This is a genomic window from Sphingobium nicotianae, assembly GCF_018603885.1.
Classification (GTDB): Bacteria; Pseudomonadota; Alphaproteobacteria; order Sphingomonadales; family Sphingomonadaceae; genus Sphingobium; species Sphingobium nicotianae.
This window is the reverse complement of sequence record NZ_JAHGAW010000002.1, coordinates 54,949-285,634: the sequence shown is the minus strand read 5'-3', so window position 1 is coordinate 285,634 and position 230,686 is coordinate 54,949. Positions and strand designations below refer to the sequence as shown.

Below are 230,686 nucleotides of genomic sequence, written 5' to 3'. Positions count from 1 at the left end.
GTCCGCAACGCGGCGAGCGCCATGGAGTTCTTCAAACTGCCGACCAACCGGGTGATCGAACTGGGAAGTCAGGTCGAGATCTAGCAAAGGCTGCCGCGGCAGGAATGTCTAACCGTGGGCCTCAGTTAGACGTCGAAACCGATCACACCGCCGAACTTCTTCTCCTTCTGCCCTGGGTCGATCCATAACGGCGCGCTGAAGCTGGTGACCTACACCATCTTCCCCGCTGCCTTCATCACGCTGATCACGATCTCGCTCATCCGCGAGCCAGACGGGCGCAAGGCTGCGATCCTGATGGCGGCGACGATCGTGTATAGCGGCTGCGCAGCGCTGTTGTTCGAAATCAGACTTAGGAGTCATCGGCACGGTCAGTCGCCGGTTTCGGAAGGATAGCCCTGGCCTCGCCCTCTATTCCGTCATTTCGTCCCTCGGTCTCTCAAATCATCCACGACTTGTTCGCTCGATTTTCGAGGACCTTGGAGCGAAATGCACTGGGTGTGGTTCCGAAACGCTCCTTGAAGGCGCGGCTGAAATGAGCCGAGTTGCTGAAGCCGAAATTATAGGCCAACTCGGTCAGCGTCGCGCTCGTGCCGCTCGTCGCCATCAGCGCCTCTTTACAACGCTGCAGCCGAAGCGACCATATCATCCGGGAAACCGATTCCTGGCCTTCGAAGACCTTGTGAATGTAACGCGGCGAGCAACCCATGGCTGTGGCGATCGTCTCGACCGAGAGAGCGGGATTGCTCAAATTGCACCTAACATAGTCGTGCACGCGCCGTTCCAGCGCATCGCGGCTGCTGGCGCGCTCGTGCGCCGAGCTCGCGTCGTTGATGATGATCCGCAGCATCTCGAGAAGCGAAAGGCCCAGCTCCTGTTCCGCCGGATCGCTCAAATCGTCCAGGTCCTCGATCGTCATGCGCAGGCATTCGAACAGGAGCTTGCTGATACGCCCGCGCGTCTCAATGGGTGCGCTCAGCGTCGTTGCCAGCCGATAATCACGCTCCGACAGGAGCGACTTTGGCAGTTGCAGGGAAATTTGGCTCGCATCGCGTTCATTGACGACACTATGCGGACGAGCACCATCGATCACGAGCCATTCGCCGGCCCGGATGGTGTGGCGCACGCCGCTCTGCTCGACCAGACTTTCGCCGCTTCGCTGAAATCGAACGCGCAGGAAATCCTCCTCACATCCGGGCATCCGGCAATGGGCCGGGCTCGCGACATGATGGGGACCGGCCTTCAAGCCGAAGACGAGGAGGCGTCCCAGGATGCGGGTTGAAGCCTCGGCGTCGAATATGTCGGCCAATGGCGTCGCCCTCACGCCGCCGATTGCGCTGGAGCCCGAGTTCCAGAAAAAGACCCGCTCGGCCGCGGCAATGCCGACAGTCGAAACGGAATGCACCCGCCCCATGCGCCCTCCCGAACCCTGCGGCTTCGTCGGCCCGTTTGCATGCCATTATGCCGTCAATCAGGCAGAGGTCAATTCGAACGGACACTCTGCCTTTTGCGACGGAGCTGTACCGCCCCGCCCGCACATGACTGCTAGCGCCGGCCGGCCGATGTCCAGGGCGACACGGTGTAATAGGGCGCCTGATAGAAGGTCGCGACGACGGCCGCGATGCATCCCTCCGTCACTTTGAACATCTCCAGCAGGCCCCAGCTCTGGGGTTCCTGAAAAACCGACTTGGTCATGGTTCCATCGCTCAGCCGATACTCGTCGAGCACGCCCTTGTGGTCGATGAAGCCGCGCGCCATCACCACCTGGCGCGCCTCGTCGACCAGCACGATCTCGCGCCTTACCCGGTTGTTGAATGCATAGCGTCCGGACTTGAAGCCGCCCTTGATGTCGGAAAACAGCATCCCGTTCTCGCGCCGGGTCGCGTCCTCGTGAAAGCAGGTGCCGCGAATTTCGCCGTCATTGTGCTGCAGGGTGTCAAAATAGCCATGAGCATGTTTGGTCAGAGACGCACGGCTTGCCCGCTGAGCGGGCGGTATGGTCTGCTCGATGATCGGATCATAAGTGAAGCTGCCCACCTCGCCAATTGGCGTCGGCGGGCTCGACAGGTTGCGCCGGGTCGAAATGATATGTTCCACCTCGGTGATCCGGCGCCCTTCGATTTTCAGCCGAACGGCCAGAAAGCCGGGTACCGCGCGCTGGCGAATGCCCATGTAGAGGCCGACCGTGCCCATTGTCGGGTCCGAAAGCAGAAGCGATGGCCCGACATCTTCGGTCACCGTGTCCCAGGTCCCGTCGGGGAACGGCATCTCGACATTGTTCTCGCTGTAGCGGACATGCTTGGCAAAGGGCGCGGCCGAGGCATCGTGCTTGAGATAGGCGGCGCGGTACTGGTTGCCGATGCCTTCGAGACAAGCCTTGTCACAGGACTGCGACTGCCCTTTTCCCGCGGCCATGGTCGGCGTGGAGGCCGCCATCATTAGTCCCGCCATGGCGAATAAGTAGCGCTTCATGTCCCGCCGTTCCTCTGTTTGCCCTTGTTCTGCGTTCGACGTCACAGGACCTCGTAATAGCTAATCGTCAGCACGCCCTCGGCAGCTGGCTTGGCGATACCGATGAAGAACAGGCCCAAGACCCAGCTATGTTCACTGCGCACATCGGCATCGACCCAGCTGGTGACGCGATAATAGCCGTCCATGCGGGCAAAGCCGATGTTGCGGACATAGAGCCATTCGCCCTTCTGATCCTGTATGAGGACATGGCCGTTCACATCGGTGACGCCGTCAGCCCGCCGCAGCGAATATTCGCCTGCACCATGCGGATAGACGGCGCCTTCGATCCGTCCGGTCACGGTACCGCCGGTGATCAGCTTGAAGATCCGCTCTCCGTGCGGCGTCGCTTCCTGATGCGTGGGGGCATAGCTCAGCGTCACCTCGAAGGCCGGCTTGAAGCCGATGTCCGCGACGAGATCCGGTGAGCGGTCGGCGGGAATCGAAAACTGCTCCATCACAGCACCTCGTAATATGTGAAGATGGTTCGGTCAGGATCCGTTCGACGCAGCCCGTGGCCGATGAACAGCGTATGGTTCATCCAGTCGTGTGGACTGTTCCTTGGCGCCTCGAAGAAGGGCGAGGTGCGCATACGCAGCGGCACCTGGGAATCGGGCGGCGCGACGAAATCCTGCTTGATCCGTTCGCCGGGCTTGAGCGGCGGAAGCGGCCGGTCCAGCGCCGTGATCGGGTCCCAGTCCACACGTCGCATGTAGCCGCGATTGTTGATGTAGATATAATGTCCGTCCGATGCCTGAAAGATGTAGTGCGCGTCCAGCGGACCGCCGCCGCCACCGAAATCGGCACCGCCATAGGGGACGACCTTGCCCTGAAGTCGCGGACCCCAGATGTCGCCGCCGATTGCCGGAACAAAGGTACGGCGAAACGGTGCGTCGATCGCGATGCGTTCCTTGAAGAACACGCTGACCGAAAAGGCCCAGCGATAGCGGACGCCGGCCATTTCCTTGATGGGGGGCAATGCCGCCCGGGCCGGTTCGGCCGCCTCCGAGGGCTCGCTGAAATTAGCCAGGACTCCGGCGGCGGACATGCCGGCCAACAATTCTCGACGATCGATCATGACGAGTGCCCTCCTTGCGATGTTGGCGTGCCGATTTCCTCTGCGTCCCACCAATAGCCATGCACTTGCGTTCCGGCTCGGAACGGCAGGTAGACGCGCGCAATATCGCCCTCGCTCAGTCGCTGCGCGTCGGCGATGATGAGCTCGGTGCGCATTTCGGCAAGGTTCGACGCCGTGCCGATCAGATAGCCATCGCCCTCCGCCGTGCTGCCCCGCCGCGGCACGAAGCTGCATTCCTGCAGCGTATGGGTCTCGCCCACGAAATAGCGATCGAGCGCGCCGGTGTGCAGATCGAAGCGGCCATAGCTGTTTGAAACGCGCCCACGCATATTGCCGGCCCGCGCTTCGTCGAACGGCCGCGTGGGGTCGGAGAAGTTGGTGAAGGCATAGCGCTGCGGCAGTGTGGTGAAGCGCTGATCGACCTTGCCGAGGTCGCTGATCGGTGTGTGAAACAGGATCTCTTCTTCCCAGCCGTCGCCGGGCTTGCTCAGGTCGAAGGTGAGTTTACGAACATGGGAGACCGCCTTGGATGGGTCCCAGGGCGAGCCGTCCACATTGGGGAAGAAGGGGAAGAAGTTGGACTCGTAGAAGGGCGCGTAGAGGATCACCTTGTCGCCGAGGCTGTGGGCATTGAACACATGCATCATGCAGCGCTCCGGGCCCTTGAACCAGCGGATGTCGGACCCGTCGCCATCGCGGCGCAGAATGCCAATCATGCTTGGCAGCTGCTTGTCCCAGCCCCAGTGGATCTTGCCGGCCTTCAGTCGCTCGAGACTGGTCGTGTAGCAGGCGAAGGGAAAGATCACATGCTTCTGCGTCACCGCGAAATCATGGATGATGGAGACATAGGGAACCTTGAGGCGAACTTCCCGGCCGACCTTGCCCGCCTTGTCGACGTAATAGAGGAATAGGTCGTCGCTCGCGGGACCAGTCGCCTCATAGCCGAACGTGATCATCTCGCCCGTCAGCGGGTCGATCTTGGGATGCGCGGTGAAGGTCTGGCTTTTGTATGCGCCGCCAAAATTCCATGGTCCGATGGTTTCGAGCGTCACCGGATCGATCTGATAGGGCAGCGCGTCTTCCTTGAGCGTGAAGAGCTTGCCGGCATGGACGAGGGGTGCCGTGTTCGAGACGGTCGCGTCGAGCCCGGCGACAGCCGGATCATCCGTGAAGCGATTGCGGTAATAGCCGAATTGCTGGCGGCCGGCTTCGAGATTGGATTTGAAACGCGGGGTGCGCACGAAGCGTCCCTTGTAAGACACGCGGCCATTTCTGATCCGGAAACTGCTGACATAGCCATCGGTATGAAGGAAGGCGTCGTCCGCGAACTTTGGCGGATAGAACCATTCCCCCCCGACGCGGAAGAACGTGCCGTCGATGTCGGCAGGAATCACCCCGTCGACCTCGCAATCGAGCACTTCGGCATCGAACCGCTGCGGGGTGAAAAAGCCTGTCGCTGCCGGACCGTCGAACTTGTGGACCATGGGTAATCTCCGTGAAGCGGTGTCGGGCGTTCCAGCGCCAATTGAAGGGATGAAGTCTGCGCCAATCCTCGTCCGTCAGCGCCTGCCGGGCGCCGCCGCCGCGATAGCCGGCCGGGGGCGGTAGGCCGGCAACGTCCCGGACGGACCCAGCAAGAGGCCGTCATCAAAGAAGCTCACTCATGCGCGCGCCCGTGCGCCCGGACGCGAAGGGCTACCGCCGGTGTAAAAGACGAAATTGCGAACGTGGAGCTAACCAGGAGTGCGATCGCGTTTCTTCTGCAAGCGACAAGCACGCCACTTCCTCCCATCCACCGCCCGGTCGCGGCCCAGCCGCTTCTGTCCGGCCGTGGCTTGCCCATGATGGATAGGCGCGCTCGATCGATCATGCTTATCTCATTGCGAACATTGTTGTGTTCGCAGGCGAACGAAGAAGCTTTGTGTCAGGCCTGCAAACGGGGTCGCAGTGCTTCGGGAACGCGGCGTTGCGGATCGGAAACGGTGCGGCACCGGCGGTCGAAAAGGAGCGTGGCTCGTTCCGCTGCATCAAATTGCGGCCAGAACGCCAGGGTGACGGCGCAGGCCCGGGCGGTCGGCGTGCGCCACTCCTCCATTCATGGCTGCATCACCGACGCCGCCGGTCTCCTCGGCGACAATGGTAGTGCGGGGCCATAGCCGAAGCGCATCACCAGGTCGGGCCTCCTGGTTTCCCCGACCACCGCGGCGAGGTCGGCGCGCAGGCGGTTCACTTCGACAGGTTGGTTGATGAAGGCGATCTTGAGTCCCAGATGCGTCGCGGCCAGAGCGAAGCGCTGGCATGCCTGGCCGATCCTGATCCAGTGACCGGGGTCTGCCCGTTCGCCGAAAAAGATCGCGATCCCGGCGGACGAGTCGATCTGGCGCGCATATTTGCGATTTTCCTGTCCGACATTGAACAGCCGGTCGAATGCGAACCGGCCGAGCCCGGAAGGCAGGACAGGGTTGCCGCTCGCCGCGGAAAAGAGCCCGTCGCCCGTCGCCATCGCGCTGCGCGGATTGAACCTGATCCATTGAACCAGTTCACGCATGAAAGCAGGATCGCGCATCTGATCTTCATTGCCGGCGAGGACAAGATCGCGCACTCGGTTCATCCTCGCGCGATCGGTGATGAGCGCGAGGCTCACGCCCGGCGTTGCCACCGCTCGCTCGATTTCGGCAAGATCGGCGGCCGGCACCGCGCGACCGTCATATTCGGCGCGCGTGCACTGGCGTTTGGGTATGGCGTCGAAGAGGGCATCCCACCTGGGGACGCCCGAGGCATAATCGTAACGGACCGCACGACCGTCGGCAGCGATCGACAATTCCCCGGAACGACCAGTTGCGGCTGCGGCAAGTGCGAGGTTGGCCGCCGCGCATCCCAGGCTGACGTACAGATGATGATCGTCGGGATCTACGACGGGCGTCCGCCTCCCGAAGTCCGGTCGAATTTCGATGGCCTCCCGGTCGAGGCGAAATCGCCAGGGCTGCGTGTTGTGGCCGCTGGCCGCCAGCGTAGCATATCGCACGATGGCCTGCAGATCGGGCGGTGCCAGGCTGCCGCGCAGCCGGGCGGCATAGCGATCATAATCGGCCATCGAACCGGCGGCCGCATGCCAGCCGATCATGCCGCTTCCGGCTGTGACGAACGCGGCGCCGGCGCCAATGAGCATTGTTCTCCTGTCCATATCGCCTCGCGAAGAATGTCCGCAGACAGTTAGCGCACTTCGGAAGATGGCCCCTTGATCCTGGTCATGGTCATGCCACTCCAGCGAAGCGTGACCTCGTTGACGGGATTCAAAACAGTCCCGTGGGCGTGGCAGAATGTGCCGAGCAAATCGGCTCCAAGGATCGCGCGATCGGCAGTGTTGTGTCGGCAATAACAGAGCCGATCGTTTTCGCGTCGGCAATGCGGTTACGCAGGTCCCGACTACGCGCCGAGCACGAGCGATGTGCCGGCGAGGCAGAAGAGTGCACCGAAATACATGGAATGGCGGACGATCCTGTACGGGCCCGTCTGCGAGTCATGTCACCAACGGCTTACTTCGGAATTTCCCGGTGGATCCGGCGCGATTCCGGTTTTTGCGGGCGGGTCTGAACGACGCTTTCAGCATGCTGCCAGGCAGGCAAGCTCGTCGCCGGCCAGCTGGAACAGGATAATTTGAGGTGGGGCCTGCATCCGGTTCGGAAAACCGGGATCCGAGACGATGGTGCAGGCCCACGCCATGACTGAAACCAATTCCGATCCGTCGCCAGTTCGCCCGGACCCCTTAAGGGAGAGTCCGGATATCGCCGCAGCCCAGAAACGCGCATTCCATCGTTGAATCTGGGCGCAGACGCATGTGCCGGCCATTGTCGCAAAGGGCCGCCCCGGTTCCGGAGGCAATGCCATGATTCATGATCGCATCGAGCGCGAAGCTCCCGCTGAGATGATCGAGGCGCTGCGACGCCATGCCGAGCCGCTGCCTTCGCCTGCGCTCGCCGAGGAATTCGGCGCCTGCTTCGATCGTTTCGGCGACGCGCAGATCGTTTTGCTCGGCGAGGCAACGCACGGCACCTCCGAATTCTATCGCGCGCGCGCCGCCATCACGCGCCATCTGATTCGCCACCATGGATTCAGCATCGTTGCCGTGGAGGCGGACTGGCCAGACGCCGCCCGCATCGACGACTATGTCCGGCATCAGGCGCCGCGTCCTCGCCGGGGCGACGTGTTCGCGCGCTTTCCCACCTGGATGTGGCGCAATGTCGAAGTGCTCGAGTTCGCCGACTGGCTTCGCGGCCACAATGCCGGGCTGCCGGAGGCGCAGCGAGCCTCCTTTCATGGGCTCGATGTTTACAGCCTGAGCGAGTCGATTCACGCCGTGCTGGCCTATCTCGACACGGTCGATCCGGACGAGGCCGCCCTGGCGCGGAAACGCTATGGATGCCTCACGCCATGGCAAGATGACCCTGCCCATTATGGCTTGGCAGTGGCGCGGAAAGGCCGGCCAACCTGCGAGGACAACGCCGTTGCCCAGCTGCGCGACCTGCTTTCCAAGCGCCTCGACTATCTCGGCCAGGATGGGGAGCGCTGGTTCGATGCGACGCAGAACGCGCGCATCGTGCGCGCCGCGGAGCAATATTATCGCGCGATGTACCGCAGCTCGGCTGAAAGCTGGAATCTGCGCGATCGACACATGTTCAACACGCTCCAGGCGTTGGTCGGGCATCGCGGCGGCGGCGCCAAGGCCGTGGTCTGGGCCCATAACAGCCATATCGGCAACGCGGCCGCGACCGCGATGGGCTGGCGCGGCGAGTTCAACATCGGTGAGCTGTGCCGCACGGCCTATGGCGACGATGCGGTCCTCATCGGCTTCGGCACCGACACGGGGACAGTCGCGGCCGCGGACGATTGGGGTACGCCGATGCGCATCAAGACCGTCCTCCCGGCGCGGGCCGACAGTTACGAGCATGCCTTCCGGCGCACCGGCCTCGCGCGCACGCTGACGGACTGGCGTCGCGCCGACCGGCACGCGCTGGCGAACATATTGCGCACGCCCTTGCTGGAGCGCGCGATCGGCGTCGTCTACCGACCGGAGACCGAATTGCTGAGCCATTATTTCCAGGCCGTGCTCTCCGAACAGTTCGACGCCTGGGTCTGGTTCGAGCAGAGCAGTGCCGTCACGCCGCTCGCCGACGAGCGTCCGCACGGCGCGCCGGAAACCTGGCCGTTCGGGCTGTGACGATGGCTACGCCAGTCGATGCCGCTCCCGTGCCCGTCACGGTTCAGCCCCACGGCCTCAAGGGGCTGTTGGGGTTGCCGGATCGACCAAAAGGTCTCGTCATCTTCGCGCATGGCAGCGGCAGTGGGCGCCTCAGTCCGCGCAACAAGCACGTCGCGCACGGCCTGCATCGCGCCGGCTTCGCAACTCTGCTGATCGACCTGCTGACGTCGCTGGAAGAGCAGGACCGCGCCAATGTCTTCGACATTCCGCTCCTGGCCGGGCGACTCTCGGGCGCGGCGGATTGGGCCAGGCTGCAGCCGGCGCTCGCGCGCCTGCCGATCGGCTATTTCGGCGCCAGCACCGGCGCGGGCGCTGCCCTTCTGGCGGCCTCGGCGGAAAAAAGCGACATCCGCGCCATCGTCTCGCGCGGCGGACGGCCCGATCTGGCCGGATCGCGCGCACTCGCCCATGTGCGCGCTCCCACGCTGCTCATCGTCGGCAGCCGCGACGTGCCCGTGATCGAGCTCAATCGCACAGCCATGCGGCACATGCAGGCGCAGACCGAGCTTGTGATCGTTCCCGGCGCGCACCATCTGTTCGAGGAGCCTGGCACGCTGGACATGGTCATCGAGCATGCCGCGCGATGGTTCCTTCTTCATCTTGAGGAGAGGCCGTGATGTCCTCCGCCCGTCCGGCATTCAGGGATCGCGAGGAGGCCGGCCGCAGGCTCGCGCGGGCTATCGCGGGGCATTGCCCGGATCGTCCCGTCGTCCTTGCGCTGCCGCGTGGCGGCGTGCCCGTTGCGCATGAGATCGCGCAGGCGCTGGGCGCTGATCTCGACCTCCTGTTTGTCCGTAAGCTGGGGGCACCCGGCCATGAGGAATTCGGCATCGGCGCGGTTATCGATGGCGCCCATCCCCAGACCGTCCTGAACGATGAGATCGTCCGCGAACTTTCCCCCGGCAGCGACTATATCCGGAACGAGACGGCGCGACAGCTTCGGGAAATCGATCGGCGCCGACGGGAATATCTCGGCGACAGGAAACCGATCGATCTTACAGGCCGCAACGTCATCCTGGTGGATGACGGAATCGCGACCGGTGGCACGGTGCGCGCCGCACTCAAGGGCCTGCGCAGGGCGCGGGCCGGAAAGATCCTGCTCGCCGTGCCGGTGGCACCGCCTGATGCGCTGAGGTCGCTCGCCAATGAGTGCGACGAGATCATCTGCCTGCTGTCGCCCTATCCATTCTACGCTGTCGGCGTCCATTATGCCGACTTCCGCCAGACTAGCGACGAGGAGGTGAAGCAGCTGCTCGCCGGTGCTGCTCGCACGGAGCAGCAGCCCCCGCCTTCCTCTCCGGCCGTCTAGGCTGCGTGGACAGATTCGGGCGGTCGTCTCATCCTGCCGAACCGGTCCGCCTGGATTGCCCAAAGGTCACCAGGGCCACACTATGAGCAACAATGCACGCCGCGCGTGATCGGCAACCGCCCTCACGATGTCATTCGTCTCGTGCCTCCCGCGTCAGCGAACTTGCTGCAACCGCTCGAATACCGTCACCGCGCTGATCCTCATCCTGCCGATGCCGTCCTTATCGTCCAAGACGCTGCGCCCTTCGCTGCGACCACAGTTAAGTAACAACCCTAATGGCCGCCGCACTCGCCGGCCGGCAAACAAGCCAAGGATTTGTTCCTGCAATCTAATCTCGACTGTCGACGATGATTGCCGCCGTTTCCGGGATCCGGCGAAGGTTCACGATATGATGTGAAGGGAGGTTTCCGCGTGACGAAAGAAGGACAGCTTGCCTGCGACTCCATGGCCTTCGTGCTTGCCGGCGGGCGCGGCAGCCGACTGAAGGAGTTGACCGACGATTGCGCCAAGCCCGCCATCCCCTTCGGCGGCCGGTCCCGTATCATCGATTTCGCGCTTTCGAATGCGCTCAATTCCGGCATTCCTCGCATCGGCGTCGCCACGCAGTACAAACAGCGCGCCCTCATCCGCCATATTGAGCGCCTATCGCCTTTTCTGTCCACCCGACGCAACGGCAGCCTCGACATCTTGCCGGGCTCCGAAGGCAGCGGCGGAATATATTATGAGGGCACGGCGGGCGCGGTCTTCCAGAATATCGACGTCATCGAGCGCCGTGCGCCCCGCCACGTCGTCATTCTCGCCGGCGACCATGTCTACAAGATGGATTATGGGCGGATGCTGCGTCAGCATGTCGCGACCGGCGCCGATGTGACGGTCGGCTGCATCACGGTGCCGCGTGAGGAAGCGCGAGGCTTCGGCGTCATGCATGTCGACGTCGCCGATCGCATCACGGCCTTTGTCGAAAAGCCGCATGATCCGCCCGCTGTGCCTGGCAATCCCGACGCATCGCTGGCCTCCATGGGCATCTATGTGTTCGACACGGCATTCCTGCTGGATGCGCTTCACCGCGACGATGCCGATTTGGGATCGTCCCATGACTTCGGCGCCGACATCATTCCCCATATCGTCCAGCATGGCCGGGCATTCGCGCATCGCTTCGCCGACTCCTGCGTTCGTAGCGCGGAGGAGGTGAATGCCTATTGGCGCGATGTCGGCACACTGGACGCCTATTTCGCCGCTCATCTTGACGTGATGGCGCGCAGACCGCGCTTCGATATGGAGGACGAGCGATGGCCGCTCTGGACTCAGCGGCTGCAGACGGCGAGGGCTCCGCAGCGGCGGGACATGACCTCCCCCCTGATCGTGCATGACGGCGTCCTCGCCGGTTCACGGGTCAGGCGCTCTCTGCTTTCAGACGGCACGAACATTGCCGATCATGCAAATCTGGAGGAAGTGCTCCTCCTGCCCAATTGCCACATCGGTTCCGGCGCGCGTCTCAAGCGCGTCATCGTCGACGCCGGCGTCACGGTTCCGGCAGGGCTGGTCGTGGGCGAAGACCCGGACTTCGACGCGCAGCGCTTCCGCCGTACTGCGGGAGGCGTCTGCCTCGTCACCCAGCAGATGATCGACCGGCTTTCCATGCGGGATGACGTGCGGTCTGCCGCGTAAAGCGCCGCGCCGGCCGGCAGCCAGCATATCGACCTGTTCCCCGGACAAAAAGGCTCATGGCAGACCCTATCAACGCCTTCCTCCACAATACGCACATCGCCTATTTCACGATGGAGATCGCGTTAAGGTCCGAGATACACACCTACAGCGGCGGCCTCGGCATATTGGCGGGCGATACAGCGCGATCCTGCGCGGACCTGCAGCTTCCGGTCGTCTTTCTGTCGCTGGCGAGCCGCTCGGGCTATCTGCGTCAGGAGCTGGATGATCACGGCAATCAGATTGACCGTCCTGATCCCTGGGATCCTGGCGCATGGACCGAACCACTTGACGCCATGATCGCCATCGAGCTGGCAGGCCGGCAGGTCTGGATCAGGCCCTGGCTTCACGTCCTCACCAGCCCGCTTGGCAGCCGCGTACCCGTCATTCTCCTCGACACGGATCTCGACCAGAACGATCCGGCCGATCGCACGATCACCGACCGGCTCTATGGCGGGGATCTGACAAATCGGCTGCGGCAGGAAGCTGTGCTGGGCATTGGCGGCGTGCGCATCTTGCAGGCGCTCGGCTTCATCATTCGCAGCTATCACATGAACGAAGGCCATTCCGCCTTCCTGACCACCGAGTTGCTGCGTCATCATCCCCGGCCCACAAATCATATCGACAGCCCTCCACTTCTGTACGACCCCGAGCATGTCGTGGAGCGCTGCATCTTCACGACGCATACGCCCGTGGAGGCCGGGCATGACCGTTTCCCCTACGATCTCGTCGAACACGAGCTCGGTAGCTTCATCGCAATCGAGGAACTCAAGCGCTATGCGGGGTCCGACGACTGCAATATGACCAAGCTCGCCCTGGCCCTGAGCGGTTATGTCAACGGCGTCGCCCAGCGCCACGCCGAGACGACGGAGCGCATGTTTCCCGGTTATCATGTGAGGGCCATCACGAATGGCGTTCATGTCGCGAGCTGGGCTCACAATGCCTTCGCCCACCTCTTCACGGCTCATTTTCCGCACTGGTCACATGAGCCCGAAGTCCTCTTCCGCGCGGATCAGCTTCCCGACGATGCCATCTGGCAGGCGCATATGCAGGCCAAGGCCGAGCTCATCGACATGACCGCGCAGAAGACGGGCGTCCGGCTCGACCCGGACCGGCCGATCATCGGCTTCGCGCGCCGCATGACCGGATACAAGCGGCCGGAACTGATCTTCAGCGACCTGGAGCGGCTCGAGGCCATTCACACCCGCCATCCATTCCAGATCGTCTGGGCAGGCAAGGCGCATCCCGATGACCTTGAGGGAAAGCAGCTGATAGCCGAAATCAATGACCACATTGCCGCAATGCGCGGCAAGATCGAGATGGCTTTCCTTCCCAATTATGATCTCGATATTGCCAGGACCCTCGTCGGCGGCGCGGACATCTGGCTCAACACGCCGTTGCCGCCGCTCGAAGCGTCCGGCACGAGCGGAATGAAGGCGTCAGTCAACGGCGTGCTCAATCTGAGCATACTTGACGGCTGGTGGGTCGAGGGCTGGATCGAGGGCGTGACCGGCTGGTCGATCGGTACGGACCTCGGGCATCAGGGCGAGCATCATGCGAGCGACCTCTACGACAAGCTCGAAGGAACCGTCCTGCCGCTCTTCTACGAGGATCGCGCGCGTTGGATCTGGATGATGAAGCAATCGATCAGCAAGCTGGCCTCCTACTTCAACAGCCAACGCATGATGCGCCGCTACGCGACGGAGGCCTATCTGCGATGATCGGGTGGACCGGCGCCACCGGTTGCGCAAGTATTCCCTGATCCGTCTATCGCCGAATTGGTCACCTTCTCGCGCCGCGAGCGGGTCTCATGGCCGGCTCCGGTCACGATCGCCGCCTTGGCAAAAGCCGCATCAGGTCAGGTGTTGTACACGCCGATCAAGACAGGGTGGCTCGGTCGAAGCCGCAGCCATCTGGTTCGGGCAACAAGTTACGGCAGCTTGGGGTCAGTCCCGAACAGGATATTCTTGAACAGGTTTTCCTGCCACGTATCTCGCACAGGTGGCTCGTGCCACATCTTCCACTTCTCGCAGACGGGCATGGACTGCATCTTCCTTCATCGCCTTGGTGATGCAATCGAAGTGGAAATGATCGTTGCTCGCCAAAGCAAAGGCGTTGGTGAGATAGGTATCGAAAATGTTACGCAGCGCCATCCACGCTCCCTGTTCCTCGAACCAATATCGACTGTTGCCGGATGAGGTGAAGGAGACGAGTTGCTTGCCTCCCGTCAGGGCGGGCGAATGACGGCCACGCACTTCCAGATGCCTAATTCCCGCACCCAGAACGCGATCAATATAGCCTTTTAGCATCGCTGGCGGGCCGCCAAACCAGATGGGATAGACGATGACGAAGACATCGGTTCCCGACAGGGCTTTTAGCTCTGCCTTCACGTCCTGCGCGAGAGTCGCCTCTCCGCCACCAGGCTGCTCTTCGGCCTTGAGAATCGGGTCAAAGTTCAATCGATACAGATCTCGAATGACGACCTCGTCTCCGAGCTCTTGCGCAACGGCGGCATAGCGCCGCGCGACGGAAAGATTGAAGCTGTCCGGGGAGGGGTGGCTAACGATAACCGTATGTTTCGTGCCCGCAGCCATTCTCTATCCCTTCAGAAATCGCTCGCATTTCTAGGCTCCGGCACCGGCTCTCGCATTCCGCAATTTTACGGAGGTTGCGTTTGGCCATGCTCCCCGCCGCCCTGATGTGTTCGACAGGATGAACGAGGCGACCCCGCATGGCCAGGCTTGTGAAGCGGATGGAGGATGACGAGCTCCCTCGCTCCGTGATGCGGCTCGGGAGATTGAGCGCCAAGAGGCGCGACTGGCGCGAGAACTCGCCCACTTGGCCGAGCCGACTGCGTCGCTGCCGGCGGTTTCGAGGCGATCTATCCAAGGCTCGCACGCTTCGTCGCATCAGCGCAGACAAGCCGGAACGATCGCGGGCAAGGCGCGTTTCAGCAATAAGGTTTCGGCTGCTCCGTCTAGGGGCACCACACTAGGGCGCCTCCTCGTGAGGCGCCTTTCTCATTTTCAGAACCTCTCGCTCGAATTTCAGTCTCTATCGATCAATGAGTCGGTTTTGATCGCTTTGATCGATCAATGTGGCCGAGCTTGTTCGTTTCCCTGTCTCGGAGGGTAGGCATATCCTGCAGTCCTTCCCCTCAAGACCGACTCAGGAGCAGAACAATGAACGCGAAGACCGGAGAGATGAAGGGCAGCGGTTGCCCCATGCACGGCGCTGGCGGTGTCCGCGCGCTGCTCGGCCGCACCAACAAGGACTGGTGGCCCGACCAGCTGGCGACTGAGATCCTCAGCCCCAACGGCCCCTCGAACCCGATGGGCGCGGATTTCGACTATGCCGAGGCCTTCAAGACGCTGGACTACGCCGCCCTCAAGGCCGACCTCCACGCGCTGATGACCGACAGCCAGCCCTGGTGGCCGGCGGACTATGGACATTACGGCCCCTTCTTCATCCGCATGGCCTGGCATGCCGCAGGCACCTATCGCACGGCCGACGGCCGCGGCGGCGCCAATAGCGGGCAGCAGCGCTTCGCCCCGCTCAACAGTTGGCCGGACAACGGCAATCTCGACAAGGCGCGCCGCTTGCTGTGGCCGATCAAGCAGAAATACGGCAGCAAGATCAGCTGGGCCGACCTGTTCATTCTCGCCGGCAATGTCGCGATCGAGAGCATGGGCGGGCCGGTATTCGGCTTCGGCGGCGGCCGTGCCGACGTGTACGAACCGGAGCGCGACATCTACTGGGGCTCGGAAGACAAATGGGTCAACCAGGGCGTCCAGACCCGGATCGATCCTGCCAATGGCCTTGAAGACATCGAAGGGCCGCTCGCCGCGATCCAGATGGGCCTCATCTATGTGAATCCCGAAGGGCCGGGCGGCAATCCGCACGACGACGTGGGCATGGCGCGCGACATGAAAGAAACCTTCCGGCGCATGGCGATGAATGCCGAGGAAATCGTCGCACTCACTGCCGGCGGCCACACCTTCGGCAAGGCGCACGGCAACGGCGATGCGTCGCTGCTGGGCGTTGCGCCCGCCGGCGCCGATCTCGCCGCGCAGGGCTTTGGCTGGGTCAGCAGCCACGAGAGCGGCGGAATCGGCGAGCACACCGTCACCAGCGGCATCGAAGGCGCATGGACCAACACCCCGCGGGAATGGACCGAGAACTATTTCCGCCTGCTGTTCGACTATGACTATGCGCTGGTGACGAGCCCGGCAGGCGCGCACCAGTGGCAGCCGATCGGCCAGAAGGAAGAGGATATGACCCCGGCGGCCTGGGACCCGACCATCAAGGTCCCGACCATGATGACCACCGCCGACATGGCGCTGAAGCGCGACCCCGAGTTCCGGGCGATCAGCGAGCGGTTCCGGCGCGATCACGAAGCGTTCAAGGATGCCTTCGCGCGGGCCTGGTTCAAACTCACGCATCGCGACATGGGCCCGAAGATCCGCTACCTCGGCCCGGACGTGCCTGCGGAAGACCTGATCTGGCAGGATCCGATCCCGGCCGGCACCGTGCCTTCGGAGGCCGAGATCGCGGCGGTGAAGGAGCGGATCGCCCATAGCGGCCTGACCGCCAGCCAGCTGATCAAGACCGCCTGGGCTTCGGCCAGCACCTTTCGGAAGTCGGACTATCGCGGCGGCGCCAATGGCGCGCGTATCCGCCTGGCGCCGCAGAAGGACTGGGAGGTTAACGAACCCGAGATGCTGGCCAAGGTTCTCGACACGCTCGACGGCCTGCGCGGTACGATGTCGATGGCCGACGCGATCGTGCTCGGCGGCGTGGTCGGCCTTGAAAAGGCGATCGCGGATGCAGGCTACAACGTGGCGGTGCCGTTCACCGGCGGCCGCGGCGATGCCAGCCAGGAGCAGACCGACATCGAGAGCTTCCACTGGCTGGAGCCCGAGGCCGACGCCTTCCGCAACTATGTCGGCAAGAAGAAGCTGGCCGTGAAGACCGAGGACATGATGCTCGACCGCGCGTCGCTGCTCGGCCTTTCGGTGCCGGAGATGACAGTCCTGATCGGCGGCTTGCGTGTGCTCGGCGCCAACCATGGCGAGCGCGGCCACGGCCACTTCACCACGCGTTCGGGCCAGCTCACCAACGACTATTTCGTCAACCTGCTGGACATGACCAATGTCTGGAAGGCTGTCGATGGGTCGGGCGACGAAGAGTATATCGCGACCGACCGCACGAGCGGTGGCGAAACATGGCGTGCGAGCCGTGCCGACCTCGTCTTCGGCTCGAATTCGGAGCTGCGCGCGGTCGCCGAAGTCTATGCCGAGAATGGCAACGAGACGAAATTCGTCAGAGACTTTGTTGCCGCCTGGACCAAGGTCATGAATGCCGACCGCTACGACCTGGACTGAGCAGTCTGAACGAAACGGACGGAGGGGCGGCGCGTTGCCGCCCCTTTTTCATTCCGCCGCCAATGCCTGCGCGACATACGTCTCAATGTCGCGCCAGTCCCTGTCCCTGGGATAAGCGCAGCTGACCGCGCGGATGGCGGCCGAAGTCGATGGCGTCGCCTGCAAAGCTGATCTCGCCCGTGGCCTGATAGCGCTCGACCGCTTCGAGGAGCAGGCGGCGGGCGCGATAGATGACGCGGTCGCAGGTGCCGAGATATTTCTGGAGCGATCGACGATGGCCCCCATGTTCTCCTGCACCACGAAATCCTCATAGGCATTGCCGCGCCTGATGATGCCGCTCCAATGACCGGCCTTCATCGCGGCGCAATCCTGGTGCCACATGTTTTCCGGGCCGCCCATGTCGCTGTTGAAATAGCCGGGATCGCCTGAGGTCTGACCGAAATCGACGAGGATACGGTTGGCCGTGTCATAGCGCTTTGAAGCTTCGACCTTCTTCAACACTGCCAGGAGCTCGTGAGCCGAGATCTCGGTGATTGGTCGCCGCCCAAGGGCTGGGAAAGTCTTGCCGATCAACCATCGCGCCTTCTTGAAGGTCATAGGCGCGACGCCTTCGCGCTCGATTTTCTCGAGCCACTCGTTAGCGATCGATTGGAAATCATTCTTCGCAGCGAGCGATTTTGCGATTTTGTCGAGTTTGGACTTTTCTACCGGATCTATTCCCTTGGCGAGAAGTCGACGCGCCTCTCTCTCGCGGGGCTCTGGATACCGCTCTGGAGGCCCGAGCCAAAATCGAACCACTCTTTTTTCGACGTTCGCTGACGTTCACTATAGACCTTTATCCTTATGTTTTTTCAATATAATTTCTTCCTGAAACCGCACCTGAAGTTCGCTGTGGTTCGTTGACAATCGCCCACAGCCTGATAAAAATGTGGGAAAGATTGTGGGAAAGAAATGAGCAAGCTCACTGCGATCTCTGTACGCACCGCCAAGCCCGGACGGCATGTCGACGGGAAGGGACTCTCTTTGTTTGTCGCCCCGACCGGTGGACGCTCGTGGGTCCTGCGCGTCCAAGTGGCCGGGCGCCGCCGCGACATCGGTCTGGGCACCGCAGATGTCAGCAGCAAGCAGGAGCGGCGGCGTGATGGTGAGACAGAAGAGAGCGTCCCGCTTCTCGAACAGCGCCTGCTGACCCTCGCCGAGGCGAGAGAGAAAGCTGCTTTGCTCCGCAAGCTGGCCAAGGCAGGACGCGACCCCGTCGCCGAACGCGACAAGGAGAGGATTGTCCGACCCTCGTTCGCCGAGGCGGTCATAAAGGCCCACGCAGAGTTTAAGGACGGTTGGTCCGAGAAGGAAGCCGACGCGTTTCTGGCGTCCTTGAAGGAACACGCAAATCCGACGCTCGGCAAGAAGCGGGTCGACCATATCGAAGCGAGCGACGTCGCCGAGGCTCTCAAGCCTATTTGGACGGCAAAGCCGTTCATGGGTCGCAAGGTCCGGCGTCGCATCGCGAAGGTTCTCAACTATGCCCGGGCCAAGAAGTGGCGCTCGAGCGAAGCTCCCAACGAAGAGCTTTCGATCCTGCTCGGCAAACATCGCACGAAGAACACGAACTTTCCTGCAATGCCCTACGTCGACACTCCGGCCTACTATCAGCGTCTCGGCAGCAACAATGAGACCATGGGGCGCCTTGCGCTCATGTTTGTTATCGCGACGGCGGCGAGAGGCGGAGAGGTAAGAAACGCTCGGTGGAGCCAGATCGATCTGAAGAAGCGGCTTTGGAACCGGCCAGCCGAAATCATGAAAGGTGATGTCGCTCACAGTATCACGCTGAACGATGCGGCGCTTGGAGTCCTCGAACGAGCTGAAGCCTATCGCAAAGAGGGCGAAAACGACCCGCTCGTGTTTCCGTCGGCGGCACGAAAAGTGATCTCGGATATGACTGTCCTGAAAGTCCTGCGTGACGCCAAGCTGCCGTTCGTGCCCCACGGCTTCCGATCGAGCTTCCGGGACTGGGCGGCTGAAAAGGTCCCGGAGATTCCCGATCCTGTCGCCGAGGCGGCGCTCGCCCATGGGGTGCCGGACAAGGTCGTCGCGGCCTACAAGAGGACGACCTTTCTCGAAATGCGCAGGAACCTCCTCGATAAATGGGGAGCCTATCTGCTCACACCGCCGGCTGCGGAAAGGGCGGCCTGAGGGTCGGCATGGGTTGCCCAGGCGGACTGTCTTTGCCCCAACGGGTCCAAGCCTCATTTGCCGAGCCGACTGGTCACCAGCCGCTCCAGGCTCGATACCGTCACGAGCGTGGCTCGGCCGATCTTGAGCGTCTCAATCTCGCCCGCGTCGACAAGCTCGTAGAACATGGTCTTGCCGATGCCGAGCATGGCGCACGCCTTGGAAACGCGGACGCATAATGCCGGCACATCCGGCATCGAAAAAGAGCCGGCCTCCTCAAGCATACGGGCACGATCCAGTTTCGCGGTGACGGGGGACGGGGCCTCCGGAACGTGATCGGACGGGGCGCTCATTTGCCCGGCCCATTATCTTGCGCGAAAAGCCGAGCCCCAAACCTGCCCTTCAATTTGGTGACGACAGCGAGAACATACCGTCGTTGACGCCAGGCAGTCGGACTGTGGTAAAGGCCAACGGCCTGCCAATAGTCGCCGGTCGCGGCGAGTGCTGAGAGGAAGATCCAGCGCGCTGCGTCGACATTGAAGCAGGGGTGATGGGTCAGCCAGTAGCGAATATGAGCGGGCTCGCGCCCCGTCCGCGCAGCTATCCGTCCAACCCACCAGCTGTTGACCTGCATGGGTCCCAGATCGTGCGTGCCGTTGCTGTTGAGGATCTGCGCCCCAACCCAGCCGCCTTCCTGATCCCGCAAACCCCAAAGGGTCTTTTCCAGCCAGGGCCGTCTCGAAGCCGCCTGGCGAATGCAGGCGGCGATCTCTGCCTCGCCGGATGCCGGTCGGCCAGGAGCGACGGCTCCGACCGGCTGAGCGACCAGCGCAAATGCGGCGCATGGGATGCAGCGTCTAGCGATCATGACCGTCGCCTTGACCCGGCGCTCCTTCATTCCGGGCAGCGTGTGTCGGCGCATCTCCGTGAGCTGTCAGGGCTGTTTCAGGTTCAACTGCGCCGGGCCCACGGGTCAGCGAAGCGATCCAGCGATCGGTTGCGTGCACAAGCGAGTATGCCCGACCAGCGAGATGCGCGGCGATGCCATCAGGTTTTCGCGCTGTCAGCGCCCGTCGCTCGGCACGATCGCTGCGCTGCTGCTCGCGCAACCTGTCCAACGGCCCTCGCAGACGGTCACCGCGCGATCGAACAGACTCCCGATCAAGGCGCCCCAGCCCTTCGAGCGCCGAGCTTTTCTCGCCAGACCGGCGTTCCAGCCGGTCGACAAGCCGCTTCTCGTCCTCGGTCCAGAGCTTGACCCCAAAGCGCGCCCTTGTAATCGCAGTGTAGTAGTTCTGGCCGGTCACCAGGGGCGAATTGGTCGGCGCCAGTACATAGACGCGGTCATAGGTCTTGGACTGGGCCGAGAAGACGGTCTCGGCATAGCCGTGATCCCAGTTCTTGTAGGTCGACAGGTCGACCTTCTGTATCCGTCCGTCCCGGTCCCACCGGATGGTCGCGTTCGCGCCTTCGAGCGCCTCGACGGTGCCGCGATCGGCATTGCGGATGTCGAGATCATGATTGACGAGGCGCCACTGGACACGGTCGCCGGCGGCAAGGTCGCGTTCCTCGCTACGGAAGACATTGACCCGGGACGCGCGACCGAGCCGCGGATCCCAGTCGATCCGTCGGCCATGCTCATCGACGATGCGGACCATCTGCCGGCCTCGCTCGTTTACGGTGACCCCGAGCACGCGATATTCGCTGTCGCGCGCGATACCAAGACCGACATTGTCGCGGGCGAAGACCAGGACCTGACCGCCCGAGTAGAAGCGCGCGATCTGCTTCTCCTGGTCGCTCATGCCCGTCGGGGTCAACACAGTCAGCCGCGCCTCCTCTGCCGCAACCGCGCCCTCGGTCTTCAGCGCCTCACGCACCTTCATGTTCACAATGAGGCGTGTCGCATTCTCCAGGACGAGGATGTTGGTGTTCGCCCGGTTCTCCGGCTTGAGGCGAGTCCACTCGGCGACCAGGCTCTCGGCGAGCTTGTCCGCACCCTCCCCGCTCGTCACCTTGTCCAGATTTTCCAGAGAGCCGGCATAGTTGTGAAGGCGCGCCTGCGTGACGGCCGCCTTCATTGCGCGGGTCTCTTGCCGGACGGACTCGGTGAGCTCCGCACGTGAAAGACCGAGGCGCTGCATCAGCCAGAAGGCTTTGCCCTGCTCGATCGCGCCTGTCTGACGATTATCGCCCAGGAGAATGAGCCGCGCGCCAGTAGTCCGGCTGATTTCCAGCACGCGCAGCGCCTGGCGATTGCCGAGCTGGCCGGCTTCATCGAGCACCAGCACATGGCGATCGTCGAGGGTCCGACCACCACTCGCGACGAGGGAGGCGACCGTGCGGGATTCGATCTTCGCGCTTGCCCCGAGATTGGTGGCGGCCGACGAGGTCGGGGCGAGCGCGATCAGGACCGTATTCTGGTCAGCCGCCTCATTGAGAGCACGGACCAAGGTCGATTTCCCCGCGCCGGCGACGCCGTGCACAGCCACCACCCGATTGTCGGTCGTACCGATATGAAGGAGTGCCGCCTCCTGCGCAGAGTTCAGACCATGGGCAGCGCTTACCGCCTTGAGGTGCTCGGCCGTCGCGATTGGCGCAGCGTCTCCCAGGGCAAGAGACAGATGATCTGATAGCGCCAGTTCGAGCCGCGCGGTCCGCCGCGATGTCCGCCCCCTGATGTGCGTGCCCTCACCGGTTGGATGCCTCGTCTCGAGCAGCTTTCGCTGCGCTTCATGCACCTGCGCCAGAGGTATCACATCCTCCAGCCGAACCTCACCCACATGGGAGGCCAGTGCTCGGGCCAGCAGCCGACCAAGATTGTTGACTGCCTCGCGCCCCTCCTCCTGGCGCACGCCGAACAGCATGGCGCGGGCCGATGTCGCGGCGTCAGCATGGAGGGTCTCTTCACCGCGCTCGCCCGCACCGGCCCTGACGGCCGCGACGGCTTCCCGATGCGCACCCAGGCGTTGCTCCCATTGGTGGTGGAGCGTCTCGAGGCTCGCCTTCCGTTTGGGGCCGCGTGTCTCGTAGAAAGAAACGCGGCGCGCTGCCTGTCCGGTAAGCCCATGGTCTTTCGCATGGGCCTCGATCTGCTCGGCGCGCTGCGACATGGCCATGATGAGCGCGCGAGGCACGCCTTCGATCTCGAACAACCCTGAGCGGGGGTCGAACGCGATCTCATAGCCAACTTCCCGCAGCTGATGGGCGAGTTCGTTCCGGTAGACCTGGCCGGCGACCATCTGTTCGGCAAACATGGCGCGGGTCTCAAGGCTGGCCATGGGATCACCGTCCATGCGGTTGGTCATGTTCATGACGACCACATGGGTGTGAAGATGGGGGTCGAGCTCGCGGGAGGCATGCTCCGTAAAGCGCGCGAAAAGAAGCCTGGCTGTCGTCTCGTACCGGACCTCGCCGTCCATCCGGTGCCGCAACGTGGCATGCTCCTCGAGATAATCGAGCGCAATCCCGACCGCCTTTTCATGGGCGACGAGGATACGGTCATCGCCCGCCACCAATGCCATGATCGACACCGACTTGGGCGCATTCACGGCAAAGTCCCAGCCGGGATGATGCTCGATGCGACCATCCCTGCGGTGACGCCCGAGCTGCTGGTCACCCACTTGGCCGGCGAGCAGCGCCTCGAATGTTTCGGCGTCGACCTTTCCTTCAAGGCCGAGTTCTTTGGCGATCGCCCCGCCCCACTGGGACGGTTCCAGTCCGCGCTTGCAGCGCCGGAACTTTTGTTTTCGGGGGCACAACCTGACTGGATGAACAGCCCGAGACAGGCGACTGACATCGTAGCTAGCTGCCTGAACGGCAGAGCAAGGATCATGCGGCCCATTGAACATCCGCGATCAACGGATGGGCGAGCGCGTCAAAGCTGTCCATCAAATCCTCTCCTGACAGTCCCACACGCTTCTCGTTGCTGATCAAGCGATGGGGACGATCACCATCTTGTCGGTCCGGCCGTACGGTGTGAACCCAAGAAAGTTTGAGGTAGCGATCTCTAAAATACTATCACCTGTGCCCCGGTGCGATGATCTGCCCAATAGCTGTTGCGTGGTCAGCAATCCTCGCGGCGTGAAAGAGGAAGAGAGCCGCGAAGCCGACGGGCCGGCCGTCAATTTCGGCCGAAAAGTCCTGAAGGGTGGTTCCCATCTGTGCGCAGAGAATTGTTGCCAGCGATATCGTCCGGCCGCCCGCTACCCGCAGACCATCGACACGTCGACGTCTCACATCGGCTTCAGATGCGCCGCTGACGGAACCGATTGATCTATCTTATGAGCAGGGTCTCAGGCGACGTTCCCGAGGTCAAGTATGAAGACGTCGATGCGACGGCGCCATAGAATTGGAGAGATTTATGTCTGAAAATGTCGTTTCCCGTCGCCGACTGCTCGGCCAGTCGATCGGCCTTGCCGGCACCAGTCTCCTCGGAAGGGCAGCCGCCGCCAGGCCGGCTACGAAGAGGCCTGCAGGGCGGACGCGCAAGCAACCTAACATCCTGTTCATCATGGCCGATGACATGGGGTATGCTGATCTTTCCTGCTATGGTCGCCGCGACTATGAGACGCCCGCGATCGACAGCCTCGCGCGCGATGGCCTGCGCTTTCTTCAGGGCTATGCAAACTCCGCCGTCTGCTCGGCGACACGTACCGGCCTCATCACCGGCCGATATCAGAATCGCCTGCCCATCGGTCTCGAGGAGCCGCTTGGCGCGCGCGACATCGGTTTGCCACCCGCTCACCCCACCATGCCCTCGCTTCTCCGCAAGCTCGGTTATGGCACGACGCTCATCGGCAAGTGGCATCTGGGCCAACTTCCAAACTATGGCCCGCTCAAGAGCGGCTACGATCACTTCTGGGGCTTTCGCGGCGGTGGCGTCGATTATTTCACCCACGAATTTGCCGGCCGGCACGACCTGTGGGACGATGATCGGGAAGTCCATCAGAAGGGCTATCTGACCGACCTGCTGGCCGAGCGCGCGCTCGATGCGATCACCGATTATGCCAAAGGCGAGCAGCCCTTCTTCCTCTCACTGCACGTCAATGCGCCGCACTGGCCATGGGAAGGGCCGGCCGACGAAGCCGAGGCGACCCGGCTCGACGCGAACGGCAAGCCGGCCGCGCTCATGCATTATGACGGCGGCTCGCAGCGCATCTACGCGCAGATGGTGACGCGGCTCGACATGCAGGTGGGGCGCATCCTCGCGCGGCTCGACGATCTGGGCATTGCCGACGACACGATCGTCGTCTTCACCAGCGACAATGGCGGCGAGCGCTATTCGGACACCTGGCCGTTTACGGGGCGCAAGACCGAGCTGCTGGAAGGCGGTCTGCGCGTTCCGGCGATCGTGCGCTGGCCGGCCTTCGTGAAAGTCGGAACGGTCAGCGATCAGGTGATGATCTCGATGGACTGGCTGCCCACGCTTCTGGCCGCCGCAGGAGGCGCGCCGGATCCCGCCTATCCGAGCGACGCCATCAATTTGCTGCCGCACCTCGCCGATCCGTCAAGCCAGGCTGAGCGCACGCTCTGCTGGCGCTACAAGCATCTGGACCAGCAGGCCTGCCGCGTTGGCGACTGGAAATATCTCAAGATCCTGGAGAACAGCTTCCTGTTCAACGTGGTCGATGATCCGCTGGAACGCGCTAATATGAAGGATCGCCTGCCCGAAAAGATGGCGCAAGTGAAAGCCGCCTATGACGCGTGGGACAGGCAGATGTTGCCCATCGATTCTAGGTCCGCGACAAGCGGATATGACGCCTCGAATACGGCAGACCATTACGGCGCCAAGAGGCCTAAGGGTGTTGATGCCCACTGAAAATCGGCCGTAATTTCGATCGAGAGCTTAATTCGGATTCATCCTTGGCTATGGCGAGCCAAGAGCAATGGGTGGGTGTAATTTTGCGTCTTTCTGCGCCAGCTTTTGTAGCAGGCTAGGTCAGCGCGCCTCTGGTTGAAGGGCACTCACCCAAAGCGACGCGGTAAAATTTCTTAACGTCGCCATCAAAGACACATTTGCCCGTCGACGGAAGTCGCTTCTTAATGTGCCTTATAAACGCATGACTGGTGACAGGCCTCGCCTCGACAGGATGAGTATCCAAAATTAGGCCGACGCCGGCCTTCCAACTTCACCTGAATGAACGGCCGCTATCGGGCGGGCTCAATTCGATCACTAATGTCCGACATCAGGGCGGGAGTTCCTGATCAGTGCCCCTTCGAATAGAGCGGCGCTTCGCTATCGTCAGGCACTGCCGGGTCCTGCTTCTCCAGTGCGGCCATGCCGGAAGGCAGCTCGAACGGAAGCTTGCCCTCCGCCCGCGTGTTACCGACGATGACATCAAGTATCGCAGCATCACTGGCGCCGAAGGTCGCAATCAAAAGCTGCACCTTGTCGCGGATGTTGGTGAGGATCGCCGGGCGGTCCAGGTTTATCGCGACAGCAGTCGGAACTGCTGCGGAAGCCCGCTTTATCGCCTCATAGTCCGCCTGCCCGTCCTGGAAGTCCAGTCGGCCCTCATTCTGTCGGCTACCGAAAAAATGATAGGGGTGCAGCATCTCGAACGGCGCATCGACGCGCAAAATCGCGAGATCGGCCAGTGCTAAATCCTCAACCACGGTGAAGCCATGCGCACGGGCATCGGCCGGATCGACTTTGTAAAGCCAGACCTTGCGGCCGGCCGCTACGGGTAGAAAGCCGCCCTTATTCTCGAGTACTATCTGCGCCCGCCGCTGGGCCTTGGCAGCTTCAGCGTGCGTATCCGGATCATTCACAATCTTCAGCGCAGCTGCTTCGTCGACATAGGGATTGTCGAACAGTCCAAGCTGGAATTTGATCATCAGCACACGCCGCACCGAAGCGTTGATGTGGGTGAGCGATATCTTGCCTGCCCTGTACGCGGCGAGCAGGATCGCGCTGTCCGCCACGCCGCCGAATTGGTCGATGCCCGCGTTCACGCCCTTCGCGAACCGATCCTCCTTGGACATCGCCTCGACGCCCCATGGCATCGCGATCGCGTCAATGCCTTGCGGTTTCCCCCTGGCCGGCGCGCTGCAACTGGTCGGACAGTCGTTGGTGATGGCCCAATCGGAGAGGATGAGTCCGCGATAGCCTTTCTTGTCGCGCAGGAGATCGGTCAGCAACTGATGGTTGAAACCCGCGCCGACTGGCTCGAGCGGCCTGCCATCGAGGGTCACGCCCTCGATGACTGGATAGGTCGGCATCACGCCGGCTGTGCGGAAGGCCAGCGCATCGTCAAAGGCCGAGACATGCTGGGCGAAGCTCGCATTGTCGAGCCGGGCGACGCGGCCATAATAGTTATGCCCGTCAAATCCTTCCGGCTGAGCACCATAGCCAACCCAGTGTTTGACGACCGCCGCGACGCCATTCCGAGTCAGGCCCGTCCTGCTCCCTTGAAAGCCTTCGATATAGGCACCGACGAGACGAGAGACCGCCTTTGGATCGGAGCCGAAGGTCGCCGTGGTGCGCGGCCAGCGCGGTTCGGTGGCGAGATCCGCCTGCGGCGAGAGCGCCATGTGGATGCCCGTTGCCCGATACTCCCGGCGTGCGATCTCACCGAAGCGTCGCACCAGCGACAGGTCGCCAATCGCCGCAAGCCCCAGTGTCTCGGGCCAGAGAGAGAAGCCGCCACCCTTCGTGCTCGCGCCGAAAACTGCCTGGAAATGATTGCGCGGGTCGCTGCTGAGCGTAAGCGGGATGCCCAAGCGCGTGCCCTCGGCGATGCGCTGCACGGCATTATTCTCTCGCGCCATTTGATCGGGTGCGACCGCAAGGCGCGTGATGAAGCTCGTCACCTTTGCCTCACCAATCAGCCGGGCGCTTTCCTTGGCATCATAATGATCGCCGTCATGCCCTAGCGGATCGCGCGAGGGCAGCGTGGCATGCATCATCGTGCCGACCTTCTCTTCAATCGTCATGCGCTTGAGCAGATCATCGACGCGCACTTCGTCAGTCAGCCGCTTATCCTCATAGGGATCGAGGCGCCCATTATGATTGAGGTCGCGGAACGTCTTGGTCTCAGCCTCTGCTTGAGCCGTGGCGGGGAGAGCCTGCGACGCGAGGCAGCCCATGAGTGCCAAAGAGACGATGCGCATTTCGAACCCGTTGGATGGAAGCCGTGTCGACCTCGACGAACACAGTCTTTCTCTGCGCGTGGCCGTGCCGGTCATGGGAAAAGTGCCCGTCATGATCCGCTGCGAGCCGCCTGCCCGGCGCGCAGGGCGAAGAAGCAGATCAAAAGATAGCAGACCGCAGGGACAGCCAATGCGGCATGATAGCTTGTCCATTCGGAGACCTGCCCTACCAGCAGGGGAACGAAAGCGCCACCGACGATCGCGGTACAAAGCAGGCCGGAAATCGCCTCTTCGCGCGCGTCGGAGCGGGCGAGTGTGAGGGTGAAGATCACCGGAAACATGATGGAGTTGAACAGGCCGATCGCAAGCGCGACGAAGCCGCTGCTCACGCCGCCAACACAGGCGACATAGACGCAAGCGAGCGCCGCCAGACTGGCAAAGATGGCGAGCAACTGCTCAGCCCGGAAGCGCGAGAGCAGCAGCGAGCCGATCGCACGGCCGACCATGGCGCCGCCCCAATAGAAGCCGACCGCCTTGCCGGCTTCCTCAACCGACACGCCGAGAATGCCGTCGCTTGCCATGACCTGCCCGAGCAGGGGCACGGAGAAGGCGGCGTCCGATCGGCCCCAGATTGCCGGATCGTTGAGGAAGGCGGTCATCTGCGTACCGATCGCGACTTCCGCCCCCACATAGAGGAACATGGTGAACGCACCGAACAGTGCCCAGCGCGACGCCAGCGCCTCGCGCAGCAGCCCCGCCGGCCCGACTCGGTCCGCCTTTGGCGGCGGCAGGGCCGCATTCACGACGCCCCGGCAGAGAAACATGAAGACGGCGAGCGCGACGAGCAGCCCGCAGAGCATGAGATAGGCGGTATCGATGCCGCCCAGCGCCTTGGCCCGGACAAGATTGGTGACGACCGTGCCCTCCTGCACCTCCAGCCCCTTGAGGAAGAGATGCGCACCCAGGATCGGCGCGAGGAAGGTCGCGAAGGAATTGAAGGTCTGGCTCAGCGTGAGGCGGAAATGGCTGAGCTTTGGGTCACCCAGCGCCGCGACCAGCGGATTGGCGGCGACCTGGAGAATGGTGATGCCGCTCGCCAGGATGAACAAGCCGACCAGCACGAGCGGGAAAATCTCGACATTGGCCGCGAGCAACATGGTGAGACAGCCGGCGACCATCATGGCCAGCGCGCAGAGGATCGCGCCCATCGGCCGCAGGCGCGTAATCAACCCCGCCGCCGGGAAGGAAATGAGCCCATAGGCGAGGAAGAAAGCGAAGGCGACGAGCTGCGCCTCGAGCCGGGAGAGCGTGAAGATGCCCTTCACCGCCGCGACGAGCGGATCGTTCAGCGCGGTGATGAAGCCCCATGCGAAAAAGAGGCAGGTGACGATCCCGAATGCCAGCCCTGCGCCGCGCGCCGGCCGCCCATTCACCCCTGCCTGTCCACCCGGGACATATCCTGCGGCCATGTCGTCATGCCTCCCCTGATTATGGTCTGGCAACTCTGATGCCCGAAATTGACAGCGCTGTCTATCGGGGCGTTGCTGATAGATTGCCCCGGCTTGAAGGCCTTCATCCGACTGGGATCAACATGATCCGCCTCGGCGCCTGTCCGAGATAGAGCGCGGCCCCGCCCCGCGCGCGGCCTCCAAAGCCGCGACGGAGGCCGATCCGCTATTGCCCGACCGGCCCCGCCGAGCCACGCACGATGAGATGGCAATTCTGCGGCGCCGGCTCTTTCACGGCCTTGCCGTTGCGCGAGGCGATCAGGGTGCGCACCGCGATATGTGCCATTTCCGCGATCGGCTGGTGCATGGTCGTCAGTTCCGGCCAGACGCTCTTGGCGATCCAGCTATCGTCGAAGCCGACGACGGAGAGCATGTCCGGTATCTTGATGCCGAGTTGTGCGGCGGCGGTGAAGATGCCGGCCGCCATATCGTCATTGGCGGCGAAGATCGCGGTCAGGCGCGGCTCTGCTCGCAGCAATTGGCGCCCCGCCCCGATGCCGGAAGTGAAGGTGAAGTCCCCTTCCGCCTCCTGGATCTCGCCCGGCTCGACACCACGCTCGGCCAGCGCGGCAAAGAAGCCGTCGTGCCGCCACATGCTCGCGCCGTGAGACGCGGGACCACCGACGAAGCCGAACCGACGATGCCCCAGATTCCACAAATGCCGCACGACATCCGAAACGGCCGCCTGATCGTCGGCCGAGACGGTCATCGAGCGGCCGGGAAATTTATTGGGCGCGATCCGCACATAGGGCAGGTTGGCGCGCTCCAGCGCATCCAGCACGGCCGGGCTGTCCGTCGCCGGCGGCGTCACCACCATGCCGTCCATCCGCCGATGCTGCAGCATCGCCTCCATCGCCTGGCCGATAGTGGGGCTGGCGGTATCGACATTCTCGATCACGAGCTGATAGCCGGCCTGATGGCAGGCATCGAGCGTGCCTTGCAGCACCTTCATGGTGTAATTGGGGCTGGGATTGTCGAACAGCAGGCCGATGATGAAGGACCGCCCCGACGAGAGCGAGCGCGCGGCAAGATCGGGCTTGTAGCCCAGCGCCTCGATCGCTTCCTCGATCTTGGCGCGCATCTGCGGGCGCACATTGGGCTCGTCGTTCAAAACGCGCGAAACGCTCTTGGTCGAAACCCCCGCTCGCAGCGCGACATCGGCAATATTGGCTTTTCTCATCGTCTCTCCAGTAGCCGGGCCACCCTTGTTGCAGGATGGCCCGCGATCGGTAATGCACCGCTCCTCCCTCCTGGAAAAGGTGCATGCCGATGTCCCGTGCCCATCGCATAATCGACAAAGGCGGCCAGATCAATTGACAGCGATGTCACTTTTTGCATAGTCCGCATGATGAGAGCATCCTAGCGCGTGCATCCCGCGACGCGACCCGGCTGCCCGCGGCGACAAGGGAGAGATGGGATGAGCAATGCGCAGACGAGCCGGCGTCGGCTTCTCAAAAGCCTGCTGGCAGGCGCGGTCCTCCCGCTGGCCGGGCCGGCCCTCGCCCGCTCCGTGCCCAAGCGCGTGCCCAATTTCATCGTCGTCTTCTGCGACGATCTCGGCTTTGGCGATATCGGCGCCAATGGCGCGGATCTGGTCAAGACGCCCAATCTCGACCGGATGGCGGCGGAGGGCACAGTTTTTACCGACTTCTATGCCAGCGCGAACCTCTGCACACCCTCGCGCGCCGGCCTGCTGACCGGCCGCTATCCGATCCGCACCGGCCTCGCCAAGGGCGTCATCATGCAGGATGAGGCACGCGGCCTGCCGCTCTCCGAAGTGACCATCCCCGAGGCGCTCAAGCAGACCCACAAGAGCGCGCTCATCGGCAAATGGCATCTGGGCCACACCGCGCCCTACTGGCCGCCGACCAAGCATGGCTTCGACTATTTCTACGGCCTGCCCTACAGCCACGATATGGTGCCGCTCTCCGTATATGAGAGCAGCAGCCCGGACGCGGTCAAGACGGTGATCGAGAAGCCCGACATCGCCGATCTCCAGCAGCAATTTTACGGCCAGGCCGAGCGCTTCATCCGCGCCAATGCGCAACGCCCCTTCTTCCTCGATCTGGCGCTCAGCGGACCGCATCTGCCGAGCGAGCCGAGCGCCGACTATAAGGGGCGCAGCGCGGCTGGCGATTATGGCGATGTCGTCGAGGAGATTGATGCAATCGTTGGCCGGCTTCTCGCCCTGTTGCGGGAATTGAAGATCGAGAATGACACGCTGGTGCTGTTCACGTCGGACAATGGCCCCTGGTTCGAGGGATCGGCCGGCGACCTGCGTCAGCGCAAGGGCGGCGGCGGCTATGATGGCGGCTATCGCGTGCCGATGCTCGCTTGGCAGCCCGGCACCGTGCCGGCCGGCCGCAAATCCAACGCGATCGGGATGAGCATCGACTTCCTGCCGACCTTCTGCGCCATGGCGGGCCTGCCCGCGCCACAGGGCGTGACGCTGGACGGGCTCGACATATCGGACATGCTGACGCGCGGCGGCGCGACGCCGCACAGTGAATTGCTGCTGTTCAACGACGAGGATGTCGTGGCGGTGCGCACGCAAGACTGGAAATATAGCGTCGCGGCCTATTATCGCGGCATGCTGTTCGGTCTGGAGGGGCGCGGCTATCCGCAGCTCTACGACATGCGCGTCGACCGATCCGAGCGCTATTCGGTGGCGAGCCGCCATCCCGACATCTTGGCGGCGATGCAGGCGCGGATGGGCCGGGCACGCGCCACCTTCGATCCGATGCGGCAGGGGCCGACCACCATCTTCGCGCCCTGGCTCAAGGGCGGCGGCGCGGCCCCGCACTGACCCGGGGCTTCACTGGCCCCGGATGACGCAGCGAAAGCCGATATGCGTTGTCGAGGTGTCGATCATCTCGGGATGGCGCGCCGCCGGGCGATAGCGCTGGCAATAATTCTCGGCGCAGAGATGCGAGCCGCCCTTCAACACCTTACGGCCGATGCGGACCTGCGGCTGATCGGGGTCGAAACTCTCACGCAGAGTGCCGCCGCGCGGATTGTTGAGCGAGCAGCAGTTCTGCTTGTCGCCCTTCTTCTTGAGCACGGCCGGTTGCGCCCACCAGTCCTGTGTCCATTCCCAGACATTGCCGATCATGTCGTACAGGCCATGGTCGTTTGCCGGGAAGCTGCGCACCGGCGACGTCCGTGCCCAGCCGTCCAGCAAATCATTCGTGTTGGGGAAGATGCCCTGCCAGTAATTGGCGAGCATGCGTCCCTCGGGCGCGAGTTCGTCGCCCCAGGCATAGTCCCACTCGTCATGGCCGCCGCGCGCGGCATATTCGAATTCCGCCTCGGTCGGCAGCGCCTTGCCCGCCCATTTGGCATAGGCCAGCGCATCGGCATAGGCGACATGCACGACCGGATGATCGGCCAAGCCATCCAGATCACTGTCTGGCCCGAGTGGGTGGCGCCAGTCCGCCCCGAAGACGAAATGCCACCAGGCGCCAGGATCGCCAGTGCCGACCGGCACCGAAGGCTGGTGGAAGACCAACGATCCGGGCTGGTCCATGCCGGGAAGCATGCCGGGATAGTCCTTGGGATCGGGCGCGATCTCCGCGAGCGTAACATGCCCGGTCTCCGCCACGAAACAGGCGAACTGGGCATTGGTGACCGGCGTTTCGTCGATCCAATAGGCCTCGATCTTCACCCGGCGCAGCGGCGCTTCCTCGGGATAGAAGCGCTCCGAGCCCATGGTGAAGGTGCCGCGCGGAATGAAGCGCATTCCATCGTGCGTGGAGGCAGGACTGGTCCGTTGCTGCACTGTCATGCCGCCATCCTATGGCCTTGCGCGACGGATCGCCAGCAGTCGATCAGCGTCAACCGAACTTCCCTTTGCGCACCTGCTCCATCATATGCTCATAATCGAAGATCGGGCTGGCGGGGGTATAGCTGCCGGTCAGGGTCGCGATCAGATAGCGGCCGAGGCTGCGCAGATATTCCTGGTCGCCCTGCGCGACTTGCCGCGCAACCGGCAGCGCCGGCTGCGCCGCGTCGCCGATGAAGCAGAGCGCATTGAGCGCGTGGAGTTGCACTTGCCAGCTCGGTGCCTGATCGCCGGAGAGCGCGATCAGCGCCGCGACGGCATCGGGCGCGTCGCCCAGCCGGCACAGCGCCTCAGCCGCGACGATGCGGACATGGGGCGAGGTGTCGCTCTGCATCGCCTGCGCCAATGCCGGGCGCGCGGCGGCAGCCTTGGCGCCGAGGATCAGCAGGCCGGTCGCTGCCCAATAGCGCATCACCGACGTTGCATGGGACAGGCCGGCGACGAGGCGCGGCAGATCGGCGGCATCGCCCCGCGCCGCGACGGCGCCCAGCGCCATCACATCCGCGAGCGGATAGACCCGCCGGTCGCGACTCTCGACATAACCCTCGCCGGCCATGCCCTCGGGCAAGAAACCATTATCGTTGATGGCGAGCATATGCGCATCGAGCGCCTTGCGCAGCGTCGCGAGCATCGGGGCAGCAGCAGCGTCCCCGGCGAGATTGCGGATCTCGTCCGGATCGGCGGCGAGATCGTACAGCTCCTCGTAGGGCTTGGTCTGGAAGAAGCGATCCTGCACCGGGTTCAGCGTGCCGGCGCGGTGGGCCGCTTCCCAGTCCTGATAGCCTTTCGCCAGCCATTCGAACGCCTGATGCTGGCCCCAGGGACGATGCGGCATATAGTTGCGAATGTAGCGCCAGCGGCCGTCCGTGACCGTGCGGCTGAAATCGACCCGCTCGTCCATGCGGTTGCGCATGCCAAAGGCATAGCGCTGCGGCTTGGCGCGGCGCGCGCCAAGGAAGGGCTTGCCCACCATCTGCGCGGGCTGGGCGATACCGGCGAGCGACAGGAGCGTAGGCGCAAGATCGATGAACGAGACCGGCGTCGCGATCTCGCTGCCGGGCCGCGCTGGCATGAGATGCTGCCATTTCGGCGGCACATAGACCACCATCTCGCAGCGCAATCCCTCCTCGTAGCAATAGCGCTTCGAGCGCGGCAGCACGCCGCCATTGTCGGAATAGTGGAAGACGATCGTGTCCTCGGCGAGCCCGTCCGCCGCCAGCTCGGCCAGCCGCTCGGCGAGCTGCCCGTCCATCTTCTCCATCAGATTATGATAGCTGGCATAATCCCGCCGGATGCCTGGCGTGTCGGGCAGATAGGCAGGGATACGCACCATCTCCGGCTTCACCCGGCCGGCGGTCGGCTGGAACAGGCGGGACTCGTGCGTGGTCTCATAGTTGAAGACCGCCATGAAGGGCTGACCGGCGCGACGCCCGCGCCAATGGCTCTCGCCCCCCTGCTCGTCCCAGATCGCCTTGGGATCGACATCGCAATTATAATCGGTCTTGCTGTTGTTGGTGCAGAAATAGCCGGCCGCGCGCAGCAGCTCGGGATAGGTGCGGAACGCCTTGGGCAATTTGCCGACCGCGCGCATCTGGTTCGCCGGTGCACAGCTCTCCGGATACACGCCGGTCAGGATGCCGAAGCGCGACGGCGCGCAGACCGGCGCATTGGAATAGACATGGCGGTACAGCAGCCCCTTGGCCGCGAGCCCGTCGATCGTCGGCGTATGGGCGAGCTTGTCGCCATAGGCGCCGACATAGGGATTATTATCCTCGCTCACGATCCAGAGGATATTCGGGCGCGCGGCTGGCGCCGCCGTCGCGCGCGCGGCCGCCGCCGCGGCAGCAAGCGCGCCCATATTGCCCAGCATCGCCCGGCGCGAGAGCGTCGTCCCGCGCGTCATTGCCCGTTGACCTGACGCTTGAGTTCCTCGCCAAGCGGCTTGGTCGGCACGAGCGGCTGGCCGGCGGCATGCGCCTTCGCCTTGGCAGGACTATCCGGCATGATGTCGTCGAACCGGTCGGTTGGGTTCGGCGCGATCAGCCATTCGTCCGGGAATTGGGCGGCGCCGGGGCCACCGCGCAGCCGCCGCACCGCGCCGATCGACTGACGCTCGCCATACGGAATGACATGCCGTCCGTTGCGGTCGGCCAGCTGCGCATAGAGCGCGTCGCGCATTGCGATCTTGCGGTCCACATAGGCCGGATCATTGACGAGATTGCGCATCTCGTCCGGATCCTTGGCGAGGTCGTACAGCTCGTCCAGATCATAGACGCCATAATATTGAATATATTTGAGATCGCCCTGCTGGATCGCGAAGGTGCCCGGCGTCATCGGGAAATTATACTCCCAATAATATTCATAGATGAAATCCTGCGGCTTCCACTCCTGCGCCGGCAGCGCGCCGTTGATGAGCGACCAGGCGCTTTGCCCTTCGAACTGGGCCGGCTTCTGGACGCCCGCCATATCGAGGAAGGTCGGCGCGAAATCCAGATTGCGCACGCGGCCCTTGTTTACCGCGCCGGCCGGCACCGTGCCCGGCTCCCACATCACCAGCGGCACGCGCACCGACGCCTGATAGGCATTGCGCTTGTCGATGAGGCCATGCTCGCCGATCTGGAAACCATTGTCCGAGGTGAAGACGACCAGCGTGTCCTTCTCCAGCCCATGCTTGCGCAGATAGGCCATGATGCGGCCGAGGCTGTCGTCGACCGCAGAAAGCGTGCCGTAATAATATTTGAGATAGTCGGTCATCTTGACGTCGGCATGATAGAAGAAATTGATGCCGTGCCAGCTGTTGCGCTGGTTATAGACCCACATCGGTTTGCCGGCATAATTTTCCGGCGTGTTGGCGGCGCTCGCCGGCAGCACGAACTTCGCATCATCATATTGATGCGCATAGCGCGGCGGCGGCAGCGGATCGGAATGGACCGCCTTGTGGCTGAGATAGAGGAAGAAGGGCTTGGAGGGGTTGCGCTCCTTCTCCAGCCAGCTCATCGCATAGTCGGTCAGTTCGTCGGTGATATAGCCGGTCTGGCCCACCTCCTTGCCGTCGACATTGAGCTGATTGACCGTGCCGGCCGCCTTGGCGGCATCGGGCACGCCGGTCGTCGGCCAGTAGGAGCCCTGCCCCTTGAAGCTCACCCATTTGTTGAAGCCCGGGCGCGGCATATCGCTGTCGCTGCCCATGTGCCATTTGCCGAAGAAGGCGGTCTGGTAACCCGCCTGCTGCAGATAGCGGGGGAAATAGGTCAGCCCTTCTTCAGAGCTGTGATTATTGTCGACCACGCCATGATTGCGCGCGGTCATGCCGGTGAGGATCGTTGCCCGGCTGGGCGAGCAGAGCGAGGAGGTGACGACGGCATTGGGGAAATAGCTGCCCTCGCGCGCCATGCGATCGATGTTCGGCGTGCGGATGCCCTGCTGGACGAAGCCCATCCCGTCATAGCGAAGATCGTCGACCAGCACGAAGATGATGTTGCGCGGATGGGCGCGCTGGGCCGGAGCCGCAGGCGCCGCGGCGCGCGGTGCGTCCCTCGTCCAGGCCGGCGCCGGGCTGATCGTAGCCCCCAGCGCGACAGCAGCAAGGGTAGCGGCGCGGAAGGCCCGGCGCAGTCTGGACATTCTCGTCTCCTTCATCGGGTCAATAGACCCATTCCGTCTCGCGCCCGTCGACCACCACCTTGCGGGTCGTGTGGAGGGGCCAGAGCGGCTTGGGCAGCTTTGCCCGCCAATCTTCCATCACGCGCTCGAGGCGCTCGCGTGCTTCGGCCTGCGTTCCCGACAGGTCCGTGCGCTCGGCCGGATCGTTATCGAGGTCGTACAGATGCGTCTGGTTCCAGTCCTGCGAGCGCCACAATTTGAGCGGTCCCTGCCGCACCGCAAAGACCGGCTCCTGCCCCCAGATCAGCATGCGCGGCGTGCGCGGCGGATGCTGCGCGCTGGCGAGCAGATCCTGCCCGTCCAGCCCCTTGGGCAGCGGCGCCTTGGGCTGCGCGGCCTTCAGCACGGTCGGCACGATGTCCATCGAGGACACCGGCGTGTCGACGATCCCGCCCGGCTTGAGGCGGCGCGGCCAGGAGAAGAGGAACGGCACGCGGATGCCACCCTCCAGATAGGTGAACTTGCCCCACGACCAGGGATGATCGGGATTGCAGAAGCCGAACTGCTCCGGGCAACCATTGTCTGACAGGAAGACGATAATGGTATCGTCGCGCACGCCCTTGCGCTCCAGCGTGTCGAGGATCTTGCCGACACCATCGTCCATCGCCGCGATCATCGCGACATAGGTGCGACGGACCGGATCCTTGATGTGCGCGAAGCGATCATAATAGGCCTGCGGCACCTGCAGTGGCCAGTGCGGCGCATTATAGGCAACATAGGCGAAGAAGGGCTTGCCCGCCGACCGGTCGATGAAATCGACGGCGCGGTCGGTGATTTCGGTCGTGAGATATTTGTCGAAATTGGCGACCGACCGGGCATCCGGGCCCTCGACAATCACGCCATTGCCACGGCGCTGCGTGAAGGGCGGTTTGTTCGCATCGGCCTTGGTCGGCGTGGTGACGATGCCCGGCGTGGCGGGGTCGACATAGACCGTCTCGCCGGCGAGGAAGCCGAAAAACTCGTCGAACCCGCGATTGGTGGGGTAGAATTGGCGCGCCGAGCCCTGATGCCATTTGCCGATCGCGGCGCTGCGATAACCGAGCGGCTTGAGGCGTTCGGCGAGGGTCTTCTCGGCAAGCGGCAGGCCCGCGCCCTCATTGCCTTCGTCGTTGATATTGTAGGTGAAGCCGAAGCTCGCCGGCATGCGGCCTGTCAGCAGGCCGGCGCGCGAAACGGCACAGACCGAGGCCGCGACATAACCGCTGCTGAACGCAACGCCGGACTTGGCGATGCGATCGATGTTGGGTGTGGGCACGTCACTGCGGCCATAGCTGGACACGTCCGGCCAGCCGAGATCATCGACGAGGATGACCACGACATTGGGCTGCGCCTGCTGCACCGGCGGTTTCGTCGCGGCGCGGGCCTGCGCCGGATTGGCGAAGTCGGCCGTGGCGACGAGGCCGAGGCTCCCGCCGGCGAGCAGCGCGGCGAGACCGGCGCGCCCGAGCAGGCGGCACATGCGCGTCGCCCGGATCATTCCGCGCCGCCCGGCGAGAAGTCACAGCCCGCAATGACCGAGGGCTGCGCGGCATCCTTGGATGGCTTGCCCTCGCACCATGGGAAACGGGTCTGATCGAGCGGACCGTCCTTCGTGTCTTTGAGGATCTTCGAGAGCGCCGCGAAGCGCTTGGCCGCCTCGCCCTTCATATTGTTCGCTGCGACCGGCGTTTCCGTGCCTGCAATGGAATCGACCGACACGAAGCGCCCGTCGCCATAGACCTTCCAATGCGCATCGAACGCAAAGCGCGTCGGCTCGAACTGCCACATCGGCGCATAATGAATGAAGATGGAGTCGCGGGCGGCGGTGGCCTTGCCCTCGATCACCGGCCACTGGCTGACCCCATCGACCTGGCCCGCGCTCGCCGGCGCCCCGGCAATGTCCGCGAAGGTCGGCATCATGTCGGCAAAGTCAAACAGCGCCGGCGTCACCTTGCCTGCCGGCACGCGGCCCGGCCCCCAAGCGATCATCGGTACATGGGTGCCGCTCACCGTCGGCGTGCCCTTGCCGCCCGGCACGATATGCCCGTCGCGGATGCTGGTGATCGCGCGGGCCGTGCCATTGTCGCCGGTGAAGATGATGACCGTGTTGCGGTCCAGCCCCTCCGCCTCGAGCTTGGCCATCAGTTCACCGACCTTGCGGTCCATATACGTGACCATGCCGGCGAAGCGTTCCTTCTGCCCCTTGGCGGTCATCGAGTCCGGGGTGGGCACGAACGGGCTGTGAACCAGCACCATCGAATAATAGAGGAAGAAGGGCTTGGCCTTGTGGCGCTTGATGAAGTCGAGCGCGAAATCGCCGTCATTGTCCGGGCCGAAGCCCTCCTCGTTGATCCGCACCACGCCATTCTGCCCGCGTGTCGGCCCCCAGTAGCGGGAGCCCTTCGCGTCCAGCGCACGCAGCTGCCAGAGATAGCTTTCATCGAACCCCGCCGCCTCCGGCGTGATGCCGACGCGGCCGTCGAATCCGTTGCCCATGAGCTGCCATTTGCCGACCATCCCGGTCGTGTAGCCGGCTTCCTTGAGCATGTTGCCGAAGGTGCGCTGGCCCGGCGCAAGAAAGCCGAACGCCTGATAGTTGCGATGATTTTCGAGCCCGGTCATGATCCGGGTGCGCGAGGGCGAGCAAAGCGGCGTCGCATGCGCATTGTCGAAGCGGACGCCTTCGCGCGCGAGCCGGTCGACGTTCGGCGTGAAATATTCGCCGCCATAGGCGTTGATGCCCTCCACGCCGAGATCGTCGGCAAGGATCAGGATGACATTGGGCGGCCCTTCCGTCCGCGCCGAAGGCGCAGGTGACGCCGATGTGGCTCGAGGCGTCACCTGCGCCGCGCCGGGGGTCGGAGGGAAGAGGAACGCCCCCAGCGCGAAAGCGGATGCCATGAGTGCCAGGCGCGACGATGCGCGGCGCCCGATCTGTCGAAATGCTGTTCCTCTCTGCACGTTTTAACCTCTGCTCTGGTCTGGAATGGCAACGACGATCGGACGGCAGCGCTCACTCATTTTGCGCCGGCCTGTCAGCGCTGTCATCGAATTTCTCTCGAGCTCCGAAACGAGCTGGCGGCTCGGCCAGAGCGGGGCTGCTATATTTGCGGGCCTCCCGCCACCAGAGCGTCTTCATCTCCGCCAGCTTCTTCGGCTGTTCGGCGGCGAGATCATGAGTCTCGGACGGATCGGTCGCGACATTGAAGAGCTGCCAAGGGTCGGTGTCGAAATCGCTGCCCTGACGGTGAATCGCCACGGCACGCCAATGGCCTGCCGTGATGGCGCGATTGCCGCGCAGTTCGAAATATTGCACCGGGCGCGTCTCCGGCGCCGCAGCCGAGCGGACAGAGCGCAGGAAGGATGTGCCGGCGACCGGGATCTGCGCCTGCCCGCCCACGCGCTTGGCAAAGGCCGTGCCCGCCGCCTCGGCCAGCGTTGGCGCGACATCGACCACGTCGACATATTGCCCGCGGATCGCCCCGCCGTCCTTGACCACGCGCGGCCAGGAGAGAAGCATCGGCACGCGCACGCCGCCCAGATTGGGCCAGAGCTTGTAGCGCCGGAACGGCGTCGCGCCGAGCATTGCCCAGGGGCGCTGATATTCCGACTGGGTCTTGTCCGTGCCCAGTTCGTCGATCCGGGCCAGCATCTGCTCCGGGGTCAGCTTGTTGGGCCGATAAAGCTGCTCGAAGGAGCCCATCTGGCCCGCTTCCGATGCAGCGCCATTGTCCGACATCAGCACGATGAGCGTGTCGTCATATTGGCCAGTCTGCTTGAGATAGTCGATCAGCCGGCCGATCTGCTCGTCCGTATGCGTAAGGAAACCGGCATAGACCTGCATGAAACGCGCGAACACGCTCTGCTCGGTCGGCGTGAGGGAATCCCAGGCGCGATCGCCCGGATTGCGGGCCGGCAGCACCGTGTTGGCCGGCATCAGCCCCATGGCCTTCTGACGCGCGAGCCGCTCTTCGCGCAGCTTGTCCCAGCCCTTGTCATAGATACCGGCATAAGCATCGGTATAGGCGCGCGGCACCTGGATGGGCGCGTGGCCGGCGCCATAGGCTAGATAGACGAACTTGCCCTTCCCTCCCTTGCCGGCCGCGGGATCGAGCGTGTGGATCGCGCGATCGGTAATATCGACCGAAAAATGATAGCCGGGCGTCTCGGGCGCAGGAATCTGGCGATTCCCCTCGATCAGGTTGGGGTGATATTGATCGGTCCAACCCAGGAAGAAGCCGTAAAAACTGTCGAACCCGCGCTGCAGCGGCCATGAGGCGTTATGGCCTGCCGTGCCGTCCTGATCCTGCGGCGCGAGATGCCATTTGCCAAAGCCATAGGTCTGGTAGCCCGCCCCGTGCAGCACCTGCGCGATCGTCTGGGCATTGGCCGGAATCTCCCCGCGATCGCGCGTGAGATCGGCCGGGTCGACCTTGTCGGCCGGCAGGTCGGCCATGCGCACTGTTTGCGGATTGCGGGCGGTCAACAGTGCGGCGCGGGTCGGCGAACAGACCGCCTTCGAATCGAAGCGATTATAGCGCAGGCCCCGCGCGGCGAGCGCATCGATATTGGGTGTACGGATCTCCGAACCGAACGGGCCGAGGTCGGAATAGCCCACATCGTCGAGCACGATGACAACGATGTTTCTGGGAATGCTTTTGGGAGCCTGCCCCTGCGGCGCCGCCTTCGCGCTCGCCGGAGTCGCCAGCTGGACGCTCGCCGCGACGAGAATCAATGCCGTGCATGCGCTCATTCGCCTCGTCCGGTCGCCCATTTCCTCTCCTTCCTCCGGCTGATCGCCACTCGCGTCGTTGCGCCAAGGCCACGGTTACAGGCAAGCCTCATTCAATTTGTATGAGAGGCTTTGACATCGCTGTCAATCTGAGTCATTGAGTCGCCGCACGACTAAAAAGATTTCTATTGAGTTATAGGGGAGTGTTATCATGCGCCGATCCGCATCCATTTATCTGAGCTCCGTCGCTGTCATCGCGCAGCTCTGTCTGGCAGCACCCATCCACGCTCAGACGGCTGATGCAGCCGAGGCGGTCGCCGCGGAAGAGGATGTCGGCGAAATCATCGTGACTGCGCAGAAGCGCTCCGAGCGCCTGCAGGACGTGCCCGTGGCCATCACCGCCGTGACCGGCGACGCCCTGCTGAACCGCGGCATCGCAGACACCAAGAACCTGACGCAGGTCGCACCCTCGCTGACCTTCGGCCAGGGCAACAACCCCAACAATTCCAGCTTCCGCGTGCGCGGCATCGGCACATCCGTGTTCGGCATCGGCAGCGAAGCGTCGGTCTCGGTCGTCATGGACGGCGTCGTGATGGCGCGCGGCGCACAGGGCTTCGCCGATCTCGCCGACATCGAGCGCATCGAAGTTCTGCGCGGCCCGCAGGGCACCCTGTTTGGCAAGAACGCCACGGCCGGCGTGATCAGCGTCGTGACCGCCCGCCCGTCGAAGACCCTGAGCGGCAGCGTGAATGCCAGCGTCGCCGAAATGGGCGAGTATCGCGTGAACGGGACCGTCTCGGCGCCGATCTCGGATGTCGTGGGCGTCCGCCTCTCGGGCTTCTACAATAATGACGACGGCTATTATTATAACGTCGCCCAGAAGAAGAAGATCAACGGCTTCGAATCCTGGGGCGTTCGCGGCAAGCTCGAGTTCGACCTTGGCGATCTCAACCTGCTCGGCATGGCGAGCTATTCCGAGAATAACGGCACCTGCTGCCAGAGCGCCCTGATCCGCTCCGACAATGCCAATCTCAGCACGCTGATCGGCCCGGTCGTCGCGCGCCCGTTTAACCGCGAAGTGGTGAGCAATGGCGATAATGTAAGCAGGACGAACCAAGCCATCTTCTCGCTCGAAGGCAGCTATGATCTGGGCGCGGCGACCATCACCTCGTTGACGGCGTATCAGAAATATAATTTCTACGCCGGCTTCGACGTGGACGGCATCAACAATGCCACGCCCATCTATACGGGCGGCAACGGCCTAGCGCCCTATTATGCCAATTATGACGTCAATGCCGGACCATTCGACCTCAAGCAATTCTCGCAAGAGCTGCGCCTCGCCTCGTCGGGCAGCAATCGCTTCAACTATGTGGTCGGGCTCTACTACGACCAGTTGACCGGCAACCGCTCCTTTGGCCGCCGCATCGTGACCTGCCCGACCAGCATTGCGGCCAATCAGGGCCTGGCGCTGGGCGCCACCTGCCCCTCGCCGCGCGGCTCCTCGGGCAGCGCAAATTCGCATCTGGAAGCCACACAATATGCCGCGTTCGGCCAGATCGACTATCGCCTCGTCGGCGGTCTCAAGGCGATCGCCGGCATCCGTGTGCAGCATCAGAGCCTGTGGGTCTATGGCGCACAGGATGTCGCACCGCTGGTGGTGGGCGACACGCCCATGTTCTCGGGCGCTACGCTGACCAGCGGCCGCACGGACGCGAGCGACGACGCCGTGACCGGCCGCGCCGGCTTGCAGTACGAGTTTAATCGCCACGCCCAAGCCTATGCGACCTTCTCGCACGGCTATAAGGGCCAGAGCCTCGGCACCGAGTTCAACCAGACGTTCAACAATAATGCGATCGTCGAGCCCGAGACGGTGAATGCCTATGAAATCGGCTTCAAAGGTAGCACGTCCAACCGTGTCCTGACGGTCGCGATTGCAGCTTTCCTTGCGGACTATAAGAACCTGCAGGTGCAGGCCAACAAGTCGGACAATTCGACGGGCACGTTTCTCTTCGTGGTGACCAATGCAGGCACCTCGCAGACCAAGGGCATCGAGATCGAAACGACGCTGCGCCCGACCGAGGAACTGTCGATCCAGAGCTCGTTTGCTTATGTCCATGGTCGCTTCGATGCCAACGGCCTCGCGTGCCCGCTCAATCTCCAGGCCGCCGCCGTCACCGTCCCCTTCGGCGGCGTACAGCCGAACAACACCTGCTTCCGTCAGGCCTCGTCCACCGGCACCCTCTCCGGCAATCAGCAGAATGTCCGCAACGGCATCCTACCCGTCACGCCCGAGTGGCGCTTCTCGATCAACCCTCGCTACGAGAAGCCGGTCAGCAGCAATATGATCGCTTATGTCGACCTCAATTTCGCCTGGCAGAGCAAGGTCAATTTTGCGCTCGAGCAGGACCAACTGGCCATCCAGAAGGCCTATGCTACGCTCGATGCCACCATCGGCATCCGCCCGGCGGACAAGGGCCTGCGCGCATCGATCTGGGTCAAGAATGCCTTCGACCAGAATTATTACAGCTCGCTCGGACGTTTCACAACTTTGACCTCCAACACCGTGACGCCGAACAACATTCTCGGCTTCATGCCCAAGTCGGCGCTGCGCTATTTCGGCGCATCGATCGGCTATTCCTTCTGAGGATTCGGCCGGGAGAGCAGCCCTCTCCCCGGCCTTCCTCTGATCCAGAACCAATTGGCGGTTTTCCGGGTGGCCCTCTTGCGGCGCCCGTCCACTCATGGGGTAAACGGGCATGACGCACATCAAGAAGCATCTCCTCGCGCTGAGCCTCTCGGCCATCGCTGTCCAGGCGCTCGCCGCCCCTGAAAAGCCGCTGCGCACGCCCAAGCAGGCCGAGGAACTTGCCACCGCGATCGCGGCCAAGCTGCGGCCGGAGGAGCGTACCGTCCTGACGCATGGCATCATGCCGCTACCGCTCGGTCCCAATCCGCCCGCGATTCCCGCGGATGCCATCGCCGGCGCGGGCTATGTGCCGGGCATTGCGCGGCTCGGCGTCCCCGCGCTCAAGGAGACGGACGCCAGTCTTGGCGTTGCCTATGTGTTCGGCATCCGCAAGGATGGCGCAACCGCCCTGCCCTCCGGCCTCGCGCTCGCCTCCACCTGGAACAATGATCTGGCCGAACAAGCTGGCCGGATGATCGGCCAGGAGGCGCGGGCCAAAGGCTTCAACGTCATGCTCGCCGGCGGCGCGAACCTCGCGCGTGATCCGCGCAACGGCCGCAATTTCGAATATTTCGGCGAAGATCCGCTACTGAGCGGCCTGATAGCGGGCCACTCCATTCGCGGCATCCAGTCCAACAACATCATCTCGACCATCAAGCATTTCGCCCTCAACGGCCAAGAGACCGGCCGCAAGGTCGTCGACTCCCGTATCTCGGAGAGCGCCGCGCGCGAGAGCGACCTGCTGGCCTTCCAGATCGGCATCGAAGTCGGCAATCCAGGCTCCGTCATGTGCGCCTATAATCGCGTGAACGGCCATGCCGCCTGCGCCAATGACTGGCTGTTGAACAAGGTGCTCAAGCAGGACTGGCGCTACAAGGGGTTCGTCATGTCCGACTGGGGCGCCGTGCCGGGGCTGGACGCGGCGGTCAAAGGGCTGGACCAGCAATCCGGCGCACAGCTCGACGCCGCCGTCTTTTTCGGCAAGCCACTAGCCGACGCCGGAAAGTCCGATCCCGCCTATGCCAAGCGCATCGACGACATGAACAAGCGGGTTCTATGGGCGATCTATTCCAACGGCCTCGACCTGCACCCCGCGGTCGCCGGCGGCAAGATCGACTTCGCGGCGAACGGCCGCGTCGTTCAGACCGCCGCCGAACAAGGCATCGTCCTCCTGCGCAACGAGCGCAACGTGCTGCCGCTGGCGGCGTCCGCCAAGCGGATCGCCGTGATCGGCGGATATGCCGACACCGGCGTCCTGTCGGGCGCAGGATCGAGCCAGGTGCAGGGCGAAGGCGGTCCCTCGCTGGCCCTGCCCTTGGGCGGTAACAGCCCATGGGCGGCCTTCGTCAACCAGGCCTATCATCGGTCCGTGCCGCTCGACGCGATCAAAGCGATGGCGCCCTCGGCCGAGGTGAAGTTCCGCGACGGGCGCTATATCTCGGAAGCCGTCGCTCAGGCGAAGCGCGCCGATGTCGCGATCGTCTTCGCGACGCAATGGTCGAGCGAAGGCTTCGATCAGCCCGACCTGTCGCTACCGAACGGACAGGATGCGCTCATCGAGGCCGTCGCCCGCGCCAATCCGAACACCATCGTGATCCTAGAGACCGGCGGGCCGGTCGCCATGCCCTGGCTCGACAAGACCGCCGCGGTTCTGGAAGCCTGGTATCCCGGCGCGCGCGGCGGCGAGGCGCTGGCAGCCCTGCTGTTCGGCAAGGCCAATCCGTCCGGCCGCCTGCCCGTTACCTTCCCCGCCAACGAGGATCAGCTTCCCCGGCCCAAGGTCGACGGGTTCGAAACGGTGGAGCCGAGCTTCACGGGCGAGGCGGTCGGCTATTCGGGCGATCTCGCCGCCGATTATGACATTGAGGGATCGGACGTCGGCTATCGCTGGTTCGCGCAGAAGGGCCGCAAGCCGCTCTTCCCGTTCGGCTTCGGCCTGTCCTACACCCGCTTCGCCAATTCCGAGCTGCGCACCAATGGCGATGTCGCGAACTTCTCGGTGAAGAATGTCGGCGATCGGGACGGCGCCGTCGTGTCGCAGCTCTATCTGGTCAGCCGGGGCGGCGAGAAGAAGCGGCGCCTCCTCGGCTATCAGCGGCTCGATCTGGCGCCCGGCGCGACGCAGACGGTCTCGCTGAAGATCGATCCGCGCCTGATGGCCGACTGGAAGGACGGTCAATGGGTCATGCCGGCGGGGGACTATCAGTTCGCGCTGGGCGACAATGCCGAGGATCTCGGGCCGACGGTGACGGTGCGCCTGCACGCACGCAGCTGGCGAGAATAGCCGTCGTGAAGCGCGGGAGCGGGGCCGTTCGATGCGCGCCGTTCGTCCGCACAATGAGAGCGTTAGACGCGCCAGGTCGATCCGGTCGGATCGGCTTCGCCATGAATAGGCCTGTGACTTGAGCCACTCCACCACTCTCATCCTGTTTGGCGCAACAGGAGACCTAGCGCATCGGATGTTGTTTCCGTCGCTCTATCATTTGCAGTGCGACGGGCTGCTGCCGGAGCGGTTTCACATCCTCGCCTCAGGCCGGACCGAAATGGACGATGCGGCGTTCCGGGCGACGATCGCCGAGGCACTCAAGACCTATGCGCAGGCGGAGTTGCTGGACGATGGCAAGGTCGCGGCTTTCCTGGAGACAGTGATCTATGCGCCAGTCGCGGCGGGCAATGACGCGCAGTTTGCCGATCTCGCCAAGCGGGCCAGGACCCTGGGTGATGGCCCGATCGCAGTCTATCTCTCGACCCCGCCGTCGCTGTTCGCGCCGACTGCGCAGGGACTGGCCAAGGCGGGACTGGTCGCGCCGACCACCCGCATCGCCATGGAAAAGCCGATCGGCAAGGATCTCGCCTCGTCGAAAGAGGTCAACGACGCGATCGGCGCACTGTTCGCCGAGGAACAGATTTTCCGCGTCGATCATTATCTCGGCAAGGAGACGGTCCAGAACCTGATGGCGCTGCGCTTCGGCAACCGCCTGTTCGAGCCGCTGTGGAATTCGAGCGCGATCGATCATGTCCAGATCACCGTCGCCGAGACGGTCGGGCTGGAGGGGCGCGTCTCCTATTATGACGGCGTGGGCGCGCTCAAGGACATGGTGCAGAACCATATGCTTCAGATCCTCTCGATCATCGCCATGGAGCCGCCCGCGCGGATGGACTCGACCTCGGTGCGCGACGAGAAGGTGAAGGCCCTTCGCTCCCTCCGGCCCATGACGCCAGAGACGGTCCATACGCACAGCGTGCGCGGGCAATATCGGGATGGCGCGGTGAAGGGCAAGCTCATCGCCGGCTATGCCGAGGAACTGGGCAAGCCGAGCGACACCGAGACGTTCGTCGCGCTCAAGGCCCATCTCGACAATTGGCGCTGGACCGGTGTGCCCTTCTATCTGCGCACCGGCAAGGCGATGCCCAATCGCCAGTCGGAGATCCTGATCCAGTTCAAGCCGGTAACGCACAGCATCTTCCGCCGCAACGGCTATGGCAATTCGCTCGAGCCCAATCAGCTGATCATCCGCCTGCAGCCGGACGAGAATATCCGCCTGTGCATCATGGCCAAACAGCCCGGGCTGGATCGCGACGGGGTCAAGCTGCAGGAAGTCGGCCTCGACGTCAGCCTGGCCAATGCGTTCGCCGGCGAACGCCGCCGCGTCGCCTATGAGCGGCTGCTGCTCGACCTGATCGAGGGCGACACCACCCTGTTCGTGCGCCGCGACGAGGTCGAGGCGCAATGGACATGGATCGACAGCATCGCAGCGGGCTGGCAGGAATCCGGGCAGAAAGCCGTGCAATATGCCGCCGGCACCTGGGGGCCATCGGCGGGCATCGCGCTCATCGAGCGGGACGGAGCAAGCTGGTATGACTGAGCTTCATTCGACCGTCGCCAGGGTCACCGATCGCATTGTCGAGCGCAGCGCGCACAGCCGGCTCAAATATCTCGACCTGATCGAGCGCGGCCGCGACGCGGGCACCAATCGCGACAATCTCTCCTGTGGCAATCTGGCGCATGGCTTCGCGGCGAGCGGCGAGGACAAGCCGGTCATCCGCACCGGCACGGCGATGAACATCGGCATTGTCACCTCCTATAATGACATGCTCTCGGCCCATCAGCCCTATGGCCGCTATCCCGAGGCGATCAAGATCGCCGCGCGGGAAGTTGGCGCGACGGCGCAGGTGGCGGGCGGCGTCCCGGCGATGTGCGACGGCGTGACGCAGGGGCTGGCGGGCATGGAGCTGTCGCTCTTCTCGCGCGACACGATCGCGCTCGCGACCGCGGTCGCGCTCAGCCACGCCATGTTCGAGGGCGCGCTGATGCTGGGCATTTGCGATAAGATCGTGCCGGGGCTGCTCATGGGCGCGCTACGCTTCGGCCATTTGCCGACCATCTTCGTGCCGTCCGGCCCCATGCCCTCGGGCCTCGCCAACAAGGAGAAGGTGCGCATCCGCCAGCTCTATGCGCAGGGCAAGGTCGGGCGCGAGGAGCTGCTGGAGAGCGAGAGCGCCAGCTATCATGGCGCGGGCACCTGCACCTTCTATGGCACGGCCAACACCAACCAGATGATGATGGAAGTGATGGGCCTGCACATGCCGGGCGCCGCGTTCATCAATCCGGGCACCAAGCTGCGCTCCGAGCTGACCCGCGCCGCGGTGCATCGGGTCGCGGCCATCGGATGGGCCAAAGACGGTAAACCCAATGAGGATTATCGTCCGCTCGGCCATTGCGTCGATGAGAAGGCGATCGTGAATGCGGCGATCGGCCTGCTCGCCACGGGCGGCTCGACCAATCATGCCATCCACCTGCCCGCCATTGCACGGGCGGCGGGGATCGTGATCGACTGGACCGATCTCGCCGAGCTATCGTCCGTGGTGCCGCTGCTGGCGCGCGTCTATCCCAACGGGCCGGACGATGTGAACCACTTCCAGGCGGCCGGCGGCATGAGCTGGATCATTACCGAACTGCTCGGCACCGGCCTGATGCATCGCGACATCCTGACCGTCGCTCGCGCCGATCTCACCGATTATGGCCGCACCCCTACGCTGATCGACGACGCCTTGATCTGGGACGAGCCGCCGACCCAACCCGCCAACGACAGCATCCTGCGCCCGGTCTCCAATCCGTTCAGCGCTGACGGGGGCATGAAGCTGCTCGCGGGCAATCTGGGCCGCTGCATCATGAAGACCAGCGCGGTCGATCCGGCGCGCTGGACGATCGAGGCGCCAGCCCGCGTGTTCGCCGATCAGGACGAAGTGATGGCCGCGTTCAAGGCGGGCGAGCTGGACCGCGACGTGGTGGCCGTGGTGCGGTTCCAGGGGCCGCGCGCCAATGGCATGCCCGAGCTGCACAAGCTGACACCGCCGCTCGGCGTCCTGCAGGACAAGGGCTATGAGGTCGCGCTGGTGACCGACGGGCGCATGTCTGGCGCCAGCGGCAAGGTGCCGGCCGCGATCCATCTCTCGCCCGAGGCGCTGGGCGGCGGGCCGATCGGCAAGCTGCGCGATGGCGACTTGGTGCGGGTCTGCGCGGTCACCGGCACGCTCGACGCGCTGGTCGATGCCGCCGAGTGGGACGCCCGCGAACAGGCGGTCGCGCCGCCACCGCCGTTCGACACGGGCCGCGAGCTGTTCGCGCTGTTTCGCCATCATAGCGATCTCGCCGAAGCCGGCGCCTCGCCCATCCTCGCCGCCATGGACACCGAGGCGTGACCGAACTGATCGCCGCCGACATCGGCGGGACCAATGCCCGCTTCTGCCGCGCGACGCTGGACGCCGCCGGTGTCCCGACACTGGGTACGGTGCGCAAATATCTGGTCGCCGATCATGCCGGCCTCGCCGATTGCTGGCGCGTCTTCGCACGTGATGAGGCCGGCGCCTTGCCGGACAAGGCTGTGCTCGCAGTTGCCGGGCCGGTGCGCGATGAGGTCATCAAGTTCACCAATTCGCACTGGGTGCTCCGCCCGGCCCATCTCGCGGCAGAGCTTGGCGTCGCGCAGCTCGGGCTGGTGAATGATTTCGAGGCGGTCGCCCATGCCGTCGCGCGCCTGCCCAAGGATAATCTCAGCCTGTTGTTCGGGCCGGACGATCCCTTCCCGCGGGATGGCGCCGTCACCGTCGTCGGCATCGGCACGGGCCTTGGCGTCGGGCTGGTCGCCTTCGACAATGGCATGCCCCACATCGTCGCGACCGAGGGCGGCCATACCGACTTCGCCCCGCTCGACCGGCTGGAGGGCCAGATCCTCGATCATCTGCGCGGCGAGTTTCGCCGCGTCTCGACCGAGCGGATCGTCTGCGGCCCCGGCCTCAACAATCTCTACAAGGCGCTGGCGGCAATCACCCATGAGAAGATCGAGCTTCTCTCCGATGCTGATCTGTGGACTGTGGCCATCGACGGCAGCAACAGCCTTGCCCGCACCGCGCTGGATCGGCTCTGCCTCACCTATGGATCGGTCACCGGCGACATCGCGCTGGTGCATGGGCCGCGCCATGTCGTGCTAGTCGGCGGGCTGACGCAGCGGTTGCAGGATTATCTCGTGAACGAAAGCGGTTTTCACAGCCGCTTCACCGCCAAGGGTCGCTATGAGGCGCTGATGCGGACCATCCCCATCCGGCTCGCCAACCATCCGGAAATTGGCCTTTACGGTGCCGCCGCAGCTTATCGGGAGACTATGAATGACCGTCGATGATGTGATGGCGCTTGCGCCGGTGGTACCGGTGCTGATCGTCGAGAATGTCGCCGATGCGGTGCCACTTGCCCAGGCGCTGGTGGCCGGCGGCCTGCCCGCGCTCGAAGTCACGATGCGCACGCCCGCGGCGCTGGAGGTGATGCGCGAGATGGCGCAGGTGCCCGGCGCAGTTGTCGGCGCCGGGACGGTACTCAATCCCGCGCAGCTCGATCAGGCGCTGGAAGCCGGTGCAAAATTCATCGTGTCGCCCGGCCTCACCGAGCCGCTCGGCAAGGCCGTGATCGCGAGCGGCGCAGCCTTCCTCCCCGGCATCGCGACGGCAGGCGACATTATGCGCGGGCTCGACATGGGGTTCGATCGCTTCAAATTCTTCCCCGCCTCGACCAGCGGCGGACTGCCCGCGCTCAAGGGGTTCGCCGCCGTGTTCGGGATGGCGCGCTTCTGCCCGACCGGCGGCATCACCGCCGAGAACGCCCCGGAATGGCTCGCGCAGCCCTTCATCGGCTGCGTCGGCGGCAGTTGGGTGGTGCCCAAGGGCCCGCTCGATCCGGACCAGGTGGAAGCGTTGGCGCGCGAAGCGGCGAAATTGACTTCTATCAGCCGCCGCACCTGAAGCGAATTAGCCAGTATCTTCGGCGATAAATCGGATCCGTAGGGTTCGACTTCTATCATACCCATGATCTCTCATATCGACGAGAAAGCGCTTGATACTGGCATTATTCCTCCAACGATCAATCAAAATGGCCGCAGACTGTACGACATCGTTTCGCATTGACGCATGAATGAAAGCGGGCAATCTCGATACAAACTCGGAAGGCTGACCTATGCGGAAAGTATCGTACTTGGCCTTACATGAACGAGCGGCTGCTTTCAGGTACTATCACTCAGCCATTGAACGTCAGATTTCGGGGCGACAACTGTCGCGCCTTCTGCAGGTAACCAATTCCGACTAGGTTGCGACGTTAGAGCCGCCAAAAGCGAACGTCGCAATCTGACAAAAGCGGCCATTTGGGTCATATCAGGCCCCCCACCGGAAGGTGCTGGTCGGGCGCGGGACTTTAATCTTTCGCCAAAGCGATCAGCCTTCCTGCGCTCACCATGGCGCGCTCAAGCAACGCTCGCGCATCGTGGATCACATCCTGGCCCCATGCCGCTCCTATGGCGGCCAGTTGCTCGCTGCCGCTGTTCACCAACCGCGCGGCTGACCAAGTCTGCAGCACAATCGTCGTGAAACGGAGAAAAATTGTGGCTGCCGCCTCAAGCTCGCACTGCGTCCGGCTCGACTCCCTGACCCAGCGGGACGCCTCGCGCATGAGCTGTAGCGCCTCCTCGGCCCAGGGCGGGGCCGGCGCCTGGCCCGAAGATAGCTCGCTCTCGAAAAGCGCGCAGAAGTGCTTGAGTCCCTCATCGTCGGCGAGCATCCGGCGCAGGGTGAGATCCTGCCCCTGCATCCCAGTCGTACCTTCGAACACCGCCAGCACGCGGCAATCGCGCAGCCAACGTTCGACCGGCCATTCCTGTGTGTAGCCGGCGCCGCCAAGCACGAGCAATGCAAGAGATCCGACGTTCCAGGCGAGTTCTGCGCCGCCGTTCTTCACCACCGGGAGCAAGAACCTCACCAGTGCCGCAGCGCGAGCGCGCGCTTCCTCGCTATCTTCCTTCTCGGCTAGCTCCGCGAAAGAGGCAGCCGCCGTTACCACACCTCGAAACGTCTCGACGTTCGTGGCCATGTTGAGCAACATCAACCGGACATCGGCGTGCTGATTGATCGGAACGGGTGGCTTGTCGGCGGGACCACCCTGCTTACGCTCCGCGGCGTAGCCGACGGCGGTCTCCAGCATGGCCGATGCCAGGCCGAGACCCTGAGCGCCAACCTGCAAACGCATACCCGTGATCATTGCGAACAAAGTTGGAAGACCTCGACCCTCTTGCCCAATCAATGTGCCGAGAGATTTCTCAAAGCCAATCGAGCATGTCGGAGAGCCGTGCAGACCCATCTTCTCCTCGATGCGGCGGCAGGTGACACCGTTTTCCTCCCTAGGGGCGGATCCGCTGGGGACGAGGAAAAGGCTTAAACCGCGGGTACCGGGCAGCGCTCCTTCGATACGCGCAAGGACGAGATGGCCATTGCGCGTGACCAGCGGATTGTCGCCGTAGGAGATCCAGATTTTCTCGCCCGTGATTTCCCAGGATGCACCGCGAGCGACAGCGCGCGTGCGGATGCGGCCGACGTCCGACCCCGCGTCAGGCTCGGATATGCAGATCGTCGCGCCCCATTCGCCGCTCAACAGCCTCGGAAGCCACTCCTCCTTCGTCGTTTCCGGGGCATGCAGCGCAAGCAGCCGCGAGGCGCCGCGGATCGATCCTGCAAGCATGCCGAATGCCACGCTTCCGCGCTCCATGATCTCGGTCACCCCGGCCGCCAGAGGCTTCGCGAGACCCTGCCCCCCGAAGTCGGGATCCATTTCGAGCCCAAGCCAACCGGCCTCGCGAAACATTAACCATGCGGCGTCGTGTCCCGGTGCCAGCGTCACACGCCCGCCTTCGAACGACGCACCAACCTTGTCGCTGACCGCATCAAACGGCGTCAAAATCTCGCTAGAGAAGCGCACGGCTTGATCAAGGATGGCTTCCACCATTTCGCCGTCCAAGCTGTCGTTCCCAAGCTCGAGAAGGCGCTGCACTTCTGGAGAGATTTTGAGGTGCGATTGGATCGATTCAGGCTGGCGTGGAAATGTCATCATATGAGATCGCCCTGGATGTGGAACTCAGGCTCGACGGGAGCGGCGAAGCCCGGATGTGGGTTGGCTACATCTGAATGCGAACTTGCTTAAATCGGAAGCGGACGAACGCCATCGAGCGACCACCATTCCAACGTGAAGTTCGCCGCAACGGCGCCTTCTCACAAATCAATAAATGAAAAGAAATTTGTACTTTGCGAGTGCGTCCAAGAGGATCCTTGGCGCTACAGCTTCGCCATCAACTCCGGGACGATCTGGAAGAGATCGCCGACCAGGCCGATATCGGCGACCTGGAAGATGGGGGCATCCTCATCCTTGTTGATCGCGACGATGGTCTTGCTGTCCTTCATGCCGGCGAGATGCTGGATCGCGCCCGAGATGCCGACCGCAATATAGACTTCCGGCGCGACGATCTTGCCGGTCTGGCCGACCTGATAGTCATTGGGGACAAAGCCCGCATCGACCGCCGCGCGCGTGGCGCCGGTGGCCGCACCGAGCTTGTCGGCCAGCGGATCGATGATCTTGTGATAATTCTCGCCGCTGCCCACGCCCCGGCCGCCCGAGACGATGATGCGCGCGCTGGTCAGCTCGGGGCGCTCGGAGGCGGCGATCTCGGCGCCGACGAAGCTGGCGAGGCCGGCATCGCCGCTGCCCGAGACGGCCTCGACCGTGCCCGCACCGCCGCTCGTCTCCGCCTTGTCGAAGGCGGTGCCGCGCACGGTGATGACCAGCTTCTTGTCGCTGGTCTTGACCTTGGCGATGGCATTGCCGGCATAGATGGGCCGCGTGAAGCTGTCCGGGCCATCCACGGCGATAATGTCGCTGATCTGCATGACGTCGAGCAGGGCCGCGACGCGCGGCGCGATATTCTTGCCGGTGGTGGTGGCCGGCGCGAGGAAGGCGTCATGATCGGCCATTAGCGCGACGACCAGCGGCGCCACATTCTCGGGCAGCTGATGCGCGAAGGCGGCATCGTCGGCGAGGTGGACCTTGGCGACGCCGGAGATCTTGGCGGCCTCATCTGCCACGGCGGCGCAGCCTTGGCCCACGACGAGCAGATGGACCTCACCGAGCGCGGCGGCTGCGGTCACTGTGTGGAGGGTCGCGTCCTTGACGCTTGCATTGTCATGCTCGACCAGAACCAGCGTCTTCATGCGGCCACTCCCAGTGCCTTGAGTTTCGCGACCAGCTCATCGACCGATGCGACCTTGATGCCCGCCTGCCGCTTGGGCGGCTCGGAGACGTTGAGCGTCTCGATGCGCGGCGTCATGTCGACGCCATAGTCGGCCGGCGTCTTGTTCGCGAGCGGCTTGGACTTGGCCTTCATGATGTTGGGCAGCGAGGCGTAGCGCGGCTCGTTGAGGCGCAGGTCGGTCGTGACGATCGCGGGGAGCTTCAGCGCCACCGTCTCGAGGCCGCCATCGACTTCGCGCGTCACGTTCACGGTCTCGCCCGCCACCTCGACCTTGCTGGCAAAGGTGCCCTGCGCCCAGCCCAGCAGCGCCGCGAGCATCTGGCCCGTCTGGTTGCTGTCATCGTCGATCGCCTGCTTGCCCAGCACGATCAGGCCCGGCTGTTCCTCGTCGGCAATGGCCTTGAGCAGCTTGGCGACCGCGAGCGGTTCGGCGACGCCGTCATGCGTCACGAGAATGGCGCGGTCAGCACCCATGGCCAGCGCGGTGCGCAGCGTCTCCTGCGCCTTGGGCTCGCCGATGGAGACGGCGATGACCTCAGTCGCGACGCCCTTTTCCTTGAGGCGGATCGCTTCCTCGACGGCAATCTCGTCGAAAGGGTTCATGCTCTGCTTGACGTTGGCGAGATCGATCCCGCTGCCATCCGCCTTCACGCGCGGCTTGAGATTATAGTCGAGCACCCGCTTGATGGGCACGAGGATTTTCATCTGCGCTCTCCAACAATCGCAGCGCCGCCGACGGCGACCATCTGCATCCAGCGATGGCCCTTCAGATCGAAAGGCCGATCGGGTCCGAGACCATGTTGACCGGCCAACTACAAGGCATCGCAAGTGCTGACTTGGCGAGACGCGAAGTCATTTTACTCCGGATCGGAAGTTACCACCTCGTTCTTCGCGTGGAGGCAACTTCGTTTCGCATCCGGACCATTCTGAAATTCGCAAATCCGGAAGAACGAGGCTGCGAGCTCTGGCACACCTGCCGGACCTAAAAAGATTAGTAAGGGAGGTTGCATGACCGGGGTTCTCAAATTTTTTGGTGGTTCCACAACCACCGCGACGTCGTGGTTGGCGTTGGGCGTTGCGCTGTCGGTTGCTGGTCCTGCGTCCGCGCAGGAGCAGCCTCAGCAGAAGCATTCTCAAGAAGCCAGTTCGGACACTGAAGAGATTGTCGTCACCGCAAACAAGCGCGAGGAGAATTTGCAAGACACGGCAACTTCGATCACCGCTGTGAGCAGCCTTGCCATTCAGAGTCGGGGCATCACCGATCCCGGTCAGCTCGCAGGCATCGCTCCCGGTGTCAGTATCCAGCCCAGCTTCATCCTGCTAACGTACATCCGTGGTCTCGGAAACTACTCGTCTCAACCCGGCGTGGATCAGACTACGGCCTACAACGTTGACGGCATCTACGTCTCGAAGCCCTATGGCATGCCGACGATCCTGTTCGATCAAGCCCGCTTGGAGCTGGCTCGTGGTCCGCAAGGCACTCTGCAAGGTCGCAATGCTACCGCCGGCTCGTTAAACTTCGTCTCGAATCGACCGACGCACGACTTCGAGGCGCGGGTTGCCGGATCGTATGGCAACTATGATGAGGTGACCCTCGAAGGGATGGTCAATCTTCCAATTGGCGACAACGTAGCCCTCCGTCTGTCGGCCGCGTCTGCGGAACACGGACCCTATTTCCGCAACGGTTATGGCGACAAGAATGTATCCGGTGCGCGCGCGCGATTGCTGATCACGCCAACCGAACGGCTCGAAATCCTCGTCACCGGCGAGTATACTCGCCGCAAGGAACTCGGATCGACCTATTCCCCTTGTCCCCCCGGCAGCACCGCGGCTCAAGGTTGTGCTGGAGTGACATGGGACCCGTGGGCTGGAACGCCGGGACAGGGAACCAGCGACATCCTGAACCAGGCCGAGCCCAACACGCTCGAGTCGAAGAGCCAAGCCGTGTACGCTGAGGTCAACTACGACCTCGATTTCGCAACGCTGACCTGGGTCCCGAACTATCGTAAGTTCTACTACAAGAACAACCAGACGCTCTCCGAAGCCTTCGGCTACGCGCCGGCGGTCCACAACGAGACCCACTCTCAGGAACTCCGTCTTGCATCGAATCCTGGCTCGCCGTTCACTTGGGTGTTCGGCGCCTATTGGGCCGAGGAGCGGGCTGACGAGCAGAACTACTTCCTAACGGCCCGCGGGCCCTCGATCACCGTCAATCGTCCAGGCTATCCGAGCATCGGCCACGTCTATTTCAAGAATGACATCTACGATTACTATTATCGCTCGCAGTCGCTGTTCGGCCAGGTCACTGTTCCCCTCGGACAGAGCTTCCGCGTGGTGGGCGGCCTTCGCTACACGGAGGACACGAAGCGGCAATCGGGCAATACGGGCATCGTGACAGCCGCCCCGATCACTGGTGCGCCGGTTTTGAACTCGGTCGACGTCAAAGGCAGCCTCAGCACTAGCAACTGGAACTACAAGATTGGCGCTGAATTCGACGTCAATCCCGACGTCATGATCTACGCGAATTACAGCACTGGATACAAGGCGGGTGGTGTAAACGGATTACCACCTGGAACGAACCTGTCGCCGACCTTCGCTCCTGAAGAAATCAAGGCTGTGCAGGGCGGTATTAAGAGCCGCTTCATGGACGGCAAGGTTCAGATCAACGCCGAGGCGTTCCACTATGATTATACCGGATATCAAACGAGCGCCCTTCCTGTGGTCAATGGGATCCTCCTTGGGCTGACCACGAACTCCCAATCAGCTCGCCTCTATGGCGGCGAAGTTGAAGCGACGCTACGTCTCACGAGCGATGATCGTTTCGATCTCGCAATGACCGTGCTCAGCGCCAAGCACAAAGTGTTCGATGTCCCGGCTGCAGGCCTGCTTTTAAGCGGTAAGGATCTCCAGAACGCTCCGCACTTCACCCTCTACGGCAACTATTACCACACCTTCAGATTCAAAAGCGGGGCCGACGTGGTGGCACACGCCGAATTGCAGCATGAGGGAAGGCAGTATGTCGATTTTCGTCAGTCCCCGGGGTCGCTGACTGGCCCCACATGGCGGCTAGGTGCAGACATCACCTACACCGCACCCGATCGGAATTGGTCCGTCGGCGCCTTCATCCGAAACATCACGAACGACGACACCCTTCTGGTGTCGAATTCCGGCCTGGGCCCCTACAATCTTGCGACCCCCTATCCTCCTCGCACCTACGGTGTTCGCGCCAGCGCGAATTTTTAGACCCTCTCCGTGGCGCGAGCTGGGCCAAGTCTCCAATCGGAGACTTGGCCCCTTTTGTTTCTGACGAAAGCTGGAGGCCGCATGCCCGGAGAGGCCGAACCTACGAACACCCCGTCTCGCAATGAGCGGGACGGGGGTATTTCCGTTTTGGAGCTTGGTGGGCGTAGGCCTACAGGGCGACGAGTTCGGATCGTGCTCGGGACGATATGGACGTCATCGACCAACTTTCTTGAACGGCGGCGCTTCCTCGTTATGCCGCTTGGCCGCAGTCCACGAAATAACGCGACAAATCACTGGGCAGCATTGCGGCGGACTCTGTCCGCCAGGTCCTGGGTGTCATACCGAACGAGCGCCGGAACTCGGTCGAAAAGTGGGAAGAGCTGTTGAAGCCGTTGCTGAAGGCAATGTCGGTGACGCTGCGATGGCTGCATCTCGGATCGCGCAGCTGGCGTGCCGAGCCCTCCAGCCTGCACTGCCGCAGATACTCCGATGGAGTTGTGCCTTGCCCTTCGAACGCCAGCTGGACGTAGCGCGGCGTCAGCTGGAGGCGATGCGCGATCTCGGCGATCGTAAGATCGGGTTGCGTGTAATAGCGTTCGATGAACGCCTTCACCTGCCCGCGGCGGATATCGAGACTGGTGCTCGCCGGCGAAATCGGAAGCTCGGGCTTCTGCACCGCGACGACTGAAAGCATCTCAAGGAACGAGCGGACGATCTGTGGCCCGACCTCCGCGAACTTTCCGGCCGCTGAGATTGCAATGCACGTGTCCAAGGTGCTGTGCAGGAGCTCTCGCAGGCCGAACGGATAGGAGAGACGCTGTGCGATCAAACCTTGATGATCCGGCACGAATTCCTTGAAAAGCTCCGCATCGATAACGAGGCTCGTCGTAGTGTAAGCCTTCGGATTGACAATCTCGCACGGCATGTCGGAACTGAGAATGAGCAATTCCTGCGGCGGCAAGTGCAGAGCCGCTGTGTCGGTTAGCTTGACCGACTGTGACTGGTTGGTGACGTAGGCGTAGAATTTGAGGTTCTCGGACGACACGTCCGCGCGATTGCGCAGCGTCAAGGCCGACATGCGCGCATGGGACAGGCGCATGCCCAAGGCGTGGGAAGCCTGAATATCCGCCTGCGGTTCATTTCCGTCAATCGAGCCCGCGTGCCAGTGGGAAAAGAACGTCTCCGAGATCATCTCACTGATGACGCCGATCCGCTGTTTGGGATCGGGGACTGTCGATGACGTGACCTGCATCGTCTCCATGGGACCTCTCCTTGCATCGCTAGCGCGCCGAGTTCGGCGTCGCCAGGTATTTCAAAGGAGAGAAAGGAGCGGGCTTCGACTGATCGCGGGATCGAGCCTCGCTCACGTTATGGTGCCAGGACGGCCTGTCTATGAGCATCATTCCTGACGCGTCCGCATTGCGGCCTGCGGTCAGGATCGCTCACGAATGCAAAGTCCGGACCCTTCTTCCTCTCCATGTCCCGACCAACACTCGATTTGCCCGTGCGCGGTCGCGTTTTCCTCGGATTTATTGATCGATCAGCCTTGAGTCCTGCATTTTTCGGAACCGCAGACTTGCATAAAACAGAACTCCCACCCGTTTCGATCACGCCTCATTCGCCACCCTGCAACCGGTTTCTTCGCCTTTGGGCAAGATGCGACCCGCACTCAGCCCGTAGAAATCATTGTAAGAAACATAGCGAGAGGAACGGACAAAATGGGCGCTTCCGACGAACTAGCTGACCTCATTCGGGAGGTGCGCTACCTGAAGGACAGGCTGGAGATCTCCGATGTGATCGCTGCCTACTGCCGCGGCCTTGATCGCCTCGACGCGGATGTGCTCCGCCAGACCTACCATGTTGATGCGATCGATCGGCACGGACCGTTTATGGGTGATCGCGAGACCTTCGTTCCCTGGGCGATTGAGCTCGAAGCGGGTTTCCCCGCGACGCACCACAGCGTGACGACCCATCTCTGCGAGATCAACGGCGACATAGCCAATGCGGAAAGCTACTGCGTGTTCTTCGTTGTCATGCCCGGTGGAACGAAGCTGGGCGCCGGCGCCGCGAGATATATTGACGAGCTCGAGCGCCGGGACGGCACGTGGGCGCTCAGCAAGCGGGTCGAGGTAATGGACTGCTCCTACGAACTCGACCAGTCGAGCTGGCTCGGGCCGGCATGGGAAGAACTTCCCCCGGGCCGTGACAAAGCCGACCTGTCCTACCTCCGCCCCTTAGAAATCCCGGAACCGATCCTTCGGGACTGACGGGCGAACTCCCCGTAGACCAAGAAACCACAATTAACGCCAGCAACTCCAGCGCATGCGCCTTCCCCGGCCGCATGCAAGGAGGGAGCGCTGTGCGCCGGAGAGGTGCCATGGAAACCAAGACTTGCGACCTGCTGATCATCGGATCGGGTGCAGGCGCTCAATGCGCCGCCCTCACCGCCCTGAGCCAAGGGCTGAAGGTCCTAATGGTGGAGAAGGAGGAGAAATTCGGAGGCGCGTCCGCAAGAGCGGGCGGTGGCCTCTGGATTCCGAACACCCCCCATGCTGCGAAGGCTGGCGTCCCAGACAGCCGCGAGAAGGCAATCACCTATTTCCGTCACGAGACCGGTAACCGCTATAACGAGAGCAAGGTCGGCGCTTTCCTGGACAACGGGCCGGCGATGCTCGAATTCGTGGAGAGCGCGAGCTCGCTGCGGTTCCATGTGCTGGCCGAATTTCCGGATTATCACTGCGAAAGCCCCGGTGGCGGCCACGGCCGCTCGCTCTTCCCCTACGCATGGGATGCGGCCGAGCTCGGCAAGGAAATCCACCGCCTCCGCCCGGTCCTCATGGCCGCCAGCTTTATGAGTATGCAGATCGGCGTCTCGGAAGTCCCGACCTACCTCACCGCGTCCCGCAAGCTTAGTTCGTTCGCCCATGTGGCGAAGTGCATGGCACGCCGCGTGGTCGATCAGGTCCGCGCTGGCCGAACCATGCGGCTGACCTCCGGAAACGCAGTGGTGGGTGGCCTCGCCGCCGCGGCCTTCCGCCGAGGCCTGGAGCTTTGGACGTCCGCGCCGGCACGGTCCCTTATCCGGGAGGGTGACCGGGTGACTGGCGCGATCGTCGAGAGATTTGGCGAGAAGGTCCGCGTCGAAGCCCGGCGCGCGGTGATCGTCTCGACCGGTGGCTTCCCGCACGATTCCGTCCGGCGGGCTCAGCTGTTCCCTCAGGGCGCGTCCGCTCCCGAAGTGTGGGCCATGCTACCCTATGGCAACGCCGGCGAAGGCATTCGGATGATTGAGGCGGTCGGCGGCAAATTCAACAGTGACATGACTATGCCGATCGCGCTCACCCCGATCACGACGCTGCGGACCGGTGAAGGCCGTCTTGAGACGATCCCCGTCTTCTTCAATCGCGGTGCCCCGGGCGTCATTTCGGTGACACGCCAGGGGAAGCGGTTCGTGAACGAAGCCAGATCCTATCATGACTGGGGCGTCGCGCTCCTCAAGGAATATGGTGACGATCAGGAGGCGGAGGCCTGGATCGTGTGCGACCATCGCGCTCTGCGCAAATACGGGCTCGGCATCATCAAGCCGGCGCCATTCCCGATCAAATCCTTCCTCAAGAGCGGGTACCTCAAGACGGGACGCACGCCGAGAGAGCTAGCGATCAGCGCCGGCATCGATCCGGATGGACTGGAGCGGACCTTCGCCGAGTTCAACCGCAATGCGGATCGTGACGAGGATCCTGCATTCCATCGTGGTTCGACGGATTACGAGAGAGCCGGAGGAGACGCCGAATATGGCGGCAACCCGTGCATCGGCCCGCTGTCGCAGGCGCCCTACTACGCAATCCGGGTGTTTGCAGGTTGCGTCGCAACCTTCGCCGGCATCGAAGGCGACCAGAATGCACAAGTGATTGGAACCGACGGTGCTCCGATCGCCGGCCTGTACGCCATCGGAAATGACATGGCGAGCATCACCGGTGGCGACTACATCTCCGGCGGATGTACGCTCGGACCGGCGATGACGTTCGGTTACATCGCTGCGAACCATATTGCTGGTCTCGCTGCGAGCGAGATCGCAGCACCGAAGCTGGTGAACTCCCGTGCGTAGGGCCGCGCAGGTCTCGCTCTACGCGGCGAGCATCGCGATGGTTGTCTCAACGTCGTTCGCTGGCGCCCAGACGGTCTGGCCTGGTGCTTCGGTCGTCGATCAGAAGCTGGTCGCGAACGAGGGCGATGGCACGGATTGGCCGAGCTATGGGCGGACCTACAGCGAGAACCATTTCAGTCCGCTGACGCAGGTTAACGAGCAAACGGTCGGTCGTCTCAAGCTCGCCTGGAGCCAGGAACTCTCTCCGATGCAGAGATCGGACACGCAGCCGCTCGAAGCCGGAGGCGTGATCTATGCGACCGCAGGCTTGAGCATCGTGCACGCATTCGAAGCGACGACCGGCAAGCTTCTATGGACGCATGATCCGAACGTCGCCGAAGTCGCCGGCACCAAACTCCGTCCTTCATGGGGCGTGCGTGGACTCGCGCTCTGGAAGGGTACGGTCATCGTCGGAACGCAGGATGGTCGCCTCATCGCGCTCAACGCGAAAACCGGCGAACAAATCTGGTCCACTCAAACCCTTGATCGCGACAATGAGGCGACCATCACCGGCGCTCCCAGGGTGTTCGGTGACCGGGTCGTCATTGGGTACGCCGGCGCGGAGCGCGCCAACATCCGCGGCGCGGTCGCCGCATTCGATGCCGCCACCGGTAAATTCCTCTGGCGCTTTTACACCGTTCCCGGCGACCCGGCGAAGGGCTTCGAAGATCCAGCCATGGAGATGGCAGCAAAGACTTGGTCGGGAGAGTGGTGGAAGCATGGCGGCGGGGGGACCGTCTGGAACGGGATGACATACGACCCCGAACTTGACCGCCTTTACATCGGCACCGGAAACGGCGGCCCGTGGAACTGGAAGATTCGCAATCCCAAGGGTGGCGATGCACTGTTCCTGGCATCAATCGTAGCATTGGACGCCAAGACGGGGGCCTATGTCTGGCATCACCAGCAAAACCCGAACGAGGCCTGGGATTATAACTCCACGATGGACATCGCGATGGCGACCATCGATATCGACGGCCGCCCCCGCAAGGTCCTGATGCAGGCACCGAAGAGCGGCTTCTACTTTGTCCTCGATCGCGAGACAGGCAAGCTGATCTCAGCGGAGAAGATCGGGAAAGTCACTTGGGCCACCGGCTATGATCTGAACACTGGTCGGCCGATCGAGGCTCCCGACATCCGCTACCAGAACAAGCCGCTGCTGATCTGGCCTGGGACGTTCGGTGTGCACAACTGGCAGCCGATGTCCTACAGTCCGGTGGCGAAACTCGCCTTCATCCCGTCGATCCATCAGGCCGATGCCTATGCCGCAGAAGGGATCGATCCGACGACCTGGAAAGCCGATCCGAACAACTGGAACACTGGCCTGGGCTGGTCCGTCGTTGGTTCGAGCTCCGTGCATGTTCCGGAGGAGGAGTTTCACTCCTACCTACAGGCATGGGATCCGGGCCTTCAGAAGCGTGCGTGGCGCGTTGAGACGCCCGGCATCGTCAACGGCGGCACCATGGCGACCGCTGGCGGTCTCGTCTTTCAGGGCCATATCGACGGCACCTTCAACGCCTTCGCCGCAGCCACGGGGAAAAAGCTGTGGAGTTTCCCGGCAGGCGTGTCGGTGCTCGGGGCTCCGATCAGTTTCTCCGTCGGAGGCAAGCAGTACATCACGGTCATGGCCGGACCGCCGAGCGGCTCACCGGCGGCAATACTTCCTCAACAGTCGCAGTTTGGATGGCGTTATCGCGACCATCCGCGGCGGCTTCTGACCTTCGTGCTGGATGGGACCGGCAAGCTGCCCGCGACCGCGGCTCCCGGCCCGGAGAAGCCGCTTGTCTCGGACGAGCTGATCCCCGATCCCAAGCTGGCCAAAACCGGTGCGACCTCGTTCAACAAGAACTGCATGACGTGTCACGGCGTCGGGGCGGTCGCTTCCGGAGCCGCACCGGATTTGCGGGCCTCTCCTCTGGTTTTGAGCCGTGAGAGCTTCGCTATGATCGTTCGGACCGGCGCGCTCAAGTCGGCCGGCATGCCGGACTTTCCGGAAATCGGCGACGCGGAACTGGACGCGCTGCGCCACTACGTTCGTCAGCAGGCTCGCGGCCCATCGCGAATTGGCCCTAAGCCTTCGGGCATGTGATTGATCAAGCAGGAGATTTAACATGCCGACATATAAGATGGTTGTGTTCACAAATCCTCGGGATCACCGGGATGACGAGTTCAACCAATGGTATGACGAGCGTCACCTGAGCGATCTCCTAAGTCTGCCCGGCATGAAGACCGCCGAGCGCTACAAGGTCGTGCTGGGTGAAGGCTGGCGCTACCTCGCAATTTACGATGTCGAAACCGACGATCTCGATGGCCTGATGACGGAGATGTATCGCCGAGTGGACGACGGCGAGATCTTCATGAGCCCTGCATTCGACGAGCATTACAACCTGTTCGCGGCCACGTCTCTGGGCCCAATGCGCACGGCATAGCGTCCAATCGAACTAGCGATTTCAGGAGAGACAGCGGTATGCGCTACAATCGTTTGGGAAAGACCGGATTGTATGTGTCCGAGCTCGCCCTCGGCACCGCCACTTTTGGTGGCGGCACCAAAATGTACACCCAGGTCGGCAATCTACAGCAGGCTGAAGTCGACGCGCTCGTTCGGGTCGCGATCGACGCAGGGGTGAACCTCATCGACACCGCGGATGTCTACGCCGAAGGCATCTCCGAGCAACTGGTTGGACAAGCACTCCGAAATCTTGGGATTGCACGAAGCGATGTCGTCCTCGCCACCAAGGTCAGCGACGTCGTGGGCGACGGCCCGAATGACATGGGCACCTCCCGCTATCACATTTGCGCGTCGGTGGAGGCAAGTCTGCGCCGGCTCCAGGTCGAGCATATCGACCTGTACCAGCTGCACGACTTTGACTTCGCGACGCCTATTGAAGAGACGGTTGAAGCACTGGACTCCTTGGTCCGCCGCGGTCTCATTCGCTACGTCGGCGTTTCGAACTGGACGGCATGGCAACTCGCTAAAGCACGCGGCCACGCTGATCGAATGGGCCTCGCCAGATATCAATCGCATCAAGCGTACTACAGCCTCGTAAGCCGCGATGTCGAACGGGAGGTCGTTCCGTTCATGGCGCACGAAGGGATGGGCATGCTCGTGTGGGGACCGCTCGCTGGCGGGAGCCTCACGGGGAAGTATCGGGACGCGAGCAATGGTCGGCGCAGCCGTTTCGATTTTCCCCCGATCGATGACGGCCGGTGCGAGCGCATTCTCACCGTCATGGACGAGATCGTCGCAGAACGGGGCGTGACTCACGCTCAGCTTGCCATCTCTTGGCTGCTGCATCAGCCCATTGTTGACAGCGTGCTGATTGGCGCGACCTCGGAGCGTCAACTGAAGGACAATCTCGCCTCGGCTGAGATCGACCTGACCTCCCAAGAGCTGGAGCGCCTCGGCGAGGTGAGCGCACTGCCGTCGGAGTATCCGGCGTGGATGCAGACATTGAAGAGCACACGAAGGCGCGAACTGATGGCTGCCGAGCGGAATGCATCCTAGTGTTGTTGAACCCACCGACCGTCGAAAGCGACCGGGAGGATTGCGCCCAAGAAGATATCCATCCGACTCCCGCCACTTTACGCGGCCACCGGTCACCGTCGTGGCCACGGATACTCTGCGATAGCGTGCTCGTCGATATCCGCACCCCATCCAACGCCCTTCGGCACGGGCATCACGCCCCGTCTAACGCCTATGGGCTGGCTGAGGAGCTCGTACTTCCAGGGCACGTCGTCTCCCTCGAACTCCATGATCTCGAAGTTCGGAACCGACGCGCCGAAGTTCGCCGCCATGAGATCAGCCAAGGGACCGTAGAAGTTATGCGGCGCGACATTGACGCCGTGGAGATCAGCCAGATCCGCCATCCTGACCGCCTCGCCCATGCCGTTCCACAGCAGATCGATGATCGCGACATCCGCCGCCTTGTATCGAAGGAAGGGTGCAAAGGCGCTCCGGCCATAGACAGCCTCTAGCGACGCCAACGGCGTCTGCGTGTTGCGCCGTATCTGCGCAAGATCGGCGGGATCATGGCTGTCGATCTCGAGCCATCGGAGCGGAAGGTGTGCGACGTGGCGGCATATCTGGATGAAGCCGTTGGTCGAGAAGCCAAAGTTCAGATCGAGCATTGCCTCCGACCGCCCGGCAAGCGCTTCGGTGAAGGTCGCCAACTGCGCTTCGATGGCGGCAAGGGAGGCGCCGTCGAGGCGACGCGCGAGATCGACTCCCGGTGCGAAGCCGGGATTTAGCAGCCGAGGGCCCGCCGCCGTGAAGTGGATCGGATTTATCTTAGCCGCCTTGTAGCCCCGCGCAACGACCTCCTCCGCGAGCGGAGCCACGTCCTTGAGATCCATTAATGGCGGGAGACCGAGCGTCTTCTCGAAATAGTCGCGGTCGCGTGCCCTGAAGCTTCCGCAATGGGACCAGTAGAGATCCACCTCTTCGCGGATGGGGCCGCCGAACAGCGCATGGACGGGAACGTTCGCCGCCTTGGCCGCGATGTCGATGCACGCATTCTCAATCGCTGAGATCGCCTGCTGGTTGAGACCGCCGGCGGCGAACCGTGTGTTTGCCTGCAGGGCTGCCGTGATCTTCCGGAATGACCTAGGATCCGAGCCGACGACCAGCGATTCCAAGGCCTCGATCACCTCCGGGAGGGCAGGCGCCCAGATCCCGAGCGAATATTCCGACCACCCGACGAGGCCCTCGTCTGTTGTGATTTTGAGGAAGCTGAACGGGCGCCAGCCTCCGTCCGCGTGGAAACTCTTCAGTGCAAGAATGCGCATGCCCGACCTCGCCGCTGCCAATGGATTGACATTCCGATGCGGCCGTCACCTGTCATCGCCGCGCCTTGTCTGCAGGAAAAGAAACCGGTCCCACAGCCGGAACAGCGATGTATCGCCCCAACGCTCCAAGAGAGCCCACGAGCGCGGTGAAAAGGAAGGCGCTTTCGAAGTTTCCGGTCCGATCGATGATGAGACCCGTCGCAATCGGCCCGACAATACCAGCCAGGTTTCCGACCGTGCTCGGTCATCGACCCACGCCCTGCAGTTAACCTCGGGGCTGGGAAGTGCCGAGGCAAATGGCGCTCATTGACGCAACACCCTATCCAGTAAAGCGGTTTAGAGGTCAGAAGCTCGCGATATCGCTGACATCACGGTAGTTCATCTGCCCACCGATCGGGATCTTCTCGATGCCCGAAAAGCCAGCCGTCTGAAGGAACGCGGAATACTCGCTGATCACGCTGTGAGCATCGGTAACCGCAACGACATTGCCGCCCTCGTCGAGATGCAGCATCGCGCCATAGATGATGAAGATGACATCGGTGACTTCGCCGGCATCGTCCGCGACCTTGAGCGTGTGCGCGGTCCCCGGGGGTTCGAACAGGTAGGATCCTGCCATATTGTAGGGACTATGGGGATATTCGAGATAGCTCCACTTCCCTGCTCGTGTGATGGCGTGGACCTCCCCTGTATGCTTGTGGGGAATAGCGAGGAGGCCGGGTTCAAACTGCATCCGCACCGCGAAGCGCTGACCCTCGATGTCCGCCATGAGCAGTTGCAGACGGATGCCGGGATCGCTGGCCCAATGTTCGGCCCAAGGACGAGTTTCCAAGTCGGCGTGGAAGGATTCCTTGATCATCTATCGTCCCCCAACTGAGACATGAATTTGCGAACGGCCTCCTCGGCGATCCGGCGATCGCTGCCCTCGTCTGCGCCACTCACTCCGAGCGCGCCGATCGTCCGCCCCTCCATTGTGATAGGCACGCCGCCGGCGATCGGGCAGAGGGACGTCGCAGCGAGATAGGAGGGATGGTGTTGGTCGACGAGCTGTTGAAGACGGTATGTCTCGACCTTCAACTGCGCGGCGGTCAACGCCTTGCGGGCGGAGATCTCGGTGCTCACACCGGGCGCCCCGTCCATCCTGGCGGAGCAGATGAGCTGACCAGCATCGTCCGTGGCGCTTATGGCCACCCGCACGCCGGCGGCTTCCGCCTGTAACAAGGCCTCGCGGACCAAGATATCTGCGCCTGCCAGGCTTAACCGCGGCGATTGAAACAGCACGGGGTTGGCCACGCTGCTCACCAGATGCCGCGCAGCCGCTGCTCAGGCAGGACCTTAAAGATCGACTCGACCTCCTCGATGAAGCCTGAACGCACCCGGAAGGCCTCGGCGATCGCCAGCGAATATGGCGGGACTATGCTGTTTGGACAGGCGGGGCCGTAGTCGACGACCATCGAGCACGGTCCTTTGGCGTACTGATTGTACATAGCGAACGCGACGACGATGCCACGCTCCTCGTCCACCACGGAGTAGCGGCGATCAGTGATGGTGTCCGTGTCCCAGACATGGGTGTTGAATTGCTCGGTGCAACCCATTGATTGGAAGTTCGGGAGCTTCGTGCCCATTGGCGAACGGACAGGCGATTCGAAGTTCGGGTTCTTGATGAGCTGGACGCCGTTCTCGATCTTGATGCACCGCTCGCCAAACGGAACGAGGTCTCCACTGCCGCGCTCGATGCCTTCGTAATGCAGGTCCGCCGCCTGGATGAGCTGCCACCGATCACGTCGTTCGATCGCCTTCAACGGCGCCGAAAGAGCGGCGCGGGATTTGCCGAGCGTAGCGGGCGCGTTGCCTAGGTCGTATGACCCGCCAATCGCAGGGCCTGGATAGATTGTCTCGACTTCGGAAATCTTGTCGCCGACAATCCTGAGGCGAACCGTCAGCATCGACCAGCCTTCGCTCGTCTTGATGTTACCCATGTAGACTGCCTGACTGGTCCGCATGTCGGAGATGTAGATTTGGTAGTCGCCAAGCCGCTCAGCAGTCTTCCACAAGCCCTCGCCGATCGGGAGCCGCGACTGGTTTTCCGTGTATTTGAGATTGTCCTTCAGTGGAGCGCGTGACGGGTCGTGACTGGTCAGCGCCGTCAGATAGGTCTTTACGAACTTCTCCAGGCAGGCACGATCACATGCCGGCTTTGCGTCGTCGTCCGCCGCGTAGGCGGGCATTGAGGCGATCCCCCCGAACGTCGCAATGCAGATCGCTAATAGCGGTCGAAACATTCCCATAGGTCCTCTCCCTTTGATCATGCGGGGCAAGGAAACAGGTTTGCCGAAGGGTGGATATGGTCTGTCCGAACAAATTTATTCCGGATTTGCGAAGGCCCTAATGGGATTTGGAGTTCGCGGATAAAAAAATAGGGACTTCGCGCACACGAAAGTCCGTCGACGCGATGCGTCGCATGGTGTGCTGAAGGAATCTAGGAGAGTTGAGTATGTCGAAGGCGCTTGCCTCGCAGGTCGGTCGGGACGTCGTCCGGACCCACGACTGCGATTTCCTGGTTATTGGGAGCGGCGCCGCCGCGATGTGCGCAGCGCTTACAGCATCCGTCAAAGGCCTGAAAGTTCTGGTCGTCGAGAAAGATGAGAAGTTCGGCGGCGCGTCGGCCCGCTCGGGAGGCTGTCCTTGGATTCCGAACAGCCCGATCGCCAAGGCCATGGGCTATACGGACAGCAGGGAGGAGGCGATGCGCTTCTTCCGTCACGAAACTGGTCACCGGTTCGACGAGGACACTGTCAGCGCCTTCGTCGACATCGGGCCGGAGATGATCGATTTCGTCCAGAAGAATAGTCCCGTGCGCTTCGGCTTCCTGGGCGGCTTCCCAGACTATCACTGCGACAGTCCCGGCGGTTCGCAGACCGGCCGTGCGCACTATCCATTGAACTGGGACGCGGCAGACCTTGGGGATGAGATCAAACGCCTGAGGCCGCCGTTGCAGTCCGGCACCTTCATGGGAATGCAGATCGGCGTCAGCGAGGTGGGTTACTACATGACCGCCGGCCGCAAGCTTGGCTCGGCTTTCTATGTTTTCAAGTGCATGCTCCAGCGCCTGCGTGACCAGTTCCGCGCTGGCCGAACCCTCCGCCTGGCATCGGGGAACGCGCTGATCGGCGGACTCGCATCGGCATACTTCAAGCTCGGCGGCCAACTCTGGACGTCGTCTCCTGCCAAACAGCTCATATCCACCGGCGGCCGCGTCACGGGCGCACTCCTGGACACACCGGACGGAACCGTTGAGATCCGAGCGAAGCGAGGCGTCATGGTCGCGACTGGAGGCTTTCCACACGATTCGGCGGTTCGAGCCAAACTTTTCCCACATGGGGGTCGAGCACCGGAGGTATGGGGCCTCTACCCGTACGGGAACACCGGCGACGGCATCAACATGGCCCAGAAGGTGGGCGGGCAATTCGAGACCGACACCAAGTCCCCGGTGGCGTTCGCCCCTACTTATAGACTGCCGAATGTTGAGGGTGGCCTCGAGGCAATGCCGGCCTTCTTCAACCGCGGCATGCCGGGCATCATCGCGGTAACGCGCAACGGCCGTCGCTTCTGCAACGAAGGCCGCTCCTACCACGACTTCTGCGTCAACCTCATCGCGGTTACACCCGAAGAGGAGGAGCCGGTCGCCTGGCTCGTCTTCGACCACAGGATGTTGAGGCGCTACGGTCTCGGGCCGATTCACCCTGGCCCCATGCCCTACAAGCACTTCATCAAGAACGGCTTCCTTAAATGCGGAAAGACCATCGCTGAGCTGGCCGAGAAGACGGGCATCAATCCCGAAGGCCTGGTCGCAACGGTCGAATCCTACAACAAACATGCCCGCAACGGCGTCGACCCAGAATTCAATCGGGGCACCAACGCCTTCGACATCGCGAATGGTGATCCGGAGCATGGCCCCAACCCCTGCGTCGGACCGCTCGACAAAGTACCCTTTTACGCGGTCCGGGTCTTCGCCGGCTGCGTCGGCACGTTCCCCGGTCTGCGGACCAATGGAAAGGGGCAGGTGCTGACGCCTGACCGCTCGCCGATCCCTGGCCTTTATTCCGGCGGCAACGACATGCTCAGCGTGACAGGAGGCGATTACATCTCGGGCGGCTGCACGATCGGCCCCGGCCTCACCTTTGGTTACATCATCGGCAATGAAGTGAGCGCTTGATCATCGTGATCCAATCATTCCGCGCGCGCGCCCTTCAGAGCCCCATCCTCGTGGCTGTGGCGATGGTCACTGCCCTCGGCGCCTGCACTTCAAAGTCGGACGGCCCGACGGCCACGCCGGACAGCGTCGACAACGCAATGCTCGCGAACGAAACGGATGGCGGGAATTGGGCCAGTTATGGCCGCACCTTCAACGAAAACCACTTCAGTCCGCTGACCCAGATCAGCGACGGGAACGTCGCCCAGCTTGGTCTCGCTTGGTCCCTCGACATCGACACGCCCCTGCGTGCCGATTCCCAGCCGCTCGCGGTCAACGGCGTTATCTACATCGCGACTGGTTTGAGCGTCGTGCAGGCGGTCAAAGCGGACACGGGCAAGGTGCTTTGGCGCTACGATCCGAAGCTCGTCGAGACGATCGGCACGCGCAAGGCACTGCCCTCCTGGGGCATCCGTGGTCTCGCCATCTGGAAGGACAAGGTCATCGTTGGCCTGCAGGATGGCCGCCTCGTTGGCATCAATCGCGCCAGCGGCAAGCTTGCATGGAGCGTCCAGACGCTCGACGCCAAGAGCGACAAGCTCGGCGAGGTGACGATCACCGGCGCGCCACGCGTCTTCCACGGCAAGGTCATCATCGGTTTCGCAGGGGCGGAGCGGTGGGCGCGCGGCGCAGTGAGCGCATTCGACGCGGACACTGGGAAGTTCCTTTGGCGGTTCTTCACCGTGCCCGGCAACCCGGCCGACGGCTTCGAGGACGAGACGCAGGAGAAGATCGCGAAAACCTGGTCGGGTGAATGGTGGAAGTATGGCGGTGGCGGCACCGTCTGGAACGCCATGACCTACGATCCGGCGTTCAACCGCATCTATATCGGCACGGGCAACGGCGGCCCCTGGAACTGGAAGGTGCGCAATCCGAAGGGAGGCGACGCGCTTTTCCTCGCCTCGATCGTGGCACTAGATGCCGACACGGGAAAATATGTCTGGCACTATCAGGAGAATCCAAACGAAGCGTGGGACTACAACTCGACAATGGATATCGAGTTGGCCACGCTGTCGATCGACGGCAAGCCGCGCAAGGTGTTAATGCATGCGCCCAAGAACGGCTTCTTCTACCTTGTTGATCGGGCGTCCGGAAAGCTGATCTCTGCCGAGAAGATCGGCAAGGTGACGTGGGCGTCTGGCATCGACCTCAAAACTGGGCGACCAATCGACGTTCCTGGAAACCGCTACGAAAACGGGCCAATCGCACAATGGCCGGGCACCTATGGCACGCATAACTGGCAGCCGATGTCCTTCAGCCCCCAGACATCGTTGGCGTACATCCCGACGATCCACCAGGCCGACATCTACTCGGCCAAGGGGCTGGCACCGAAGGACTGGAAGCGCACGCCAGATAGCTGGAACACCGGCATGAGCGGCGACGTTGGCGGTCTGTCGATCGACGCCAACAAGTTCTCGAGCACCTTGCAAGCATGGGACCCGGTCAAGCAGCAGGCGAAGTGGAAGGTCTCGACGCCCGGGGTAGTCAATGGTGGCACCATGGCGACCGCTGGCAAGCTGGTATTCCAGGGGCACGTCGACGGGTCGTTCAACGCCTATCAGGCCGACAACGGGAAGAAGCTCTGGCGCTTTGAGGCCGGCGTCTCGGTCCTGGGTGCGCCGATCTCCTTCCTGGCCAACGGCGTGCAATATGTCGCGGTCCTCGCGGCACCGCCGTCGGGCTCACCCGGAGCAACGCTCACCGTGCAGGCGAAATATGGTTGGAAGTATCGGGAAAGCCCGAAACGCCTGCTGGTCTTTAAGCTCGGCGGTACTGCGAAGCTGCCGGCCGGAGCTGCTCCCGAGCGCGCCGAACCACTGAAGGACACGACTTTCAAGGTCGACGAGAAGGCAGCCCTCACGGGCGGGGTGGAGTTTACCAACTACTGCATGGGATGTCACGGCGCCGGCGCAGTTGCGGCCGGCGGTGCGCCGGATCTGCGCGCGTCGCCCGTCGTGCTAGACGCGGAATCCTTCAAGACGGTGGTCCATGGCGGGATGCTCAAGCCGAACGGCATGCCGGGCTTCGACACGCTGTCCGATCAACAACTGCTCCAGATCCGCAACTACATCCGGCAGCAGGCGGCGGCGAAGCAGGATTCTAAGCACCGCGGCTCTGGTCCGTGATCTTCGGGACGTTCGCAAACCTGCAACCGCCCCATTCGCGTTTCCGCAATACCGACCTCCGAGCGTCGGGCAGACTTCCTGCCCGGGCGAGGGCGTATTTTTTCGAGGTGAAGAGGCACGGATGACGAACTCTGAAGAGACAATCGCCAAACTGGTCGAAGAAGTCAGGTATCTACGTGACAGACAGGATGTACTGGACTGCGTAAATCTCTATGGGCGCGGCCTGGATCGTCTGGACGAGGGGATTCTGCGTAGGACTTTCCATGCGGACGGGATCGACAACCACGGCCCGTTCATCGGCACCGTCGACGAGTTCGTGCCTTGGGCGATCGAGGTCGAGTCCACCTTCGACGTCACCCATCACGGCGTCAGCAGCCACAACTGCGAGATAGACGGCGATACCGCCCATGCCGAAAGCTACATCCACTTCTTCGTTAAAATGCCGAACGCCGACACGATCGGCGCGGGCGGCGGGCGCTATCTCGACCGCCTCGAGCGGCGGGACGGCATCTGGGCGCTGACCGTGCGCCGGTTCATCCTGGACTGGTCCTTTGAAGTGCCGGCCAGCTCTTGGCTCGGCACCGAATGGGAGGCCTATCCGCCTCGGCGCGACCGCCTCGACATCTCCTACCAGCGCCCTCTCGAGGTCCCCACCAAATGACTACTGATTATGCCGTCGAGAACGGCATCGGCAAACTGTTCGAGCCGTTCCAGATCAAGGATCTGGTACTGCCGAACCGGTTCATCATGCCGGCGATGCAGCGGGGCTGGTGCGCGGACGGCGCGCCATTGCAGCAGCTGACCAACTACTACCGTCGACGGGTCGAGGGCGGGGTGTCGCTCGTCATAAGCGAATCCTGCGCGATCGCGCATCCCACCGCGACCAAGCAGCCCCTCGCATGCAGCATGACGAGCAAGACCGCTTCCTCCTGGCGCGCGTGCATCGGCGAGATCCACGATGCCGGCGGCCTGTTCTTCGTTCAGCTTTGGCACGAGGGGGCCTTCCGCAACGACGAGGACGGTCAGACGGTCTCCGCTTCCGGGCTTGCCTATCCCGGCCTTGAAAGCGGGCAGGCCGCCACTGCCGAACAGCTTCAAGAAATTATTGACGGCTATGCTGAGAGTGCGTGGCTGGCGCAGCTGGCCGGCGCCAATGGCGTCGAGATCCACTGCGCCCACGGATACTTCCTGGACCAGTTCCTCTGGGCGAAGACGAACCTACGCAACGACGACTTTGGCGGAAACGACCTCGTCGCCCGCGCGCAACTTCATCTGCGCATCCTCAAGGCGATCCGGCTCGCCTGCGGGGAAAGTTTCGTTATCTCCCTGCGCTTCTCCCAGTGGAAGGAGCATGACTTCACCGCCACGATCGCCAACACGCCCGAGGAACTCGGCCTTTTTCTCAAACTGATGAGCGAAGCAGGCGCCGACATCTTCCACGCTTCGACCCGGCGCTTCTGGGAGCCGGCCTGGGAAGGAAGCGAGCGGACGCTCGCCGGTTGGACGCGAGCCTTGTCGGGCAAGCCCACCGTTGCGGTCGGCAGCGTCGGTCTCGACAGAGATGTCATGGCAAGCTTTACCGACGAGGGAGAGGCAGTTGGCACGGTCCCTGAGACCGTCAGGCAGCTCAAGGATGCGGTCGCCACGGACCAATTCGACCTTTTGGCCATCGGTCGAAGCCTGATCGGAGACCCCGACTGGGTCCGCAAGCTTCAGCATGGCGAGACGGGAAAGATTCGCCCGTTCCAGAAGCGCGACATCGCTGATGTAGAATGGGACAGCTGAGCCCTGATCCCAACGGGGGCATCTCTTGACTCGCATGCGGACTGATGAACAGATGAAATCAGAGTGAAAGTCCCATAGACCCGAAAATCGGGCTCGGCGGAGAGGACCAGCTATGCAAGCTCTGAGCATTTCGAATGCAGATGTGTCGGATCCTGGTCGGTTGATGGGGATGATCAGCACGACCATTTCCGAGATATTCGCCACGCGATGGAATGCGCAGCAGATCGGAAATGTTGACGCTGAGGCGAAGATTATCCTGTCGACGGCTGCAGACGTCTCGCTGTCCCATGCCAGGATGTCCCCGATGCACCTCGACAGCCGCGCGGATCAACACCCCGGCGACCTCAAATATTCCATCTACATGAGCGACCAGCCGTCGCTGGTGACCGTTTCCAACCGCGCGCCAATGCTGATCCAACCACGCGAGCTCTTCGTGCTGCGGTCGGACATCTCCTGCCACGTCGAGACTCGCAGGTCGTACACGACGATCGGCTTGGTGGTTCCACAGGACCTCCTCCACCAGTTCGTCCCCCACTGCGAACGGTTCGTGGCGCAGCGGCTCGGCTCGTCTTTCGGACTCCATGATCTGCTGGCCAACTCTCTGGACAGCCTGGTGGCGATGTCTGAGGCGGGTCGCTTCGAGGTGCTTGGACCGCGCTTCGCGCGTACTTTCCTAGAGCTACTGTCCGTTCTCACTGCGGAGACGCTCGAAGACGATCGCATGCAACGGTCAACCAGCCTCGATATCCGCCGGGCTCAGGTGAAATCGTACATTGACCGAAACTTCCGCGATGCGGACCTCACGATCACGGAAATCGCTAAGCGGCTCCACCTGAGCGCACGATACCTGCAGCTCGCGTTTCAGAACGACGATGTGACTCCATCCGAATATTTACGCAAACGCCGAATTGAAGCCAGCGCACGCGAACTTGGCGACAAGCGTTCAGGGCGCCGTAACATCACGGAGATCGCATTCGGCAACGGCTTCAACAGCTCCTCCCACTTCTCCACCGAATTCAAACGGACATTCGGCATGTCTCCGCGGGAGTGGCGACATTCGCGGTTCGAACAGGGAGACGAGGAAATTCCGGAGCAGCTCCATAGCTGATCTTAACAGACGGGACCGTCGGTGATCGGGACCTATCTCTGACCGACCTCGATCGCGCGATCCTCATTTGCTCGCCGGATGACGAATTGGCGGATGCTCTCGACCTGTTCCACATTAAGAACAGACTTGAAGCTGACCATGCCGTTGTCCTTGAGCAGGCCATCACGTACCACTTGCTGCCAGGTGTTCTGGTCTCCCAGCACTCCGCTGCGCCGCAGATCCGGATTGATGGTGCCGCCGACAGCCGCGTCGCCGTGACAAGCGCCGCAGAATCGCGCGAACAGATACTTCCCCTTAGCGATCTGCTCGCTCGAGGCCTTTGATGCCGGTGGATCGAGCGGGGCCTTGTTGACGGGAACGAGCGCCGGTAGCGTCGCCTTGCCACCGAGCTTGTAGACCAGAAGCCGGCTGACATTGGGGATGCTCTGCGAGAGTACGCCCGGCGCGACACCCCAGATCCCGCCCCAGCCCACCAGAACGGCGACATACTGCTCCCCATCAATGGCATAGGTGATGGGGGCCGCCAGAACCCCAGTCTGCACATCAGTCGACCACAGCCGCACGCCGTCCTTCGACTTGAAGGCTTCGAACCGACCCGCCGCAGTACCTTGGAAAACTAGATCGCCCGCTGTACTGAGGACGCCACCGTTCGACGGACCAGACCTTTTCACCCGCCAGACTTCTCGTTGACCGACAGGATCCCAGGCGATCAGGGCGCCGGTCGTGGCTGCGATCGCTGCCTTGCGAACCGCAGGGTCCGCCGGCATCGAACCGGAGGCTAGGTCGTTGCCGACATTGTAGCCCATCTTCTCAGCTACCCAGCCCTTCTCCGGCGCGTAGGGGAACGCGGTGTCCTGGACCGGAATGTAGACGAAGCCGGTCTCCGGAGAGAACGACATCGGCGGCCAGCCATGCGCGCCGGTTGCACCAGGGACGGATACCCAGGGCTTCCCGGTTTTGTCGTAACGCGCGTTAGGATTTTCGATGGGACGGCCGGTGGTCATGTCCACCTCGGTCGACCAGTTCATAGGCGCGTACGCCTTCGCGGACAGAAGCTTGCCATTCGTTCGGTCGAGCACATAAAAATAGCCGTTCTTCGGGGCCTGCATGATCACCTTGCGTGGCTTTCCTCCCCATTTGAGGTCGGCGAGGATCATGTGCTGGGTCGCGGTGTAGTCCCACGTCTCGCCCGGCGTCGTCTGATAGTGCCAAGCATATTTCCCGTTCTCAGGATGCAGGGCGACGATGGAGGACAGGTACAGGTTGTCGCCGCCGCCAGGCGAACGATAGGCTTGGTTCCAGGGCGACCCGTTTCCGACACCGATGTAGAGGAGATCAAGATCCGGATCATAAGCCATAGAATCCCAGACGGTGCCTCCGCCACCCAGCGTCCACCACGTCCCCTTCCAGGTCTTCGCCGCAGCTTCGAGATGCGCTCCCTCAAAGCCCTTCGCGGGATCGCCCGGGACAGTGTAGAACCGCCAAAGCGGCTTTCCGTTATCGACGTCATAAGCTGTAATGTAGCCACGTACGCCGAACTCGGCTCCGCCGTTGCCGATGATCACCTTGCCTTTGATGACGCGTGGCGCACCGGTGATCGTGTAGTTCTGACTCTGATCGACCGTTACGACCTCCCAGTCGAGCTTCCCCGTGCGGCGATCTAGCGCCACAAGGCGACCGTCCAGTGTCCCCACAAAGATTCGATCGCCCCACGCGGCGACGCCACGATTCACCGCGTCGCAGCAGGCCTTCACCAAACTGTCGCGCGGCACCTTGGGATCATACGACCAAAGCAGCTTGCCTGACTTTCCGTCGTAGGCTTTCACCATGCTCCACGCGGTCGAGATGTAGATGGTCCCATCGATGGCCAAAGGTGTTGCTTCCTGACCGCGCGCCGTATCTAGGTCGGCGGACCAAGCCAGGCCGAGCCTGCCGACGTTCTCAGAATTAATCTTGGTCAGCGGACTGTGCCGCTGCTCGTTATATGTCCGCCCGGTGGTCAACCAGTTGTCGGTGTCCGATCCCGCTGCCACCAGACGCGCTTCAGTGACCGCGCCCTCCTGCCTGGATGACGGAACAGCGTCGCACCCGCTCAGGATCGCGATCGAAGACCACAAGATCAGTTGCGCCCGCAGCTTCATCGAGTCCATGCCCTTCTTCAGATCAGGCCATCTTCTCGATTTCGGAACGACCTACATCTGCACAGGCGAACAAATTTATTTCGTTGGTCGGCAATCGGGCGCTCGCGCGTCGGCCCGGGAGGCATGCGCCGCGGTACCCCGGTCAGCAGAGATGTGGCACGCAGCGAAAAAGCGCACTCTCACTTCAGCCTTCGGTGAACGGCTGAGGCCGGCATTTTCCTCACATCAGCCCACCTAAACGGTGATCCTGACCTACGTTGCACCGGCATCGGGTAGCGATTGGTCACCGGGACTTCGGCTCCCACGCCTAAAGATGGCCGGTGCACCTGGAATGCGCCAGCCGTTTTATCAAGCGTTGAGCTTGTCCTTCACAGCCTTGGCAGGCGCGAAAGTCAGCTTCTTCGAAGCGGCGATTTTGATGGTCTCGCCGGTCGATGGATTGCGACCCTCGCGAGCGGGGCTCGCCTTCACTTTGAACTTGCCGAAACCGGACAGGCTGATTTCTTCGCCCGAGGCTGCAGCATCGGCGATCGCGGCGAAGACACCATCGACGAGCTTGCGCGCATCGGCCTTCGAGACGCCGTGATCGCCAGTAAGCTTGTCGGCGAGATCTGCATTATTCATTCGAAACTCCTTCTTCCAAACTGGCGTGCGCCATAACTCCCTCTTTCGACAACGTCAGCCTCGCTCTGCCAATTTTTCGTTCACTCATTGGCGGGGCGGAAACGGGCGATCCGCCTCTATATTTCCTCCATGCTGCACGTCGTCCATCACCCCGCCTATGTAGCCCCTCTCGACCAATTGTTGCATGGCGCCCTGGTTGGGCGTGGGCGTGGGCGTGGGCGTGGCAATCGTGCGAGAGGAACTCTCGCTCGGTAGCTCATCTCACTCTGGTTCAAAAAAAATTCCAGCGACCAGTCGATCGCTGGAACATTCATGATAATCTAGCTCTATATCAAAGCCTTAACGCTCGTAAACCACCTTACCGCCGAGGATCGTCACGTCGTTCTTAAGTGTCATGAGCGCATCCTGCTTCATGCTGCCGGGATTACCAGACAACAAGGAGAAGTCACCAAGCTTGCCCGGAGTGATGGTCCCGCGATCACCAGCTTGCATGGTACTTTCCGCGGCCCATAGCGTCCACGTTTTCAGCGCGGTTTCGAAATCGATCGCCTGGCCGGCAGCGGCGTCGCCTCCACCGGACTGCTCGTTGCACGCTTTTGCAATGCTGTAAATCGGATGGTTCAGCTGGTGGTAACCGCCAGCGAAATCGGAAGCGAGAACCGGACGGCAGCCGGCGGCCACATAGTCCCTATATGTCGTGCCGGGCGACTGAGCCCAGTCAGCGGGATAATTTGGCGCCGTTGCGATTATCGAGAAGAACATATTAAGGTCCTTCATCTTCTTCGCATTCTCCAAGGTGGGACGCCAGTGTTCGACGCGATGAGGCAGCTGCAACAGGCCGGCTCGCCGCTCCCGAAGCTGCTTGACGGCGTTCATGCACAGCTCGGTTCCGGCCTCGCTAAGCACGTGCATCAGAACAGGAAATCCTCTCGACTGGATCTGCACGAGAAGGTTAGCGAGTTCGTCCTCGTCAAATTGATGCATCATCCTCTGGCCGGCCGACGCATTAAAGGCCGACGGATTCTCCGTGTCTTCGTCCAGAGTGATCTCGCCACCGCCAAAGCGGGCTTGATCGACAAAAATCTTAATCCCACCCATACGGAACATGTCGTTTCCGAACCCGCGAGCCAGACCGAGCGAAAGAATCTGCTCGACCGAGTTTTGGTAAGGGCAGGTAAAATAAGCTCTGATCCGCATGGGGAGCTGCGCCTGCTGTTGAAGCATCTGCAACCCGTAATAATGATTGCGCCCGCCCATCGCCGGTAATTGACAAAGGGTAGTAATGCCGCCCGACACGAAATGCTTGTTGATCATCTTGGACACAGCGTCCGCCTGCTCGGCCGGTGTAAAGAGATCCTCGGTCACCCCGCAATAATCATACGCAGTTATCGGTCGGCCCTGATCGTCACGAGTGACGAAACCACCCCGAACTGGCCACCCGTTGGTCTTCCAGCGCATGTTGGCTTGGTCTTCCGATGTGAGCAGCCCCTTGAGCTTGGCTCCCATGGAATTGAAAGTGCAGTTGTGACCGTTGTCGCGGATGATGATCGGGTTCGGGATACCGAGCGAATCCAGCTCAGCCATTGTAGGAAGGCGTTTTTCGGGAACAGCGGAAGCGATCACACCATTAGCGACGATCCATTTGCCCGGGGGCGTCTTCGCGCCAATCTCCCGAAGTTTGGCGATCATTGCGGGGACGCTCTGAGGTGGATTGTCGAACCATTCGTCGTACGTCAGTCCCGCAAGGCCGTTCGCAGTCGTATCGAGATGACAGTGGGTGTCGACGAAACCTGGAACCAGCGCGCTCCCACCGGCGTCCAAGACCTTTATCCCCCGGGCCTGCGATCGGATCTCGCTCGTGCTTCCGACCAAAAGGATTCGGCCGTTGCGCACCAGAACGGCTTGCGCTTTCGGCTTGCGCGGATCCAGCGTGTAGACGTTCGCGTTCACGATTGCGAGGTCGCCCATCCAAAGCGACGGATCGAAAGACATATCCTTCGTCAGATCGGCTTCAGCCTTGAGAATATCAGAGGGCGCCGCAAGTGCGGTCACTGCGGCAAGTTGGAAACCGCTGCGGATGAAGTCTCGTCTTTGCATTTAGTGGCTCCTAATCCCGATCGAAATACGCCGCTGAAGGTGACAGTTTCGAAATCTACCTTGGATGTATATTTTTAACAAGCGCTCAATAATTGCACACATCCGATGTGTTGATGATTTTTCGTGCCACTCCGATGAGCATCGATATTGGTGGCATTCTAACGCCCCAAATTGCGGCGACAGAGGCAAGATCAGGTCGATAAGTTGGCGGGGCGCCGGGCACCGAACGCCGGACTTTCCGCACGAAACAGTGACACGACGGTAATCGAGCTAAATGCCCCTAATCTTGAAAAGGAATTCCAGGGGTTGGCTGCTGCAGCGGTCCCGGAGGCAAGAGATCGCCACAATCCGACCGAGGCGAACCTCCGTTCAGAACGGCCTTCGCGAAGGGGAGTGCATCCCGCAACGCATAGTTGGGAGTCGCGTAATGCGTTATTCCTGCGTATTTTTTCCAGCTGATCCGATTGCCGAACCCGCACATATATTTGACGGCTTTGAATTGGCTATCTGGCGGGATTGTTGAATCGGCGAGGCCCGTCGCAATAAACAATGGCACCCGCAAGTTTTGCGGAGCGGCTGAAGCATCCGGAAACATGGCCGCCAATTTCGTGAGGGGAACGGTGAACCCGTTCGTCCCCGTGACACCATTTTTCTCTGTTACATTGGCCACGTCATCCGAACAGATTGTCCGAGCCGCCTCGACCACCAGTTTGCCCTTAGCCGTCACCAGCGCCTCCACCGAGGGGCTCCCGGGCTTCAGGGCACCACTTGCAGCGTACATGATGGGATACATGGCTGCATATGGACCGGAAAAGTCTCTAACTTTGATAGGCCCAGGCGCGCTCCACACGAGCGCGGTCGCGACCACGCCGCGCAGGCCTAGTTCAGGCGCATAAGCTTGAGCAACAGCAGCGGCATTGAGAACCGCGCCCGATCCTTGCGACTGGCCAACCAGCACCACGGCATTCGCAATCTCCTGCGGATAGGCACGCAGCGCCGCCCTTGCTGCGTCCAGCACAGAATAGCCCTCTGGCCGCCTTTGCAAGTATGGGTGCACTCCGCGCGTACCGAGCCCCTGATAATCCGGCGCGACGACCGCGAAGCCCGCCTGAAGCCAGGCATCAGCAAAGGCCCCATCGCGATCCGTCGGCTTCTTCCATGAAGGAGCACATACGTCTGCAACACCGAGCGTGCCATGCCCCCACACGACGAGCGGCCAGCCGCCAGGCGGCGGGGATCCTTTGGGAAGGTACAATAGTCCGGACGCTTCCACGACGCCGCGACCGAACCGGCCATCGGTTGAGCTGTAGAGGATGCGCCGCGCGAGGCTCGCATTGTCCGCGAAATAACCGTCTCCAACGGCTTCTTGGCGCAACATCTGGCCAGGCTCCTTTAAAGCCTCGTGCCAACGATAGAAATCGGACGTTCCGCCATCACCAAAGAATGCGTCAACATCCCCCGCGATGGCCGACGACATGAAGCCCACCACGGAAGCAAAGCCAACGATGAACTTGTACCGGTCGAAGATTTGCATTGTCATAGCTCCTGCGCAAAATCGTCGTTTTGATTAAGGAGGCTTGCCTCAACCGGAGGATCACCTCGGTGCCATTCATTGCAAACCGAGAGCGCCACTGCTGAATTGGTCGTCCGCGACCGCCAAGAGTAGTCGGTCGCGCGTCATCTGCGACTTTTCAGGCGCGCAATTCGCAATGCTTTCTACCAGTCACCGTCGACTGGGAGATTTGACCCCGCATCCAAGCTGTGAAGGATGAAAGCGGGGTCAAACAGATCAAAAGCTTATGCGCCCCAACACGCCGACCGTCCGCGGGCGAACGGGGATCAATCCGAACACCGGCGTTGGGGCGATTTCAGGTTTTCCACCGACAAAAGCGGTTTCATTGGTCAAATTGTTGACGAACACTTCAAAAGTCAGATTTCTGCTGGTTTCATACGTCACACGCGCATTAGCGATGAACGACGAGGGTATTTCTGTGGTCCCGATACCACTAGACAAAAGCGTCGATGGTGCGGAGGTCTTGTATACAGCATCGCCATGTAGGCGCAGCGTGGCAGAATTTGGTAGATCAACCGCATAGTCCGCGCCGACGGTAATGATATGCTTTGGTGTACCAGGCAGCCTGGCGCCGGCGGGGAATGTGGTCGTCCTCTTCCTGCCCGAAATCAACCCGCCAGGCTCGAGATCGACATAGACAACTTGCTTGGAGACCATGGCGTCCGTGTAGTTGTAAGCTATTGATACGTCGAACTTTCTCGTTACTCTGATCTGGCTGTCGAATTCGATGCCGCGCGATCTTGCCTCATCACCGTTCAGAACAATCGAACTGCCTGAAGGTGATCGCGCCAGGAACTGGAAGTCCTTGAGATTGATCCAGTAGGCAGCCAGCGTGAAATTAACGCGCCGATCAAACAGGGCGCCCTTGAAACCGGCCTCGTAGTTTTTAGCGATGTCGGGCCGATAAACGCCGAATTGCGGCAAGGAGGCAAAATTGCCGATCAACGTAACACCGGTCGACCCTCCGCGCCTGAAGCCTTCCGCATAAGTCGCGTAGAATTTCAGATCACGGCTAAAATCGTAAGACGTGTTCAGCTTGACGACACGATCATTCGCTTTTTGACTGTCGATGTTTCGTTCGAAATTATCGTAGAATGGTAGGGCGGTGTCGGAAACCGCATTATAACGTTGCTGGAAGAACCTTATGCCGCCGGTCACCTGCCAAGCCGGCGTCACCTTGTAGGTGATTTCTGTAAACACCGCCTTATCGGTAAACCGTGAGTTTCTCGATCGAATGAAGGCAATGTCGTTCTTGGTGGGAGGGAGCCCGATATCGATCAAATATTGCCGGTACCCCGGCAAGACCTAATTATATCCAGCATCAATTTTTTCATTTTGATAGAATGCTCCGACGACGAAATTTAACGGCCCATCGAAATCCGAGACAAACCGAACTTCCTGTTGGAAGGTTTTGCTACGAATAGATGTGTCGTTGTAAGCGAGCAGCCTTGGATAATAGTTGTAATAAAATAGATAATTCAATTCAGGCGTCAGGAACCCACCGGTCAAATCCTGGACCGAATCCACCGATGTCTCTGTGTAAGACGTCGCGGACGTCAGGGTAGCGAAACCGAAATCGATTGTCGCGTCCGCGCTCGCAAGATCAAGTTTTGCACGGTAAGGGCTGCGGCTGAATGATGTGCTCGTGTAAGTGCCGCCTGGACGCAGGACAAAGTCTGCGTTTGGATATTGTGCCGGGTTGTACCCCGGCGATCCATCCGAGAGGGCGAAGGGCCCGCCAGGGAAGCCAGGATTGGCCATGGGAGAATCATTCACCTTCGTGTCTTGGTGAATATATCCCAGCTGCAGATCGATATTGTCAGTAGGCGCGAACCTAATGGCCCCCCGAACTTGCCATTGTGTTGAGCGATTCACATCGCGAGCGACCGGCTGAAGAACCGGGCCACTGAGCGGGTCGGAGGTCACGCTACGAACAACCAGCGCGTCTTTGGCAAAACTTGCGCGCGCGAACAGGTTAGCCGAGTCGATATAGCCGCCGGACCGTACGATCCCACCAACCAACCGAACGGCGACTTTATCGCCGAGCGGAAAATTGACAGCGCCCTTGAAGTTCCAATTCGGGTCACTCGATTCCTGCGTCAAGCCGGCGCCCACCTCCGCCCATCCTTCCGCCCTGCCAAATTCCGGCCTGCGGGGAAGAAAGCGCAGCGTGCCGCCTTGGGAACTCGCACCGTACAAAGTCCCCTGAGGCCCGCGGAGAGCCTCGACGCGCGCGAGATCCATCAGGAGAATCGGTGATGTGAAGAAGGTTTCGCCGAAATACGTCGCCACCGGAGCGGCCGTCGGAGACAGGAGTGTCGCACCATAAAGTGTGGAACTGATATCTTCGGTCCTCAAGCCTCTCATAACGAAGTTGTTCTTGAAACCCTGGGTCGCCGCGCCAGCGTCAATCGTCACCAAACCCGGGACAGCTCGCGGAAGGTCATTGAGATTGAGAGCGCCCCGCTTGTCGAGCTCTTCGCCGGACACTGCCGTGATATTGTATGGAATGTCCTGAACTCGCTGCTCACGACGCTGAGCCGTAACGACAATCTCGTCCTCACGGCCGTCTTGAGGAGCGGTCTGAGAGACACCGGCCGAACCGGAGCCGCCATCTGGCAACTCCTGCGCGACCGCAGTCGCTGACATGAACGCAAGACCACTACAAAAAATAGCCGTTCCGGCTAATAGATTTCGCTTGGTGAGTCGAGATTGAGTTCTCATAAGATTCCCCTTTTTATTGCGAAACCACCCAATTTGATCTCAATGGATATTTCGATATTTTAGAAATTAATTGGGTGCTGGTGAAATTTAGTCATTTCAAACTAGCCTAGCGGCATGCGCCGGGGCGGCATGGGGACGCACTGCGCGCCCTCATCCCGAGTTCAACGAAGAACATTCTCAGCAAACCGGCTTTCAAAAGCTGTCATAAATACGCATGAAATTCACGTCAAGAGCTTTATATTCACGGCACCATATGATCATCGTCCGCACGATAGAAAGCCGGACATCCGCTGAACTTTTTTACGGAAAATCAACTCGCTGCGACAGTTGCACGGTCACGCGTTTGAGCAACTCGTGAACCATCGCCACGCTGGGACTTCGGCTAGAACCGGGACTGTTCGTTGACGGCCCGACCTCATGGCACTGCATGCCTTGTATCATCGTCGACAAATCGGCGGGGAATTGCCGCCAACCGTTCGTAGTGAAGGCACACCTGGAAATGGATGCTAGGCAACCTGTCCACATTCTCGGACAAACCGACCAATCGAACTCGGGGCCGGTCAACACAAAACGTCGCCCCCCCCCTTTTTCGCGAATAGGACGCCAGCGGCCCAACGCGCTGGCGCTTCATAATTATTATAATCCTGAGAGATTAGTGCAGCGAACGTTCTAAACGCCAGAACCCAATTGCCGTGCGCCTGGCGAAGACACCAGACACACGGCAAACATTAATCAGTGACTCGCCAAATAGAATTGCAGTCGGGTTTTCCATTCACCGTCTTCCTGGCGCTCGAATATCTCGACAAATCGGCCCTCCAGCGGATCATGACCGCCATTTCCGTTAGGCCAATCGATATTTATCTTGGCGATCTGCCAGCCAACGTTGCCGTAGTTTTCGACTTCCTCAGCAACGATCCTCTCGTTCTTGGCTCCAGCCTCAACCCAAGAAGTCCCGAGCTCGACCACTGCATCCTTGCCACGCACAGTGATGGGGTTGAGTTCGTCCACCCACGTATACTTGTCAGTGACAAGGTCGCGATAACCGGCAGGGTTCTTATTGTTCAAGCAATCGTCATACCGCTGATTCATTTTATCCACGATAGCTCTAAACTGCTCGTTGCTAAGCTTTTCCATTCTTATCTCCTAAATCAGCGCAACAATCTGGCGGAGGAGAGCACGCCCGCGCCGCACGCACCCTTAGTTAGCCCGGCCTTTGAAACACGGCAGCTCCCTTAGAGCGCCATTTGCCTGGCAAAGACTGGCAGACGCTGCTAGCGCTTCATTTAATTCACGGCAAGTGCTTTGAATACATCTTCTTTGATAACGACCGAAAACGGCGCTTGAAATATGGACTCCCCGCGGCGAGCGTCACCTTTTGCCATCTTTTTTAAGCGATGGATTGGCATACCGAAACATCGGCGTTAGCACTTAACCCATATGACGGTGAGTCTGCATTTTGGAGGCGGTTATGCAAGATGATGGCGCCACTGTAGCGCGCGGGCTGAAAAAATCGGAATTCATTCGATGAATACCGCTGCGATGCTGGCGCGCGGAAGCTCGGTCGATCGGCTTTCTGTTTTCGTCGCGGGCGGCATAATGTCCGGCTTTGGTGCTTTGATGTACGAGGTCGCTTCCCAGTTCACTTACATGCTGGGTCAGACATATGGCTTTGGTGAAGCGAACCAAGGAGATTTCACAGCAGCGTTTTTTACAAGTTACACCCTCATTGCCGTCAGCATGGTGTTTTGGGTCCGCAAGATAAGTTGGCGCCTCCTAGCCACGACCGCATCGGCACTGGGAGTCGTATCGTTTCTGGCGCTGACCCTGGCGCACACATATGCCACGATCATGGCCGCGATGTTCCTGGCCGGTCTGGGCATGGGCGCAAACTATGCACTGACATTGACGCTGTTCGGCGACAGCAAAAACCCGGATCGCGCATTCGGAATAAAATTCTTCTGTGACGTCATGCCAGGCATGGCGATGAATTTCCTGTTGCCGATGATCTTCGCGGCTGGCGGTTTCGACGCGGTAGCATTTGCCATGAGCGCCTGTTGCGCAATCAGCTTGTTGGCCGCGCTGCTAATTCCAGCACGGACCGATCGCCAGGTCGACCATGTCAGTAATCCCTTGCGGTCGAAAGGTGCTGGCTTGCCTTTGCTCGCATGCCTTGTTTGCTTGATCAACACGACCGGCATCATGGCCCTTTGGGCGTTTCTCGGTCAGATCGGCGAAGAAAAAGGTTTGTCGCTCAGTACTTTGGGTGTGGTGCTATCGCTGGGATCCATGCTAAATGGCGCAGGTTCGCTGGTAGGCGTTGCAATGGGCAACAAGTTCGGCCGGCTCCTCCCAATCACGGTAACGCTGGCAATTAGCACGGCAAGCCTAGTCGTGATCGCTATGACCGCAAGCCCAAATGCCTATGTTGTAGCTGCGCTGACGTTTTGCCTCGTTAACAATCTGACCTCCCTGTACATTATCGCGACAGTAGCTGCCGTGGACAAAAAAGGGCTTTTCCTGCCGTTCGCTTCAGCCTGCTTTTCTGCCGGAGCCGTGATCGGCCCACCCCTCGCTGGGCGGCTGCTCGAAACCTCGGGCTTGTCGATAATGTTGCTTTTACCAGCAGCCATGTGGGGCTGCGCGTTGGCGCTGCTAGTGCTGCTCCATCGGCTGCATAACGGCCAACCAGCCGCATCCGCTCCGACGCCGACCCACGCGGTCGACGGGCCAAATCCTCAAGAGCTACATCCATGAAGAAAGATCATCTGATGCAATATTTGAAGGCGGTGCCGCTTGCGATCGCAGGTCTTATGATGCCTGCTGTCGCGCTGGCTGAACCAGTTGAAATGATCGGCGGGTGGAGCGCGACCTTAGCCACAATCGATGGCGACGGAAGCAAAGTGAAGTCGGTGTATATTTTTGACCTGTCGGGTTCGATGCTGATCCGTTTTGGCAAAGAAGCGACCCCCTTCGACGTTCGATGCATCGGGACGGAAACAATTTCTCCAACCGACATAGTCGATGGCAGCGCTTCATGTATCTTCAGCGACAAGGACGGCAACAAGCTCTACGCTGAGATGAAGACAGCTGATCCCGTGGCCCGTTATACTTTCACGGGCGGCACCGGTCCCTGGGCGACGATGCGGGGCCAAATTGAGGTGCGCGAGTCTTTCACCTACAGCACGCCTACGCTCGCCCGTAGTGTGTCCACGGGCCGAGGTGAAGTCCGTCGCTAATCCTCAACTTTTGATTTCGTCCAACGCCGACACGAACGCCTTGACACTTGGTGACGGTTCAAAGCGTCGATAGGCTACGACGAGCGATGCACGCTCGTTATAGCCTTCGACTTCGCGAAAAACCAACCCGTCTACGGTGACTCGTTGGAACGACTCCGGGATCAAGACGACACCATATCCCGCGGCGGCCATGCTCATTGCTGTGATGAAGTCAGCCACCTTGTGGAATGGCTTCATATCCGTGCCGGCCAGAGAACCGAGCTGACGGAGCAAATCAGCGAAGCCCGCCTCCTCGTCGAACTGAGGAGCAATGAAATGTTCATTGACTAGCGCTTCGGGCGGAATGAATTTTTGCCGGGCAAGCGAGTTGGACGCCGCAAGGGCGACCCGCAGCGGCTCTTGATGGATCACGCGGGTGAGGACGTCATCCGGATAATCCGGTCTCGGCCGAATTATTGCGACGTCGATTAGGCCGTCGACAACTGCCTTTAGCTGTGATGGCGTGTCCATCGCATAGACCTTGACGTCAGCCCGAGGAAACAAGTCTCGGAATTTTCTAAGGGCGTTAGGGAGGACACCGCAGATCGCCGCCGAAGCCACATAGCCAAGGTCGACGCGCCCAATTTCGCCTCGCCCCACAAGTTGCGCGATCCGGTGAGCGCGCTCGGCTTGACGCAGTACAGCATGTGCCTCAACCAAAAACAGTTCGCCAGCGTCTGTCAAAGTCACTGCCGCACGTTTGTACCGGTTGAGGAGGCGGACGCCCAATTCTTCCTCCAGCTGCTTGACCTGCAAGCTCAAAGCCGACTGGGCAACGTGCAGTTTTTCCGCCGCTCGACCAAAGTTGCGGCATTCAGCCAACGTCGAAAAACTCCGCAACTGCCGAATGCTGAACACGCACTTTAATCCGATTTTTCGATAATATTTTCTGTTTAATATATTGGATCAGCTCAATCGAAAAGTCCACCATGCTTCAATCCAAAGGGCGGAGATGAGCATGACGAAGCAAATGCAAGGAGGGTTTCGAACGGTCGACGATTGCAAGCCGCGTTACACCATCGTTCCTCACCCGACCCATCCACGGCTTCGGCATATCGAAATTGACCGGACAGCTCTGGAGGAATTCTTCACGCACACCGATCAAATCGATGTGCAGAATCTCGAATATGTCCCGTTCATGCGCTTCGTCCTGGGCTCAGCGCTCGCGGCGTGGGTTGGTGACGGATTTGCCGAATTGCTCGCTCAACTGACGAACGACCGATCCATTGGGGGATTCACGACTGGTCTCGGCGGACTCCGCGACGATCCCGACTCTTTCGTAAAGTTCGGGACCGCAATCGGCCACTTGCTAGGCCCGGCAAATCACGATGCTATGTCCGGCACATACTATGCTCGCTTCATCGTCCAGGACACTGACAAGAGCGATTCTTATCTTCGCCAAGCGTACCGCTTGTTCACACTCCATACCGACGGGACATTTGTCGAGGACGCAACTGACTGGCTCTTGATGATGAAGTTCGCCGAACAGAACGCAACGGGTGGCGAGTCGCGCTTTCTGCATCTCGATGACTGGGACGAGCTGGAGCGCTTTCGGGCATCGCCCTACGCGTCTCATGATTTTCTGTATAAGTCGCCAGGGTCCAAGAACGTCGACACAACTGTGAGGCGGCCGCTCTTCTTCGAAAGCAAATTCGGCTTGTCGATGTCGTTTATCGACCAGTTCGTTCAACCACAATCGATGCAGGAGGCCGTTTTCCTGAACGATCTTTCAGCGTCGATGGAGGCAGCTGCGGGCACGCGAGAAGTGCCCCTGCCCGTCGGCGACCTCGTCGTACTCAATAATTTCTTCTGGCTGCATGGCCGAGCTGCTTTTCAAAAGCACGACAAGCTTCATCGCGAGCTCATGCGGCAGCGAGGCTTTTTCGCATGACAACTGCGCCGGAGCGCCGGCCCGCTCTTGACGCAGACGTCCTCATTGTCGGAGGCGGGATCGTTGGCGTTTCGACCGCAATGCAACTCCTGACCCGCAATCCGGGTCTCTCGATCATTCTCGCGGAGAAGGAGAAGGCGCTAGCGATGCATCAGTCGGGCCATAACAGCGGCGTGATCCACGCCGGCGTCTATTATGCGCCTGGAAGCCTCAAGGCTGAGTTTTGCCGCCGTGGCGCTGATGCGACATATGCCTTCTCCGCCGAACATGGATTGAGAACCGAGCGTTGCGGTAAGCTGATCGTCGCAACGAACGATATTGAGCGGGCACGACTCAAAGACCTGTTTGTGCGCTGTCAACAGAATGGCTTGCACCCCGAAATGCTCGATGGCGCGGCGCTGCGCCGTATCGAGCCAAACATTACCGGCATTGCCGCAGTACGCGTAGAATCTAGCGGGATCGCTGATTATCCTGCCATTGTTCGCAAGATGGCTGAGCTGGCGACGTTGAATGGCGCCGACATCCGCCTCTCGTGCGAGATTTTGAGTTTGCGGGAAGAGCACGACCATCTTGTGGCTTCCACAACCACTGGGGACATCCGCACCCGATACGGGATCGTCTGCGGCGGGCTCATGGCTGATCGCTTGGCCGCTACCTGCGGGATGGAAATTGATTTTCGCATCATCCCATTTCGGGGCGAATATTTTCGCCTTCCGGCCAGCAAAGATCAGATCGTCAATCACCTGATCTATCCAGTGCCCGACCCCAGCCTACCCTTTTTGGGCGTTCACCTCACTCGCATGATCGATGGTTACGTCACGGTCGGTCCCAATGCCGTGTTGGCAATGGCTCGACAAGGTTACCGCTGGCGCGATGTAAATATGCACGACCTCATGGAAATGGCAGCCTTTCCCGGCTTCTGGAAGATGCTGCGCAGCCACGCTCGGGCAGGCTTTCAGGAAGGCGTGAACTCAGTTTGGCGGCACGGCTATCTCAACCTGTGCCGCAAATATTGCCCCGGCCTGCAGTTGGATGACTTACTTTCCTACCCCGCCGGCGTTCGTGCACAAGCGGTAATGCGCGACGGGAGCATGGTCCAAGACTTTCTGATCCGTCAGTCGAAACATTGCCTTCATGTCTGCAATGCTCCGTCGCCGGCAGCGACGTCTGCCATCCCAATCGGCGCGCACCTCGTAGAACAATTTCTGACGTTTGCGGAAGACCTACAAATGCGCAGTCAGAGGTAAGGCGGGGTACATGCCGATATCACGATGGCGTCTTGGGTTTTGCTGAGATTGCGGAAACGGTGCGGCACACGACTATCGAACAAATACGCGTCCCCACTTTTGAGCACCCGCCTCTGCGATCCAACCGTAACCTCAATTTCGCCCTCTACGACGATGCCACCTTCATGGGCGTTGTGGTCCAGCATCGACGCACCAGTGTCTGCGCCGGGACTGTAACGTTCGTGCATGATTTGCAGATTGTGAGCATGGGCATCACCTACCTGCCGCAGCCAGATCCGCGCCTTTCCCTTGCGACTTGGTGCTGGAAGCCGTGAGGTGAGATCCAACAGCTCCTCACCGTCGAAAAAGACCTCGCCAGACTTGAGATGATCCGGCTCGAAAAAGTCCGACATCGTTATTGGGACGCCGCCAAGAATCTTTCTTAAAGTGGCGACAGACGGGCTGTTGCGATTGGTTTCTATCAGGGAGATTTGCCCATGCGGAACCCCGGCGCGCTCAGCCAATGCGCGCTGCGACAGGCCAACGCTTGATCGGATTTCTCTCAAGCGGGCCCCTACGTCAAACTGTTCGTCCATTAGTCCCCCGTGGTTCGGCTGTTTGAGCAGGCCTTACCGAAACTTTGCCACTTTGACGAGGTGTAATGCCTTTCTAAGCATATGCTCTTGATACATGCCGCTTTGCGATTTAGGAACATCTCGTAACAGGAGATTACTTTAACCGTCTCGCTGGCACTAACTTATTCGGCGCAAAGATTTTTATTAGGTCTGGACACAACTCAGCTGGTCCTTCTGTGAAATCTGAGCTCCGTGTCCGCCTGGTTGTGGACCTCCGCAAAGAGGCAATTTTCGATCTGCACGCGGCTGCATGAAGTTCGTTTGAATATCGGCTTAGCCAGATGACTGTCGGCCTTGCGTGCAGATGCTCAGCTTGATGTCTCTCGATTTGAGGCGGGCAACCCACGTCAACAGTAGTGGAACCCCATGAAATCTCTTCCAACCTTTGATGAGACAATACGCGCCGCTTTGGCGCTCGCGATCGACGCGTCGCAATTGACGTGTGAGCCGGCCATGCTCGTCAAGGAAGATTTGGACGAAATCGCAGAATTTTTGGCCGGTGCACTCTCGGTGCGCAGGCAAAACGAAGTCACAATCTTGGTAGATGGCGCCGCGTCAAAACGAAGGCGTGACAAACAGGTCAGTTCACGGCGGACAAGGATCGCAGTGATCAACCAAGATATGCCATTTCTTGTTGACAGCATTTCCGGATGCCTCGTCCAGCAAGATTTAGCTATCAATCTGATGCTTCACCCCGTTGTATCTGTTGCAAGGGATCGAGCGGGATCGCTGATTGCCGTTGGAGAAATCTTCGAGAGCGAACCAGAATCCGTAATCTATATCGAGACAGACGATGTTGGTGCGCGCGGTCGAATTGCCGTCGAAGACGCTCTGCGGCGGACTCTTGGCCAAGTCGGAATCGCGGTAGAAGATTGGCGCGACATGGTTTCAGCGGTACGCGCCGACATTAGCAACTATGAGGATCGCGACCAAATAGATCGATGGGCACTGCTGCCGTGGCTGCTCCAAGGAAATTTTACGCATCTAGGACACGAAAAGCGAGATCGCCTTGGGGCGGCACACGATATTTTAGGCATCTGCCGAACCACAGACGAGCCGCTGCTTTCATCGCACACTGTGCAAGCGGCACTCACTTGGTTTGAGAACGGAAACGATGGCCCATTAATTCTAAAGTCCAATCGCCCGTCCCGCGTTCATCGCAACGTACCCGTCGACATTTTCGCGACACCGATCAGGGTGGCAGGCGAGATTACGGGCATGTCGATCCACGCGGGTCTTTGGACGAGTTCAGCGTTGGCAGCCGCACCCCGCGACGTGCCCATATTGCGCGAGACGCTGGCGCATTACGTTGACCGCTTCGCGCTTGATCCACGAGGACCTGCAGGCAAAGCTCTTGTTCACGCACTGACCTATTTGCCGCATGACGTCATGATCGCTCTGTCTGCAGAGCAACGCGAAGTGCTGGCCATGACCGCTGTGTCACTCGGCGACATGCCGCGCGCCCGGCTCGAACTCGCGCGCGGACCATTAAACCGCCATTTGTTCGCTTTCATCTGGCTCCAGCGCGATCACCTGACCACGTCCCGCCGCATGACTTTAGCGGCTCTATTGTCCGAAGTCCTCGGTGCCCCTGTTCTTAACTGGCAAATGACACTGGACGAAAGTGGGTTGGCGCTCCTCCGCCTCGTACTCGATCTACAAGGCGAGGAGCGGCAGTTCGACTTGGCGGCGCTCAACATGATGTTAAGCGATCTGGTTCGCGGGTGGCTACCGGCGGTAGAGGATGCACTTGCCGATCACGTCGGGGCAAGACGGGCTGCGGTTTTGGCTCGGCGCTACGCAAACAGTTTCCCCCCTGCTTTTTGCGAAAGCGAGGGGGCCGCAGAAACAGCTGTTGATATCCTGCGCATTCATGGGCTCGACCGAGCTGAAGTCCGTGACGTGCGCCTGTATCATGGCGATAGAGACACGCCCGGGCAACTTCGCCTGAAGGTCTATAGCCTAACACCTTTGACGCTATCCGACGCGGTTCCGATCCTGGAGAATTTCGGTTTTCGTGTCATTGGGGAAAAGAGCGTACTCGTTGGCGAAAATGGCCGCCAGGGTCACATTCAACAACTGATACTGTCGCTTGATAACCCGGCTCTCGCCGCTGGCGCGTTGGAGCACACGACCACCATAGAACATGCGATTACGGCAGTCATACAGGGGCACGCAGAAAACGATCGCTTCAACGAACTGGTGATCGCGGTGCAGCTCGATCTTAACGCCGTCGCCATGTTGCGGTCGATCTTTCGCTACTTGCGCCAGATTGGAAGCGCATATGGTCTGTCGACTGTCGTCGGGACTTTACGCCGTGCGTCGACGATCACATCGTTGCTCATTCGATTGTTCCATGGCTTGCACGATCCCCAACAGAGCAGTGGAGCCAATGCGAAAAATATCATCCACGACATTGAACAGGCGTTGATCGATGTCTCAGGCCTTGAAGATGACCGTATCCTGCGGCTCTACCGCTCTTTCATCCAGGCCATCCTGCGTACCAACGCCTTCTCGCAGTCGGGCGCGGAGGCTTTGGCGTTCAAAATCGACAGCAGCAAAATGCCAGACATGCCGTCTCCCGTCCCTTGGAGAGAGATCTGGGTTCACAGCCCCCGAGTGGAGGGCGTCCACCTGCGCGCTGGCCCGATCGCCCGAGGCGGATTGCGCTGGTCCGATCGGCGAGATGATTTCCGTACCGAAATCCTAGGCCTGATGAAGGCGCAGCGCATAAAGAACGCTGTTATTGTTCCAACGGGCGCCAAGGGCGGCTTTTTCCCGAAGCAGCTCCCCGACCCCATACAAGATCGAAACGACTGGCTGGCAGAAGGCGTCGAGAGCTACCGCGTATTCATTCGCGCTTTGCTATCAGTCACCGATAACGTGGTAGGTGATGAGATTCGCCATCCGGAGGGAATCATCGTCCGAGACAGCAGCGATCCCTATTTAGTGGTCGCCGCAGATAAAGGGACCTCAAGCTTTTCCGACTTCGCTAATGACATTGCCGTGAGCGAGGGATTTTGGCTCGCTGATGCTTTTGCCAGCGGCGGCTCAAGTGGCTACGATCACAAGGTGATGGGCATCACTGCGCGCGGCGCGTGGATTTCAGTTCAACGTCACTTTCTTGAACAAGGCATTGACGTGCAAAGTCAGCCGATCGCCGTCGTCGGCGTAGGTGATATGTCCGGAGATGTGTTTGGCAATGGCATGCTCATGTCGAAAGAGATCAAGTTGGTGGCTGCTTTCGATCACCGACATATTTTTATCGACCCAGATCCCGACGCCACGCAAAGTTGGATGGAGCGAAAGCGTCTGTTCGACATGCCTCGATCAAGTTGGGCGGACTATGACGCGAGCCTGATATCCAAGGGAGGCGGTGTCTTTTCGCGTGATCGCAAAGCAATCGTCCTGAGCAACGAAATTTGCGCACTGCTCGGTACCGACAAACCCGTTATGGATCCGACTGAGTTGATCTCGGCCTTACTGACTGCGCAAGTAGATCTCCTTTGGTTTGGCGGGATCGGAACCTATATCAAGGCCTGTAGCCAATCCCATTTAGACGCTGGCGACGCCGCCAACGACCAGGTTCGGGTCGATGCGGAATCGGTCCGCGCCAAGGTCATAGGCGAAGGAGCAAATCTGGGTATCACTCAAGCTGGACGCATCGCTTACGCCCTTGCGGGCGGTCGGATCAACGCCGACTTTGTCGACAACAGTGCCGGTGTCGATTGCTCAGACAAAGAAGTAAACATCAAGATCGCTCTCAGCCCGTCGGTCGTCGACGGCCACATCTCCCTTGAGGTGCGCAACGCGATACTCGCCCAAATGACCGAAAGCGTCACGCAACTCGTGCTCGAAGACAATCGCCTGCAGGCATTGGGCATTTCAATCGCCGAAGCGGGAGGCGCCGGGGACACGCCGGGATATATTCGCCTGATTGAGGGCCTTACCAAATTGGGTCGCCTCGACAGCAAGGTCGAAGAATTGCCCGAATGCCAAGCATTGATGCTGCGGGCGCAAGATGGGAAAGGGCTGACGCGACCGGAGTTGGCAGTGCTTCTCGCAACTGCCAAACTCACTCTCCAAGATGCTGTCGCGAACAGCTCCTTGCTGAACGATCCGATCGCGACCTCGGATCTGTTTCAAGCATTTCCCGAAAATATGCGCGAAGACTTCGCTAAAAACATCGCCGAGCATCAACTGCGGCCGGAGATCGTGGCTACTGCGATCGCCAACCGTATTGTGAACCGCCTAGGTCCAGTCCTTCCACTCAGCCTGGCCGAAGAGGAAGGATTTTCACTGGCGGACGCCGCCTCAGCCTTCCTTGTTGCGGAAACGCTATTTGATCTGCCAGAGGTGTGGCGCCTCATCGACAACATGAAGGCGAGCGAAACGGTGCGGATCGCTAGCTTTCGCCGGCTCACCCGTACTGTCACCAACCTTGTCCGGGAAATTTGCCGCCTCATGGCAGGAAGCCTTTCGCCAAGCGAGGCTATCGCGGCACTCAAGCCAGGCGTCGATGCGCTGCTCGAGTTTGGGCTTCACTCCGATTTGGCCCTTCCCGCTGACGCTTCCCACGCCGTAGCCAATGCCATCGCCCGTCTCGAAAGAATGGCTGGTTCCGTGGGAACTGTTGAGCTTGCCCGGAGGCTGGGCAAGGATGTCGTCGAAGTGTCTGAGACGATTACTGACCTCACCTCGCGATTGGGGCGTGAATGGCTTTTATCGACAAGCGACCACCTCTCCCCCGATAATCAACGGCGACAGGCAATGTTATCAGGCGTAGCCAGTGGCATCTAACATCGATCTTTGGAAAACCCCGCGCAGAACAACTCTAGTGTCAGTAGCGAGAATCAATGACCAGCCTTTTCAGGCCCTGCCGTCGTACATCTGCGGCTTTTGCGTCCCCTGAGGCGGATCGGTGGCGGATGTTGCGCGCCAGTAGGCTGGGAGCAGAGGGGCACTGAGGCGATCGTCGAACCGAATTTGGAAGGTCGAAGACAATGAAGCGGACATACCCCACGCCTGCCGAGGTTAAGCTGTCGGAAGCGCGATCGCTCATTATGAGCGGGCGGGTGTCTGAGGCGCTGACTATCCTGAACGAGGTCACATCGCACGATCCGAAATGCCATGGCGCCTGGTTCATGATGGGGGAAATCGGAGAGAACGTACAGCGGCACGACATTGCTGCAAGAGCGTTTGGCGAGGCGCATAAATGCGATCAAACTGATATTGGAAGTGCTATTCGCCACGGCATTGCCATAGCACGATCAGGTCAGCGGGCGAGCGCACTGTCGCTCGCCAAGGCTATCTCCCCGGCAAATAATGACCCTGCCACCTTGGATATGCTCGGTACACTTTTCACCTATTGTGAAGCGGCCGACCGCGCCTTACCCTTGTTCGAACGTGCAGTGTCGCTCGCACCCGACGAAGCCCATTTTTTGTTCAACCTTTCCGCTGCACAGCGAATGAATGGGCAATTGGCAGAGGCGGAAATCACTCTCGATAGAGTGCTTAGCCTGCGGACCGACGATGCAGACGCCCACGCCTTGCGCTCTGACTTACGAACCCAAACCGTGGACACTAATCATGTTGAAGAGCTCGAAGCCGCAATTCTGCGCGCGCCACGCGGTAGTTCTGCCGAAATTACACTTCACTTCGCGGCAGGTAAGGAACTGGATGACATCGGACGATACGACGAAGCTTTCTACCACTTCGCTGCCGCAAATAGGATGCGACGTCAGGCACTGAACTATGACGTGCAAGGTGACGTCGATGTCATGGAAGAGCTTTGCGTGCAGCACGATAAAAGTGCAATTTACGATGGCGTTGAAGGGACTTCGGCTGCGGCTCCGATATTTGTTTTTGGCCTACCGCGCAGCGGCACGACGCTGGTCGAAAGTATCATAGCCAGACATCCCGATGCGCAAGCCGGCGGAGAGATAAATGCCTTCCCACAGGCGACGGTGAATGCCGTGCACAGGTCTGTCGGTCGCAGATTGTCAAAGAACGAATTTGTCGAGCGCAGCCTGAAGGTCGATCCATTCGTCATCGGGACCGACTACCTCAAGGAAGTTGGCGGCCAACTGGATTTACAGAAGCGCTTCACTGACAAACTACCGATGAATTATCTGTATGCTGGCATGATCAGACGGGCGCTACCGAAGGCTCGCCTGATTCTATTGACCAGAGACCCAATCGACAGTTGCCTAGCGATGTTCAGGGTGAAGTTTGAGGGTGCCTATCCTTTCAGCTACGACCTCGACGAATTGGCACGCTATTATGCTGCTTGGCATAAGCTTATGATGCACTGGCAGAGCGTCTGCGGCGATGCGCTTTTAACTATTTCCTACGAGAATCTTGTGGACGACATTGAAGAGAATGTTCGAAAGATCTTGGATCACTGCTCGCTATCATGGGACGAGCGTTGTTTGACATTTCACGAAAGCCAGCGGTCGGTAACGACAGCAAGTGCAAGCCAAGTAAGGCAACCGCTTTATCGTTCCTCGATCAAACGATGGAAACGTTACGAGCATCATCTGCTTTCATTGATCAAAAAATTGCGCGAGCTTCGAGTCAATATCTCAACGGACAATTAGACAGCACGAAATCTGCGGCTCTCGAGATAGGCCGCGCCTTCATTCTGCGGCAAGGGCTCGGAGATGCCACTCCGCCGCATGACCGAGCCGGAGCCCGAACTTGGCGCGCCTCGGTCCAATGATCGTACCGCGCTGTGATGACAGTCATCGTCACCCAGTGACCGATGGGCAGCTTGGAATGGTCTCGCTCGGCGACCGACGTCCAGCCGCGCAGAATTGCGGTTTTGGTCAAGATTCAGCTCTCATCGGCTAGGACGAGGCGCACAAGATCGGGCCGGCCCGGGAACGGCTTCTACTGACGTCGCTACGCAACAAATCTGGGGCGCCGTTGCTGAACGGCAAGAACGCCTTGTTCTTTTTGGTCAGCCTGCGGCGTAAGCAAAGCGTCAGACCTGCGTATGATCAATCTTTACACCTCGCTCGGCCAACCCGGCAACCAAACCTCGACGCGTGAAATTGCTGTTGAAGCTTTCCAGCGGCAATAGCGGTGACCCAACAGTATCCCGACCTCGGCGTAGCTAAGTCAGAGCGGGTCAATGTCCGGAAGTTCCTCGAGCGCCCGCAAAAAGCGTTCGATCGTGGGATTATTCACTGCTTTCATCCACGCGACGTGCAATTCGACAAGCGGTTCGACCCCTTCCAACGCACTGAAAACGACGCCTTCCGGACGGAGGCGGCTCGCGACTTCCGGAACAAGCGCGTAACCCAACCCGGCACCTACGAGCATCATAATCGAATGAATCTGCGTCACATATTGCACATGTTTCGGCGCCGCCCCCGCTGTCGCAAACAACCCAGCGACCAGGTCATGAAAATATCTGGCAGCGTCCGGCGCATACATAATAAAGGGAAGGTCGTTGAAATCCGTCAGCCTCTTTGGCCGATCTGGTGTCGATATCTTTGCCGGCGAGCAAACGACGAAGCGTTCCTTCAGAACCAGTTGTGAACCGAACTCAACGCGGCGCAGTGGCGGCCTCAGAAGCGCTACATCGATCCTGTTGGTGATCAGCGCCTCAATCTGCTCCCCACTGACCATCTCACGCAAAAGGAGATGGGCGTTTGGGAGAACCGTGTTGGCATGGGAAAGTAGCCGCGGCACATAGCCGTAGCCTGAGGCTGCAGTGAACCCGAGACGGATTATGCCTGTTCGCCCTTCGGCCGCACTGCGCGCAATCGCAGCAGCACTGTCCGTCAGTTGAACAATCCGACGTGCCTCGACAAGAAACGCTTGGCCAGCCGACGTCAAGGTGACGGAACGGCTGTTTCGATTGAGGAGAGAAACTTTCAAGATTCGTTCAAGAACTTGAATTTGTCGACTGAGCGGCGGCTGTGTCATGTTGAGCCGCGTCGCGGCCCGGCCGAAATGAAGCTCCTCTGCCACCGCGACGAAACATCGCAATTGAATGAGTTCAAACACAGAACCTGATATCTCTTTTCATCCCCGACTTGCAACCGTCCGGCTCGAAGTCGGAAAATAGATGCTTGCTTGAGCGGTAGTCAGCAAAAAATCACACATCTGCACGGCCTGATCGCGGCTGCCGATCCTGAGAGCAGTGCCCCACCTGCGGTCATTCTACGCGTCCTATCGCCAGAGGGATCAGCGGCCGACGCTATCTGCAGACCGAGATAGAGCGAGGCCACCATCAATGCCGAAACATCATCGTACGATGCTGTGGAACGCATTGATCTGCGGGGTCAACTTCAGGCACGCTTTGCCACGCGCAATCACGAGAATGAGCGCGGGGACATCTCGGATAATAATCCAACAGCCCGCCGAGCCTGGAGAGTGAACGAGTGTCGAACGGTCCGGCAACAGGCAAGGTGAGGTGGTCTATTGTGGCCATCCTCTTCTTCGTGACGATGATAAATTACGCCGACCGCGCCGTGCTGTCCCTCGCCGCTCCGCTTCTTTCCCGCGATCTGCAAATCGATCCGTTCGAGATGGGCATTGTATTTTCAGCTTTCGGTTGGGCTTATGTGATCGCTCAGTTGCCCGGCGGGTGGCTCCTTGATCGCTTTGGCGCCAAACGGGTCTATCTTGGCGCTATTTTACTTTGGTCTGGCTTCACGGCGCTTCAAAGCACGGTCGCTTTGCTCACGGGCACCGTCGCAATCATCGCCCTTTTCGTGTTCCGTTTTCTCGTCGGCCTTTGTGAGGGGCCCTCTTTCCCTGGCAACGCCCGCATCGTGGCGAGTTGGTTTCCGGCGAGCGAGCGTGGAACGGCGTCCGCGATCTTCAACTCGGCCCAGTATTTTGCCACAGTATTGTTCGCGCCAGTGATGGGTTGGATCATCGGCGTGTTTGGATGGCCCGAGGTCTTCCTGTTCATGGGCGCGGTGGGCATAGCGGCAGCGGCGGTTTGGACGCGCAAAATGCATGAGCCACGGGAGCATCCGCAACTCCAAGATGCCGAACTGCGCATGATCATCGCTGGAGGTGCAATTGTTGACGTGCCGTCGAAATCCGACAGCGCGCCCACTCGCCCGCCGATCGGCGAGACACTGAAGATGCTGCTCACAAATCGCACGCTCCTTGGGCTATACCTCGGACAGTTTTCGATCAGCACCTTGACCTATTTCTTCATTACCTGGTTCCCCATCTATCTCGTAGAGGATCGCGGCCTCTCGATCGTGAAAGCGGGCTTGTTCGCAACGGTTCCCGCAATCTGTGGCTTCCTCGGGGGATTGCTCGGCGGGGTCTGGTCAGACTGGCTGCTGCGGAGTGGAAACAGCCTCACGTCCGCTCGGAAGATACCCATTATTGCCGGCATGCTGCTCTCTCTTGCCATCGTCGGTTGCAACTACTCCCAATCGGAAGCCCTGCTGCTCGTGTTCATGAGTCTCGCCTTTTTCGGGAAGGGCGTCGGCGCGCTCGGTTGGGCGGTGTTTTCGGACGTCGCTCCACGCAGTGCGGCAGGCCTGAGTGGTGGCATATTCAATATGTTTGGTAATCTCTCCTCTATCCTCACACCGATCGCAATAGGCCTGATCGTCAGGGAAACCGGCTCTTTCGACCTGGTGCTTGTCTATGTAGCGGGCAGCGCTGCGCTGGCAGCGTTCAGTTTTCTATTTCTCGTTGGAAAAATCCAGCGTGTGGGGGCGCCGCCTAGCGCTTCGATGCGGACATAGCATCGCTCAAGTCCGCAATTGTCTTAGCCCCCACCACCCCATCTCGTTACCCAGCTTCGACGAATGTTCGTAGCGCAACTCGACCACAGCGGAAGGTGAAGAAAAGCTATGTTGTCTCCCTCGGAAATGGCGAAGCGGATTGGCAGTGGTCTACTGTCGTTCCCGGTGACGCATTTCGATGCACAACTTCAGTTCGATGAAGGTCCCTACCGCGAGCATTGTGCCTGGATGCTCGAGCACGATGTCGCCGGCCTTTTTTCCGCCGGCGGCACCGGCGAGTTCTTCTCGCTCACACCCGCCGAGGTTGCCTCCGTCGTTAGCGCGGCCGTCGCCGAAACGGCCGGTCGCGTACCGGTGATTGCGGGTTGTGGCTACGGTACGGCCATTGCGGTCGAGCAGGCGAAAGCCGCCGAGACGTCGGGCGCCGATGGCCTGCTGTTGCTGCCTCCCTATCTAATGACGGCCAATCAGGAAGGACTGTCCGAGCATATCGAGGCCGTCTGCCGCGCCACGAAAATGGGCGTGATCGTCTATAATCGCGACAATGGTGTTATCAAGGAGGATGCCTTGGAGCGACTGTGCGATCGCAACCCCAATCTTGTCGGTTTCAAGGACGGCGTCGGCGACATCGAACTCATGATGCGCATCTACGGCCGTATGGGTGATCGCCTTACCTATATTGGTGGCTTGCCGACCGCGGAAACCTTCGCGGCGCCGTATCTGGAGATGGGCGTGACGACATACTCATCAGCGATCTTCAACTTCATGCCAGAGTGGGCGCTTGCCTTCTATAAATCTGTGCGCGCGCGCGACCTCATGACTGTGCGTGAACAGCTGAATCAGTTCGTCCTGCCTTACATCGCGCTGCGTAATCGAAATCAGGGTTATGCCGTGTCGATCGTCAAGGCCGGTATGGAGGTGATCGGCCGGCCCGCGGGATCGGTTCGCCCGCCATTGACCAACCTGACGGACGAGGAAAAGCAACAACTGGCGGCGCTGGTGTCGGCAGTTTCTCGTCAGACGGTCGCCGCGTAAGAGGAAAAGCATGACAGCTCGCGTTCCGAAGATTGTCTCCATGCAGGTCGTGCCCGTCGCCGGGCAGGACAGCATGCTTCTCAATTTAAGCGGCGCCCATGCCCCCTTCTTCACCCGCAACATTGTGGTTCTGCGTGACGAAGATGGGCGGATTGGACTGGGCGAGGTTCCCGGCGGCGAGGAAATCCGTGCAACGCTGGAAGATGCGCGGACGATCGTCGAGGGAACCCGTGTCGGTGATCACAATGCTCTGCTGCAGCAGGTGGAGCGCCGTTTCTCCGGGCGCGATGTCGGCGGGCGCGGGCTGCAGACTTTCGATCTGCGGGTCACAGTCCATGTCATTACGGCAATCGAAAGCGCCATGCTGGACTTGCTCGGGCAGCTACTGGACTTGCCTGTTGCGGCTCTTCTGGGCAGCGGCAAGCAGCGCGATCGCGTCGAAGTGCTGGGTTATCTTTTCTATGTCGCCGATCGGCGCCTGACCGATCTGCCCTATCGCGATGAAAATGACAGCGCCGACGCTTGGTTTCGGAACCGCAACGAGCCTGCGACAACGGCGGAAGCCATCGTTGCCCAGGCCCAGGCTGCCGAGCAGCGATATGGTTTCCGCAACTTCAAGCTCAAGGGCGGCGCCTTTTCCGGTGACGAAGAAATTGCTGCGATCGAGGCGATAAAGGAGCGTTTCCCCGACGCCCGGATCACGCTCGATCCCAACGGCGCCTGGAGCCTTGCCGAGGCGATCCGCTTGTGCAGCGGCCGGGGCGATATACTGAGCTATGTCGAAGACCCCTGCGGGGCCGAAGGCGGCTTTTCCGGCCGCGAGGTCATGGCGGAGTTTCGGCGCGCAACCGGGTTACCGACCGCGACGAATATGATCGCGACGGACTGGCGCCAGATGGTACATGCGCTGTCGCTCCAGTCGGTCGACATTCCCCTTGCTGATCCGCATTTCTGGACGATGCAGGGCTCGGTGCGTGTGGGCCAGCTGTGCGAAAGCTGGGGCCTCACCTGGGGATCTCACTCTAACAATCATTTCGACATTTCGCTGGCCATGTTCACCCATGTGGCGGCGGCTGTGCCCGGACGAGTGACTGCCATTGATACGCACTGGATATGGCAGGACGGGCAGTTCCTCACCCTCAACCCGCCGGAAATTGCCGACGGCTTCATTCAGTTACCCGCCGCGCCTGGTCTAGGGATTACGCTGGATGAGGACGCTCTAAGCCGCGCCCATCAGACCTATCTGTCCAACGATCTGGCCGGACGAGACGATGCTATTGGCATGCGCTATCTGATCAATAATTGGACGTTCGATCCGAAAAGGCCCTGCATGGTGCGGTAGCGAGCCTTTTCTGCTTCGCCGGCGCCCGCGGATGGATATGGTGTTGCGCGCGCATATTTCTTGATTTTTGTTGATCCCATTACTTTGGCTTCAGCTCTCACTTCAGCCGGCGACAATGAGAGAGATATCTCCGTCTGTGTCGTGAGCTCAGATACAAGCGGCGACCAGAATTCCGGGCGAGCCCGTACTCCGTGTCCGTCCATCCACATGCTGCGGCCGAAATTTCAATAAGGACGCAATGCTGGGCGAGTTCGGCTGGACCAGTTTTTCAGCGATGCCAGTCGATGACAACAGAGGTGCCGGAGGGAAGCTCGCCCCGGGAGGCTTCCTCTTCGACGTCCCCTAGCGCTGGGTCGACAGGTTGGATGGTCACCGATCAGTAGGAGCGGTGACGCTAGAAAATGACGACGCTGCGAATGCTCTTGCCGGCATGCATGAGGTCGAACGCGGTGTTGATCTCCTCGAGGCCCATCACATGGGTGATCATGGGGTCGATCTCGATCTTGCCGGTCATGTACATGTCGACGATCTTGGGCACGTCCGTGCGGCCCTTGGCGCCGCCGAACGCGGTGCCGCGCCAGTTGCGGCCGGTGACCAGCTGGAACGGCCGCGTCGCGATCTCCTTGCCCGCCTCGGCCACGCCGATGATGATCGAGGTGCCCCAGCCGCGATGGCAGGCTTCGAGCGCCGTGCGCATCACTTCGGTATTGCCGGTCGCGTCGAACGTATAGTCCGCGCCGCCATCGGTCATCTGCACGATCGCGGCGACCACTTCCTCGCGGCTCATGCCCTTGGAGTTGAGGAAGTCGGTCATGCCGAACTTGCGGCCCCATTCCTCGCGGTCCGGATTGATGTCGACGCCGATGATCTTGTTGGCGCCCGCCAGCCGCGCGCCCTGCAGCACGTTAAGGCCGATGCCGCCCAGGCCGAAGATAACGACATTGTCGCCGACCTGCACCTTGGCGGTGTTGATGACTGCGCCGACGCCGGTGGTGACACCACAGCCAATATAGCAGCTCGTCTTGAACGGTGCGTCCTCGCGGATCTTCGCCACCGCGATCTCGGGCAGCACCGTGAAGTTGGAGAAGGTCGAGCAGCCCATATAATGGAAGATGGTCTGGCCCTTGTAGCTGAAGCGGCTCGTGCCGTCCGGCATCAGCCCCTTGCCCTGCGTCGCCCGGATCGCCGTGCACAGGTTCGTCTTGCCCGAGAGGCAGGACTTACACTGGCGACATTCCGGCGTGTAGAGCGGGATCACATGGTCGCCGGGCTTCACCGAGGTCACGCCCGGCCCGACCTCGCGCACGATGCCCGCGCCCTCATGACCCAGCACGCTCGGGAACAGGCCCTCGCTGTCCAGACCGTCCAGCGTGTAGGCATCGGTATGGCAGATGCCCGTCGCCATGATCTCGACCAGCACTTCGCCAGCCTTCGGCCCTTCAAGGTCCAACTCGACAATCTCCAGAGGCTTTTTAGCCTCGAAAGCCACAGCTGCGCGCGTCTTCATGTGATCTCCATTTAGTTCGACTTGATCGCCATTCCTGGAATGGACAGTGTGATTGCGCCCTGCGTCAGCGTGGCGGTAACGGGTCGATTTTCTCCACCTGACAAGCGGGAAAAAACAAAGCCGCAGTACACACAGACCGTGGCTTCATGTCATCCCGCAACCGGTCATCCCGGCCGTCACAGTTGTCGATGCACTTTCTTTAGTGCGGACTGACTGTCGAAAAGATATTCATTACGGCAACGCCACTGATAATCAGCGCCATACCAATAATTGCAGGCGCATCGAGTTTCTGCCCCTGAAAAATCCAAGCTGCCGCGGAAATCAACACGATTCCCGCGCCAGACCAAATTGCATATGCAACACCCGTTGGAATGGTCCTTAACGTAATAGACAGGAAGTAGAACGCCACCAAATATCCAGAAATCGTGACGATGATCCAACCTGGTTTTGTAAATCCATCAGCTTCCTTAAGCGCCGTTGTCGCGATAACTTCGACAACGATAGCAAAGGCCAACACCAAGTAAGTCATTCTTGCCCTATCATTTCTTCATTCCAATTTGGATAACATCAATCTGATGGAATTTGCATGTTAGCATAAGTTGACTCACCGCCCCCTAGTCGCAAGCCAATTCATGCTCGGAATCGGATCCTTGATGATTCAGTTTTGCAACAGCAGAAATTTTGTTTGTTGATCCGGATGAGCGGGTGGCTCTCCACACCGTCCACCACCTCAGAACCGCCGATGGGGCAATAGAGATGCGCGAGTTCCGCAAAGACCGGCAGATCATAGCGGATCGGCGAGCTCGAGGTGGACCGGCTGGTCCCCCATGATTAGCGCGAACGAAAGAGGCTGCTCAGCCGATCAACGTCTTGCCGCTCTGCGTGACGATAGATCAGCTGCCCTTGCTAGCACAGCTAAGATCCCACGTGCCCGTGTCGTAACGCTCGGTGATCCACCAACGTCCATCTATTTTTGCCAAGACGTCCCGATAGTAAGCGCCGACCAACAGCATGGTGGATGGAGCGTCACCCTCTTGCACCATCAGAGGATTGAAAAGCGTCGAGCGGGCTGTCGCGCTGTGACCATCGACGCGAATGACCGGCAGCCCCATCAGGTGTTGGGTTACAGGAAACTCATCCACTACTTCTTTTATCCAGGGCTTCATCTCCTTGAAACTGCCCTGCTTTTGGCTGCCGTCCGTCCCATGATAGACAAATAACGCCGACGGCTGAAAAATGTCATCGAGCGCGTCATAGTCCTTCTCGTCAAGTGCCGCAGCATAGGCGGCGATCAACATTTGGATTTCCACGACGTCGCAAGCAGTATCGGCGTTCATCATTAACCTCCCTGATTTTCGTGACCGCTATCGCACGGTTGAGGACTTTTCCTGGCAGCTCTCCGCATGACGCAGAGACCCGGCTACAAGCAGCTTCACCTCTTCACTCGACGCGCCCGTTTAGGCCTCCGCACTGATCGCTGTCTGCAGGACCGCGCGATCGCGAATGAGTGTTCGGTTATACTTGATGATCAACATAATCATCGCGATGCCGGTGAGGAGCATCGTGCTGCTCGCCACAAGAACCATATGCGTTCCGCCGAATGGGATAACGGTCGCAGCGATGAATGGGCCCAAACCGCCACTCAGTAATTGAGCGCCACCACCTTGAAGGGCCGTGCGTCGGGACGGGTCAATATCGATCAACATTGGCGTGACGAATGGCGCCACAAACATCGCGACGACGCCGCTCATTCCAGTCGCAAGAATGAAGGAAACAGTCCCCAACGACAGCGCGTAAACCGACCAGATGCCCAGGAAACAGAGGGTCGTGCATGACAGAACAAGGACGTAACTCACCCGACCTGCGATTATCGCGGCAAGGAATGATCCCAGAATAGACGCGCCGAGATAGACCGAAACTGCCGTGCGTGCGCTGGTCACTGACAGGCCGAAACTCTGCGCGAGGGGCACGGTGTAGATGATCACGGCCGATAGGGCGCCGGTGTAGACGAGTACCGCGAACAATGCGACCCATCCAAGCGGGGTTGGATTTCCTCTCACCCTGCCCTTTGCTCCAGGCAATTCGCCAAGTGAGTCCGCAGCGAAGAACGCCAAAATACAACCGGTCATAGTGATGGCACCGATCAGCACATACGCCCCATCAGCGCCAAATTGCGGCAGGACAATGCCCGTGAGAAGGCCCGAAACGGCCAATTGACTGAGACTGAGGACGAGAAACTTGAGGGCAGAAGTCCGAGCGGGATTTCGCGTCCGCACGATCATGCTGGCGCCGAGCCACATCATCAAACCTTCCGCCACGCCGGCCACGCCGCGAACGACATTGAGCATCTCGCCGGATGCTCCTCTCGTCGCCAAATTTGCTGCCGTCAGAGCGACGGTGACGCCGAAGGCCGTGGCCCGAAGCCTGCGTGGCGCCATGAACATGCTGCAGCCGATCAACGTCGCCGCCATCAGGACCGCTTCAAACATTGCCGTCACGCCAACGCCGGCTTCGGTCAAACGCCCCTCGTCCACTAGCGCACCGAGCAATGTGGAAATCACTCCGTTAGGCAACAATGCGAGAACGCCAAAACCAATCAACCCTCCTGACTGGAGCAGAGTCACATGTTGACTTTGTGTGTCAAAAGTCGAGACGGCTGTGTTGGTTGTCATGGTTGTTGTTTCTTTCAATTTCTGCGGATCGTCCTCGATCATACAAGGATCCGGTCAGCGACACGAAAACCGGACCAGACACCTAAGTCATTTCCGCTCCGCCATGATCGTTGAGCGCCAACAGCTGCTATCGACGGTAACCGCTGGACTTGCAGACGAATGCCGTCCCACTGGAGCGTGATCGTGGGAGGGCAAAACCATTATTCTTCTTCGTCCTCGTTCAGTTCCTGACTGGGGGCATCGGCTGCATTCATCCCAGACAACATGAAGAACGTGCGACTATCATCTTCATTGATGATCCACGTAGACGTCTGCGCCCTCTTGAGAATGACGGCGCTTCCAGCCGGAACATGTACCGCCTCAGACAAGTCGGGCGACGCAACCGTCACCGACCCGGCGAGGACAACATGCATCTCCACCCCCGGATTCACGTAATCGATGATCTTTGCCCATGGCTGGGTGACCCACTCTCCGGCAACGAACACAAATTTGCCCGCATCAAGCGCGACATCTGTCGACCGGATCATACCAATCCGACGCCCATGAAGAATGTCGAGCCGGAACATGTCAGGTGTGCCTTCCCAAGTTCCTGGACGCAGCTCGTTCTCACCGCCCTCTGATTGGAGAGCATCGTTCCAGCCCCACAAGAATTCTGCCGGCTCAACGATGGCGATATGCACTGTCAAGCCATCACGGAGGGTGACAACGCCGCCAGTCTCAAGTTCGACGGTATCCTTGCCTTCAACCCGCACCGTGGCGCGGCCTTTGGCCAACAACAGAACGAGCGTACCACCAAGTGTCAGGCGCACTTCGCTCGCTTCATCGATGGCCCAAATACCATAACTCGGCTCGACCACCTCACCCCGCGCTCCTTCAAAAGCGGTGAATATGCGCCCAGTCGATCCAAACGCAGCACCGGCAGCTTGGAAATTGTCGTTTGGCTCACACCAACGAAACACATTTACAATCGACGTCTCAAGCATTGGATGTTCCCACATTGAATGCCGCAACGAGATTTGCGACGACGAACCGAGAAGATAGGTCTGCCGACACATTCCACGTCCCTTCGACATCTTTCCGGATCGCCAGGATATCGCCCTTCCGAGCCACACGAGGCGCTTCGCCAGCGACCGTTACCGTTAGACTTCCTTCCAGCACGTGGTGCGTTTCGTCACCATTTGTACGGAACGGAAATTCCTCGGCTCCTTCGCTTTGCCAAACACCGCTGATGCTTGTCGACGTGCCCAGGCGCCATTCAGCGCCGATAGCCCAGCGTCCATGCGCGCATGGCTCAAAGCTCTCTTCAGCAAAAGGAAGTGAATATACCCGCGCGCCACGGACGAGTTCGGGAACGAGGCCATCTTCGGATGCACCCTGCTCATTGATCATCCACGCAGTCAGAGCATATTTCGAAACGTCAAGCCGAGCAGCGATGCCTCGACCGACGTGAACGACGTCTCCCGCACGTAACATGAGAGACTCGCCGTCAGTAAATTCCCACAGCATCTCTCCGTCGATGATGGCATGCGTCTCATCACCCGGCGCCGTATAACGCGCCAAGCCATGTGGCGTTGGAATACGCCAAACTCCGCCCGTCCAATATTGGCGACCACTAAATCGTGGCTCACCATTTTCTAGTGCGACGCTATATTCGCCCATACGATCCTCAATATATTCGTGATCGGGCGGGTTATCCGAAACGATATTGATCCGACCGAGCGAACCGGGTGCGTAAGGCATATTAATTCCTCGTCACTATTGTCTGCAGCGGCGCCGCAAACAGCTGTCGTTGCGCGCAAAAAACGGGCAAGCTGACTGCATCCAAAGGCCTTGGATGCGTAAACCTGCCCGCCTGCCTCACTTCGGCAATCTGGAAATCGTGAAGGCCGCTTTCACGAAGTCGTGAATATACCATTTTGTGACCGTGCCAGCTTTGAAGTCGATCATGTCACCAGCGACGAGCGTGACGGGTTCAGCGTCCGCTGCCTCAATTGTCACACTTCCTTCCAGGATGGTCTGGGTCTCGTTCCCCGACAGAGTATATTCGATCGGGCCATCGTTGAAACGATCGTCCGCTTGCTCGCGGGTGCAAGCCCAGATCCCGGCAAAATGTGCGTCCCTTCTAATGATCAGAAGTTCGCCAAGCTTTCCGCCCTCGAAGATCTCTGGTTCATACGCGCTGATTGGTAGGGTCGCGGCCTTCTTGATGACCCAAATTCCGTGCTCACCCTCTGCCTGAAATACACTGTCACTCACGTCGTTCACTCCTTGAAAGGTTTCAAAATTTAGGCTCTTCGCTCTAATCGTTGCCTGCCAAGATTTGCTCGGCTCGCTCGGCAGCAACGCGTCCAGTCCACAGCGCGCCCTCAATCCAGGCATTGAAATGCCGGGACAGATCGCTGCCTGCGAACGACACTCTGCCGTGATGCTTTTCCATGATCCCGGCGAAAGATTGCCCGGTGCCAGGCGGATGGACTCGCGGGCTGCCATTGATCCATTCATCAGCCACCCAGTCGTGGGCGACATACCGGATCAGTTCAGCTTCAGGGACATGTCTGCGGATTGCGTTCTGCACGGATGCGTGGTCTGTCAGATCGACGTCATCGACAACGCCGTTGCAGCCAAAACCGAGGAGAAGATCTCCTTCCGGCAAACGTCGCGTTGTGCGCAATATCTGGAAGGTGCTCATGCCGAAGCACGAGACCGGCCGCGAGAGCGGCTTAACCAACATCCATCCCTTGAACTCACGGCCAGGGTGCTTTTGCGCTAAGGCCTCCTGTTGTTCTGCTGACAGCGGCGGCGTGAACGCGATGCGGTCGAGCACGTTCGTCGGCACTGCGACGATGGCGGTGCGCGCAGTAATTGCCTCGCCACTCATCACGGTGACAGTCACGGCGTCGTCGGCCTCGGTGACCGCGGCCACAGGGGCTTCGAGACGTACTTCAAACCCGCCATCTTCGACCATTTTCTCGATCGCGCCACCCGTGCCGCGCGCTAGCGAGTTGCGAAGGCCGTAGAAAAAAAAGGCCGGGTTCGTGCCATATCCCCGAATCCACTCGAGGACATGCAAGGTGGAAATTTCATCTGGCCTGGCCCCAGCAAGGCCTGTCGCGTAGGCCCCCAACAACTCGCCCGTGGCCGGCGCGATTTTGTTGGCTTCAAAAAAAGCTGCGAGACTGACATCCAGATCTGCGAGATCCTGATCTTCGAGAGGCTTGGTGGGGTCGATACGTGCCGCCGCGTCCCGAAGCACATAGAGAGCCCGCTCCGCTTCGCCGACTTCATAGAGGGGGAGCGGAAAGTGATCCTTATACTCACCCTGCACCAAGGTCCGATATTCAACCGGATCGGCCGGATTTGGAGGCGGAGGCGAAATCAGCTCCAGACCGTATCTGTCGATCTCGTTTCGCCATTCGGGCTGGTACTCCGGTACCACGACATTCGCACCTATCTCAATTTGAACATCAGTTTGAGGAAATTGGCCCGTCCAAGTCCTTCCGCCGAGGCGATCATGAGCCTCAAGCAGCAATACCGCACGCCCGGATTTTCCCAGATCCCGCGCCGCCCTAACCCCAGCGAAGCCACCGCCGATCACGACCACATCGTACATGAAACACACTCCTCGATTCGAGTTAACGAATACACCCGCGATGGCGGTAATGTAAAGCATTCGCTTTAAATATTGTGCTATAATCTGCGATTTTTTCGCGGGAGCGGAGTCATTCCTATGCACAATTTTCGCGCGCGTGCATTTACAATACAATATCGACGCGAATATTTATACACTATTCTGAGTGTACAGGGCATTAGATAAATATTTATGTAATTTTTATTGAGCAATATCAGAGAAACTACAAAATATTACTTCACTCCCGCTTCAATATAGAAAAATTACGTCCATCAATCGCCACAATCGACATTCAGCTTTCTCAATTCATCCATTAATGGCTTCAACTCATCACGGTAAACCTGCCAGCGATTCACTGAAGAGGTGTTGATTGGACGCCGAACTTGAGTCGCACTGGCCGTGGTAACCGCGTCCCGGCGTGTATGACTTTCGAGACACTGATCTTCCCATTTAAGGTCCAAAGAAGCGATCAGGCGTCGCGTCGTGAACTCAGGCTCCGCGACAAGGTGTTCGTACGAGACTGTGATCAGCCGATCGCCCAACACCAGGCGCCAATGAGCCATCAATCTCGTCCAGGCGGCATAGTAGCGAGCGACATCCCTCAAATCATAGGTGAACGGATAGGCACCTGTGAAAAATGTCTTGTACATCGCGTAACACACGTCGAGCGGACTTCTGTCCAGCGCGACAATCTTCGCGAACGGAAGCGCCCGCGCGATCAGGCCGGCGTAAAGATAGTTCAACGGCAGCTTGTCAGTGAATCTTTCTGTGCCGCCGGTTTGCGGGCGCGTAGCGGCGATATAAGCGCTGCCGAGCTCTGCCGGGGCAATCCGGAGCGACTGGGTCACGAAACTAGATTTGTTCATTAGTTTGCCAGCCATCCGAATGGCGGAAGCTGGAAACGCGTTCAATTCCCCAGCATCAAACACTCGACTGTGACTCCCGATGATGCGCTCCACAAGCGTTGTTCCACTCCGCGGAAGGCCGATGACGAATATCGGCTCACGGGTAGGGTATCCCGGCTCTGCCCCCCGAATGGACAGTTCATCATGCTCTCGAATGAGCTGATCAATCGTCCGAACATCATCATCGACATCGTAACGCATCCTGCTTCGTTCGCTGTCACATGCTCTCCTCAGCGCCGTGAACGACCGCGCATATTCTCCGATGTCTTCCAGCTCCTTCGCCAAAGCGAAATTCACCAATGTTGCTGAACGCCCAGCAAACTTTGCCGCGTGATGCTCCAATTCCGGGACGTGGTTTCTTTCCCTGGTCTGCCGTCGCAACTCAGCTCGCACATAGTAAGCTTGGGCGTCGTCAGGGGTCAGGGCAATGACTTTATCTAGACGTTCTTCTGCAGCCTTAAGCTGACCATGCATGCGTTCCACAGTAGCAAGATTGAATAATTTGTGCGGATTTTCATCATCACTCTCAACAGCGCGCCGAAAAAGGTGCAGGGCATGATCGGCTTCGTCGCAAAATGCGAGGATTGTGCCGAGAGAGTCGAGTTGATCAGACGTAAGTTTGTCAATAGCAACGAGCAGCGGGGCTGCTATACTTAGCGCTTGCTGCCGATCACCAGATCGAACCAATGCTGTGACAAGCAGGATTACGGCATCAATGCTCTCTGGCTTCAGTGCGAGAACTCGCTCGAAGGCACTGCGCGCCCGATCGATCAATCCAGCGTCCAAAGACACCTGCCCCTCGAGTAAGATAGGCTCGGGATCTGCAGGATAGCGTTGAGCCAGAGTCATGCAGAAGGCGAGCCCATCTTGGATTTGCCCGTGCGCGACCATATCCTTGACATGCCGCAGTTCAGAGCTTGTTGCGCTCGCAATCATCAATTTGCTTTCCGCCGCTCCGCTGCTGTTGGACGAAATCAGATCACTGTTTCGTACCTTTGCCGACAGCAGGGACGGACCGTGCTCGGGCCCGCCCCTGCAACCGATCAAAACTTATAACGCGCCAGGAAGCCGAAGCTTCTAGGGCGCATTGGAATTGTGCCGACAAGCGGTTGCTGCGACTTTCGCACGATATAACCACCTGTGGAGCCAAGCGTGTTCGTGATGTTGTTCACGAATAGATCTATGGCCCAACTGCGGGCACTGTCATATGTAAGGCGCACATTACCAAGAAATGCGTCCTGCTGCCTTGTCCACTCAATCCGCGTCGAGTTCAGACCCGCGGGAGCGCTCGATCGATACAGTCCGTCGGCATGAACAGCGACGTTCGCACCGTTATCTAGAGGGATCGTATAGTCCAGCGCAGCGGAGAAGGTGTGCCGCGGGACACCGGGCAGCGCCTTGCCTGCAAGAAATGTCGATGTGACTAGCGGCTGCGTCGAGAACAACGCGCCTGGAGCGAGATCGGAAATAGTAAAAGTTTCCGCGACTTTCGCGTCGGTAAAATTATAGGCGAACGCGACATCGAGAGACCGGCTCAAGCGAAGGCTACTCTCGAACTCCAGGCCTTTAGAGCGAGCCCGACTCCCGTTCACCACAGTGAAGTTGCCCGTTGGGGTGCTTGTCTGGAACTGGAAGTTCTCCAGGTCGATCAGGAATAGGTCAGCGCTGAACCGGAGCGCGCGATTGAACAGCGTCCCCTTCACGCCGACTTCGTAATTGGTCGCCACATCAGGCTGAAACGTCGCATATTTGGGCAAAGATGCATAGACGCCGCTTAGTGGAATACCAGTCGCGCCACCGCGCCGGAAGCCTTCCGAATAAGTCGCGTACAGTTTGACGGTCGGCGTCACGTCATAGGACGTGTTGATTTTGACGACACGATCATTTTTGACAGAATTGCCAACATCGGTGCGCAGAAAGTTCGACTGCGGGAAGGCCGTGGTTTGGGTCGTGTCGAAATCCTGCCAGAAAAACCGAATGCCACCAGTCACCTGCCAAGCTTTTGTTAGATTATAGGTCAATTCACCGAAAACGGCGCGATCAACGAAGACAGTGGCGCGATCGATATTATCATTCTGGTCAGTACCCACGGGTGGCGAACCGATATCAATCAGATACTGGTTATAGCCGGGAATATTCATCCGGAACGCCCAGTCAAACTTCTCTCGCTGGTAGTAGCCACCAATGGTATAGTTGATTGGCTTATCCCATGATGAAACCAGACGAACTTCCTGCGTGAAAATTCGGTAATGTGTCGACGATTTCGCATAAGGCATCATCCGCGGGAAATAGCCGTAATAATTCGTGTAGTTGAATTGCGGCGTGATGAACGGACCAAGAGTATCTGCTCCCGTCGCGGTTCGCGTATCAACATAGGAGGTGGCAGATGTGATCGATGCGAGGCCCACGTCCACCGTCACGTCGAGGCTGACCAAATCCACATTGTTCTCGAACGGGCGGTTATAGAAACTCGTACTTTCGTAAGGTCCGCCAGGCCGGGCGGTGTAGGATCCGTTGGGAAATGCGGCTGGATTGTATCCCGCAGCGCCAATGCCGACCGCGAAGGTCCCGCCCGGATAGTCCGGTTGTGACACTTGCTGATCGCGGGCTGTGGTTTCCTGGTGCAGATAGTTTAGCTGAATATCCAAAGCATCGACTGGCTGATACCGAAGCTCACCGCGCGCCATCCATTGGTCTGCACGGTTTGTGTCGCGCTCTACGGGTTTGAGGATCACACCGCTGCGCGGGTCGCTTGGTATCCGGCGTGTTGGTGCTGTGGTGAATGGGTCACCAGCCACTTCGATGTGGTTGACCGCGTCGATGAAGCCGCCGGCGCGGACATATCCTCCGACCACCCGCAACGCGAGATTAGGCGCCATCGGAAGATTGAGCGCGCCCTCAAGATTGAAGCTCGGATCGGACGAATGTTCGGTCAAACTACCGCCGACATTAACGTAGCCCGAGAACGCATCGAATTTAGGTCGGTTTGGAACAAACCTGATGGTTCCTGCCTGCGAACTCGCGCCATAAAGCGTGCCCTGCGGTCCGCGAAGCACCTCAACGCGCTCGATATCAGCAAGCATGAGCGGAAAGGTGAACTGGGTCTCGCCAAAATAAGTCGCGACCTGCGAGGTCGCGAGGCCGGCGCCACCCTGCCCGCCCCCTGGCTCGACGGCATCGGTGCGGAGTCCACGCAACGTCATGTTATTCTTATTGCCGCGCGATCCCAGTCCGCCGTCAACCGTCACTACGCCCGGCACTGCACGCGCAAGATCGTTTAGACTGAGTGATCCTGACCTTCGTAGAGTGTCGCCGTCCACAGCTGAAATATTGTAAGGAACTGACAGGACCGATTGCGCGCGACGTTGCGCGGTGACAACGATGTCTCCGCCAGGGGCACCCTCGGAGGAAGCCTGTTCCTCCGGGGCGTCCGCGGCCGGCGCTCCCATTTGCGCAAGCACAGGGAGGGACCAAAGCGACAGAAGCGTTGTCGACAACAACCGAACGCTCATGCGACGCGCCGCAGACCCACGACCAACTTCAATCATTTTGCGTCCCCTTCTTTTCGGCAATGGTAAGTTTCTCAGGACCTTCGAACGCGATTTGCGCGCCCCAAGGTCAGAATTTATATCGAGCCAAGATCCCAAAGCTCCGTGGCCGTGCAACGACGACACCTGACAACGGCATGGGCGACCGTCGCGCCACATAACCACTGCCGATCGCTAGATCGTTCGACACATTGTTGACGAATGCGTCCAGGGCCCATCCTTGCGAGCTCTCATAACTCACGCGAAGATTCCCGATGAAGGCCGCCGGTTGTACGGTGTACTTCACGGTCGGAGAATCGAGACCCGAGGGCGCGCTGGTTCGATAGACGCCATCGCCATGAAGCACGATGCGCTTCTCGCCGCCCAAATCGATCGTGTAATCGAAGCTGGCAGAAACCGCATGTTTCGGCACACCCGGTAACGGCGTTCCCGCCAGATAGGTCGTCATGACAAGCGGCGGACCAGGTGGAGGTGAAAAAAGCGCGGCTGGCGCCAAGTCGCCGATGGTAATAGTCTCGGCAACCTTCGCGTCGGTGTAGTTATAAGCAAAAGTGACGTCCAACTGCCGGCTCAACCGGAGGCTAGTATCGAATTCAATGCCACGGGACTGTGCGCGCTTCCCGTTGGTTGCCACGTAATTTCCGGACGGCGAGGTCGCTTGAAACTGGAAATTGTTCAGATCGATCTGGAAAATATCTGCACTGAATCTGATTGCTCGATCCAGCAGCGATCCCTTAATGCCGATCTCATAATTGGTCGCGATATCCGGCTTAAATGTCGCAAAAATCGGCAGCGATGCATAGACGCCAGCGATCGGCACGCCAGATGCACCACCCCGGCGAAAGCCTTCTGAATAGGTGGCGTAAAGCTTGACCGTCGGCGTCACGTCATAGGACGTGTTGATCTTAACCACACGATCGTTTGTGACGTCCGTACCGGAAGCTGTCGCAGCAAACGCGGATGGAGGAAGCTCCGTCGTCGTCGTCGTGTCGAATTTCTGCCAGAAAAAGCGAACGCCACCGGTCACCTGCCAAGCAGGCGTAATATTGTACGTCAACTCACCAAAGACCGCCCGATCGAGAAATCTCGTCGTGCGATTGATATTGTTGATGGCGTCGGTGCCGACCGGCGTCGCGCCGATATCAATCAGATATTGGTTATAGCCAGGCGCGTTCAGGCGAAAGATCCAAGCGAAGTCTTCTTGCTGATAATAAGCACCGATGGTATAATTTATTGGCTTATCCCAAGACGAAACAACCCGAACTTCCTGCGTGAATGTCTTTGACGTTGCCGTATATTTGGTGGTCGGCCGGAGACGCGGAAAATAAGAATAATAGTGCAGGAAGTTTTGGCCTGCAGTATTGAACGATGCCAAAGCATCGCCATTCGCACGCGTTTCAGTTTCTACATAGGACGTTGCAGAGGTGACGGATGCGAGACCCAGATCCAACGTGATGTCGAGGCTCGCGAGGTCTACATTGTTCCTATACGGTCTCAAATCTTGACTGGTCGACCGATAAGGGCCCGCTGCACGCGTCGTATATGCCCCATTGGGAAAGGACGCTGGACGGTAGCCGGGCGCACCGGCATTCACGTCGTAAACGCCGCCTGCCCAGTCTGGCTGCGCAACCTGCATGTCGCGTGCGGTCGTTTTCTGGTGGAGATAGCCGAGTTGGATGTCCAGATTTTCGACTGGTTGATAACGCAGCTCACCCCGCAAAAGCCATTGATCAGCCCGGTTCGAGTCATAGTCGACCGGCTTCAGGACCAATCCGCTGCGCGGATCATTCGGAACGCTTCGTGTCGATGGCGACGCGAATTGATCGGTGCCATCAATTTGCACGTGGTTAACGGCATCGATGAAGCCGCCGGCGCGGATGTAGCCGCCGATGAGGCGAGCCGCGAAATTGGACGCAATCGGGAGATTGAGCGCGCCTTCAACATTGAAGCTCGGATCTGACGAATGTTCCGTCATGCTGCCGCCGGCGTTCAGATAACCGGAAAAGCTGTCGAACTTCGGGCGGTTCGGAACGAACCGGATCGTACCGGCCTGAGAACTCGCTCCGTAAAGCGTGCCCTGCGGGCCACGCAAGACCTCTACCCGTTCAATATCAGTCAACATCAGCGGGAAAGTGAATTGTGTCTCGCCGAAATAAGTGGCGACTTGCGAAGCCGTCATAGCTGCGCCGCCCTGGCCGCCGCCGGGCTCGACTGCATCAGTCCTTAGACCACGCAGCGTCATGTTATTCTTGTTGCCGCGCGCCGCCAGTCCGCCATCGACAGTCACAACACCCGGAATTGCACGAGCGAGGTCGCTGATCGTGAGCGCTCCGGTCTTGCGGAGCGCATCGCCGTCAACGGCCGAAATATTATACGGAACTGACAGCACCGATTGCGCGCGACGCTGCGCGGTCACGACGATGTCGCTGCCCGGAGCGCTTTCGGTGGCAGCCTGCTCATCAGGAGCGCCGGCAGCAGGCCCGCTGGCCTGCGCAAAAGCTGGCAAGGACCAGAGCGACAAAAGCGTCGTTGACAACAGACGAACACCAACACGACGCGTTGAACAACCACGGCTAATGTCAATCATCTCTCGTCCCCTTCGCCTTGCCACCCATCTCTCGTGTCGCGCCAACTTTTCGGCGCCGTCTAGTCAAGGTGAGCATCGTTATTGATTAAAATCAAACAATCTCGATAAAAATTTTTACAATTAAGCCGAATTATTGTATTTTCTTCTAACAATTACGGCTCAACAAACATGAAATGCTTTGTCATGTCGGTGAGTACTTCCCACCGGCCTTTGAAACCTGCTTCGACTATAAAGCTGTCCCCGGTCCCCAGGGTCACCGGCTCGCCACCGTCCCTCGTGATGCGGCATGCACCGGACAGGATGTGGCAAAATTCATGCTTGTCGTACGACACCGAGAAAGCGCCGCGCGTGCAGCTCCAGACACCTGAAATAGTGCGGTTTCCCTCTGTCAGGTGCTGGCGCCAGGCGCTGGCGACCGGACTTCCCTCGACAATGGTCCATCCGGCAGGCGCGCCCACCGACGGCTCATTCAAGACGCGCTCAAACTTAAAGAGATCTGAATCTGTCATTGCATCCTCTTGGCAACAAAATAACTGCGAGTGTCAGCTGATCCGCGCGAGTTCAGGCCCAACCTGCTCACCGAGAATTTTCAGATGACGCTTGAAAGGCTCGGGGTTCCCGATGAAGTCGAACGTCGGCGTTACAAGGACTCCGAAACCGCCGATCTCCTCGTGAAATGCGCGAATGCGCTCAACGAGCGTCTTTGGCGCGCCGACGAGCCAGACATTCCGCGCAAGAAACTCCGCGGTAATCTGATCCTCTGGAACCCCAGGCGCAAAGGCTCCGAGCAAGCCGAACCGCTCATAAACCCGCAACACGAACTCATCATAGACGCGCTGGACCGGCTCGGACAAAGCGAGCTCCAGAGCCTCCTCATCCGTTCGACCGGTAAAGGCGTTCTTGAACAACCGCCATTTCGCGCGGTCAGGCGTCAGGCCACTCTCGGCCGCACCCGCAGCATAGGCGTCCCAATGCCCAATCAGATATTCCGGCGCCAAGTCAAAACTCATCGGGATGTAACCGTGGCGTCCGGCATCCTTCAGGCTCGAAGAGCTTGCGCTGATGCCCGCGATCGCGACCGGCGGATGCGGCAATTGCATCGGTCGCCAATTAGGCCCGCCCCAGAAGGAATCGAAGGCTGGGTAATCGACCTTGAAATGCTTGCCTTCGCGGCGGAACGGTCTCTCACGCGTCCAAATGTCGATGATGAGCTCGCGCGCATCTTGCGTGATTTCGCGGCGCTCAGCCAAATCCGGAAGTCCGAACAGCTGCGCATCAGTTTCGTAACCGCCCGCTCCAAATCCAGCGATCAGGCGACCACCCGTCATATGATCGAGCTGCATCAAGCGATGCGCCAGGGCAATCGGGTTGTGATAGGGGAGGAGATTAGCGCCCGTCGCGAGGCGTATCTTCTTGGTGGTACGCGATGCTGCGGCAAGAACCAGTTCAGGCGCGCAAACATTTTCCCATCCGAGCGTATAGTGCTCTGCGCACCAAGCTTCATGGATGCCGATTTGATCCGCCAGCTCGATGAGACCGATGTCCCAATTCAATCCAGCGGCGATCTCCGTCTCTGGAAGTCGGAACGGAACGGCGAAAATGCCAAGCTCAACCACGTATGATTACTCCTTGCACGAACTGAACACGAGCCAGATTCTAGCCTCCGCGCCCACTCAAGTCGAATTGATCAAGCGGCGGCGATTGCAGATTGCGCAATCCCCTCGTCTCCATTTGCATATGTTTTAAGTTTTGTTACAGTCGGGACAATACAGCTTTTTCGCAATCAATAATTGCACAGGAGGGACAATGGGGCGCCAGTGGGATGGCATCGATGAGGCTGTGGCAGTCGCAGATGCCGGGAGTTTTGTTGGAGCATCGAAGCGACTGTCTGTGTCGACGTCGCATGTCAGTCGCGCAATCGCTGATCTGGAATATAGGTTGAATGTTCAGTTGTTTGTCCGGACAACACGTGCCGTTCGGCCGACAAATACGGGACTAAGGCTACTAGAACAGTTCCGCCGCCTGGTCGGTGAGCGCGACGAGGTTATGTCGATGGTGCGCACCGACGGCGAACCGCAAGGGATGTTGCGGGTTACCTGTTCAGCCACACTCGGCGAGCGTTACGTTGCTCCAATTCTGCAAGAGTTCGTGAAACGCTACCCTAAGGTTTCGATCGACCTCGACCTCTCAAATCGGGTCGTTGACCTCGTCGCAGAAGGTTTTGATCTTGCGATCCGAACCGGCGCGCTCGGCGACAGCCGGCTTGCCCGTGTCCAGATCGGGACCCGCAGACTGCGCACTTGCGCAGATCCTGAGTATTTGGCGACTTACGGTATTCCACAAACAATTGACGATCTGGCCAATCACCGCTGCCTGCAAGCATCTGCAGACACTTGGCATTTCAGGGTCAACGGAGCGATTGAGAGATATCGTCCCCGCGCATCCTGGCGCTGCAACAATGGGGCGGCAGTTGCTGATGCAGCGATTGCTGGCTTGGGAATTTGCCAATTGCCGGAATTTTATTTCCTGGCAGCGCTCGAAACCGGTCAGCTTCAGCCAGTGTTGGATGAATTCCGTGACGACGAAGAGCCGGTGTGGGCCGTGTACCCCCAACAGCGACATATTCTGCCGAAAGTTCGAATGCTCATCGACGTGCTGCGATCCGCCTTTTCGACGTCGGGCATGCTCCCATAGCGACGGGTGTACATGCCAACACTGACCTAGGTCGCTACTTAGCGCTCACGATTGCCCAACTGTGCGAAGAAATCCGCCAGCCATCACTCGTCCGTTGTTCCGTGATCAGCCAATAAGCACGCTCAAAACGAGGCTTTCCTGCTTCCGTCCACCGATTGATTGCAGGAAAAACCAGATAAGCCGTATCACCATCGATCCGTCTCGCGACAGCCGCCTTGATCGTGAGATTATATTTGTTTGAGACGAACGTCTTGCGCTCGGCATCGTTGGTCCCGCGAAGAATCCCGTACCAAGCTCCGAGACCTTCCTTACTGTTCCACAGAAACGGCGCAAAACCATCCGCGACGACGGTGTTCGGAAGAAACACGTCCGTCGGCATCGCCTCTTGAGCAGCATTAAAAGCCTTTTGGAAGCGCATTACCGGCGCAAGAACGGGATCTTCGACCGTTTCCTTTGCGACCGCGGGCTGCACGGCCGCGACCAGAAGAATCGGAGCAAGCGAGTAACGAAGGCACATAAGAAACCCTCCATGTAGAAAATGAAAAGGGGGCTGGTCGCCGCCCGGCCCCACTCGCAAAGTGCCTTTAACCGAGATTGATCCAGACTGATTTCGTCTGAGTGTGGGCGAGCATTCCCTCGATGCACTTATCGCGCCCCTGCCCGGACTGCTTGTATCCACCCCATGGTTGCGTCATGTCACCATGGTCGTAGCAGTTAACCCAAACGATACCGGCCTCGACCGCCCGGGACATCGAATGAGCAGTATTTAGATCCCGCGTCCATATGCTCGCCGCCAGACCATATTGCGTATCGTTTGCGATCTGAATCGCCTGCTCTGGGGTCTCAAAGGACAAGAGAGCTGCCACGGGGCCGAACACCTCCTCGCGCGCGATCGTCATGTCTGGAGTGACGGCCCCGAACAGCGTAGGAGACACAAAATTTCCGCCCTCGAGCTCGCCAGGGACCTCCAACGTGAATGCGGTCTTGGCGCCCTCCTCAGCCCCACGCTTGATATAATTGCGAACCTGTTGTGCCTGTGTCGCCGTCACAAGCGGGCCCATCGTTACGCCCTCAACAAGGGGATCGCCGACCTGTACGTTCGCGCGAGCATAGTCCTGGAAGCGCTCGGTAAACTCAGCAACCAAGGTCTTATGTACGAGCAGCCGCGAACCCGCGCTGCACACTTCGCCCTGGTTATAGAAGATACCGCCTACGGCATATGGAATGACGGCGTCGAGGTCAGCATCTGGCATGATGATCTGCGGGCTTTTGCCGCCACATTCTGTCGACACGCGCTTCATGTTGGATTGGCCGGAGTAAACCATCATCAGCTTGCCCACCTCGGTAGAGCCGGTGAAGGCAATCTTATCGATGCCCATGTGAAGGCCCAGGGCCGCTCCCACTTCCTCGCCGTAGCCGTTGACGACGTTGAAGACTCCGTCCGGCCCGCCAGCATCCTTGAACAACTGTGCGAGCAGGAGTGCGGAGAGCGGAGATTGCTCGGCCGGCTTTAGAACGACGCTGTTGCCCGTCGCGAGCGCCGGCGCGACTTTCCACGCCGCCATCATCAACGGGAAATTCCAAGGAACAATGCATGCCACGACGCCAATTGGCTCACGCACGATCATGTGGAGCGCGTCGTGCGCGGTGTTGGTCACGGCGCCTTCAATCTTGTCGATCGCTTCGGCCAGATAGCGGAACGTCAACACGGACTGCGGAACATCATAGCCGAGCATATCTGCGACCGGCTTGCCCATGTCCAAGGAATCAAGCAGCGCAAATGTCTCCGCATTCTGCTCGATTAGATCAGCCAGGCGATAAAGAACCGCCATCCGGTCGCGAGGCGCCATCCTAGACCAAACACCAGATGCGAACGCTTTTCGTGCCGCACTGACAGCGAGGTCAACATCGGCACGTGTACCTTGCGCAATTGCGGCGATGACAGTGCCGTTGGTAGGGTTGACGGTGTCGAAGGTGGCGCCGCCCTCGGCAGCAACGAATTGGCCATCGATGAACAGCCGCGTTTCGGGACGAATCTCCGAGGCGCGCTGATGCCAAATATTATTGTTCCCCACGACGTTAGCAATGTCAGTCATTTGTCTCTCACTTGTAACTAGAAATGGTCGGGTCAGGACGTTGACACCGGTGCGCGGATGCCTTCGTCTCTAATTTTTTCCGATCAGCCACGCATCGCCGTAAGGCGCAGAGCCCTTCGCATAAGGGCGACCGAGGATCATGTAGATCGCGGCAGTAAGCAGTACGGCGCCAACCCCGAGTGACATCGAATAGTTGGCGTACCACGGAGCGTCTGGCGCCCGCGGCCAAAGGATGTTGCAGATCGCCCCAATCCCGTAAGCAAGGGCAGCAATATTGACCAGAAAGCCCCAGCGGCCGAGAGTGAATTCACCGCTCGGCTGCCAGCCACGCAAGCGCGCGAACAGGGCGGCTGCCACGACCATCTGGAAGGCGATGTAAATGCCCGCGACCGCGAAGCTGACAATCGTAACTAGGGCGTCCTGCATCACGAGTCCAATGAGCGCGATAGCGGCCGGTACAACGCCGGCAAGGCACAGTGCTGCAGTGGGAACGCGAGTTTTCGGCGAAATTTTGGACAGTCGCCCTGCTCCCGCGATCATATCGTCACGGGCAAAAGAGTAGATCAAACGGCTGACTGCAGCCTGCAAACTCAAGACGCACGACATGAACGACACCATCACGACCGCCGCAACACCTTTAGCTCCGACGGGCCCAAAAGCCGACAAAAGCACGTCAGCCAGGGGAGTCGAAGAACGGCCAGAAATGACCGCGCGGATGTCAGGCACCGCAAGGAGGAGCGCGATGCACGCAAACATCGACGCGCCGACACCCACGTAGATTGTCATCCGCATCGCCTTGGGTATGCGTACTCCGGGCTCCGAAATTTCCTCGGCCACGTCACCGCAGGCCTCGAAACCGTAACATGAAAACAGTCCGAGTTGCGCAGCAGCTAAAAATGCGAAGATGTAGTGACTGCCTTGACCTGCTCCCATCGGATCAAAAATCACCGTCACGGGCTGAACTCGATGGAACATCAGCAAATAGCCACCAACAACAAGCGCACCCACCAATTCAGCGATGAAACCAAACATCGCAACTCTCGCCAGGAACTTTGTCCCAGCAAGATTGCAAATGGTCGAAAAAGCGATGAGCGCCAACGCAATCATCGTCCCGAACATCGGCGTTGTTGGCGAGCCGATCAGCATCGAAAGGAATGGCGCAGCCCCGGTCGCGACGGCAGCGATCGTTGAGAAGAGTGCCCACACATACATCCAAGCAGCAACCCACGCCCACTTTCGCCCCACGAGGCGACGCGACCAGGGATATACCCCTCCGGAGATAGGGAACTGCGACACGACTTCGCCGAAGATCAGCGCAACGAGAAATTGCCCGAAACCAGCGATGACATACGACCAAATCATCGGCGCCCCGCCGAGATGCAAGCAGATGTCAAACAGCGAGTAAGCTCCCACAACGGGAGAAAGATAGGTGAAGCCGAGCGCGAAATTCTCGACCGTTGACATGGATCGATCAAACTCTGATGTGACCCCAAGGGCTATCAGTGCGTCGTCGTCGCTGCTCATTGCGTCCCCCGCTTATCTTGTGTTGAGGTAATGTTATTACCTTCGACCTCGAAGCTGGCGCAGCCATTGCGCTCCGTCCGAGCAATTCGACGTAGCTATATCATCATGCCGTTCTGAGCAATTGCTTTGTATTTGCCGTTTTGCATTTTTTTGTAGTAGAGCGCTTCAAGGGCGATGGCGGGGGACAAAATCGGCCGGAACCGTCAGGCGGATCAGGCCTGAACGCATTTTGGCCGACAGAAAAACTGAATAAATTAAGTGCCTTATACCATCACAATAGTTGAGTTTGGGCAGTCATGACCGACCGAGAGGCAGGAGGGTTTGAGTGGCGATTCCGATGGTAGAAGATTTTGATGTAGGAGTTCGCCTTCGCGAAGTGCGCGTCGAGGCGGGACTCAGTCAACGCGCCCTCGCGGAGCGCGCTGGGGTGCCCCACGGCCAAATTTCGCTCGTAGAGACAAATAGGAACAGCCCTTCCGTCGCCTCGCTGCGCAAGATACTTGGAGGAATTCCCATCACTATGTCGGACTTCTTCGAACCCGATCGAACGGAAAACGACAGCGTCTTTTTTGGGCATGAAGATCTAATCGAGCTCACGGCGCGCATGTCCAAAGATTCGGCGCCGATCTCCATCAAGCAAGCGGGCGACGCCCGTCTCCACAACCTGCAAATCCTCTACGAGCGTTATTCACCCGGATCCGATACCGGGGCCTCAATGCTTGAGCACGCCGGCCATGAGGGAGGCGTTGTAATCGCAGGCCGTCTAGAGGTAACGGTTGGATCCCAGCGTAAAGTTCTGGGGCCTGGCGACACCTACCTGTTCGAAAGCCGTATCCCGCATCGCTTCCGCAACACGGGAAAAGAGGAGGTCATCCTCATTTCGGCAGGAACCCCGCCCTATCTCTGACCAATGACGCAATGGCGCCAGATTGCAGGCCATTGCGAACCATTAGGGACGTCCACCCGACAAGAATCGCATAGAAAAATGAGCATTTGCTTTCTAAATGCACATATTCCATTATGCCTGCTCAAATTCAAGCCGCTCGCGGGGCCCCAAGCTGACAGTCAGTTGCGGGCAGTGCCGTCGCGACCGAGCCGCAATTTTTTTAGCACCGAACGACACGCCGTCCGAGGGCAACATCTTCAGAATTTCGTTTAATAACAATAGTTCACCTCATTTTTTACGGGCGCTAAAACAGCATATTTTATGCACTTGCTCACTATTATGAGCGATGATATGTGCCCAACCTAGATTTCGGAGGCCGTAATATGGACAACACTGAAAAATTGGCTCTGAGGCAGCGCGCGGCCGTGGCTAGCGGGGTTGGCACTCGCCAGATCTTTGCGGCTCACGCGGAAAATGCAGAACTATGGGATGTTGATGGTCGACGGTTTATCGATTTTTCGTCTGGCATCGCGGTAACAAACACTGGACACCGTCATCCCAAGGTTATGGCTGCGGTGGAAAAGCAGGCAAAATCATTCACGCACACATGTTTTCACGTAGCGCCCTATGAGGGATACATTGTGCTCGCCGAGAGGCTTAACGCGATGGCTCCGGTTGAAGGCCCAGCCAAGACAATGTTCGTGACGACTGGCGCCGAAGCGGTCGAGAACGCAGTGAAGATCGCTCGGATCTCCACTGGACGACCAGCGATCATCGCGTTCGCTGGCGGATTTCATGGCCGGACGCTGATGGGGATGGCGCTCACGGGTAAAATAGTTCCGTACAAACGCGGATTTGGCCCATTCCCCGCTGACATTTTTCATGCGCCGTTTCCGAACATGTTTCATGGCATCTCTGTGGAACAGTCCTTGTCGGCCTTGAGATCCCTTCTCGCCGCAGATGTCGATCCCAAACGGGTTGCTGCATTCATCGTCGAACCGGTCCAAGGCGAAGGCGGTTTCGTCCCTGCCCCAGCGGAATTTCTCCGCGGACTTCGTGAACTCGCCGACGAACATGGCATCCTCCTCATCGCTGATGAAGTTCAAGCGGGAATGGCCCGAACCGGTAAGATGTTCGGATTTGAGCACAGCGGAGTGAAGCCCGACTTGGTGACGATGGCTAAGGGGCTCGCCGGCGGCTTCCCGCTTTCTGCAGTGACAGGGCGGGCTGACCTGATGGACGCTGCTCACGCGGGCGGCCTGGGTGGCACATATGCTGGTAATCCGCTCGCGATCGCAGCGGCAAATGCCGTTCTGGACGTGATTGAAGATGAAGACTTGTGCGGTCGGGCAGCGGAGATCGGCGCGAAAATTACTAGTCGACTGGAAGAGATCGCACGGCGACAGGGCATGGAGATGATCGGCGAGATCAGGGGACCCGGTGCAATGGTTGCCTTCGAACTTGTGACGGACCGGACTTCGCGCGCGCCTGCTGCGGAACTTACTTCAGCAGTTGTAGCGGAAGCAGAACGTCGCGGCCTCATTCTGTTGTCTTGCGGCACTCGATTCAACGTCATTAGGCTTCTTCCCGCGCTGACCATTCCGGATGAACACCTTAGCGAGGCTCTTGATATCCTTGAGGCCTCTCTCGAAGTCGTCGCGAACAAAACTCCCAGTTGATGAAGTCCCAGGAGATCGACTCACGCGCTCGAAGCTGGTGAATTTATGAGTATTCGATCAGCTTTGGCACCTTTGATGAAGTTCAAACGTCTAGGTCGAGCCGCAAGAAGAAACAATTCGGCACGGCGGTTCAGCTAGCTTCTTGGCCCTCCGCCCAACAAAGTGAAGGAACTTAGGGGATATGCAGCCATTCAACTGGGAGGACCCCTTCAACCTCGACGATCAGCTCACCGATGACGAGCGAATGATCCGAGACACGGCGGCCGCCTACGCAGGCAGCAAACTCCAGCCCCGCGTAATCGAAGCCTACGAAAGCGAGCGCACGGATCCAGAGATTTTCCGTGAAATGGGGGAGCTGGGACTGCTCGGCCCGACACTTCCTGAAGAATATGGCGGAGTTGGCGCCTCATATGTCGCGTACGGCCTGATCGCGCGTGAGATTGAACGTGTCGACAGCGGCTACAGATCCATGATGTCGGTTCAGTCGTCGCTCGTAATGTACCCCATCTTTGCCTATGGATCTGAAGGGCAGCGGCGCAAATATCTGCCGCGCCTCGCGACCGGCGAATGGATTGGCTGCTTTGGCCTAACGGAACCTGATGCCGGTTCAGATCCCGGCGGAATGCGGACACGCGCGGAAAAAACGTCCGGTGGCTTCCGACTTACAGGCAACAAAACTTGGATCTCCAATTCCCCAATTGCCGACGTTTTCGTGATTTGGGCTAAATCGGACAGTCACGGCGGGAGAATCCGTGGCTTCATCTTGGATAAGGGGTTGGCCGGGCTCTCCGCGCCAAAAATTTCAGGAAAGCTTAGCCTTCGAACTTCAGTCACAGGCATGATTAATCTGGATGGTGTCGAGGTCGACGAAGACGCGCTCCTTCCTAATGTCGAAGGATTGAAAGGCCCATTTGGATGCCTCAACCGGGCCAGATATGGCATCTCCTGGGGCAGTCTAGGCGCTGCAGAGTCCTGCTTCCACGCCGCTCGACTTTATGGCCTTGATCGCAAGCAATTTGGCCGCCCTTTGGCAGGGACCCAATTGTATCAAAAGAAGCTAGCAGACATGATGACCGATATCGGACTTGGTCTGCAGGCGTCGTTGCGCGTCGGCCGGCTGATGGACGAACATCGGTTTGCGCCCGAGATGATCTCGATCGTGAAGCGTAACAATGTTGGCAAGGCGCTCGATGTCGCGCGCTGGGCACGTGACATGCATGGCGGCAACGGCATCTCAGAAGAATATCAGGTGATCCGGCACATGCTGAACCTTGAAACGGTGAACACCTATGAGGGCACGCATGATGTGCACGCCCTTATTTTGGGGCGAGCGATCACCGGAATTGCAGCTTTCTGATGAAAAATGGTCCGCTCGCCGGTGTACGGGTTGTTGAACTGGCCCGCATCTTGGCGGGACCTTGGGCTGGACAGGTTTTGTCAGACCTGGGCGCAGAGGTCGTTAAGATCGAATGCCCATCGGGCGATGACACTCGGCAATGGGGTCCGCCGTTCATCGACAATGGCGATGGCACTCGCGATGCTGCATACTTCCACTCAACAAATCGCGGAAAAAAATCCCGTGTGATCGATTTCAGAGACGCAAGAGAGAATGCAGAGCTTCAAGAAATAATAGCCGGCGCAGACGTTCTGATCGAGAATTTCAAGGTTGGAGGCCTCGCAAAATACGGATTAGATTATGAGAGTCTGTCAAAGACCAATCCGCGTCTGATCTATTGTTCTATCACCGGATTTGGTCAATTCGGGCCTTACTCCAGTCGATCTGGCTATGATTTCATCGTTCAAGGGATGAGCGGAATCATGGATCTTACAGGTTCGCCGGGAGGTCAGCCGCAGAAGATCGGCGTCGCCTATGCGGATATTCTTACTGGCCTCTACTCCGTCATCGGCATTCAAGCAGCACTCTTGCAGCGAGATCAAACGGGGGTCGGACAGCATATCGACATGGCCTTGTTCGACGTCATGGTGGGAACGTTGGCAAATCAGGCGCTGAACTATCTTGCGTCCGAGGTTAACCCGACGCGGCTCGGAAATGCCCATCCAAACATCGTGCCTTATGAGGTCTATCCGACACGCGATGGTTGGCTCATCCTAGCGTGTGGCAACGACGCCCAATATGAGCGTGTAACCCAAGTTTTGCAGATCGCTGCCGATCCACGGTTCGTGCGGAACGAGGGTCGCGTACATCATCGGGACGAAGTACGGGACATTATCAGTGCAGCGACGCAGATATGGCGTCGTGACGATTTGCTCGACGCTTTCGAGAAAGTCGGCGTGCCCGCCGGGCCCATTAACACGGTCTCGCAGGCACTCTCCGATCCGCAAATCCAAGCTCGAGCAATGGTCATTCCCGCGCCACAAGACGATCCTTCACAAGTACCCGGCCTGCGGCTTCCTATCGTTTTTTCGGGCGCGAAACTTCACAGCACAACCGCAGTGCCGACGCTTGGAAACGACGAGACCGAAGCAGCGGACGCTTGGCATGGGCCCAACGGCTAAAGCTTTGGAAATTTCGGACCGGAACGCGGTTTGGGTTCGCTAATCCTCATGATCCTTGAACAAGATAGGAGACGTCCTTTGAACACCGTCAATTCGTTGAAACTTGATGATCCAAGCCTATTCCGAGAGGCCGCCCTCATCGGAGGCGAATGGATTCAAGCGGATGATGGAAGCACCGAGACAGTCACCAATCCCGCAACCGGCGAAATAATAGGACGCGTTCCAGCGCTCGGAGCAGCGGAGACGAGCCGCGCGATCGCGTCTGCAGAAAAGGCGTTCAAGGCCTGGTCCGCACTCACGGCGGCAGAAAGGGCAAAACCGCTGCGGAGGCTGTTCGAGCTCATGCTCGAGAATCGAAGCGACCTTGCGAAGATCCTCACAGCCGAACAAGGCAAGCCCCTTACTGAGGCAGCGGGCGAGATCAATTACGCCGCCAGCTTCCTTGAGTGGTACGCTGAGGAGGGAAAGCGCGTTTATGGCGATGTTATTCCAACGAATAACGTCAATCGCCGAATTTTGGTATTCAAACAGCCGATAGGCGTATTTGGAGCCATAACGCCGTGGAATTTTCCTTCAGCGATGATCACGCGCAAGGCGGGGCCAGCTTGGGCGGCAGGCTGCACCGGCGTTGTACGCCCGGCGTCCAACACGCCATTTTCCGCATTGGCCCTGGGCGTTCTAGCCGAGCGCGCAGGATTGCCAGCCGGCGTCTGCAATATCGTGACAGGCCCACCGGAAGAGATTGCAGCCGAGTTGTGCGAGAATCCAATTGTTCGCAAGATCAGCTTCACGGGATCAACGCGGGTTGGCGCGCTCTTGCTCAAACAATGTGCCCCAACGATCAAAAAAACATCGATGGAACTCGGTGGCAACGCGCCCTTTATCGTCTTCGACGATGCAGATATCGAGAAAGCCGTTGATGGGGCCATCGCCGCAAAATATCGAAATGCTGGGCAAACATGTGTTTGTGCGAACAGGTTGCTCGTGCAGGCCGGGATCTACGATCAGTTTGCTCAGCGTCTCGCGGAAAAGGCCGCCGCGCTAAAAATCGGTCCTGGAGTGAACGAGGGTGTCCAAGTTGGCCCAATGATCGATCATAAAGCCGTGGAGAAAACGCAGGCCCATATCGCCGACGCCTTGGAGCGGGGGGCCACCCTTAAAATTGGTGGCAAACCGCACCGATTGGGGGGACATTTCTTCGAACCTACGGTGCTTGTCGACGTTCCGCGCGAGGCACTTTGTTTCCGCGAGGAAACTTTCGGCCCTGTTGCACCGCTGTTCAAGTTTGAAACGGAGGAGGACGCGATCAGCCTCGCAAATGACAGCGAATTTGGTCTCGCAGCTTATTTCTATACGGCCGATTTGGCCCGAGCATTTCGCGTTGCCGAGGCTTTGGAAACTGGGATCGTCGGCATTAACGAAGGGCTGATTTCGACCGAGGTCGCCCCATTCGGTGGCGTCAAGTCATCCGGACTTGGCCGCGAAGGCTCAAAGTACGGCATCGATGATTATCTTGAGATCAAATATGTCGGTATCGCCGGAATTCTTTCCTAGCGGCCGAAAGTGTCAATCCATTAGTAGATCCGCCGCTCGATTAGACTCAGCAGCTGATCTGCCGAAGGACGCAAACGTTGGAAGATATCGGTGATCACATGGAACGCTGATACAGGATTCAATGTTCGGTGATGGCCCGGTGTCTGGGTTTGGACGACGTCACGAATGAACTGACTGGGCTTGTCGTCGTTCCCCACCTTGCAACAGGACGATCGTCTACCGGACGCGCGCAGAGCGCCGCACACGATTAGGCGCTATTCCGATCATGGAGAAGAGCATGGACTGCTTGGCCGTAACGAAAAACGTTGTCGCTATCTTACTATGTTGCTTGCCTGCTGGGCTCGTCGCCGCGCCTGGGCATCGCGTGTTTCCGGTCGCCGCAGAGCCGGTTCTGGATGACAAATTCCCTAACCCGCCCACAGCTTTTCGAAATGGGGTCATGGCCCACCGCGATGTCGTCTATCAGACCAACGTCGACTACCGACCGCAGATTGTAGACATTTAAGTGCCCAAAACACCGGGACCACATCCGCTTGTTCTTTATGTTCATGGTGGCGCTTGGGAGAGAGGCCACACGCGTCATTCAGGCGCACTCGCCAATTTCCCGAAGGTGCTCGCCTCGATCGCCTGAACGCCAAGGGCCGTGGCGATGTGGGTTTTGCCGGTGCCCGGACCGCCGACCAGAACGATATTGTCGGCAACATCCATAAACTCACACCGATGCAGCTGGCGTACCAGCGCCTCGTTGATCTCACTGCTGGCGAAGTCGAAGCCGGCCAGGTCGCGATAGGCCGGGAACCGGGCGGCCTTGAGCTGATAGGATACCGATCGCACTTCTCGCTCGGCGGTCTCTGCCTTCAGGAGCTGGGACAGGATCGGGACCGCCGCATCGAACGCCGGGGCGCCTTGCTCCATGAGATCGATGACGGCCTGGGCCATGCGGTGTATCTTGAGGCTGCGCAGCATGACGATGATGGCACCGCTGGCGGGATCATGACGCATGGCGGTTCTCCCGACGCAGGACGTCATAGCGCTCGACGTTGGCCATCGGCTCACTGATCAACCTCAGCGCCTGGGGTGCGGTCACGGGAGGCGTCGTCAGTGGCTTGCCGTCGAGCAGACGGTGCAGCAGGTTGAGGATGTGAGTCTTGGTCGGAACGCCGGCTTCCAGCGCCATGGTAACCGCGCTCAGCACTGCCTGTTCGTCATGATGCAGGATCAGGGCCAGGATCTCGACCATCTCCCTATCGCCACCGGGCGTTGCGAGATAGACCGGTGCGCTTGGCGATCTCCCGGATCGATAGATGATCGCAGTAATGCCAGCGCCGGATGACGCTCAATAATGCCATGTCCAACACTCCATGGTCCCCCGCTCAAAGCAAGGTACGTGTTCAAACATGGGTCACTTCTCGGTGGAAATTACCGACCTCCCCGGGTCACTTCTCAGCGGCAATCAACATCGACGAGTCATAGTCACGACGGACAATCCGCGATCCGGTAATGACGATCGCTTCGTTTTCTCCCTCATCGCTTTTCTGCTCGGAAGAGTTTGTAGAGGAGGCCTCTTGTGCTCTTGCGGGCGATGTGGCGCAGAGGAATAAAACGGCGGCTATAGCGCCAGCCGACGTCGCGTTACGATGGATCGATATATTCTTCACAGGCCCCTCCCGTTGTGTCCGCCCTTCCTCAAGAAGGTGTCGGTTCTGGAAGGCTGTTCTAGAGAATCTGCGATGGCCGGTTTTGCCTAGGGGCGACATTGTGTTTTGGATTGGCGCCCTTTGCCGGCAGGCACTTACGGAACCGCTAAGTGTATGTCTGGCTTGGCCTGGGCAGAGTTTGGATGAGACGGGTGTGTGGCGCTTGGCATCATCGCTAGCCTTCCGAGTCCAAACGGCCGATCCTAAACTGCAACGCCGAAATTAACTCTGCCGGCTTGAGATCTCGTGCCTGAAAAGCTCAGTTTCATGCGATATAGCGACCGCCACCGAACATCATCGAACCGCACGCATTTCGCCGCCAGCGATATGGTGTGTTTCCAGTTTTCCGAACGAACGTGTTGGTAAAGTGACTCTGGTCAACGAAACCGCACTCAAGCGCGATTTCAGCTAGAGACATTGCCGTCTCGCTAAGCAAGAACTTTGCCCGTTCCACTCGCGCCAGCAAGAACCAGTTGTAGGGAGACACTCCGACCGTATTGGAAAACGCGCGCTTGAAATGGCTGACAGACAGTCGGCATGCACGGGCGATCTCCGGAATAGTCACTGGTCGGCCAAGCTGCTCGATCATTTGGTCTTTGGCTCTTCTTTCTTGCCATGGCGCAAGCACAGGACGATCGCGGGTCGACCGGGAACTAACTGACGTTCTTCGCGCCAATACGCCTAGCTGTTCAGGCGCAGCAACGCGCCCACTTGGCACACGCGCCCCTCCGCCCGTCGTCAAACGTGCAATGCCGCCATCGCGACCCCCTCGGGACGTGGAAGGCCAAGACCGCAAGATGCGCTTGAAAACCAACCATGATCGGAACGAATGCGCGGCTACCGAAGACAGTAGCGTGCCGCACAATAGGATCCGATCGTATGACTCCCACCGATAGGACACTTCGAAAGATAAAAAGGCGGCCAAATCGGTTTTCGAAGCTCGCTTCGGTCAGACTTAGCGGCGAGTATGCTGCTCAGAACACCAACTGTTACTTTGAGATTTTGCCTGTCTTGGATACGGTCGCGTGAAGAAAAAGCTCGATGAGCTTCAACTCCTTCTGAACCGTCCGCTTGTGAAGCCCGACAAGCGTTGCGATTTCAACCTGGGTTTTGCCATCGCGCCATCGCGCGAGAAATATCGTTCGCTGCCGAGCTGTGAATCCCGCCAACAGACTGTGGGCCAGCTCAACCGCCTGTCGATCGGCAACTACAGCTTCGACGTCGATATCATGATCAGGGACGTTGGCCAGTTTGGCCACTTCCACTTGCACAAATCGTGTTTCGTGTCGGCGGCGGTTCTTCGCAAGGTTGAGAGCCATTCGGTAAAGATAGGCGAATGGCCTTCTAACAGGTGCCACGACAACTGCTGTTTCGAGCTTGAGATAGGTGTCGTGCAAAGCCTCCTGTGCGGCATCTGGCGATCGAAGCGACCGGGTGAGGCGCTTTAATAACGACTGATAATCTGCGACGAGGCTTTTTCTAAGAGGCTCGAGCGCTTCAATACCATCGCCAGAACCATGGGAGGGCGCTGCTATGCGCTCCCCCAACTCCGCAGCTGCCAAATCTTCATCACGAGAAGGCGCCCTTCCCCCATCCATTAACGCATCCCTTTAATGCAATGGGAGTATGTCGCGCCAGAATAGCTGGCGAATTTCGAAGCGCGCCGTACGCGCCCGCAAGAGCCGATACGCCTCGCTACAAGATATGAGTTGCTCCGGCCGACGTAAGGTGCCGACGCGCTATCGACCCGCTGCGAGGCGGTGGAATCGCCAGACGCCAAAGACGCCTTGTGGGAGGCATCACGCAACACAATTATCTTCTAACGTCGGTCGAGGCTTGTGGCCAATCACGTTAATCTGTCGAAACTGCCAATACTGCTCTTTGACAGCCAGTCAGAGATGAAGCGTTTTCGAGGCCGCTGAGGACGACCGTCCGCTGTCCTATTTCATTTCAGCTAAATAGAGCGCGACCCAAAGGTTGCGCAACATCAGGGAGAAACACCCCCGCACCTGAATGTGGGAAAAAATGTGGGAAAAGATCTGTCTCTCGACAATTTATTTTAAGTAAATCAATTACTTATTAAGAAAGAGTGGAGGCCCGAGCCGGAATCGAACCGGCGTGCAAGGATTTGCAGTCCTCTGCGTAACCACTCCGCCATCGGGCCTCGGAGCGCGGTGAGAGGGGGCGGCTAGCCGAAATCGCGCGGGGACGCAATCGGCTTTGGCGGATCACCGGCTGCGGCGCGCCACACCGGCATTTCCGCGCGGAAAAGGCTTTCACTGTGCATTGCAAAAAGACTAGAGATGCAAGCAACACCAATTGCTGTATTGCCAGAGCAATACAGTTATGTCATCAGGGACAGCATGACCGAGCAGAATTTCCGGGCGATGCGCCGCGCGATGGTGGAAAGCCAGCTGCGGACCAACGACGTCAACGATCCCGAGATCATCGAGGCGATCCTCGCCGAGCCGCGCGAGAATTATCTGCCGCCCGAGCGCCGCGACGCGGCCTATATCGACCGCGCCGTGCCGCTGATCGCTGGCCGCGCGCTCAATCCGCCACTCGCGACCGCCCGGCTGATCGCCGCCGCCGCGCCGCGCGCCGGCGAGCGCGTCCTGCTGATCGGATCGGCGACCGGCTATGCCGCCGCGCTGCTCGCGCGCCTGGGCTGCGACGTCGTCGCGGTCGAGGAGGAAGCGAGCCTTGCCGCGCATGCCAAGGCGCAACTGGCGGACTGGGCGGGCATCACTCTCGTCACCGGGCCGCTCGCCCAGGGCGCGAAGAAGGACGGCCCCTATGACATCCTGTTCGTCGATGGCGCCGTCGAGGAGCTGGGCGATACGCTGATCGATCAGCTCAAGGTCGATGGCCGCGCCGTTTTCGCCCGCGCCGACCGGGGCGTCACGCGCCTGTGCGTGGGCACGAGAACGGCCGGCGGCTTCGGCGCGCGCGCCTTCGTCGACAGCGAGGCCGTCCCCCTGCCCGGCTTCGCCAAGCCCAAGTCCTTCACTTTCTGACCGTAAGGCCCGAAACACTTATGCCTCTTCGCCCGATTCCGCGCCTTGTCCTTCTCGCGGCCCTGCTCGGCGGCGCCACCGTCCCGCTCCATGCCGAGACATTGCAGGAAGCGCTGGCGGCCGCTTATCGCGACAACCCGACGCTGACCGCCACCCGCGCCGGCCAGCGCGCGACGGACGAGAGCTTCAACATCCAGAAGGCCGCCGGCCTGCCCAATGCGTCGCTGACCTCGACCTATTCCGAGTTCGCCTTCAACCGGCCGCTCAATCCGCTGGCGCCCGGCCGCGACCTGTCGACTGCGCTCAGCCTGAGCGTGCCGATCTATTCCGGCGGACGCGTGCGCAATGCCATGACCGGGGCCAATCGCCGGATCGAGGCCGGCCAGTTCGACGTGCGCGCGAGCGAGCTGTCGATCTTCAGTCAGGTGGTCGCGGCCTATATGGACGTGATCCGGGGCCAGTCGCTGGTCCAGCTCAGCCAGAACAATGTCCAGGTGCTCGAAGTCAATCTGCGCGCCACCAACAATCGCTTCCAGGTCGGCGACCTCACGCGGACCGACGTGGCCCAGTCCGATTCGCGCCTCGCCCTCGCCCGCGGCGACCTGAAGACCGCCGAAGCCTCGCTGATCGAGGCGCGCGAGCGTTTCATCAATCTGGTCGGCCACGAGCCGGTCGACCTGGAGACGCCGCCGGTGCTCCCCGGCCTGCCCGCGACCGCCGACGAGGCGGTCGACACATCCCTCGCCAACAATCCCGATCTCGCCGCCGCGCGCAAGGTGCGCGAGGCGACGGTCTATGACGTGCGCGTCGCCAGGGGCGCCCGCCTGCCGACCATCTCGACTTTCGCGACCGGCCAGCACGACACCAATCTGGGCTCTCTTCCCGGCGCCTCGGGCTATGAGCCCGTCTCGGCCACGGTCGGCGCCCGCCTCTCCGTGCCGCTCTATCAGGGCGGCGGCCCCGGCGCCCGCGTGCGCCAGAGCCAGGCCCTCGAGCAGCAGGCAATGGAGCAGGAAACGGCGGTCGAGCGCTCGATCGTGGCGCAGGCCCGCTCGCTCTATTCGAGCTGGCAGTCGAGCAACGAGGTGATCGCCGCGAGCCGCACCGCCGTCGACGCGAGCGCGCTCTCGCTGCAGGGCGTGCGCGCCGAGAACAGCGTCGGCACCCGCACCATTCTCGACATCCTCAATGCCGAGCAGGAAAGCTTCATCGCGCGCGTCCAGCTCGTCACCGCGCAGCGCAATGCCTATGTCGCGGCCTTCTCCCTGCTGGCGGTCATGGGCAAGCTCGACGTCACCGAATTCGGCGTGCCCGCCAACGCGGTTTACGACCCCAGGGCCAATTACCAGCGCGTGAAGGGCAAGTGGAACGACTGGGACGACGACGGCACACCGAAGCCGATTTCGTCGCGCACGGTTGACTCGACTGCCCAAACGGCCACAGTAAAGGCGCAGTAAACCAGACTGCAGTCACTTTGTCGCCGGGGATCGCTATGGGGGCCATGCCGAACGAACCGTCGATGGAAGAGATCCTCTCGTCCATCAAGCGAATCATCGCCGAGGAAGACGTGGCCACCACGCAGTCGCCGCGTGCCCCACGCCGCGCCGCGCCGGCGAGCGTGGAGGATGATAGTGACCAGGCCGACGACCAGATTCTCGAGCTGACCGATGCGCTGCCCGGCGAGAGCGGCGCACAGGCGGCGGCCGGGGAGGACGCCCCGCCGCAGACGGACACCGCAACCGAGCAAGAGGAGCCGGTGATGACCGCGCCAGCCAGGCCCGAGAGCAAGCCCGCCAAGACGGACACCAAAGCCACCGAGACGAAGGCGCCCAGGCCCCGCGCCGCGCCCGCAGCTGCGCCGGCGCCCACGCCGCCGAGCGTCGTCATGTCCGACGACAGTGCGAAGGCCGCTCGCGAGTCTCTCGTCAATCTCTCCAAGCTGCTGGTCTCGCCCGAGGATGGCGCGTCCAATACGTTGGAAGGTCTGGTACGCGAGATGCTGCGCCCGATGCTCAAGGACTGGCTCGACGCCAATCTGCCCGAGATGGTCGAGTCCATGGTCAAGCGCGAGATCGACCGGATCACCGGACGAGTATGACGGCCGGGCTGCGCTGAGCCAGGCAGTCCGGCAGTTCTGATCCGCGGGCCGATCGGCCCGGCGCGATCGGCTTCCTCCGCCCCCGTTTCACATCGAAATCAACCGCCGCCGCGCGCGCCCCGAGGGTGGCGCGCGCGCCGAAGACTCACTAAGGGCCTGCCCCATGACCGAGCTTGCCAAGACATTCGACCCCGCCGCCATCGAGGCGAAATGGTACCAGCACTGGGAGAAGACGGGCCAGTTCCGCCCCGAACGCCCGAACGCCGCGCCCTTCACCATCGTCAACCCGCCGCCCAACGTCACCGGCTCGCTCCACATCGGCCACGCGCTGGACAATACGCTGCAGGACATCGTGATCCGCTACGAGCGGCTGCGCGGCAAGGATGCGCTCTGGGTGGTCGGCACCGATCATGCCGGCATCGCCACCCAGATGGTCGTCGAGCGCCAGATGGAGGAGCGGCAGGACAAGCGCACCAACTACACGCGCGAGCAGTTCGTCGAGAAGGTGTGGGAATGGAAGGCGGAGAGCGGCGGCACGATCACCGGCCAGCTCCGCCGCCTGGGCTGCTCGATGGACTGGAGCCGCGAGCAGTTCACCATGGACCCGCACTTCACCCGCGCGGTCGTGAAGGTGTTCGTCGACCTCTATAGGGAGGGCCTCATCTATCGCGACAAGCGGCTGGTGAACTGGGACCCCAAGCTCAAGACCGCCATCAGCGATCTGGAGGTCGAGACGCGCGAGGTGCAGGGCGGCTTCTGGCACTTCAAATATCCGCTCGCCGACGGCGTCACGCTCGACGATGGCCGGGACTATATCGAGGTCGCCACGACGCGCCCCGAGACGATGCTCGCAGACATGGCCGTCGCCGTGAACCCGCAGGACCCGCGCTACGCGAGCGTGATCGGCAAGGAGATCCTGCAGCCGATCACCGGGCGGCGCTTCAGGATCGTGGCGGACGAGCATGCCGACCCCGAGCTCGGCTCGGGCGCGGTCAAGATCACGCCGGGTCATGACTTCAACGACTTCGAGGTCGGCAAGCGCGCGGGCATCAAGGCCGGCGACATGCTCAACATGTTCGACGCCGAAGCGCTGGTCGTGCAGACGGCGGACGGCCTCATCCCGGACAAATATCTCGGCCAGGATCGCTTCGTCGTGCGCCAGTGGATCGTTGAGGACATGAAGGCGCTCGGCTTCCTTATCCCGCACGTGACGAAGGACAAGGAAGGCAACGAGACCCTCCACGACGCCGAGCCGCGCACGATCCAGACCCCCTATGGCGATCGCGGCGGCGTCGTCATCGAGCCCTGGCTGACCGATCAATGGTATGTCGACGCCGCGACGCTGGCGAAGCCCGCCATGGAAGCGGTCCGCTCCGGCGCGATCGAGATCGTGCCGAAGACGTGGGAAAAGACCTATTTCAACTGGATGGAGAATATCCAGCCCTGGTGCGTGAGCCGCCAGCTCTGGTGGGGGCATCGGATTCCGGCGTGGTTTGGGCCACATACCAACAACGGCGCTCTTATACCGTCTTTCGATACACACTGTATTGTCGCCAACAATGAAACGGAAATGCTGGAAAAAGCGCGCGAGGCCTATGGCGATCGTCAGATCGTGGTAGCTACTCGCGACGAAGCTGCTGCCTACGCTAGCAACATCGACCAACGCAAAGTTCTGGTCTGGCGCGACACTGACGTCCTCGACACCTGGTTCTCCTCCGCCCTCTGGCCCTTCGCCACGCTCGGCTGGCCGGAGGACGCAAATCCTCCCCGGAACGGGGAGGTGGCAGGCGCGCCAGCGACTGACGGAGGGGGCCCCTCCGACGCCAGCGCCGAAAGCCCCCTCCACCACCCTTCGGGCGGTCCCCCTCCCCGTGCCGGGGAGGATCTTCTGGCCAAGCACTACCCCAACGACCTGCTCATCTCGGGCTTCGACATCCTGTTCTTCTGGGATGCGCGCATGGCGATGCAGGGCATCCACTTCATGAAGGATGTCCCCTGGCGCCGGCTCTACCTCCACGGCCTCGTCCGCGCCGCCGATGGCCAGAAAATGTCCAAGTCCAAGGGCAATGTCGTCGATCCGCTCGGGCTCATCGACCAATATGGCGCGGACGCGCTGCGCTTCTTCATGGCGGCCATGGAGAGCCAGGGCCGCGACGTGAAGATGGATGAGAAGCGCGTCGAGGGCTATCGCAACTTCGCGACAAAGCTGTGGAACGCGGTCCGCTTCGCCCAGGCCAACGGCATCGGCGCCAGCAATTCGGTCGCCGCGCCGCTCGCCACGCTCCCGGTCAACAAGTGGATCGTCGGCGAGGTTGTCGCCACCCTTGCCGAGCTGGACAAGGCGATGGCCGAGCTGCGCTTCGACGCCGCCGCCAACGCCATCTATCATTTCGTCTGGGATCAGTTCTGCGACTGGTATCTGGAGCTGATCAAGCCCATTTTATCGCCCCTCCCCTTCAGGGGAGGGGACAGGGGTGGGGCTGAGAGCGTACCCTCAAGTTCCTTCATAGCGGAAGATCCCCACCCCAACCCCTCCCCTGAAGGGGAGGGGCTAGAAAGAGACGAAACCCGCGCCGTCGCCGGCTGGGTGATCGACCAGATCCTCGTCATGCTTCACCCGTTCATGCCCTTCATCACCGAGGAGCTGTGGCATGCGCAAGGCGAGCGCCCCTATGACCTGATCGTTGCGAAATGGCCGGAGCCCGCCGCGCAGGTCGATGCGCAGGCGAGCAACGAGATCGACTGGCTGATCCGGCTGGTCAGCGAGATCCGCTCCGCCCGCACCGAGCTCAACGTGCCGCCCGGCGCGCGCGTGCCGATGCGCGCGATCGTCGACGATCCTGCTGAGGCCGCGAAATCTGCCGACCTGGTCAAGCGCCACGCGGCGACCCTGCTGAGAATGGCGCGCGTGCAACAGGTGGGCGAGGCCGATTTCAACAGTGCAGGCGCGACCGCGCAGCTGGTGGTCGATGGCATTCTCTATGCGCTCTCGCTGGAGGGCGCGATAGACCTCGACGCCGAGCGCGCGAGGTTGACAAAGTCACTTTCTGCCGCGCAGAAGGAGGCCCAGTCGCTCGAAGGACGCCTCGCCAATCCGGCTTTTGTCGAAAAGGCGAAGCCGGAGGCGGTCGAGAAAGCGCGCGCCGATCATGCCGAAAAAGTCGCCGAATCCGAGCGGCTTGCGGCTGCGCTGGCGCGGCTGGGATGAAGAACTGAACGAAGGCCGATGAGCGAGAATCAGACGTCCCTGCATGAGGAGGTGCCCGAGGGCGCGGACATCACCAGCGAGGAGCTGGCGGTGGCCGCCGCGCCGCGCCAGTTCCGCGGCGGGCGCGATCTCACGACAGGCCCGATCTTCGGCACGCTCGTCCTCTTCACCCTGCCGACCCTGATCTCGAACATCCTCCAGTCGATGAACGGCTCGATCAACTCGATCTGGGTCTCGCATTTCCTCGGCGAGACGGCGTTGGCCGGCACGGCGAACGCGAACATCATCATGATGCTGATGTTCTCCCTGATCTTCGGCTTCGGCATGGCGTCCAACGTCGTCATCGGCCAGAGCTTCGGCCGCGGCGATCTCGACACGGCGCGGCGCGGCTTCGGCTCGGCGATCGGCTTCTGCCTCGGCCTCTCGATCCTCATCGCCTTCGCCGGCTATCTCTGGTCGGACGGGATCCTCGGCACGCTCTCGACGCCGCCGGAGGTCTTCAAGCTCGCCAAGGCCTATCTGCACTACACTTTCTTCGGCCTGCCCGGCCTGATGATGTTCATCGTGGTGATGATGGGCCTGCGCGGCGGCGGCGATGCGATGACGCCGCTCTGGTTCATGATGCTGTCGGTGGTGCTGGACGTTGGCCTCAATCCCGTCTTCATCGGCGGCTTCGGGCCGATCCATGCGATGGGCATCGGCGGCTCGGCGTTCGCCAGCGCGATCGCCGGCTATGTCAGCCTCGCGGCGATCGTCACCTATATCTATGTGCGCGATTTGCCGCTGCGCCTGCGCGGCCATGAGTTCGCCTATCTCAAGCCCAACTGGCACCTGCTGCGCATCATCGCCGGGCGCGGCATCCCCATGGGCGTGCAGATGGTCATCATGTCGCTCTCGACCCTGGTCATCATCGGCTTCGTCAACCGCGAGGGCACGATCACCGCGGCCGCCTATGCCGCCTCGCAGCAGCTCTGGGGCTATATCCAGATGCCGGCCATGGCGGTCGGCGGCGCGGTCAGCTCGATGGCGGCGCAGAATATCGGCGCCAATCGCTGGGACCGCGTCGAGCGCACGACCGGGATGGCGACGCTCATCAACGTCGCGATGACCGGCGGCCTCATCACCCTGCTGCTGATCTTCGACCGGCCGATCCTGGGGCTGTTCCTCGATCGCGGCGGTGAGGCGATCGAGATCGGCCGGCACATCATCCAGATCGTGAGCTGGAGCTATCTGCCGTTCAGCATCGCCATGGTCATGTTCGGCACCATGCGCGCCAACGGCATCGTGCTCGCCCCACTCATCATCCTCACCGCCTCGCTCTTCTTCGTGCGCATCGGCTTCTATTATGTGAGCTATCCGCTGATCGGCGCGAACGGTCTCTGGGCGAGCTTCACGGTCAGCACAATGGTCGTGCTGGTCCTTGCCTGGCTCTATTATCGCTACGGCAAATGGCGCGAGGTGAAGATCGACATGGCGATGGGGCCAGTGGAGATGCCGGGACATTGAGGCGCGCGGCGCCAGCGCCCAACGCCCCTCTGTCCTACATCGTCGCGCTCATGGCACAAGATCACACTGCCCGCGCGATCACGCGTCGCTCTTTGACTCCGTAAAACCCTTCAAAATCCGTGCCTTGCTCGGGCGCGCGGCGGACTTTTGCCAAAACGCCATGCACGATATGTGCGAGCTTCATGAAGTTTCGTTCGAAAGGCACGGTTTTGCGCCGTTTTCAGGTTTACACCTCATGCCACATCTTCTCTGAAACGGACCGATAGCGCCGCCTTTCTCCCTGGAAAGCCCCCGGTCAGTCGTCGTCCAGCACTTCCCTGACCTTGCGCGCGAGCGCCTGGATGGTGAACGGCTTCTGGATGAATGCCACGCCATAATCGACCACGCCGTTATGGACGATCGCGTTGCGCGTGTAGCCCGTCGTGTAGAGCACCTTGAGGTCGGGCCGCGTCTCGTGCGCCTTGTCGACCAGCAGGCGACCCGACATGCCCGGCATCACAATGTCGGTGAAGAGCAGGCGGATGCCCGGATTGTCGGCCAGGATCGTCAGTGCTTCCTGGCCATTGGCCGCCTCGATCACGCCATAGCCCAGCTCGACCAGCGCATCGACCGAGACCCGCCGCACCCGCGCTTCGTCCTCGACCACCAGCACCAGCTCGTCGGGCCGGCCGACCGGCACATCCGCCGAGGCAATCCGCCCGACCGAGACCGCGACGCCTGCCTCGCGCGGCAGGTAGATCTTCACCGTCGTGCCCTGCCCCGGCTCGGAATAGATCTTCACATGTCCATCCGACTGCTTGACGAAGCCGAACACCTGGCTGAGGCCGAGCCCGGTGCCGCGCCCCACCTCTTTCGTGGTGAAGAAGGGCTCGAACGCCTGCTCGATCACGTCCGGCGTCATGCCGACGCCGGTATCGGTCACCGAGATCATGACATATTGCCCCGGCGTCACTTCCTCGTGCGAGGCGGCGTAGCGTTCGTCCAGCTCGCTGTTGGCCGTCTCGATGGTCAGCTTGCCGCCACCGGGCATCGCGTCGCGCCCATTGACCGCCAGATTGACCAGCGCGCTTTCGAGCTGCTCGGGGTCGGCATGGACGCGCCACAAGCCACCTGCCAGCACGGTCTCGATCTGGATCTGCTCGCCGAGGGTGCGGCGCAGCAACTCGGAAATACCGCCGACCAGCCTGTTGGGCTCCAGCGTCTTGGGCTCCAGCGGCTGCCGGCGCGCGAAGGCCAGCAGCTGCGCGGTCAGCGCGGCGGCGCGATCGGCCCCGTCCTGCGCGTGGTCGAGGATCGCCACCGCCTTCTCCGTGTCGCCATCCCGCAGCCGGCGCCGCGCCAGATCGAGACTGCCCACGATGATCGCCAGCATATTGTTGAAATCATGCGCGATGCCGCCGGTCAGCTGGCCCACCGCCTCCATCTTCTGGAGCTGCTGCACCTGACTTTGCGCCTGCCCCCGCGCGTGGCTTTCCTCGTTGAGCTTCGCGATGGTCGCGTCCAGCGCGACGATCCGCGCCATCGCGCCGCGCAAGGCGAAAAAGGCGAGGATGAGCGCGAGGAAGAAGCTCACCACCAGCACCACCCGGGCATAGTCGGTGCGCAGTGCGGCCAGCGCCGCCCGGCCCTGCAGCAGCTTGTCCTCCTCGGCCCGCATGTCCGCCAGCACCGTGCTGAACCGGATCGTCACATCATGGCCCTTGCCGGACTTCACCAGCGCGAAAGCCTCCTCGCCCTTGCCCGCCGAGACGAGGTCGATGCCCTCGTGCAGGATCGCCATGCGTCGCTCGATCAGGACGCCCAGCTCGGTCGCGCGCGAGACCTGCGGGGGATTGTCTCTGACCAGCTTCGTGAGCGTTGCCATGATGCCGGGCAAACGCCCCTGCGCCGCACGATAGGATTGCAGATAGGCGGGCTGCACGGTGATCAGATAGCCGCGCTGCGATGCCTCCGCCAGCGTGACGAAACGGCCGATGTCGGTGAGCTCATTCTCCACCTGCAGCGTGTGTCGGACGAGGATCCGCGCCTTGTCCTGCAGGACCATGGCGCGATAGGCGATGAGGACGCTGACCGCGAGCACCAGAAAGCCAAAGGCGAGCATGATGACAGGCCTGCGCGACTGCATGCTCTGAATCACTGCCGGTCCCCCTCCTGCAGTGCTCCACGGCACTATGCAGTTGAAAATGAGCAGATACCCGCACTTGCCTGCCCAACGCAACCGCAAGGCGTTGAAAATGCGGTGAGTGGCGGCGCGCCGCGAAGAGACTGGCTTTTGAAAGCCAGCCCGGTATGGATCGCGCGATCTATGCGAGCGGAGCGCGGCACATGAAGCGGGTATTGGTGACAGGCGGCGCGGGCGGAATCGGCCTCGCGGTCGCGCGGCGTTTTCTCGCCGATGGCGCGCGCGTGCTGGTCTGCGATGTCGACGATACGGCGCTCGACACGGCACGAGCTACCCTCCCCGGCCTGCGCACCGTCACATGCGACTGCGCGGACGTCGCCGATATCGACGCGCTGTTCGTCGCGCTCGACCGCGAGCTGGGCGGGCTGGACGTGCTGGTCAACAATGTCGGCATCGGCGGACCCACACTTCCCGCCGACCAGCTCCCCAGCGACGACTGGCGGCGCGTGCTCGGCATCAACCTCACCGGCACGTTCGAAGTCACCCGCCGCGCCATCCCCCTGCTCAAGGAGAGCGCTGGCACGATCATCGTCATGTCCTCGGCGGCGGGGCGCTACGGCTACCCGAACCGCATCGCCTATGCGACCAGCAAATGGGGCCTGATCGGCTTCACCAAGACGCTCTCGATGGAACTGGGCGCGCACGACATCAGCGTCAATGCGATCCTGCCGGGCGCGGTCGGCGGCGAGCGCTTCGACCGGGTGATCGCCGGGCGCGCCCAGATCAGCGGCCGCTCGATCGAGGAGGAGACGGCGCTCGGCCTCGCGACGCAATCGCTCAAGCGGATCACTGCGCCCGAGCATGTCGCCGATCTCGCGCTGTTCCTGACGACGCCGGCCGGCCGCTCCATCTCCGGCGCGGCACTGCCCATCGATTGCGATCTCCAGCATGGCTGAACGCGGCCAGACGGCGCCGGACGCAGAGCGCATCGAGCGGCTCGCGCGTCAGGCCGTGGCGGCGATGCCGGCCCTGTTCCGGGACCATCTCGGCGATGTCGCCATCCTCGTCGAGGAGTTTGCCGACGAGGGGGCGCTCGCCGATCTCGGCATCGAGGATCCCTGGGAGCTGAGCGGCCTCTACGAAGGCCGCCCGCTCACCGAACAGAGCATCTGGTCGTCCGGCGATATGCCCCCGCGCATCCGCCTCTTCCGCCGCCCCCTGCTCGACGAATGGGCCGAGACCGGCGTGACTTTGGAGGATCTCATCACCCATGTGCTGATCCACGAAGTCGGCCATCATTTCGGCTTCTCGGACGAGGACATGCACGCCATCGAAGATGGGCTGGGGCAGCAGGGCTAGGACGCCTGGACAATCCGGGATGGCGGCTATCCAGGGATATCGCCCGGAAGCCGACAGTCAGGATCCGACGCCATTGCGGACTTTATCACCCCTCCTCTGAAGAGGAGGGGCTAAGCTCCGCTTCCCAACCCCTCTCAAGTCGAACTACCAGCCAGACCGGGACCCGATTGCGGACGCCGGTCGCAGGCCCCCGTTCGGATTCCGCACAAAAAAACGGCGGCCCGCTTGCGCAAGGACCGCCGCCAGGATCGGGGTTGCATCACCAGCGCGAAGGCCAGTAACCGTAAAATGAGTGAAGCGAGCCGAAGTTCCACTCGTCGACAAAAAATGTCGGTTGAACGCGCGTAAGCCCGAGCGTCGCAGAAGCTTCCCGGATCAGCGCCCCTGGTTGCGCCAGCGATTGACCGTGCGTTCGAGGATCTCGTCCTCGCCGCCCGTCTGGCGCCACAGCTCGGAGAACACCGGATCGGCCGATGCGGGACGGCGATTTGGCTCCAGATCGTCGAACGCGACGCGGATCGGCACCGAGACACCCTCGCCGCAGACGATGCATTCGCGATTGCGCAGCGCCGGGATCGCATCGAGGAAACCTCGCGACCCTTCGGGCATCGCCGCCTTCACGAAATGCTGGTCGCGGTCATTGTTGAGGCGCATGGCGATGAGCGTGCCGCACTGGGAGAGCACGCCTTCGGCCAGGTCCGACGGACGCTGGGTGATAAGCCCCAGCGACACGCCATATTTGCGGCCCTCCTTGGCGATGCGCTCCAGGATCTTGCGGACGCTCTGCCCCTCGCCGATGCTGCTCGACGGGATGTAGCGATGCGCTTCCTCGCAGACGAGGAGGATCGGCTTCTGCTCCTCATCGCGCGCCCAGAGGGCGAAGTCGAAGATCAGCCGCGCCAGCACCGAAACGACGACATGGATGATCTCGGACGGCATGGAGGAGGTGTCGATGATCGAAATCGGCTTGCCCTGCGCAGGCAGGCGGAACACTTTCGACAGGAACGTCTGCATCGAGTCCGCCACCAGCATGCCGGAGAACATGAAGCTGAAGCGCGGATCGGCCTTGATCTCGTCCAGCCGGGCACGCAGCCGGACGTAAGGCAGCGTGTTGGTGGTCTTTTCCAGCTTGCCCATCTCGTTCTGCAGGATCGTCCCCAGATCCGAGAGCAGATAGGGCACCGGCGAATCCACGGTGAGCCGGCCAATGCCCTCGGCGGCGCGATTGCGCGCGCGCGCGGCGAGCAGGCATTTGGCGAGGATGTCGCAGTCCATGGCGCGCTCTGGCCCCTTGGAGGTCACGAGGATCTCGCAATGCTCCTCGAAGTTCATCAGCCAGTAGGGCAGCTCGAGATTGTTCGCACCATAGACCGCACCATTGGTCGCGAAGGCCGCGCCATATTCGCCATGGGGGTCGATCATCACGATATGGCCCTGGGGCGAGAGATCGCAGATGCGGTGCAGGATGAGCGCGGCAGCGGTCGACTTGCCCGTACCGGTCGAGCCGAGCAGCGCGAAATGCTTGCCGAGCAGACTGTCGACGAGCAGGGCCGCCCGCGTTGCCGCCGTCGGATAGACCGTGCCGATCTCGATGCATTTCTGGTCGTGGGCCGAATAGATTTCCACCATGTCGCTGTTGGACACCGGATAGACCTGCGTGCCGGGAACCGGGAAGCGCGTGACGCCGCGGCGGAAGCGGAAGATCCGGCCGGTGAGCTGCTCCTGATCGCCCTCGCCGATGAAATCGATCTCGGCGACCACATGGGCCGCGACGCGTGCATCGAGCGCGAGGGTGCGCACCGTCGCGACAAGCCAGTTCTGGCCGACCATCATCTTGATCTGGCTGCCAACCTGGCCGGCCATCGCCACGCTGGGATCGCTATTGCCGGCGAGCGTTTCCATCGCGGCAATGTCGAGCATGATCTTGGCCGAGCCGCCGGCAATGGCCGAAACGACACCGATGACGAAATCGGACTGGCGACGGCGGAGCGGAGCTGCCGGATCCGTGGCGGCGGCGGCGCGAGCCTGCGCGATCCTGTCTTCGAAGCGCTTACCGCCGTTCATGCCGTCGACAAAATTCACGAGTGCAACGCTCCCAGCTTCGCGTGATCCGCACGAGCGCTACCAGCAAGGCGTAAACAAAATCCTGCCAAAAGGTAAAGCCGCGCGGAAATCCGCGCCTCTCAAAGCCTGATTGCGTGTCATTTCGGCTCAGCCGAACGCGCTGCCCACGCGGCCGGCAATCACGCCCGCGAGCAGCCCCATGCCGAGCGCCAGTGCCACCGCGGCGAGGCCATAGACCAGGTCATGCTCCCGCGCGAAGAGGCCGATCAGCCGCTCGAATCCGGTCTTTCGCACCTCGATCTCGCGCGTCGCGGCGGCGAGCACGCGGCCGTTCTGGACGAGGAAGGTCTCCGCTGTGTAGGTGCCGGTGACCACCCGCGCCGAGAGCGGCAGCCGCGCCCGGTACAGAACGCCGTCGGTGATCTCGACCGAGCCGGGTTCCTCCAGATACAGGCCCTTGCGTGCCTGCAGCTCCTTGAGACCATCGGAGAAGCGATCGATCTCCGTGGTGTCGTTGAGCGAGGACGGCGAGAGCTGGAGCTTCGCGAGGCCCAGCTCGTAAATGGCGGCCGTCCGCTCATCGACCAGCTTGTCGATCGGCCGCGATGAGCCGACCGCATAGAAGCTCGGCGCTGAGCGGAAATCGATGCTGTCGGCATTGACCCAGATGCCCGCGACCTTCTGCTTCTCGCGCATCTTGATGGCCTGGCTCGGCCCCTTGAGCACGACGATGATGTCGGCCGGCTTCTCCGGCACCCGCCCGCCGGGATAGAGGATCGCCCCGAACAGCAGCAGCTCGGCGCCGGTGAAGCTGAACTTGATCTCCACCGTGCGCTGCGACACGTCCGGCACCAGCTGCGGCGCTTCCTTCTGCGCGAGGGCCGCCTGCCCCGTGACGAGCAGGACCAGTGCGCAAAGCAGGGCCGCGAGCCGCCTCACTGGAGCGTCACCGTGTAGATCTCGTCGGGCCGCCAGCCCAGGCCGAGCGCCATGCGGATCGCGACGATCAGCACGATGAAGGCCAGCGCCACGCGCAGATATTCGGGCCGCGCCTTCATCGAAATGCGCCCGCCGATTTGCGCGCCGATCACGCTGCCGATCAGCAGCAGGAAGGCGAGGACCAGGTCGACCGCGTGGGTGGTCGTCGCGTGGACCATCGTCGTCACCATGGTCACGAACAGGATCTGAAACAAAGACGTGCCAATCACCAGCTGGGTCGACATGCCCAGGATGTAGATCATCGCCGGCACCAGCACGAAGCCGCCGCCAATGCCCATCAGCATGGTGATGATGCCCGAGAAGATGCCGAGCAACAGCGGCGCGAAAGGCGAAATATAGAGGCCCGAGGCATAGAAGCGCCAGCGCAGCGGCAAGGCCGAGACCAGAGGATGGTGCCGACGCTTGCGCGCCTCCAGCCGTTCGCCGCGCCGCGCCATGATCAGCGCGTGGATGGATTCCCGCGCCATCAGCATGCCGATCGAGCCGAGCATCACCACATAGAGGATACCGATCACCGTATCGATCTGGCCGATCCGCTCCAGCACACGGAAGATGACCGCGCCGATGCCTGCGCCGATCACGCCGCCGACCACCATCACGCCGCCCATCTGGAAGTCGATAGTCTTGCGCCCGACATGGCCGACCACGCTGGAGACGCTCGCGCCCATGACCTGCGTCGCGGACGAGGCCGCAGCGACCGTCGGCGGAATGCCGTAGAAGATCAGCAAGGGCGTCGTGAGGAAGCCGCCGCCGACGCCGAACATGCCGGACAGGAGCCCGACCAGCCCGCCGAGCCCGATGATGACGAGCGCATTCACCGACAGATTGGCGATCGGCAGATAAATATCCATACGCCCCTCGGTAGTCGCAAAGCGACCGCGCCAAAAGAGGCGAGGACGCCGGGTCCGCTAAAAATCGGCGACGAGCGTGATCGCCGGGCCGCTGCTGGGGCGAGCGTCGCCGGCGACACGCGCGCGCCACTCGGTAGAGAGACGCACGCCCGCGCTTCCGACCGGCAGGCGAAAGCGCAGTTCCGGCCCGATATCGACGCGGCCCGCCCCCGGCTGCACACTGCCCGAGAGGCTCGCGCCCAGCGTGACGCTGCGTCGCTCCGCCGGCGGCGTGAGGCGATAGCCAAGGCTCGCCTTGCCGTCCGCGAAACCATCCTCCAGCCGCTCGCCGACGAACCCGGCCTGCGCATAGCCCTCGACTTCGACCCGCCGGGTGACCTCGCGCGGGCCGATGCCGCCGGCTGCGAGCACGGCGAAGGCATTGCGCCCACCCGGCCCCAACCGCACCCGCCGCTCCGCGAGCAGCGAGACCGGGAGCTTGCCGGGGCGCCAGGCGAGCCCGAGCGCGCCTTCCTCCGATGACGGACCGGTGAAGGCACGGCTGACGCGGCCGTAAAGGCTGAGCTGGTTCGCCCCGCCGCTGGAGAGACGATAATCGAGCCGCGCACCCGCCTGCGATCCGCCGAGCAGCGGCGCATTGGCAAAGCCATTGCCCATCTCGGGGCGCCAGAGCAGCCAGGCCGCACCGGACCAGCGCCCCGGCCCGCCGGCGCGTGGCGCCACCGCGACGCCGCTGCCCGCGCCGATCGCGCCGCTCCGCCCCTCATTGCCCGCGACCACGCGACCGAGCCGGTCGATCAGGCCGTTCGCAATGCGCGGCCGCTGGAAGCCAAGGGCAGCGCCGATCAAGAGGTCCATCGTGCCTTCATGCCAGCCCATCCCTGCGATCGTGACAGGTCCGAAGGCGCCTGCGCGCTTCGGCTTCGCCAGCGCCCGAACGGCCGCCGGACGCGCCGCCGCTTGGACGGGGGCAAGGGGCGCCACCGATTTGGAGGACGGGTCGGCCGCCGGCCCGCCATCGTCGCTCAATGGCCGCTCCGTGATCTGGTTTGCCGGCACGGTCGGCATGGCCATGCTCCATAGCGCCGGCGCAAGGAGCGAGACCGCGCGCAGACCGACCCAGCCGCCGACCATATAGCCCAGAAAGCGCAGAGGGCGTCCGGCGGTGGTCATCGCGCCGTCGCTGTCGCGAGAACCGGCTCCGGAAAGCGATGCGCCGTCTTGTCCCACGCCAGCGCCTCGCCCCGCAGATGGCGCACATAGATGCCCACCGCCCGTCGCGCCGCCAGCATCGCGATGAAATTGGCGATGAACGTGCGCGGCACCGAGCGTAGCGCTTCGACCGGCCCATAGGCGCTCCACACGAAGATCATCCGCACCAGCAGGCGCCAGACGAGAATGACGCCGGTCATCGCGAGCAGCGCCGGCAACGGCGGCGGCAAGGGCGAGAGCGGCCGGCCGATGAGCCATGCGCCGGCATTGACACTCGCCGAGAGGATCAACCCCACATAGGCCGTTAGGAGAATCAGCGCCGCCAGCGCCGCGCGCCGATCGCGCAATCGCATCCAGCGCTCGCGCCAGCCGCCGGTCCAGCCAAGCCGGTCCCACCCGGCCAGCGCGATGCCCACCGTCCAGCGTGCCTTCTGGCGGATAGCCGCGCTCAGCGTGTCCGGAAAATATTCGCGCGTGGCGATGACCTGGCCATCCGCGTCGCGCATCCGCACCATGACGCCGCGTCCGCCCTCGTCCCCGAGCAACAGGCCCAGCTCATAATCCTCGGTCAGGCTGCTCGCGTCGAACGGCAGGTCGCCCCGCGCCGCCGCGATCCGGCCAAGCGCCGCCCGATTGAAGCCACAGCCGACCCCTGCGGACGGCAGCGCTGCGCCCACTGCTTCACGTACGGCCAGCGACTTGCCATGCGCCTCGGCGAACTCGTCGCAATAATGGCCGGCCACCCAGCGCGATCGCGCCGAGGTCAGCGGCAGCACCGGCAGCTGGACCAGCGCGAAGCGCGGCGCCAGCAGGCCGATGACGCGCAGCGCGTCCTTGTGCACCACGTCCTCGGCATCGTGCAGCACGACGGCGAGCACGTCGCGGCCCTCTCGCCTCTCCCAGCGTCGCATCGCGTGCCAGAGCTGGTTCAGGCAATCCGCCTTGGTCGTCGGCCCGTCGCGATGATTGACCACAGGAAGGACGCGGTCCCCGCCGTGCCGGGCGATCAGATCGACGACCGCATCGATGGTCGGCCGGTCGTTCGCATAGACGCCGACGAAGATCTGCACATCGTCGTCGCGCCACTTCTCCAGGCAGCCGCGCAGCATCGGCACGATTACGTCGGCCTCGTCCCAGGCGGGCACGAAGACGGCGATCGGCCCGGCAGCGCCGGCGGGCGGGAGGTCCCGCGCGGTCATGCGCCGGATGCGGGAATAGACGGTGAGCGAACGCCACAGGCGCCGCGCCGCATAAACGAGATCGATCAAAAGATCGTCGAGCCCACCGATCAGCAGGCCGATCGCCGCGAAGAGCAGCAATTCGTTGCGCAGCAGCTCGAGCGCCGCAAGTGCCGGACCCATATCCCCCCTGGCCGCCATCCCCAAATGCCGACATGCGACACTTCACCGAAGCCGCGGCCCCACGCAACCGGTATTTTGCGCAAAGCGACGATCCGCATTCCGCGCGGCGCCGGTAGCATTTGACGCTCCGCCATCCCGTCTCTAGCGATGCGACCATCATGGCTGCGCGCTCCTCTCCTGCCCGGTCGGCGCTGCTGGCTTTCCTTGCCGGGGAAGCCGGAGGCGGCGCCCTGCTGATCGCGGCCTCGGCGCTGGCGATCCTGCTGGCGAATCTCTCGCCCGGCACGGCTGCGGCCTATCATCATCTGCTGCATGCCCCGCTCGGCCACACGCTCTCCGCCAAACTCGGCGAGATGACGCCGCATCTGTGGATCAATGACGGGCTGATGGCGGTCTTCTTCTTCGTCGTGGGCCTCGAGATAAAGCGCGAGTGGCTGGACGGGCGCCTCTCCGACTGGAGCCGCCGGGGCCTGCCGATCATCGCGGCGGCCGCCGGCATGATCGTCCCGGCTCTGGTCTATCTGGCGGTCACGCGGGGCGCGCCGGACCTGCGCAGCGGCTGGGCCATTCCCGCCGCGACCGACATCGCCTTCGCCATCGGCGTGCTCGCGCTGCTCGGTCGTCGCGCGCCGCTCTCGCTCAAGCTCCTGCTCACCACCATCGCGATCGTCGACGATATGGGCGCCGTCGCCATCATCGCGTTCGTCTATACGGCCGGAATCAGCGTCGCCGCCCTGCTCGCAGCGGCGCTGGTCTATGCGGTCATGCTGCTGCTCAACAAGCGCGGCGTCACTGCGCTCTGGCCTTATCTGCTGCTGAGCCTCCTGCTCTGGTACTGTGTGCTGCTGTCGGGCGTCCACGCGACCATCGCCGGCGTCCTCGCCGCCACCGCCGTCCCGATCCGCGCGACGCCCGGCGCGCCCGACGCCGCCGACAGCCCGCTGCACCGGCTGGAGAATATGCTCCACCCCTGGAGCGCGTATCTCATCGTGCCGGTGTTCGGCTTCGCCAATGCCGGTGTCGCCATCGAGCCGGACCTTCTCGCGCAGCTCGCCGCGCCGCTTCCCGCCGCCATCGCGCTCGGGCTGTTTCTTGGCAAGCAGCTCGGCATTTTTGGCGCGATCTGGATCAGCGTGCGGCTTGGCATCGCGGGCATGCCGCGCGGCGCGACCTGGATGCAGCTATATGGCCTTGCTCTGCTCTGCGGCATCGGCTTCACGATGAGCCTGTTTATCGGCGGCCTCGCTTTCCCCGGCGCGCCACAGCTTGCCGAAGAAGCGAAGGCGGGCATCTTCGCCGGCTCGATCCTCTCCGCGATGGCCGGCTTTCTCCTCCTGCGCCTGACCCCCCTCCATCGCGATCATGACAGCATCCAGCAGGCGCAGGCCGGCGAGATCGCCGCTGATGGCGACGTGTACGCGTGAACCGCGCCCGCACGGTCGGCCTGCTCGGCGGGTCGTTCAACCCGGCCCATGGTGGCCACCGCGCCATTTCCCTGTTCGCAATGGAAGCGCTCGGCCTCGATGAGGTCTGGTGGCTGGTCTCGCCCGGCAATCCGCTCAAGCCCGCGACCGGCATGGCGCCGCTCGCCGCGCGCATGGCGAGCGCCCGCGCGGTTGCGCGCCGCGCGCCGATCCGCGTCACCGCCATCGAGCAGCAAATGGCCACGCGCTTCACCGTCGACACCCTGCGCGGGCTGCGTCGCCGCTACCCGCGCATCCGCTTCATCTGGCTGATGGGCGGCGACAATCTCGCCCAATTCCATCAATGGAAGCAGTGGCGCGACATAGCGCGCGAGACGGCCATTGCCGAAATCGCCAGACCAGGCTATATGACGGATGCTTTCGGCTCACCTGCCATGGCCTGGTTGCGGCGCTTCGTCCGACCCGCAAGCCAGAGCAAAAGCTGGACGTTATGGAGACTGCCGGCGCTCGTGCATCTGCGCTTTCGCCCCGATCCCCGATCAGCCACGCTGCTGCGGCAGCAGGCCCCCCTTTGGCACCATCGCTATGCCCATGTCGCTGTCCGCGACGGCGTGACTGGTCGCCTCATCACCACCAAGGAGTGACATTGCCCGACCCTTTACCGACCCGGCTCGCCAATCCCGCCAATGACGCGGGTTTCCCTGCCTCCGCCGCCATCGACGCCTCGATCGATCGCCTGCACGAACTCGTCCTCCAGTCCCTGGATGATGATCAGGCGCTGGACGTGGTCAGCATCCCGCTGGCCGGCAAAAGCAGCATCGCCGACCATATCGTGATCGCTTCCGGCCGCTCGTCGCGACAGGTTGCGGCGATCGCGCAGAAGCTGGCCGAGCGAATCAAGCAGGCGACGGGCCGTCCGGTTCGCGTCGAGGGCCTGCCGGTCGCCGACTGGGTGCTGATCGACGCGGGCGATGTCGTCGTCCATGTCTTCCGCCCGGAAGTGCGCAGCTTCTACAATCTCGAGCGCATGTGGGGCTTCACCGACGCACCCCTCTCCGCCGCCGGCGAAGCCTGAGCGCCAACCCTGTCATTTTGGGTTGGCCCGGCGCCGGCCCTGCGACCTTGCCGTCACCCTGAACTTGTTTCAGGGTCCATTCTGCGGATTTGACTGATGGTGATGGGGGCGAAATGGATGCTGGAGCCGACAGGCGTGCGTAAGCACACCCACGTTCAGCATGACGTCGGTTAGGGCAGCGCCATGCTGCTGCACATCGTCGCGCGCGGCCGCATCGGCCGCTCGCCTGAGGCCGAGCTGGTCGAGCGCTACATGAAGCGCATCGCCTGGCCGACGAAGATCACCGAACTGCCCGACAAGGGTGGCAAGGAACCCACGCCGCCACAGGCTCCCGCCGTCACCGTGATGCTCGACGAGACCGGCACGCAGATGGGCTCGCTCGCCTTTGCCGATCGCCTCGGCCGCTGGCGCGACGAGGGCATGCGCGAATGCCGCTTTCTGATCGGCGCGGCCGACGGCTTCTCCCAGGCCGAACGCGACGCTGCCAGCCTGCGCATCGCCTTCGGCGCGATGACCTGGCCGCACATGATGGCCCGCGCCATGCTCGCCGAACAGCTGTGGCGCGCGACGAGCATCCTTGCCAATCATCCGTACCATCGCGAGGGTTAGGGGATGGGGCCTGCGACCGAAATAACCTCCGTTCGGTTGGAGCGCGCGTCGAGCCTGTCGAGACGCGTGTCGAGAACAGCGCAACGCCGGACATTCTCGACAGCCGTCTCGACTTCGCTCGACGGCCGCTCGAACCGAACGGAAATAAGTTGGACAGGGGGAATGATATGATCCCCCGCCTCCCCCTCCTCGCCGCCCTCGTCCTCGCCCCCGTCGCCCTCCTCGCCCAGAGCGCCACGTCCCCCATCCCCGGCACCAGCCTCGCCGAGCAGCGCGCCGCCCTGGTCCGCGCCAAGGCGCAGGCCGAGGACGCGCGCAAGCGCAGCGAAGCGCTGGAGGCCCGCGCGCGCCAGTCCGCCGCCGCCGCCGACAAGACCCGCAACCAGATCGCCGCCCTCGCCGCCCGCATCCAGCAGAGCGAGGCGGACCTGCGCGCGGGCGAGGCCCGCATCGGCATCATCGCCGCCCTGCAGCGCGAGCAGGCCCGGCGGCTCGCGCTGCGCCAGAAGCCGATCGTGCGGCTGACCGCGGCGCTCCAGCAGATCGCCCGCCGCTCGCCGGTGCTCACACTCGTCGAGCCGGGATCGGTGAGCGACGCGGTCCATCGCCGCATCGTCCTTGCCCGCGTCATGCCGATCGTCATGGCGAACACGCGCGGCCTGCGGAAGGAGATCGAGCAGAGCGGCGAGCTGCGCCAGAGCGCCGACGCGGCCCGCCTCGCCCTCGCCAAGAGCCGCGACGGCCTCGCCACCTATCAGCGCACCCTCGCCAATCTCGAGCAGCGCCAGCGCGTCACCTCCCGCTCCCTGCGCGAAAGCGCCAGCCTGGAGACCGAGCGCTCGCTCGCCATGGGCGAGGAAGCGCGCGACATCACCGATCTCATGGCCCAGATCGAGGATGCCGCCGTCATCCGCGATGCGCTCATCCGCCTGCCCGGCCCGGTTCCCCGCCCCGCCGCGCCGGGCGACGCCCCGCTGCCGGTCGATCGCGCCGCCGCCGCGCAAAGCAGCGCAGCCCCGGCCTATCGCCTGCCGGTCATCGGCGACGTCATCACCGGCTTCGGCGAGATCAGCGAGAGCGGCGTGCGCGCCCGCGGCCTCACCATCGCCACCGCGCCGGCCGCCACCGTCGTCGCGCCCGCCGCCGGCCGCGTCGCCTTCGCCGGGCCGTTCCGCGGCTATGGCAACATCGTGATCATCGAGCATGGCGGCGGCTGGACCACCCTCATCGCCCAGCTCGGCAGGCTCTCCGCCCAGATCGGCGATCAGCTCCGCCAGGGCGATCCCATCGGCTCGACCGGCCCCGGCAAGCCCCGCCTGATCGTCGAGCTGCGCCGCCAGGAACGCCCGGTCGACATCGGCGCGCTGATCCGATAACCGGCGCATCGCAAAAAACCGTTCGGTTCGAGCGGCCGTCGAGCGAAGTCGAGACGGTTGTCGAGAACATCGCGCTCGGACGCCTTTCTCGACTCCGGTTCTCGACAGGCTCGAACCTCAGCTCGAAACGAACGGTAGGAGCGGGAGATGTCATCCCGCCCCGGTTCCGGCCACAGGTCAAAGCCGCCGTGGATCGGATCGACATTTCGTCCAGGTGGCGCCGAAAAGTGTGATTTGCGAGCATCGGAGCGCAGCGTACTTTTGGCACGTGAGCACCGAAGCGCAGCAAATCGTGCTTTGCAGGCCCGCATGGGCGGAATGTCGATCCGATCCACCCGTTCAGCCGAGCGTAACCTTCATATTGCACTATGCGCCCGCGCTAGGCAGACCCTGCAATCGCGCCTATAGTTGGATCAAACGTCTCTTTCGAAAGCTCGTTCCATGCCCAGCGCCCGCAGCAACTTCCTGCTCCGCTCCGCCGCCATCCTCGGCGCAATCGCCCTGATCCCGGCGTCGACCGCGGCCGTCACCGATGCGGAGAGCGAGACCTACAAGCAGCTCGACCTGTTCATGGACGTGTTCCAGCGGGTCCGCTCCTCCTATGTCGAGAAGGTCGACGACAAGACGCTGATCAAGGGCGCGATCGACGGGATGCTCGCCAGCCTCGATCCGCACAGCTCCTATCTGGACGCGCGCGACTTCAGCAATCTGCGCACCCAGACGGAGGGCAATTACGGCGGCCTCGGCCTCTCGGTCACGCTCGACGAGGGCGTGGTGAAGGTGATCGCGCCGACCGACGACACGCCCGCCGCGCGCGCCGGCATCAAGGCCGGCGACTATATCACCCATATCGACGGCAAGCTGATCTACGGCAGCTCGCTCGACGAGGCGGTCGACAAGATGCGCGGCGCGCCGGGCTCGACCGTCAAGCTCACCATCGCCCGCGCCGGCCGTGACGAGCCGCTGGATGTGACGCTCACCCGCGCCATCATCGACATCAAGCCGGTCAAGTGGCAGGTGAAGGACAATGTCGGCGTCATCAAGATCGTCAGCTTCTCGGCCGACACCGGCGCCGACGTGCAGATGGCGATCCGCAGCATCGACAAGTCGCTCGGCCACAAGCCGACCGGCTATATCGTCGATCTGCGCTCCAACCCCGGCGGCCTGCTCGACGAAGCGGTCAACGTCTCCGACGCCTTCCTCGACAAGGGCGAGATCGTCTCGCAGCGCGGCCGCGCCAAGGGCGACAACCGGCCTTATTATGCGCGCCCCGGCGACGATGCCCAGGGTCTGCCGGTGGTCGTGCTGATCGACGCCGGCTCGGCCTCCGCTTCCGAGATCGTGGCGGGCGCCCTGCAGGATCAGCACCGCGCTCTCATCATGGGCGAGCGCAGCTTCGGCAAGGGCAGCGTCCAGACCCTGCTGCCGCTCTCGCCGGACACGGCGCTGCGCCTCACCACCGCGCGCTACTACACGCCGTCGGGCCGCTCGGTGCAGGAAGGCGGCATCGAGCCGGACATCCTCGTGCCGCAGCTTTCCGATCCCGATTTCGCCAAGCGGCCGCGCTATCGCGAGAGCGACCTGCGCAAGCACCTCATCAACGAGGCCAAGCTCGACCGCGCCGAGCTGGAAGCGGATACCAACATCGATCCCAAGTTCACGGCCAGCGCCGAGGAGCTCAAGAAGCAGGGCATCGATGACTTCCAGCTGAGCTACGCGCTCAAGACGATCGGGCGCCTCGCCGCGCCGACGCAGGTTGCCGCCGCCGAACCCGCGAAGGCGCCGAAGAAAAAATAACGATGCGCCGCGACATCCATCTGTCCCGTGCCCGGCTGGTGGCGATCCTGCTGCCGACCGCGCTCCTCGGCGGCGCCATCGGCTCGCAATATCTCGGCGGGCTTTTCCCGTGCGAGATGTGCATGTGGCAGCGCTGGCCGCATCTGGCCGCCATCGGCGCGGCGCTTGCCGCGATCTTCCTGCGCCGCAATCATTTCGCCAGCGCGGTCTTCACCCTGCTCGCCGCCTTCTTCATCGCCACCAGCGGAGCGATCGGCGTCTTCCACGCCGGTGTCGAATATCATTGGTGGGAAGGCTTCACGACCTGCTCCACCAATGCCCGCCCGGCGGGCGAGTCGATGCTCGATACCATCATGAAGGCGCGCCTCATCCGCTGCGACGTTGCGCAATGGACCCTGTTCGGCGTCTCGCTGGCGGGCTTCAACGCGATCTTCTCGCTCACCGGCGCCCTCGGCATCTATCTGCTCGTGCGCCGCTGGAGCCAGACATGACCGCTCCCACCCCTGCCTCTCCGCGGCCCGGCCAACGCGGGGCCGACCGCGCGGCGATGCTGCGCGTCGACCAGGCCGGCGAATATGGCGCGATCCGCATCTATGCAGGGCAACTCGCGGTGCTCGGCGACCGGCACCCGATGAGCCGCGAAATCGCCCGCATGGCGACGCAGGAAGAGCGCCACCGCCAGCATTTCGACGCGATGATGGCGCAGCGCGGCGTCCGCCCCACGCTCCTGCAGCCCTTCTGGCATGTCGCGGGCTTCGCGCTGGGCGCCGCGACGGCGCTGCTCGGCCCGTCGGCCGCCATGGCCTGCACCGCCGCGATCGAGACCGAGATCGACGATCATTACGGCAAGCAACTCGACGCGCTCGGCCCGGAAGACCCGGCCCTGTCCGGCGCCATCGCGGAATTCCGCGCCGAGGAAGTCGAGCATCGCGAGACGGCCATCGCGGCGGGTGCTGAAAATGCGCCGGCCTATCCCTTGTTGTCGGGGCTGATCCGGCTGGGCTGTCGCACGGCGATCGCCCTATCACAACGCATCTGAAAAGGACCATTCATGCGCGCGCCCTTCCTTGCCTTCGCCCTCGCCGCCACGCTGATCGGCGCACCCGCCTTCGCGCAGGCACAGCCGGGCGCGCCCACGTCCGGCGTCGGCCCGACCGATACCGAGAAGGTGAAGCAGGTCTTCGTCTATGGCGATGATCCCTGCCCCAAGGGCGATGCCGACGAGATCGTCGTGTGCGCGCGGATGCCGGACAATGACCGTTACCGCATCCCCAAGGAACTGCGCACCGATCCCAATGATCCCAAGGTGCAGAGCTGGGCGAATCGCGCCCGTTCGCTCGAGACGATCGGCGCCGAGGGCATCAACAGCTGCTCGCCGACCGGCGCCGGCGGCTTCACCGGCTGCTTCCAGCAACTCGCCAAGGCCGCCCGCGAAGAGCGCAAGACCACGCTCGGCAGCGCCAGCTGGTCCGACGCGGTTCAGAAGGCCCGCGAGGAGCGCCTGAAAAATCTCGATGCAGAATCCGAGGCGATCGAGAAGGAAGCCAAGGCCGACGAAGCCGAAGCCGCCCGCAAGGCCGCCCAGCAGAAGCAGCAGACCCAGCAGGCCCAGCAGGCTCCGGCGACGACGACCACCCCCTAAATCCTCGCCCCTGAAAGGGGAGAGGATAGCGAAGCTTGCCGACAATTTCGGCTAGCGGACCTTGGAGAGGGGTATTGGCGCTACGCCGCCCCCTCGCCAACCGAACCCAAAGCCCGTCAGCAAAACCCCCTCCGTTCGTGTCGAGCGTAGTCGAGACACGTTGGCACAGCGCTGATCGTGTCTCGACTACGCTCGACACGAACGGACTTCTTCATGCGAACAGGACAGACGCTATCCATTTCCCCTTCTGGGGCGAGCACAGAACCTACAGAAAATATTGCAGCTTCACGTCCGTCTCGCTCGCCCCGGCGGGCACGTGGATGCGCACGGCATCGAAGCTCGGCGGCCCGAACATCAGCTTGGGGTTGCGTGAGAAGCCGACGCCCTCGCGCGGGATGCCGAGCATCGTGTCGACCTTGTTGTTGCTGTTCTCGTCATGCAGCACCAGCAGCGCATAGTCGCCCGGCGGCACATCGCCGAACGCCAGACGCGCATCGCGGCCCGCAGCGACACTGAGCTTGAATGCCGCCGGGTCCTTCTCGCATTTCGGGAAGAAGGCGCGGTTGCGCGTCAGGCAGGCGCGCAACATGCCCTTGGACGAGCGCAGCCCCTCGAAATGGACGCCCAGCGCGCCGAGGGTCGACGCTGGCACGGTCGGCGCGACCGCCACGGTCGCCACGACAGGCGCGGCCTGCGCGCGCGGTCCCGCCGACAGCGCCGCTATGCACAGCCCCAGGCACGTGATCGTCCGCGCTCCGATACCGCCCCGCATCCTCATCCTTTCGCAGCCCCGCTCGCCCTCGCCGACGCCGTGGCGAAATCCGGCGCCAGCCCCTTGTCCGTCCCGCAGATCCTATCCCAGAACCGGAAATAAAGTCCGTAGTTGCAGCGATAATTGTCGTGATGCCGCTGATGGTGGGAGGCGGTGATCAGCCAGCGCCCCGCCCGCCCGTGGACCAGCCAACGCGGAAACATCTCCCAGCCCATATGATTGGTGACGCCCATCACCGTCATGATCGTCAGCACGAGGCCGAGCGCGGCGACATGGATCGGGATGACGAACACAAGCGCCGGGATGACCACCGCGCCGGTCAGCGCCTCCCACGGGTGGAAGCTCATCGCCGCCCACGCCGTCGGCGGGCGGCTGGCATGATGGACGGCATGCGCGACGCGGAACAAAGCCGGGCGGTGCATCGCGCGATGCGTCCAGTAGAACCACGTGTCGTGCGCGAAGAGATAAAGGGCCACCGACACCGGCAGGTACCAGAGCGGATAGTCGCGCAGGTCCGTGTAGATCAGGGTCCAGCCCCGGTTCTGCCAGCCCCAGGCGACGAGACCGGCGGGGACGCCGAAGATCAGGGCGCTCCACAGCGACCAGCGGATTTCGGCGCCGATCTGCCGGTCCAGCCCCTTGTAGAGTCCCGGCCGCGTCAGCCGCGTCGCCAGCGCGAACCCACCGCTCGACAGCAGATAGCGCAGCGCGATGATACCCGTCATTGCGAGCATCGAGACGAGGATGAGCGCAAGCGGCGACATGGCCGGCTTATAGGGGCCCGCGCCGCTCGCCGCCAGCCGCTTGGCTGCATCCGCTGAAATAGCCGAGGGCCTCGGCGGGAGCCGATGAGGCGCCCCTCGAACCGGCCTATCTGATGCCCGCCTTGCGTCGCTGCGTTTCTTCGGCGATCGTCAGGCCGTTGCGCGCGGGCAGATGCGCGAGCAGGGCCGGTTCCTTGCCGATCCAGTCGCCCTCGGCGGCAACCCCGGATCCCTTGGGCATCAGCTTGAACGAAAGCGGCTTCCCGGCCGCATCATGATCGTTGAAGCGGATCGCGCCGCCCTCGATCTCGTACGGTATGCGATGAATGGCGCCGCACGCGCCATCGCACAGGGTGATCTCGATCATCTGGCCATGCGCTTCATGGACCTCGACCTCCATGCCGGCGAGCCCGCCGTCCGGCCCGCGATGCACATTGCCATAGACGCCGGGGCGAACCGGGCCGTTGCTCTTGGCTTCGGCGGTGTTGGTCGAGGGGGCCGGCGCCGCCCCGTCGTTGCAGCCGGCGAGCAGGAGCGCGGCGGCAAGAATGGTGCAACCTCGCGGATCGATCTTCGCTGACATGGCCGGCACGCTCCCCTTTTGCGGTTGATAACCGATGTGACGGCCGCTGCCAGACGGCGCGGCCCGTTATTTCTGCGCGACCAGCGCTTTGCGCTGATAGTCTTCCGCCAGCCGAAGGCCAAAGCGTTCGTTCAGGCGTTTCAGGATCGTCGATCCACCCGGCACCCACGCCGCCTGAATCTCGACATCGTCGCCGGAGCGCGCCAGCCGGAAATTATGCATGACGGGCGGGAGCGTCTGACCAAATCCATCCACCCGCGCTTCCGGATAAGCCACTCTGAGCGCATTGCCCTCGATCCGATATTCCGCGTGATTGACGTCGATGCATTCCCCTTCGCAGGAGGTGAAATCGACCGTCTGGGCCGGTCCCCGGTGAATCTCGACCTCGAACCCGATGCGCGTGCCGCTGGCTTTATCGTCGGTCACGTCGCCATAGATGCCCGGCTGCGGCAGGTTGAGGGGAATATCCACCCCACCCGCGCTGATCGGGCCCGTGCTGCTGGCCGGTACGATCTTGGCGCTGATCCTGCTGGTGTTGAGCGGCGGGTCCGGCGCGCGCGATTGCTCGCACCCGGCGACGAGGAGCGCCACAGCCGCCAGGATTGCGTTTTGCGGAAAGGTCGGACGGCTCATCAGCGTCACGATAGCCAAGCGCGCGCCGCTCGGCTAGTCATCCCGCGTGAGCGCCCGATCCCCCCAGATTGATCTCGCCATCGTCGGCGGCGGCCTCGCGGGCGGACTCCTCGCGCTCGCCCTGCGCGCCCGGCGGCCAGAGCTGCGGGTGGTGCTGATCGAGGAAGCGATGCAGGCAGGTGGCAATCACCTCTGGTCCTGCTTCGCCGGAGACGTCGCGGCGAAGGACCGCTGGCTGATCGAGCCGCTGATCGTGCATGGCTGGGGCGGGCATCACGTGCGCTTCCCCGGCTTCGAGCGCAGTCTGGACGCGGGCTATGCCAGCCTCACCAGCGCTCGCCTCGACGCCGTCCTGCGCCAGACCCTGCCGCCGGACGCGCTCCGCTTCGGGCAGGGCGCGACGGCCCTGACGCCGACCACCGTCGCCCTGGCGGATGGCAGCACGCTCCACGCCGGGGCCGTCGTCGACGCGCGCGGGCCAGGCGACATGTCGGCGCTCGATCTCGGCTACCAGAAATTCCTCGGCCAGCGCTGGGCCTGCGACGCGCCGCACGGCCTCGCCACGCCGATCATCATGGACGCGACCGTCGAGCAGAGCGAGGGCTATCGCTTCGTCTATGTGCTGCCGCTCTCGGCGCGCGACCTGTTCATCGAGGACACCTATTACACCACCGGCCCGGAACTCGACGCGCCCGGCCTGCGCGTCCGCATCGCCGCTTATGCGCAGGCGCAGGGCTGGGCGGGCGCGCCGTCGGGCGATGAGGAGACCGGCATCCTTCCCGTCTGCATGGGCGGCGACATCGCGCGGCTCTGGGCAGCGGAGTCTCCCGGCGTCGCGAAGATCGGCCTGCGCGGCGGCTTCTTCCATGCGCTGACCGGCTATTCGCTGCCCGACGCGGTGCGCACCGCTCTCGCCACCGCCGCCATGGACGACCTTTCCGGCCCGGCGCTGCACGAGGCGCTCCGCACTCGCGCGATCGATCACTGGCGCGGCCAGGCCTTCTACCGGATGCTCTCCACGCTCCTCTTCCGCGCCGCCGGGCCGGCCGAGCGCTGGCGCGTGCTGGCGCGCTTCTACCGGCTTGACCCGGCGCTCATCAGCCGCTTTTATGCGGGCCAATCGACCTTCGCCGACAAACTGCGTATCCTCATCGGCAAGCCGCCGGTGCCGATCGGACGCGCGATTCACGCCCTTGGAGCTATCCGCACATGAAGAGAGCCGTCGTCATTGGCGCGGGATTTGGCGGCCTCGCGCTGGCGCTGCGCCTGCAATCGGCCGGCATCGCCACGACCATCGTCGAGGGCCGCGACCGGCCGGGCGGCCGTGCCTATGTCTGGAAGAAGGAGGGGTTCACCTTCGATGCCGGGCCGACCGTCATCACCGATCCCGATTGCCTTGCCCAGCTCTGGCGCCTGTCGGGTCACGACATGGCGGACGACGTCACCCTGCTTCCGGTCATGCCTTTCTACCGGCTCAACTGGCCGGACGGCACCAGCTTCGATTATTCCAACGACGACGTCGCCCTCAATGCCGAGATCGCGAAGCTCGACCCCGCCGACGTCGCCGGCTACCAGAAGTTCCTCGCCTACAGCGCCGAGGTCTATCGCGAGGGCTATGTCGAGCTCGGCCACGTCCCCTTCCTCGACTTCAAGTCGATGCTCAAGGCGGCGCCCGCCATGGTCCAGAACCAGGCCTGGCGCTCGGTCTATTCGATGGTGGCGAGCTTCGTGCGCAACGAGAAGCTGCGCCAGGCGCTCAGCTTCCACACCCTGCTGGTCGGCGGCAATCCCTTCTCGACCAGCGCCATCTATGCGCTGATCCACAAGCTGGAGAAGGATGGCGGCGTCTGGTTCGCCAGGGGCGGCACCAATGCGCTGGTCAATGCCATGGTCACCCATTTCGAGCGGCTCGGCGGCACGCTGCATCTGGGCGATCCGGTCACCGCGATCGAGACGGTCGGCGATCGCGCGACCGGCGTCACCACCCGCGCCGGCCTGCGCTTCGAGGCGGACGCGGTGGCGACCAATGCCGATCTCATGCACAGCTATGCCGATCTGCTCGCCGGCCACCCCCGCGGCGGCCGCCGCGGCGATGCGCTCGCCCGCAAGCGCTGGAGCCCCAGCCTGTTCCTCGTTCATTTCGGCATCGAGGGCACCTGGCCCGGCATCCCGCACCACATGATCCTGTTCGGCCCGCGCTACAGGGAGCTCCTGACCGACATCTACGACCATGGCGTGCTCGCCGAGGATTTCTCGCTCTACCTGCACCACCCGACCGTCACCGATCCGGACCTCGCCCCGCCCGGCCACTCGACCTTCTATGCGTTGGCGCCGGTGCCGCATCTCGGCAAGCTGCCGGTCGACTGGAGCCAGGTCGGCCCGATCATGGAGGAACGCATCCTCGCCGAGATCGAGCGCCGGCTGATCCCGGACATCAAGTCGCGCATCAAGGTCAAATTCTCCTACGCGCCGCCCGATTTCGCGCACGATCTCAACGCCCATCTCGGCAGCGCCTTCAGCCTGGAGCCCCTGCTGACCCAGAGCGCCTATTTCCGGGCGCACAATCGTGACGATGTCATCTCCAATCTCTATGTAGTCGGCGCCGGCACCCATCCGGGCGCGGGCATCCCCGGCGTGGTCGGCTCCGCCCGCGCGACCGCCACGCTGATGCTGGAGGATTTTGCATGACCGCGTTCAAGCGCCTCGCCGTCTATTGCGGCTCGGCGACCCCCGCCGACCCCATCTACATGGAGACAGCGCGCCAGACCGGCACGCTGCTGGCGCAGCGCGGCATCACCGTCGTCTATGGCGGCGGCAAGGTCGGGCTGATGGGCATGGTCGCGGATTCCGCGATGGCGGCGGGCGGCGAGGTGATCGGCGTCATTCCCGAGGCGCTGGTTGGCGCCGAAGTCGCCCATCGCGGCCTCACCGAGCTGCACGTCGTGCCGGACATGCATGCGCGCAAGGCGCTGTTCACCTCCCTGTCGGACGGCTTCCTGACCCTGCCCGGCGGCGTCGGCACGATGGACGAGCTGTGGGAAGCGATCAGCTGGGCCCAGCTCGGCTATCACAGGAAGCCCGTTGGCCTGCTCAACACCGCCGGCTTCTACGACCAGCTCATCGCCTTCAACCGACAGATGATCGAGGTGGGCTTCATCCGCCCGCCCCACGCCGGCATCCTGATCGCCCGCGACACCCTCCCCGACCTGCTCGACGCCATGGCAGCCTATGAGCCGCACGAGACCATCTTCGCGATGAAGGCGGAGCGGCTTTGAAAAGCAATTTTCCTGAGTCCGTCCCCCTCAGGAGATCGTTGCGTCATTGCCCTCGTCACCCCGGACTTGATCCGGGGTCCAGCTTTCTTCGCAACCGATGGATTTTCGAGCCGATCTATCAGAGAGCAGCTGGACCCCGGATCAAGTCCGGGGTGACGAGAGGTTGGAGGTCGGTCCGAATTGTGCACCGATTCCCTGACGGGGAGGGGCTATGATGCCGGACGAAACCCTCCGCCCCGCCCTCGTCCTCCACGCCCGCGACAGCATCGCGCGGGGGTCGAAGAGCTTCCGCACCGCCTCGCGCCTGTTCGATCGCACCACCCGCGAGCGGGCCTGGCTGCTCTATGCCTGGTGTCGCGCCTGCGACGACATTGCCGACGGGCAGGACCATGGCGGCACGATGCATGCGACCGACGACAGCCGTGTCCGCCTGGCCGACATTCAGGACCGCACCGAGCGGGCCCTGGCCGGCAAAGCGGGCCTCGACGATCCCGCCTTCGCCGGCGTCGCTTTGGTCGCGGCGGAAGTCGCCCTGCCGCGTCGCTACATGGACGATCTCATCGGCGGCTTCGCGCTTGATGCGGCCGGCTGGCGCCCACGCACGCAGGGCGACCTCATGCGCTATTGCTATCATGTCGCCGGCGCGGTCGGCTGCATGATGGCGATCGTCATGGGCGTCGCGCCGGACGACGAGGCCACGCTCACCCGCGCCTGCGATCTCGGCCTCGCCTTCCAGCTCGCCAACATCGCGCGCGACATCGCCGAGGATGCCGCGGCCGGACGCTGCTACCTGCCTTCCGACTGGCTCGCCGAAGCCGGCATCGACGCGGCGGACCCGATGGCACCCGCGACCCGCCCCGCCCTGGCAGTCCTCGCCGGCCGCGTCGCCGGCCTCGCCGCGCGCTACGAGGAGAGCGCCCGGCGCGGCACCCCCGCCCTCCCGTTTCGCTGCGCCTGGGCCGTGCTCGCGGCTGCCGGCATCTATGGCGGCATCGCGCGCCACGTCGCCGCCGATCCCGCCGCCGCACTCACCGCGCGCGTCCATACCAGCAAGTGGGAGAAGCTCGGCTGGCTGATGCAGGCGGCCGGTCAATCCGCCAGCCGCCACCGGCTCTATCCCGATACGCCGCGCGACCCGGCGCTCTGGCAGCGACCGGCATCCACCGGCGCATAAGAGCAAGTGAGGGAGATGGGGTGGAGAGCTGACCAGCGGGAGGCGACGTCTCGGCGGTCGCTTACCGCTCCTGGAAGGCCCGGTTCGGAAAGCGGTTGCACATCATGCATGCCGATCATCCGAGCGGGCCAGCCCTGATTGCCGGTCAATTATCGCAATATTCCCACTGGCCTGCCTTGCAGGCGGAGACAGCGTGGCGCCAGGCTGCCATTTTGCGCAGATAGTCGGCATGGGCGTCAGCATATCCGCCCTCATGTTCTTTTTGGGCTTCGCGGTAAGTCCGAAGGGTCTTGGCGTCGCGTTGGCGAACATAGGCGAGTTGGCCCTGGTTCAGTCGCTTGGTCATCGCGCGATCGCGAGCGCGTGCTGCTGGATTGCGCATAGCGGGATCACGCGGATCGTCCGCGAACGACACGGTGGGGAGCAGCGTCGCACTCATTGTCAGTGCGCCAACAAACGAAGCAAACTTCCTGAGCATTCGACCCCTCCAGATCCTGAGCGGGTATCCGTGCGACGGCGCATGCAAGGCAATCTGTTTGCGACGAAAAGAAGCGTCTGGTCGCATCCGCAGGGCGACCCGGCGCTGCCGCCTCCAATCCGGATCGGGGACTGCGGAATGTCTCCAGGGTTCTCACATCCCGACAGGCCGCTTCCACGCGAAAGGACTGTCCTACAGCTCCCCCTCCATGCCAGGCCGGACCCGCTCTTTCTCAGCCGTGCAAAATTGCTTTTCTCGATCAGGGGGCATCCTGCGACCGGACCGCTCCGCCTTGCCGGAAGAGAATAAATATATTTCCCCCGTGACCTTCGTGAACTTCGCCAGATTATGACGCCTTTGATCGCCTCACTCGATCACCGCCCAACGCCGCCACTCAGCTCAGCGCGCCAGTCGCTCGTGATTGAACGACAGCCAGATCAGCGCCACCCCGGCGCCCGGCAGCATCGCGGCGATCGGCAACCCGGCCAGGACCAGCCACAGCAGCGCCTTGCCGATGACACCGCCCGCCACTGCGAGCCCCAGCCCCGCCAGCGCATAGGGCAGCGCCGCCGCCCGCAGGAGCATCGCCGCCGGCACGAGCAGGAGCATCACCGCCGCGACGAAGGCCAGCGTCATCCCCGCCAGCATCGCCAGCAGTCGCGCATCATCCACCGTCTCGAGCGGCGGGCGATGGACGGCGAGCAAGACCGCAACGCAGATCGCGGTCGCAAGGACGAGCGGCAGGAGGAACTGGCGGACCATGGCCGTCATGTCGCCGGGTTCGCGCGAAAATGCAAATGGGGCGCGCCGCCGCGCCCGATCTGCGAAGGCAGATACCCCGGGCACGCCGCAGCATATATGCGGCCCGGAGCGGCTGCCTTCGCAGGAAGGGAGGAACGGACCCGACCGGCTGACCGGTCGCGCCCGTTCAGCTCAGAACTTGACGCCGACGCCCAGCACGACATTGTCGCGATTGACGCCCCCGCTGATCGTCGCGGTGCCGTCCTTCATCGAATAGTCCTCATAGTCGGTGTGGACATATTCGAGCTTGGCATAGAAGTTGGAGAGCAGGTCGACCTGCACCCCGCCGCCGACATGATAGCCGTCCATGTTCTCGGAGAGCGTGAAGCTGTTCGCGGCGGTCACATGGTCGATATATTCGAACTTGAGCGCACCGTTGGAATAGCCGCCCTTGGCATAGAGCAGGATGCCCGGCGTCACGTTGACGCCCGCGCGCGCGCCGAGCGTCCAGTTGCGGCCGGCCCGCGCGCAGGTCTCGATCTCGGTGAAGACCTCGGCGCACTTGCGGGTCGAGGCGCCGTCGATGCCGCCATAGACGCCGAGCTTGAAGGCGGCGAGGGAGAGGTCATAGCCGATCTCGGCGCCATAGATGACCCCATCTTCGCTCTGCGTCGTCGTCGCGCCGTTGATGCCGACGTCGGTGCGCTGGTGGATGCTCGCGCTGTCCCAGCCGGTGTGCACGTCGGCGCGAAGGCCGGTCTGCGCATGGGCCGTGGTCGCGGTGGCGGCAAGTGCCGCGGCGAGCAGGATGTTGGTCTTCATAGATACTCCGTCGATTGGGTCTCGTGCCACCCGAGCCTTAAGACGGAGACCTGCGGCGCGAGCCGTGATCGACGGTCAAATTCCTCCCCGCACCCGCTCAGGGAGGAACCTGTTCCTACTGCTTCGCGCCGGCCACGCAGCGCCAGGATTTGGGATCATTGACGTCGCCCTTGCCAGTCCGCTGCGCGACCTGCGGCCAGGCGCAGACCGGCCGGGTCATCGGGCTGTCGGCCTTGGTCGCGGTGAGCGTCGCCGGCGCCTGTCCCTTGTCGACCCACTGGTCGAGCGTGGCGAGCCAGTCCACCGTGTCGGCGCCCGGCCCGCCCCGGCAATGCTCGACGCCGGGCAGCATGTAGGTCCGCATATTGGCGGCTGCCCCGGCCGCGTCACCCTTCTGCACCGCCCTGGCATAGTCGAGCGTGCCGACCGGGCTCGGGCCGGGATCGGACTCGCCGTGCCAGAGCAGCAGCTTGCCGCCATGGGCGAAGAAGGCGGTCAGGTCGGGGTCGGTCGCCTCATAGGCCTTGGCGAAGGTGCTGGCGCGCGCCTCCGGCACGTCGGTCATCGGGTCGAGCTTGTTGAAGTCGACCGCGCGCGTGCCGAACAGCACCGGCGCAAGGCCCGGCATGCCGCCGCCATTGGCCTGGTTGTTGCCGGTGCCCGCGACGTTGATGAACCGGCTCCAGCCCAGCTCGCCGCCCTTGCTGAGCGGCAGCTGCGCATAGCTGCCGTCCGGCGCGCGGATGCCGGCATACATGGTCCTGAGCGTGGCGACCTGTGCTGCAGAGAGGCAGTTGGCGCCGGCCCTGCCGGGCTTGCACGCCAGCACGGTGGGCTGCCAGGCGCAGGCGCGCGGCTGGGCGATGATCCCGTCGAGCGCGCCGTCCTTGCCGTCGCAGGCCTTGAGCACGCTGGCGTTGACCAGCTTGAGCTGTGCCTCCGTGAAGCCGGCCCTGGCGAAGCCGTTGTTGCGCAGGATCGCGCTCGATTGCACCTGCAGCGAATAGACCGGCGCTCCCGCGATGATGCCGTCATAGTCGGCGGGGAAGCGCTGCGCTTCCATCAGCGCCATCCGCCCGCCGGTCGAGCAGCCGTTGAAGTAAGCGCGGCTCTGCGCGCGGCCGTAATAGCTCCTGACCAGCGCCTTGCCGGCGACGGTCATGCGGCTGATCGCGCGCCAGGCGAAGTCGGTCGCCGCCTCGCTGTTGGTCACCCAGTCGTTGGTCCAGGGCTCGGGCGAGGGATGGCCGCCGTCAGTCTGTGCGGTCGCATAGCCGGCCTTGAGGCCCTGCGCCGCCGCCGCAAGCGTCACGTTGCCAGCCCATCCGCCGCCGCCGATGCCGAGCAGCTTGCCGTTCCAGTCGGCCGGCAGGCGGAACACGACACCGATGTTCGAGCCGGCGACCGGCGAGAGCGTGCCCTTGACCTCGCAATAGCCCGGCAGGCCCGCCGCCGCATCAGGGCCAACCCAGCGCGCGTCGGCCTTCGCATCGCCAAAGACCGTCCCGGCCGCCGCGGCCTTGCAGCGCTCCTCGTCCCCGCTTTGCTGCGCCGATGCCGGCGCGGCAGCCAGCCCGGCCGCAAGCGTCGACGCGAACAATCCGATCAGCCACGCCTTGCGCATCTCTCTCTCCTGAGTCTGTTGTACGACATGCTTAGCCTCCCAATCGATGAGCGGGAAGCGCTGGTGGCTCGGCACGAAACGAGGCAGTATTCCGGTACGATTCGGATATCTGTGGGGAGAGTATCGATGAGGAAATTTCGTGCGTTCGCCTGGCTAAGCCTCGCCGCCTTGTCCATGTCGGCAACCGCCGCTGGCCCGGCTTCGCCTTTCCCCAAAGGCTATGAGGCGGCCTATGCAGCCTATCTGACTGCTCTCTCGCCGGCCGACCGCAAACTGACCTGGCTGACGCGGCTGAACCAGGTCGCCAGCCCGGCCCGCCCGCTCAAGATGGGCGCGACGAGCGTGCAATATATGTTCGGCTGCAAGGCGCATGCCTGCGACACCGATCAGGCGAACGTCTTCCTCCTGCCCGACAGGAAGAAGGTCATGGCGGTCATCAAGGTGGGCGGCGTCCAGAAGCTGATTGGTGGCGCAGGCCCCAAGGAGGTCGCCTGCGTCAAGACGCTCGACGCGTCGGGCGGTGCCGCCCCGACCTGCTGACGCGCGACTCCGGTTGTAGAACGCCCGAAATCAGTCCTCGCCGACGAACTTGCGCACCCGCTCGCGGACGCGCGGCAACGCTGCGTCATAGACGCCGGGCACGCCGCAGATCATGCCGAGGATGCGCGGGTCAGGCTTGTTGAAGCGGATCGGCGCGCCCAGCGCATCGGTCACGCAGGCGCCTGCTTCCTGCGCGATCAGGCTGGAGGCGGCAATGTCCCATTCCGCCCCCCAGCGCAGGCCCGCGACGAGGTCCGCCTCGTTGGCCGCGACCATCGCCATGCGCAGCGCGATGCTGTTGGGCTTGTGGACCACGGTATAGTCGACATCGATACCGCGCAGATTGTCGATCGGCACCCGCGCCCCGGAGAGCGTCTCCTGCGTCCCGACTTCCAGCCGCACGTCGTTGCGGAAAGCCCCGCCGCCCGCGACCGCCCACCAGCGCTCGCCCCGCGCCGGCGCAATCAGCGCGGCGATCCGCACGGCGCCATCCTCGACCAACGCGACCGAGACCGCCCAGCCCGGGCGCCCGCGCACATAGTCACGCGTCCCGTCGATCGGATCGATCACCCAGGCCAGGCGCGCATCGCTGCGCCCCGGCGAGGCCGCGCTCTCCTCGCTCAGCCAGGCCGCCTCCGGCAGCAGCGCGCCGAGCCGCTCGCGCAGCATCGCGTCGCAGGCGAGGTCGGCCTCGCTCACCGGCTGACCGGGTGTCTTCTCCCAATGATTGCCGCTGGGCTCGCCCATGGCCCAGGAGTCCATCGCCCGCGCGCCGGCGGCGTCGGCAATGGCCAGTATGTCGGCCAATATTTCAGGACTCAGATGATCACTCGCCGGCAAGGGTCATCCCGTCGATGCGCAGCGTGGGCACGTTGATGGCATAGCGGAACTGGAGGTCGTTGGCCGCGACGAGGTTCGCGAACATGTCCTTGAGATTGCCCGCGATCGTCACTTCGGCGACCGCGCAGCAGATCGCGCCATCCTCGATCAGGAAGCCCGAGGCACCGCGGCTATAGTCGCCCGTCACCGGATTGACGCCATGGCCGATCAGCTCGGTCACGTAGAGGCCGCGCTTGACGTCGCTCATCAGCTCGCGCGGACTGGCCGTGCCGCCCTCAAGATGGACATTGGTCGCGCCGACACCCGGCGATCCGCCGCCGCGCGTGGCATGGCCGGTGGGCGCGAGGCCGAGCTGGCGGGCCGAGGCGCTGTCGAGCAGCCAGTCGACGAGCACGCCCTCATCGATCAGCCGCGACTGCGCGGTCGGCAGGCCCTCGCCGTCGAACGGGCGCGAGCGCAGGCCACGCTGACGATGCGGGTCATCGATCACGCTCAGTTCCCGCGGCAGCACCAGCTCGCCCTTGCGGTCGAGCAGGAAGCTTGCCTTGCGCGCGACCGTCGGCCCGGCGATCGCGCCGAGCAGATGGCCGATCAGGCTGTTGCCGATGCGCGGATCGAAGATGATCGGCAGCGGGCCGCTCGGGATGCGGCTGGGGTTGAGCCGCGCCACCGCGCGCGCACCGGCCCGCGCGCCGACCGCCTCGGGATCCTCGATGTCGCGCAGGTGGCGGGCATTGTGGCTGGCATAGTCGCGCTGCATCGCCGCGTCCTGCCCCGCGATGACGCTCGCCCAGATCGAGTGGCTCGTCCCGGCATAGGCGCCCGCGAAGCCATGGCTGGTCGCGAGCGCGATCTGCGCCCGCCCGAAGCTCGCGCCGGCACCCTCGCTGTTGGTGACGCCGGTGACGCTGCGCGCCGACTCCTCCGCCTCCAGCGCCCGTGCGCGCAACAGGGCGGGATCGGGCTCGTCCGCATCCTCGATGTCGAGCGAAGGCTGCTTCTTCTTCATCAGCCGGTCTTCGGGCGCGAGACCGGCATAGCTGTCCTCGGGCGCTTCCTTGGCCATGGCGATGACGCGCTCGACCAGAGTCTCCAGCGTGCGCGGCGCGAGATCGGACGAGGAAACGGTCGCCGAGCGGTGGCCGACGAAGGCGCGCAGCCCGATATGCTCGGACTCGGAGCGCTCGACATCCTCCAGCTCGCCCAGCCGCACCGAAACGCCCGAGGAAGCGTCGCAGCCATAAACGGCGTCCGCTGCATCCGCCCCGGCCCTGCGCGCGGCGGCGACAAGCGACTGGGCGCGATCGAGAGCTTCGTTGAGGCTGAGCATAGAGGGTGCGATCCAGGACTCGTAAACAGACGCCGCGCTTTAGCGACGCCGGGTGGACCACGCAATGTTGGGTCTCCCGGCCGCCATTACAATCCAATGGCCCAGCGTGATGACCAGTTCCCTCCGCCCGAGGGCAGGACGGCGACCGCTCCCAACTGGAGCCGAAGCGCCTTGCTTTCGCCCGCCCGCCCGCGCAGAACCACCCAAACAAAAGCGAGGACAGCATGAGTTTCGAGGGAGAGATTGCGCTCGTCACGGGCGCGGGCAAGGGGTTCGGCCGGGCGATCGCGCTGGCGCTCGCGAAGCAGGGATCGGCGGTCGCTTTGGTCGCGCGCACCGCGAGCGATGTCGAGGCAGTCGCGGCCGAGATCGAGGCCGCGGGCGGCAAGGCACTCGCCATCGCCGCCGACGTGACGCAGGAAGCCGATGTCGAGCGTTCGATCCGCGAGACGCGCGCGCAGCTCGGCGCCGTCACGCAATTCGTCAACAATGCCGGCGTCGGCTGGCCCTATGGCCCGGTGGGCGGCATGGACGTGGCGCGCTGGTGGCAGGCGCAGCACCTCCACCAGCTCGCGCCGATGCTCTACCTCTCGCGCCTGCTCCCGGCGATGCGCGCGGCTGGCAAGGGCCGCGTCGTCATCGTCTCGGCCAAGGCCAGCCATGTCAGCGCGGCGAACATGTCCGCCTATATCACGGGCAAGACCGCGCAGGTCCGCATCGTCAACGTCGCCGCGCTGGAGGTGAAGGATGCCGGCGTCTCGCTCTTCGCGATCGATCCCGGCTTCGTCGTCACCGATCTTGCCCGCGAGACCATGACCTCGCCCGAGGCCAAGATCTATCTCTCCGGCATGGTCGAGCGGCTCGGCGAAGCCTCGTCCCGCGATTTCTCGGGCGATCTCGCCGCCTGCGGGCAGCGCGTGGTCGATCTGATGAGTGGCCGCTACGATGCCCTCACCGGGCGCTATTTCGAGATGTACGACGATCTGGACGAGGCGCTGAAGGACATCGAGGCATGACCGAAATCTCGACGGACGCGCTCGCCGCCGAAGTCGCCGCGCTGCGCCACGAGCTCGATCGGCTCAAGGACGTGCAGGCGGTTCGCACTCTCCAGCACAGCTACGGCTATCTGATGGAGAAGGGCCTCTATCAGGAGATTGTCGATCTCTTCGCCGACGATGCCGAGATGACCTTCTTCGGCGGCCTGTATCGCGGCAAGGAGAGCATCAAGCGCGTCTATCTCAATCGCATTCGCACCCGCTTCACCAAAGGCCGCAACGGGCCGGTGCGCGGCCTGCTCTGCGATGTCATGCAGATGCAGGATGTCGTCACCGTGTCCGAGGATCGCAGCACGGCGAAGGCCCGCTTCCGCGCCCTGCTGATCGGCGGTACGCACGCCAGCGTCGCCGATGCGCCCAGGCTGCCCTACCAGCAATGGTGGGAGGCCGGCGTCTACGAGAACGACTATGTCCGCGAGAACGGCGTCTGGAAGTTCAAGCGCCTCGGCTACGAGCTCACCTGGGTCGCCGAATATGACAAGGGCTGGGCCAACAGCCCGGACATGGGCGCCTTCACCGTGCAGACCCTCTATCCGGAAGATCCCAACGGCCCGGACGCGATCGTCGACACGCGCTATCCGCCCTGGCCCGAGACCTGGCTCCTGCCCTTCCATTATGCCCATCCGGTGACGGGCGAACCGATCATGCCGGAGGGGGAGTGACGCGACTTAAACAATTTCCGTTCGCCCTGAGTAGGGACTGAGCTTGTCGAAGACCCGTATCGAAGGGCCGCGCACTGGTCCTTCGATATGCCATTTCGGCAGGCTCAATGGCTACTCAGGATGAACGGAAGTCGAGAAAAGGAGTGAGAAAATGCGCACCGAACAGGAACAAGCCAATGTCCGCCTCGTCGAGCGCATCTACGAGGAAGTGCTCGGCCCGATCGACAGCGGCGCCGTCGATGGCCTGTTCGATCCCGGCTATATCCAGCACAATCCGGGCATCCCGACCGGCGCGGACTCGCTCAAGGCCATGCTCGACCGCGCCAAGGCCAAATATCCCCACGCCGTCCACATCGTGAAGCGCATGATCGCCGAGGGCGATCTCGTCATGGCGCATGTCCACATCATCTTCGAGCCCGGCACCCCCGGCATCGCGGCGGTCGACATCTTCCGCATCGAAAACGGCCTCATCGCCGAGCATTGGGACGTGGCGCAACCAGTCAGCACCGAGCCGAACAACGCCAACGGCATGTTCTGAACCTCTGCCCCTCTCCGCGCGTTGTCATCGCGACACCACGCATCCGGAAGGGACGCCATGAACAAGCTCTTCACGAAAATCGCCGGCCGGATCGCCGCACTCGCCGGCAAGCCGATGACCTTCGTCCTCGCCCTGATCACGGTGATCCTCTGGGCCGTGACCGGACCGCTCTTCGCGTTCTCGGAGGTCTGGCAGCTCGTCATCAACACCGGCACGACGATCGTCACCTTCCTCATGGTCTTCCTCGTCCAGAATACGCAGAACCGGGATGCGTCCGCCATGCAGGCCAAGCTCGATGAATTGCTGCGGGCGGTGGTCGAGGCGCGCGAGCAATTCATCGGCATCGAGCATCTGACCGACGTCGAGATCGAGAAGATCCGCGATGAGCTGGAGCGGCAATGCTCCACGCAGGATGAAACGAGGGCGCCCTCGCATCAATCGGTCGCGCGCCTGCTCCAGCGGCACTAGGTCGATCGTTCGAGGACCAGCGTCATCCATCGATCCGCTCAGACGTCGCCGATCGCTTCACCTTATTGCGAGTCGTTCGCATGGAACCGATGCGACCCGTCGGTCGCTTAGGGCGTACCAATCCAACAGGAGGACATCATGGCCACCGAAACCTATACCGATGCGATTGCCCTCTTGAAGGCCGACCACCGCAAGGTGGAAGGTCTGTTCGAGCAGTTCGAGAGCGCCACTTCATCGTCGAAGAAGCAGAGTCTCGCCCGCGAGATTTGCACCGAGCTCAAGATCCACACGATGATCGAGGAAGAGATTTTCTATCCGGCCTTTCGCGGCAAGATCGAGGATGACACGCTCGACGAGGCCTATGTCGAGCATGACGGCGCCAAGGTGCTGATCAACGACATCGAAGCGGGCAGCCCGGACGATGATTTCTACGATGCCAAGGTCAAGGTGCTGTCCGAAGAGATCAAGCATCATGTCCATGAGGAGGAAATGCCGTCGGAAGGCATGTTCGCGCAATGCCGCAAGGCCGACGCCGACCTCGTCGCGCTGCGCGACCAGATGCTCGCCCGCAAGCAGGAATTGCTGGCGCAGGCCAAGGCAAGCGGATTGCCCCCGGCACAGCCCAAGGCGGTCAATCTGGTCGCGGCCTGACGGGGAGGCCCCGCGCGTGGCTCAGGCCATGGCGTGGGGCAGCGCCCAGCCGAAGGTCGCGGCCGCCATCCGCAGGCCGAAGCAGGCCAGCCCGGCGACGATCGCCGTCGGGCGCGCCGGCAGGCCCGCCAGCCGCCAGATCACGATGATCAGCGCCGCGAGGCAGGCGGCGCTCGCATAGATGTCGACGCGCAGCACACGCGGCACCTGATTGATGATGACGTCGCGGATCGCGCCGCCGCCGACGCCGCTGACCGTGCCGAGAAACAAAGCGACGAGCGGATGGATGTCGCGATCCAGCGATTTTTCCGTGCCGGCGATGGCCGCCATCGAGAGCCCCGCCGCATCGAGCGCGACGACGAGGCTGCCCGGCAACCCCGCAAGCACGCCGTGCAGCGTCCAGACCGCCGCCGCCGCGACGATCACGATCACCGCATAGTGCCAGTCCGACACCGCCGCCGGCGGCAGCGCGCCCGTCAATATGTCGCGGACGAGGCCCCCGCCCAGCGCCGAGACGAAGCAGACCACCAGCACGCCGACCGGATCGAGCCCGACCGCGATGGCGACCAGTCCGCCTTCCAGCGCGAACAGCAGGGTCGCCGCGAGATCAGCGACACGGGTGATGCGAGCCGTGATCGGCGAGCGCGCGATAGTGTCGGCATTGCTCGGTTCGGTCACGGTACGTCTCCCTAGTCGCCCAGCCACCACCTCAGCATATGATGTGCCACCGCCACGGGTGAGGGCGGCAGGAACAGCGCGTTCTCGTCTTCCGCCAGCGCGGCGCGGACATCGTCCTTGCTCACCCACACAGCCTCGGCCAGCTCATTCTCGTCGAGGACGATCCTGTCGTCCAGCGCCTGCGCGACGCAGGCGATCATGAGCTGCGAGGGGAAGGGCCAGGGCTGGCTGAACAGATAGTCCACCCGTCCGCAGCGCACGCCCGCTTCCTCCATGATCTCGCGCCGCACCGCTTCCTCGATCGTCTCGCCCGGCTCGACGAAGCCGGCCAGCGCCGAGAAGCGCCGGGGCGGGAAGCGCGCATTGCGGCCGATCAGCACCTTGCCCTCATATTCGGCCAGCATGATCACGACCGGATCGGTGCGCGGAAAATGCTCGGTCGAGCAGATCTCGCACTGGCGCACCCAGCCGGCGCGGATCGGGTGGGACTTGCCGCCGCAGCGCGCGCAATATTGATGCCGGTCATGCCAGTCGACCAGACTGCGCGCGGCGCCGTAGAGCGCGGCCTCGTCGAGACTGAGCTGCGGAATGACCTGCCAGACCTTGGGCGGAAAGACCGGCGGCTCGTCGCTCTTGATGACGATGAGCGAGACGAACACCGGCGTGCCGTCGTCGCGCAGGCCGAGCAGGGCATGGTCGCCGAGCGCGGCCTCCGGTGGCACCGGGCTGGTCGCCAGCAGGCTGTCCGCCGTTGGCCGGGGATCGAGCCCGTCGAGCAGGACGATCCGCGCGCGCGGATCGGCCCAGGCGGCCGCCAGCCGCTCCGGATCGATGCGCAAATGGTCTGCGCGGTCGATCGTCCCGCCGGTGAAGGTGATCGGGCGGGGATAGGCCAGCGTCGTCTGCGTCATGCGTCCTCAATCCTCTCCCAGCGCCATCACCGCCTGCACGACCCGCGCGAAGACGGTCGGCAACCCGGCCTCGGCCAGTGCCGCGCGCGGCCACCATTGGCCCGGCCCGAGCGCCTTGGCAATGCGTTCCGCGCCGGCCGGGCCGGGCGCGAGACGGGCGATGCCGAGCTCCAGCGCGAAATGGGTGAAGACATGCCGCACCCCGCTGTTGAGCGGCGTCCAGTCGCCGGCAATGTCGGGCAGCGCCATCGCCGCCGCCCCCTCGCGCCAGTCGCTGGTCGGCAGGCCGAGCATGCCGCCGAGCAGGCCCTTGTCCGGCCGGCGCACCAGCCAGACGGCGCCGTCATGCTCGATCCACCAGGCCGTGCCGGTGCGGGTCGGCTTGGCCTTCTTCGGCGCCTTGACCGGATAGCGCTCCGGCGTGCCCCGCGCCCGCGCCACGCACATCGCCGCGAGCGGGCAGGTGAGGCAGGCCGGCCGCGTCGGCGTGCAGATCGTCGCGCCCAGGTCCATCATCGCCTGAGCGAAGTCTCCGGCCTGGCGCTCCGGAGTGATGCCATCCGCCAGCACCCGCAGTTCGGCCTTGCCGGCGGGAAGCGGAGTCTCGACCGCGAACAGCCGGCTCACCACCCGCTCGACATTGCCGTCGACCACCACCGCGCGCCGCCCGAACGCGATCGCCGCGATCGCCGCCGCCGTATAGGCACCGATGCCCGGCAGCGCGCGCAGCCCCTCCTCGGTATCCGGAAACCGCCCGCCCAGCTCGCCCGCCACAAAGCGCGCACAGGCCAGCAGATTGCGCGCCCGCGCATAATAGCCCAGCCCCGCCCAGGCGGCCATCAGGTCGCCATCCTGCGCCGCCGCCAGCGCTTCGACGGTCGGCCAGCGCGCGAGGAAGCGCTCATAATAGGGAATGACCGCCGCCACCGTCGTCTGCTGCAGCATGATCTCGCTCAGCCACACGGCGTATGGATCAGGCGGCGCCGCGCCCGGCGGACTGCGCCACGGCAATCGCCGCGCGTGGACGCGATAATGCGCCAGCAGCGCCTCCGCCACCGTGCGTTCCGCAGTGATTAATCCATCGACGGCCATGGGGCGCCTATGGCATGGACCGGAGCATGACAGAACCCACGGAAAGCAAGACGAAGCCGAAGCGCGCGAGGGCGGCGCCCGCGCCCGCCGCAGAGCGCCCGCGCGTCGGCTCGGCCCGCGCGATCGCGGACCTGATGCCGGACATCGGCCGCGCCGCCTTCCGCAAGTTCGGCTTCATCCAGTCGAGCGTCGTCACCCGCTGGGCCGAGATTGTCGGTCAGCGCTATGCCCAGCTCACCGCGCCCGAATCGATCCGCTTCCCGCAGGGCAAGCGGTCTGGCGGCACCCTGCAGCTCACCGTCGCCAGCGGCCACGCGCCGATGGTGCAGCATATCATTCCGGAGATCATCGAGCGGGTGAACCGCTTCTTCGGCTATGAGGCCGTCGCGCGCATCGCCATGAAGCAGGGCCAGGTGATCCCCGTCGAGCCGGTCAGCCGCCCGCCCTCGCCGATGCTGCGCCCGATCCCGCAGGAGCTGGGCGAGGGCCTGCGCGAAGTCAGCGATCCGGAACTGCGCACCGTGCTCGAGTCGATGGCCCGCGGCCTCGGCAACGGCCTCAACCTGCCCAAGATCAGCTGATGCCATTGCCAATGAACAAGCCGTTCGTTTCGAGCTGAGGTTCGAGCTTGTCGAGAACCGGGGTCGAGAAAGCGTTTCTCGACAGCCATCTCGACAAGCTCGATGGCCGCTCGAACCGAACGGGAATTTTGTGCTGAAACGGAAGACATAGCATGATCCGCCGCATCCTCTTTGCCCTCGCCGCCCTCACGGTCCTCACCGCGCCCGCGACCGCCCAGAAGAAGGCGGCCACGCCCAACTGGGCCGCCACCGTCACGCCCGGGGCCAACGGCGCCTATGTCATCGGCAATCCCAAAGCCCAGCGCCTGATCGAATATCTCTCCTACACCTGCCCGCACTGCGGCGCCTTCCACAAGGAGGGGCTGGTCGGCCCCGGCGGCCTCAGGACGCAATGGCTGCGCCGTGGCCTGGTCTCGCTCGAAGTGCGCAACTTCGTGCGCGATCCCTTCGATCTCACCGCCGCCATGCTGGCGCGCTGCGGCGGCCCGGCGCGCTTCGCCGCCAATCACGAGGCCCTGTTCAACAATCAGGAAGCCTGGTTCAAGGTGCTGCAGCCCTTCTCCGAAGCCGAAGGCGCCAAGCTGCCGGCCGATCAGGTCGCCGCGATGACCCTGATCGCGGACAAGACCGGCCTGTTCGCATTGCTCGCCAGACAGGGCCTGACGCCCGCCGCGCAGCGCGCCTGCCTCGCCGACAAGCAGGCGCTGGCCAACGTCCTCGCCATGACCGCCGGCTCCTGGGACGTGAAGGGGTTCGACGGCACGCCCTATTTCGTGCTGAACGGCAAATCGCTCCCCGATGTCCACACCTGGGCAGCGCTCAGGCCCCTGCTCCCGCCATTGCCCGCCGCTGGCAAGTGAGTTAGGGTCTGAACTCAGTTGGAACGGGGATCGAGATTGCCCATGGAAGGCCGCCGACAAGGAGCGCTGCGCAGTCGCGTAGCTAAAGCTACGCGCAAGCAAGCGACGCCGCTCGGCGGCCTTCCATGGGCAAGCGCGCCGCGGCGGGCGTCTTTTGGCGCCAGGCGGCGTCGCGCGTCGGTCACGATGGAAACCATCGCTCCCTCCTTGCTCCTGGCCTGGCGCCAAAATCCGCTCCGTCTCGACCCCGTTCCAACTGAGTTCAGACCCTAAACCCGACCCGTCTTCGAAAACGCCCCACCGATGAGGCCGCCCCACATGAATCGTCTCGCCTTCGCTCCCCTCGCGCTCGCTCTCGCCACCCTCGCCGCCTGCGGCACCTCGGGCAGCGGCAACAGCAGCAGCGCAGCGCCCGCCGGCGGCAAGGTGGTCGGCAAGGCGGCACCCGCCGGCACGACCTGGGCGCAGACGATCGTCGAGACGCCCGAGGGCGGCTATCGCATGGGCAATCCCGACGCGCCGATCAAGCTGATCGAGTTCGGCTCCTACACCTGCCCGCACTGCCGCGACTTCACCGAGGAATCGCACGAGGTGATGGAGCGCGATTATGTGAACAGCGGCAAGGTCAGCTTCGAATATCGCAACTTCATCCGCGATCCGCTCGATCTCACCGTCGCGCTCATCGCCCGCTGCGGCGGCAAGGATGCCTTCTTCCCGCTCTCCCTCCAGTTCTTCATGAACCAGGAGGATATGATCAAGAAGATCCAGAGCTATGGCGAGGCGTCCTATACGGCGGCGATGCAGGCGCCGGCCGACGCCCGCTTCGGCAAGCTCGCCGAACTCGCCGGCCTGATGGACTTCGCCAAGCAGCGCGGCATTCCGGACGACAAGCTGCGCGCCTGCCTCGCCGACAGCAAGAATGCGGAGACCATCGCCGCAAACGTCGAGAAATACACCAATCAGTACCAGATCGAGGGAACGCCGACGATCGTCATGAACGGTACCAAGCTCGACAATGTCGCGGCCTGGTCGGCCCTGCAAGAGCGCCTCAAGGCCGCTGGCCTCTGATGGGCTGACATTGACGGACGGGGGCGGACCAGAGCAGGACGAGACGGACGGGCCGCTGCCCGAGCTGCACCGCGCGCGCGGCGCGGGCATGCAGATCCGCCGCCTGAAGCTGACCGGCTTCAAGAGCTTCGTCGAGCCGACCGACCTGCGCATCGAGCCGGGCCTCACCGGCATCGTCGGCCCCAATGGCTGCGGCAAGTCCAACCTGCTCGAAGCCATTCGCTGGGTGATGGGCGAATCCAGCCCCAAGTCGATGCGCGGCGGCGGCATGGACGACGTCATCTTCGCCGGCACCGCCACCCGGCCCGCGCGCGATTTCGCCGAGGTCAGCCTGTTCGCGGTGCAGCCGCCCGGCGCGGTCATCCCGGCGGTCGAGCTGGGCGCGGACGGCGAGATGGAAGTCGTCCGCCGCATCGAGCGCGGCGCCGGCAGCGCCTATCGCGCCAATGGCCGCGACGTGCGCGCCAAGGACATCTCGCTGGTCTTCGCCGACGCGGCCACTGGCCCGCACAGCCCCGCGCTGGTCAGCCAGGGCAAGATCGCCGCCGTCATCGCGGCCAAGCCGGCCGAGCGCCGCGCCATGCTGGAGGAAGCGGCCGGGATCGCCGGGCTCCACGTGCGCCGCAAGGATGCCGAGCAGAAGCTCAAGGCCAGCGCCCAGAACCTCGCCCGGCTGGACGACATCCTGGCCGAGATGGACGTGCGCGCCCACGCGCTGCGCCGTCAGGCCCGCGCCGCCGAGCGCTATAGCGAGCTCAGCGAGAAGATCCTGCTCGCCGAGGGCCGCGCCCTTTTCGCCCGCTATCGCGAGGCGGCCGAGGCGGCCGAGCGCGCCGGCAAGGAGGCCGAGGTCGCCGAGGCGCTCGTGCGCACCGCGCAGGAAGCGCAGATGGGCGCCGCCGCGCAGGCCCAGAGTGCCGTGGAAGTGCTGGCCCGCAATCGCGCCGCCGCCAACAGCGCGCGCGAGGCGGCCGCCGAATCCCGCTTCCGGCTGGAGCGCCTCACCGCCGAGCGCGACGGCCTCGTCCGCCGCATCGCCGAGCTGGAAGGCCAGCTCGCCCGCATGGCGCAGGATCAGGAGCGCGAAGGCGCCCTCGCCATCGACGCCGCCAGCGCGATCGAGAAACTGCAGGACGAGGAAGCCGGCCTGACGAGCCGGATCAAGGACTCCCGCGCCGCCCTGCCCGCCTTCGTCGCCCGCCTCGCCGAAGCGGAGCGCGCCAGCCGCGATACCGAGGTCAGCCTGGCCCAGGCCATGGCCCGCCTCGCCGGCGAACAGGCCGAGCGCCGCGTCGCCGAGGCCGGCCTTGCCAGCGCCCGTCAGAAGCTCGCCCGCGCCACCGGCGAGGTCGATCGCGTCGCCCAGTCGCTCGCCGCTCTGCCGGACCCCGCCCCCCTCGCCGAGCGCCAGACGATCGCCGAAGCGGCCAAGGCGCAGGCCCTCACCGACCGCGCTACGGCCGATCAGCGCATCGCCGCCGCCGCGCTCGCGCGCGACAGACAGACCGAAACGGTCGCCGCCCAGCAGCGCGAGATGGCCGCCGCCCGCGCCACCGCCGCCGCGCTGGACAGCGAGGCAAAAGCACTCGCCAAGGGCATCGAGAGCCTCGGCGACGGCTATCGCGCGATCGACAAGATCAGCGTCGAGCCCGGCTATGAGCGCGCCCTCGCCGCCGCGCTCGGCGATGATCTCAGCGCCGGCATCGGCGAGCAAGGCCTCGCCCGCTGGGCGGGCGCGATCATCATGGCGCTCGATCCGCCATTGCCGGACGGTTGCGACTCCCTCGCGGACCACGTCAAGGCGCCGCATGTCCTCGCCCGCCGCCTCGCCCAGATCGCGGTCGCCGAGGCGGACACCGGACAGTCGCTCCATGTCGGCCAGCGCATGGTGACGCTGGACGGCAAGATGCGCCGCTGGGACGGCTTCATCGTCGAGGAGGGCGGCGTCGCGGCCGCCGAGCGGCTGATCCGCCTCAATCGGCTGGAAGCGATCAGCAAGGAGCGCCCCGCCGTCCTCGCCGCCGTCGCCGCCGCCGAGGCCGCGCTCGCCGATGCCGAGAATGCCCTGCGCGATGCCAATGCCGAGGAGCGCAGCGCCCGGGGCGCCGCGCAGATGGCCGAGGAGTCCCTGCGCGCCGCCGAGCGCATCCTGGGCGAAGTCGCGACCATGATCGAGCGCGTCGCCGGCCGCCGCGCCGATCTAGACCGCCGCGCCGCCGAGACCGCGACCGATCTCGCCGCCGCCCAGGCCGAGATGGCGAGCGCGCAGGCCGCGTTCGACGCCCTCGCGCAGGGGAACGAGACCGCCGCCGAGGTCGAGCTGTTCAAGACCGCCGCCGAGCATTGCCGCACCGCCATCGGCCAGGTGCAGACCGAGCAGGCGATGATCCAGCGCGCCCTCGCGACCGACGAGGACCGGGTGAAGGCCATACGCGGCGAGATCGGCGGCTGGCGCGCCCGCGCCGGTGACGCCGCTCGCCGCATCGCCGAGATGAAGGGCCGCAGCGAGGCCCTCACCGACGATCTCGCCGGCATGCGCGATCGCCCCGCCGCCCTCTCCGCCGAGCTCGACGCCCTTGCCGAGGCCGCGCTCGATGGCGCCGCCCGCGCCGAGCAGGCCCGTACCGACGAGGCCAGTGCCGAGGCCGCGCTCGCCACCGCCGAAAAGGCGCTCGCCGCCGCCGGCGAAGCGCTCAGCACCGCGCGCGAGGCCCGCGCCGGTGCTCTCGCCCGCGCCGACAACGCCGTCGCCCGCCGCAAGGATATCGGCCAGAGCTGCGGCGAGCGCTTCTCCTGCCCGCCGCCGCTTCTGCCCGCCAAGCTCGGCTTCGACAGCGAGGATCTCGCGCCAGCGCAGGAAGAACAGGCCCGCCACGACAAGCTCGTGCTGGACCGCGAGCGGCTCGGCCCGGTCAATCTCGTCGCCGCCGCCGAGCTCGCCGAGCTGGAGGAGACGCAAGCGAAGAGCCGGGCCGAAAGCGAGGAGCTGACCACCGCGATCAACCAGCTGCGCGGCTCGATCGGCCATCTCAATCGCGAGGGCCGCCAGCGCCTGCTCGCCGCGTTCGAGGCGGTGAACGGTCATTTCCAGCGCCTGTTCACGACACTGTTCCAGGGCGGCCAGGCCCATCTGGAGCTGATCGAGAGCGACGATCCGCTGGAAGCAGGCCTAGAGATCATGGCCCAGCCGCCGGGCAAGCGCCTGACCACGCTCACTTTGCTCTCGGGCGGCGAACAGGCGCTCACCGCTGTCGCCCTCATCTTCGGGCTTTTCCTGACGAACCCCGCGCCGATCTGCGTGCTCGACGAGGTCGACGCCCCGCTCGACGACGCCAATATCGAGCGCTTCTGCGGCCTGCTCGACGCGATGGTGCAGGACACCGCGACGCGCTACCTCATCGTCACGCACAACGCGGTCACGATGAGCCGCATGCACCGCCTGTTCGGCGTCACCATGATCGAGCAGGGCGTCAGCCGCCTCGTCTCGGTCGACCTGCAGGGCGCGGAAGAATTGCTTGCAGCGGAGTGACTTACTCTCACCCCTCCCTTTCAAGGGAGGGGTAGGGGGTGGGTGTCGCGAAGCGATCATCGCAACGTTGTAGCCCCACCCCAACCCCTCCCCTAAAGGAGAGGGGCTAAAGGTGGCTCCCCCCCCGCACCGAACTCATAAGCCACAACAAAAAAGGCGGCGCCCCTCGGCACCGCCCTCTTTCTTAACTCAGCGTCGCGCTCAGTGCGCCTTGCTGATGTCCACCTTCTCGACCCACTCCGGGAAGAAGCTCGGCTCGCGCGAGGACCAGCCGGCGGCGGTCGCGGCCGCTTCGCTGATCGACTGGAGCAGGGCGCGGCGGCGCTCGGGGTGGAGGTGCGGCAGGCTGGCGGCCGCGCAGAAGGCGCCCGGCAGCCAGGGGCGCGATCCCGCGCCGATCAGCCGTTCGTAGAGGAAGCGATAGGCCGAGAAGCTGCTCAGCCGATTCTGGCCGAGATCGAAGGCGGAGACCGTCACCAGCGGCGCCATGAACGGCTCGATCTGGTCGAGGCCGCTGTCGTCGGGCACCAGATGCTTGATCTCGTCGAGGCGGCCGTAGATGCGCGCCTGCGCACGGATGCTGGCTTCCTCGACCACGTCGCGACCCCAGGTCTCCATGGCATCGCCGCGATGAAAGGCGACGTCGAGCGACCGGCGGATATAACGCTGCGTGGCGGCCGGGAACGAGGCGAACTCGCGCAGTTCCGCAAGAGTGACTGCTCCGTCCGTCGGCTTCGAATGCTGCTGACCCATAGCTGCCTCCATCCATTCGTGGCACTTCGGATCATGCTCCCCCCTTGGTTACCGAGGGCTTAAGCGTCCGTTGTCCCGTATTCACATGGAATCAGATAATCTTGTGCGTCGCAACAGGAAATTGCCGCCGCCTGCATCGCAATGAAACAGCGGAGCAGATAAGTTGTGGAAAAGTCACAATGAAATATCGATTTCGCAAATCGCTCGGCGCACGCTAACGCTACCGCGCCGCGCAAAAACCAAATCAGCGCCCGGAAACGGACGACCGCTCCTCAGAGATTAATCACGCGGGACTCGCGCGCAAGCCGATTTGCGACGAGCCGCACAAAGCGGCTCGCGTCGCTCCCGTCCCGAGTCCCAGGGTGGCATCGCGGGGACGCCGCCCGTCCCTCACGCCTTGGCGTGCGAAGCGCCTTCCTTCTCGGCCGCTTTCAGCTCGTCGCCCTCGGCGCCATCAAGCGCTTTCTTCGCCGCCTCGGCCTCCTTGCGGACGGCGGCTTCGTCCTTGGCATGCCGGCTGGTCTCGCGGTCATATTGGCGGGCGGCGTCGTAATTGCCCTCGCCCTGCACTTTGCCGTCGCCCTGTACTGGGGATGTGTCGCCCATGGCGAATACCTCTCGTCGGTGTTGAGATGGGCAGAAAACGCGAGAAGGCTGCTCCGGGTTCCGGCCCTCGTCAGTCCTGGTCCGCCCAGCCCGGCAACCGCGACAGCCCGGCCGCGATTTGCGGCGCGCCGTAGGGTTTGGTGACGACCGGCACCTCGGGGAAGCGGCGCGTATCCAGTCCGCTGCCATAGCCGGTGACGAAGAGAAACGGCACGCCGCGCTCGGTCAGAACCGCCGCGACGCTCCCGCTATTCTCCGCGCCAAGGTTGAAGTCGAGCAGCGCGACGTCGATGCGCTTCTGATTGATCAGATCGATCGCGTTGCGGGCATTGGCGGCAATCAGCACCTCCTGCGCGCCCATGCCGATCAGCGCATCCTCCGCATCCAACGCGATGATCATCGCATCCTCGACCAGCAGCACGGTCTTGCCGAGCAAAGGCCGGCGCGCTTCCGGCACCGGCAAACCGGAGATATCGCGCGCCTCCTCCGCGGCGACGCCGGCGACATGGCGCGAGGGCACGCAGAAATGCGCGCAGACGCCGCCGAGCCGGTAACGGATCTCGGCCTGACCGCCCAGATCGTGCGGCACCGTCTTCTCGATGATCGTCGTGCCGAAGCCGCGCCGCTGCGGCGGCGTCACCGGCGGACCGCCGCTTTCCTCCCAGTCGATGAGCAGGCTGCCCTCCTCGTCCTGCCGCCAGCTCAGCTCCACCGTGCCGCTGTCGGACAGCGCGCCATATTTGACGGCATTGGTCATCAGCTCGTGGAACAGCAGCGCCAGCGTCGTGAAGGCTGCCGGGTGGAGGAGGACATTCTCGCCCTCGATCTTCAGATGGGCGACTTTCTGGCCGAGAAAAGCCTTGGCCTCCACCTCGATCAGGTCCCGGATCCGCGCCGGCCCCCAGCTGTCGCGCGTCACCAGATCATGCGCGCGCGCCAGCGCCTGTACCCGGCTCTCGAGGTTGCCGATGAAGCTCTCGACGCTCTGCGCCCCGTCGCGCGTCTGCGAGATGAGGCCGCGAATCAGCGCCAGGATGTTGCGTACCCGGTGATTGAGCTCGGCGATGAGCAACTCCTGCCGCTCGGTGGCGCGCTGCCGCTCCTCGCCGGCATTGTCGGCCAGCCGCACCAGCACTTCCAGCATGGCGACGCGCAGCGCCTCGGCCACTCGCCGTTCGCTATGCGTGAACGGCAGGCTGCGCCCCTTCACCAGCTGCGACCAGGCCTCGAAGCTCTTGCGCGGCGTGAGGCGGGCGCCGTTGGGGCCATAGTCGATGGCCTTTTCCGGATTGCCCGCCCAGCGCACCGAGCGCAGCTGCTCGCTGCGGAACAGCACGACATAGTCGCGCGGCCGCCGCGAGATGGGGATGGCGATCATCCCCGCGGCAATGTCCGAATAATCCGCCGCTTCGGGCAGCAGCGTCTGCAGGCTGTCGGAGGCGAACACCTCGCTCGCCGCCGCCCGGTTGAGCATCGAGACGATCGCGCGCAGCTGGTCCTTGCTCGGCGTGAGGCCGCTCGAGGACATCGCGCCGTCGACGAACACCGCAACGCCGTCGGCCGGGATCGTGTCGAAGATCACTTCGCCCAGCCACTCCGCATTGGTCAGCAGATCGGCGTCCTTGGCGATCGTCGCCATCAGCCGGTCGGTCACCGCGCGGGCGCGGCTCTCATAGTCGGCGGTCTCGCTGCGCTCGCGGCTCTCCAGCATCAGCGAGAACATCTGGCCGAACAGCTCCGCCGCCGTCCGCGTCGCCAGGCTCGGCAGGCGCGGCGAATGATGGTGGCAGGCGAACAGGCCCCAAAGCTTGCCGTCGACGATGATCGAGATGGAGAGCGAAGCGGAGACGCCCATATTGCTGAGATATTCGATGTGGATCGGCGAGACCGCGCGCAGCACGCAGAGCGACTGGTCCAGCACCGTCCCGTCCGGCGCGACCTGCGGCACGATCGGCGCGGGCACCGCCTTCACGTCGGCGATGATGCGGAAAATGTTGCGCACATAAAGCTGGCGCGCCTGCACGGGAATATCCGAGGCGGGATAATGCAGCCCCAGGAAGCTCTCGACCCCGCCGCTCAGCGCCTCGGCCACCACCTCGCCCGATCCTTCATTGTCGAACTTGTAGACCATCACCCGGTCGAAGCCGGTGATCGCCCGCACCTGCCGCGCACCCTCGCGGATGAAGCCATTTATCGAATCCGCCTGCCCGAGCCGCGCGATCAGCGTGCGCACCAGGCTCGCCGCTTCCGCCGCCTCTTCCGCGCATGGCTCGGCCTCGATGACGATCGCGTCCCCCGCGAAATGGACGGCGAGGTCGAATGGCGGGCGGTCGTGGATCAGGTCCTGCGCGAACAGGCGCTCGACCGCGTCCGGGCCGCGCAGCATGAGCAGCCTGTTGCGGATATTGTGCAGGGCCTGCGGCATGAACAGGTCGGCGAGCGGCGTCCCCAGCAGGTCGGCGACACTCCGGCCGGTGAACTGCTCGACATTGGCCGAGACGCGCGAGATCAGCCAGTCCGCGCCCACCGTCACCAGGAAGCCGAAGGGCTGGATGTTGCCGAGGATGTGGATCGGCTCGCGGTCGCAATTGGTGAGGTTGACCTTGAAGTCGAGGCTGTCGGGCGTCATCGCGCGCCGGCCAGCCGCGCCGCCTGCGCATAGAGAGCGAACACCCGCCCGGCACTCGCGATCGCCGCCGCTTCCCAGTCCGGCCCGCCGGCCTGCGCATGCTCGTCGAGTGCCGCCAGGAAACCGCGCCACGCGCCGGGGGCATGGACCGAGGAGAGATAGGCGCGCGGCAGATCCTCCGGCACCGCGCGGCTCAGCATCGCACCGCCGAGCCGCGATCCCTCCAGCACATAGAAAGCCCCCCACCGCGCCGCCTCGTGGCGCGGCCAGTCGAGCGGTTCGAAATGCGGCAGCGAGCGGCCCAGCGCGGCGAGATCGGCCCAGAGCGCTTCCTTGCGGCCCCGCCAGTCCGGCATCAGCCGTGTCGCGCCCACCCAATCCTCGACCGGCACGAGCGCGGCCGCATGCGCCGTCAGGAAACGGGCGTAGGATGACCGATCGGAAAGGTCGAAGCGGCCGAACAGCGTGTCGACCTCGTCATGGCACGCCCGCGTCGCCGCGCGCAGCCGAGCGGCGAAGGCGGTGCCCTTGGCAGCGCCCATGGCGCTGCTGTCCGGCCGGCGCTGTCCGGGAACGGAAATAGCGAGCGACATTAGGGGAGGATGCGACTGGCGTGATGCGGTGCGAAGATGATGTGCCCTGTCGCCTTCCGGCTCATATCAATTCTTTCCCGCTGACCTGTTCGGCAAGTAACCGAGAGCGCGATGAAAGGTTCCCGCCCGCCGCGCGATCGCCACGGCGAGCGAGACGGTCGCCCGTCAGGCGAGAACGGCGCTCATCTTGCGCCGCCGCATCATGCCGCCGGCCAGGCCGAGCCCGCCGACCATGAGGGCCCAGGTGGCCGGTTCCGGAACGGCGGACGACAGCAGGTCGACCGAGACGTTGTCGAGCCCCACGCCCAGATTGCTGGAGGCCGTTGAGAGGCTGCTGAACAGGCCGATCGTCATGGGGCTGCCCGTGCCCGCGAAGTCCCAGGAGAAGCGCTGCCAGTCCGATCCGGCCGACTGCAGGCTCATGATGTTGGTGAAGCTCTGCACGAAGCTGTTGTTCACGAACAGGTCGACGGTCACATTGCCGTAGGAGCCTTGTCCGCCGACGAAAAACGCCCCGACATCGAAGCTCGCGCGATAGGACGCGCCGCTGCCGGTCGCGAAGGCATTGCTCACCACGCCGCCGCCGCGCCCGACATTGCCGGTCAGGTCGACGAACTGGCTGCCGTGCGAGGCGACGACACCGAGCGCGCCGAACGCGGCATTGTCGACCGGCGATACCTGCGTCCCCGGCGCGCTGCCCGCCTGCGCCGCGACCGTCCATCCGGTGATCGTGGTGCTGCCCGGATTGAGGAACAGCAAGGTCACGTCGGGGCTTTCGAAGCTGCCGTTGCTCAGCAGATTGGCCGCGTCGGCCCGCGCGCCCGCCATCGCCAGCGCGGCCACGCACAGGCAGGCCAGCCGAGTCTTCCCAGATATCATGATCAATCTCCCACTGCCGGCATCCGCGCCGGTCCCGGGGAGCTAACATGGCGCGCCTGCGCCGGGCCAATGACAATGGCCGTTAGGTTTTCCCGCCGAACGCCGCCTTTGTCCCGGAACGGACCGGCGCCGCGCGGCGCCCGTCCGTTCAGCCCAGGCCCAGGCTCAGGCTTTGACCGGCTCGATCTTGGGCATGGTCTTGAACAGCTCGCCGAACGGATCATCGCCTTCCGGCGGTGCCGGCAGCTCGCGCACGGTCGCGCGGCGCATGTCGCGGCGCTCGTCCCAGTTGAACTGGCCACCGCGATGAAACACGGCGAGATTGTCCCAGATCACCATGTCGCCGACCGCATAGTCGACCTTGATCTGATATTTCTCCTGCGTGACGTGCGCGTTGAGATAGTCGATCAGCGCGCGGCTCTCGTCCCAGCCCCAGCCGACCACGCGATAGCAATGCGCGCCGGCATAGATCATGTTGCGGCCCGATCCCTTGTGCGGGCTGACCAGCGGATGGACCGGCCGGTGCCGCTCCATGATCATCTCGTGCGTGATGTCCGCGCCGCCCTGCTTGCGCGACCAGAGCAGGCTGTGCTCGCATTGCAGGTTCGCGATCTTGTCCTTCATCTCCTGCGGCAGGTCGTCATAGGCCGAGCGCGCGTCGCAGAACTCGGTCGGGCCGCCCGATGCCGGCACCTCGACCGCGCGCAGCATCGAGTAGCTGGTGCGCAGGTCCATGAACGAGGAGTCGGTGTGCCAGATCTGGTCGCCCTTGCGATAGGTCATCGCCGAGGGGCTGCGGTTGATCTCGCCCTCGGCGGTCAGGTTGCCGGCGTTGAACAGATAGATGCGCGGGCGCCCCTCGCGCGGCGGCAGGCTCTCGAGATGGCCGAAATTGCGCGCGAAGGCGATCTGGCCCTCATCGTCGAGGCCGGTGTTGCGATACATGGTGACGCCCCATTTGTCCTGCAGCGCGATCAGCGCCTGCACGGTCTCGGCATCGAGCGGCTTGCTGATGTCCACGCCCGAAATTTCGGCGCCGAAGCGGGGCGAGATGGGTGTAGCGGTAATCGTCATCGCGAACTCTCCTATCTTGATAGGTATCTGCCTGCACAAGTTGCCAATGTCAAGATGTCATGTGCCGTCCTGACATGACGAAGCGGCCTCTGCCTAGCCTTTTGTGCGAACCAACTGCTTATCATGTGCACTAATCGGACAATGGCACGCGAAACGCCCCTCACACCGCGTCCGCCCTCGCTGAAAATGACGCGACGAGCACCCCGCCATAACCAATTCGCTTTGCTCCCGGCGCGCCGGATCGGCTATCAGGCGCGCGCGGGGGCGGAGAAACGAACGATGGAAGTCGAAGTCAGCGCCGAGGCCAAGGACAAGCGCCTCAACCGGATGGTCGCCGTCACCGTGGTGATCCTCTCGGTCTTCACCGGCCTGTGCAACATCAAGGACGGCAACATCGTCCAGGCGATGCAACAGGCGCAATCCAACTCGGTCGACAGCTGGAATGAGTATCAGGCCACCAAGACCAAACTTCACATCAGCGAAGAATCGCGCCGCCAGATCCTCCTGCTGGCCGACGATGACGCCGCCAGGGCACGCGCCGCCGCCCCGCTCAAGGCGCTCACCGCATCGATAGACAAATATCGCGGCGAGGTTCCCAGCCTCCAGCAGCAGGCGCAGGCTTATTCCGCGCAATATGACGCGCTCAACGTCCATGACGACCAGTTCGACGCCAGCGAGGCGCTGATCTCCACCGCCATCTCCCTCGCCGCGGTCGCCGCGCTGACCGAGAGCAAGCGCCTGCTCCACGCAAGCTGGGCGTTCGGCGCCTTCGGCATGTTCCTGGGCGTCTGCGGCTTCGCGAAGTGGGGCTTCCACCCGGATGTGCTGAGCAATTTCCTGGGATGAGGGACTGGTCCCGGACCGCGAACAGCGCGATCGATAAGGAGTGGCTGCCAGCCTAGTCCGCGCGGACCAATTCCCGCTTCAATGATTGTCCGCTGCTCCGCCCTGACAATCGACGCCGGATGGCTGGGAAGTCGTGGAGAACGGACAATGCACTCCAAAAGAATGACGGCATTGTTGTCATTAGAGATATCAATTTTGACGGTTGCCAATCCGCTAATCACTCCATCTCAGCCACGAGATGCCGTCCAGCGATCAACATAAATCTCGCAAGGTGCCATTGAAAACCTGAAAGCTACAATCTATATGGACCGAGCTCTTGGCATGAGCATGGCACTCGCCGTTCCGAAGCTGCTGGCAGCACTGCTCTGAAAACCATCACAAACCTTTCAACGGACATTCGGGTCTGGAAAGGCGGTTGGCGAGTGACGCTTGCTTATCCAGGCCAGGAGAATGGCTATGTTGATTGGTGATGTGCGTCCGACGACGCTGGATGGTGTGAAATCTCTCGCCACGCAGCTCCGCAAAGATCAGGGCATCAAACATTCCGAAGCACTGGATATCGCGGCGCGCGCTGCAAACTGCACGAACTTCCGCAACGCCCAAAAGGTGCTCCCGGCACAAGGCTCGCCCCATGAGCGGCCTTATGTCCTGTTGACCATTTATTGGTGTGACAAGGACAAGCGCTACCAAGTCGGGCGCGAAACGCTGCGGATTGACCTAGTACGCCCTATTCTCGAGACTTGCAGCAAGCCCCTACTCAAAGAGGTTCGCGGTTTTGGAAACTTGCGAATGGTTGCTGACGATCATTTCGTCTGCGACTCCATCGCGCAAACTCAAGTTTACGCCCGCGAGCGCCTCTCGACCGCCGAACGGTCGCTGCGTTTTATGGAAAGGACGGGGCTGCGTCCGTCACGAGAGCATCGCAAGGGTTTTCCGAAAGGTTCGCCGGACAATAGGTTGCCTTACACTGATCATCCGACCGACTGGGTCGATGTGGTAACGGGACAGGTGATCGTTGTCGACGAACCCTATAGCGGGGTTCCCGACGAAGACGAGCGTGCAGCGTGGGCGGCACGACACGAATGGCGCATTGCCAAAACCTCCTGGCCGGGCATGTACTATCCCTACAGCTGCGACCTCTACGTTGCGACCGACGGAGCTACCGAATACGATCTCGACGTACTGGTGGCGAAGATCAACGCCATGCCGGCACCACTTCTGGCGGAAGATTGGGCAGGCGAGTCTGTCTCGTCGTGGGAGACGTTTGCTAGCCCGAGCGCTAAGACGCAGCAGGACATTCGACGCGCGCGTTGCCGCGGAACGATCTATCCGACTGATAGCGCAACGACTGTGCCATACAGCTATAATATGGGCTCGACGCGGCGGCGTCCCAAAGGCGAGTTGGGCATCGAGGGCCATATTGAGGCGGGCCGCATGATCAAAGCGGTGCTCTCGTCGCAGGAACGCCCTTATTCAGTCTATCGCCGAATGAATGGCGTGCGCTCGACGCTCGAAGACTGGATGGCAAAAGAAATCGGCCGCGGACAGTTGGAAGGCCCCGAGTTCTTTGATGTCTATTATCACGAACTCGAAAGAGAGGATGCCCTCTTGAACCAAGCGGTATCGCGCGAAGGATTGATTGCGATCCTCGGGCACCTGAAGCAGAAGCTGCAGGCCGTTTACCCGGATTGCGCGCCTCTCCGAGACTTGCTCAATCGCATCGACATGTCCCGGAAACTGATTGATCGGATGAAACCGGCCAAGGCCTGAAAGTTGGTAGCAGCGCACCCGTCGGTGCGCTGCCGCCGCGCTATATGTCCGCTATGTCGTCGTATCCGAACAGGCAGCTATCGGGATGAGCGGCCGGTTTAGCGGACGGCACGAAGGGCGCGGGGAGCGGCCCCTCAATCCATTGGGATATCCGTTGCATCGGGATACCCCGTATCCCGCCTCCCGGCAGCCCTCCTCGCCCCCAATCACCCCCTCAATTGAACTGCGTATCCCCCTTCTCGTCCACCGGGTTGCGGTCATTCTCCGAGCATTCGAACTCGAGCAGCGCCCCGTAGCGGTCGCGATGATAGGTCACGGTCTTGGTGTAGGGCTCCTCCAGCGCGTCCGGGTCGGTGTAGGTCATCTCGTTGATCAGCACGTCCGGATCGCTGGTCGAGAGGTGGATGCGCTCGGTGATCTTCAGCTTGTCCGAATGCGCCATGCCGGCCTGCAGCTGCAGGCCCGCATTGATGCCGATCGTGTCGACCACCAGCGTGCCGCCCTCCCAATGGCCGATGCTGTCGCCCATGAAGCTGGGGTCGGGATCCTCCTGATGCGGGCGCCCGTCGGTCCAGATCTTGCGCGTCTGCATCCAGGCTTCCTGGTTGATCGTCACCCGCCCCGGCGTGAACAGGAACTCGAAGGGATATTGCGGGATCTGCATGATCCCCGGCATACCCGGCGGGCTGCAGTTGGAGGAAGTCTTCTTCTCGACGCCGTTGCTGGCCGCGAGCGCCTTTCGCCACGCCTCATAGTCGTCCTTATATTTGCCCTTGAGCCTGGGCGGTGGCGGCGGCGCGCCTGCGCCCGGCCCGCGCGGGAAGACCACGAACCAGATGCCGCCCCAGTCGGGCAGCGCATCCAGCGCGGCCTGGTGCCCCTTGGGGAAGGGCGCGCCGGTGCCTTGCGCCAGTCCCTTGATCGGATCGGAGGTCACCACCGCCCCCGGCTGCGCGCTCGCCGCGCCCGCACCCGCCATCAGCAGCGCGATCAGCGCCGCCTTGCCACTCCATGCCATGCCGCTCATCCCTTCAGTGTCGATCCGTCGGCCAGCACGGCGGACATGAACGATCCGCCCGCCTTGTCGCCCTTGAGCGGATGCACCGTGATGGTCACCTGATCGCCCGTCTTGAGGCTCGATCGCTTCCAGCCGAGCAGCGCCAGATTGTTGGGGCTGTTCATCTCGATGTTCCAGTTGACCACATTGCCCGCCGCATCCTTCACCCCGATCACGATCCAGGCATGCGGATTGGTCCATTTGAACTGCACCACCGTCCCCCTGAGGTCGGCGCTGCGGGTCATGTCGAACATCGCATAGCTGTGGTGCGCGTCCGCCGCGCCCGATAGCGTCGCCAGCGCGAGGCCGGCGCACAGGAGAGTCTTCCGCATCATTCTCCGCTCCTCAATTCGCACCGGGCACGTTGATCGGCTTGCCGGTCTCGAAGGCCTTCTCGGTCAGCACCTTGCCGTCGGCCAGCACCACCGCATTGAACAGTCCGCCCGGCTTGCCGTTGCGCAGCGGGTTGATCGTCACCGAGACGATGTCGCCCGGCTTGATCGAGGTGCGCCGCCAGCCCTGCCGGGTCAGGTTGTTCGGGCTGTTGAGCTCGATGCTCCAGTGCGTGCTCGCCCCGCCCGCGCCCGGCACGTCCAGCTCCAGGAAGGCGTGCGGGTTGGTCCATTGGAACGCCGCGACGGTGCCCTTGAGCACCAGCTTCCTGGTCTGGTCGAACATCGCGAAGCTGTGATGCCCGGCCGCCGGCGCGGCGATCGCCACAAGCAGCGCCGCCAGTCTCGCCCGGCTCATGGCCTGGGCTCCGTGTCGCCCGCATCGCCGACCTTGCTGTTGCCCAGATCGGTGCCGGGCAGGTGCGCGTTGTTGGCGAGGATGCACTCGACCTCGCCAATGTCGGTATGGTCCTGCCGCGTCCAGCGCTTGGTGTTGCGCCACTCGCCTTTCCAGTTCTGCGGGTCGGTCATGATATACTCGATCTGCAGCGTCCTGCCGCCGTCGAGCATCGTCATCCGCTCGGTCATCGCGAAGTCGTCGGAGACCGGGATGCCGCTGTCGATATAATGATTGTCCGGCTCGATGTAGCGCGTCTCGACGACGAGCGTCTTGCCTTCCCAATGGCCGATGGATTCGCCGTTATAGCTGTGGACCACCGTGTCCGGATCGCTGAACGCGCGCCCGTCGAGATAGATCGCGCGGAAGCTGTTCTCGAAACCGGCCACCATGTAGATCACCGTCGGCAGCTGGATCATCGCGATCGGCCAGACCCGCGTCATGATCATCGGCATGCCGGGCGGGTAGCATTGGCCGATCGCGTCGCGATAGGTTCTGCCCGCCTTGGCCGCCGCCTGCCCTTCCGCCAGCGCCTTGGCCGCATCGGGCAGGAAGTCGGGATAAGGCGGCCCGAACATGAACTTGTTGAAGCCCTCGGAGAGGTCGACGAACCAGGTTCCGGTCAGGTCGAAGCCCGGCGCGGGCCGCTTCTTCCGGAGGTTCTCCGGCGCCAGCGCGCCCAGATAGCCCGGATGCTTGGGCACCAGCTTGTCGAGCTGATCGGGCGTCAGCGGCCCGGGACCGCGCTGCGCGACAAGCGGGGATGCGAGCAGGGCAAGCGCCATGCCGGCCGAAATTGTCCAAGACCGACGATGCGTCATGCCCCCTCCGTTGTTTTGTCAACGGTATCATGACGCGGCCGGGCGCGATACGCAAGAGATGAGATGGCGCGGCGTGCTCAAACCCTCTCCCGCCTTCGCGGGAGAGGGAGGGACCCGCGAAACGGGAGGGTGAGGGTCTTCTTCTTCACGGGCCGGAAAAAGAAGACCCTCACCCAACCCTCTCCCGCGAAAGGCGGGAGAGGGCCAAGAGCCGCCCCTCACCCCGGCTGCGCATTCGCCATATGCGTGAACACCGCCACCCGCTTGGCCTTGAGGCTCCCGGCCGTCTTGTACTTCGCCAGCCAGCGATCATCCTCGCTCAGGAACTTGCTCGCCTTGCCGGCGCCGCCGCCGGTGTCCGCCCCGCCATCCAGCTTCTCGTACATCGAGCGGAAATAATAATGGAAGAACAGCCGGTTGAACTCGGTGAAATAGATGTCCGCCGCGCGCTGGTCACCCTTCACGATCAGCATATTCTCGTCATTGGCGTTGGTCGACGCTTCCGAGAAATTGGCCGATCCCGTGACGATGACCGGCGCCGCGCCGAGCGGGTCCATCAGCAGGAACTTGCTGTGGATATAGAGAACATGCGTGTTGAGACCGAGCTTCAATGGGCTCGTCTCGCGCGTCCAGCGATAGATCGGGTCGGTGATATAGGCGCCCCAGGCCGAATAGACATTGTTGGAGGCGCGCAGCGGCACGAACGGCTTGGTCGACTTGGGATTGGCCTTGTCCTCCTTCTCGAGCAGCAGGAAGGTCAGCCGCTCGTCATGGAAGGGATTGTCGAGCAGCTTGTCCTTCAGCAGCCCGTTCACGCCGAAGGCCAGCGTGATGCAGGAGAGGCGCTCGGCATCGTCGACCATCGCGAAATACATGTCGAGAATGTCGAGCCCGGTGCGCGGGCTGAACACCGGCACCGTGCCGGGCTGCAGCGCATGCCAGTCGTGCGGCACCGCCTCCAGCCCCGCGACCGCATCGCGATAGGCCGCGCGCAGCCGCCGCGCATCCGCCGCGCTCGCCCCGTCCGGCGCGCCCGGATCGCCCGAGAGCAGGTCCCAATAGGCCTTGAACCGCTCGGCCACGGCCGCGTCGCGCACCCAGTGGCCGACATTGGTCTGGCCGTGGATGCCGCCCAGCGAGATGTTGGTCGATCCGGTCCACACCTGCTTGGGCGTCCCCGCCGCGCCCTGCAGCAGCACCATGAACTTGTTGTGCTGGATGTCGTTGGGATTGGCCTCGCGCCACAGCGCGATGGCGCTGGCCGGGATGCCGGCCTCGGCCACCGCGTCCCGGTTGGCCTTGCGCGGGAAGGCCTCGTGGAACAGGCCCTTCTTGTCGGTATAGCTGTTGTCCTTGCTGTCGATAATCAGCTTCACGATCACGCCGCGGTCGATCGCCGCCTTGAGCGCGGTCAGCACCGGCTTGTAATGAAATTCGTAGAAGCAGCCCAGAATAGAGTCGCCCGCCTGCGCCGTGTCGATGAACCTGTAGATCGCTTCGTCGAGGTCGCGGCTCAGCCATTGCAGCGCCGCCAGCCGCTTGGCCGGATCGGCGATCTCGTCCGGCTTCTCATAGCCGAACTTGCGGACATAGGCCTGGCTGCTCGCCACGCCGCGATTGAAGAAGACGTCGTGCGGCCCGGTCGAGAAGAGCGGCTCGGTGTGGCTCCTGATCGGGATCGGCGGCGCGCTGCGATCGAGATTCTTGGGCGCCCCCTTCAGCGGATAGAAGCGGTAGATATAGTCGCGATCCGGCTTGGCGGTGAAATCGTCCCACACGAAGCTCTGCACCGGCTGGTCGAACGTGCTCGCCGCCTGATCCGGGCCGAATTCGCCATAGACGGATTCGAACACCTTGAAGCCGTACATATAATATTTCTCGTTCTCGGTCGGATCCTCCCGCTCGACCGCGAAGCCGAGCAGCCCGGTCGTATCCGCCGCGGCGAACGCGATCCCGAACGACACCGTGTTGACGCCGCTCACCGCATGAACGCGGTAGCCGCCGACTGTCTGTGAACTGAAGCGCATGGGGACAGGCTCCCGATAAGGGGGTCTTGGTCAGGCAATGCGATTGTTGCTGTAAGGCGTCCCGGAGTCTGCCGCAGATCATAGCGGAACTGCTGCGGAGATCAAAGAAGGCACGGGATGGCGACAGGGCGTTTTGTTTGTCAGGCATTCTTGCGAGGGCGGAACCTGGCAGCGCCGCACCATGCGGCGCGATGTCGATCCACTTGCATCTCGTCGCGCCCGCTCACCGGAACGGTCTATGTCGGCGTGACGCGGTGCTTAGCCCCTCTCCCGCCTTCGCGGGAGAGGGAGGGGCCCATCGCGCAGCGGTGGGAGGGTGAGGGTCTGTTTCGGGCTTACCGTGTGGGACTTACAAAAAAAGACCCTCACCCAACCCTCTCCCGCTTGCGGGAGAGGGCTAAATGGACGTCCCGATGGCGTCGTGTCGCGACGGAGAGCTTCTAGTCGCGGCGGTTGCAGCGGCAGTCGGGACCGCACGTGCAGTCCGGGCGCCCGCATTTCTCGGTGGCGGCCAGTGCGCAGGCGCAGGCTTCGCAAGTGCAGACGATGCAGGCGCACCCGGCGGAACGGTTCTGGTCGTTGATCGTGTAGATGGTCATGATGAGGCTCCTTTGGTGAGGAGGCCGTCCTAGTCCCGATCCGAACCGCCCGATTGAACGCAAGGGCTAAAGTCGCGTCAGGTGGGTCGCCGGCGTACCGAAGGTGCGCCGGAACACGCGGCTGAAGTGCGCCGAGTCCGAAAATCCCGCCGCATGCGCCGCCTCGGTCAGCGACTGGCCTTCCGAATAGACCTGCACCGCCCGCACCAGCCGCAGCCACAGCATATAGGTCTTGAAGGCGAGGCCGGTCTGCTCGACGAACAGGTGGCGCAGGCGGCTTGGCGAGAGGTGGACGCCCGCCGATGCCTCGGCGAGACTGAGCGGCTCGTCGAGATGTGCATTGGCATAGTCGATGATCTTCTGGATGCGCGGATCGGGCAGGAGCGCCGGCGCGCCCGGAGCCAGCACGTTTACCGCCTCGCGGGCCGCATCCAGCAGTGTCTCGACGTCCAGTCCCGCCACGAACGTCGCGCGCAGCCTCTCCAGATGCGTCTCCATGGCCGTGGTATCGAACGCCCGCATGCTGTCCTGCCCGAGCAGGCCCTGACGCAGCGCCCGGCCGACGCGGCTTTCCGGCTCGACGAAGATGAAGGCCATGAGCCCCTGCGCCTCCAGCCGGTGCGGGAAATCGGCCGCGACCGCGATGCCTGAGGCACGAACGGTCTTTCCCGCGCCGACAAGCGCCAGCGCGCCGGAGAGGCAGAGCGAAATCTGGATCGCGTGATGCGCATGCACCTCGGCATCGCCGAAGCCGTCCAGAGCCTCCAGCACCCAGACGCTCACGCCCTGCGATATTGCGAGTTTGGCCCGCCCCCTTGCCATGGGATTTTTCTAGCGACTCCCGGCGCAATTGAAAGCCCCTCGGTCCGGCCCGTCTCGCTGCGGGCAGGCAGCTGGCAGCCAGCGGCATCCGCGCGAATAGCCGTTGCGTTCAATCCCAGGTGCCAGGCCGGCCGTAGAGGAGCCGCACCGCCCGCCGGCATGCCGTCTGCGCGCAAGTCACGTCACACCGAGGTCAACCGTCATGCCCAAGCCCGCCCTCGTCACCGCGCTGGCCCTGTCGTCCGCTCTGGCCGGCGCAGCGTTTCATCAGATGATGGTCCACGCCAGTCGTGCGACCAGCTTCGCCATGACGATCGCGCTCGATCCCGGCCGGTTCGCTGCGGAAGCGACCGTCGCCGGCATCCGGCTGGCGCTCGACCTGTGCTGGCGCACCTGCTCGTCACGCTGATGGCGCGGGCATGCTCGCGCCGACAGCCGTCTTCAGCGCCGCCGGTCGACTGCTGACATAATGCTGTCAGCAGGTCGGGGCCGCCGACCACGTCCCCCTCGCATTTCGCGCCGCCCGCTCCTATCTTCCTGTCTGGATTCCCAAATAGAACAGAGATAGAACGGAGCGCATGAGTCTCACAACGCTATCCGTGCGCGGCGCGCGCGAGCATAATCTCAAGGGGATCGACGTCGATCTGCCGCGGGACAAGCTCATCGTCATCACCGGCCTTTCCGGGTCCGGCAAGTCGAGCCTCGCTTTCGACACCATCTATGCCGAGGGGCAGCGCCGCTATGTGGAGTCGCTCTCCGCTTATGCGCGCCAGTTCCTGGAGATGATGCAGAAGCCGGACGTCGAGCATATCGACGGCCTGTCGCCCGCCATCTCGATCGAGCAGAAGACGACCAGCCGCAACCCGCGCTCGACCGTCGCCACCGTCACCGAGATCTACGACTATATGCGTCTGCTGTGGGCGCGCGTCGGCATTCCCTATTCGCCGGCGACCGGCCTGCCGATCGCCGCGCAGACCGTCAGCCAGATGGTCGACCGCGTGCTGGCGCTGCCGGAGGGGACGCGCGCCTATCTGCTCGCGCCCGTGGTGCGCGGCCGCAAGGGCGAGTATCGCAAGGAGCTGGCCGAGTGGCAGCGCGCCGGCTTCACCCGCGTGCGCATCGACGGGGACTATTACCCGATCGAGGAAGCCCCCGCGCTCGACAAGAAGTACAAGCATGACATCGAGGTGGTGGTCGACCGCATCGTCGTCCGCGCGGACATGGCCCAGCGGCTCGCCGAGAGCTTCGAGCAGGCGCTGAAGCTCGCCGAGGGGCTGGCCTATGTCGATCTGGCGGACGGCGTCGTGCCCGGCCGCGAGGGCGAGGACCAGTCCGCCGGGGCGATGAAGAATGCCGGCATTCCCGCCAACCGCATCATCTTCTCGGAAAAATTCGCCTGCCCCGTCTCGGGCTTCACCATCGCCGAGATCGAGCCGCGCCTCTTCTCCTTCAACGCCCCGCAGGGCGCCTGCCCGGCCTGCGACGGCCTGGGCGAGAAGATGCTGTTCGACGAGCAGCTCGTCGTCCCCAATGAGGCGCTCAGCCTCAAGAAGGGCGCGATCGTCCCCTGGGCCAAGTCCAATCCGCCCAGCCCCTATTATATGCAGGTGCTCGCCTCCCTCGCCACCGCCTACGGCTTCAGCCTCGACACGCCCTGGCAGGATCTGCCCAGCGAGGTGCGGCTGATCATCCTCCACGGCACCGGCGGCAAGCCCGTCACCCTGACCTTCCAGGACGGGCGCAAGACCTACAGCGTCAACAAGGCGTTCGAGGGCGTGATCGGCAATCTCAACCGCCGCCTGCTGCAGACCGACAGCGCCTGGATGCGCGAGGAGCTCAGCAAGTTCCAGACCGCCCAGCCCTGCGAGACCTGCCACGGCGCCCGCCTCAAGCCGGAGGCGCTGGCGGTCAAGGTCGCGATGACCGACATCGCCACGCCCACGCGCATGTCCGTGGAGGACTGCCTCGCCTGGTTCACCGCGCTCCCCGCCCAGCTCGGCGACCAGCAGAACCAGATCGCCAAGGCCATCCTCAAGGAGATCATCGAGCGGCTCGGCTTCCTCAACAATGTCGGCCTCGACTATCTGAACCTCGATCGCACCAGCGGCACCCTCTCGGGCGGCGAGAGCCAGCGCATCCGCCTCGCGTCCCAGATCGGCTCCGGCCTCTCCGGCGTGCTCTATGTGCTCGACGAGCCCAGCATCGGCCTTCATCAGCGCGACAACGACATGCTGCTCATCACCCTCAAGCGCCTGCGCGACCTGGGCAACACCGTCATCGTCGTCGAGCATGACGAGGACGCGATCCGCGCCGCCGACCATATCGTCGACATGGGGCCGGGCGCCGGCGTCCATGGCGGCCATATCGTGGCGCAGGGCAGCCTGGACGACATCCTCGCCACCCACGGCTCGCTCACCGCCGACTATCTCAACGGCACCCGCGAGATCGAGGTGCCGGCCAAACGCCGCAAGGGCAGCGGCAAGAAGCTCACCGTCACCAATGCCCGCGCCAACAATCTCAAGGGCGTCACCGCGTCCATCCCGCTCGGCACCTTCACCTGCATCACCGGCGTCTCCGGCTCGGGCAAGTCGAGCTTCACGATCGACACGCTCTATGCCGCCTCCGCCCGCACGCTGAACGGCGCCCGCGTCATCGCCGGCGCGCATGACCGGATCGACGGGCTGCAGCATCTCGACAAGGTGATCGACATCGACCAGTCGCCGATCGGCCGCACCCCGCGCTCCAATCCCGCGACCTACACCGGCGCCTTCACCAACATCCGCGACTGGTTCGCCGGCCTGCCGGAATCGCAGGCGCGCGGCTACAAGCCCGGCCGCTTCTCGTTCAACGTGAAGGGCGGCCGCTGCGAGGTCTGCTCGGGCGACGGCCTCATCAAGATCGAGATGCACTTCCTGCCGGACGTCTACGTCACCTGCGAGGAATGCCACGGCAAGCGCTACAATCGCGAGACGCTGGAGGTGAAGTTCAAGGGCCACAGCATCGCCGACGTGCTGGACATGACCGTCGAGGACGCGGTCGAGTTCTTCAAGGCCGTGCCGCCCATCCGCGAGAAGATGGCCATGCTCGCCGAGGTCGGCCTGGGCTATGTCAAGGTCGGCCAGCAGGCCACCACCCTGAGCGGCGGCGAAGCCCAGCGCGTAAAACTCGCCAAGGAGCTCAGCCGCCGCGCCACCGGCAACACGCTCTACATCCTCGACGAGCCCACCACCGGCCTCCACTTCGAGGATGTCCGCAAGCTGCTCGAAGTGCTCCACGCCCTGGTCGAGCAGGGCAACAGCGTGGTGGTCATCGAGCACAACCTCGACGTCATCAAGACCGCGGATTACATCATCGATCTCGGCCCGGAAGGCGGCGTCAAAGGCGGCGAGATCGTCGCGACCGGCACACCGGAAGAGGTGGTGAAGGAGAAGCGCAGCTATACCGGGCGGTATCTGGCGCCGCTGCTGGCGAAGGGGGCGAGCGCGAAGGTGGCGGCGGAGTGAGCAAGCCTCGCGAAAAGTAGGTTGAGATAGTTGATCGATGCCATTTTCCACTTTTGCAAATGACTATGGCGGAGAATTCGTGCCAGACCCTGCTTTGTACACCTCAAAGCATGCTAGGTTATTTTGTATATCCTCTATAGAGGTTGTTGAAGAATTTCTAGATTTCTCAAATGATCTAAATGAAAGTTACCGATCAGACGGTCATCGCGGCGTTAATATCATGGCTGGATATTTATTGGGCAGGCCGGGTGATCCAAAGAGGAAACTGATAAACGCCCACGCGCGATATCAAGAAGGAATAGATTATGTTGGTATATACATTAGTTTAGCTGCATCCACTTGGAAAATGATCGCCGCTATCGTTGAGAATGGTTTTATGTCAATCTTTATGGGAGAAGCCGACCAACCTCGAATTAACGATGTGTATAGTGATGTAATTGTTGATATTCATTCGCAGAACGAATTCGGTCTGTCCGAATTGTCTGAAGATCTTAGCGATTTTGATTTTGATTTGATCAAAATCTTTTTTAAGAGCACTTTACATTGGATTTTTCAGCATGAATTCTCCCATATTTGGTGCGGACATGCTGAGTATCTCGCTAACAAAAGAGATGGCAAAGACTTTGACGAATTAAGTGATGAAGAAAATTTTGCTGTTGAGGTTTTTTGCGACGACAGAGCAACAATAGCTCATGTGATGAACGAATATCCATTAGCTGAAGTCGAAAATATAACAAAAAAAGTTATCGACTCCAGAGTAATGAATTTGAACCAATTTTCATTCAATATCATCGTATCGTTATTAAGCTTTGAAATTTCTTTTTTGATTTTTGCCTTGCGCGAAAAAAAGTCACTCACGCATCCAATGTCTAGAACAAGAAGAAATAGAGTTATAAGATACTTTGAACTTTTTTTTGAAGATAATTTAATATTTTGGAATTCTTATTCTTTTAGAAAGTATATGTTAATATATATATTGCCATTCTATCTACATAAATCTTTTGGATCGGACAACATTCCGGATTCTTTTACTAAGACCATTGCGCCCTCTGACTATGATTATGATGTTCTAGATCCCAACTGGGAGATAGTTGCAAAAAAATTGGCTCCCTATTTTCGAGGTGAGAAGGCGTACTTGGCATTAAGGTTTGGAGCGCCAGATCGAGCCATTGATAAGCAAGGTCGTATTTTGGAATAAGATTTCCCTCCGTCCTACACGGCCCAATTCATTATATCTGGTCGGTCCCCTTTCCTTCAGGAGGACGCCAAGACCATTCACACCCCCATCACCCCCGCTTCCACCGAAGCGCACACTCCCATCCTCCCCGACACCGCCCTCGTCCGCGAGCGCCACTGCGGCTGGATGCCGGAGCGGCAGCGCAGCTTCATCGAGACCCTCGCCGATACCGGCTGCGTCGCCACCGCCGCGCAGCATGTCGGCATGAGGCCGTCGAGCGGCTATCGCCTGCGGCATGCCCCTTCCGATCCCGCCAAAGACGCGCTACATTCCCTCTATGGCTAAATACTCCCCCATAGAGTCCGAATTCGAGACGCCGGAACAGGAAGCGGCCTACGACGTCTGGTTCCGTGCCAAGGTCGAGGCCGCCATGGCGTCGAAGGAGCCGGGCATTCCGCACGATGAGGCCATGGCGAGGATGCAGGCCATTCTCGACAGGCGCAAGACGGCCTAGTGCTGCCGGTGATCTGGCGCCCCGAGGCGCTGGACGATCTCGAATGCATCATCGACTTTATCGAGGCGCGCAACCCATCGGCGGCGGAGCGCCTCGGCGGGGCGATCCGCCAGACCAGCGAACGCCTTGCGGATCATCCCTATATGCATCGTAGCGGGCGCGTCCCCGGCACGCGCGAGGCGATTGTCCATCCCAATTATCTGATCGTCTATCGCGTGGCGGAGGCGATCGAAATATTGGCCGTGCTCCATGCACGCCAGCAATATCCTTAGAGCAGGCAGACGGCACCTGGTAAGCGCCGCAGCGACGCCACCCAAAAATAGCTGTCCTACATCGCAAAAAGCTTAGCATGAGCGAGTCCCCCTTTCCCTCAGGAGGACGCCATGACCAAGCACACCCCCATCACCCCCGCGCCCACCGACGCGCAGCCCCACCCCCACACCCTCCCCGACGAAGCCCTCGTCCCCGTCGCCCCCCGCCAGGATGGCTGGACCCCGGAGCGCCAGCGCAGCTTCATCGAGACGCTCGCCGATACCGGCTGCGTCGCCACCGCCGCGCAGCATGTCGGCATGAGCCCGGCGAGCGCCTATCGCCTGCGCCGCCGCACCGATGCGCGCGCCTTCGATGCCGCCTGGGATGCCGCGCTGGAGCGGTCGATGGAGCGGCTGCTGCCGGTGGCGATCGAGCGGGCGCTGCATGGCTGGCTCAAGCCGCGTTATTATCATGGCGAGCTGATCGCGCAGGAGCATGTCCATAGCGAGCGGCTGCTGCTCTGGCTGCTGGAGAAGGGCGCGGCGATGCTGGGCAACAGCCGCGCGCGGCAGGCGATGCGTGGCGATTGGGACGCGGCGCTGGAGGGCGTCGGGCTGGCGGAGAGCCGCGCGCCCGAGCCGCAGCGCCCCTATCGCACCTGGGTCGACGCGGCGCAAAAGGCCTGGCTCACCGATGCGCCGCCCCAGCCGGGCTATGAGGGCTGGTGCCGCGGCCGCCCCGGCGATGCGCATTTCGCCCGCCTGCTCCAGCCCGAGGAGCAGGCGGCGCTGGCCCGCGCGGAGCAGGCGCCGCAGGTCAGCCCCTGGCAGGACGAGGCGCGCCGCCGCTTCTTCGGCCTGGCGCCCGTCCGCGCCTATGCGCCCGAGGATGCCGACGCCTGGCTGGCGCAGGCCGCCGCGCAGCCGACGACTCCGGAGACGGACACGGATGCGGAGACGCCCGCGCCGCACGGGGCGGAGATGACCGGCCCGGAGACGCCGCAACAGGCGGAGAGTCCGCTCGCCGCTCCACCCGCCGGGGCCAGCCTGCCCGCCGAGCCCGCGCGCGCCGCCCCGCCGCCCGCCGCCTCGGCCATCGCCATCGCCGCCGCCATGGCCGCGCCCCGGCCCGCCACGCCGCGCATGCCGGCCGGAGCGTCCAGCCGGACGGACGCGCACCCGGACGTCCTGCCGGAGGGGGGCCCGGATGCCGCCTTCACCACGCCCCTCCCCTTCGCCCCGCGCGCCCCGGAGAAAATTTACGCCATACAGTGACCTTCGTGACCTTCGGCGCGGTCGCCCCTCCGTGACGCCCACTCCTCACATGTCACAACGAGCAAGGGCGACGCACCTCCCATTCCTCCCCGGCACGGGGAGGGGGATCAGCGAAAGCTGGTGGAGGGGCCGCCGCGCACGCGGCGGAAGCGTTGCGCCATGCCCCACCACCCCGCCGCTTCGCGTCGCGGTCCCCCTCCCCGTGCCGGGGAGGAATGATCCCGCTCGCGCCTTCCCACCGCAACAGTCCGCCCCCATATCGGCTCTCCTCAGTCACCGCACCAAGGAGTCCCCCGCATGACCACCCGCACCGCCTCCGCCCGCTATGACGGCATGGGCCGCACCGGCAAGGGCCACATCACCACCCAGTCCGGCATCCTCACCGATCAATATTACGGCTTCAACACCCGCTTCGAGGACGAGCCCGGCACCAATCCGGAGGAGCTGATCGCCGCTGCCCACGCCGCCTGCTTCACCATGGCCCTCTCCTTCGCCCTCGAGCGCGCCGGCTTCAGGGACGGCACCCTGGAGACCAAGGCGGCGGTCAAGCTGGAGCAGTCGGACGGCGGCTTCACCATCACCCGCTCGGATCTGGTGCTGGACGCCTCCGTCCCCGGCATCAGCCCGGATCAGTTCGCGGAGATCGCGGCGGGCGCCAAGGCCAACTGCCCGGTGTCCAAGCTGCTCAACGCGGAGATCACGCTGGAGCATCACCTCAAGTGAGCGCCATCGCCGCCTCCCTCCCCGTTCGCTTCGAGCGGCCGTCGAGCTTGTCGAGACGGTTGTCGAGAAGCCCGTGCGCGAGCGCCCTCCCCTCCCTCCCCGTTCGCTTCGAGCGGCCGTCGAGCTTGTCGAGACGGTTGTCGAGAAGGCGGCGCATGGACGCCCTTCTCGACGACGGGTCTCGACTTCGCTCGACCCTGCTCGAAGCGAACGGGTTTGGGGGGCATCGGAACATCCCGCCCCGCCGCACGTTGAGGGAAGGCATGAAAACAGAAAGGCCAGACCCATGAAGACGATCGCCTTCCCCCGCGCCGCCCTGCTCGGCCTCGCGACGCTCGCCAGCCTGCCGATCGCGGCCTGCTCGGACACCGGCTATGGCGGCGACCGCCCCGGCTACGCCTCGGACCGCGACGGCTATTATGGCCGTCACCACCGCCGCTGGCGCCAGGGCGACGAGTATGTCCTGTCGCGCAACGACACTGTCTATCGCGACGAGAACGACAATTACTACTGCCAGAAGCCGGACGGTACCAGGGGCGCCATCATCGGCGGCGTGGCGGGCGGCGTGCTCGGCAACGTCATCGCCCCGCGCGGCAGCAAGACGCTGGGCACGATCATCGGCGCGGCCGGCGGCGCCATCGCGGGCACGGCCATCGACAAGGGCGAGGTGCGCTGCCGCTGACCCGGCCTCACCCCGCCGCAAGCGCCGGAACCGCTCGCGCCGCCGCACGTTTGCACGGTCGAATCAGGACTGGAAGGATAGGACAATGCTGAGAACTTTGATCGTTGGCGCCATCGCCGCATTCGCCGGGTCCAGGCTCATCAAGGCGAACGAGGAGGGCAAGCTGGACGGCCTCAAGGAGCGCGCCCGCGACGGCTATGATCGCCTGCGCGATCGCCTGTCGCGCGGCGAGGATGCGCTCGTCCCGGCCACCGCCCCGGTCCGCAACCTGCCGCCGCCGCCCAAGGCCTCCCGCAAGGCGCGGCCGAGCCCGACGGACGAGGTCTCCAAGCCCGCCAGGGCGCATCCCTGGCCGGTCGACCTGCAGGCGATGCCCGAGAAGAGCTGATCTGCGCCGCCGGTCCGGCGAGCCCGGATCGGTGGCCGACGGATTGGCAGCGCCGGCGGGGGCGACTATAGGAGCAGCCATGTCGCTCCGCACCCTCGCCCCGCTCGCCCCCCTCGCTCTCCTCCCCGCCCTCCTGCTCGCCGGCTGCGCCACGCCGGAGGCGCAGCTGCGCACCGGCCTCGTCAATGCCGGCCTCAGCAAGCCGATGGCCGGCTGCATGGCCCGTCCCATGGCGCAGGAGCTGAGCCTCAACCAGCTCCTCAAGCTGCGCTCCCTGTCGAAGGTCGGCCAGCTCGACCCGCGCGAGACGAGCTACAACCGGTTCATGCACCGCATCCGCGCCCTGCAGGATCCCCAGATCCTCCGCGTCACCGCCTCCGCCGCCCTGGGCTGCGCCCTCGGCTGACTTCGCAACTTCGCAAACGCTTTCGACACCGTCCTGGGCTATGCGCGCCCCGGCATAGAGCTGGCATAGAGACGGAAGGCATCACGCATCATGAACATCCACGAGTATCAGGCCAAGGAACTGCTCGCCAAGTTCGGCGCCCCCGTCCCCGCCGGCTTCGCCGCGCTCAGTGTCGAGGAAGCGGTGGAGGCTGCCAGGAAGCTGCCGGGGCCACTCTATGTCGTGAAGGCGCAGATCCATGCCGGCGGCCGCGGCAAGGGCAAGTTCAAGGAGCTCGGCCCCGACGCGAGGGGGGGCGTGCGCCTCGCCCGGACGCTCGATGAGGTCGAGGCCGCCGCGAAGGACATGCTCGGCAACACGCTCGTCACGGTGCAGACCGGCCCGGCCGGCAAGCAGGTCAACCGCCTCTACGTGACCGACGGCGTCGACATCGACAAGGAGTTCTACCTCGCGCTACTGGTCGATCGCGGCACCGGCCGCATCGCCATCGTTGCTTCCACCGAGGGCGGGATGGACATCGAAACGGTCGCGCACGACACGCCCGAGAAGATCCACACCATCACCATCGATCCGGCGACCGGCATCCAGCCGCATCACGGGCGCCGCGTCGCCGCCGCGTTGGGCCTGTCGGGCGATCTCGCCAAGCAGGCGGCGCAGGTCACCGGCGCGCTCTACAAGGCGTTCCTCGGCACCGATGCCAGCCAGATCGAGATCAACCCGCTCGCCATCGCCGGCGGCAAGATCCAGGTGCTCGACGCCAAGGTCGGCTTCGACGGCAATGCGCTGTTCCGCCACCCGGACCTCATGGAACTGCGCGACGAGACCGAGGAAGACCCGGCCGAGCTCGAAGCCTCCAAGTACGACCTCGCTTACATCAAGCTCGACGGCGATATCGGCTGCATGGTCAACGGCGCCGGCCTCGCCATGGCGACGATGGACATCATCAAGTTGAACGGCATGTTCCCCGCCAACTTCCTTGATGTCGGCGGCGGCGCGTCGAAGGAGAAGGTGACGGCGGCCTTCAAGATCATCCTCTCGGATCCGGCTGTGAAGGGCATCCTCGTCAATATCTTCGGCGGCATCATGCGTTGCGACATCATTGCCGAGGGCATCGTCGCGGCCGCCAAGGAAGTGAATCTCTCAGTCCCGCTGGTCGTCCGCCTTGAGGGCACCAATGTGCAGCAGGGCAAGGACATCCTCGCCTCCTCCGGCCTCGCCATCGTGCCGGCCGATGATCTGGGCGATGCGGCCAAGAAGATCGTGGCCGAGGTGAAGGCGCTGGGGTGATGAATGCGCTGGCCGCATCGACCGCGCAAGGCGGATGCCGATGCGGCCAGGTGCGCCTGCGCGTGAGCGGTGCGCCGCTGTTCACCGCGGCATGCCATTGCCGTGGCTGCCAGCGCATGTCGGCGAGCGCCTTTTCGCTATCCAGTTGCTACATGTCGGACCAGGTCGAAATTCTCTCAGGCGAACCGGCGATCGGCGGCTTGCATGGTCCGACGCGGCATTATTTCTGCCCGCATTGCTTCAGCTGGATGTTCACCCGGCCCGAAGGCATGGACGAGATTGTCAATCTGCGCACGACCATGCTGGACGAACCGCCCCAGGATAAGCCGTTTCTCGAAACCTACACGTCAACGGCATTGTCATGGGTCAAAACCGGTGCCACGCACAGCTTCGAAACCTTCCCGCCGGTCGAGCACTATCGGCAGTTGATCGTCGAGTTTGCACGGACATGGCCGACAAATTGACGTTGACGTGAACGTCAACTAAGAGCGCGCCCATTCAGAAGGAGAGCGTCATGAAGATCCTGGTCCCCGTGAAGCGGGTGCTCGACTATAATCTCAAGCCGCGCGTCAAGGCGGACGGCAGCGGGATCGATCTCGCCAACGTCAAGCAGAGCATGAACCCGTTCGACGAGATCGCCGTCGAGGAAGCGATCCGCCTCAAGGAAAAGGGCATCGCGACCGAGGTGATCGCCGTGTCGATCGGCGAGGCCAAGTCGCAGGAAACGCTGCGCACCGCACTCGCCATGGGTGCCGACCGCGCCATCCTGGTGACGCATGACGGCGTGGCCGAGCCGCTCGCCGTCGCCAAGCTGCTGAAGGCGATCGCCGACGAGGAGCAGCCGGGCCTGATCATCCTGGGCAAGCAGGCGATCGACGACGACAGCAACCAGACCGGCCAGATGCTCGCCGCTTTGCTCGGCTGGGCGCAGGGCACTTTCGCCAGCAAGGTCGAAGTCTCCGGCGAGACCGTCAACGTTACTCGCGAGGTCGATGGTGGCCTGGAAACCGTGGCGCTCAAGCTCCCCGCGATCGTCACCACGGATCTGCGCCTCAACGAGCCGCGCTACGCTTCGCTCCCCAACATCATGAAGGCCAAGTCCAAGCCGCTCGCGACCAAGGCGCCCGGCGACTATGGCGTCGACATGACCCCGCGCCTCACCACTCTCAATGTCTCAGAGCCGCCCAAGCGGCAGGCCGGCATCAAGGTCGCGTCGGTCGATGAGCTTGTCACGAAACTCAAGGCGCTGGGAGTGGCCGCATGAAGACGTTGGTTCTGGTCGAGCATGACAATGCATGCGTCAAGGACGCGACGCTCCACACCGTGACCGCCGCCGCGGCGCTCGGCGAGGTCCATCTGCTGGTCGCGGGGCAAGGCTGCGCGGCGGTGGCGGACGAGGCCGCGAAGATTGCCGGCGTCGCCAAGGTCCATCTCGCCGACGATGCCGCATATGCGCATCAGTTGCCCGAGAATGTCGCGCCGCTGGTCGTCGCGCTGATGGCCGATCATGAGGCCTTCCTCGCCAGCGCCACCACCACCGGCAAGAACATCGCCCCGCGCGTCGCCGCCCTGCTCGACGTCATGCAGATCAGCGACATCATCGCGGTCGACGGGCCGGACAGCTTCACCCGGCCGATCTATGCCGGCAATGCCATCGCCAAGGTCAAGACCTCGGACAAGAAGCTGGTCATCACCGTGCGCGGCACCGCCTTCGACAAGGCAGCGGCGAGCGGCGGATCGGGCACCGTCGAAACCGTCCCCGGCACGGGCGACAGCGGCATCGCCAGCTTCGTCGGCGCCGAGATCGCGGCCTCCGAGCGGCCCGAACTCACCAGCGCGCGCGTCATCGTCTCGGGCGGTCGCGGTGTCGGCAGCGGCGAGAATTACCACAAGATCATCGATCCGCTGGCCGACAAGCTGGGCGCCGCCACCGGCGCCTCGCGCGCGGCGGTGGACGCGGGCTTCGTCCCCAATGACTATCAGGTCGGCCAGACCGGCAAGATCGTCGCGCCGGACGTCTATATCGCGGTCGGCATCTCAGGCGCGATCCAGCACCTCGCCGGCATGAAGGACAGCAAGACGATCATCGCGATCAACAAGGACGAGGACGCGCCGATCTTCCAGGTCGCCGACATCGGCCTGGTCGGCGATCTCTTCCAGATCGTGCCGGAGCTGACCGCCAAGCTGTAATCATCTTGCCCATTGCCGGCCGGACGGGAGGTACGCGACGTGAAGATCGGAACGTTCTGGTTGATCGCGACACCCGCCCTGCTGGCCATGGGCTCGCCTGCGCAGGCGCGCGGCATCGATTGCGCCAGGGCATCGACCAAGCTCGAGAAGATCATCTGCGCCGATCCGACCCTGCTCGACTATGACGGGCGCATCGCGGCCGCCTATGCCAATGCGCTGACCGTCTGGAAGGGCGCGATCGCCGCCTATGTGCGGCGCGATCAGGCCGCTTGGCTTCAGCAGTTCCGCGCGATCGGCACCGCCGATTCCAGCGGGGGGTGCACTCTGGACGACAAAGCCTGCATCCGCGACGAGATGCACTCGCGCGTCGACGCGATCGAGAGCGGTGCCTATGCCAACAGCGGCGTCTATCTCGCGCCGGACGGCCGCAAGCTGCTGCTCACCCCTCGCCGCGCCAATGATTATGCGCTGCGCCTCTTTCAGCCCGCCGGCTTGCCCGACGCGCATATCGCCTCGCAGGACGATCCGGGCGCGACGATGTGGGACGGCCAGTCGACCCTCGTCACCCGGATGGGTGACGGCAATGGCCTGCCTTTCCCCAAGCCGAAGGATACCTGCGCCCTGCGCATCGCGCTTTCGTCCCTCTCCGCGACCGTGTCGCAGACCGGCGCTTGCGGCGGGCGCAGCTATGCCGGCACCTATCGCCGCGATCTCGCCCAGACGCTCGCGGACTATGAGTTCGACCTGCACTGAGAGGAACAGCCGATGCACTATAGACGATTGGGCAAAACCGGCATGCAGGTCTCGCGCCTGTGCCTCGGCTGCATGACCTTCGGCGAGCCGCTGCGCGGGCCGCACGAATGGACGCTCGACGAGGAGAAGACCCGTCCGATCATCCGCAAGGCGATCGAGAGCGGCATCAATTTCTTCGACACCGCCAACATGTATTCGGCCGGCTCGTCCGAGGAGATCGTCGGCAAGCTGCTCAGGGAGATGGCACCGCGCGACGAGGTGGTCGTCGCCACCAAGGTCTATGGCCGCATGCGCCCCGGCCCGAACGGCGCCGGCCTCAGCCGCAAGGCGATCCTGCACGAGATCGACCAGAGCCTGCTCCGCCTCGGCATGGACTATGTCGATCTCTACCAGATCCACCGGCTGGACCATGAAACGCCGATGGAGGAGATTCTCGAAGCGCTGTACGATCTCGTGAAGGCCGGCAAAGTCCGCTATATCGGCGCTTCCTCCATGTATGCGTGGGAATTCGCGACCATGCTGCATCTGGCCGACAAGCATGGCTGGACGCGCTTCGTCTCGATGCAGAACTATGTGAATCTCATCTATCGGGAAGAAGAGCGCGAGATGCTGCCGCTCTGCGCAGCGGAAGGGATCGGCGTGATGCCGTGGAGCCCGCTCGCGCGCGGCAAGCTGACCCGCGACTGGGCGGAGACCACTTTCCGCTCGGAGAACGACGCGTTCGGCAAGATGCTCTATGCCAATGCCGGCGATCCGGACCGGCAGGTGGTCGAGGCGGTCGCCGCCGTGGCGGCCGAGCGGGGCGTGCCCCGCGCGCAGATCGCGCTCGCCTGGCTGCTCAACAAGTCGGTGATTACCTCGCCGATCGTCGGCGCGTCCCGGTCCGAGCATCTCGACGACGCCGTCGCCGCGCTCGACATCGTGCTGACCGCCGAGGAGACGGCGCGGCTGGAAGCGCCCTATGTGCCCCATGCCGTCAGCGGCATGGGCTGAGCGGCCGCGTCAGATCTCCAGCATCGCCCGCGCCTCGGCAGGCGTGGCCGGCTCGGCGCCGAAAATGTCGAGCAGCGTCACCGCCTGCTCGACCAGCTCGGCGTTGTCGCGGACCAGGCGGCCGTGGCGGATATAGATATTATCCTCCATGCCGACGCGGACATTGCCGCCCAGCAGATGGGCCAGCGCCACTTGCGGAAATTCCATCCGCCCGATGCCGAAGGCCGACCAGATCGCCTCGCGCGGCAACAACGACTTCATGTAGGCGAGCGTCTCGACAGAGGCGTCGCAGCCCCATTTGACGCCCGTGACAACCTGGAAGAAGGGCTTGCCAGGCAGCAGCCCCTCCTCGATCAGCGCTTTGGCGAGATGGATGTCGCCGCTATCGAACACTTCCAGCTCGGGCTTCACGCCCGCTGCGACGATCACCTGCGCCATCTTGCGCAGATTGGCCGGCGTGTTGACCACGATCGTGCTGCGCGAGTTCATCGTGTTGAAGTCGAGCGAGCAGATGTCCGGCTTGAGCTGCGCGATATGCTCGACGCGCTTGAGCGGATGCGTCAAGGTCGTGCTCGGGCCCGCGACGCGCGGTTCGTCCTCGGAGGGCTCGAACCGGCCGCCTTCGCCGGTTGTGAGGTTGATCAGCACGTCGCTGCCGGAGTCGCGGATGCGCTCCATCACCTCCCGATACAGCTCGATGCGCATCGAGCCTTTGCCGGTCTCGGGATCGCGCACATGGATATGGGCGATCGCCGCGCCGGCTTTCCTCGCGTCGATCGCCGCCTGCGCAATCTCCTGCGGCGTGACCGGAAGGCCCGGATGCTGCGCCCGCGTCGTCTGGTTGCCTGTCACGGCACAGGATATGATGGTCTTGCCCGCCATGCTCGCCTTCCTCTCCCGACCGCGCCGGCGATTGCCGGTCGCGCTGTCTGGACTGATTGCCCGAGCGCCGCGTCGACGGCTTGCCCACCGCGGAACTTATATGGGTGCCGTCGCCAACTCTCGAAAAAAGCGGCGCCGGCCCATGCTGGGCAGGCGCCGCCTTTCGCGCAACCGAACCGTCGATTCAGAAGCTCTTGCTGAGCGTCAGGTACCATTGACGCGGCGCGCCCGGCTGGGCCTCGACCTGGCCGTCACCGGCGCTATCCTGGTAGACGAAATAATTGAGATAATAGAGCTTGTCGAAGAGGTTGGTCGCGCCAACCGCCAGGCTGAAGCCCTCATCCTTCATCTTGTAGGTGATGCGGCCGTTGAACAGGGAATAGGCACTCTGGTTCCAGCGCGTCTGCAGCGTGCTGCCGCTGGTGCTGCTGCTCTGGTAGGACCAGTCGAGACGCGGCGTGATCGTGCCGCCGAGCGGAGCGCCCTGAATCTCGTATTGGATGCCGCCGCTCGCCTGCCAGCGCGGATTGGCCTGACGGCGGTTGACGGCGCGCCTGTAGAGATCGGGTGAGGTCACCTTGTTGTAGCCCACGCTACCGTTGATGAGCAGGCCCTCGACCGGCTCGGCGGTCACTTCGCTCTCGAAGCCCCACACCTTGGCCGGCGTGTTCTGGTAATAAGTGCGGCCGATGCAGGTCACGCCGGTGGTCGTGCCGTTGCGCGGCCCGTCGGTCGCTGCATTATAGGCGCGGCAATTGGTCGAGCCAGCCGGCCCGCCAGCCAGCGGGATGAGCGTGCTCGGGCCGGTACCATCCTGCGTGACGCTGAGGCTGAGCTCCTGTCCGCCGATCGACGTCGGCCGGGTCTTGAAATCCGTATAGAACAGGGCGCTGTTGACGCGCAGGCGCCGGTCGAACAGGTCGACCTTGTAGCCCACTTCATAAGCGATATCGTCGTTGCCCGCGAACTGCTGCACCTGCGTCGGCTGGAGCGGACGCGGATTGTAGCTCGGCGGCGTATAGCCGGTCGCGGCGGAGGCATAGAGCAGGATATTGCTGCTCACTTCATAGTTCAGCCCGACCTTCCAGTTGAACTTGGTCGCGGCTGGCGTGACGGCGAACTTGATGTCCGCCACATTGGGCGTGATGTCGACCAGGTTGGTCAGGCTGACCGCGCGCTTGTCGTCGGAGTAGCGCGCGCCCAGCACGATGCCGAGCTTGTCGCCGAACGGATGCACCGTGGCATTGGCATAGACGGCTTTGCTGACCGGATTGAAGGTGTTGTAGAGTGTGCGCTGCACGGAACTGCGCGGCGAGATGACCTTGGCGTGCTGGATGCCGTCGGCGTCGAAATAGAAGCCGCCGGCGGTCCAGTCGATCCAGTCCATCTTGCCGGCGAGACGCAGTTCCGCGGTCGTATAATTGTTGGTGACGTCGTTGACCGTCATCTCGGTCAGGATCGGCGTGCCGTCCTGCGCATATGTGTGGATCTCATGGAGATGCCGGTAGGCGACGATACCGGTCAGGTCGATCTGGTCGGTGAGGCCGACCTCCAGCTTGCCCGAGACGCCCCAGTTCTGCAGATCGCCATAGGGATTGAGGCGATAGCCGCCACGCGTCGAGACGCCATTCACCTTCTGGCCGTTATAATAGAGGCTGGCCGGGAAATTGGCGGTCTTGCCGATGACAGTGCCGGCGGTGATCGGGTCGTTGTAATTCTCGTAGGTGGTGAACGGGTCGCCGGTCTCGAAGCGCTTGTCGTAGAGCACACCGAAATAGTTGAACGTCGTGTTGATCTGCGCGCTCACACGAGCGGGATCGATCTCAAGCGTAGAGTCAGCGGCATTCTCGCTATTGTCCTGCGTATAATCGCCGGTGATCGTCAGCTTGATGTTGTCGGCCGGCTTGAAGGCGATGCTGCCCCGCACGGCGCGGACATCTTCGCCGCCGAGATGGCCGATGGTGCAATCGCCTGCCGTAAAGCCCGGCGTGTTCTGCAGCAGCGAGTCGGCGGGCGGCACGTTGCCGATGAGGCTGGTCTTGCCCAGCCGAGTCATCTCGCAGGTGAAGTCGAGCATCTTCTGATAGCCAGTGCGTTTCTTGGAGACGCCCGAAACCATCAGCGCCACATTCTCGCCGAGCGGCATGTTGAAGCCGGCGCGCAGATCGACGCGGTTATAATTGCCGACCGTGACCTCGCCATAGGCGCTCGCCTCGTCGAAGCGCGGCTGCTTGGAGACGATATTGACCGCGCCGGCCAGCGAGTTGCGGCCGAAGAGCGTGCCCTGCGGCCCGCGCAGCACCTCGACATGGTCGAGATCGAGCAGGTCGAAGTTGGAGCCGAGCAGGATCGGATAATAGACGTCGTCGACATAGAAGGAGACCGCAGGATCGAGGCCGATATTGGTATCGCCCTGGCCGATGCCGCGTATGAAGGCCGAGACACCCGGGCCGAAGGCGCCCTGCGTGCGGCGGAAATAGGCGTTCGGAACGGTGGTTGTCAGATCGGCGACGGATTTGAGACCACGCTCCTCCAACGCCTCGGATGTGACCGCCGTGATCGCGATCGGCGTGTCCTGCAAATTGGTCGACTGGCGCGTCGCGGTGACGACGATGTCGGCGAGCCCGGTCTGATCGGCCGTGTCGGCGCCCTGTGGCCCCTGTGTCTGAGCGCTGACCGCCTGAGCGATCGCCAGGCACAGCAAGGACGCGGATAGCTTCGTGATTGTTTTCATCATGACCTCCCCAAAATGCGGCTGCGGAGGCGCGATCGGCATCGCCACGCTCCACGCCTGAAGTCCCTCCCGACGCGCGGGAGAAGCAGCTTCAGTTATGCAGCCGGGCAGATCGCAACTTGATTATATCGGCAGTAGGTTTGGCAATTGATCGAGCGCGCCAATGATTGGGAAATGCCACCATCTCACAAATGGACAAGCCAATCATTTGGTCTGCGACCTCAGAACGGCCGGCGCTTGGCCACCCATTCGATGCCGCGCTGGATCAGCATCTTGTACACGGGAAGCTCCCAGGGTCCGCGGTGATCGGGCTGGTCGGGATATTCGGGGCGCGGCTTGTCATAGGGCCGGTTGGCATGGCCGAGAGCGAGATACAGAATGCCGCCGTCGCCCACCTTGCGCTTATACATCAGCGGCCGGTCGGCGATGTCGAAATGCATGTTTCCGAACCCTTCGCCGCCCCAGCGCGTGTGCAGCAGCACCTCGATGTCGCTGGTGACAGTCTCCATGCAATAGAGCTCGTCCTCGACCTCGAAATCCGCGATCCCCTCGAGCAGCGGATCGGACGGCTTCGTCACCTTGACCGGGAAGCGCTGATAGGGCGGGTGCGAGAGGAAGCGCGTGCCCAGGATCTGCGGAAGCACCTGATTGCCCGCCACCGAATTGGTCGAATGCAGCGCGAACCAGCGGCCGCCCTGCTCCAGATAATGCCGTAGCGCCGAACTGGCCGTCTCCGAGACGACGACTTGCGAGGTGTACGTCACAAGCATGTCGCAGCCCAGGATCGCCGCCGCATCCTCATAGTCGTTGTAACAATCCGCCTTGATCCCATAGGCGTCATAGAGCGCCTGGTTGAGGCGGATGCGGAAGAAGTCATAGTCGTGATTGCGGTTGGGGCTGCCGGTGATGAGCGCGGCGATCTGCGGCGTGGACATGGCCAGGGCTTTCGACTGGGCGAGCGCCGGCGCCGCGCCGAGCGCCGCGGCCACCGAGGCAAGCGAAAGACACAGATCGCGGCGGTCGAGGGAGAGGACGGTCCCGAGGGCCGCCCTCTCCCTTCTTTCCTCCGGGCTGTCAGCCAACCCGTGCGAACTTCTGGATCTGGTGATTGGTGGTCTCTTCCATCGGCATGCGCTTGGTGCGCCCGCCGAAGGTGCCGGAAACTTCGCTCACATAGAGATTGCCGCGCGAGTCGAGCGCAATGCCGTGCGGCGCGATGAAGTTGCCCGGCGCCGAGCGGTTCTCGCTGTCGTCGCCCCAACGCGCCAGGACCTTGCCGTCCGGCCGATGGACGCTGACGCGGCCCGGCAGATCGTGATCCACCGGACCATAGCGGAACGAGACCTGTCCCGGCTCGACCGGGCGCCACAGCTCGGTGACGTAGATGAGGCCGTCCTTGTCCACCGCGGCGTGGGTCGGGCGCAGCACGTCGGTCCACTCGTAGAGAAACTTACCGCTGCGGCTGAAGAATTGCAGGCGGTCATTCTCGCGGTCGCAGACGATGACATTCTCGTCATTGTCGAGCGCGATGCCGTGCGGCAGGTGAAACTGCCCTGGGCCGGTGCCGACGCCGCCCCAGCTGTTGAGCAGCTTCCCGTCCTTGTCGAAGTGATGAATGCGGGCGTTGCCGTAGCCGTCGCACACGAACATGTCGCCATTGGCGGCGATGGCCGTGTTGCACACGCCGTTGAACGGCCCCATGTCGCGCACGACCGTCTCGTTGTGGCCGAACTCGTATGGCCCCCGACGCGAGAGATAGCCGGTGTCCGACTTGACGCCGGGCGTGCCGAGCATCTGCTTGAAGTTGCCTTCGAGGTCGAAAATGCGGATCACGTGATCGGCATTGTCGGTGCAATAGCAATTGTTGTGGGCGATCGCGATGCCATGGGCATTGTTGAAGACGCCGTCGCCCCACTTGTCGATATATTTGCCGTCTTCATGATAGACCATGACGCGGTCGCCGCGGCGGGTGTGGAGATAGACGCGGTCTTGGTCGTCGCAGGCGACGGCGGCCACGTCCTCATGGCTATATTCCTCGCCGGCCGGGCATTTTTCCCAGTCAGGAACCAATTCGAAACGCGCCGATTCAATCGCCATATCGCTCTCCCAAGCCCCTGCCTGATGTCCTTGTAGGCCATTCGCTTCGAAGATCGCACGGGCCCGTTCCCGAATAGTCGCATGCCAGCGCCCGGCGCGCAGTCCTCCGGCGGCACTCTCTCATGCCTGCTACGGCAAATCTTTGATTGGGCCGGCGCCGAACCGCCCCCTTGAATGCTTCGGATTGCGCTGAAAAAGGCCCGGCGCTATGAGCTCGTTCCCCGGGGGATGCCAATGGGCCCGACGCCTACTCCTTCTCCGCAACGCGCTTTTCTTCGCCCACGAACGTGTCGGCCGCAAGCGTGTCCAGCTTGGCGAGCAGATCGGAGAAGCTGTCATCCTGCGTGATCGGAAAATGACGCTGGAAGCCCTGCCCGAGTAGCTGCAAGTCAGATCGGGTCAATAATCCTATCGAGACAATACGCTCAGCCATGGCTCGTGCTCCCTGTCGAGGCAACGGCTGACCCGCACTTTGGTGCCGGTAAAATTTTCAAAAGAAAGAATAGTGCGGTCGCCAGCCTTCAACACGGGCGACCAGCGGCACGCGGCTCCATATCCCGTCCGACGGACCGAGTAGGGCGCTCTGTCGTCGTCGAACCGCCCGTCGCTATAGTGATGGCTCGCCCAGATGCCGTGAAACCAAGGCCGATCAGCGCCAGCATGCGCGCACCAGCCTGGGGCCGAGGGGAAAGCGAGTGGTGCGGGCGGTCGGACTCGAACCGACATGTATTGCTACGGCGGATTTTGAGTCCGCTGCGTCTACCATTTCGCCACGCCCGCGCGCGGTCGCCTATAAGCGGCATTTTCCCTGTCGCCAATGGAAATGCTTTGCAGGTCGTCCGCCGGCGCGGACCGGGTGGACCGATGTGCAAAGCCCGCCCGACCCGAACGAAAAGCCCCGCGCCGATTTTGTGCGGTTGCACAAGTGCGCGACGGCTGTAAGCTTGGCGACAGGCGCGGGTGCGTCATCCATCAGCATTGAAAGGGCCGGCCCTTGCCCGACAAATCCGCGACGCTGATCCTGTTCGGAGCCACGGGTGACCTTGCGCATCGGATGGTGTTTCCCTCGCTTTATCATCTTCAATGCGACGGGCTGCTGCCCAGGCCCTTTCACATCCTCGCGTCGGGCCGGACGGAGATGGACGATGCGGCGTTCCGCGCGACCATCGCCGAGGCGCTTAAGACCTATGCGGCGGCCGAGTTGTTCGACGACGCCAGGGTCGCCGCCTTCCTCGATACGGTGATCTACTGCCCGGTCGCGGCGGGCGATGACGCGCAGTTCGCCGCGCTCGCCGAGCGCGCCAAGGCGCTCGGCGACGGCCCGGTCGCGGTCTATCTCTCCACGCCCCCTTCGTTGTTCGCGCCCACCGCGGAAGGCCTCGCTAAGGCGGGTCTCGTCGCGCCGACCACGCGCATCGCGATGGAGAAGCCGATCGGCAAGGACCTCGCCTCGTCCAGGGAGGTGAATGATGCGGTCGGCGCCCTCTTCCACGAGGAACAGATTTTCCGGGTCGATCATTATCTCGGCAAGGAGACGGTGCAGAACCTGATGGCGCTGCGGTTCGGCAACCGGCTGTTCGAGCCGCTGTGGAACTCCAGCGCGATCGACCATGTGCAGATCACCGTCGCCGAGACGGTCGGCCTGGAGGGCCGCGTCTCTTATTATGACGGCGTCGGCGCGCTGAAGGACATGGTGCAGAACCACATGCTGCAGATCCTCTCGATCATCGCGATGGAGCCGCCGGCCAGGATGGATTCGACGTCCGTGCGCGACGAGAAGGTGAAGGCGCTGCGCTCGCTGCGGCCGATGAACGCGGACACGGTCCACACCCACAGCGTGCGCGGCCAGTATCGCGACGGCGCGGTCAAGGGCAAGCTGGTCGCCGGCTATGCCGAGGAGCTGGGCAAGCCGTCCGACACCGAGACCTTCGTGGCGCTGAAGGCTCATCTCGACAATTGGCGCTGGACCGGCGTGCCTTTCTATCTGCGCACCGGCAAGGCGATGCCCAATCGCCAGTCGGAGATCCTGATCCAGTTCAAGCCGGTGACCCACAGCATCTTCCGCCGCAACGGCTATCACAAGCCGCTGGAGCCCAACCAGCTCATCATCCGCCTGCAGCCGGACGAGAATATCCGCCTGTGCATCATGGCCAAGCAGCCGGGACTGGATCGCGACGGCGTCAAGCTGCAGGAAGTCGGGCTGGACGTCAGCCTCGCCCATGCCTTCGAGGGCGAGCGGCGCCGCATCGCCTATGAGCGGCTGCTGCTCGACCTGATCGAGGGCGACACGACCCTGTTCGTCCGCCGCGACGAGGTCGAGGCGCAATGGACCTGGATCGACAGCATCGCGGCCGGCTGGCGGGCAAGCGGCCAGAAGGTCGTGCAATATGCCGCCGGCACCTGGGGCCCGTCCGCCGGCATCGCACTCATCGAGCGGGACGGGGCGAGCTGGTATGACTGAGCTGCACCCCATGATCGCCAAGGTCACGCAGCGCATCGCCCTGCGCAGCGCGGCGGGCCGCCGCCGCTATCTCGACCTGATCGAGCGCGGGCGCGACGCGGGCACCAACCGGCAGAATCTCGCCTGCGGCAATCTCGCCCATGGCTTCGCGGCGAGCGGCGAGGACAAGCCGGTGATCCGCACCGGCGCGGCGATGAACATCGGCATCGTCACCGCTTACAACGACATGCTCTCGGCCCATCAGCCCTATGGCCGCTATCCCGAGGCGATCAAGCTCGCCGCGCGCGAGGTCGGCGCGACGGCGCAGGTCGCCGGCGGCGTGCCGGCCATGTGCGATGGCGTCACGCAAGGGCTGGCGGGCATGGAGCTCTCGCTCTTCTCGCGCGACACGATCGCGCTCTCCACCGCCGTCGCGCTCAGCCATGCCATGTTCGAGGGTGCGCTGATGCTCGGCATCTGCGACAAGATCGTGCCCGGCCTGTTGATGGGCGCGCTGCGCTTCGGGCACCTGCCGACCATCTTCGTGCCCTCCGGCCCGATGCCCTCGGGCCTCGCCAACAAGGAGAAGCAGCGCATCCGCCAGCTCTATGCGCAGGGCAAGGTCGGGCGCGAGGAGCTGCTGGAGAGCGAAAGCGCATCCTATCATGGCGCGGGCACCTGCACCTTCTACGGCACGGCCAACACCAACCAGATGATGATGGAAGTGATGGGCCTGCACATGCCGGGCGCGGCGTTCGTCAATCCGGGCACCAAGCTGCGCAGCGAGTTGACCCGCGCGGCGGTGCATCGCGTCGCCGCCATCGGCTGGGACGGCGACGATTATCGCCCCTTGGGCCATTGCGTCGATGAGAAAGCCATCGTCAACGCCGCCGTCGGCCTGCTCGCGACGGGCGGCTCCACCAATCACGCGATCCACCTGCCCGCCATCGCCCGCGCGGCGGGAATCATCATCGACTGGACCGATCTTGCCGAGCTGTCCCGCGTCGTGCCGCTGCTGGCGCGTGTCTATCCCAACGGCGCGGACGACGTGAACGCCTTTCATGCAGCCGGCGGCATGGCGTGGATCATCACCGAGCTGCTGGGCAACGGCCTGCTCCACCGGGATGTCCTGACCGTCGCGCGCGCTGACCTCATCGATTATGGCCGCATGCCGCGACTGGAGAACGATGCGCTGATGTGGGACGAGCCGCCGACCGCGCCCGGCGACGACGCCATCCTGCGTCCCGTCTCCAACCCGTTCAGCCCGGACGGCGGCATGACCCTGCTCGCCGGCAATCTCGGCCGCTGCATCATGAAGACCAGCGCCGTCGATGCGTCTCGTCATACGATCGAGGCGCCCGCGCGCGTCTTCTCGGACCAGGATCAGGTCATGGCCGCGTTCAAGGCCGGCGAACTCGATCGCGACGTCATCGTCGTGGTCCGCTTCCAGGGTCCGCGCGCCAACGGCATGCCCGAGTTGCACAAGCTGACCCCGCCGCTCGGCGTGCTGCAGGACAAGGGCTTCAAGGTCGCTCTGGTGACGGACGGCCGCATGTCCGGCGCGAGCGGCAAGGTGCCCGCCGCCATCCACCTCTCCCCGGAAGCGCTGGGCGGCGGCCCGATCGGCAAGCTGCGCGACGGCGATCTCGTGCGCGTCTGCGCAGTGACGGGCACACTCGAAGCGCTGGTCGATCCCGCGGACTGGGACGCGCGCGAGCAGGCCCTCGCGCCGCCGCCGCCGTTCGACACGGGGCGCGAGCTGTTCGCCCTCTTCCGCCAGCACAGCGACCTTGCGGAGGCAGGCGCCTCCCCCATCCTGGCGGCCATGGACGCCGAGGCGTGACCGATCTCATCGCCGCCGACATCGGCGGAACCAACGCCCGCTTCGCCCGTGCGACCCTCGATGCGAGCGGCGTCCCCACACTCGGTGAGGGCCGCAAGTACAAGGTCGCCGATTATCCCAGCCTCGCCGCCTGCTGGCAGCATTTCAAGGCGGACGAACTGGCAAAGGGGGGCGGCGACCTGCCCGACGCCGCCTCGATCGCTTTCGCCGCGCCGATCGCGCAGGAGACGATCAAGCTCACCAATTCGAGCTGGTCGATCCGTCCGGCGCATCTGGCGCAGGATCTCGGCCTCGCCAACGTCCGGCTGGTCAATGATTTCGAGGCGGTCGCCCATGCCGTCGCGCGCTTGCCGGAAGACAGCCTGCAACTGCTGTTCGGCCCGGACGCGCCCTTTCCGCATGATGGTGGCGTCACCGTGCTCGGGCCGGGCACCGGGCTCGGCGTTGCCCTCATCGCCTTCGACGAGGGTGTGCCGCATATCCTCGCCACCGAGGGCGGCCACACCGATTTCGCGCCCCTCGACGGGCTCGAAAGCCAGATTCTCGATCAGCTCCGCCGCGAGTATCGCCGCGTCTCGACCGAGCGCATCTGCGCCGGCCCCGGCCTCAACAATCTCTACAAGGCGCTGGCGACCATCACCCACGAGAAGGTCGAGCTGTTGTCCGACGCCGATCTCTGGGCCGCGGCGCTCGACGGCAGCAATGCGCTCGCCCGCACCGCGCTGGAGCGCTTCTGCCTGTCGCTGGGCTCGGTGGCCGGCGATCTCGCTGTGGCGCACGGCCCGCACGGCGTCGTCCTGGCCGGCGACCTCATTCACCGCCTGCGCGATTTCCTCGTCGAGGAGAGCGGCTTCCACAGCCGCTTCATCGCCAAGGGGCGCTATGAGGCGCTGATGCGGACGATTCCGATCCGCATGGCGATCCATCCGAACATCGGGCTTTTTGGCGCGGCGGCCGCCTATCGGGAGACGAGATAATGACGATGACGGTCGACGACGTGATGGCGCTGGCGCCGGTGATCCCGGTGCTCGTCGTCGAGAATGTGGACGACGCGGTGCCGCTGGCGCAGGCGCTGGTCGCCGGTGGCCTGCGCGCGCTCGAGGTGACGCTGCGCACACCGGCCGCGCTCGACGTCATGCGTGCCATGGCGACGGTGCCGGGCGCGGTGGTCGGCGCCGGCACGGTGCTCAACCCCGGGATGCTCGACGAGGCGCTGGCGGCCGGCGCGCAGTTCATCGTCTCCCCCGGCCTCACCGAGCCGCTCGGCAAGGCAGCCATCGCCAGCGGGACGGCCTTCCTGCCCGGCGTCGCCACGGCGGGCGACATCATGCGCGGGCTCGACCTCGGCCTCGATCGATTCAAGTTCTTCCCGGCATCGACCAGCGGCGGGCTGCCGGCTCTCAAGGCTCTGGCCGCGCCGTTCGGCATGGTCCGGTTCTGCCCGACCGGCGGAATCACGACGGAGACCGCGCCCGAATGGCTCGCCCAGCCCTTCATCGGCTGCGTCGGCGGAAGCTGGGTGGTTCCGAAAGGACCGCTCGATCCAGCGAGGGTGGAAGCGCTGGCGCGGGACGCGGCGGGGCTCGCTCGTTAGCCTCGGGGTCGGACTGAGAAAGAGGCTGTCCTACAGAGCCGTCGTCATCGCATACCGACGGGCGTTCTTTCTCAGCGTCGTTCATCGTTTTTTTCGAGCACGGGCCTCGGACCGTCGCGATCTCGACCTTTTGTCTTTCTGTCCAGGCCGTGACCTTCGTGAACTTCGCAAGAAAACTACGCGCTGCCGGTCGCTTCCATCGCCCTGCGCATCCGGGCCAACGCCAGCCGGTCGAACAGCGCGTTGACTGGTCCTCGCCGTGGCCGGAACCGTGGCAGCCAGTCGGCATACAGGCTGCTCAGCCGCTCGGGCAGGCCGGCGGGGCCGGTCTCGCCCATGATATGGCTGATGATCCTGCCCTGAAAATGGCGCACGGAATAAGCGATCATGCGCTTGAATTGCAGCCGCCAGCTACTGGGATGGTGCGGACTCACCGGCTCGCAGAGGAAACCCGCGGCATCGGCATGGCCCAGGCGCCCCCGGTCCCAATTCTCGTCCTTGCAGAGGTCCGTCGCGGCCCAGGCCGCGACCAGCCCGTCATCGCCGATCAGGTCCAGCGGTAGACGGTAGCCCGCATCGCGGATCCGCTGGAGGAAGCTGCCACGCAGCGCATAAAGATCGCCGAACAGGCCGCCCTCGCGCCGGATCATCGCCTGATAGGCAAGGCGGCCGCGGCCGTTGAGCGGCAGGCCGGCAATAGCGAGAGCGCGGGGCTGGTCGATCAGCGCCTGCGCGAGTGCATCCAACGAGCCCGCCGCAATCTCGGCGTCGCCATCCATGAACACGACCGTTGGGGGGATCGCCTCAGGCAATATGTCGTAGACGAAGCGGTTCCAGGTCCGGGCCTTGCCGCCCAGGGTCAGCTCATGGATCGTGAGATTGCCGTGCCGCGCCGTCGTCGCCCGGGCGATCCGCGCCGTCCCGTCGGTCGACCCGTTGATCAGCAGATGGAAGGCGATGTCGCCCCGGTCGAGCGGCAGGCTGGCAAGGCAGGCGGCAATGCGCCGCGCCTCGTTATGGGCGAAGATGGCGACTGCCATCGCCGGCGCCGTCGTGGAAGGCGCCGTCGCCATGTCAGTCGAGTTCCCAGCCGCGCTCGGCGTGACTGGCGAGGTCGAGTCCCTCGCGCTCGGCATCGGCATTCACCCGCATGGGCAGGAACAGGGAAACAACCAGCGCCAGCACCACCGTCCAGATCGCCGACCACAGGGCGACCGCTCCGACACCGACGATCTGCGCGATGAGCTGGGTGATCATGCCGTTGGCCTCGGCATAGCCGACGCCGCCGAAGCTCGTCATGGCCAGGGGGGCGAGCAGGATCGAGCCGATGATGCCGCCGACGCCATGAACCGCGAAAACGTCAAGCGAATCGTCGATGCCGATGCGGTTGCGGATCAGCTGGACGGCATAGAAGCAGACCAGGCCCGCGATAAGGCCGAGGACGATCGCGCCCATCGCGCCGACTTGTCCAGCAGCGGGAGTGATGGTGGCGAGTCCGGCGACGGCGCCCGTCGCGAGGCCGATCGTCGTCGGCTTGCCGAGCTTGATCCGCTCGAGGCCGATCCAGCATAGCGAGGCGGTGGCGGCGGACAGATGGGTGTTGAGGATGGCGAGCGCTGCGTCCGTCGAGGCGCTGAGCGCGGAACCGCCGTTGAAGCCGAACCAACCCACCCAGAGCATGCCCGCGCCGATGAGCGTCAGCGCCGGACTGTGGGGCAGGATGAGCGTGTGGCCGAAGCCCTGCCGCTTGCCGATCAGCAGCGCCAGGATCAGTGCCGAAACGCCCGCCGTGGTGTGCACGACGATGCCGCCCGCATAGTCGAGCGTGCCGAGATGCGCCAGCCAGCCGCCGCCCCAGACCCAGCGTGCCGCCGGGACATAGACGAACAGCGACCAGAGCAGCATGAACGGCACCAGCCAGCCGAACCGCACCCGCTCGACGAAGGCGCCGACGATGAGGGCGGGCGTGATGATCGCGAAGGTCATCTGGAACAGCGCGAAGGTGGGTTCGGAGATGGCGGTGCCATCGCGCACCTGCGCGAGATTGGCGAGGCCGACATGGGCGAGGCCGCCCAGGAAGGGCGATCCGGGCCCGAAGGCGAGGCTGTAGCCGCAGATTGCCCAGAGGATGGAGGCGATCGAGGCGATCGCGAAGCAGTGCATGAACACCGAGAGCACGTTGCGCGCGCGGACCAGCCCGGCATAGAAGAGGGCGAGGCCGGGCAGGGTCATCATGAGGACGAGCGCCGAGGCGGTGAGGATCCAGGCGGTGTCGCCGCTGTCGGTCATGGCGTCCTGCGCGAAGGCAGGCGCCGACATCGCGCCCAGAACCATCGCCGCGGCGATCCGTCGCGCCGCCTTGATCACCATCATCATTGCCCCTCGCTCCCCGTGAAGCGCCGCTCTGGTCCGGTCCTTAACCGGTGCGGCTTTCTGTTTTCCTTACACCCAGCCTTCCAATATCTGATCAGGCGGCCGGTCTCCGCCGACCCAGATGCGGATATTGGCAATGACGCGCTCGCCGGTCGCGATGCGCCCCTCGAACGT

196 protein-coding genes, 2 tRNA genes and 3 pseudogenes (2 of these 201 running past the window's edge) are annotated in these 230,686 nt (G+C 62.8%); 98 read left to right on the top strand and 103 right to left on the bottom strand.

What is annotated here, in order from left to right:
• Positions 1 to 84 carry the end of a potassium transporter Kup gene (locus KK488_RS04115; protein WP_349356849.1) on the top strand. It extends 1,806 nt beyond the left edge of the window, so 84 of the gene's 1,890 nt are visible here — the last part of the coding sequence; the start codon falls outside the window, past its left edge; the stop codon is at positions 82 to 84.
• A gap of 120 nt (positions 85 to 204) precedes the next feature.
• Positions 205 to 393 carry a hypothetical protein gene (locus tag KK488_RS04110; RefSeq protein WP_214621855.1) on the top strand — a complete coding sequence of 63 codons (189 nt, stop codon included), beginning with the start codon at positions 205 to 207 and terminating at the stop codon, positions 391 to 393.
• Positions 394 to 436: 43 nt separating this feature from the next.
• On the opposite strand, the gene KK488_RS04105 is transcribed toward KK488_RS04110, so the two are convergent.
• The 6 genes from KK488_RS04105 to KK488_RS04080 all read right to left on the bottom strand — a co-directional run bounded on the left by KK488_RS04105 (position 437) and on the right by KK488_RS04080 (position 6,959).
• The gene (locus KK488_RS04105; protein ID WP_214621854.1) at positions 437 to 1,411 is read right to left on the bottom strand and encodes a helix-turn-helix domain-containing protein; all 975 of its coding nucleotides are present in this window, start codon (positions 1,409 to 1,411) and stop codon (positions 437 to 439) included.
• A 131-nt stretch (positions 1,412 to 1,542) separates the two neighbouring features.
• Positions 1,543 to 2,469, bottom strand: coding sequence for a DUF8021 domain-containing protein (locus KK488_RS04100; protein WP_250890054.1), 927 nt, complete (start codon positions 2,467 to 2,469; stop codon positions 1,543 to 1,545).
• A 41-nt stretch (positions 2,470 to 2,510) separates the two neighbouring features.
• The gene (locus tag KK488_RS04095; protein ID WP_214621853.1) at positions 2,511 to 2,963 is read right to left on the bottom strand and encodes a DUF3237 family protein; all 453 of its coding nucleotides are present in this window, start codon (positions 2,961 to 2,963) and stop codon (positions 2,511 to 2,513) included.
• Positions 2,963 to 3,583: a DUF3237 domain-containing protein gene (locus KK488_RS04090; RefSeq protein WP_214621852.1), complete on the bottom strand. Its 621-nt coding sequence runs from the start codon at positions 3,581 to 3,583 to the stop codon at positions 2,963 to 2,965. Before KK488_RS04090 ends, KK488_RS04095 begins: the two co-directional genes overlap by 1 nt.
• Positions 3,580 to 5,067 (bottom strand): carotenoid oxygenase family protein, encoded by a 1,488-nt coding sequence (locus tag KK488_RS04085; protein ID WP_214621851.1) that lies wholly within the window; start codon positions 5,065 to 5,067, stop codon positions 3,580 to 3,582. The genes KK488_RS04090 and KK488_RS04085 overlap by 4 nt, the downstream gene beginning before the upstream one ends.
• Before the next feature lie 611 nt (positions 5,068 to 5,678).
• Positions 5,679 to 6,959 (bottom strand): Acg family FMN-binding oxidoreductase, encoded by a 1,281-nt coding sequence (locus tag KK488_RS04080; RefSeq protein ID WP_250890053.1) that lies wholly within the window; start codon positions 6,957 to 6,959, stop codon positions 5,679 to 5,681.
• Positions 6,960 to 7,469: 510 nt separating this feature from the next.
• On the opposite strand from KK488_RS04080, the gene KK488_RS04070 reads away from it, so the two are divergent.
• From KK488_RS04070 to glgP, 5 genes are all read left to right on the top strand, one after another.
• Entirely contained in the window at positions 7,470 to 8,801 is a 1,332-nt protein-coding gene (locus KK488_RS04070) for an erythromycin esterase family protein (RefSeq protein WP_214621850.1), read from the top strand.
• Between the two features lie 2 nt (positions 8,802 to 8,803).
• Positions 8,804 to 9,460, top strand: coding sequence for a dienelactone hydrolase family protein (locus tag KK488_RS04065; protein WP_214621849.1), 657 nt, complete (start codon positions 8,804 to 8,806; stop codon positions 9,458 to 9,460).
• Complete coding sequence (locus tag KK488_RS04060; protein ID WP_214621848.1) at positions 9,460 to 10,152, top strand: phosphoribosyltransferase; 693 nt, start codon at positions 9,460 to 9,462, stop codon at positions 10,150 to 10,152. Before KK488_RS04065 ends, KK488_RS04060 begins: the two co-directional genes overlap by 1 nt.
• 411 nt (positions 10,153 to 10,563) lie before the next feature.
• Entirely contained in the window at positions 10,564 to 11,820 is a 1,257-nt protein-coding gene (locus KK488_RS04055) for a glucose-1-phosphate adenylyltransferase (RefSeq protein WP_349356844.1), read from the top strand.
• 56 nt (positions 11,821 to 11,876) lie between these two features.
• The gene (gene glgP, locus KK488_RS04050) at positions 11,877 to 13,577 is read left to right on the top strand and encodes an alpha-glucan family phosphorylase (protein ID WP_214621847.1); all 1,701 of its coding nucleotides are present in this window, start codon (positions 11,877 to 11,879) and stop codon (positions 13,575 to 13,577) included.
• A gap of 225 nt (positions 13,578 to 13,802) precedes the next feature.
• Here the strand turns inward: glgP and KK488_RS04045 are convergent, their stop codons facing one another.
• Positions 13,803 to 14,450 (bottom strand): NAD(P)H-dependent oxidoreductase, encoded by a 648-nt coding sequence (locus tag KK488_RS04045; RefSeq protein ID WP_214621846.1) that lies wholly within the window; start codon positions 14,448 to 14,450, stop codon positions 13,803 to 13,805.
• A gap of 588 nt (positions 14,451 to 15,038) precedes the next feature.
• On the opposite strand from KK488_RS04045, the gene katG reads away from it, so the two are divergent.
• Positions 15,039 to 17,240 (top strand): catalase/peroxidase HPI, encoded by a 2,202-nt coding sequence (katG, locus tag KK488_RS04040; RefSeq protein WP_214621845.1) that lies wholly within the window; start codon positions 15,039 to 15,041, stop codon positions 17,238 to 17,240.
• A gap of 48 nt (positions 17,241 to 17,288) precedes the next feature.
• Here katG and KK488_RS21260 read toward each other — a convergent pair whose 3' ends face one another.
• On the bottom strand, positions 17,289 to 17,837 hold the full coding sequence (locus tag KK488_RS21260) for a phage integrase central domain-containing protein (protein WP_432653833.1): 549 nt from the start codon (positions 17,835 to 17,837) through the stop codon (positions 17,289 to 17,291).
• Here KK488_RS21260 and KK488_RS21255 point away from each other — a divergent pair.
• The gene (locus KK488_RS21255; protein WP_250890051.1) at positions 17,754 to 18,059 is read left to right on the top strand and encodes a hypothetical protein; all 306 of its coding nucleotides are present in this window, start codon (positions 17,754 to 17,756) and stop codon (positions 18,057 to 18,059) included. The genes KK488_RS21260 and KK488_RS21255 overlap by 84 nt on opposite strands.
• Before the next feature lie 132 nt (positions 18,060 to 18,191).
• Positions 18,192 to 19,433, top strand: coding sequence for a tyrosine-type recombinase/integrase (locus KK488_RS04030; protein ID WP_214621844.1), 1,242 nt, complete (start codon positions 18,192 to 18,194; stop codon positions 19,431 to 19,433).
• 53 nt (positions 19,434 to 19,486) lie between these two features.
• Here KK488_RS04030 and KK488_RS04025 read toward each other — a convergent pair whose 3' ends face one another.
• From KK488_RS04025 to mobF, 3 genes are all read right to left on the bottom strand, one after another.
• Positions 19,487 to 19,669, bottom strand: coding sequence for a helix-turn-helix domain-containing protein (locus KK488_RS04025; RefSeq protein WP_214621843.1), 183 nt, complete (start codon positions 19,667 to 19,669; stop codon positions 19,487 to 19,489).
• A 92-nt stretch (positions 19,670 to 19,761) separates the two neighbouring features.
• The gene (locus KK488_RS04020; protein ID WP_250890050.1) at positions 19,762 to 20,280 is read right to left on the bottom strand and encodes a lytic transglycosylase domain-containing protein; all 519 of its coding nucleotides are present in this window, start codon (positions 20,278 to 20,280) and stop codon (positions 19,762 to 19,764) included.
• The gene (gene mobF, locus KK488_RS04015; protein WP_432653832.1) at positions 20,270 to 23,170 is read right to left on the bottom strand and encodes a MobF family relaxase; all 2,901 of its coding nucleotides are present in this window, start codon (positions 23,168 to 23,170) and stop codon (positions 20,270 to 20,272) included. The genes KK488_RS04020 and mobF overlap by 11 nt, the downstream gene beginning before the upstream one ends.
• Positions 23,171 to 23,462: 292 nt before the next feature.
• On the opposite strand from mobF, the pseudogene KK488_RS04010 reads away from it, so the two are divergent.
• Together KK488_RS04010 and KK488_RS04005 are read left to right on the top strand one after the other, a co-directional pair.
• Positions 23,463 to 23,684 (top strand): annotated as a pseudogene (locus tag KK488_RS04010) (SUMF1/EgtB/PvdO family nonheme iron enzyme); the annotation flags it as partial.
• 88 nt (positions 23,685 to 23,772) lie between these two features.
• Positions 23,773 to 25,230, top strand: coding sequence for a sulfatase family protein (locus tag KK488_RS04005; protein WP_214621840.1), 1,458 nt, complete (start codon positions 23,773 to 23,775; stop codon positions 25,228 to 25,230).
• 386 nt (positions 25,231 to 25,616) lie between these two features.
• Here KK488_RS04005 and KK488_RS04000 read toward each other — a convergent pair whose 3' ends face one another.
• The 3 genes from KK488_RS04000 to KK488_RS03990 form a co-directional block, all read right to left on the bottom strand.
• Positions 25,617 to 27,524: a glycoside hydrolase family 3 protein gene (locus KK488_RS04000; RefSeq protein ID WP_214621839.1), complete on the bottom strand. Its 1,908-nt coding sequence runs from the start codon at positions 27,522 to 27,524 to the stop codon at positions 25,617 to 25,619.
• A gap of 89 nt (positions 27,525 to 27,613) precedes the next feature.
• Positions 27,614 to 28,972, bottom strand: coding sequence for an MFS transporter (locus KK488_RS03995; RefSeq protein WP_214621838.1), 1,359 nt, complete (start codon positions 28,970 to 28,972; stop codon positions 27,614 to 27,616).
• A 205-nt stretch (positions 28,973 to 29,177) separates the two neighbouring features.
• Positions 29,178 to 30,191, bottom strand: a complete 1,014-nt coding sequence (locus KK488_RS03990) for a LacI family DNA-binding transcriptional regulator (RefSeq protein ID WP_214621837.1) — start codon at positions 30,189 to 30,191, stop codon at positions 29,178 to 29,180.
• 237 nt (positions 30,192 to 30,428) lie between these two features.
• Here KK488_RS03990 and KK488_RS03985 point away from each other — a divergent pair, with 237 nt between their 5' ends.
• Positions 30,429 to 31,817, top strand: a complete 1,389-nt coding sequence (locus KK488_RS03985) for a sulfatase family protein (RefSeq protein ID WP_214621836.1) — start codon at positions 30,429 to 30,431, stop codon at positions 31,815 to 31,817.
• Between the two features lie 9 nt (positions 31,818 to 31,826).
• Here the strand turns inward: KK488_RS03985 and KK488_RS03980 are convergent, their stop codons facing one another.
• The 6 genes from KK488_RS03980 to KK488_RS03955 form a co-directional block, all read right to left on the bottom strand.
• Positions 31,827 to 32,795, bottom strand: coding sequence for a formylglycine-generating enzyme family protein (locus KK488_RS03980; RefSeq protein WP_490166838.1), 969 nt, complete (start codon positions 32,793 to 32,795; stop codon positions 31,827 to 31,829).
• 49 nt (positions 32,796 to 32,844) lie between these two features.
• On the bottom strand, positions 32,845 to 34,755 hold the full coding sequence (locus KK488_RS03975; RefSeq protein ID WP_214621835.1) for a sulfatase-like hydrolase/transferase: 1,911 nt from the start codon (positions 34,753 to 34,755) through the stop codon (positions 32,845 to 32,847).
• A complete protein-coding gene (locus KK488_RS03970; RefSeq protein WP_250890049.1) occupies positions 34,752 to 36,476 on the bottom strand; it encodes a sulfatase family protein in 1,725 nt (574 codons plus the stop codon). Before KK488_RS03970 ends, KK488_RS03975 begins: the two co-directional genes overlap by 4 nt.
• Before the next feature lie 19 nt (positions 36,477 to 36,495).
• Positions 36,496 to 37,992, bottom strand: coding sequence for a sulfatase-like hydrolase/transferase (locus tag KK488_RS03965; RefSeq protein WP_250890048.1), 1,497 nt, complete (start codon positions 37,990 to 37,992; stop codon positions 36,496 to 36,498).
• Positions 37,989 to 39,395 carry a sulfatase family protein gene (locus KK488_RS03960; protein WP_214621833.1) on the bottom strand — a complete coding sequence of 469 codons (1,407 nt, stop codon included), beginning with the start codon at positions 39,393 to 39,395 and terminating at the stop codon, positions 37,989 to 37,991. The genes KK488_RS03965 and KK488_RS03960 overlap by 4 nt, the downstream gene beginning before the upstream one ends.
• Before the next feature lie 112 nt (positions 39,396 to 39,507).
• On the bottom strand, positions 39,508 to 41,247 hold the full coding sequence (locus KK488_RS03955) for an arylsulfatase (RefSeq protein ID WP_214621832.1): 1,740 nt from the start codon (positions 41,245 to 41,247) through the stop codon (positions 39,508 to 39,510).
• A 190-nt stretch (positions 41,248 to 41,437) separates the two neighbouring features.
• Between KK488_RS03955 and KK488_RS03950 the strand changes: the two genes are divergently transcribed.
• From KK488_RS03950 to eda (KK488_RS03925), 6 genes are all read left to right on the top strand, one after another.
• Positions 41,438 to 43,870, top strand: coding sequence for a TonB-dependent receptor (locus KK488_RS03950; protein WP_214621831.1), 2,433 nt, complete (start codon positions 41,438 to 41,440; stop codon positions 43,868 to 43,870).
• A gap of 112 nt (positions 43,871 to 43,982) precedes the next feature.
• Positions 43,983 to 46,196 (top strand): beta-glucosidase family protein, encoded by a 2,214-nt coding sequence (locus KK488_RS03945; protein ID WP_214621830.1) that lies wholly within the window; start codon positions 43,983 to 43,985, stop codon positions 46,194 to 46,196.
• Positions 46,197 to 46,371: 175 nt separating this feature from the next.
• On the top strand, positions 46,372 to 47,778 hold the full coding sequence (gene zwf, locus KK488_RS03940) for a glucose-6-phosphate dehydrogenase (RefSeq protein WP_250890047.1): 1,407 nt from the start codon (positions 46,372 to 46,374) through the stop codon (positions 47,776 to 47,778).
• The gene (gene edd / locus KK488_RS03935; RefSeq protein WP_214621828.1) at positions 47,771 to 49,615 is read left to right on the top strand and encodes a phosphogluconate dehydratase; all 1,845 of its coding nucleotides are present in this window, start codon (positions 47,771 to 47,773) and stop codon (positions 49,613 to 49,615) included. Before zwf (KK488_RS03940) ends, edd (KK488_RS03935) begins: the two co-directional genes overlap by 8 nt.
• A complete protein-coding gene (locus KK488_RS03930) occupies positions 49,612 to 50,592 on the top strand; it encodes a glucokinase (protein ID WP_214621827.1) in 981 nt (326 codons plus the stop codon). Before edd (KK488_RS03935) ends, KK488_RS03930 begins: the two co-directional genes overlap by 4 nt.
• Positions 50,579 to 51,205, top strand: a complete 627-nt coding sequence (gene eda / locus KK488_RS03925) for a bifunctional 4-hydroxy-2-oxoglutarate aldolase/2-dehydro-3-deoxy-phosphogluconate aldolase (RefSeq protein ID WP_214621826.1) — start codon at positions 50,579 to 50,581, stop codon at positions 51,203 to 51,205. Before KK488_RS03930 ends, eda (KK488_RS03925) begins: the two co-directional genes overlap by 14 nt.
• Positions 51,206 to 51,650: 445 nt before the next feature.
• Here the strand turns inward: eda (KK488_RS03925) and KK488_RS03920 are convergent, their stop codons facing one another.
• From KK488_RS03920 to KK488_RS03910, 3 genes are all read right to left on the bottom strand, one after another.
• A complete protein-coding gene (locus tag KK488_RS03920; protein WP_214621825.1) occupies positions 51,651 to 53,336 on the bottom strand; it encodes an acyl-CoA dehydrogenase family protein in 1,686 nt (561 codons plus the stop codon).
• Positions 53,337 to 53,557: 221 nt separating this feature from the next.
• Positions 53,558 to 54,487, bottom strand: coding sequence for an electron transfer flavoprotein subunit alpha/FixB family protein (locus KK488_RS03915; protein ID WP_214621824.1), 930 nt, complete (start codon positions 54,485 to 54,487; stop codon positions 53,558 to 53,560).
• Positions 54,484 to 55,233 carry an electron transfer flavoprotein subunit beta/FixA family protein gene (locus tag KK488_RS03910; RefSeq protein ID WP_214621823.1) on the bottom strand — a complete coding sequence of 250 codons (750 nt, stop codon included), beginning with the start codon at positions 55,231 to 55,233 and terminating at the stop codon, positions 54,484 to 54,486. The genes KK488_RS03915 and KK488_RS03910 overlap by 4 nt, the downstream gene beginning before the upstream one ends.
• Before the next feature lie 303 nt (positions 55,234 to 55,536).
• On the opposite strand from KK488_RS03910, the gene KK488_RS03905 reads away from it, so the two are divergent.
• On the top strand, positions 55,537 to 57,771 hold the full coding sequence (locus KK488_RS03905; protein ID WP_214621822.1) for a TonB-dependent receptor: 2,235 nt from the start codon (positions 55,537 to 55,539) through the stop codon (positions 57,769 to 57,771).
• A gap of 250 nt (positions 57,772 to 58,021) precedes the next feature.
• On the opposite strand, the gene KK488_RS03900 is transcribed toward KK488_RS03905, so the two are convergent.
• Positions 58,022 to 59,032: an AraC family transcriptional regulator gene (locus tag KK488_RS03900; protein ID WP_214621821.1), complete on the bottom strand. Its 1,011-nt coding sequence runs from the start codon at positions 59,030 to 59,032 to the stop codon at positions 58,022 to 58,024.
• Between the two features lie 457 nt (positions 59,033 to 59,489).
• On the opposite strand from KK488_RS03900, the gene KK488_RS03895 reads away from it, so the two are divergent.
• The 5 genes from KK488_RS03895 (at position 59,490) to KK488_RS03875 (ending at position 65,420) form a co-directional block, all read left to right on the top strand.
• Entirely contained in the window at positions 59,490 to 60,038 is a 549-nt protein-coding gene (locus KK488_RS03895) for a nuclear transport factor 2 family protein (protein WP_214621820.1), read from the top strand.
• Between the two features lie 110 nt (positions 60,039 to 60,148).
• Positions 60,149 to 61,876, top strand: coding sequence for an FAD-dependent oxidoreductase (locus KK488_RS03890; RefSeq protein WP_214621819.1), 1,728 nt, complete (start codon positions 60,149 to 60,151; stop codon positions 61,874 to 61,876).
• Complete coding sequence (locus KK488_RS03885; protein ID WP_214621818.1) at positions 61,869 to 64,004, top strand: PQQ-dependent dehydrogenase, methanol/ethanol family; 2,136 nt, start codon at positions 61,869 to 61,871, stop codon at positions 64,002 to 64,004. Before KK488_RS03890 ends, KK488_RS03885 begins: the two co-directional genes overlap by 8 nt.
• A 22-nt stretch (positions 64,005 to 64,026) precedes the next feature.
• A complete protein-coding gene (locus KK488_RS03880) occupies positions 64,027 to 64,344 on the top strand; it encodes a DUF4286 family protein (protein ID WP_214621817.1) in 318 nt (105 codons plus the stop codon).
• A 38-nt stretch (positions 64,345 to 64,382) separates the two neighbouring features.
• Positions 64,383 to 65,420 (top strand): aldo/keto reductase, encoded by a 1,038-nt coding sequence (locus KK488_RS03875; protein ID WP_214621816.1) that lies wholly within the window; start codon positions 64,383 to 64,385, stop codon positions 65,418 to 65,420.
• Positions 65,421 to 65,512: 92 nt separating this feature from the next.
• Here the strand turns inward: KK488_RS03875 and KK488_RS03870 are convergent, their stop codons facing one another.
• The 4 genes from KK488_RS03870 to KK488_RS03855 all read right to left on the bottom strand — a co-directional run bounded on the left by KK488_RS03870 (position 65,513) and on the right by KK488_RS03855 (position 68,925).
• Positions 65,513 to 66,700 (bottom strand): mandelate racemase/muconate lactonizing enzyme family protein, encoded by a 1,188-nt coding sequence (locus KK488_RS03870; protein ID WP_214621815.1) that lies wholly within the window; start codon positions 66,698 to 66,700, stop codon positions 65,513 to 65,515.
• A gap of 343 nt (positions 66,701 to 67,043) precedes the next feature.
• Positions 67,044 to 67,556 carry a 2,4'-dihydroxyacetophenone dioxygenase family protein gene (locus KK488_RS03865; protein ID WP_214621814.1) on the bottom strand — a complete coding sequence of 171 codons (513 nt, stop codon included), beginning with the start codon at positions 67,554 to 67,556 and terminating at the stop codon, positions 67,044 to 67,046.
• On the bottom strand, positions 67,553 to 67,999 hold the full coding sequence (locus tag KK488_RS03860; protein ID WP_214621813.1) for a GlcG/HbpS family heme-binding protein: 447 nt from the start codon (positions 67,997 to 67,999) through the stop codon (positions 67,553 to 67,555). The genes KK488_RS03865 and KK488_RS03860 overlap by 4 nt, the downstream gene beginning before the upstream one ends.
• Positions 67,996 to 68,925, bottom strand: coding sequence for a DUF8021 domain-containing protein (locus KK488_RS03855; RefSeq protein ID WP_214621812.1), 930 nt, complete (start codon positions 68,923 to 68,925; stop codon positions 67,996 to 67,998). The genes KK488_RS03860 and KK488_RS03855 overlap by 4 nt, the downstream gene beginning before the upstream one ends.
• A 266-nt stretch (positions 68,926 to 69,191) precedes the next feature.
• Here KK488_RS03855 and KK488_RS03850 point away from each other — a divergent pair, with 266 nt between their 5' ends.
• From KK488_RS03850 to KK488_RS03830, 5 genes are all read left to right on the top strand, one after another.
• The gene (locus KK488_RS03850; RefSeq protein WP_214621811.1) at positions 69,192 to 70,913 is read left to right on the top strand and encodes an FAD-dependent oxidoreductase; all 1,722 of its coding nucleotides are present in this window, start codon (positions 69,192 to 69,194) and stop codon (positions 70,911 to 70,913) included.
• Positions 70,914 to 70,918: 5 nt separating this feature from the next.
• Positions 70,919 to 73,075, top strand: a complete 2,157-nt coding sequence (locus KK488_RS03845; RefSeq protein ID WP_349356848.1) for a PQQ-dependent dehydrogenase, methanol/ethanol family — start codon at positions 70,919 to 70,921, stop codon at positions 73,073 to 73,075.
• 121 nt (positions 73,076 to 73,196) lie between these two features.
• Positions 73,197 to 73,736 carry a nuclear transport factor 2 family protein gene (locus tag KK488_RS03840; protein ID WP_214621809.1) on the top strand — a complete coding sequence of 180 codons (540 nt, stop codon included), beginning with the start codon at positions 73,197 to 73,199 and terminating at the stop codon, positions 73,734 to 73,736.
• Positions 73,661 to 74,860: an oxidoreductase gene (locus KK488_RS03835; protein ID WP_214621808.1), complete on the top strand. Its 1,200-nt coding sequence runs from the start codon at positions 73,661 to 73,663 to the stop codon at positions 74,858 to 74,860. Before KK488_RS03840 ends, KK488_RS03835 begins: the two co-directional genes overlap by 76 nt.
• Positions 74,861 to 75,029: 169 nt before the next feature.
• Entirely contained in the window at positions 75,030 to 75,968 is a 939-nt protein-coding gene (locus KK488_RS03830) for a helix-turn-helix transcriptional regulator (RefSeq protein WP_214621807.1), read from the top strand.
• A 32-nt stretch (positions 75,969 to 76,000) separates the two neighbouring features.
• On the opposite strand, the gene KK488_RS03825 is transcribed toward KK488_RS03830, so the two are convergent.
• From KK488_RS03825 to KK488_RS03795, 7 genes are all read right to left on the bottom strand, one after another.
• Entirely contained in the window at positions 76,001 to 78,109 is a 2,109-nt protein-coding gene (locus KK488_RS03825) for a PQQ-dependent dehydrogenase, methanol/ethanol family (RefSeq protein ID WP_214621806.1), read from the bottom strand.
• Positions 78,110 to 78,457: 348 nt separating this feature from the next.
• Entirely contained in the window at positions 78,458 to 78,733 is a 276-nt protein-coding gene (locus KK488_RS03820; RefSeq protein WP_214621805.1) for an HU family DNA-binding protein, read from the bottom strand.
• A gap of 339 nt (positions 78,734 to 79,072) precedes the next feature.
• A complete protein-coding gene (locus KK488_RS03815) occupies positions 79,073 to 80,830 on the bottom strand; it encodes an amidohydrolase (RefSeq protein ID WP_214621804.1) in 1,758 nt (585 codons plus the stop codon).
• Positions 80,831 to 81,110: 280 nt separating this feature from the next.
• Positions 81,111 to 82,364 (bottom strand): alpha/beta hydrolase family protein, encoded by a 1,254-nt coding sequence (locus KK488_RS03810; protein WP_214621803.1) that lies wholly within the window; start codon positions 82,362 to 82,364, stop codon positions 81,111 to 81,113.
• Between the two features lie 255 nt (positions 82,365 to 82,619).
• Positions 82,620 to 83,684, bottom strand: a complete 1,065-nt coding sequence (locus KK488_RS03805; protein WP_214621802.1) for a TonB-dependent receptor domain-containing protein — start codon at positions 83,682 to 83,684, stop codon at positions 82,620 to 82,622.
• Between the two features lie 24 nt (positions 83,685 to 83,708).
• The gene (locus KK488_RS03800; protein ID WP_214621801.1) at positions 83,709 to 85,127 is read right to left on the bottom strand and encodes a TonB-dependent receptor plug domain-containing protein; all 1,419 of its coding nucleotides are present in this window, start codon (positions 85,125 to 85,127) and stop codon (positions 83,709 to 83,711) included.
• 732 nt (positions 85,128 to 85,859) lie between these two features.
• Positions 85,860 to 86,261, bottom strand: coding sequence for a YybH family protein (locus tag KK488_RS03795; RefSeq protein WP_214621800.1), 402 nt, complete (start codon positions 86,259 to 86,261; stop codon positions 85,860 to 85,862).
• 390 nt (positions 86,262 to 86,651) lie between these two features.
• Between KK488_RS03795 and KK488_RS03790 the strand changes: the two genes are divergently transcribed.
• Together KK488_RS03790 and KK488_RS03785 are read left to right on the top strand one after the other, a co-directional pair.
• Complete coding sequence (locus KK488_RS03790) at positions 86,652 to 87,881, top strand: MFS transporter (protein ID WP_214621799.1); 1,230 nt, start codon at positions 86,652 to 86,654, stop codon at positions 87,879 to 87,881.
• Positions 87,878 to 88,363, top strand: coding sequence for a hypothetical protein (locus KK488_RS03785; protein ID WP_214621798.1), 486 nt, complete (start codon positions 87,878 to 87,880; stop codon positions 88,361 to 88,363). Before KK488_RS03790 ends, KK488_RS03785 begins: the two co-directional genes overlap by 4 nt.
• Positions 88,364 to 88,366: 3 nt before the next feature.
• Here KK488_RS03785 and KK488_RS03780 read toward each other — a convergent pair whose 3' ends face one another.
• Entirely contained in the window at positions 88,367 to 89,260 is an 894-nt protein-coding gene (locus KK488_RS03780; RefSeq protein WP_214621797.1) for a LysR substrate-binding domain-containing protein, read from the bottom strand.
• A 100-nt stretch (positions 89,261 to 89,360) separates the two neighbouring features.
• Between KK488_RS03780 and glaH the strand changes: the two genes are divergently transcribed.
• The gene (gene glaH / locus KK488_RS03775; protein WP_214621796.1) at positions 89,361 to 90,293 is read left to right on the top strand and encodes a glutarate dioxygenase GlaH; all 933 of its coding nucleotides are present in this window, start codon (positions 89,361 to 89,363) and stop codon (positions 90,291 to 90,293) included.
• Positions 90,290 to 91,540 (top strand): L-2-hydroxyglutarate oxidase, encoded by a 1,251-nt coding sequence (gene lhgO / locus KK488_RS03770; RefSeq protein ID WP_214621795.1) that lies wholly within the window; start codon positions 90,290 to 90,292, stop codon positions 91,538 to 91,540. Before glaH ends, lhgO begins: the two co-directional genes overlap by 4 nt.
• Here lhgO and KK488_RS03765 read toward each other — a convergent pair.
• Entirely contained in the window at positions 91,531 to 92,115 is a 585-nt protein-coding gene (locus KK488_RS03765) for a cupin domain-containing protein (RefSeq protein ID WP_214621794.1), read from the bottom strand. The two genes, lhgO and KK488_RS03765, sit on opposite strands and share 10 nt — an antisense overlap.
• Before the next feature lie 405 nt (positions 92,116 to 92,520).
• Here KK488_RS03765 and KK488_RS03760 point away from each other — a divergent pair, with 405 nt between their 5' ends.
• Positions 92,521 to 96,954 carry an NAD-glutamate dehydrogenase domain-containing protein gene (locus KK488_RS03760; RefSeq protein ID WP_214621793.1) on the top strand — a complete coding sequence of 1,478 codons (4,434 nt, stop codon included), beginning with the start codon at positions 92,521 to 92,523 and terminating at the stop codon, positions 96,952 to 96,954.
• Positions 96,955 to 97,157: 203 nt separating this feature from the next.
• Positions 97,158 to 98,753, top strand: a complete 1,596-nt coding sequence (locus tag KK488_RS03755) for a tetratricopeptide repeat-containing sulfotransferase family protein (protein WP_214621792.1) — start codon at positions 97,158 to 97,160, stop codon at positions 98,751 to 98,753.
• Positions 98,754 to 99,276: 523 nt separating this feature from the next.
• Here KK488_RS03755 and KK488_RS03750 read toward each other — a convergent pair.
• Entirely contained in the window at positions 99,277 to 100,170 is an 894-nt protein-coding gene (locus tag KK488_RS03750) for a LysR family transcriptional regulator (protein WP_214621791.1), read from the bottom strand.
• A 419-nt stretch (positions 100,171 to 100,589) separates the two neighbouring features.
• On the opposite strand from KK488_RS03750, the gene KK488_RS03745 reads away from it, so the two are divergent.
• From KK488_RS03745 to KK488_RS03735, 3 genes are all read left to right on the top strand, one after another.
• The gene (locus tag KK488_RS03745) at positions 100,590 to 101,882 is read left to right on the top strand and encodes an MFS transporter (protein WP_349356843.1); all 1,293 of its coding nucleotides are present in this window, start codon (positions 100,590 to 100,592) and stop codon (positions 101,880 to 101,882) included.
• Positions 101,883 to 102,008: 126 nt separating this feature from the next.
• Positions 102,009 to 102,917, top strand: a complete 909-nt coding sequence (gene kdgD, locus KK488_RS03740; RefSeq protein ID WP_250890044.1) for a 5-dehydro-4-deoxyglucarate dehydratase — start codon at positions 102,009 to 102,011, stop codon at positions 102,915 to 102,917.
• A gap of 10 nt (positions 102,918 to 102,927) precedes the next feature.
• Positions 102,928 to 104,259 carry an enolase C-terminal domain-like protein gene (locus KK488_RS03735; protein ID WP_214621790.1) on the top strand — a complete coding sequence of 444 codons (1,332 nt, stop codon included), beginning with the start codon at positions 102,928 to 102,930 and terminating at the stop codon, positions 104,257 to 104,259.
• Between the two features lie 394 nt (positions 104,260 to 104,653).
• Here the strand turns inward: KK488_RS03735 and KK488_RS03730 are convergent, their stop codons facing one another.
• The 13 genes from KK488_RS03730 to KK488_RS03670 all read right to left on the bottom strand — a co-directional run bounded on the left by KK488_RS03730 (position 104,654) and on the right by KK488_RS03670 (position 120,722).
• On the bottom strand, positions 104,654 to 105,766 hold the full coding sequence (locus tag KK488_RS03730) for an S-(hydroxymethyl)glutathione dehydrogenase/class III alcohol dehydrogenase (protein ID WP_214621789.1): 1,113 nt from the start codon (positions 105,764 to 105,766) through the stop codon (positions 104,654 to 104,656).
• 199 nt (positions 105,767 to 105,965) lie between these two features.
• Positions 105,966 to 106,295, bottom strand: coding sequence for an SMR family transporter (locus KK488_RS03725; RefSeq protein WP_214621788.1), 330 nt, complete (start codon positions 106,293 to 106,295; stop codon positions 105,966 to 105,968).
• 364 nt (positions 106,296 to 106,659) lie between these two features.
• The gene (locus tag KK488_RS03720; protein ID WP_214621787.1) at positions 106,660 to 107,103 is read right to left on the bottom strand and encodes a nuclear transport factor 2 family protein; all 444 of its coding nucleotides are present in this window, start codon (positions 107,101 to 107,103) and stop codon (positions 106,660 to 106,662) included.
• Positions 107,104 to 107,223: 120 nt separating this feature from the next.
• Positions 107,224 to 108,480, bottom strand: a complete 1,257-nt coding sequence (locus KK488_RS03715) for an MFS transporter (protein ID WP_214621786.1) — start codon at positions 108,478 to 108,480, stop codon at positions 107,224 to 107,226.
• A 158-nt stretch (positions 108,481 to 108,638) separates the two neighbouring features.
• The gene (locus KK488_RS03710; protein ID WP_214621785.1) at positions 108,639 to 109,421 is read right to left on the bottom strand and encodes a hypothetical protein; all 783 of its coding nucleotides are present in this window, start codon (positions 109,419 to 109,421) and stop codon (positions 108,639 to 108,641) included.
• Positions 109,414 to 110,178 carry a cupin domain-containing protein gene (locus KK488_RS03705; RefSeq protein WP_214621784.1) on the bottom strand — a complete coding sequence of 255 codons (765 nt, stop codon included), beginning with the start codon at positions 110,176 to 110,178 and terminating at the stop codon, positions 109,414 to 109,416. Before KK488_RS03705 ends, KK488_RS03710 begins: the two co-directional genes overlap by 8 nt.
• Positions 110,179 to 110,295: 117 nt before the next feature.
• Positions 110,296 to 110,694 (bottom strand): cupin domain-containing protein, encoded by a 399-nt coding sequence (locus KK488_RS03700; RefSeq protein WP_214621783.1) that lies wholly within the window; start codon positions 110,692 to 110,694, stop codon positions 110,296 to 110,298.
• 43 nt (positions 110,695 to 110,737) lie between these two features.
• Positions 110,738 to 112,048 carry a flavin monoamine oxidase family protein gene (locus tag KK488_RS03695; protein ID WP_250890042.1) on the bottom strand — a complete coding sequence of 437 codons (1,311 nt, stop codon included), beginning with the start codon at positions 112,046 to 112,048 and terminating at the stop codon, positions 110,738 to 110,740.
• Between the two features lie 290 nt (positions 112,049 to 112,338).
• Positions 112,339 to 113,907, bottom strand: a complete 1,569-nt coding sequence (locus KK488_RS03690; protein ID WP_214621781.1) for a tetratricopeptide repeat-containing sulfotransferase family protein — start codon at positions 113,905 to 113,907, stop codon at positions 112,339 to 112,341.
• 107 nt (positions 113,908 to 114,014) lie between these two features.
• The gene (locus KK488_RS03685) at positions 114,015 to 116,519 is read right to left on the bottom strand and encodes a TonB-dependent receptor (RefSeq protein WP_214621780.1); all 2,505 of its coding nucleotides are present in this window, start codon (positions 116,517 to 116,519) and stop codon (positions 114,015 to 114,017) included.
• Between the two features lie 70 nt (positions 116,520 to 116,589).
• Positions 116,590 to 119,106 (bottom strand): TonB-dependent receptor, encoded by a 2,517-nt coding sequence (locus KK488_RS03680; RefSeq protein WP_214621779.1) that lies wholly within the window; start codon positions 119,104 to 119,106, stop codon positions 116,590 to 116,592.
• A gap of 152 nt (positions 119,107 to 119,258) precedes the next feature.
• Positions 119,259 to 119,615 (bottom strand): cupin domain-containing protein, encoded by a 357-nt coding sequence (locus KK488_RS03675; protein ID WP_214621778.1) that lies wholly within the window; start codon positions 119,613 to 119,615, stop codon positions 119,259 to 119,261.
• A gap of 33 nt (positions 119,616 to 119,648) precedes the next feature.
• A complete protein-coding gene (locus KK488_RS03670; protein WP_214621777.1) occupies positions 119,649 to 120,722 on the bottom strand; it encodes an LLM class flavin-dependent oxidoreductase in 1,074 nt (357 codons plus the stop codon).
• A 190-nt stretch (positions 120,723 to 120,912) separates the two neighbouring features.
• Here KK488_RS03670 and KK488_RS03665 point away from each other — a divergent pair, with 190 nt between their 5' ends.
• Complete coding sequence (locus KK488_RS03665; RefSeq protein ID WP_214621776.1) at positions 120,913 to 121,800, top strand: LysR family transcriptional regulator; 888 nt, start codon at positions 120,913 to 120,915, stop codon at positions 121,798 to 121,800.
• A 34-nt stretch (positions 121,801 to 121,834) separates the two neighbouring features.
• Here KK488_RS03665 and KK488_RS03660 read toward each other — a convergent pair whose 3' ends face one another.
• The 3 genes from KK488_RS03660 to KK488_RS03650 form a co-directional block, all read right to left on the bottom strand.
• Positions 121,835 to 122,317: a hypothetical protein gene (locus tag KK488_RS03660; RefSeq protein ID WP_214621775.1), complete on the bottom strand. Its 483-nt coding sequence runs from the start codon at positions 122,315 to 122,317 to the stop codon at positions 121,835 to 121,837.
• Between the two features lie 67 nt (positions 122,318 to 122,384).
• Entirely contained in the window at positions 122,385 to 123,896 is a 1,512-nt protein-coding gene (locus KK488_RS03655; RefSeq protein WP_214621774.1) for an aldehyde dehydrogenase, read from the bottom strand.
• A 69-nt stretch (positions 123,897 to 123,965) separates the two neighbouring features.
• Positions 123,966 to 125,420: an APC family permease gene (locus KK488_RS03650; protein WP_214621773.1), complete on the bottom strand. Its 1,455-nt coding sequence runs from the start codon at positions 125,418 to 125,420 to the stop codon at positions 123,966 to 123,968.
• Positions 125,421 to 125,745: 325 nt separating this feature from the next.
• Between KK488_RS03650 and KK488_RS03645 the strand changes: the two genes are divergently transcribed.
• The 5 genes from KK488_RS03645 (at position 125,746) to KK488_RS03625 (ending at position 132,056) form a co-directional block, all read left to right on the top strand.
• Entirely contained in the window at positions 125,746 to 126,327 is a 582-nt protein-coding gene (locus KK488_RS03645; protein WP_349356842.1) for a cupin domain-containing protein, read from the top strand.
• A 362-nt stretch (positions 126,328 to 126,689) separates the two neighbouring features.
• A complete protein-coding gene (gabT, locus tag KK488_RS03640) occupies positions 126,690 to 127,985 on the top strand; it encodes a 4-aminobutyrate--2-oxoglutarate transaminase (RefSeq protein ID WP_214621772.1) in 1,296 nt (431 codons plus the stop codon).
• A 181-nt stretch (positions 127,986 to 128,166) separates the two neighbouring features.
• Positions 128,167 to 129,342, top strand: a complete 1,176-nt coding sequence (locus tag KK488_RS03635) for an acyl-CoA dehydrogenase (RefSeq protein ID WP_214621771.1) — start codon at positions 128,167 to 128,169, stop codon at positions 129,340 to 129,342.
• Positions 129,342 to 130,502 carry a CaiB/BaiF CoA transferase family protein gene (locus KK488_RS03630; protein ID WP_214621770.1) on the top strand — a complete coding sequence of 387 codons (1,161 nt, stop codon included), beginning with the start codon at positions 129,342 to 129,344 and terminating at the stop codon, positions 130,500 to 130,502. Before KK488_RS03635 ends, KK488_RS03630 begins: the two co-directional genes overlap by 1 nt.
• Positions 130,503 to 130,580: 78 nt before the next feature.
• On the top strand, positions 130,581 to 132,056 hold the full coding sequence (locus KK488_RS03625; protein WP_250890041.1) for an NAD-dependent succinate-semialdehyde dehydrogenase: 1,476 nt from the start codon (positions 130,581 to 130,583) through the stop codon (positions 132,054 to 132,056).
• 618 nt (positions 132,057 to 132,674) lie between these two features.
• Here the strand turns inward: KK488_RS03625 and KK488_RS03620 are convergent.
• The 6 genes and pseudogenes from KK488_RS03620 to KK488_RS03595 all read right to left on the bottom strand — a co-directional run.
• Positions 132,675 to 133,058: pseudogene (locus tag KK488_RS03620) on the bottom strand (ATP-binding protein); the annotation flags it as partial.
• Positions 133,048 to 133,323, bottom strand: a pseudogene (locus KK488_RS03615) (IS21 family transposase); the annotation flags it as partial. The pseudogenes KK488_RS03620 and KK488_RS03615, both read right to left, overlap by 11 nt.
• Positions 133,324 to 133,492: 169 nt before the next feature.
• A complete protein-coding gene (locus KK488_RS03610; protein ID WP_214621769.1) occupies positions 133,493 to 133,714 on the bottom strand; it encodes a hypothetical protein in 222 nt (73 codons plus the stop codon).
• A gap of 304 nt (positions 133,715 to 134,018) precedes the next feature.
• Positions 134,019 to 134,342, bottom strand: a complete 324-nt coding sequence (locus KK488_RS03605) for a helix-turn-helix domain-containing protein (protein ID WP_214621768.1) — start codon at positions 134,340 to 134,342, stop codon at positions 134,019 to 134,021.
• Positions 134,343 to 134,742: 400 nt separating this feature from the next.
• Positions 134,743 to 135,351, bottom strand: coding sequence for an RNA polymerase sigma factor (locus KK488_RS03600; protein ID WP_214621767.1), 609 nt, complete (start codon positions 135,349 to 135,351; stop codon positions 134,743 to 134,745).
• 492 nt (positions 135,352 to 135,843) lie between these two features.
• A tRNA-Cys gene (locus tag KK488_RS03595) sits at positions 135,844 to 135,917 on the bottom strand.
• Positions 135,918 to 136,116: 199 nt separating this feature from the next.
• Between KK488_RS03595 and KK488_RS03590 the strand changes: the two genes are divergently transcribed.
• The 5 genes from KK488_RS03590 (at position 136,117) to KK488_RS03570 (ending at position 143,582) form a co-directional block, all read left to right on the top strand.
• Complete coding sequence (locus tag KK488_RS03590; protein WP_214621766.1) at positions 136,117 to 136,770, top strand: protein-L-isoaspartate O-methyltransferase family protein; 654 nt, start codon at positions 136,117 to 136,119, stop codon at positions 136,768 to 136,770.
• Positions 136,771 to 136,790: 20 nt separating this feature from the next.
• A complete protein-coding gene (locus KK488_RS03585; protein ID WP_214621765.1) occupies positions 136,791 to 138,227 on the top strand; it encodes a TolC family outer membrane protein in 1,437 nt (478 codons plus the stop codon).
• A 35-nt stretch (positions 138,228 to 138,262) separates the two neighbouring features.
• On the top strand, positions 138,263 to 138,868 hold the full coding sequence (locus tag KK488_RS03580) for a DUF2497 domain-containing protein (protein WP_250890040.1): 606 nt from the start codon (positions 138,263 to 138,265) through the stop codon (positions 138,866 to 138,868).
• A 163-nt stretch (positions 138,869 to 139,031) separates the two neighbouring features.
• On the top strand, positions 139,032 to 142,076 hold the full coding sequence (locus tag KK488_RS03575; RefSeq protein WP_214621764.1) for a valine--tRNA ligase: 3,045 nt from the start codon (positions 139,032 to 139,034) through the stop codon (positions 142,074 to 142,076).
• An 18-nt stretch (positions 142,077 to 142,094) separates the two neighbouring features.
• Positions 142,095 to 143,582 (top strand): MATE family efflux transporter, encoded by a 1,488-nt coding sequence (locus tag KK488_RS03570; protein ID WP_214621763.1) that lies wholly within the window; start codon positions 142,095 to 142,097, stop codon positions 143,580 to 143,582.
• 61 nt (positions 143,583 to 143,643) lie between these two features.
• Here the strand turns inward: KK488_RS03570 and KK488_RS21560 are convergent, their stop codons facing one another.
• Both KK488_RS21560 and KK488_RS03565 read right to left on the bottom strand, forming a co-directional pair.
• Positions 143,644 to 143,766: a hypothetical protein gene (locus KK488_RS21560; RefSeq protein WP_284732122.1), complete on the bottom strand. Its 123-nt coding sequence runs from the start codon at positions 143,764 to 143,766 to the stop codon at positions 143,644 to 143,646.
• Between the two features lie 111 nt (positions 143,767 to 143,877).
• The gene (locus tag KK488_RS03565; RefSeq protein WP_214621942.1) at positions 143,878 to 145,707 is read right to left on the bottom strand and encodes a CHASE3 domain-containing protein; all 1,830 of its coding nucleotides are present in this window, start codon (positions 145,705 to 145,707) and stop codon (positions 143,878 to 143,880) included.
• Positions 145,708 to 145,907: 200 nt separating this feature from the next.
• On the opposite strand from KK488_RS03565, the gene KK488_RS03560 reads away from it, so the two are divergent.
• Entirely contained in the window at positions 145,908 to 146,660 is a 753-nt protein-coding gene (locus KK488_RS03560) for an SDR family oxidoreductase (RefSeq protein WP_214621762.1), read from the top strand.
• A complete protein-coding gene (locus KK488_RS03555; RefSeq protein ID WP_214621761.1) occupies positions 146,653 to 147,063 on the top strand; it encodes a metallopeptidase family protein in 411 nt (136 codons plus the stop codon). The genes KK488_RS03560 and KK488_RS03555 overlap by 8 nt, the downstream gene beginning before the upstream one ends.
• 375 nt (positions 147,064 to 147,438) lie before the next feature.
• Here the strand turns inward: KK488_RS03555 and KK488_RS03550 are convergent, their stop codons facing one another.
• The 5 genes from KK488_RS03550 to KK488_RS03530 form a co-directional block, all read right to left on the bottom strand.
• Positions 147,439 to 148,983 carry an ATP-binding protein gene (locus tag KK488_RS03550; protein ID WP_250890067.1) on the bottom strand — a complete coding sequence of 515 codons (1,545 nt, stop codon included), beginning with the start codon at positions 148,981 to 148,983 and terminating at the stop codon, positions 147,439 to 147,441.
• Between the two features lie 291 nt (positions 148,984 to 149,274).
• Positions 149,275 to 150,066, bottom strand: a complete 792-nt coding sequence (locus tag KK488_RS03545; RefSeq protein ID WP_214621760.1) for a TIGR02186 family protein — start codon at positions 150,064 to 150,066, stop codon at positions 149,275 to 149,277.
• Complete coding sequence (locus tag KK488_RS03540; protein ID WP_214621759.1) at positions 150,063 to 150,977, bottom strand: sulfite exporter TauE/SafE family protein; 915 nt, start codon at positions 150,975 to 150,977, stop codon at positions 150,063 to 150,065. Before KK488_RS03540 ends, KK488_RS03545 begins: the two co-directional genes overlap by 4 nt.
• Positions 150,978 to 151,034: 57 nt before the next feature.
• Complete coding sequence (locus KK488_RS03535; RefSeq protein ID WP_214621758.1) at positions 151,035 to 152,150, bottom strand: hypothetical protein; 1,116 nt, start codon at positions 152,148 to 152,150, stop codon at positions 151,035 to 151,037.
• On the bottom strand, positions 152,147 to 153,550 hold the full coding sequence (locus KK488_RS03530) for a glycosyl transferase family protein (RefSeq protein ID WP_214621757.1): 1,404 nt from the start codon (positions 153,548 to 153,550) through the stop codon (positions 152,147 to 152,149). The genes KK488_RS03535 and KK488_RS03530 overlap by 4 nt, the downstream gene beginning before the upstream one ends.
• A gap of 158 nt (positions 153,551 to 153,708) precedes the next feature.
• On the opposite strand from KK488_RS03530, the gene nhaA reads away from it, so the two are divergent.
• From nhaA to KK488_RS03485, 9 genes are all read left to right on the top strand, one after another.
• Entirely contained in the window at positions 153,709 to 154,974 is a 1,266-nt protein-coding gene (nhaA, locus tag KK488_RS03525; RefSeq protein WP_214621756.1) for a Na+/H+ antiporter NhaA, read from the top strand.
• Positions 154,971 to 155,618 carry a nicotinate-nucleotide adenylyltransferase gene (locus KK488_RS03520; protein WP_214621755.1) on the top strand — a complete coding sequence of 216 codons (648 nt, stop codon included), beginning with the start codon at positions 154,971 to 154,973 and terminating at the stop codon, positions 155,616 to 155,618. The genes nhaA and KK488_RS03520 overlap by 4 nt, the downstream gene beginning before the upstream one ends.
• Before the next feature lie 2 nt (positions 155,619 to 155,620).
• A complete protein-coding gene (gene rsfS, locus KK488_RS03515; protein WP_432653831.1) occupies positions 155,621 to 156,049 on the top strand; it encodes a ribosome silencing factor in 429 nt (142 codons plus the stop codon).
• Positions 156,050 to 156,232: 183 nt separating this feature from the next.
• Positions 156,233 to 156,658, top strand: a complete 426-nt coding sequence (locus KK488_RS03510; protein ID WP_214621753.1) for a 23S rRNA (pseudouridine(1915)-N(3))-methyltransferase RlmH — start codon at positions 156,233 to 156,235, stop codon at positions 156,656 to 156,658.
• Between the two features lie 167 nt (positions 156,659 to 156,825).
• Complete coding sequence (locus KK488_RS03505) at positions 156,826 to 158,034, top strand: murein hydrolase activator EnvC family protein (RefSeq protein ID WP_214621752.1); 1,209 nt, start codon at positions 156,826 to 156,828, stop codon at positions 158,032 to 158,034.
• A gap of 441 nt (positions 158,035 to 158,475) precedes the next feature.
• Positions 158,476 to 159,831 (top strand): S41 family peptidase, encoded by a 1,356-nt coding sequence (locus KK488_RS03500; RefSeq protein ID WP_214621751.1) that lies wholly within the window; start codon positions 158,476 to 158,478, stop codon positions 159,829 to 159,831.
• A gap of 2 nt (positions 159,832 to 159,833) precedes the next feature.
• Positions 159,834 to 160,322: a disulfide bond formation protein B gene (locus tag KK488_RS03495; RefSeq protein ID WP_214621750.1), complete on the top strand. Its 489-nt coding sequence runs from the start codon at positions 159,834 to 159,836 to the stop codon at positions 160,320 to 160,322.
• Positions 160,319 to 160,870 (top strand): demethoxyubiquinone hydroxylase family protein, encoded by a 552-nt coding sequence (locus tag KK488_RS03490; protein WP_214621749.1) that lies wholly within the window; start codon positions 160,319 to 160,321, stop codon positions 160,868 to 160,870. The genes KK488_RS03495 and KK488_RS03490 overlap by 4 nt, the downstream gene beginning before the upstream one ends.
• Before the next feature lie 12 nt (positions 160,871 to 160,882).
• Entirely contained in the window at positions 160,883 to 161,473 is a 591-nt protein-coding gene (locus KK488_RS03485; protein ID WP_214621748.1) for a hypothetical protein, read from the top strand.
• A 265-nt stretch (positions 161,474 to 161,738) separates the two neighbouring features.
• On the opposite strand, the gene KK488_RS03480 is transcribed toward KK488_RS03485, so the two are convergent.
• From KK488_RS03480 to KK488_RS03465, 4 genes are all read right to left on the bottom strand, one after another.
• A complete protein-coding gene (locus tag KK488_RS03480; protein ID WP_214621747.1) occupies positions 161,739 to 162,245 on the bottom strand; it encodes a DUF2141 domain-containing protein in 507 nt (168 codons plus the stop codon).
• A gap of 2 nt (positions 162,246 to 162,247) precedes the next feature.
• Positions 162,248 to 163,009: a sterol desaturase family protein gene (locus KK488_RS03475; RefSeq protein ID WP_214621746.1), complete on the bottom strand. Its 762-nt coding sequence runs from the start codon at positions 163,007 to 163,009 to the stop codon at positions 162,248 to 162,250.
• A gap of 106 nt (positions 163,010 to 163,115) precedes the next feature.
• On the bottom strand, positions 163,116 to 163,592 hold the full coding sequence (locus tag KK488_RS03470) for a hypothetical protein (RefSeq protein ID WP_214621745.1): 477 nt from the start codon (positions 163,590 to 163,592) through the stop codon (positions 163,116 to 163,118).
• Between the two features lie 66 nt (positions 163,593 to 163,658).
• Complete coding sequence (locus KK488_RS03465) at positions 163,659 to 164,225, bottom strand: hypothetical protein (protein WP_214621744.1); 567 nt, start codon at positions 164,223 to 164,225, stop codon at positions 163,659 to 163,661.
• A gap of 46 nt (positions 164,226 to 164,271) precedes the next feature.
• Between KK488_RS03465 and crtY the strand changes: the two genes are divergently transcribed.
• The 4 genes from crtY (at position 164,272) to KK488_RS03445 (ending at position 168,674) form a co-directional block, all read left to right on the top strand.
• Complete coding sequence (crtY, locus tag KK488_RS03460; RefSeq protein WP_214621743.1) at positions 164,272 to 165,438, top strand: lycopene beta-cyclase CrtY; 1,167 nt, start codon at positions 164,272 to 164,274, stop codon at positions 165,436 to 165,438.
• On the top strand, positions 165,435 to 166,913 hold the full coding sequence (locus tag KK488_RS03455) for a phytoene desaturase (RefSeq protein WP_214621742.1): 1,479 nt from the start codon (positions 165,435 to 165,437) through the stop codon (positions 166,911 to 166,913). Before crtY ends, KK488_RS03455 begins: the two co-directional genes overlap by 4 nt.
• On the top strand, positions 166,910 to 167,500 hold the full coding sequence (locus KK488_RS03450; RefSeq protein WP_214621741.1) for an LOG family protein: 591 nt from the start codon (positions 166,910 to 166,912) through the stop codon (positions 167,498 to 167,500). The genes KK488_RS03455 and KK488_RS03450 overlap by 4 nt, the downstream gene beginning before the upstream one ends.
• A 214-nt stretch (positions 167,501 to 167,714) precedes the next feature.
• Positions 167,715 to 168,674, top strand: coding sequence for a phytoene/squalene synthase family protein (locus tag KK488_RS03445; RefSeq protein ID WP_214621740.1), 960 nt, complete (start codon positions 167,715 to 167,717; stop codon positions 168,672 to 168,674).
• Positions 168,675 to 168,819: 145 nt separating this feature from the next.
• Here the strand turns inward: KK488_RS03445 and KK488_RS03440 are convergent, their stop codons facing one another.
• From KK488_RS03440 to KK488_RS03425, 4 genes are all read right to left on the bottom strand, one after another.
• Positions 168,820 to 169,152 carry a hypothetical protein gene (locus KK488_RS03440; RefSeq protein ID WP_250890039.1) on the bottom strand — a complete coding sequence of 111 codons (333 nt, stop codon included), beginning with the start codon at positions 169,150 to 169,152 and terminating at the stop codon, positions 168,820 to 168,822.
• Between the two features lie 399 nt (positions 169,153 to 169,551).
• Positions 169,552 to 169,923: a hypothetical protein gene (locus KK488_RS03435; RefSeq protein ID WP_214621739.1), complete on the bottom strand. Its 372-nt coding sequence runs from the start codon at positions 169,921 to 169,923 to the stop codon at positions 169,552 to 169,554.
• A 162-nt stretch (positions 169,924 to 170,085) separates the two neighbouring features.
• Complete coding sequence (locus KK488_RS03430) at positions 170,086 to 170,715, bottom strand: outer membrane protein (protein WP_214621738.1); 630 nt, start codon at positions 170,713 to 170,715, stop codon at positions 170,086 to 170,088.
• Positions 170,716 to 170,830: 115 nt separating this feature from the next.
• Positions 170,831 to 172,339 (bottom strand): tannase/feruloyl esterase family alpha/beta hydrolase, encoded by a 1,509-nt coding sequence (locus tag KK488_RS03425; RefSeq protein WP_214621737.1) that lies wholly within the window; start codon positions 172,337 to 172,339, stop codon positions 170,831 to 170,833.
• Positions 172,340 to 172,465: 126 nt separating this feature from the next.
• Between KK488_RS03425 and KK488_RS03420 the strand changes: the two genes are divergently transcribed.
• A complete protein-coding gene (locus KK488_RS03420) occupies positions 172,466 to 172,879 on the top strand; it encodes an Ivy family c-type lysozyme inhibitor (protein WP_214621736.1) in 414 nt (137 codons plus the stop codon).
• A 30-nt stretch (positions 172,880 to 172,909) separates the two neighbouring features.
• Here KK488_RS03420 and KK488_RS03415 read toward each other — a convergent pair whose 3' ends face one another.
• On the bottom strand, positions 172,910 to 173,719 hold the full coding sequence (locus KK488_RS03415) for an inositol monophosphatase family protein (protein WP_214621735.1): 810 nt from the start codon (positions 173,717 to 173,719) through the stop codon (positions 172,910 to 172,912).
• Positions 173,706 to 175,049 (bottom strand): TldD/PmbA family protein, encoded by a 1,344-nt coding sequence (locus KK488_RS03410; protein WP_214621734.1) that lies wholly within the window; start codon positions 175,047 to 175,049, stop codon positions 173,706 to 173,708. Before KK488_RS03410 ends, KK488_RS03415 begins: the two co-directional genes overlap by 14 nt.
• 224 nt (positions 175,050 to 175,273) lie before the next feature.
• Between KK488_RS03410 and KK488_RS03405 the strand changes: the two genes are divergently transcribed.
• The 5 genes from KK488_RS03405 to KK488_RS03385 all read left to right on the top strand — a co-directional run bounded on the left by KK488_RS03405 (position 175,274) and on the right by KK488_RS03385 (position 178,423).
• On the top strand, positions 175,274 to 176,065 hold the full coding sequence (locus tag KK488_RS03405) for an SDR family NAD(P)-dependent oxidoreductase (protein ID WP_214621733.1): 792 nt from the start codon (positions 175,274 to 175,276) through the stop codon (positions 176,063 to 176,065).
• The gene (locus KK488_RS03400) at positions 176,062 to 176,766 is read left to right on the top strand and encodes a nuclear transport factor 2 family protein (RefSeq protein WP_214621732.1); all 705 of its coding nucleotides are present in this window, start codon (positions 176,062 to 176,064) and stop codon (positions 176,764 to 176,766) included. Before KK488_RS03405 ends, KK488_RS03400 begins: the two co-directional genes overlap by 4 nt.
• A 151-nt stretch (positions 176,767 to 176,917) precedes the next feature.
• Positions 176,918 to 177,304: a nuclear transport factor 2 family protein gene (locus tag KK488_RS03395; protein WP_214621731.1), complete on the top strand. Its 387-nt coding sequence runs from the start codon at positions 176,918 to 176,920 to the stop codon at positions 177,302 to 177,304.
• A gap of 57 nt (positions 177,305 to 177,361) precedes the next feature.
• Positions 177,362 to 177,772 carry a low affinity iron permease family protein gene (locus KK488_RS03390; protein ID WP_214621730.1) on the top strand — a complete coding sequence of 137 codons (411 nt, stop codon included), beginning with the start codon at positions 177,362 to 177,364 and terminating at the stop codon, positions 177,770 to 177,772.
• 138 nt (positions 177,773 to 177,910) lie between these two features.
• Positions 177,911 to 178,423, top strand: coding sequence for a hemerythrin domain-containing protein (locus tag KK488_RS03385; protein ID WP_214621729.1), 513 nt, complete (start codon positions 177,911 to 177,913; stop codon positions 178,421 to 178,423).
• Positions 178,424 to 178,444: 21 nt separating this feature from the next.
• Here the strand turns inward: KK488_RS03385 and KK488_RS21655 are convergent, their stop codons facing one another.
• The 3 genes from KK488_RS21655 to mutY are packed head-to-tail and all read right to left on the bottom strand — an operon-like array spanning position 178,445 to position 181,104.
• Positions 178,445 to 179,101 (bottom strand): trimeric intracellular cation channel family protein, encoded by a 657-nt coding sequence (locus KK488_RS21655; RefSeq protein WP_214621728.1) that lies wholly within the window; start codon positions 179,099 to 179,101, stop codon positions 178,445 to 178,447.
• Between the two features lie 11 nt (positions 179,102 to 179,112).
• The gene (gene nudC, locus KK488_RS03375; RefSeq protein ID WP_214621727.1) at positions 179,113 to 180,012 is read right to left on the bottom strand and encodes an NAD(+) diphosphatase; all 900 of its coding nucleotides are present in this window, start codon (positions 180,010 to 180,012) and stop codon (positions 179,113 to 179,115) included.
• A gap of 6 nt (positions 180,013 to 180,018) precedes the next feature.
• Positions 180,019 to 181,104 (bottom strand): A/G-specific adenine glycosylase, encoded by a 1,086-nt coding sequence (gene mutY, locus KK488_RS03370; RefSeq protein WP_214621726.1) that lies wholly within the window; start codon positions 181,102 to 181,104, stop codon positions 180,019 to 180,021.
• Positions 181,105 to 181,130: 26 nt separating this feature from the next.
• On the opposite strand from mutY, the gene KK488_RS03365 reads away from it, so the two are divergent.
• The 4 genes from KK488_RS03365 (at position 181,131) to KK488_RS03350 (ending at position 187,142) form a co-directional block, all read left to right on the top strand.
• Entirely contained in the window at positions 181,131 to 181,685 is a 555-nt protein-coding gene (locus tag KK488_RS03365; protein WP_214621725.1) for a DUF721 domain-containing protein, read from the top strand.
• A gap of 152 nt (positions 181,686 to 181,837) precedes the next feature.
• Positions 181,838 to 182,545, top strand: coding sequence for a DsbA family protein (locus tag KK488_RS03360; protein ID WP_214621724.1), 708 nt, complete (start codon positions 181,838 to 181,840; stop codon positions 182,543 to 182,545).
• A 318-nt stretch (positions 182,546 to 182,863) separates the two neighbouring features.
• The gene (locus tag KK488_RS03355) at positions 182,864 to 183,613 is read left to right on the top strand and encodes a thioredoxin domain-containing protein (RefSeq protein ID WP_214621723.1); all 750 of its coding nucleotides are present in this window, start codon (positions 182,864 to 182,866) and stop codon (positions 183,611 to 183,613) included.
• Positions 183,614 to 183,701: 88 nt separating this feature from the next.
• On the top strand, positions 183,702 to 187,142 hold the full coding sequence (locus KK488_RS03350; protein ID WP_214621939.1) for a chromosome segregation SMC family protein: 3,441 nt from the start codon (positions 183,702 to 183,704) through the stop codon (positions 187,140 to 187,142).
• A gap of 201 nt (positions 187,143 to 187,343) precedes the next feature.
• Here KK488_RS03350 and KK488_RS03345 read toward each other — a convergent pair whose 3' ends face one another.
• From KK488_RS03345 to KK488_RS03320, 6 genes are all read right to left on the bottom strand, one after another.
• Positions 187,344 to 187,895 carry a hypothetical protein gene (locus KK488_RS03345; protein ID WP_214621722.1) on the bottom strand — a complete coding sequence of 184 codons (552 nt, stop codon included), beginning with the start codon at positions 187,893 to 187,895 and terminating at the stop codon, positions 187,344 to 187,346.
• Positions 187,896 to 188,285: 390 nt separating this feature from the next.
• Positions 188,286 to 188,501 carry a hypothetical protein gene (locus KK488_RS03340; protein ID WP_214621721.1) on the bottom strand — a complete coding sequence of 72 codons (216 nt, stop codon included), beginning with the start codon at positions 188,499 to 188,501 and terminating at the stop codon, positions 188,286 to 188,288.
• A gap of 70 nt (positions 188,502 to 188,571) precedes the next feature.
• Positions 188,572 to 191,130 carry an HWE histidine kinase domain-containing protein gene (locus tag KK488_RS03335; protein ID WP_214621720.1) on the bottom strand — a complete coding sequence of 853 codons (2,559 nt, stop codon included), beginning with the start codon at positions 191,128 to 191,130 and terminating at the stop codon, positions 188,572 to 188,574.
• Positions 191,127 to 191,723, bottom strand: coding sequence for a biliverdin-producing heme oxygenase (locus KK488_RS03330; protein WP_250890038.1), 597 nt, complete (start codon positions 191,721 to 191,723; stop codon positions 191,127 to 191,129). Before KK488_RS03330 ends, KK488_RS03335 begins: the two co-directional genes overlap by 4 nt.
• Before the next feature lie 165 nt (positions 191,724 to 191,888).
• Complete coding sequence (locus tag KK488_RS03325; RefSeq protein WP_214621719.1) at positions 191,889 to 192,602, bottom strand: PEPxxWA-CTERM sorting domain-containing protein; 714 nt, start codon at positions 192,600 to 192,602, stop codon at positions 191,889 to 191,891.
• Between the two features lie 165 nt (positions 192,603 to 192,767).
• Positions 192,768 to 193,676 carry a TauD/TfdA dioxygenase family protein gene (locus KK488_RS03320; RefSeq protein WP_214621718.1) on the bottom strand — a complete coding sequence of 303 codons (909 nt, stop codon included), beginning with the start codon at positions 193,674 to 193,676 and terminating at the stop codon, positions 192,768 to 192,770.
• 279 nt (positions 193,677 to 193,955) lie between these two features.
• On the opposite strand from KK488_RS03320, the gene KK488_RS03315 reads away from it, so the two are divergent.
• Positions 193,956 to 194,522 (top strand): DUF4337 domain-containing protein, encoded by a 567-nt coding sequence (locus tag KK488_RS03315; protein WP_214621717.1) that lies wholly within the window; start codon positions 193,956 to 193,958, stop codon positions 194,520 to 194,522.
• Positions 194,523 to 194,972: 450 nt separating this feature from the next.
• Positions 194,973 to 196,292: a DUF5623 domain-containing protein gene (locus KK488_RS03310; RefSeq protein WP_214621716.1), complete on the top strand. Its 1,320-nt coding sequence runs from the start codon at positions 194,973 to 194,975 to the stop codon at positions 196,290 to 196,292.
• A 214-nt stretch (positions 196,293 to 196,506) separates the two neighbouring features.
• Here the strand turns inward: KK488_RS03310 and KK488_RS03305 are convergent, their stop codons facing one another.
• The 7 genes from KK488_RS03305 to KK488_RS21650 form a co-directional block, all read right to left on the bottom strand.
• The gene (locus KK488_RS03305) at positions 196,507 to 197,310 is read right to left on the bottom strand and encodes a hypothetical protein (protein ID WP_214621715.1); all 804 of its coding nucleotides are present in this window, start codon (positions 197,308 to 197,310) and stop codon (positions 196,507 to 196,509) included.
• A gap of 5 nt (positions 197,311 to 197,315) precedes the next feature.
• A complete protein-coding gene (locus KK488_RS03300) occupies positions 197,316 to 197,684 on the bottom strand; it encodes a DUF6152 family protein (RefSeq protein WP_214621714.1) in 369 nt (122 codons plus the stop codon).
• Between the two features lie 10 nt (positions 197,685 to 197,694).
• Positions 197,695 to 198,099, bottom strand: a complete 405-nt coding sequence (locus KK488_RS03295; RefSeq protein ID WP_214621713.1) for a DUF6152 family protein — start codon at positions 198,097 to 198,099, stop codon at positions 197,695 to 197,697.
• The gene (locus KK488_RS03290) at positions 198,096 to 198,959 is read right to left on the bottom strand and encodes a hypothetical protein (RefSeq protein WP_214621712.1); all 864 of its coding nucleotides are present in this window, start codon (positions 198,957 to 198,959) and stop codon (positions 198,096 to 198,098) included. The genes KK488_RS03295 and KK488_RS03290 overlap by 4 nt, the downstream gene beginning before the upstream one ends.
• A gap of 218 nt (positions 198,960 to 199,177) precedes the next feature.
• Complete coding sequence (locus KK488_RS03285; RefSeq protein ID WP_214621711.1) at positions 199,178 to 200,986, bottom strand: phospholipase D-like domain-containing protein; 1,809 nt, start codon at positions 200,984 to 200,986, stop codon at positions 199,178 to 199,180.
• A gap of 440 nt (positions 200,987 to 201,426) precedes the next feature.
• Entirely contained in the window at positions 201,427 to 201,585 is a 159-nt protein-coding gene (locus tag KK488_RS03280) for a hypothetical protein (protein WP_214621710.1), read from the bottom strand.
• 66 nt (positions 201,586 to 201,651) lie between these two features.
• A complete protein-coding gene (locus KK488_RS21650) occupies positions 201,652 to 202,368 on the bottom strand; it encodes a helix-turn-helix transcriptional regulator (protein ID WP_214621709.1) in 717 nt (238 codons plus the stop codon).
• A 241-nt stretch (positions 202,369 to 202,609) separates the two neighbouring features.
• On the opposite strand from KK488_RS21650, the gene KK488_RS03270 reads away from it, so the two are divergent.
• The 8 genes from KK488_RS03270 to KK488_RS03235 all read left to right on the top strand — a co-directional run bounded on the left by KK488_RS03270 (position 202,610) and on the right by KK488_RS03235 (position 209,850).
• Complete coding sequence (locus KK488_RS03270; protein WP_214621708.1) at positions 202,610 to 202,816, top strand: hypothetical protein; 207 nt, start codon at positions 202,610 to 202,612, stop codon at positions 202,814 to 202,816.
• A 169-nt stretch (positions 202,817 to 202,985) separates the two neighbouring features.
• The gene (gene uvrA / locus KK488_RS03265; RefSeq protein WP_214621707.1) at positions 202,986 to 205,910 is read left to right on the top strand and encodes an excinuclease ABC subunit UvrA; all 2,925 of its coding nucleotides are present in this window, start codon (positions 202,986 to 202,988) and stop codon (positions 205,908 to 205,910) included.
• 37 nt (positions 205,911 to 205,947) lie between these two features.
• A complete protein-coding gene (locus KK488_RS03260) occupies positions 205,948 to 207,108 on the top strand; it encodes a phage exclusion protein Lit family protein (RefSeq protein ID WP_214621706.1) in 1,161 nt (386 codons plus the stop codon).
• Positions 207,109 to 207,273: 165 nt separating this feature from the next.
• A complete protein-coding gene (locus tag KK488_RS03255; RefSeq protein WP_214621705.1) occupies positions 207,274 to 207,432 on the top strand; it encodes a hypothetical protein in 159 nt (52 codons plus the stop codon).
• Complete coding sequence (gene relB, locus KK488_RS03250; protein WP_214621704.1) at positions 207,425 to 207,601, top strand: type II toxin-antitoxin system RelB family antitoxin; 177 nt, start codon at positions 207,425 to 207,427, stop codon at positions 207,599 to 207,601. The genes KK488_RS03255 and relB overlap by 8 nt, the downstream gene beginning before the upstream one ends.
• 8 nt (positions 207,602 to 207,609) lie before the next feature.
• Positions 207,610 to 207,873 carry a type II toxin-antitoxin system RelE/ParE family toxin gene (locus tag KK488_RS03245; RefSeq protein WP_349356840.1) on the top strand — a complete coding sequence of 88 codons (264 nt, stop codon included), beginning with the start codon at positions 207,610 to 207,612 and terminating at the stop codon, positions 207,871 to 207,873.
• Positions 207,874 to 207,984: 111 nt separating this feature from the next.
• Positions 207,985 to 209,127 carry a hypothetical protein gene (locus KK488_RS03240; RefSeq protein ID WP_214621703.1) on the top strand — a complete coding sequence of 381 codons (1,143 nt, stop codon included), beginning with the start codon at positions 207,985 to 207,987 and terminating at the stop codon, positions 209,125 to 209,127.
• 297 nt (positions 209,128 to 209,424) lie between these two features.
• Positions 209,425 to 209,850, top strand: coding sequence for an OsmC family protein (locus KK488_RS03235; RefSeq protein WP_214621702.1), 426 nt, complete (start codon positions 209,425 to 209,427; stop codon positions 209,848 to 209,850).
• Here the strand turns inward: KK488_RS03235 and KK488_RS03230 are convergent.
• Entirely contained in the window at positions 209,843 to 210,007 is a 165-nt protein-coding gene (locus KK488_RS03230; RefSeq protein ID WP_214621701.1) for a hypothetical protein, read from the bottom strand. The genes KK488_RS03235 and KK488_RS03230 overlap by 8 nt on opposite strands.
• A gap of 129 nt (positions 210,008 to 210,136) precedes the next feature.
• On the opposite strand from KK488_RS03230, the gene KK488_RS03225 reads away from it, so the two are divergent.
• The 9 genes from KK488_RS03225 (at position 210,137) to KK488_RS03185 (ending at position 216,549) form a co-directional block, all read left to right on the top strand.
• Positions 210,137 to 210,532 (top strand): glycine zipper 2TM domain-containing protein, encoded by a 396-nt coding sequence (locus tag KK488_RS03225; protein WP_214621700.1) that lies wholly within the window; start codon positions 210,137 to 210,139, stop codon positions 210,530 to 210,532.
• A gap of 85 nt (positions 210,533 to 210,617) precedes the next feature.
• The gene (locus tag KK488_RS03220) at positions 210,618 to 210,920 is read left to right on the top strand and encodes a hypothetical protein (protein WP_214621699.1); all 303 of its coding nucleotides are present in this window, start codon (positions 210,618 to 210,620) and stop codon (positions 210,918 to 210,920) included.
• Between the two features lie 79 nt (positions 210,921 to 210,999).
• The gene (locus KK488_RS03215; protein ID WP_214621698.1) at positions 211,000 to 211,326 is read left to right on the top strand and encodes a hypothetical protein; all 327 of its coding nucleotides are present in this window, start codon (positions 211,000 to 211,002) and stop codon (positions 211,324 to 211,326) included.
• Between the two features lie 90 nt (positions 211,327 to 211,416).
• Positions 211,417 to 212,613 carry an ADP-forming succinate--CoA ligase subunit beta gene (gene sucC / locus KK488_RS03210; protein ID WP_214621697.1) on the top strand — a complete coding sequence of 399 codons (1,197 nt, stop codon included), beginning with the start codon at positions 211,417 to 211,419 and terminating at the stop codon, positions 212,611 to 212,613.
• Positions 212,613 to 213,077 carry a GFA family protein gene (locus KK488_RS03205; protein ID WP_214621696.1) on the top strand — a complete coding sequence of 155 codons (465 nt, stop codon included), beginning with the start codon at positions 212,613 to 212,615 and terminating at the stop codon, positions 213,075 to 213,077. The genes sucC and KK488_RS03205 overlap by 1 nt, the downstream gene beginning before the upstream one ends.
• 50 nt (positions 213,078 to 213,127) lie before the next feature.
• On the top strand, positions 213,128 to 213,877 hold the full coding sequence (locus KK488_RS03200) for an electron transfer flavoprotein subunit beta/FixA family protein (RefSeq protein WP_214621695.1): 750 nt from the start codon (positions 213,128 to 213,130) through the stop codon (positions 213,875 to 213,877).
• The gene (locus KK488_RS03195) at positions 213,874 to 214,803 is read left to right on the top strand and encodes an electron transfer flavoprotein subunit alpha/FixB family protein (RefSeq protein WP_214621694.1); all 930 of its coding nucleotides are present in this window, start codon (positions 213,874 to 213,876) and stop codon (positions 214,801 to 214,803) included. The genes KK488_RS03200 and KK488_RS03195 overlap by 4 nt, the downstream gene beginning before the upstream one ends.
• 39 nt (positions 214,804 to 214,842) lie before the next feature.
• On the top strand, positions 214,843 to 215,556 hold the full coding sequence (locus KK488_RS03190) for a lysozyme inhibitor LprI family protein (RefSeq protein WP_214621693.1): 714 nt from the start codon (positions 214,843 to 214,845) through the stop codon (positions 215,554 to 215,556).
• Positions 215,557 to 215,568: 12 nt separating this feature from the next.
• Complete coding sequence (locus tag KK488_RS03185) at positions 215,569 to 216,549, top strand: aldo/keto reductase (protein WP_214621692.1); 981 nt, start codon at positions 215,569 to 215,571, stop codon at positions 216,547 to 216,549.
• 9 nt (positions 216,550 to 216,558) lie between these two features.
• On the opposite strand, the gene KK488_RS03180 is transcribed toward KK488_RS03185, so the two are convergent.
• The 6 genes from KK488_RS03180 to KK488_RS03155 all read right to left on the bottom strand — a co-directional run bounded on the left by KK488_RS03180 (position 216,559) and on the right by KK488_RS03155 (position 223,042).
• Entirely contained in the window at positions 216,559 to 217,431 is an 873-nt protein-coding gene (locus KK488_RS03180; protein WP_214621691.1) for a beta-keto acid cleavage family enzyme, read from the bottom strand.
• A 184-nt stretch (positions 217,432 to 217,615) separates the two neighbouring features.
• Complete coding sequence (locus KK488_RS03175) at positions 217,616 to 220,165, bottom strand: TonB-dependent receptor (protein ID WP_214621690.1); 2,550 nt, start codon at positions 220,163 to 220,165, stop codon at positions 217,616 to 217,618.
• Positions 220,166 to 220,386: 221 nt separating this feature from the next.
• On the bottom strand, positions 220,387 to 221,154 hold the full coding sequence (locus KK488_RS03170; protein WP_214621689.1) for a ThuA domain-containing protein: 768 nt from the start codon (positions 221,152 to 221,154) through the stop codon (positions 220,387 to 220,389).
• Between the two features lie 85 nt (positions 221,155 to 221,239).
• Complete coding sequence (locus tag KK488_RS03165) at positions 221,240 to 222,262, bottom strand: 6-bladed beta-propeller (protein WP_214621688.1); 1,023 nt, start codon at positions 222,260 to 222,262, stop codon at positions 221,240 to 221,242.
• 247 nt (positions 222,263 to 222,509) lie between these two features.
• Positions 222,510 to 222,665 carry a hypothetical protein gene (locus KK488_RS03160; protein ID WP_250890037.1) on the bottom strand — a complete coding sequence of 52 codons (156 nt, stop codon included), beginning with the start codon at positions 222,663 to 222,665 and terminating at the stop codon, positions 222,510 to 222,512.
• 293 nt (positions 222,666 to 222,958) lie between these two features.
• Positions 222,959 to 223,042 (bottom strand) — tRNA-Leu (locus KK488_RS03155).
• A gap of 214 nt (positions 223,043 to 223,256) precedes the next feature.
• On the opposite strand from KK488_RS03155, the gene zwf (KK488_RS03150) reads away from it, so the two are divergent.
• Genes zwf (KK488_RS03150) through eda (KK488_RS03135) form a run of 4 tightly spaced genes read left to right on the top strand, consistent with a single transcriptional unit; the run spans position 223,257 to position 228,139 of the window.
• Positions 223,257 to 224,723 (top strand): glucose-6-phosphate dehydrogenase, encoded by a 1,467-nt coding sequence (gene zwf / locus KK488_RS03150; RefSeq protein ID WP_214621686.1) that lies wholly within the window; start codon positions 223,257 to 223,259, stop codon positions 224,721 to 224,723.
• Complete coding sequence (gene edd / locus KK488_RS03145; protein WP_214621685.1) at positions 224,716 to 226,545, top strand: phosphogluconate dehydratase; 1,830 nt, start codon at positions 224,716 to 224,718, stop codon at positions 226,543 to 226,545. The genes zwf (KK488_RS03150) and edd (KK488_RS03145) overlap by 8 nt, the downstream gene beginning before the upstream one ends.
• Positions 226,542 to 227,522, top strand: coding sequence for a glucokinase (glk, locus tag KK488_RS03140; protein ID WP_214621684.1), 981 nt, complete (start codon positions 226,542 to 226,544; stop codon positions 227,520 to 227,522). The genes edd (KK488_RS03145) and glk overlap by 4 nt, the downstream gene beginning before the upstream one ends.
• The gene (eda, locus tag KK488_RS03135) at positions 227,522 to 228,139 is read left to right on the top strand and encodes a bifunctional 4-hydroxy-2-oxoglutarate aldolase/2-dehydro-3-deoxy-phosphogluconate aldolase (RefSeq protein WP_214621683.1); all 618 of its coding nucleotides are present in this window, start codon (positions 227,522 to 227,524) and stop codon (positions 228,137 to 228,139) included. Before glk ends, eda (KK488_RS03135) begins: the two co-directional genes overlap by 1 nt.
• A gap of 176 nt (positions 228,140 to 228,315) precedes the next feature.
• Here eda (KK488_RS03135) and KK488_RS03130 read toward each other — a convergent pair whose 3' ends face one another.
• The 3 genes from KK488_RS03130 to KK488_RS03120 all read right to left on the bottom strand — a co-directional run.
• Positions 228,316 to 229,212: a glycosyltransferase gene (locus KK488_RS03130; protein WP_250890036.1), complete on the bottom strand. Its 897-nt coding sequence runs from the start codon at positions 229,210 to 229,212 to the stop codon at positions 228,316 to 228,318.
• Between the two features lies 1 nt (position 229,213).
• Positions 229,214 to 230,515: an ammonium transporter gene (locus KK488_RS03125; RefSeq protein ID WP_250890035.1), complete on the bottom strand. Its 1,302-nt coding sequence runs from the start codon at positions 230,513 to 230,515 to the stop codon at positions 229,214 to 229,216.
• A gap of 66 nt (positions 230,516 to 230,581) precedes the next feature.
• Positions 230,582 to 230,686, bottom strand: partial view of a 2-hydroxyacid dehydrogenase gene (locus KK488_RS03120; RefSeq protein WP_214621682.1) — the end only. Its footprint extends 894 nt past the window's final position; the window shows 105 of its 999 coding nt (coding positions 895-999); its start codon lies beyond the right edge, outside the window; the stop codon is at positions 230,582 to 230,584.

Bases quoted from the DNA above. Each gene is read 5' to 3' on its own strand.
- KK488_RS03760 (WP_214621793.1), top strand. From the start codon at position 92,521: ATGAAATCTCTTCCAACCTTTGATGAGACAATACGCGCCGCTTTGGCG.
- KK488_RS03440 (WP_250890039.1), bottom strand. From the start codon at position 169,152: ATGCTCAGGAAGTTTGCTTCGTTTGTTGGCGCACTGACAATGAGTGCG.
- KK488_RS03955 (WP_214621832.1), bottom strand. From the start codon at position 41,247: ATGAGCGCATGCACGGCATTGATTCTCGTCGCGGCGAGCGTCCAGCTG.
- KK488_RS03975 (WP_214621835.1), bottom strand. From the start codon at position 34,755: ATGACGCGCGGGACGACGCTCTCGCGCCGGGCGATGCTGGGCAATATG.
- KK488_RS21560 (WP_284732122.1), bottom strand. From the start codon at position 143,766: ATGAAGCTCGCACATATCGTGCATGGCGTTTTGGCAAAAGTCCGCCGC.
- KK488_RS03635 (WP_214621771.1), top strand. From the start codon at position 128,167: ATGCAGCCATTCAACTGGGAGGACCCCTTCAACCTCGACGATCAGCTC.
- KK488_RS03995 (WP_214621838.1), bottom strand. From the start codon at position 28,972: ATGGCCGCAGGATATGTCCCGGGTGGACAGGCAGGGGTGAATGGGCGG.
- KK488_RS03580 (WP_250890040.1), top strand. From the start codon at position 138,263: ATGGGGGCCATGCCGAACGAACCGTCGATGGAAGAGATCCTCTCGTCC.
- KK488_RS03895 (WP_214621820.1), top strand. From the start codon at position 59,490: ATGGGCGCTTCCGACGAACTAGCTGACCTCATTCGGGAGGTGCGCTAC.
- KK488_RS03990 (WP_214621837.1), bottom strand. From the start codon at position 30,191: ATGAGAAAAGCCAATATTGCCGATGTCGCGCTGCGAGCGGGGGTTTCG.
- lhgO (WP_214621795.1), top strand. From the start codon at position 90,290: ATGACAACTGCGCCGGAGCGCCGGCCCGCTCTTGACGCAGACGTCCTC.
- KK488_RS03505 (WP_214621752.1), top strand. From the start codon at position 156,826: ATGATCCCCCGCCTCCCCCTCCTCGCCGCCCTCGTCCTCGCCCCCGTC.
- KK488_RS03870 (WP_214621815.1), bottom strand. From the start codon at position 66,700: ATGCGCATTCTTGCACTGAAGAGTTTCCACGCGGACGGAGGCTGGCGC.
- sucC (WP_214621697.1), top strand. From the start codon at position 211,417: ATGAACATCCACGAGTATCAGGCCAAGGAACTGCTCGCCAAGTTCGGC.
- KK488_RS04085 (WP_214621851.1), bottom strand. From the start codon at position 5,067: ATGGTCCACAAGTTCGACGGTCCGGCAGCGACAGGCTTTTTCACCCCG.
- KK488_RS03300 (WP_214621714.1), bottom strand. From the start codon at position 197,684: ATGATGCGGAAGACTCTCCTGTGCGCCGGCCTCGCGCTGGCGACGCTA.
- KK488_RS03875 (WP_214621816.1), top strand. From the start codon at position 64,383: ATGCGCTACAATCGTTTGGGAAAGACCGGATTGTATGTGTCCGAGCTC.
- KK488_RS03540 (WP_214621759.1), bottom strand. From the start codon at position 150,977: ATGGATATTTATCTGCCGATCGCCAATCTGTCGGTGAATGCGCTCGTC.
- nudC (WP_214621727.1), bottom strand. From the start codon at position 180,012: ATGACGCAGACGACGCTGGCCTATCCCCGCCCGATCACCTTCACCGGC.
- KK488_RS04065 (WP_214621849.1), top strand. From the start codon at position 8,804: ATGGCTACGCCAGTCGATGCCGCTCCCGTGCCCGTCACGGTTCAGCCC.
- KK488_RS03500 (WP_214621751.1), top strand. From the start codon at position 158,476: ATGCCCAGCGCCCGCAGCAACTTCCTGCTCCGCTCCGCCGCCATCCTC.
- KK488_RS03810 (WP_214621803.1), bottom strand. From the start codon at position 82,364: ATGCAAATCTTCGACCGGTACAAGTTCATCGTTGGCTTTGCTTCCGTG.
- KK488_RS03280 (WP_214621710.1), bottom strand. From the start codon at position 201,585: ATGACCATCTACACGATCAACGACCAGAACCGTTCCGCCGGGTGCGCC.
- KK488_RS04095 (WP_214621853.1), bottom strand. From the start codon at position 2,963: ATGGAGCAGTTTTCGATTCCCGCCGACCGCTCACCGGATCTCGTCGCG.
- KK488_RS03130 (WP_250890036.1), bottom strand. From the start codon at position 229,212: ATGGCGACGGCGCCTTCCACGACGGCGCCGGCGATGGCAGTCGCCATC.
- KK488_RS03970 (WP_250890049.1), bottom strand. From the start codon at position 36,476: ATGTCCAGACTGCGCCGGGCCTTCCGCGCCGCTACCCTTGCTGCTGTC.
- KK488_RS03475 (WP_214621746.1), bottom strand. From the start codon at position 163,009: ATGTCGCCGCTTGCGCTCATCCTCGTCTCGATGCTCGCAATGACGGGT.
- relB (WP_214621704.1), top strand. From the start codon at position 207,425: ATGGCTAAATACTCCCCCATAGAGTCCGAATTCGAGACGCCGGAACAG.
- KK488_RS03720 (WP_214621787.1), bottom strand. From the start codon at position 107,103: ATGAACGCCGATACTGCTTGCGACGTCGTGGAAATCCAAATGTTGATC.
- KK488_RS03890 (WP_214621819.1), top strand. From the start codon at position 60,149: ATGGAAACCAAGACTTGCGACCTGCTGATCATCGGATCGGGTGCAGGC.
- KK488_RS03180 (WP_214621691.1), bottom strand. From the start codon at position 217,431: ATGGCGGGCAAGACCATCATATCCTGTGCCGTGACAGGCAACCAGACG.
- KK488_RS03495 (WP_214621750.1), top strand. From the start codon at position 159,834: ATGCGCCGCGACATCCATCTGTCCCGTGCCCGGCTGGTGGCGATCCTG.
- KK488_RS03320 (WP_214621718.1), bottom strand. From the start codon at position 193,676: ATGACGATTACCGCTACACCCATCTCGCCCCGCTTCGGCGCCGAAATT.
- KK488_RS03390 (WP_214621730.1), top strand. From the start codon at position 177,362: ATGAACAAGCTCTTCACGAAAATCGCCGGCCGGATCGCCGCACTCGCC.
- KK488_RS03920 (WP_214621825.1), bottom strand. From the start codon at position 53,336: ATGATGACATTTCCACGCCAGCCTGAATCGATCCAATCGCACCTCAAA.
- KK488_RS03905 (WP_214621822.1), top strand. From the start codon at position 55,537: ATGACCGGGGTTCTCAAATTTTTTGGTGGTTCCACAACCACCGCGACG.
- KK488_RS04105 (WP_214621854.1), bottom strand. From the start codon at position 1,411: ATGGGGCGGGTGCATTCCGTTTCGACTGTCGGCATTGCCGCGGCCGAG.
- KK488_RS03230 (WP_214621701.1), bottom strand. From the start codon at position 210,007: ATGCGCCGCCTTCTCGACAACCGTCTCGACAAGCTCGACGGCCGCTCG.
- KK488_RS03710 (WP_214621785.1), bottom strand. From the start codon at position 109,421: ATGCTTGAGACGTCGATTGTAAATGTGTTTCGTTGGTGTGAGCCAAAC.
- KK488_RS03420 (WP_214621736.1), top strand. From the start codon at position 172,466: ATGAGGAAATTTCGTGCGTTCGCCTGGCTAAGCCTCGCCGCCTTGTCC.
- KK488_RS03225 (WP_214621700.1), top strand. From the start codon at position 210,137: ATGAAGACGATCGCCTTCCCCCGCGCCGCCCTGCTCGGCCTCGCGACG.
- eda (WP_214621683.1), top strand. From the start codon at position 227,522: ATGACGATGACGGTCGACGACGTGATGGCGCTGGCGCCGGTGATCCCG.
- KK488_RS03350 (WP_214621939.1), top strand. From the start codon at position 183,702: ATGCAGATCCGCCGCCTGAAGCTGACCGGCTTCAAGAGCTTCGTCGAG.
- KK488_RS03565 (WP_214621942.1), bottom strand. From the start codon at position 145,707: ATGCAGTCGCGCAGGCCTGTCATCATGCTCGCCTTTGGCTTTCTGGTG.
- KK488_RS03285 (WP_214621711.1), bottom strand. From the start codon at position 200,986: ATGCGCTTCAGTTCACAGACAGTCGGCGGCTACCGCGTTCATGCGGTG.
- KK488_RS03765 (WP_214621794.1), bottom strand. From the start codon at position 92,115: ATGGACGAACAGTTTGACGTAGGGGCCCGCTTGAGAGAAATCCGATCA.
- KK488_RS03215 (WP_214621698.1), top strand. From the start codon at position 211,000: ATGTCGCTCCGCACCCTCGCCCCGCTCGCCCCCCTCGCTCTCCTCCCC.
- gabT (WP_214621772.1), top strand. From the start codon at position 126,690: ATGGACAACACTGAAAAATTGGCTCTGAGGCAGCGCGCGGCCGTGGCT.
- KK488_RS03840 (WP_214621809.1), top strand. From the start codon at position 73,197: ATGACGAACTCTGAAGAGACAATCGCCAAACTGGTCGAAGAAGTCAGG.
- KK488_RS03485 (WP_214621748.1), top strand. From the start codon at position 160,883: ATGCGCGCGCCCTTCCTTGCCTTCGCCCTCGCCGCCACGCTGATCGGC.
- KK488_RS03445 (WP_214621740.1), top strand. From the start codon at position 167,715: ATGCCGGACGAAACCCTCCGCCCCGCCCTCGTCCTCCACGCCCGCGAC.
- KK488_RS03510 (WP_214621753.1), top strand. From the start codon at position 156,233: ATGCTGCTGCACATCGTCGCGCGCGGCCGCATCGGCCGCTCGCCTGAG.
- KK488_RS03835 (WP_214621808.1), top strand. From the start codon at position 73,661: ATGGGAGGCCTATCCGCCTCGGCGCGACCGCCTCGACATCTCCTACCA.
- KK488_RS03470 (WP_214621745.1), bottom strand. From the start codon at position 163,592: ATGTCAGCGAAGATCGATCCGCGAGGTTGCACCATTCTTGCCGCCGCG.
- KK488_RS03785 (WP_214621798.1), top strand. From the start codon at position 87,878: ATGAAGAAAGATCATCTGATGCAATATTTGAAGGCGGTGCCGCTTGCG.
- KK488_RS04025 (WP_214621843.1), bottom strand. From the start codon at position 19,669: ATGCCGGATGTGCCGGCATTATGCGTCCGCGTTTCCAAGGCGTGCGCC.
- KK488_RS03310 (WP_214621716.1), top strand. From the start codon at position 194,973: ATGGCTATGTTGATTGGTGATGTGCGTCCGACGACGCTGGATGGTGTG.
- KK488_RS03680 (WP_214621779.1), bottom strand. From the start codon at position 119,106: ATGATTGACATTAGCCGTGGTTGTTCAACGCGTCGTGTTGGTGTTCGT.
- KK488_RS03205 (WP_214621696.1), top strand. From the start codon at position 212,613: ATGAATGCGCTGGCCGCATCGACCGCGCAAGGCGGATGCCGATGCGGC.
- KK488_RS03195 (WP_214621694.1), top strand. From the start codon at position 213,874: ATGAAGACGTTGGTTCTGGTCGAGCATGACAATGCATGCGTCAAGGAC.
- KK488_RS03330 (WP_250890038.1), bottom strand. From the start codon at position 191,723: ATGTCGCTCGCTATTTCCGTTCCCGGACAGCGCCGGCCGGACAGCAGC.
- eda (WP_214621826.1), top strand. From the start codon at position 50,579: ATGACCGTCGATGATGTGATGGCGCTTGCGCCGGTGGTACCGGTGCTG.
- KK488_RS03425 (WP_214621737.1), bottom strand. From the start codon at position 172,339: ATGCGCAAGGCGTGGCTGATCGGATTGTTCGCGTCGACGCTTGCGGCC.
- KK488_RS03675 (WP_214621778.1), bottom strand. From the start codon at position 119,615: ATGACAGATTCAGATCTCTTTAAGTTTGAGCGCGTCTTGAATGAGCCG.
- KK488_RS03755 (WP_214621792.1), top strand. From the start codon at position 97,158: ATGAAGCGGACATACCCCACGCCTGCCGAGGTTAAGCTGTCGGAAGCG.
- KK488_RS03465 (WP_214621744.1), bottom strand. From the start codon at position 164,225: ATGAGCCGTCCGACCTTTCCGCAAAACGCAATCCTGGCGGCTGTGGCG.
- KK488_RS03400 (WP_214621732.1), top strand. From the start codon at position 176,062: ATGACCGAAATCTCGACGGACGCGCTCGCCGCCGAAGTCGCCGCGCTG.
- KK488_RS03725 (WP_214621788.1), bottom strand. From the start codon at position 106,295: ATGACTTACTTGGTGTTGGCCTTTGCTATCGTTGTCGAAGTTATCGCG.
- KK488_RS03590 (WP_214621766.1), top strand. From the start codon at position 136,117: ATGACCGAGCAGAATTTCCGGGCGATGCGCCGCGCGATGGTGGAAAGC.
- KK488_RS03795 (WP_214621800.1), bottom strand. From the start codon at position 86,261: ATGGAAAAGCTTAGCAACGAGCAGTTTAGAGCTATCGTGGATAAAATG.
- glgP (WP_214621847.1), top strand. From the start codon at position 11,877: ATGGCAGACCCTATCAACGCCTTCCTCCACAATACGCACATCGCCTAT.
- KK488_RS03790 (WP_214621799.1), top strand. From the start codon at position 86,652: ATGAATACCGCTGCGATGCTGGCGCGCGGAAGCTCGGTCGATCGGCTT.
- KK488_RS03295 (WP_214621713.1), bottom strand. From the start codon at position 198,099: ATGAGCCGGGCGAGACTGGCGGCGCTGCTTGTGGCGATCGCCGCGCCG.
- KK488_RS03355 (WP_214621723.1), top strand. From the start codon at position 182,864: ATGAATCGTCTCGCCTTCGCTCCCCTCGCGCTCGCTCTCGCCACCCTC.
- KK488_RS03435 (WP_214621739.1), bottom strand. From the start codon at position 169,923: ATGACGGCCATGGTCCGCCAGTTCCTCCTGCCGCTCGTCCTTGCGACC.
- KK488_RS03240 (WP_214621703.1), top strand. From the start codon at position 207,985: ATGACCAAGCACACCCCCATCACCCCCGCGCCCACCGACGCGCAGCCC.
- zwf (WP_250890047.1), top strand. From the start codon at position 46,372: ATGTTGTTTCCGTCGCTCTATCATTTGCAGTGCGACGGGCTGCTGCCG.
- KK488_RS03560 (WP_214621762.1), top strand. From the start codon at position 145,908: ATGAAGCGGGTATTGGTGACAGGCGGCGCGGGCGGAATCGGCCTCGCG.
- KK488_RS03480 (WP_214621747.1), bottom strand. From the start codon at position 162,245: ATGCGGGGCGGTATCGGAGCGCGGACGATCACGTGCCTGGGGCTGTGC.
- KK488_RS03360 (WP_214621724.1), top strand. From the start codon at position 181,838: ATGATCCGCCGCATCCTCTTTGCCCTCGCCGCCCTCACGGTCCTCACC.
- uvrA (WP_214621707.1), top strand. From the start codon at position 202,986: ATGAGTCTCACAACGCTATCCGTGCGCGGCGCGCGCGAGCATAATCTC.
- KK488_RS04045 (WP_214621846.1), bottom strand. From the start codon at position 14,450: ATGGCTGCGGGCACGAAACATACGGTTATCGTTAGCCACCCCTCCCCG.
- KK488_RS03340 (WP_214621721.1), bottom strand. From the start codon at position 188,501: ATGGGCGACACATCCCCAGTACAGGGCGACGGCAAAGTGCAGGGCGAG.
- KK488_RS03455 (WP_214621742.1), top strand. From the start codon at position 165,435: ATGAAGAGAGCCGTCGTCATTGGCGCGGGATTTGGCGGCCTCGCGCTG.
- KK488_RS03235 (WP_214621702.1), top strand. From the start codon at position 209,425: ATGACCACCCGCACCGCCTCCGCCCGCTATGACGGCATGGGCCGCACC.
- KK488_RS03985 (WP_214621836.1), top strand. From the start codon at position 30,429: ATGAGCAATGCGCAGACGAGCCGGCGTCGGCTTCTCAAAAGCCTGCTG.
- KK488_RS03530 (WP_214621757.1), bottom strand. From the start codon at position 153,550: ATGGGTCCGGCACTTGCGGCGCTCGAGCTGCTGCGCAACGAATTGCTG.
- KK488_RS03900 (WP_214621821.1), bottom strand. From the start codon at position 59,032: ATGGAGACGATGCAGGTCACGTCATCGACAGTCCCCGATCCCAAACAG.
- KK488_RS03915 (WP_214621824.1), bottom strand. From the start codon at position 54,487: ATGAAGACGCTGGTTCTGGTCGAGCATGACAATGCAAGCGTCAAGGAC.
- KK488_RS03685 (WP_214621780.1), bottom strand. From the start codon at position 116,519: ATGATTGAAGTTGGTCGTGGGTCTGCGGCGCGTCGCATGAGCGTTCGG.
- kdgD (WP_250890044.1), top strand. From the start codon at position 102,009: ATGGCGAAGCGGATTGGCAGTGGTCTACTGTCGTTCCCGGTGACGCAT.
- KK488_RS04100 (WP_250890054.1), bottom strand. From the start codon at position 2,469: ATGAAGCGCTACTTATTCGCCATGGCGGGACTAATGATGGCGGCCTCC.
- KK488_RS03255 (WP_214621705.1), top strand. From the start codon at position 207,274: ATGCCGGAGCGGCAGCGCAGCTTCATCGAGACCCTCGCCGATACCGGC.
- KK488_RS03395 (WP_214621731.1), top strand. From the start codon at position 176,918: ATGCGCACCGAACAGGAACAAGCCAATGTCCGCCTCGTCGAGCGCATC.
- KK488_RS03220 (WP_214621699.1), top strand. From the start codon at position 210,618: ATGCTGAGAACTTTGATCGTTGGCGCCATCGCCGCATTCGCCGGGTCC.
- KK488_RS03575 (WP_214621764.1), top strand. From the start codon at position 139,032: ATGACCGAGCTTGCCAAGACATTCGACCCCGCCGCCATCGAGGCGAAA.
- KK488_RS03880 (WP_214621817.1), top strand. From the start codon at position 64,027: ATGCCGACATATAAGATGGTTGTGTTCACAAATCCTCGGGATCACCGG.
- KK488_RS03185 (WP_214621692.1), top strand. From the start codon at position 215,569: ATGCACTATAGACGATTGGGCAAAACCGGCATGCAGGTCTCGCGCCTG.
- KK488_RS03345 (WP_214621722.1), bottom strand. From the start codon at position 187,895: ATGGGTCAGCAGCATTCGAAGCCGACGGACGGAGCAGTCACTCTTGCG.
- nhaA (WP_214621756.1), top strand. From the start codon at position 153,709: ATGGCTGCGCGCTCCTCTCCTGCCCGGTCGGCGCTGCTGGCTTTCCTT.
- KK488_RS04005 (WP_214621840.1), top strand. From the start codon at position 23,773: ATGTCTGAAAATGTCGTTTCCCGTCGCCGACTGCTCGGCCAGTCGATC.
- KK488_RS03650 (WP_214621773.1), bottom strand. From the start codon at position 125,420: ATGAGCAGCGACGACGACGCACTGATAGCCCTTGGGGTCACATCAGAG.
- KK488_RS03550 (WP_250890067.1), bottom strand. From the start codon at position 148,983: ATGCTCGACATTGCCGCGATGGAAACGCTCGCCGGCAATAGCGATCCC.
- KK488_RS04090 (WP_214621852.1), bottom strand. From the start codon at position 3,583: ATGATCGATCGTCGAGAATTGTTGGCCGGCATGTCCGCCGCCGGAGTC.
- KK488_RS03665 (WP_214621776.1), top strand. From the start codon at position 120,913: ATGGGGCGCCAGTGGGATGGCATCGATGAGGCTGTGGCAGTCGCAGAT.
- KK488_RS03315 (WP_214621717.1), top strand. From the start codon at position 193,956: ATGGAAGTCGAAGTCAGCGCCGAGGCCAAGGACAAGCGCCTCAACCGG.
- KK488_RS03690 (WP_214621781.1), bottom strand. From the start codon at position 113,907: ATGATTGCGAGCGCAACAAGCTCTGAACTGCGGCATGTCAAGGATATG.
- katG (WP_214621845.1), top strand. From the start codon at position 15,039: ATGAACGCGAAGACCGGAGAGATGAAGGGCAGCGGTTGCCCCATGCAC.
- KK488_RS03365 (WP_214621725.1), top strand. From the start codon at position 181,131: ATGACAGAACCCACGGAAAGCAAGACGAAGCCGAAGCGCGCGAGGGCG.
- KK488_RS03535 (WP_214621758.1), bottom strand. From the start codon at position 152,150: ATGACCACCGCCGGACGCCCTCTGCGCTTTCTGGGCTATATGGTCGGC.
- KK488_RS03270 (WP_214621708.1), top strand. From the start codon at position 202,610: ATGCCCAAGCCCGCCCTCGTCACCGCGCTGGCCCTGTCGTCCGCTCTG.
- KK488_RS03605 (WP_214621768.1), bottom strand. From the start codon at position 134,342: ATGATCGAGCAGCTTGGCCGACCAGTGACTATTCCGGAGATCGCCCGT.
- KK488_RS03865 (WP_214621814.1), bottom strand. From the start codon at position 67,556: ATGATCAAGGAATCCTTCCACGCCGACTTGGAAACTCGTCCTTGGGCC.
- KK488_RS03800 (WP_214621801.1), bottom strand. From the start codon at position 85,127: ATGAGAACTCAATCTCGACTCACCAAGCGAAATCTATTAGCCGGAACG.
- mutY (WP_214621726.1), bottom strand. From the start codon at position 181,104: ATGGCCGTCGATGGATTAATCACTGCGGAACGCACGGTGGCGGAGGCG.
- KK488_RS04020 (WP_250890050.1), bottom strand. From the start codon at position 20,280: ATGATCGCTAGACGCTGCATCCCATGCGCCGCATTTGCGCTGGTCGCT.
- KK488_RS03980 (WP_490166838.1), bottom strand. From the start codon at position 32,795: ATGACAGTGCAGCAACGGACCAGTCCTGCCTCCACGCACGATGGAATG.
- KK488_RS03385 (WP_214621729.1), top strand. From the start codon at position 177,911: ATGGCCACCGAAACCTATACCGATGCGATTGCCCTCTTGAAGGCCGAC.
- glaH (WP_214621796.1), top strand. From the start codon at position 89,361: ATGACGAAGCAAATGCAAGGAGGGTTTCGAACGGTCGACGATTGCAAG.
- KK488_RS03715 (WP_214621786.1), bottom strand. From the start codon at position 108,480: ATGATCGAGGACGATCCGCAGAAATTGAAAGAAACAACAACCATGACA.
- KK488_RS04060 (WP_214621848.1), top strand. From the start codon at position 9,460: ATGTCCTCCGCCCGTCCGGCATTCAGGGATCGCGAGGAGGCCGGCCGC.
- KK488_RS03430 (WP_214621738.1), bottom strand. From the start codon at position 170,715: ATGAAGACCAACATCCTGCTCGCCGCGGCACTTGCCGCCACCGCGACC.
- KK488_RS03910 (WP_214621823.1), bottom strand. From the start codon at position 55,233: ATGAAAATCCTCGTGCCCATCAAGCGGGTGCTCGACTATAATCTCAAG.
- KK488_RS03290 (WP_214621712.1), bottom strand. From the start codon at position 198,959: ATGACGCATCGTCGGTCTTGGACAATTTCGGCCGGCATGGCGCTTGCC.
- KK488_RS03410 (WP_214621734.1), bottom strand. From the start codon at position 175,049: ATGCTCAGCCTCAACGAAGCTCTCGATCGCGCCCAGTCGCTTGTCGCC.
- edd (WP_214621685.1), top strand. From the start codon at position 224,716: ATGACTGAGCTGCACCCCATGATCGCCAAGGTCACGCAGCGCATCGCC.
- KK488_RS03260 (WP_214621706.1), top strand. From the start codon at position 205,948: ATGCCATTTTCCACTTTTGCAAATGACTATGGCGGAGAATTCGTGCCA.
- KK488_RS03630 (WP_214621770.1), top strand. From the start codon at position 129,342: ATGAAAAATGGTCCGCTCGCCGGTGTACGGGTTGTTGAACTGGCCCGC.
- KK488_RS03490 (WP_214621749.1), top strand. From the start codon at position 160,319: ATGACCGCTCCCACCCCTGCCTCTCCGCGGCCCGGCCAACGCGGGGCC.
- KK488_RS03820 (WP_214621805.1), bottom strand. From the start codon at position 78,733: ATGAATAATGCAGATCTCGCCGACAAGCTTACTGGCGATCACGGCGTC.
- KK488_RS03730 (WP_214621789.1), bottom strand. From the start codon at position 105,766: ATGAAGACGCGCGCAGCTGTGGCTTTCGAGGCTAAAAAGCCTCTGGAG.
- KK488_RS03825 (WP_214621806.1), bottom strand. From the start codon at position 78,109: ATGAAGCTGCGGGCGCAACTGATCTTGTGGTCTTCGATCGCGATCCTG.
- KK488_RS03695 (WP_250890042.1), bottom strand. From the start codon at position 112,048: ATGTACGATGTGGTCGTGATCGGCGGTGGCTTCGCTGGGGTTAGGGCG.
- KK488_RS03570 (WP_214621763.1), top strand. From the start codon at position 142,095: ATGAGCGAGAATCAGACGTCCCTGCATGAGGAGGTGCCCGAGGGCGCG.
- KK488_RS03125 (WP_250890035.1), bottom strand. From the start codon at position 230,515: ATGATGATGGTGATCAAGGCGGCGCGACGGATCGCCGCGGCGATGGTT.
- KK488_RS21260 (WP_432653833.1), bottom strand. From the start codon at position 17,837: ATGACCTTCAAGAAGGCGCGATGGTTGATCGGCAAGACTTTCCCAGCC.
- KK488_RS03405 (WP_214621733.1), top strand. From the start codon at position 175,274: ATGAGTTTCGAGGGAGAGATTGCGCTCGTCACGGGCGCGGGCAAGGGG.
- KK488_RS03735 (WP_214621790.1), top strand. From the start codon at position 102,928: ATGACAGCTCGCGTTCCGAAGATTGTCTCCATGCAGGTCGTGCCCGTC.
- KK488_RS03325 (WP_214621719.1), bottom strand. From the start codon at position 192,602: ATGATATCTGGGAAGACTCGGCTGGCCTGCCTGTGCGTGGCCGCGCTG.
- KK488_RS03555 (WP_214621761.1), top strand. From the start codon at position 146,653: ATGGCTGAACGCGGCCAGACGGCGCCGGACGCAGAGCGCATCGAGCGG.
- edd (WP_214621828.1), top strand. From the start codon at position 47,771: ATGACTGAGCTTCATTCGACCGTCGCCAGGGTCACCGATCGCATTGTC.
- KK488_RS03165 (WP_214621688.1), bottom strand. From the start codon at position 222,262: ATGGCGATTGAATCGGCGCGTTTCGAATTGGTTCCTGACTGGGAAAAA.
- KK488_RS03335 (WP_214621720.1), bottom strand. From the start codon at position 191,130: ATGACGCCCGACAGCCTCGACTTCAAGGTCAACCTCACCAATTGCGAC.
- KK488_RS03815 (WP_214621804.1), bottom strand. From the start codon at position 80,830: ATGCAAAGACGAGACTTCATCCGCAGCGGTTTCCAACTTGCCGCAGTG.
- KK488_RS03660 (WP_214621775.1), bottom strand. From the start codon at position 122,317: ATGTGCCTTCGTTACTCGCTTGCTCCGATTCTTCTGGTCGCGGCCGTG.
- KK488_RS03175 (WP_214621690.1), bottom strand. From the start codon at position 220,165: ATGAAAACAATCACGAAGCTATCCGCGTCCTTGCTGTGCCTGGCGATC.
- KK488_RS04070 (WP_214621850.1), top strand. From the start codon at position 7,470: ATGATTCATGATCGCATCGAGCGCGAAGCTCCCGCTGAGATGATCGAG.
- KK488_RS03850 (WP_214621811.1), top strand. From the start codon at position 69,192: ATGTCGAAGGCGCTTGCCTCGCAGGTCGGTCGGGACGTCGTCCGGACC.
- KK488_RS03705 (WP_214621784.1), bottom strand. From the start codon at position 110,178: ATGCCTTACGCACCCGGTTCGCTCGGTCGGATCAATATCGTTTCGGAT.
- KK488_RS03960 (WP_214621833.1), bottom strand. From the start codon at position 39,395: ATGGCATCCGCTTTCGCGCTGGGGGCGTTCCTCTTCCCTCCGACCCCC.
- KK488_RS03655 (WP_214621774.1), bottom strand. From the start codon at position 123,896: ATGACTGACATTGCTAACGTCGTGGGGAACAATAATATTTGGCATCAG.
- KK488_RS03950 (WP_214621831.1), top strand. From the start codon at position 41,438: ATGCGCCGATCCGCATCCATTTATCTGAGCTCCGTCGCTGTCATCGCG.
- KK488_RS03450 (WP_214621741.1), top strand. From the start codon at position 166,910: ATGACCGCGTTCAAGCGCCTCGCCGTCTATTGCGGCTCGGCGACCCCC.
- KK488_RS03585 (WP_214621765.1), top strand. From the start codon at position 136,791: ATGCCTCTTCGCCCGATTCCGCGCCTTGTCCTTCTCGCGGCCCTGCTC.
- KK488_RS03965 (WP_250890048.1), bottom strand. From the start codon at position 37,992: ATGATCCGGGCGACGCGCATGTGCCGCCTGCTCGGGCGCGCCGGTCTC.
- KK488_RS04030 (WP_214621844.1), top strand. From the start codon at position 18,192: ATGAGCAAGCTCACTGCGATCTCTGTACGCACCGCCAAGCCCGGACGG.
- KK488_RS03945 (WP_214621830.1), top strand. From the start codon at position 43,983: ATGACGCACATCAAGAAGCATCTCCTCGCGCTGAGCCTCTCGGCCATC.
- KK488_RS04000 (WP_214621839.1), bottom strand. From the start codon at position 27,524: ATGCGCATCGTCTCTTTGGCACTCATGGGCTGCCTCGCGTCGCAGGCT.
- KK488_RS03855 (WP_214621812.1), bottom strand. From the start codon at position 68,925: ATGCCCGCCTACGCGGCGGACGACGACGCAAAGCCGGCATGTGATCGT.
- KK488_RS03600 (WP_214621767.1), bottom strand. From the start codon at position 135,351: ATGGATGGGGGAAGGGCGCCTTCTCGTGATGAAGATTTGGCAGCTGCG.
- KK488_RS03305 (WP_214621715.1), bottom strand. From the start codon at position 197,310: ATGGCATGGAGTGGCAAGGCGGCGCTGATCGCGCTGCTGATGGCGGGT.
- KK488_RS03830 (WP_214621807.1), top strand. From the start codon at position 75,030: ATGATCAGCACGACCATTTCCGAGATATTCGCCACGCGATGGAATGCG.
- KK488_RS03200 (WP_214621695.1), top strand. From the start codon at position 213,128: ATGAAGATCCTGGTCCCCGTGAAGCGGGTGCTCGACTATAATCTCAAG.